Here is a 227,669-nt window from a genome sequence, read left to right as displayed (position 1 = left end):
CGGCCTCTTCGGCAAGCAGCTCGACTTCTGGACCCGCGCCCTCGCCGACCTCCCCGAACACCTGGAGCTGCCCTTCGACCGGCCCCGCCCCGCCACGGCCAGTCACCGGGGCGCGATGCTCCCGTTCACCGTGGACGCCGCCGTGCACCGGCGGTTCCTGGAGATCGCCAGGCAGTGCGACGCGACGCTGTTCATGGTCGCGCAGGCCGCCGTCGCGGTGCTGCTGTCCCGGCTCGGCGGCGCCGAGGACGTACCGCTCGGCACGCCTGTCGCCGGACGTTCCGACGAGGCCCTCGACGGCCTCGTGGGCAACTTCCTCAACACGCTGGTGCTGCGTACGGACGTCAGCGGCAATCCTTCCTTCACCGAACTGGTCGGCCGCGTAAGGGAGACCGACCTCGCCGCCTACGCCCACCAGGACCTGCCCTTCGAGCACCTGGTGGACGTCCTGAACCCGGTCCGCTCGCTCGCCAGGCACCCGCTCTTCCAAGTCGCCTTCGCCCTTCAGAACGCCCCGGACACGGCGTTCACGGCACCCGGGCTCGGCGCCGAAGCCGTCCCGGTGGGGCTGGCCTCCTCGAAGTTCGACCTGTCCGTGGTACTGCGGGAGCGCCCCGACGGAGGCGGCCTCGACGGCCTGCTGGAGTTCGCCACCGACCTGTTCGACCCGGCCACCGCGCAGGCCCTGGCCACCCGGCTGGTGGAGGTGTTCGGCCGGCTCGCCGGCGACGCCCGGGCCCGGGTGGGGGACCTGGACATCCTGCTGGACGGCGAGCGGGACCACCTCGTCTCGGGAGTCAACATCGGGCAGCAGCCGGACACCGGCGCCGCGGACCGCACGGTACCCGCCGTGTTCGAGGAGGTCGCGGCCCGTCTCCCGGACGCTCCGGCCGTCGTGTCGGGCGCGCTGACCCTGACCTACCGGGAGCTGGACGCACGCGCCAACCGGTACGCGCACCACCTGCACGCGCAGGGCGTCGGCCCGGGGGACCGGGTGGCGGTGCTGCTGCCGCGCACCGCCGAGCTGGTGACCGTCCTCCTCGGCATCGCCAAGGCGGGAGCCGTTTCCGTCCCCGTCGACACCGGTTACCCGGCCGAGCGGGTGCGGCACCTGCTGGAGGACTCCGCCCCCGCGCTCGTGGTGACCGAGGCCGGGACGCGGGAAGCGCTCGACGGCTTCCCCCGTCCCCGTCGCCCGTGCACGTGGCACCGGGGTCCGGCCTGTACGTGATGTACACCTCCGGCTCGACCGGGACGCCCAAGGGCGTGCTGGTCACCCATGGCGGCGCGGCGGCCCTCGCGCGCGACACGTGCTGGGGCGGCATCGGCACGGGCCGGGTGCTGTTCCACGCGCCGCACGCCTTCGACGCGTCCGTCTTCGAGCTGTGGGTGCCACTGCTGAACGGCGGCTGTGTCGTGGTCGCGCCCGCCGTGGACATGGACGGCGGGACGCTCGCCGGACTCGTCGCGGAGCACGAGGTGACGGCGGCGCACGTGACGGCCGGGCTGTTCCGGGCGCTGGCGCAGGAGACCCCCGAGTGCTTCGCGGGGCTGCGGCACGTGCTGACCGGCGGTGACGTGGTGCCCGCCGAAGCGGTCGCCCGGGTGGCCGACGCCTGCCCGTACGCCGAGGTGCACCACCTCTACGGGCCGACGGAGACCACCCTGTGCGCCACCACCCACACCGTCGCACCCGGCACACCGGTCCCGTCCGTCCTGCCGATCGGCCGTCCGCGCGACGGCTTCGCGGTCTTCGCCCTGGACCGGTTCCTGCGGCCGGTTCCGGTGGGGGTGCCGGGGGAGCTGTACATCGCCGGGGAAGGTGTCGCGCGGGGGTACCTCGGCCGGGCGGCGCTGACCGCCGAGCGGTTCGTGGCGTGCCCGTACGGAGGCGGGCGGATGTACCGGACCGGTGACCTGGTGCGCTGGGACCGGGACGGGAATCTCGTCTTCCTCGGGCGGGCCGACGACCAGGTGAAGGTACGGGGTTTCCGTATCGAGTTGGCGGAGGTCGAGGCCGTGCTCGGGCAGTGCCCGGGGTGGTCCAGGCCGCCGTCGTCGTACGGGAGGACCGGCCCGGGGACAAGCGGCTGGTCGCGTACGTCGTCGGGGACGCCTCCGGGACGCGGGACTTCGTGGCCGAGCGGCTGCCGGACTACATGGTGCCGTCGGCGACGATCGTGCTGGACGCGCTGCCGCTGACCGCCAACGGCAAGGTCGACCGGGCCGAACTCCCCGCACCCGACTACGCGGCGGCAGCAGCCGCATCGGCCCGCGCGCCCCGCACCCCGCTGGAAACGCTCTTCTGCCGTCTCTTCGCGGAACTCCTGGGCCTCGAAGCGCCGGAAGCCGGTACGGGTGAAGCGCAGGCCCAGCAGGCCTGCCCGGTCGCCGCGGACGCGAGCTTCTTCGAACTCGGCGGGGACAGCATCGTCTCCCTGCTGCTCGTCGCCCGCGCCGCCAAGGCCGGATACCGCATCAGCGCGTCGGACGTCTTCCAGCAGAAGACCCCCGAGGCCCTGGCCCTGGTCGCCGAGCCCGTCACGGAGGACGAGATCCAGCACGAGGACGGCCACGGGACCGTCCCCCTCACGCCGATCATGCGGGAGCTGACCGCGCGCGGCGGCCCGGACACGCTGGCCGCCAGGTTCGCGCAGTGGACCGTCGTACGCGTCCCCGCCGACGCCGGGCTGGACCGGCTGACGCGGGCCGTCGAGAAGGTGGTGGACCATCACGCGATGCTGCGGGCCCGCCTGGTCGTCCCGGGCGACGCCGAGCCGTACCTCGAAGTCGGTGACGCGGCACCGGTGCCGGGCCGGGTCCGGCGCGTGGACGCCGAAGGGCTGTCGGAACAGGCACTGGAGGACCTGATCGACACCGAGGCGCGGGCGGCGTCCGGCCGCCTCGATCCGCGGACCGGCACCACCCTGCGGGCGGTCTGGTTCGACCGGGGGAGCGGACGGCCGGGACGGCTCGCGGTCGTCGTGCACCACCTGGTCTTCGACGCGGTGTCCTGGCGCATCCTGCTGCCGGACCTCGCAGCGGCCTGGACCGATCCGGAAGGGCAACTGGCCCCGGTCGCCGCCTCGTTCCGTACGTACGCCCGGCAGGCGGCGGAGGCAGCGGGTCCGCCGCGGGCCGCCGGGCCGGCGCAGGGCACCGAAGGGCAGATGCGGCAGCGGACGTTCACCGTGCCCGCGCGCACGGCGTCCGCGGTGCTGACCACCGTCCCCGCGGCCTTCCACGCCACGACGGGCGACGTCCTGCTCGCCGCGCTCGCCGCCGCCCTCACCGAGGAACGGCCGGGCCCGGTCGACCTGGACATCGAGGGGCACGGCCGCGACGGCGACCTGGACCTGTCGCGCACGGTGGGCTGGTTCACCACCCTGCGCCCGGTCCGGCTGGACGCGGGTGTCACCGACTTCGACGAGGTACGCGCGGGCGGTCCGGCCGCCGGCCGGCTGCTCAAACGGGTCAAGGAACAGGCCGGACGGTCGTACGGGTGCGGGCTGCCCGTGCCCACGGCCGGATTCAACTACCTGGGCCGGTTCTCCGTCGCGGGCCCGGAAGCGGGCGACTGGCAGCCGGCCGGCCCCCGCTCCATGGGCGCCGACGCGGACCCGGGGCTGCCCGTCCCGCACACGCTGGAGTTCGGCGGCCTGGTCCGCGACGGCGACGGCGGCCCGGAACTGGTGCTGCTGGTGTCGTGGCTGGCGGGCGTCCTCACCGAGGACGGCGCCGTCCGGCTGGCCGACCGCTGGACCGGCCTGCTGACCGGCCTGGCCGCACTCGCCGAAGCACCGGACGCGGGCGGCCTGACCCCTCCGACCTGCCGCTGGTCGACCTGACACTGGGTCAGCTGGAGGCGCTGGAGGACGACTTCAACGAAGCACCCGGTGAAGGAGGTATGCCGTGGACCGCCGCATAGAAGACGTGTGGCCGCTGACACCGCTGCAGGAGGGACTGCTGTTCCACTCCCTGTACGACGGGCAGGCCGAGGACACCTACGTCGTCCAGGACGTCCTGGACATCGAAGGCGACCTCGACGCGGCCGCGCTGCGGGCGTCCTGGCAGGCCCTGGTGGCCCGGCACGCCACCCTGCGCGCCTGCTTCCGCCAGCCGCCGGGCCTCGAACACCCCGTCCAGGTCATCCCGGCCCGCGTACGACTGCCCTGGCGGAACGTCGACCTGACCGGCAGGCCGCCCCAGGACGCCCTCGCCGCCGCGGAACGCCTCGCGGACGAGGAACGCGCCCGGCGCTTCGACCTGGCCGTACCGCCGCTGCTCCGGCTCGTCCTGCTCCGGCTCGGACCGGCCAGACACCGGCTCGTCCTCACCAACCACCACATCCTGATGGACGGCTGGTCGCTGCCGACCCTCCAGCGCGAGCTGTGGACCCTCTACGCGGCGGGCGGCAACCCCTCCGGCCTGCCGCCCGTGACGCCCTACCGCGACTACCTCGGCTGGCTGAACGCCCAGGACAAGGACTCGGCCCGCGCCGCCTGGCGGGCCGACCTCGCCGGGCTCCGCGAGCCGACGCTGCTGGCACCGGCGGCCGGCCGGCCGCCGTCCGCCGCCGGGCACGGGCAGGTGCACACGAAACTGGACCGGCCGGCCACCGAGGCGCTCACCGAACTCGCCCGCCGCCACGGCCTGACCCCCAACACCTTCGTCCAGGGCGCCTGGGCGCTGCTCCTCGGCCGCCTGCTGGGCCGGGACGACGTGGTGTTCGGCGCGACCGTGGCCGCCCGGCCCGCCGAGCTGCGCGGCGTCGAGTCCATGCTCGGGCTCTTCATCAACACCGTTCCCGTACGGGTCCCGCTGACGGCCTCCCGGCCGGTGTCCGCCCTGCTCACCGAGGTGCAGAACCGGCAGGGCGCCCTGATGTCCCACCAGTACCTGGGGCTCAGCGAGATTCAGAAGGCCGGCGGCCCCGGAGCCGAGTTCGACAGCCTGCTGGTCTACGAGAGCTTCCCGCGCGGGGCGCCGGAGGAGGAGAACGGGCCGCCGCTGAAGCTCACCCCCGTACGCGGCCACAACGTCAGCCACTACCCGGTCAGCCTGGCCGCCTTCCCGGGCCCCGAGCTGCTGTTCCTCCTGACACACCGCCCCGAACTGATCGGCGCCCGGAGCGCACGGCTCCTCGCCGACCGGTTCACCGGCATCCTGCGACAGCTGGTCGTCGACCCGGACGTCCGCGCCGGTGACCTCGACATCCTCGTCGACGGCGAACGGGACCGGCTGCTGCACGGCGTGAACACCGGCGCCCCCGGGCCCGCGCCGACGACCGTCACCGGCCTCTTCGAACGGACCGTACGGCAGCACCGGAACGACATCGCGGTGGTCTCGGGCGAGACGACCCTGACGTACGGCGACCTCGACGCCCGGGCCAACCAGGTCGCCCGGCACCTGCACGCGTCCGACGCCCGGCCGGGGGACCGGGTGGTCGTCACGCCGGCCCGCTCGCCCGAACTGGTCGTGGCCCTGCTGGGCATCGCCAAGGCGGGGGCGGTGGCCGTGCCGGTGGACACCGCCCAGCCGGCCAGGCGGGTACGCACGCTGTTCGACGACGCCGCGTCCGCCGTCGTCCTGACGGAGGCCGACGTCGAGGACGCGCTGTGCCACCGCTCCGACGCTCCGCTCACGGCCCGGGTGACACCGGACTCCGGCCTGTACGTGATGTACACCTCCGGGTCCACGGGCACGCCCAAGGGCGTCGTCACCACCCACGGCAACGTCGCCGCCCTCGCCCAGGACCCCTGCTGGGACGGCATCGCCGCAGGCCGCGTCCTCTTCCACGCACCGCACACCTTCGACGCCGCCACCCTCGAACTGTGGGTGCCGCTCCTCAACGGCGGCCGTGTGGTGATCGCGCCCCCGGCCGACCTCACCGCGAAGACGCTGGCCCGCCTGGTCACCGACCACGGGCTGACGGCCGTGCACCTCACGGCCGGACTGTTCCGCGTCCTCGCGCAGGAGACCCCCGAGTGCTTCGCCGGTCTCCAACACGTCCTGACGGGCGGCGACGCGGTACCCGCCGAGGCCGTCGCCGGTGTACGGGACGCCTGCCCCGACGTCACCGTCAGCCATCTGTACGGGCCGACCGAGACCACCCTGTGCGCCACCGCCTTCGTCGTCGGGCCCGGCGCGCCCGCCCCGGCCGTCCTGCCGATCGGCGGGCCGCGCGCCGCGGTACGGGTGTACGTGCTGGACGCGGCGCTGCGGCCGGTGCCGCCCGAGGTCACCGGGGAGCTGTACATCGCCGGGGAAGGTGTCGCGCGGGGGTACCTCGGCCGTGCGGCGCTGACCGCCGAGCGGTTCGTGGCGTGCCCGTACGGAGGCGGGCGGATGTACCGGACCGGTGACCTGGTGCGCTGGGACCATGACGGGAACCTGGTCTTCCTCGGGCGGGCCGACGACCAGGTGAAGGTGCGGGGTTTCCGTATCGAGCCCGCCGAGGTCGAAGCCGTACTCGGGCAGTGCCCGGGGGTGCGGCAGGCGGCGGTGATCGTGCGCGAGGACCGGCCCGGGGACAAGCGGCTGGTCGCGTACGTCGTCGGGGACGCCTCCGGGACGCGGGACTTCGTGGCCGAGCGGCTGCCGGACTACATGGTCCCCTCGGCGACGGTCGTCCTGGACGCACTGCCGCTGACCGCCAACGGCAAGGTCGACCGGGCCGCCCTGCCCGCCCCCGACCACCCGTCCGGCTACAGCGGACGCGGCCCCGGCTCGCCCGTGGAAGAAATCCTCTGTGCCCTGTTCGCCGAAGTCCTGGGCGTGCCGCGGGCCGGCGCCGAGGAAGGGTTCTTCGACCTCGGCGGCGACTCGCTGCTGGCGACCCGCCTGGCCGGCCGCGTCCAGGCCGTCCTCGGCAAGGAACTCGAAGTGCGGATGCTCTTCGAGGCACCCTCCCCGGCCGCCCTGGCAGCCCGGCTGGCCGGCACCGGCGACCGGCACGGACCGGCCCCCGGGCCGCGCCCCGACGTCATACCGCTGACCCCCGGCCAGCGGTCCATGCTCTCCGGCGAAAGCCGGTACAACATCCCGCTGACGGTCCGCCTCGGCGGCCCGCTGCGCACGGACGCCCTCGAAGCGGCCTGGCGGGACGTGGTGACCCGGCACGAAGCCCTGCGCACCCGCTTCCCGGAGACCGGCGGGCAGGAGGTCACCGACCCCGCCCGTACACCGCTGACCGCCGTCCCCGTCACCGAGGACGAGCTGCCCGGGGCGCTGGACGCGGCCCGGGCCCGGCCCTTCGACCTGGCCGCCGGACCGCCGAGCCGGGCGGCCCTCTTCGCCCTCGCGCCCGACGACCACGTGCTCCAGATCGTGGTGCACCACATCGTCGCGGACGGCTGGTCGACCGGGCTGATCGCCCGCGACCTGTCCACCGCGTACACCGCGCGGGCGGCCGGCGGCGAACCCCGGTGGGCCCCGCTGCCCGTCCAGTACGCCGACTTCGCCGTACGCCTCAACGAGCAGGCGGCCCGCCTGGACGAGCCGGACAGCCCGTTCGGACAACGCCTCGCGTACTGGACCGGCGTACTCGCCGGCCTGCCGGAGGCGCCCCTGCTCCGCCGGGACCGGACACCGCCGGCCGAACCCAGCGGCCTGGGCGGCAGCGTCCCCTTCGCGATCGACGAGACCGCGCACCGGGCACTGCTGGAGACGGCCCGGCGCGAACGGGCGACCCTGTTCATGGTGCTGCGGGCGGCCATCGCCGCCCTGTGGGCGCGGCGGGGCGAGGTGAACGTGCCGATGGGCACGGTCTCGGCGGGCCGGGCCGACCACGCGACGAGCGACGTGGTGGGCCTGTTCGCCGACCACCTGGTGCTCCGCGCGGACGCGGGCGGCGACCCGACGTTCGCCGAACTCGTCCGCCGCGTCCGCGCGGCCGACCTCGCCGCCTACGCCCACCAGGACCTGCCGTCCCAGCTCGTCGAGGAACGCCTGGGGCACCGCCCGTTCCAGATGATCACCGGCATGGAGAACCTGCCCGAACCGCCCTGGGACCTGCCGGGGCTGACGGCACGGCCCCTGCACCCCGCGCACCGCAACCGGGGCGCGGCCCGCAGCGAACTGGCCGTCACCCTGCGCGAGCTGCGGGCCCCGGGGAGCGGCCCGGCCGGAGTGGAAGGCGTCGTCCGGTACAGCGCCGACGCGTACGAGCGCCGGACCGCCGAAGCCTTCGCGGTCGAGCTGACCGGCGTACTGCGGCAGGTCGCGGCGGAGCCCGCGGTCAGGATCGGCAGGCTCCGGACGGACCCGCCGGACCCGCCACGGCGGTCGGCCTTCCCCGGCACCGCACCCGCCGCACCGGCGGACGGCGCCCTCCGCCCGAAGGCGAGCGACCGCACATGACCCGACACCCCGCGACAACGGCCCCGGTGACGGGGCGGCGACAACAGGAAGGTGCCCGGATGACCGGCAACCTGGCGATCCACGCCGACGGTCTGCGCAAGAGCTACCCAGGGCCGGGCGGCGTAGAGGCCGAGGCCGTACGCGGTCTCGGGCTGAGCGTGGCGAAGGGGAGTTCTTCGGACTGCTCGGACCCAACGGCGCCGGCAAGTCCACCACCATCGGCATGCTGACGACCATGGTCCGGCCCACGGCGGGCCGCGCGGAGGTCTGCGGCCTGGACGTGGCCGCCGACGCGGTGGCCGTCAAGCGGCGCATCGGCGTGGTGGCGCAGGACAACACGCTCGACATCGAGCTGACCGTGGCCGAGAACCTGGAGTTCCGCGGCCGGTACTTCGGCCTCGGCCGCCGGGACGCCCGCGCCAGGGCGCGGGATCTGCTCGCCCTCTTCGGGCTGTCCGACCGGGCCCGGGCCCGGGTCTTCGAACTCTCCGGCGGCCAGCTCAAACGCGTCATGATCGCACGGGCCCTCGTCCACCGTCCGGACGTGCTCTTCCTCGACGAACCGACGGCCGGACTCGACCCGCGGTCCCGCCTCCACCTCTGGGACGTCCTGCGCGAACTGCAGGCCGAAGGGCAGACGATCCTGCTCACCACGCACCACATGGAGGAAGCCGAGACGCTGTGCGACCGGCTCGCCGTGATCGACCACGGCCGGGTCCTGGCCTGCGACAGCGTCCGGGCCCTGCGGGAGTCGGTCGGTGCGGAGACGGTGGTCACCGTCGTCTACGAGGGCGGCGCCTTCGACCTCGCCGCGGTCCGCGCGATGGCGCGGGCCGACCGGGTGGAAGCCACGGACGGACAGGTACGGGTCTTCGCCGGGGACCCCGACGGGGTGCTCAGCGATCTGGTGGCGCTGGCCGCCAAGGCCGGGCTCACCGTCGTCGACGCGTCCCAGCTCGCCCCCAGCCTGGAAACCGTGTTCTTGACCCTCACCGGACGGGAGTTCCGCGAATGACCACCACCGTGCCCACCGGGACGCAGGCCGCCAAGAGCCGTGCTCGTGCTCTGCACACTTTCGGGGCCATGATGGCGCGGGACGCCAGAGTGCTGCGGCGCACCTTCGTGATGAGCGCCGTCCGCATCGTCATCCAGCCGCTGCTGTTCGTCTTCGTCTTCGCGTACGTGCTGCCGAAGGTCGGGGCCGGTGGTGCCGGGCCCGGGGGAGCGGAATTCTCGACGGTCATGGTGCCGGGGCTGGTGGGCTCCTCCATGGTGTTGCAGGCGATGGCGGCTGTGACGTTCCCGCTGGTGATGGAGTTGTCCGGGCCCGGCGCCATGGAGGACCGGGCGCTCGCCCCGGTGTCCGTCCGGGTGCTCGGCCTCCAGAAGATCCTCTCCGCCGTCGTCGAGGGCCTCGTCGCCGGCCTGCTGGTCTTCCCCGTTGTCCTGCTGGTGCACGCCCAGGGCCACGGGCCCGCCGTGGAGGTCGCGAACTGGCCGGTGCTGGTCTTCGTCCTGCTGGCGGGCGCGGTGCTGGCCGCGTCGATCGGCATGTATCTGGCCACCCGTATCGACCCGCGCCAGATCCAGGTCCTGTTCACGCTGGTGATGTTCCCCGCGATGATGCTCGGCTGCGTGTACTTCCCCTGGACGGCGCTGGAGAGCACGCCCTGGCTCCAGTACGCCGTCCTCCTGAACCCGATGGTCTACATGAACGAGGGCCTGCGCGCCGTCCTCACCCCGCAGATCGACTCCATGCCCGCCTGGGCCTTCCTGACGGCCCTCCTGGTGGGGGCGGTGGTGTTCGGGTGGCTCGCCATGCGCTCGTTCGCCCGCCGCGTCCTGCGGTGACCTTCCGTCCACTGCCGTTCCCGTTCCCGCCGTACGCCCAGAAAGGAAGCACCATGTCCGCATCGTCCGAGAACGCGGAATCCGGGATCCGGATTCCGGCCCCGCCCCGGCCGCCCGTTCCCGAGCCCGTCGCGCCCGTACCGCCCCCGGCGCCGGTCGCGCCGCGGCCGGCCCGCCCGAGGTCGGCGGTGGAGGAACCGCCGCCGTTCGACGCCCCGGCGGTCCCCGTCGCTCCCGCGCCGCCGGTCCCGGAGATCCGGCACCCGTGACCAGCCGGGCATCCGACCCCCGTAACCGGTAAGGGAAACGCGCGCGTCCGGCGGGTCGCCGCCGTCGTGGTCCGCCGTGCCGAATGGGATGCCGCGAACCGGGCACCCGGCGGGGCATGGGACTGCTCACGCGCATGGAGAAGACGGTGGAGCACTGGGAGAGCGCGCTGGTCGACAAGGTGCTCGGCAACGATCCGGTCGAGCTCTGCGACGACCTGCGACGCGAATGCGACCGCCACGCCGTGGTGTGCGGCCGGCGCCGCGTCCTCGTCCCCAACGCCTACAAGGTGGAACTCGCCGCCACCGTCCACGAGCAGCTCGGCGAGCGTGACGGGCAGATCGGCCAGGAACTGACCGATGTCCTGGCCCGGCACGCCGCCGAGCACGACTACGAGTGGGCCGGTCCGCTCACCGTGCACGTGACCGGCGCCGAGAAGGCGCTCGACGGGCGTTACCGCATCACCAGCCAGGCCATGCCCAACATACCGGCGGACGCGTTCAGCGAAACGCCCCCGGAGGCGCCCCGCACGACACGGCCCTCCCCATGAGACGCGCCCCTGCGAGCGCCACGACATGCCGCACTTCCCCGAGTTGCGGCATTTGTGCCGAATGACCTTCTTGCTCACATCTGTTGGTCTGTATCGCGCCACTGATGGACCGGCCTGCGCCGACTGTTTTTGATCTGTGAGGAATGAGTGGTGTGGATCTGGGAACCCGCTCCCTCACATCGTCGTCGACGCAGGAAAGGGCGAGTCATGACAACGGCAGCAGTGCGGACTGTGGAACTCGGAAAGACGGCCGGTACGGACCAGCCGGCGAGCGAGTCACGGGGCGTTGCCGAGGGACTGCCGTGGGTCGAGGACGCGGGGAAGGTCGCTCCCAAGGACGCGCGTGAGCTGTCGAAGCTGTTCTTCGAGCAGCTCTGCCGTCTCGAAGAAGGCACACACGAGTACCAGTACGCGCGCAACACGCTCATCGAGATGAACCTGTCCCTGGTGCGGTTCGCCGCCAGCAGGTTCCGCAACCGCGGCAGCGGCGAGATGGAAGACATCATCCAGGTCGGCACGATCGGCCTGATCAAGGCGATCGACCGGTTCGACCTGTCGCGCGAGGTGGAGTTCACCTCCTTCGCGGTGCCGTACATCGTCGGCGAGATCAAGCGCTTCTTCCGTGACACCAGCTGGGCGGTGCACGTCCCGCGCCGGCTCCAGGAGCTGCGGGTGGAGATAGCCAAGGCCAAGGAGCAGCTGGCCGGGGCCCTCGACCGCGACCCCACGGTCAAGGACCTGGCCACCCACCTGAAGATCACCGAGGAAGAGGTCCTGGACGGCCTCGTCGCCGCCAACGGCTACGCCGCCGGCTCCCTGGACTCGCCCAACGAGCAGTCCGAGGACGGCCCGGCGAGCGGCAAGGCCCGTACGGTGGCCGACACCATGGGCGAGGCCGACCCCGCCATCGAGACCGTCGAGAACCTGCACGCCCTCGCCCCGCTGATCCAGGAACTGGACGACCGGGAACGCCAGATCATCGAGATGCGGTTCGGCCAGGAGATGACGCAGTCGAAGATAGGCGAGGCGCTCGGCATCTCGCAGATGCATGTGTCCCGGCTCCTGGCCCGCACCCTCGGCAAGCTCCGTACGGGCCTGTGCGTCGAAGCCTGACGCGGCCGCCCGGCACCCTGAGGTGACACTCCGTGAGCAACCCTACGGCCAGGGAGGGAAAGACCGTGTTGACGGCCCACCCCGCGATTCTGCGGGATCTTGTCGAGCAGTACGAGACGCTGCGGCTTCTCCACGCGGAGCGGGGTACGGACGCGTCCCGGCAGCGGCTGGAGGACGTCTCGTACACCTTGTGCGTCTCGACGGGAACCCGGAGGACCGAGGACGCCCTCGACGTCGCTCGCCGGCAGCTCGCTGCCGCGCCCCGCGTGACGGACGCCTCGCACCGGATCGAGGACGCGGCACCGGCAGCCGGTCCGGACGTGCGGCTGACCGCTTGAGCGCGGTGACCTGAGCACTCCCGAGCCCCGTTCCCGCCGTGCGCGGGGAGGGGCTCGCGCATGGCCCGCTTCTCCGGCATCACCACCCTGGTCACGGGCGCCTCGAAAGGCCTGGGAGAGGCGTACGCCCGGGAACTCGCCCGGCGCGGCGCCCGTCTCGTCCTCGTGGCCCGCTCGGAGGACGCGCTGCGCCGGGTCGCCGACTCCGTACGCGAGGAGTACGGCACCGACGTGACGACCGAGGCGGCCGACCTCGCCGCACCCGACGGCGTCTCGCGGCTGGGCGCGGCGCTCGACCGGCGGCCCTCTACCCGCATCTGCACCGTCACCCGCTGCCGGTTGCAGGCATTGCGGGTATCGGCCTGGTTACAGATACGTCTTCCACTCCTGATAAGTGTTGCCCGCCCCAGGCGACTTCAAATAGGCCTGGCCCTTGGTGTCCGAATCCAACGCCATCCGGTTCTTCGTGTTGATCAGCATGACCACGCCGTCGGTGACGTATTCCTCGGTCCACCACTGAGCGCTGTCGTCCTTGTTGCAGTTCTTCGCGAAGACCGATTCGCTGCTGGTGGCGGCGAGGCACTTACCGGATTTGGTGTTCTGGAGCTGGACGGCGCCGTTGCTGTCATACCGGAACCAGTGCTGGTAAGGGTTGTTCGAGCCGCAGGTCTTGGTGTAGGTGTACCCGGCCATGTCCGAGTCGAGGCACAGTCCGGTCGCTCGGCTCTTGTACTGCGAGGTCGGCGGCGCGGCCGCGGCGTCCGCGGCGCAGACGACCGTCAGCACGAGGCCCGCACAGGCAGCGGCCGTGATCCCGGAAATGCTGTTTCTGATTCTCATGTACTTTTCCTTGGTTATTGGTTGGCAGCGGGCGTAGGGACGGTTTGGGCCGGGCCGCCGGCCCTCAACGGGATCCCTGAGCCATGATGTATCCCGAGGCCGCGAGCAGCGCATTCAGCGTGACGTAGTGCACGCCGCGGAAGGTGATGCCCTCCCCGGTGGGATTCCGCAGTCGAGCGAGGACCCAGCTGGAAAGGGTGTTCCACTGGTTTTCCATGGTGCTGTCCTGGCTGCTCAGATGCGTTTCCCGGTTCTGCCTCAGGTTGTCGGCGACGTGGGACGCGATGCTCTCGAACCGTGCGGCTTCCGCGGTGGCCTGGATCAGGGTGAGATAGGCGTCGTTCATGGACTGCACTTCATCTTCACTTGCGGGGCGCTGATAGTGCTGAATCCTCTGGATGGCGTCCCGGAGACCATTCCCGCCCATGCGGACCTGAGTCCGTCGGCTGCTTCCCAGAGCGTCGTAGCCGGCGCCGACGCGAAGGTCCCCGACCGGATGATTCACCGTGGTGGCCCGCCGGACGATGTTCCGCATCTCGCCGTCCATGTCGCGGAAGGCCATGAGGCCGCTCACCGGCACGTCCCCGCCCCCGTTGGGGGTCCAGAGCCCCATCACGTACAGGTCGTTCGACCGCAGATACAGCGAGGCCACACTGTTTCCGGGGGTGTCCGGGCCGTTCACCATTCTGATCTCGACGGCGCGGTGGTCGTTGTTCGCCCGCACCTCGGTAGCGCCCAGCCGCTGTGTCAGGAGATTGTGCCCGGCCCTGTCACGAAGAGCGCTGATCATGTTCTGGTAGTCGGTTGCGGCTCCCCTGAAGTTTCCCGCGAAGAGATTGTGGACGTTCCACACGATCTGCTCGCGTGGCTCGTCCGTGTCGGCACGCGCTTGCGGAGCCGCTGCGACGAACCCGGCCAGCGCACACACCATGGCAAGCAGCATGCTGAGCGCCCGCAGACTTCTCCCGGCCGGCCCGGCCGGTGAAGCAGCTCTTCCGTATCTCACAAAGTTCCCCTCACGAAGCGTCGCACCCGTAGGCGGAAGCCGAACGTCCCCACCGTGCTGCTGCTCCGAGGGCACCATTCAGCACGAGGAGTGGGCGGGCGGGGCGACCGGTGGGTCCGGCCCCGCGTTCGTACGGCCTCAAGCCAACCCGAGGCCCACCAGGCGCAACAGGAACTTCCACCCGCAAAAGTAGGATGCCGCGTACTTTTGCAGGCAGGGGTGTGGGGCCGCGCGGCCATGCCATCGTGGGGCTCTTGAGCAAGCGGCCCGCATGCACATCGGCAACGACCTCGCCGCCCCGCACCGGTGGAATGAGGCCGAGGACGGCCGAGGACGACGGCATCGTGGTCGCCCTGGGAGAAGCGATCCCAGTGCACCAGGCCCTGGTTGGCGGCGTCGTAGCCGTACAGCACGCCGGCGGGAGCGGCGGCCGAGGTCGGGGCGGCGCAGGCTTTGGTCGTTCACCTTCGCCGACGCTGAGGTGTGCCGCCGTACTCGGCGGATCGCTTCCTTGACGAAGGTGGGACGGAGCTCATGGACGCGGGCCACGCGGAGCTGGTTGTCGCGGCGCAGGCCGGTGACGACCGGGCGCGGGAGAAGCTGATCGCGCGTACCTGCCATTGCTCTACAACATCGTCGGGCGAGCGCTGAGCGGACATGCCGACGTGGGCGACGTCGTCCATGAGACCCTGCTGCGCGTGGTGCGCGACCTGCCCGACCTGCGTGCCCCGGAAAGTTTCCGGTCCTGGCTGGTGTCGATCGCGCTCCGCCAGATCAATCGTACTTCTACCGTAGCGGGGTGAAGGTGGGGCGCCATGGTGTCTCTGCCGGAAGAACCGCAGGCCGCGTGAGGCCGCGGCTCGGCAGCGAGTGGAGGACCTCCAAGCCGAGGCGGCGGAGTTGGCCCTCCGGTGAGAGAAGGCGAGAGAAGATCCGTCCCGGCTGGAGATCACTCGGGAGGCCGTCGCGCAGGTGTCGGCGGACCTCTGGGAACAGTTCTCCGGTGTCTCGGACACCCTCTGGCCCGGGACCGCCGGGAGGCGCCAGCGGCACGAACCAGCGTCCTAGGGCAGCCTCGTGTTCGAACAAGCAGGGCAACCCTCTCTCCGCTCCGACCCGGACTCCCCGAACACGGTCCCAGCCTCGGCCACCCGGCCGCCCCGGCTGTTCAGCCGATGGGCTCGGCCACGATGAGCTGGAACCGTTCGAAGGACAGCTTCACGGTGTTGTGCTGAGCGGTGGCAGTTCCGAGTGACTTGCCGGTGAACGGGTCGGTCAGGCGGTACCGCCTGCGGTCCAGACCGCGCAGCTCGACCGTCCCGTCCCACCGGTCGGCGTAGAAGGCGTAGTGGAGGGTCCGCCTCTTGGCCACGACATGCGTTTCGGGCTTGTCGAAGCCGATGTCGTACAGCTCACCGCGGTACTCGCCGGTGGACAGCATGTTCTTCTCGTACAGGGACACCCACTTGCGCCAGAGGACCTCCTTCTCCGGGGTGAGGTCGGTCGCCTTGTCCGGGGCTCCGGTTCCGGGGAGGGTGAACTTGGTCGACAGGACGGCTCCGATCCCGTAAGAGGACGCGAAGTCGTTCCCGCCGTCGCTCAGTTCGACATGGTCGCCGGCGTAGCTGCTGCCCGCGCCCATCAGCGCCTTCATCGACTTGCCCTTGCTCCGGACCTGGTAGGAGGACTCCGGGTCCGAGCTGGGGTACTGGTCGACGTAGGGCAGGTTGTGGAAGGCGAAGGCGGTGCCGCAGGGGCAGAGCTCGACGAGGGCGTCGGGGTTCGCCTCGTGCGCGGCTTCGTGGATCGCCTTCCAGAACAGGGCCACGCCCTCGGTGGATTCCTCGGGGCGGGCGTGCCGGTGCTTCGGGTTGTAGCAGGGCGCGACGCTGTTGAGGTGCTGGCCGTCGATCTTGAGCCCCTCGTAACCCCAGTCGCCGATGAACCTCTTCGCCTGCTCGACGAAGTAGTCCACCGTCGGCCGGTAGGCCGGACAGAGGGTGTAGGCGTCCCACCAGGTGACGTCCTGCTTGTTGCCGTCGCGGTCCAGCAGCAGCATGTCGGGCCGGTCCCGGAACAGGTTGCTGTCGGGGTCCGCCGCCAGCGGGGCCCACCACAGGCGCGGCCGCAGGCCGGCGTCCCGTATCTCCTTGGTGAAGGCCCGCATGTCCGCTGCGCCGCGCGGGAACTTCGCCGTGTCGATGTCCCAGTCACCCTCGTTGGTCTGCCAGCCGTCGTCGAGCGCGGCCCAGCGCAGACCGACCTCGCGCGCTTTCGGCAGCGCTCCGGTGACCTGCTCGGTGGCGAAGCCGCGCTCGTAGCCCCAGGCACACCAGATGGGCTCGAAGGCCGAGGCGGGGACCTTGGGGGCGCGCTGGCCGATGTCGCTCATGTAGTCGCGGTACCGCTGGAGCGGCACGAAGTGGTCGCCCGGGAGGGCGGTCAGGAACGTGGTGTCGGTGCTGAGCCGACGGCCCGGCTTCAGGGTGCGGGCGGTGTCGTCCTGGATGGCGATGCTCGCTCCGGCACCCGTCTTGCGGACCGGCATGCGCAGGACCGTCGCCACGGGCTCGACATGTCCGACGGAGAGGCCCGCGCCCCGGCGCCAGACGGTCGCCAGCGGGGTGCCGCCGCCGTAGTCGGAGGAGTCCATCCCCAACGAGTTCTCCTGGACATAGCCGTCCTTCACCGGCATCACCCAGTCGCGGCGGTCCGTGTACGTGGTACCGGAGAAGGTGTGGAAGCCGCCGGGAGCCTCCAGGAGTTCGTGGGCTCCGTTGCGCCACCCCGTCACCTTCAGCGCGGTGGAGGACCTGTTGGTGTAGGTCACCTTCATCACGATCATGCCGGTAAGACGCTCGAAGGAGGTCAGCACGACCGTCTTCCGTACGCCTTCCTCGGACGTGCCCTCGATCGTCACCCGGACGCCCGCGCCGTGGCGGGGGTGCCGTATGTCGCGGGTCCGGTGCCCGCGGTAGGCGAACGCCTCGATGGCCTCACCGCCCACCAGCAGGGCTTCGCCGGCGTCGAAGCGGGTGAGGCCGACGCCCTTGAGCGCCACCCGGCTGCGCAGTTGGTCGTCGAACTCCAGGGTGATGGAGGTGTCGCCGACTCCGACGAGGTCAGGATCCGAGTTCGGTGCGGCGGCCGCGGGTGAGGCGCCCACGGCCACGGCGGGGAAGGCGGCCAGGCCGGCACCCCCAGCGCCACCTTCAGTACGCTTCGCCGGTTCATGTCCGTCATGTCGAACTCTCTTTCGGTCGTGCGTGCCCGACTGGGGCAGCCGCCTTTTGTCCGTCGTTGTGGATCGCCGAAGTCGAGCCGGACGCTCGCGACGAAGCGAGCGTCCGTAAGGCTGGTCGATGCCTGGTCTGCTACCGGTTTTCGCAGTGGGTCGGCTGGGGTCGGGGGATGGCGTGGCGTCCGAACGGGTACCCCAGTGCGAGGTCGTCTCCGGCGGTAGCGGGCGGGCATCCTCGGTGAGCTGCGCCAACGCCGCCTCGATCACCGGCGGGTGCCCGGGGCGCGGTGAAACGGAAGGTCGCTCACGGGCGACTTCTTCATCATCGGGTGGCCTGCTTCGAGAACGTAAGTGGTATTCGAGTGGCATGTCAACGGGTGGGGCTCCTGGACGAGGGTTCGCGCCGTCCACGGATTGGTATGCTTCTGGTATGGCAGATGCGAGAACGTCGATGCCCAGAGGCCTGTTCGGTGACGATGCCCTCCCGTTGTACGAGCGCACTGCCACGCAGTTGCTCGACGACCTGCGCGCCGCTGCCGCCCGCCCCGGTGACCGGCTGCCCTCCGAGCGGGCTCTGGTCGACCGGTACGCCGTGTCGCGCGTGACGCTGCGGGCGGCCCTCGCGCAATTGGAGTCGCGGGGCATCGTGCGGCCGTCGTCGTCGCGCGGGTGGTTCGTCGCCGAGCTCGGTCTGCTCCCCGAGGCGAAGACGACGGCCGTCTCGGCGGCCCCGCAGGTCCAGGGGTTCGCCGACTATGCGCAGGCCAACGGCTTGACGACGGCCGGCAAGGTGCTCTCCGCCACCGTTCGCCCGGCCACGGTGTCCGAGGCCGAGCAACTCCGGATCGCTCCGGGCGCCGACCTCTTCGACCTCCACCGACTGCGCTTCCTCGACGGTCTGCTCGTCGTGCTCGAGCACAACCGGCTCCCGTTGGCGGCCTGCCCCGCCCTGGCCGAGACCGACTTCAGCACGGCCTCGCTCTACGCCACCCTGCGCGCCGCCGACCCGCCGCAGCTGCCCCGCATCGCCGACTACTCGGTCGAGGCCCGCCACCCGACGCCACGGGAGATCGAGCTTTTCGAGATCGGGGAAACCATGCCGATGCTCGTTGCGACCCAGCTGACGTCGAACCAGGAAGCACGCCCGATCGAACTGACCGTCCAGGTCTACCGGGGGGACCGCTACCGGTTCCGGGCCTCCATCACCAACCAGACTTAAGCGACTACCGACCCCGGACTTGGACGATCGCCAACCGGACTTGGCGATTATCGACCGGACTTGGACGATCGCCGCGGCTCTGCCGGTTCGGCTATGCAATACCAGATGCATACCAGAATAAGACTATTGACGACCCCAAATAAGACCAGTACTGTCCGAAATGAGCCGCAGGCCATGACGGCACATTGGCTTGAGACGCACCTTGCGTAAGGGGTTGGCAATGCAGAGCTTATTGAGCGAGGTGGTCCGGCGTCAGAAGGCCGGACAGCCGCAGGGCATCACCTCGGTGTGCTCGGCTCATCCGCTGGTCATCGAGGCAGCCGTGGTGCAGGCACGGGAGACCGGCGGTCACGTACTGGTGGAGGCGACCTCGAACCAGGTCGACCAGTACGGCGGTTACACGGACATGCGGCCCGCGGACTTCCGCGACCTCGTGTACGGCATCGCCGCCGAAAGTGGTCTGCCACTGGACCGCGTGGTTCTCGGCGGCGACCACCTCGGACCGAACCGGTGGCAGTCCCTGACGCCCGACGAGGCGATGGAACGGGCCGACGCCCTGGTCGCCGCCTACGTGGCGGCGGACTTCACCAAGATCCACCTGGACTGCAGCTTCGCCTGCGCCGGTGACCCCGTACCGCTGACCGACGACGTGGTCGCCGAACGCGCCGCGCGGCTGATCCGGGTGGCCGAGGAGACGGCCGGCCCCGAACGGGCCGAGCGGATCCGGTACGTGATCGGTACCGAGGTGCCCACACCCGGCGGCGCGCACGAAACGCTCGACGCGCTCGTCCCGACCACGCCCGAGGCGGCGCGCACCACTCTGGAGCAGCACCGCAAGGCGTTCGCCCAGCACGGCATCGACGAGGTCTGGCCGCGCGTCATGGCACTCGTGGTCCAGCCGGCCGTCGAGTTCGACCATGTGCGGGTCGTCGACTACCGGCGCGAGCTGACCGAGGAGCTGCGCAAGGTCCTCGACGACGAGCCCACCATGGTCTACGAGGCCCACTCGACCGACTACCAGACCGCCGAGGCGCTCACCGCGCTGGTCGAGGACCACTGGGCGGTCCTCAAGGTGGGCCCCGGGCTGACCTTCGCCCTGCGCGAGGCGCTGTTCGCCCTCGCCGCGATCGAGGACGAGCTGGTCCCGGCCGCCGAGCGGTCACGCCTTCCCGAGGTCGTCGAGGAGCGGATGCTCGCCGAGCCCGCCAAGTGGGAGGGCTACTACCCGGGCGGCGCTGCCGAGCAGCGCCTCGCGCGCCGCTACAGCTACAGCGACCGGACGCGTTACTACTGGCCCGACCCTGAGATCGAAAAGGCCCAGGCCCGGCTGATGGACAACCTCTCGGCCGTGGACATCCCCCTGCCGCTGCTCAGCGCCCGCCTCCCACTCCAGTACGCCCGCGTCCGCCACGGCGAGCTCGCCGCCCGGCCGCGCGACCTGGCCGTGGACCACGTCCGCGACGTTCTGCGCGACTACGACCGCGCCTCCCACCCCCACCTGATGGAGCACGTGTGACCACTCCCTCCGGCACCCCGTCCCTGGACGACGGTGCCGCCCACACCATCCGCGAGATCACCCAGCAGCCCGCCCTGTGGCGGGAGGTCGACCGGATCGTCGCGGCCTCCCGGGAGTCGCTGGACGCCTTCGTGCGTCCGCTCGTCGCCCGCGGTGACCTGCGCGTCGTACTCACCGGTGCCGGCACCTCCGCGTTCGCCGGCCAGGTGCTCCAGACCGCCCTGGCCCGGCGACTGGGACGCCGCGTCGACGCGGTCCCCACCACGGACCTCGTCGCCGACCCCCGCGGCTGTCTCGCCGAAGACGTTCCCACGCTGCTGGTCTCCTTCGCGCGCTCGGGTGACAGCCCGGAGTCCGTGGCCGCCACCGCCCTGGCCGACCAGGTCCTCTCCGAGGTGCATCACCTCGTGATCACCTGCAACGAGCAGGGCCGCCTGGCCCGCGAGCACGCGGAGCTGCCGAAGTCCCACGTGCTGCTGATGCCGGCCGCGTCCAACGACCGCGGTTTCGCCATGACGTCGAGCTTCACGTGCATGACGCTCGCGGCCCTGCTCGCTCTCGGCGGCAGCGCCTACGACGGGGTCGCCGAACGCCTGGCCGAGGCGGCCGAGTCGATCTGCGAGAGCGACGCCGTGGACCGCACCGTCGGCGCCCTCGTGGCCCGTGCGCCCGAGCGCATCGTCTTCCTGGGCAGCGGCCCGCTGAAGGGCCTCGCCGAGGAGTCGGCGCTGAAGGTGCTCGAACTCACCGGTGGCAGGCTCATGGCCGTCTCGGAGAGCTCGCTGGGATTCCGGCACGGTCCCAAGGCGGTGCTCGACGACCGTTCGGTCGCCGTGGTGTACATGTCGAACGACCCCTACACCCGCAAGTACGACCAGGACATCGCCGCGGAGCTGCGCGGAAATCTTCCCGCTGGCAGCGTCGTCACGGTCTCCGCGGGCCCCGACACGGAAGCGGACGGCAACGACGCCTGGCCGCTGCCGGGCCTCGACGGCGTCGAGGACGTCGCCCTGGCGCTGTCCGCTGTGGTGTACGCCCAGCTCATCGCCCTGCGCGCCGCCCGGGCCCGGGGCCTGCGGGCCGACAACCCGTTCCCCTCGGGTGAGGTCAACCGCGTCGTGCAGGGCGTGACCCTGCACTCCTTGCACAACTGATCAAAGGCATCAACGGCGCGGATCCAGGGCGCCCGACGGAGGTACAACGATGTTCCTAGGTGTCGACGGTGGCGGTACGAAAACCGCATTCTGCCTGGTCGACCGCGGCGGACAAGTCGTGGCGCGAGCGCAGGCGGCAAGTTCGTACTACTTCTCCCACGGCATCGAGCTCGTCGAGCGTGTGCTGGGGGAAGGCGTCGACGCTGTCTGTTCGGCGGCCGAGCTGACCCCCGCCGACATCGAGTACGCCTTTTTCGGCTTGCCCGGGTACGGGGAGGCGGCCCGCGATCTGCCCGTCCTGAACGCGACTCCGCGGGCCGTGCTCGGACACGACCGTTTCGCCTGTGACAACGACATGGTCTGCGGCTGGGCCGGTTCACTGGGCGCGGTCGACGGCATCAACGTCATCAGCGGCACCGGCTCCCTGGCCTACGGCGAGCGGCTGGGCCGGGGCGTGCGCGTCGGTGGCTGGAGCGAGATGTTCGGCGATGAGGGATCGGCGCACTGGATCGCGGTCCGCGGCCTCAACGCCTTCTCGCGGATGAGCGACGGACGGCTCCCCGAGGGCCCCTGGCCGAGGTGTTCCGGCGCCATCTGGATCTCGCGTCCGACCTCGACGTGATCGACGTCGTCCACAACCGGTGGCAGGGCGACCGCGGCCGGATCGCCGCGCTCAGCCGCTCGGTGGCCGAGGCGGCCGGTCTGGGCGACGAGGCCGCCTCGGCGATCCTCGCCGAGGCCGGCCGGGAACTCGCCCTGCTCGCCGAAGTCGCCCGCGAGCGGCTGGAGTTCGGCCCGGACGAGACCGTACCGGTCTCCTACTCGGGCGGCACCTTCGGCGCGGACGCGGTGCTGGAGGCGTTCGCCACCGGACTGAAGAGCCGCTTCACCCACTACGAACTGCGCCCCCCTCTGTACGAGCCCGTCGTAGGTGCCGCCCTGTACGCGGCGAAAATCTCCGGAACCCCGCTCGACCAGCCCGCGCTCGACGCGCTGCGCATGGCCCCCGGGACCTCTGCCCCAGGAGGGGAAGACCGATGAACGCAGGCACGAAGAGCTGGGTCCCGTACGCGTCGCTGCTGGTCCTGTTCTGGGGTGTGTGGGGCGCCTTCTCCAGCGAACCGAACAGCAGGTACGGCTACCCCAACGAGATGATCTACATCATCTGGGCCTTCACGATGCTCATACCCGCGTACTTCGCGACGCGCGGCAACACGTTCGACCGCCGCCCGATCGCCGCCGTGTACGGACTGATCGCGGGACTGACCGGCGCCGGCGGCCAACTCCTGCTGTTCCACGCGCTCGCCAACGGCCCGGCGTACCTGATCTTCCCCCTGGTGTCGCTCTCCCCGGTGGTCACCGTCCTCATGGCGATGGCGCTGCTGCGGGAGCGGATCAACCGGCTCGCCCTGGTGGGTGTCGTCGCGGCGCTGGCGGCGATCGTGCTGCTCAGCATTCCCAGCGGCAAGGACGACTCGAACGCGCACGGCCCGTGGCTGCTGATGGCCATCCTGATCTGTGTTGCCTGGGGCGTGCAGGCGTTCTGCATGCGCAAGGCCGCGGTGGTCGGGGTCAACGCCGCGACGACGTTCGGCTGGATGACCATCAGCGGACTGCTGCTGGTTCCGGTGGCGTTCGTGATGATGGGGGATTTCCCGTCCGACGCTCCGTGGCAGGCACCGGCACTCACCGCGGTGACGCAGGTCCTGAACGCGGTCGGCGCGTTGTTCCTGGTCATGGCGTTCAGCCGGGGCAAGGCCACGGTCGTCGCCCCCGTCACCAACGCGCTGGCCCCGGTGCTGACCATCGTGCTGTCCCTGGCGGTCTACCGGACGCTCCCGAACGTGTGGGGCGCCCTCGGTATCGTGCTGGCCCTCGCGGGCTCGACCCTGATGGTCTACAGCGACGAGAAGAGCGGCGAGAACTCCGCGGCCCCGGGCACGGCGGACGACGGCGCGGACGTGCTTCCGGCCCCGCAGAAGTCCTGACCGCCCACATACCCGTACCGGCCGAACCACGTAGCGGTACGGGCCGGCACCGGCCCGTACCCACCGAACCGACAGGAAAGCGAGGGGACACCTTCATGCCCCTGGTTCCCACGCGCGAACTCGTCTCGAAGGCCGCCGCCGCAGGCCGGGCCGTCGCGGCGTTCAACGTGATCACGCTGGAGCACGCCGAGGCGATCACCGCCGGCGCGGCCGCCGCGGGCGCCCCGGGGGTGATCCTGCAGATCAGCGAGAACGCCGTACGGTTCCACGGCGGCCGGGCCGAGCCGATCGCGCGGGCCGCGGCCGAGGTCGGCAAGGCCTGTGACGTCGACGTCGCACTGCACCTGGACCACGTGACGGACATGCGGCTGCTGCGCACGGCGGCCGACGCGGGGTTCTCCTCCGCGATGTTCGACGCCGGGGCACAGCCGTACGCCGAGAACCTCGCCGCCACCCGCGCCGCGGCCCGGTGGGCCCACGGCGCGGGCCTGTGGCTGGAGGCCGAACTCGGCTATGTGGGCGGCAAGCCCGACGCTCCAGCGAGCGCCCACGCGGCCGGGGTGCGCACCGACCCGCAGGAGGCGGCGCGCTATGTCGCGGACACCGGCGTGGACGCCCTGGCCGTCGCCGTCGGCAGCAGCCACGCGATGACCGAACGCTCCGCGACCCTGGACCACGCGCTCATCGAACGCCTGCGGGAGGCCGTGCCCGTACCTCTGGTGCTGCACGGCTCCTCGGGCGTCGGCGACGACGACCTGCGACAAGCCGTTCAGGCGGGCATCGTGAAGATCAACATTGGTACCGCTCTCAACGTCGCGTTCACCGGCGCGGTCCGCGAGACGCTGGCGGAGCGCCCCGGCCTGACCGACCCCCGCCCCTACGTCGCCCAGGGCCGGGAGGCGATGGCGGAGACGGTCCGGGTCCTGCTCGGTGTGGTGAGTGGCTGAACGGGCCCGGAGGATTCCCCGCGCCTGATGTCGCCCAGTCGGTGACGGCGAATCGCGTGGTCACGAGGGCGCCGACGCCACCAGCGCGCACTGCGCCCCTTGAGGAGCAGCGTCAGACAGTCGAAGTCGGCCGAGACGACGGCTTCTTCGGCATAGCCGAAGACCGAGCGGTAGAACGTGGTGACGCTCGCGGTCTCCCGCGTCACCAACTCGTTCCACACCACCGCGCCCGGTACGCCGGTCACCGCCATGCCCAGGTGCTCCGCCACCTGCCGGATGCCGATCACCACGCCCGACGGATCGGAGCCGATGGCCGTCCGGCCCGCCTCACCGGCGTCCAGCGGGCCGACGCCCACCGTGCCGCACACAGCCGTACCAGCATCTTCCCTACGTTCCGCCCGTCCATCATCCCGAGAAACCGTGACTCCATCACCTCGCCGATGGCGCCGCCGTTCATCGGCCGGTCCTGCGCCATGGTCGGCACCCGCCGTTCCCCCTCGTGAGCCGTGCGTGCCTGCTTCAGCCGGTCACCGGTTGCGGTGCGCACCGCTCGGCGCCTTCCTTCAGGACGAGGGTGAGCAGGCCGGGGAAGCGGCGGTCCAGTTCCTGCGCGCGCAGTGAGTTGATCCGTCGGGTGCCCTCGTCCCGCTGGCTGATGACGCCCGCCTCGCGCAGCACCCGCAGGTGGCGGCTGAGCGCGGACTTGGCGACGGGCAGGTCGAAGGTGCCGCAGGGCACCGCCGGCTCGGTGGCGAGCCGCAGGACGATGCTCAGCCGGACCGGGTCGGTGAGCGCGCTCATGACGGCGAAGAGGTCGAAGTCCCGCTCGTCGGGGTGGAGCAGGGGGAGGACGTACGGCTGGCCATGGCCTCAGTATCCCCCACCGTCCCGCGCGGGGGCGGCCCCTGGGCTCATGTTCGCTTCTACGTGAACATGGGTTACGGTCGTGATCACTGTTCGACCGAGCACCCCACCGCGTGACCGGTGAAAGGAATCCGCCATGCCCGCGCACCCGCCCTCCGCCACCCCGATCGGCGTCGGCGTCATCGGCCTCAGCGCCTCCGGCGGCTGGGCCGCCCGCGCCCACCTGCCCGCACTCGCCGCCGTGCCGGGGTTCGAGCTGCGGGCCCTCTCCGCCACCACCCCGGAATCCGCGCGCGCGGCGGGAGAGAAGTACGGCGTTCCGCTGGCCTTCGGCAGTGCCCGGGAACTCGTGCGGCGCGACGAGGTCGCCCTCGTGGTCGTCGCCGTGAAGGTCCCGCACCACCGCGAACTGGTGCTGACCGCCCTCGAAGCCGGCAAGGCGGTGCTCAGCGAATGGCCGCTGGGCAACGGCCTCGCGGAGACCGAGGAGTTGGCCGCCGTCGCCGAGCGCAGGGGCGTTCGTACCTTCGTCGGGCTCCAGGCCCGTTCCGCCCCGCCCGTCCGGTACGTACGGGACCTGATCGCCGACGGATACGTGGGCGAGGTCCTGTCGACCAGTGTCATCGCCTCGGGCCGCCGCTGGGGGCCGCGGTTCGAGCCGGACGGCGCCTACCTCCTCGACCGACGCAACGGCGGCTCCCTGCTCACCATCCCCTTCGCGCACACCGTGGACGCGGTGACCATGGCCCTCGGCGAGTTCACCGACCTCGGGGCCACCATGGCGACCCGCCGCCCGAAGGTGCACGACGAGGTGACCGGCGAGCCGGCGCGGATGGACGTGCCGGACCAGATCGCCGTCAGCGGCGTCCTCGAAGGCGGCGCGGTGGCCTCGCTCCACTTCCGCGGCGGGCTGTCCCGCGCCACCAACTTCCACTGGGAGATCAACGGGACCGCCGGCGACCTGCTGGTCACCGGGGATTCGGGGCATCTGCAGTTCGGGCAGGTCGCTGTGTACGGCGCGCGGGGAGACGGTACGGAGCTGGCGGAGTTGCCGGTTCCCGGTGCGTACGATGCGGCGCTTCCCGCGCTCGCCGGCCGCGCCAGGGAAGTCGCGTACACCGTGGCCCATGCCTACGAGGAGATCCGCCGCGATCTCACGGACGGCACCCGCCGCGCCCCGGACTTCGCCCACGCCGTACGCCGCCACCGCCTGCTGGACCGCGTCGAGCGCGCCGCCGGGTTCTGAAGAGGTGGCAGGCCGGGACGCCGGGCCGCCGGGCGGCCGCGGAACCGGACACCGGGGGCCGGGCCGGAGGCCGCTGTGCGTCAGCGGCTCTCCAGCTTCCACCACTGGCCCGGGCGGTCCCGGTCCTCCCACTGCTGGACGTTGGCCCCCGGCTCCTTGCTGTCGTCGGCGACCTCCAGCAGCAGCCCGCTGGCGTAGTTGATCAGCGTGAACGTGCCGGGCTCGGCCACGTCCTGTTCCAGCAGCCACTCCTGCGCGCCGTAATTGTTGGCCTTCCACTGCTGGACGTTGGCGCCGTTCTCGGTGGAGGCGCCGGTGACGTCCAGGCGCTTGCCGCTGCCCACGTTGGTCAGGTGGCGCAGTCCGCTGCCGGGGTGTACTTCGGTGACCCGCCACAGCTGGGCCGGTGAACCGTCCTCCGTGCCCTGCCGCACGTTCGCCCCGCTGCCCTTGCGGCCGTCCTCGACCTCCAGCAGCAGGCCGCTGCCCACATTGCGCAGCGCATACGCCCCCTCGCCGACCGCCGCAAGCCCTTCGGCACCACTCACGTCCGCCCCTTTTTCCGTCGTCGCGGCCCGTCGCCGCCATATCGAGCAAGTGTACGAATGCGGGTGGGGCCGACGGGGTTTCCGCGCCGGGAGGCCGTACGGGAGACGGCCGAAGCATGATCGTCGGGGCCGCTGAGGGGGCCGCTCGAAAATGGTCATGGTGCAGCCGCTGCGTTGACTGGCCCGGAGCCAATATACTCGGCATGGCTTCGGACGCCCGCCCCGTCGTGGGCAGGCTCCGGCCGAGGCTGCCTGGGTCGGGTGGTGCGGGGGATCGCCCGACTCGGGTTCAGCCGCTGCCCGGCCGCTCCTCCCGGCCCGCGTGAGCGGGTGGTGGGGGAAGGGAGGAGCGGCGGACGGAACGGCGCCGGGACAGGGGACTTGGCGCCGTTCTTCATGTCCGCTCTTCATGCCCGTTCTTCATGTCCGCACGGGTACGGGGCCGGTCAGGCCAGGAGGGTTCCCGGCACGCATGCCGCGCCTTCGAGGCGGAGCAGCTGTTCCTTGCGGCGCAGCCCGCCCGCGTATCCGGTGAGGGTGCCGTCGGCGCCGATGACCCGGTGGCAGGGACGGACGATCAGCAGCGGGTTCCGGCCGATGGCGGTGCCGACCGCGCGAACCGCGGCGCGCGGGGCGCCGATCCGGGCGGCGATGTCGCCGTAGGTGCACGTCTCGCCGTACGGGACGTCCTCCAGGGCCTGCCAGACGCGCTGCTGGAAGGGCGTGCCGCCGGACACGTACGTGATGCCGAAGCGGGTGCGGGCGCCTTCGAAGTACGCGGTGAGCTGCGCGGCGATCTCCGTGAAGGCCGCGGGGTCGTGGGTCCATGCCTCGTCGACCGTGGCGCCGCCCTTCTGGTCCGGTACGGACAGCGAGGTCAGCGCGGTGCCGCCCGGCGCGGTGGCGGACGGCTCGCCCACCAGCAGCAGGTCGCCCAGCGGGCTGCCGAGTGTCGTGTGGACCGTCGTGGCCGACATCGTCCGGCCCCTTTCTCTGTTCTCCGTGCTCGTGAGCCGTTCACCGGCTCGTCCGTCACACCCACTGTGCCGCCGCGGACACGTGACGGCTGGCGGTATCCGGACGTCGCGTTCCCGCCGGTGGGACGGGGCGGGGGCGCCGGGAACCGGTCATCCGCCGGGCGGCCCCGCAGCGTACCGCGGACCGGGCGGAGGCGGTCCGTTCCCGTGGCCCGGACAGCGCCTTCCCTGCTCGCGGCCCGCCCTTCGTTCCCGCTGCTCGCGGGCGTCTGACCGGCCCGCTTCCTGGGCAGGATGACCATGGGGGACCCCGGCGGGCCGTGCGGCGGTGAGGCGGGGGAGCCGGGGCGCGGCCGGGCCGGGGACCGGTCGAGGGGCTCCGGCACACCCGTTACGATCGGCGGCATCGTGGCCGTCGCCGGGAGGAAGAGATGGGCTTGTTCCGCCGTGGACCGAAGCGGGACCCGCGGGAAGCCCCGCGCGACGGGGAGTTCGGGTTCTTCTCGGAGCGGGAGGGCGGCGTCTTCCGTTCGCAGGTCCGGCAGGCGTTCGCCGAGCGCGGCCTGGAGGTCACGGTGTACGCGGGGATGGTCGCCGACTCCGGCGGACGGCAGTTCGGCCTGGGCAACCTCGCCGCGGTGTGCCACCGAGACCGGCGCGGCGAACGGGTGTGGCCCGCGATGATCCGCGACCACGTGGGCAAGGTGCTGCGCACCATGGACGGGCCGCAGCCGATGGAGACCCTCGCGGAGGACGAGATCCGGGCGCGGCTGTTCCCGCGGGTCGTCGCCGAGGAGACGCTGCCGCCGGCGGACTCCTTCCGGTACGGGCGGGCGCCGGCCCCCGGACTGCGCGAGGTGCTCGCCCTGGACCTGCCCGAGGCCGTGCAGATGCTCAGCGAGGACTCGCTGTCCGACCTCGGCGAGGTGGCCGAGCTGCGCATCAGGGCACTGAACAATCTGCGGGCGCTGCCGGTGGAGGGCCACGAGACGGTACGGCGCGCGGACGGCTCGTCCTTCGAGGTGGTGCTGGGCGACTCGTTCTTCACCGCCAGCCGGGTGCTGGTCCTGGACGACCTGGTCGAGCGGATCATGGGGACGCCGCTCACCGAGGACGGCGCGCTGGTCGCGATGCCCTTCCGCCACCAGTTGGCCTTCCACCCCATCCACGACGCGCAGGTCGTCCCGGCGCTCCAGGCCATGGCGCAGTTCGCCGCGGCGGGCCACGAGGACGCGGCGGGGGCGATCAGCCCCAATGTCTTCTGGTGGCGGCGCGGTGCGATGACGCGGCTGAGCGAGCCGGACGGGGACGGGCTCCGGGTGGTCGTGGACCTCGACTTCCAGGACATGCTGGAGCGGCTGGTGCAGGACGAGGCGTGAGTACGGCGGGCGGGCGGCTGTGCCGGGTGACGAAAACTTTTCGTAAAGTCCGTCTTGGTGGGGAACCCCCTCCCCGGCCCGGTCGTTCCACCTGGTGAGGCCCCGCGTCATCCCCCGTACGCGGGGCCTCACCAAACCCGTGGTCGGCGGCCCGGACGGTGCTCAGTCGCCGAGCCGCGCCCGCTCCTCCTCGCTGAACAGCCGCGAGCGGATCAGGAAACGCACGCCTTCGGGAGCTTCGAGTGAGAAGCCCCCGCCCCGTCCCGGTACGACGTCCACCGTCAGATGGGTGTGCCGCCAGCGGGCGAACTGGTCCGCCGCCATCCAGAAGTCGACGGGCTCGGCGACACCGGGCACGGACAGCCGCCCCAGCAGTACGTCCGCCGCGCCCGTACGGAATTCGCCCGCCGGGTAGCACATCGGGGAGCTGCCGTCACAGCACCCGCCGGACTGATGGAACATCAGCGGCCCGTGCGCCTCCCGCAGCCGCCGGAGCAGTTCCTCGGCCGCCGGACTCAGGGCGATGCGCCCGGTACGGAGTTCGGCGTGGCCTTCGGTGCGATGTTCGGTGCCGTGCTCCGCCCCGGTGCTCATGGCGTCCTCCGGGACGGTCCCCGCCTCTCGGGCCCGCAGCGGTTCATGTGCCCCCTCCTTCGCCGTTCGTCCGGATCAGGTGCGGTGCGACTCCGGGGCGCGCGCCCCTGAGACGGCCGGCCGGTGCTGCCGTGCCGACGCTGCGAGCAGTGTAGTCAGGGGGTGTTCCGCCGTCCGGTACGAGAGGCCGGGCGACGGACCACCGCGGAGGAGCGCCACTGTGGACCATCGCAGAGGCCACCGCCGTGGGCCACCGCCGTGAACCACCGCGGTGCATCGCCGCTGTCCGGCCGCCCGCACCGCGCCCGTACCGCGTCCCCACCGCGCCCGTTCAGTGGACCGACAGGCCGCCGTCCACGAAGAGCGACTGCCCGGTGACGTACGCCGAGGCGCGGCTCGCCAGGAAGACCGCGGCGCCCGCGAAGTCCTCGGCGAGGCCGTTGCGCCCGGTCATGGTGCGGTCGGCCAGCGCCGCCACCTTCTCCGGGTCGGACGACAGCCGGGCGTTGAGCGGCGTCATGACGAAGCCCGGCACGAGCGTGTTGCACGTGACGCCGTACGGCGACCAGGCCTCGGCCTGGGAACGGGCCAGCGACTCCAGTGCCCCCTTGGACACGCCGTACGCACCGCTCTGGACGAACGCCCGGTGCGCCTGCTGGGACGTGATGTGGATGATCCTGCCGAAGCCCCGCTCGGCCATGCCGGGGCCGAAGCGCTGCCCCAGGAGGTAGGGCGCCTCCAGGTTCACCGCCATCGTGGTGTCCCACACCTCGTCGTCCAGCTCGCCCATCGGCGGCCGCAGGTTGACCCCGGCGCAGTTGACGAGGATGTCCGGCTCGCCGAACACGCCGGCCGCCCGGTCGGCGGCTTCGCGCACGGCCGCTCGCGTACCGAGGTCGGCGCTCACCCACGCCGCCCGGCAGTCGTCGGCCGTCAGTTCGTCGACCGTGGCGCGAAGTTCCGCCTCCTTGCGCGCCACGACCACGACGCTCGCGCCGGAGCGGGCGAGCGCCCCGCTGATGGAACGGCCGATACCGGAGCTGCCGCCGGTCACCACGGCGACTGTTCCGTCCAGCGAGAACAGTTCGGTGAGATAGGTGTGCGAAGTCATTGCCGCACCTTAGACGTGGGGTGAACGCCCGGGGCCTTTGGGACGGCGGTACGGACGCGGCGGGACGGCGACGGCCCGGACGCCCTCAGGAGCCGGGACCGGACCGGCGGTCCAGCGCCCCGCGCCCGCCCCGGAACCGTGTCCTCGGCAGTGCGGAACCGGCCGCCCGGGATGGCGAACCGGCCGTTCTTGGCCCGGTCGGCGATCGCGGACCGGGCATGGCACGTATCAGGATGAAAGATGGACGAACCTGTCGGGTGTAACGACGTCCCGACATATTCATGTCTATGGGGAGGGCTGTTGATGCCGTTAACCGGTCGTGAAGCGGAGCTGGCCCGGCTGGACGGGCTGATCGGGCGGGCCGGCGGCGGCGTACCGGTGATCGTCGCGGTGCGGGGGAGCGGGGCGTCGGCAAGAGTGCGCTGCTGGAGGCGGTGGCGGCCCGCGCGGCGGACGCGGGCTTCCGGGTGGGGGCCGGAGCCGGGGGCCGGCCGTGCGGGACTCCTTGTTCGCCGTGGCCCGCCAGGTCCTCGGCCGCCCGGACGACGGGACGGACACCCTGGAGGGCTATGTCGCCCGCGGCCGGGACGTCATGGCGCGCACGCCCCTCGCGCTGTGCGTCGACGACCTCATGGACGTGGACGCGTCGTCGGCCCGCTGGCTGGTGGCCCTGACCTCGCTCGACCGGCCCGTACCGCTGCTGCTCGTCGCGGCGGCCGGCGACGACCCGGGAACCGGCCGGACGGCCGGCGCGGCCGAACTTCTCGCCCGTGCCGAGCACCTGGAGCTGACCGGCCTGCCCGAGGCCGGGGTCGCCGAGTTCGCCGCGCGGCACTGCGGCCTCACGCTCGACGCAGCGGCGGCCGCCGTGTGCCACGAACTGACCGGCGGCAACCCCGGTCTGCTGCTCGCCCACCTGGCGGGCCGCCCCGGCACGGCCGTCACGGCGCGGGAACTGCGCGGCACGGCCGGACCGGAAGCGCTGCGATGTACCCGGCGGTGGCTCGACGACCTGCCCCGACCAGCCCTGGCCATGGCCAGGGCTGTCGCGGTTCTGGGAGACAGCGCCGAGGTCACCCACGCCGCCTCGCTGGCCGAACTGCCGGTTCCCGACGCGCTGCACGCCATCGACACCCTCGTGGCACGGCAGGTGCTCGCCAACCGCGTGCCGCCGGCGTTCCGGCACCCGCTGCTGGGCACCGCGGTGCTCGCCGGGATGCCCGTCGGCTCCCGGATCGCCGCGCACCTGAAGGTGGCCCGGTTCATGCGGGACGAGCAGTGGGGCGCGGAACGGGTCGCCCAGCAGCTCGCCGCGGCGGGCCCGACCGGGCTGGACTGGGCGGTCGAGCCGCTGCGCACCGCGGCACGCAAACTGCTCCACGAGGGGCGGGCCGACGAGGCGAGCCGCTATCTGCGGTGCGTGCTGCGCGACCGGCTGCCCGCGGACGTCCGCTCCGCCGTCCGGCGCGAACTGGCCGAGGCCGAGACCTTCGTCGACCCGGACCTCGCGCTGAGCGAACTGGACACCCTGCTGCGCGAGTCCGAGGACCCCGAGGTCTGCGCCGAACTGGCCTTGGACGTGGCCGGCATGCTCATCGACCGGGCCAGGCCGGCGGACGCCGCGTCCGTACTGGACGAGACGGCCGGCCGGATCGGCGCCGGCCACCCGGCGGCGGTGCGCAGGCTCACGCTCCGGAAGGCGACCGTCTCCCTGCTCGACGCGGCCGGCCCGTCGGCCGAGGCCCGACGGCTGGCGGACGCGCCGGAGCCGGCCGGCGGCGCACGGAGCAGGGAACTGGCCAACCTGCGGGCCGCGATCGCCGCCGACCGGGGAGCGGACCGGGAAGCGGCCCTCGCCCCCGCGCGGGAAGCGCTGGCCGACGCGGCGGGCGGCGACCTCGGACGCCTCTGGCAGAGCTGCGCGGCCCTGATCCGCGCCGACGAACTCGTCGAGGCACGGGCCCACTGCTGGCGTACCGGCCGGCTCAGCCGTGCCATGTCGGGCCGGCGGGCCGGGCTGGCGGCGGACATCTTCCGGGCCCGGATCTGCCGGGTCGCCGGGGACCTGCCCGGTGCCGTGGCGATCCTGCGGCCCGTTGTGGAGGAGATCGGCCCCGGCAGCACCGCGCTGCCGACCGTCACCGGCTTCGCGGTGGCCGGTCTGGTGGAGGCGCTGGCGCAGCTGGGCGACCAGGACGAGGCCGCCGCGCTGCTGGCCGCGCACGGCCCCGCCGACCACGGTCCGGACGACGACCTGTACGGCCGGTACGAGGGCCCGTACCTGCTCGCCGCCCGGGCGGCCCTGTGGCGGCTGCGCGGCGAGCCGGGGCGCGCGGCCGGGGATCTGCTGGCCGCCGGACGGCAGTTGGTGCGCCGGGGCGCCGTCAGCCCGGCGATCCTGCCCTGGCGTTCCCGCGCGGCGCTCGCCCTGGCCGCCGACGGCGCCGCCGACCGGGCCGAGACCCTGGCGCGCGAGGAGCTGGAGGCCGCCCGCCGCTGGGGGACACCGCGCACGATCGGCGTCGCCCGGCATGCCCTGGCCATGACCCGGCAGGGCGAGCGCAGGCTCACGCTGCTGGCCGAGGCGGTGCGCCACCTCGAAGCGTCGCCCGCCCGCCTGGAACTCGCCGTGGCCAGGGCCGACCTGGGCGCCGCGTTGCGCGCCGCCGGACGGACCGCCGAGGCGGACCGCGAGTGTGCCGCGGCGCTGGCCCTGGCGGGCGAGTGCGGCGCCACACCGCTGGCCCGGCGGCTGCGGGCGGCACCGGAGCCCGTACCGGCCCACGACAAGCCGGTCCGTACTCATCCGCTGCTGACACCGCAGGAACTGAAGATCGCCGGGCTGGCCCGGAGCGGACACACCAACCGGCAGATCTCCCAGATGCTGTTCCTGACCATGCGTACGGTGGAGTTCCACCTGTCCGGTGTGTACCGGAAGCTGGGCATAGCGGGACGTCAGGGACTGGCCGGGGCGATCCCGGCGGAGCCGTCCGCCGAGCCGCCGGAGGACCTGGCACGCCCGTCGGTCCAGCCGGTCGACGGCCGGTCCCGCCACGCCGGGCCGGAACCGTGCTCCTGCTCCCGGGCCCTGCCGCCCGGGACGCCGTGCTCCGACACCCCGGTACGCCCGTCCAGGTGGCACGACGGCCCCCGGCCCGCGGAGCTGCGGCCCAGCGCGTCGAGGTGACGGACGGGCCCGCCGTACGGGGGCGGCGGGCCGGGCGGGGCGGCGGACCCGAACGGTCAGCGGGCCGATAGCGACGGCAGACCCGGGGAGTCAGCGCACCGGAAGCGCCAGCAGATCCGGCGGACCGGAAGCGACGGCAGGCCCGGAGGCCCGGTGGGCCGAAAGCGACTACAGCCTCGGAGGCCCGGCGGACCGAAAGCGACTACAGCCCCGAGAATCAGCGCACCGGAAGCGCCGGCAAGTCGGTGACGATCCGGCCGGCCAGGAATCGCAGCTGGTTCTCCTGGCTCAGGGTCAGCCCGAGCCGGTTGTTCGCCAGGTGCGCGCAGCGCAGCAGGATCAGCGTGGTGGCCGGATGCGGCAGCGCGGCCAGGTCGGGGCCCTGGTTCAGCGGCGAGCGGGCCCACTCGGAGGTGAACGTGCCGGAGTCCTCCCAGCCGCTGAGCCGGTCCCGCAACTTGCGCAGCGACCGCAGCCAGTGCGCCTGCGGGGTCGCTCCGGCGGGGTCCGGGGCGAGCTGCCACACCCGTAGGGCGCGTTCCCGCAGGTGTTCCCGCCGGGCCAGGTAGTGCTCTTCGGCGGCGGCGGGTTCGGTGCCTTCGGCGAAGGGGATCAGCGGCTGCCCGCTGTCCACCCACTGCGCGCGCAGCTCGTCGTACAGGGCCAGTACGGCCAGCATCAGGTCCAGGGCGATCAGCGCCCGCTGCTGGTCGGTCGTACCGGCCGCGATCAGCGCCAGGGCCAGTTCGCTGGACTCCTGGAAGTGTTCCTCGGTCGCGGCCATGGCCGCCCCCTGCCCGTACACCGTGTGCTCGCGCAGGTACGGCAGGAAATCGACCGTGTTGTTGGGCCGCAGTTCCCGGTCGTGATCCGGAAGGTCCTCCAGGGCGGCCAGTTCGCCGGCCAGCCCGGCGTACCGCGTGCGGTCCACCGTGTCGGGGGCCGGGTGCTCCCGCAGGAACGCGCCGATCGCCGTGGCAGCTCGCTGCCGTACTTCCTGGGAAACGGCCGTACCGGTGGGCAGGAAGCGCAGCCGGACGTGCGGGCCGCCCTCCCAGTACCGCAGGAAGAAGTACCGGTGCAGCAGCCCGTCGGCGGACAGCTCCTTGACCAGCGGCCGCAGACAGCCGGTGAGCAGGGCGTCGTGGCCGGTGTCCTGGAAGACGTGGGCGCACACCCAGTCGGACGCGTCGGCGGTGCCGGGGTCCAGGGGGCGGTCAGCTGCGGCCATGGTGACCGACCTCCACGAGGTGTTCGGTGACGCGGGCTCCGGCGTCGCCGTAGTGCGGCGCGGCGGACGGGTCGGGCAGGGCTTCCTGGAGGAACAGCAGGTTGCCCCGCTCGGCGAGCATCCGCTCGAACAGTCCGGTCAGGAGCAGGTTCGCGAAGTCGATGTAGAGCGGTTTGCGCGACTTGAGCTGCCAGACGTTGCCGTCGGTCAGCATGGACGGGTCCAGCGCGCGCACGAAGCAGCGCTCGGGGATGCCGTGTTCACGCAGCCAGGCGGCCAGCCGCAGCAGGTACGGGCGGTCCGCCTCGCCCTTGGCGCGCACCGGTGCCTCGTCGGTGCGGAACACCCACTGGCGGCGGCTGACCGTGACCGTGCCGATCGTGATCCTGGGCTCGTGCAGCAGGCCCTGCTGCGTGGCGGGGGAGATGTCGCCGAACATCCGCCGCCCGGGGATCAGTAGCGTCGGCGTGTCGCCGAACGCCTGGATCAGCAGCCGCATCGCCGGCGGCAGCCAGAACTCCGCGATCAGGCTGGGGTGCACCGGCCGCACCTCGCGGTCGCGGGTGCGCGACCACAGCACGAGGAGGTCCAGCACCGGGTCGTGGCGCACCTCCAGGTCGCGCAGCGGGATGCGCCGCTCCGCCGGGCGCGGGCTCGCCGAACCGGGGTAGTCGATCTCGTCGGTCATGGTCAGGTCGCGCAGGCCCACGTTACTGCCGTAGTGGCGGCAAGTGTCCGCCAGGATGACGTCGCCGGGCGGGCCGGACGGTTCGCCCGCCACGGTGACACCGGCCTGGCCGAGCAGCCGCCGGATCCGGTCGCGGCCCCGCCCGTGCCCCGCGTTGACGGCGTTGACCACGAACCCGGTCGGGGCCTCGGGCCCGCCGGTCAGCTGGCCGTAGAACGCGACCGAGCCGGGCGGCCGCATCCACGCGGGCCAGCTGTCGGCCAGCGCGGCCAGCCGCGCGGGATCGACGTGCACCACCCCGTCGGCGTCCGGCCGCGCGTTCAGGGCCGCGCCGGTGAGCCCGGCCCGTACCCGCAGCAGCTCCTTGATCCGGGGCAGCGGACTGTCGGCGAGCGGCGCGTAGCCGTGCTGCGAGACGGACAGCAGGCCGGGCAACCGCGGGTCCGTACGCATCTCTTCCTGGACGGCACGGTGGAATGCCAGGAACGGCACGCTTGCGCCGGGCCCGAAGCGCGTGGTGAACAGCCGGGCCAGCGCCACCCGTCCGGGCAGCGCCGGGTCGAGCGCCGCGTAGCAGCGGCGGACGGTGTCCAGGTCGCGCAGCACCGGTTCCCACGCCGCCCGGTCCTGGGCCGGCGGCGGCCCGACGAGCAGGGCGTTCTCGATGATGTAGTTCTTGGGCGGCACGATGACCTGCTCCGGACCGACCAGTTCGGCGACCCGGCCCAGCGCCCGGTGGATCTCCTCGGTGTGCCGCTGGCGGGCGTCCGGGTCGGTCAGCTCCGGGTACCCGTCCAGCAGCGCGGCCACCTCCTTGAGCCGCGCCGACACCTCGGCCAGCTCCGGGCCGCCGGTGTCCACCCATGCCCGCAGTTCGGCGAGTGGGTCCATCGCCTGCTCGGAGAAGGGGGCACGGCCTCCAGCACACCGAGTTCGGTGAGCCGCGCGACATAACGCTCTGCCTGCTCCGGGGAGGCGCCGCTCCGCTCGGTCAGGTGGGCGGCCACCTCGTGCCGCGGGCGGGCACCGTCGGAGACGAAGTCCAGGCAGGCCTGGACCGGCGCGGACACCGGCAGCGTACGCAGCGGCTCCTCCTCGCCGGGGCCCAGGAACTCCCAGTGGCCGTCGGCCGGGTGGGCGCTCGGGTTGACCCGCAGCCGGACGGCGGGTGCCAGGGCCGGGTGCTCGCGCAGCCGCCGGACAAGCTGCTGGACGAGCCACAGGTTGATCTCGACGGTGTCGCGCACCGCCGGCCCGCCCGCGTCCGGGCGCGGCCCGTCCCACCGGCCGAGGCCGCTGACGGTGAAGGTGCTGAACGGGCTGGTCTTGGCCGCCACCCGGGCGAGGTACTTGGCCAGCCGGAGCGCCAGCTTGCGGTCCGGCACGGCGCCTTCGGGACGCGCCAGCCACTTGCGCAGCTGCTCGTGGAGGACCGGGCTGCCCTGGATCAGGCCGTGCCGGAAGACCGGCTGCGCGGCCGCCTCGCGCAGGACGGCGTGGCGGTCGGCCGCGTCCCGCGGGAGCAGGTCGTCCAGGGCGGCGGTGTCCGCGCGGTGGGCCGCCAGCAGCTCCGCCCACCGCTCGACGTCCGCCACCACCGCGGCGGGCAGGGCGGCGCGCACCTCCTCGTTCCAGCAGCGCTCACCGGGCGTCCGCTGGTTGTGCACCGCCCGGCGCAGCGCGACCAGCGCGGGCTTGACGCCAGTGTCCTGCCCGATCAACGCGTACAGCGCGTCGGAGAGTTCCGCGCCCAGTGTGTCCAGTTCCCGCGCGCCGTCGAGCAGCGCGCCGGTCCGCCGCCACACCTCGTCCGACCGCAAACCGTCCAGCACCGACACCGGCAGACCACCGATGCGTACGCCGAACGTGTCCGCGACGTGGAAGCCACTCATCGTTGTCCCTGCCTTCGCGTGCGGGTCGGTTCTGGTCGTGCGGAGAAGCGGCCCCGGCCGTACGGGGGTACGGGCCGTACGGGGCAATCGGGGAAGCGGACGGCCGGGGCGTCACGGGAACGGGTGCGGATGCGGATTGACGTCGGCCGGCTCCAGCGGCCCGTCCCGGTACCCGAGCCGGGCCGGCAGGTCGTACAGCCGGGGCAGGCCGTGGGTACGGCTCATCCGGTGCCCGAAGGTCATCGGCAGCAGACCGGGAATGATCACCTTCGCGCAGGCGAAGCCGGCGGCGCGGTGCTCGTCGGTGGTCTGGTCGACCACGATAACGTCCAGACCGCGGGCCGTGAAGCGCTCCACCACCTCGGCGAGGTCGTCGCGGAGGTCCGCGTGGCGCGGCCGGCAGGTGGCGCGGGCGAACGCCTCGGCCACGGGCCGCGCCGTCTCCTCGCCGGGCAGGAAGGCGAACCGGTCGTAGGCGTCCGGGTGGCAGTACAGCAGCGCGTGGTCGCGCATCTCCCGCACCTCGTGCGGGTCGGCGACCATGCCCTCGATACGGCGCAGCTCCTCGTGGTAGGCCGCGCGGTTCCAGCCCAGGTTCGCGGTCAGCTCCAACAGGCCGTTGAGGAGCGCCTTCTCGGGGTCGAAATGGGCGCCCGCGGCACAGATCGCGGCGGGCTCCGAGCCGTCCCCGGGGTGTACGGCCATCACCCAGGACGTGGCGATGCCGTGCTCGGGCGTGGTGGCGAACGCGGCGACGCGGTGCCCGGTGTCCTGCCGGATGCGTTCCACCAGCAGCCGGATCGCGGGATCGGCCACGGTGTCCAGGTCCACGCGCGGCACCGGCAGCCGGGCGTACCAGGTGAGCAGGAAGGCGTCCCGCTCGGCCAGCTCCAGGATGCCGTGCAGCGCGGCCTCCTCCAGGCAGCCGCCGAGGGCGCAGCCGTTGGAGACCTCGTACGCCAGCGGGCGGGCCGTGTCGTTGCCGTGCCGGGTGCGGTAGTAGGCGTAGTCCTCGGGCACCAGCACGGGGCCGCCGCGGCCGAAGGAGTGCCCCCACACCCAGTTGATCTCCAGGTCGGGGGCGAACGCCGGGTAGGGGAACTCCGGGTCCGCATGGCGTTCCGGCGGGTAGAGGCCCAGGTCGGTGGGGCAGACGGCGCGGTCGGCGACCTGCTCGTAGCCCGCGCGGACCGTGGTGCGCCGGCCGCCGGGCCGGGCGCCGCCCAGCCGCTCCAACGCCTCGGCCAGCGCGGTGCGTTCACAACCGGTGTAGTCCAGTCCGCGGCCGAAGCCCGCCTCCTGGATGCCGTCGGGCAGCCGCAGCGGCGCGGAGACCATGGGGTAGGCGTAGTCGGTCCGTACGTCGAGCTGCTGGACGATGCCGGTGTGCCCGTCCACGTAGGTCCGCAGCAGGTCGTCCCAGCCGGTGTCGAGGCTGCGTACGCGGTAGGTGTCCCGGTCGAGTTTGGGCCGCGGCGTGTCCATCAGGACCGGCGGCCCGTCGTCAGGGAGGGTGCCGCAGCGGGGGCAGCAGGGGTCCGGCAGGAACGGGTGGGAGTCGGCGGTGAGACAGGCCAGACCGATGATGGTGATCGCGTTGCGGGTGGCGGCGCGCTCCGGGTCGTCGAGCACGGCGGCGGCTTCCGCCTCCACGAAGGCCGCGACGGTGTCGCGCGCCCAGGCGGACAGCAGCGGGGGCGGCCGTTCGGCGAGCTGGTCGCCGTGCCGGCGCAGCAGTTCGGCGCGCGGGCTGTCCTGCCCCAGGGCCCGCTGCCTGCGGGTACGGGCGCACTGCGCACACCCCGGCCGGCCCGGCAGTTCGAGCGGCCCGATGACGACGTTGCCCAGCTCCACCCGGACGGGCAGCCACGGCAGGTCCGGGCGGCTCGTCGTGCCGGCGTCCCGCCAGCCGTCGTCCACGGTGAGCAGTCCGGCGCACCGGTCGCTGTCCTCGGCGGCCGGCGGGTGCCGGCGGGAGACCGCCGCGCGGACCGCCTGGGCGAGCAGCCCCTCGCCCCGTACCGCGAGTCCGGTCGGCCGCTCCGGCACGATCCCCTCCTGCATCCTTCGCACGTCCCGTCTTCCAAGTCCCGTCATGGGCACCGGGCCGTGCCCGGCGCGTGGTGCGCGCCGGGCACGGCCCCGCAGTGCGGCCTGATCAGCAGCAGCAGCAAGAGCAGCAGCTCGCGGGCGAGCCCTTCGAGGTGCAGTTCGAAGCGCCGATCTCGACCATGGCGTGGCCGACGTTGATCGACTCCAGGGTGGAGCCGGGGGCCGTCGGGAGAATGTCGAGCTGGTCCACGCTCAGGTCGTCGAGGTCCAGCACCAGGTTCGCGTCCATGTCGTGTCCCTCCTTCCTCTGTGGGTGACGACTGCGGGCGGCGGTCGCCCGCTGTCCGAGCTGATTCTGTGATTCGCGGGGGCTCCGGGTCTCTACGGAGGCCCCGTAGGGTCTGCCGGGAGTTCGCGCCCTACGGTGCCTGTGGTCACCAGTCCAGCGGGGGCTCGTACTGGGAGGTGGCCTGCCGTCGCCCCAGCACGATCGCGAAGATCGGTACGTGCGCGTCGCCGCTGCCCAGCAACTCCCGTACGACCCGGTCGTCGTAGCCGTTGGTGATCCGGGCCGAGAGGCCCTCGGCGGCGGCCAGCACGCTCAGGCGCTGGGCCACGATGCCGCCCTCGTGGTGCAGGATGCGGTAGCCGCGGTCCCCGAACCCGCGGGCGCCCTCGTAGCGGTCCACGGTGAGGAAGACGACCGCGTTGGCGCGGGCGGTGTTCACCGAGGGTGTGCGGTCGCACAGCATGGCCACCGTGGGCCGCCCGTCGCGCCCGGGCACGGGGACGAGCGCGGGGGACGGGTCCAGCCGGTACAGCCCGGCTGCCCGGCCGGCGGTGTTGAGGGCCAGTACGTGGCAGTCCAGCAGCGGCCGCAACGGTGTGTCGCCGTGGTCGGAGGGCACCGGGTCCAGCGCGTACCGCAGGAGGTCCGCGAGCTGCTGCTGCGGCAACGCGGCGCGGTCCGGCAGGAACATCCGTCCGCCCGAGTCCCTGCGCCGCAGCGCGTCGCCCAACTCGACGCTTCCCGGCGGCCGGTCGTCGTCGGCGAAGGGCTCCGCGGGCCCGTCGGCGGGCTGGTGGAACGGGTCCGCGGCGACCGGTGCGAAGCGTGCCTTACCGGTCAGCCGGCTGCCGGCGTCCAGCGTGGTCAGCCGGGACCAGAGCCCCGCGTCCTCCCGGCAGGTACGGACGTGCTCCGTCACGAGGGACGGCAGGCGGTCCGGTACGGGGGACGGCAGGCGGTCCGGCGCCGGGCTTGCGGCCACGCCGTCCCGCGCGCCGATCTCCAGCACGGCGAACGCGGTCTCCTCCGTACCGTCCAGCCCCAGCGCCCGGTTCACCGGCTCGTCCAGGAACCGGTGGTGGACCCGGGCGTCCAGGCCGAGCGCACCGGCCACCAGCAGGGCATTGCCGACGACCATGCCGGACTCCTGCGCGCACAGCCGGTAGGCGTAGTCGCGGTACCGGAAGGCGGTCTTGCGGAAGTACGCGGAGAGCAGCAGCAGCGCGGTCGTGTCGCGGCCCTTGCAGGCCACCGCCGCCCGCAGTTCCGCCGGGATGCCGCCGGGCCGCAGCGCGGTCAGCGCGTGGTGCAGCGGGTCGTAGTGGTAACACCCCGCCGGTACGCCCCCGGTGCCGCCGCCCAGCCACACGTACAGCTCCACCGGGTAGAAGCAGCGTGCCGAGGCCACCAGCCGGTGGTACGGCCACGCGGCCTGCGGGCCCAGCTCCATCCGGCCGAGGCCGTAGGTGTGGTGCAGCAGCGCGGACAGCGTGCTCCCGTCCCAGGGCCTGCGCGGCGGGCCTTCGGGATGCCGGTCCCGGAAGCCGGGGAACGACCAGCGCGCGTCGCCGATGCGCCGGGGCGGGGCGGCCAGTACGTGGCGGGGCAGCCCGCGGTAGGTCTTGCTCGGCAGCGGGTCGTCCGGCCCGCCCTCGGAACCGTGCCCCTCGGCGAACAGCTCCCGTACGCCCTCGAAGGTGTCGTACCAGAACCGCAGCCCCAGGGCTCCGGCCTCGTCGGTGGCGGCCCCGGTCATCCGGCGAGCACCACCCGTACGACGTTCGGCAGCACCTCGTGCACGGCCGGGTCGTGATCGAGCGGCACCACGACCGGGGACCGCCCCCGCGAGGCCAGCGCTTCCACCAGGGCGGGCAGGTCCGCGTCCGCCGGTACGGCCGTGCCGCCCGGCCCGCGCGGCGGCGCGCCGAGTCCGGGGACCGGCTGCGGAGCGTACGCGGACTCGCCGGTCAGCTCGGACTGCCGGTCCAGCAGGACCAGTTCGATGCCGTCGGTGACCGCGCCGGTGCCGCAGGTCACTCCGACCGGCCGGGCACCCTGCCACCAGGCCAGGACCGGTACACCGAGCGCTGTACCGATGTCGGCGGCCGTGACCTCGCCGCCCGCCGGACGCAGCATGGCCAGGTGGCGGCGGCCCGCCTCGTCCACCGAGGCGCCCGTCACGTCCAGCCGGACCGGCTCGACCGTGCCCGCCCGTACGTCCTCCAGCGCCAGCCGCGCACACTGCTGCGCGACCGCCGCGGTGACCGCCTCGGTCCAGTCGAGCGCGGCGGCCACGCCGGGTCCTGCCGTGAACACCTCCGCGGCCGGTACCGTCGTGACCCCCTTGCCGGCGAGGTCCCAACCCCGGACCGAGCCGTCGTCGGCACAGCGCCGCGGGTCGGGCGTCGTCACCGCGTACCGGGCCAGGCCGCGCAGCGCCGCCCGCTGCCGGGCCTCGGCGAAGCCGGTGCCCCAGCCGAAGACCCGCTCGCCGGACCCCTCGGGCCGTACCGCCGCGGTCACGTTCAGCGGCAACTGCGTGAAGTCGCCTTCCTCCAGCGCCCGCAGCACCCCCGTGTACCGGTCGAAACAGGCCGCGGCGCGAGCGGAGAACTCCGCAGGGAGCAGCGGCTCGGCCGAACGGAGCCGTTCCACGCGCTGCCCGAACTCCCCGGCGCTCTCCTCCGGCGCGGCCACCGCCGACGGGTGGGGGAGGAAGGGGTGCGTCGAGGTGCGCAGGGTCTCCAGGTCGATCCGGGTCAGCGTCGGCTGCCCGTCGTCCCGGGCGCCCGTCAGCGCGGTGAAGCAGGCCAGACCCAGGTGACCGGCGACCACCGCCGCGGTCGGCCCGGTGAGGAAGGTGCTGGGCCGCGACGGCTCCGGCGCCGCGAGGCGCTGCCAGGCCGACACCCAGGCGGCGCCGGGCGGCCCCAGCCACGCCACATCGTCCAGCACGACGCCCTGGACCAAAAGCTGACCGGCCTGTTCGCACAGCCGGTGCAGCCGTACGGCCCGGTCCGTCACCGGCGCCGAGGACACGTGCAGCACGGCGTCGGCGCCCTCCAGCGCCGCCGCGAGCTCCGCGTCGGAGTCGCCGGACAGCACCGTCCGGATCAGCTCCTGGTCCGGGTCGCGACGCTCGGACCCGCCGGTCAGTTCGGTCAGCCGGTCCTCGTCGGTGGGGAACTCCGGGGTGCACACGGCGCGCAGCCGCCGGACACCCGAGTGCAGCGCCGAAGCGATCAGCGCCGTGAACGCGGGTCCGGCACCCAGCACCACCACCGAGCTGTTGCGGTACGTCTCGAAGCGCCGGGCCGCCGAACCGCGGTGGTACTCCACGAAGGCGATCTCCGGCGCGTACGTCTCCAGCTCGCGGTCGGTCAGACCGTGCGGCTCGTCCGCTTCCGCGTCGGTCAGGCAGCCGCCGTCCTCCAGGCGTTCCAGCAGGGCCGCGACCACGGTCCGCTTGTCGTCAGGGAGGCCGCGCAGCAGGTTGTCCAGGGTGGTGGTGCCGTTCAGGTGCGGCGCCAGCCGGTCCACCCACTGGTAGATGGCGCCGCCCCGCAGTTCGAGGTTGGCGCCCGCGCCGAACAGGTGCACCCCGTCCGCGGTGGGCACGTACAGCACGTCGGGCTTGAGTTTCGGTCGCATCGTCTGTCCTCGGGGTCGGCGGATCGCCCCCGAGTGTCACCACCGCCCGCGCGAGACGTCTCTACGGGCGGACCGTAGACCGACCACAGTGATCGGTCCGCGGTCCGGCGGCGGGCGCCCGCAAAAACTCCGTACACCGTACGCGGAAAGTGTGGGAGAGTACCCCGGCACGACGGGGGCCCGGGTTCGCTGCCCGCCTCCGCCGCGCCCGGCCGCGCGCGCCACCGCCGCCCGGCCGCTGTACCGCCGTACCGGAGGAGAAGAAACCGAGATGCCCGCCGACCCCAACCGCCCCCGGCCGGCCGCCGCGGACCTGCACCACGTCATCGAGGTACGCGGCGCACGGGAGAACAACCTGGCCGACGTCTCCCTGGACCTGCCCAAGCGACGGCTCACCGTCTTCACCGGGGTCTCCGGGTCGGGCAAGTCCTCGCTGGTCTTCGGCACCATCGCCGCCGAGGCGCAGCGGCTGATCAACGAGACGTACACCGCGTTCGTCCAGTCCTTCATGCCGAGCCTGGGGCGCCCGGACGTGGACGCGCTGCGCAACCTGAGCGCCGCGATCATCGTCGACCAGGAGCGGATGGGCGCCAACTCCCGCTCCACGGTCGGCACCGCCACCGACGCCTACACCATGCTGCGGATCGTCTTCAGCCGCCTCGGCACCCCGCACATCGGCACCTCCAGCGCCTTCAGCTTCAACAGCGCCGAAGGCATGTGCCCGCGGTGCGAAGGCATCGGCCAGGTGTCGACCATCGACGTCGACCAGCTCGTGGACCGCGAACTCTCCCTCGCCGAGGGTGCCGTCACCGTGCCCAACTTCGCCGTGGGCTCCTGGTACTGGCAGGTGATGACGGGCTCCGGCTTCTTCCCGCCGGACAAGAAGCTCAAGGACTACACCGAGCGGGAGTGGCACGACTTCCTCCACAAGCCCGCGACCAAGGTGAAGGCCGCCGCCCTCAACACGACGTACGAAGGGCTCGTCACCAAGGTCCAGCGGCTGTTCCTGGCCAAGGACCGCGACGCGCTGCAACCCCACATCAGGGCCTTCGTGGACCGGGCCGTCACCTTCGCCGACTGTCCCGCCTGCGAAGGCACCCGGCTGAGCGCCGCCGCGCTCTCCTCCACCATCGACGGCGTCACCATCGCCCGGTGCTCGGCCATGCAGATCAGCGACCTCGCCGCGTTCCTGCGCACGGTCGAGGGCCCCTCCGTGGCGCCGCTCCTCGCCAACCTGCGGCACCTGCTCGACTCCCTCGTGGAGATCGGCCTCGGCTACCTGAGCCTGGACCGGCCCGCCGGGACCCTCTCCGGCGGCGAGGCGCAGCGCGTGAAGATGGTGCGGCACCTCGGATCCAGCCTCAGCGACGTCACGTACGTCTTCGACGAGCCCACCGTCGGGCTCCACCCGCACGACATCCAGCGGATGAACGACCTGCTGCTGCGCCTGCGCGACAAGGGCAACACCGTCCTCGTCGTCGAGCACAAGCCGGAGGTCATCACGATCGCCGACCACGTCGTGGACCTCGGTCCGGGCGCCGGGACGGACGGCGGGCGGATCTGCTACTCCGGGGACGTGCCGGGGCTGCGCGCCTCCGGGACGCTGACCGGACGCCACCTGGGGCACCGGGCCCGGCTGCGCGAGACGGTGCGCACACCGCGCGGCACCCTGGCGATCGCGGGCGCGGACCGGCACAACCTGCGGGACGTCAGCGTGGAGATACCGCTGGGGGTGCTGACCGTCGTCACCGGCGTCGCGGGCTCCGGCAAGAGTTCGCTGATCCACGGGTACGTCGCCGGGCGCGACGGCGTCGCCGTCGCCGACCAGACGCCGATCCGCGGCTCACGCCGCTCCAACCCGGCCACCTACACCGGGCTGCTGGGCCCGATCCGTACCGCCTTCGCGAAGGCCAACGGCGTCAAGGCGGCACTGTTCAGCGCCAACTCCAAGGGCGCCTGCCCGCACTGCAACGGCATCGGGCTGGTCTACACCGACCTCGCGATGATGGCGGGGGTGGCGTCCGTGTGCGAGGCGTGCGAGGGCAGACGCTTCACGCCGAAGGTGCTCACGTACAAGCTGCGCGGCAAGGACATCAGCGAGGTGCTGGCGATGTCCGTCGCCCAGGCACGGGACTTCTTCCCCTCCGGGCCGGCGCGGGCCCTCCTCGGGCGGCTGGCCGGCGTGGGGCTGGGCTACCTGCGCCTGGGACAGCCGCTCAACACCCTCTCCGGCGGTGAACGGCAGCGCCTCAAGCTGGCCATCCACATGACCGAGAAGGCGACCACGTACGTCCTGGACGAGCCCACCACCGGCCTGCACATGGCCGATGTCGACCAGTTGCTCGCCCTGCTCGACCGGCTGGTGGACGACGGCAACTCGGTGATCGTCATCGAGCACCACCAGGCGGTGATGGCCCACGCGGACTGGATCGTGGACCTCGGCCCGGGGGCCGGACACGACGGCGGACAGGTCGTCTTCACCGGCACGCCCGCCGAACTGGTCGCGAAAGGAGAGACGCTGACGGCACGTCACCTGCGCGAGTACGTTGGCCAGGCCCGGCCTGACGAGCAGGTGCGCCCCGGGGGTTGAGGGCCGGTGCCGTCGAGGGCCCGAAGGCCTGCCTCGGCCGTCGGACCGGGCCTGGTCCGTTGCCCGGACGCCGTGACCCGGCGCTGTGATCCCGGCACGCCCGCCGTACGTGGCGGGCGCGCCGGGCACGCGGCAGGCGACCGGTGCCGCTTCACCAGGCGACGGGCAGGTCCTCCAGGCTGAACTGCCGTGTCTGCGAGGCCCGGAAGCGGATCTCCTCCGGCGGAACCGCGAGCCGCAGCCCGGGAAACCTCTGCAACAGCGCCGTGTAGACGGCGGCCATCTCCCGTTTGACCAGCGGGGCGGCGACACAGTGGTGGATGCCGTACCCGAAGGCCATGTGCGGTGCGGCCTGCCGGGTGATGTCGAAGCGGTCGGCCTCGTCCCCGCCCTGCGCGCGGTTGACGGCGAACAGGGAACAGGCCACCCGCTCACCGGCCTTGATCACCTGGTCCCCGACGGTCACGTCCTCCCGGGCGGTCCGGGGCGCCACGGTGTGGATGACGGTGACGTAGCGCAGCAGCTCCTCCACGGCCCGGTCGATCAGCTCCGGCCGCTCCCGGAGCAGCGCGAGCTGGTCGGGGTGGTCGAGCAGCACCAGCGTGCCCAGCCCCAGCATGCTGGAGACCTGGAGGAACCCGTCGGACACGAAGGTCGCACCGATGCCCGCCAGCTCCTCGTCGCTGATGTCCGCGCCGTGCGCGCGCACCACCGAGCCGAACAGGCCGTCGCCGGGGTCGCGGCGGTGCCGGTTCGCGAGCGTGACCATGTACGCCCAGTACGCCTTCCCGGTGGCCGTCTGCTGCTCCGGCGACCCGGCGTCGTTCTGCGAGATGTCCAGGTAGCGCGCCAGCTCCGCCCGGTCGTCCCGGGGAATGCCCAGCAGCTCGCAGGTGATCAGGCCCGCCATGGGCCAGGCGAAGTGCCGCATGAAGTCGGCGGGCTGCCCGACCCGTTCCATGGTGGTCAGGCACTCCGCCACGATCTCGTGCAGGCGCGGCTCCAGCCCGCGGGTCCGGCGGGCCGTGAACTCGGGCGCCACCATCTTGCGCAGCCGGGTGTGGTCGGGCGGGTCGCACGTCAGCAGGTTCCCCGGCAGGACCGGGGTGCCCGTGCCGTCCTCGCCGTCGGGCAGTGCGGAGCTGAACCGCGTCAGGTCGCCCAGCACCTCCCGTACCTCGGCCTCTCCGGTGGCGAGCCACTTCACCCGGCCGTTGGGCCCGAAGTCGATGTCCGCGTCGATCAGCGGCTCCTCCCGTGTCTGCCGCCGGAGTTCGGGGACCGGGTCGAACCGGTCCCGGCGCAGGTGTACAGGCATTTCCTGGGGCTGGGTCATCCTGACATCCCTTCTCGGTCGTCGGCTGCGGTGGCGGGAGGTGTCCGTACGGGCGTCGTGGCCGGGCAGGCGTGTGCCCCGGGACGTGCCGTGCGGGAGCCGGGCCGCTGCCGCGCGGAACTCCGGCGGCAACGGGGCGGCAGCGGCCGCTCACCGCGAGAACGGCGCCGGCCCCCGAAGAGAGGTGGCCGGGGACCGGCGCCGGGTCCCTTCCTCGTACCCGTCCTTTCCACGCCCGCGTTTCCCGCTTTGCGCCGGGGGAGGACGGATTCCGATACGCCGGACTGCGTACACCTTCCTCTCCGAAAAACCGCGGCGACCATGGCGAGCCCGATATCTCCACGGCCCACTGGTCGGCAGCCGAAGCGGAAACAATGGAGCTTCACGGAAATGGTCGGAAAAGGCTCCCGGGAATTCATGAAGCGATTCCAGGTATTGATGAACCGATTCACCTCACTGTGCTGGCCGCCAAAGTGCCGGTCAACCGCGCCCAGTTGGACGGGAGGACGGACGTCGGGCGTGTCCAACCGGAGGGTTGCCCGTGTTGGACATCGCCGGTAGAAGCTGCCGCCCGCGTCGGCCGCGCCACCGTGTCGACCCGTGAACGTCCTTCCCGTACGGCATGTGCAAGCGGACTGGCCGACGGGCATATCTCCTCCGCAAGGTGCAGGAGAGGTCAAGGCCGGTCGGCAAAGTCCCTTACGTGATCTGCGTCCGCGATTCCGCTCGGTTGCCGGCGTCCGGCCCGGGGGAACCGGGTGGTGGGCGCGGCTGCCCATGACGACCTTCCGCACCGCGAGGCAGGAGGAGGGCGCATGCGCCGGGACCGCGACCGCAGGTGGCTGCTGTTCGCGCTGCTCCTGGGCGTCCCCATAGCCGCCGGTGACCTCGTACTGGGTACGCCGCACAGCCTGGCCGGACTGCTGATGATCTGTACGCTGCTGGCCGCCACCCGGCTCGACGGCCCCTGTACCGGCTCCGTCGCCCTGTACGTGGTGCTGCTGGCCGCCGGTGTCGCGGTGTGGGAGGGCGAGCTAGGCGAACGGGACGTGCTGATACGCCTGACCGTGCTCGCGCTGGGCGGCGCGTACGCCACCTGGAGCGCCGCCCGGCGGGTGGCTCACGAAGGCGAGCTGACCGAGACCTCGTCCGTCGCCCAGCGCGCCATCCTCCAGCCCACCACCTTCCGGCTCGGCGGTGTGACGGTGTGCGCCCGCTACCGCTCCGCCTCGCCGCAGGCCCTGCTCGGCGGAGATCTGTACGCCTTCGCGCACACCGCCGCCGGCCTGCGCCTGCTGATCGGCGACGTCCGGGGCAACGGCTTGCGGGCCGTACGCCTGTCGGCCGCCGTGATCAGCTTCTTCCGGGACAGTGCCTACACCCGCCCCGACCTGCCCGCCGTGCTGGACGCCACCGACCGGCGCCTGGCCGCGCTGCTCGGCGCCGAGGACTTCGTCACCGCCCTGGCCGCCGAGTTCCGCACCACCGGCCGGCCCGCCGTCACCCGGGTCGGCCTGGCCAACTGCGGCCACCACCCGCCCCTGCTCCTGCCCGCCGGCGCCCCGCCCCGCCTGCTCGCTCCGGCCGAACCGACCACCCCCTGGGACTGCACCCCGCGCCGGTCGTCCAGGACGTGGTCCTCGGCCCCGGCGACCGCCTGCTGTTCTACACCGACGGCCTGGCCGAGGCCCGCAGCGCCGAGGGCGAGATGGTCGATCTCGCCGGTCTCCGGTCCGCCTGCTCGCGGGCGGCGCTGGACGACGCCGCCGACGCGGTGCAGGAGGCGCTGCTCCGCCACACGGACGGCGCCCTCGCCGACGACGTGGCGTTCATCCTGGTCGAGTCCTGCCCGCCGGCGCGCTCACCGGACGTCCGGGCCGGGTGACCCGCGTCTCACCTGTGCGGCGCCGCTTGTCTATGCAACTCGTTGCATAGCAGGATCGGGGCATGGCGCTCGAACACGCGATCCTCGTCTCCCTGCTGGAGAAGCCGGGCTCCGGCTATGAGCTGGCCCGGCGGTTCGAGCGGTCCATCGGCTACTTCTGGACCGCCACCCACCAGCAGATCTACCGCGTCCTCAAGCGCATGGAGACCGACGGCTGGGTCGACGTCCGCGAGGTGCCGCAGCAGGGGCGGCCGGACAAGAAGGAGTACTCCGTCGCCGTCCTCGGACGGAGCGCCCTCTCCTCCTGGCTGCACGAGCCGATCGAGCCGGAGAGCGTACGGCACGACCTCGCCGTCAAGATCCGCGGCGCGGCCTTCGACGACCCGGCCGCGCTGATCCGCGAGGTCGAACGGCACCACCAGGTGCACACCGACCGGCTCGCGCACTACCTGGCGGGGGAGCGTCGCGACTTCACCGGCCCCGAGGCGCCCGCCGCCCTCGACGCCGGGCAGCAGCTCCAGCACGCCGTGCTGCGCGGCGGCATCGCGTACGAGCGCATGACGATCACCTGGCTGGAGGACGTGCTCGACACGCTCCATGCCTTGGAGCCCGGGCGGACCTGAACCCGAGCGGCCCTGATCCGGAGCACCGCACCACCACGCCGAGCCGGCCGTCCGCCCGTCGCGGACGGTCCGGGCCCGCGACCTCGCCCTCTCTTCCCACCCACCCTCGAACCGAAAGGCGGACCCCATGGCCGACCCGCTGCTCTTCAACCCGCGCACCTACGACCCGGCGCACTTCGACCCGGAGACCCGCAGGCTGCTGCGTGCCACCGTCGACTGGTTCGAGGACCGCGGCAAGCGCCGGCTGATCGAGGACTACCGCTCCCGCGCCTGGCTGGCCGACTTCCTCGCGTTCGCGGGCAAGGAGGGGCTGTTCGCCACCTTCCTCACCCCGGCCTCCGCCGCCGGGGCTCCCGAGGGGCAGGCCTCCGGACCGTCGGACAAGCGCTGGGACACCGCCCGGATCGCCGCCCTCAACGAGATCTTCGGCTTCTACGGGCTCGACTACTGGTACGCCTGGCAGGTCACCATCCTCGGTCTCGGCCCGGTCTGGCAGAGCGACAACGCCGCCGCCCGTGCCCGCGCCGCCGAACTCCTGGCGGACGGTGAGGTGTTCGCCTTCGGCCTGTCCGAGAAGACGCACGGCGCCGACATCTACAACACCGACATGCTGCTGGAGCCCGACGGCGACGGCGGCTTCCTCGCCAGCGGCGCCAAGTACTACATCGGCAACGGCAACGCCGCCGGACTCGTCTCCGTCTTCGGCCGCCGCACCGACGTCGAGGGCCCCGACGGCTACGTCTTCTTCGCCGCCGACAGCCGCCACCCGGCGTACCACCTGGTGAAGAACGTCGTCGACTCCTCGAAGTACGTCAGCGAGTTCCGCCTGGAGAACTACCCGGTCGGACCGGACGACGTCCTGCACACCGGCCGCGCCGCCTTCGACGCCGCGCTCAACACCGTCAACGTCGGCAAGTTCAACCTCTGCACCGCCTCGATCGGCATCTGCGAGCACGCGATGTACGAGGCCGTCACCCATGCCCGCAACCGCATCCTGTACGGCCGCCCGGTCACCGCCTTCCCGCACGTGCGCCGCGAGCTGACCGACGCCTACGTCCGCCTGGTCGGTATGAAGCTGTTCAGCGACCGCGCCGTCGACTACTTCCGCTCCGCCGGCCCCGACGACCGCCGCTACCTCCTCTTCAACCCCATGACGAAGATGAAGGTGACCACCGAGGGCGAGAAGGTCATCGACCTCATGTGGGACGTCATCGCGGCCAAGGGCTTCGAGAAGGACACCTACTTCGCACAGGCCGCCACCGAGATCCGCGGCCTGCCGAAGCTGGAGGGCACCGTCCACGTCAACCTCGCGCTGATCCTCAAGTTCATGGCCAACCACCTGCTCAACCCGGCCGAGTACGCGCCCGTCCCGACCCGCCTCGACGCGGCCGACGACGCCTTCCTCTTCCGCCAGGGCCCGGCCCGCGGCCTGGGAGCCGTACGGTTCCACGACTGGCGCGCCGCCTACGACGCGTACGCCGAGGTGCATAACGTCGCCCGCTTCCGGGAGCAGGCGGACGCCCTGTGCGCGTTCGTCACCACCGCCGCCCCCGACGAGGAGCAGAGCCGCGACCTCGACCTGCTGCTCGCCGTCGGCCAGCTGTTCGCCCTGGTCGTCCACGGCCAGCTCATCCTGGAGCAGGCCCGCCTGACGGACCTCGACGCGGACGTTCTGGACGAACTGTTCGCCGTCCTCGTACGCGACTTCTCCGCGCACGCCGTCGAACTGCACGGCAAGCACTCGGCCACCGACGCCCAGCGGACCTGGGCCCTGTCCGCGGTCCGCCGCCCGGTCGTCGACGAAGCCCGCTCCGCGCGGGTCTGGGAGCGCGTCGAGGCGCTGTCGGGGGCGTACGAGATGGCGCCGTAGCGGAAGGCCGTGCGGACGCGAGGTGAACCACGGTCACCCGTCGCAGGACATCGGGAGCATTCAGGAACTGGTCCCTCCCATGCGACTTTTGGCCAGATGCCCCTCGCGTCCCGCACATCACGCCCCGGCACGCCATGCTCAGTACAACCGGGCCAGCCGTACGGGCGCCCGTCGAGCAAGGGGGAACCATCGTGACACTGAAGAAGCGCGCGAGACTCGCCGCGGCCATCGCCGCACCGCTCCTCCTGACAGGCGCCACGCTCACCGTCACCGCGCCGGCCGCCAGCGCCGCGCCCACCGGTGCGGACGCGTGTACCCACCCCGGCTGGTCGAACAAGTCCTCCGGCAAGGGCACCGCGAAGGGCGACAGCGTCAAGGTCCGCACCGGCCCCAACGAGGAGTGCGGCGTGGTCGCCACGGTCGGCACCGCGCGCACGCTGTTCTACCACTGCTGGGTGAAGAACTCCGCCGGCAACAAGTGGACGCACGTACGGATCGACGGCCTCAACGTCGACGGCTGGGTCTACAACAAGAACCTCGACGACGGGGGTTCCGACCACCCGGACAACAAGTGCTGACCTGACGCACTACCCGTAACACCTGTACGGCCTGTATCTCCCGTATCTCCCGTATCTCCCGTATCTCCCGTGCCAACCGTATCGTCTGTACCATCCGCGCGACCTAGGAGCGGGCCCACCGTCACCACGGGCCCGCTCCTCGGGCTGAGCGCGCCTTCGGGGCTGCGGCTGCCCCTCGGTATCGCCCCTCGAACCGGTGCGCGGATTATTGGATGATCGGGCCGCGTGATCTGATCGAACTGCGCTGGCGGGCGGACAAAATCGGTCGCTGGACGATCGATAGCAGTCTTTCGTGAAGGTTTCATTGATGAGTGAACCTTCGGCTTCGCCTGCGCGTGTGGTGTCCGTAAGCTGCCAGCAGCCCGCCGCAGACCCGGTCGTGCGGGCCGCGCCGCGTAGTCCCCGAGGAGTTGGCCGCGATGAACACCCGGTGTCCCGAGCTGAGGGAGGGCTGCCGGGTGGTCTGCCCGGTGGGCGAGATCGACCTGGCCACGGCGTCGGCGTTCCGGGACCAGCTCAGAGGGAACGATGCTGCACTCCCGGCCTTCGTCGTCGCCGACCTGCGACAGGTGTCCTTCATCGACAGCAGCGGACTGCAGGAACTGATGAAGGCCCAGACGCGCTGCGAGGCGGTCGGCGGCTGGGTGCGGATCGTCTACGACCATGAGGCCGTCGACCTGCTGCTCCGGCTGACCGGCTACGCCGAACAGTTTCCCCGCTACACCAGCGTCGAGGACGCCCGGGACGGCCGGGCGCCGGAGACGGCGGACGGGTGGGCCGGTGGTGACGGGTGAGCCGGTGACGGAGGTGCCGGTGACGGGTGGGCCGGTGACGCCGGCGCCGCCCGGAACTCAGGCCCCGGGCCCGGCGCTCACCGGGTGCGGAGGCGGCCAGGTGGGGCGGTGGTGCACGGGCAGGCTGGCCAGCGCCTGGGTCACGGTCGGGAAGACGGCCAGCACCTCCTTGCTGCCGGTGTGCTCCAGCATCCACAGCACCCGGCGCCCCACACAGGCGAGCAGGAGGCGGCCGCGGCGACGGCTGAGCAGCCAGTGCAGCCCGAGCAGGCAGTTCAGGCCGCGGGAGTTGCAGTAGACCAGCGCCGAGCAGTCCAGGACCACGTAGCGGTAACCGGCGTCGACATGGCCGCCCATCGTCGTACGGAAGAACTGCTCCCCGGTGTGGTCCAGAGCTCCGCTGACGCGTACCACCGCACACGCGTCACAGTCGGCGACCATGTTGACCAGCAACCCGTCAGCGTGCGGCATGTCGCACCTCCGAGCGCGTTCGCACCAACACCCATGGGGCCGGGCCGACCACGCTATCCGTACGCAGGCACGGGTACCAGGCGGGTCCGGCCCGGAGGCGGCGAGTTGCGCCACCCCCGGGAGAAAGGCCCGCGGACCGGGTGCCGGACGCGGACCGGACACCTTCCGTTCCAGTGGTCGTCGCCATGCCCTTCAGCCGCTGTGCGGCCGGGTGGACCCGTACGCGGCCCGCCGGCGGCGCACGGCGAGGCGGCGGGAACCGCTGCCCGCCGAACGGCCGCTTCCCGCCGCCCCCGCCGGGCGGGCGGTGACGGTGCCAGTGGCGGGCAGCAAGACGAACGGCCATGACATCGGCACGAGTTGGAGCACGCGGTACACGCAGCGCGGCGGCTGGCGCAGGTAGGTCTCCCCGCCGTGCGCGGCCACCCGGGACCGCACCTCGCACAGCCACTGCAATCCGCTGCAGTCGAAGAAGGTGACCTGGCTCAGGTCCAGCACCACCGCGCGGACGGACCGCGAGGACACCTGGGACAGGGCCGGGCCCAGGCGCCGGGCGAGCTCCAGATCCAGGTCGCCGCGGACCGACAGCAGCAGCGTCTCCCCGTCCCGCCGCGCACGCCAGCAGGGTCCGTCGCTCTTCGGGTACGAGCCGGTCGGCCGCCTGCGTGGCCCGCCGTCGTAGCGCCACCAGCGGGCGCCGGTACGGGCGAGGCGGCGGGGAACGGCGCGGCCACGGAAGCAGCGTGCGATACCGGACACAGGCGTCTCCTCCGTCGGTGGACGTGTCCCGGCCCGTAGGGAGGTGGCCGGGCAGTCGTGGCCGAGCGGGTGGGCGGTCCGCTGCCGTGCGGGGCGTTCGCCGACCCGCCCGTCGGCTTCAACCGGTCTGATGCCCCCGATTCCGCCGGGACAAGCACGCGCCGGGGGAGCGTCCCACCGGAGGCACGCGGCACCCGGACACCTGAACGGCCACCCCGTCACTGTACGAGGCTGACCGCCGACCGGGGCCGCGACGCTCGCGACCCCGGCGGGCGGCCGGTGTACACGGCCGGGACGGCCGGCGTGCGCGGCCCCGGCGGGCGGCGGCGTTCGCAGACGGTGGTCACGCCACCGTACGACCCGTACTACGGCGGAACCGTGCGTGGCTGTCACCCGAACGGGGCATGGGTGGTACAGACCAGCCGCCGCGATTCGGCCACCGAGGTGTAACTCCAGGGGGCCGACTGGCCCTTGGGGGGAGTGAGCCGAAGGTTGTGTATCCGCTCTCGCGCCCGCGTCCGGACGACGCGGGCCGAGTACCTCTTGCCCCACGCCCACGAATCCGTCTTCTGGGCCCGTCGGCTGACCGCCGCCTTCCTGGCCCGGGACGGCACCGCCGCACCCTGCCCGGCCGATCCGGCGGACGCCTTCCTGATCGTCACCGAACTGGTCGCCAACGTCACCCGCCACACCCGCAGCAGCTGCCGGCTGCGCCTGTGCGTCCAGGACGGCACCCTGACGGTCGAGGTGAGCGACGACTGCCCCGACCGGCCCCGGCTCCGCCCGGCCGGCGACGGCGACGAGAGCGGCCGCGGCCTGCTGATCGTGCACGCCCTCGCGCACACCCTCGACGTCCTCGACGGCCCGACGGGCGGCAAGACGATCCGGGCCACCCTGGGCGCCGGATGAGCGCCGACCGGGCGTCGGGTGAGCGCCGACCGGGCGCCGGATGAGTTCGTGTCTCGACGTCTCAGGAGGAGGCGAACGCGGCTGCCAGGCGCGGAACGCGGTGGGATCCGCGGCGTTCCACCGCACCGCAAGCATCGCGCGGCTCAGGCGAACAGGCCACCCGCCGACCAACGAAGATCACCATGAGTGCAGAATGACCGATGTGCCGATAACGAACACCCCGCAGAGGGCGACGGTCGACGACGCCCGACTGGTCAGCAGTATCCTGGCCCGCGCTTTCGGAGACGACCCGATGATGCGCTGGTTCTTCCCCGACGACTCGTCCCGCGAGACCGGACTGGCCCGTTACTTCACCACGCTGTTCACCCGGCAGTACGCCCACCACGGCGTGTGCGAACGCACCGGCGCGGCGGCCGCCTTCTGGGTACCGCCGGAGGGCCAGGCGAAGGCCGTCCCCGACGCGGAGACCGTCCAGGAACTCCAGGACATCCTCGGCGACCGCGCCCCGCTGTTCCGCGACACCGTCATGGCGGCGGCCGAGCACGCACCCCAGGAACCGCACTGGTACCTCGCGGTGATCGGCGCCGACCCCGCCGCCCAGGGCCAGGGACACGGAGCCGCGCTGCTGCGCTCGGGCCTGGCCCAGGCCGACGCGGCGGGCCTGCCCGTCTACCTGGAGTCCTCCAAGCCGTCCAACGTCCCCGTGTACGAGCACTTCGGTTTCGTCGTACGGGAAGAAGTGCAACTCCCGGGCGGCGGCCCGGCGCTGTGGGCCATGCGGCGCGACCCCCGCACCCCCGTCGGCGCCTGAGAACCGAGCGGCCGGCTGCCCCGTCACCGCACACGACGGGCGACGGGGCGGCCAGGCCCGCCTGGCCGCCTTCGGAGAAGCTCTCGACGCGCTCTCCTTCTCACACCCCGTCAACCTGCGGTTTCGGTTGCGGCAGTTGGTGATCAGCGGGGTCGTAGGTGTCCACGGGAAACGACGGGACTGTCGCTCCGTAGCATCACATTGCCGTGCGGATTTCCGGCGCAGGTCTCACACTGCGGGCATGGATGAAGTCGTGGTTCCCACGGCCGTCGTGCCTTCAGAGCAGTCGAGTGAGTTACTGGGGTATTCGCCTGATGCTCGGCTGCTGATCGTCAACTGCGATGACTTCGGGATGTATCCGGCTGTCAACGCCGCGGTGATCGAGTCGGTCGAAGTGGGCATCGCCAGTTCGTGCAGTCTGATGGTCCCGTGTCCTGGGGCGTCGCAGGCCATGAAACTGCTCGGCCGACGGCCGCAGGTTCCGTTCGGGATCCACCTCACTCTGGTATGCGAGATGCCCGGCATCCCGTGGGGGCCGCTGATCGCCAAAGAACGAGTTCCCTCACTGCTGGACCTTGCGGGCGAACTGTTCTCCCCGACATCTGCCGGCCGGGCGGCCCTGCTCGGTCAGGCTCGGCTCGATGAGGTCGAACTTGAGTTCCGTGCTCAGATCGATGCCGTCGCCGACGCCGGGCTCACGCCGACCCATCTGGACTTTCACTGCCTGGCGGATGGCGGACGCGACGACGTCCTCGACCTGACCGTGGCACTGGCAGCGGAGTACGGCCTCGCGGTCAGGGTCTGGCTCGAACCCGGACGCCAGGCGATGCGGAGACGCGGACTGCCGGTCACCGACAACGACTTCCTGGACAGCTTCTCCCTCGACGTGGAAGGCAAGGCGGACCGATACGCTCAGCTGCTGCGCGACCTGCCCGCCGGGCTCAGTGAATGGGCGGTGCATCCCGGTCTGGGCGACAAGGAGTCGCAGGCCGTCGACGGTAGCTGGCCCGTGCGCCGTACGGACTACGAGTTCCTGGTATCGCCACAGGCCCGTGCAATTCTCCAGCAGGAGGACATAGCCGTGATCGACTACCGAACGATCCAGCGGGTCTGGTCCGAGAGCCTGAGCCCTCGACGACCGGCCGGGCCCGCCGCCCCGCGGACGACGGACCGCTGAGCTGACCGCGGAGGCCGGCCTGCGACGGCCGGTCGCTCGGCCCGTGCGCGGGCGGTGGCCAGGGGACAGGACTCGGTGCCGGTCTCGATGACCGCGCCGCTGTTCTTCTCCTCGCGCTCGGCCGGCACTGGGAAGAGGAGTTCACGACGCTTCCGCTCCGTCCGGCAACGGCCCGTCAGTCCTCTGTGGAGTGACCGATCTCGGCTGCCTCCCCGCCGCCCGCCAGACGCGCTCCCACCTGCACCCGCGCGCCCGCGGGAGCCCGTACCGCAAGGACTCGCCCCTCCTCCGAGGCCCGTACCGCCCCCGTCACCTCGATGCCGGTGACCGCCCGGCTGCCCGCGGCCAGCAGATACGTGTGCCCGGACTTCGCCCGCCACCCGGCGCTCGCGACCACGTGCTGTCCGAAGCGGCCGCATGCCGCGGTCGACCGTTCGCGGGCCACCACCCGCGTCGCTGCCCCGGGCGCCGTGAACCGTACGCTCACCTCACCCGGGCCGCGCCAGGTGTCGGCCCGGACGCAGGACCACACGGCCCGGCCGGCGCCCTCCGGAAGCGCCTGGACGGCGAAGTCCCACAGGCTGACCGCGCGTACGCCGTCGGGCAGCCCGGCCAGGTGGCAGGCCGTACGTGCCCAGCTCGCCAGTGCGGCCGGGCCGGTGGCCTCGCGGGGCTGCCGCGCCGGGGCGCCACCGCCGGGTGGCGGCGTGTAGGTGAGGTGGGTGGGCACCGGGCCGCCGAGGTCGGTGACCAGGAAGGTGTGCTGCTCGACGATGCGGGCCGAGGAGCGTAGTCGGAGTGCGGGCCAGGAGTCACAGGGGGCGGATGCGGCGGGGACGGGCAGCGGTTCGGTGATGCCTTCGGCCGAGATGCGCAGCGGTTGTGCGGGCAGGTCGGGTCGCAGCAGGTCGCGCGTCGCCGCACCGGCGATCCACGGGGCGGTCAGGTAGCGGGCCGCGCCTCGCGTCCGGCTGACGACGAGTGCGGCGGCCGTCGTCACATCGCTGCTGTCCGTACGGGCGAAGCCGAGGGTGGCGGGGCGGCCGGGGGAGAGGGGTTCGCTGTAGCGGACGGTGCGCAGGCCGTCGTGGAGGAGCACGACCGCGTTGCCGTCCACCTCTCCCGCGTACAGCAGTTGCGTACCGTACGGGGGCGGGCCCGTGAAGGTGCCGGGCGTACGGCTGAGGCGGGTGCCGCGCGGCGGCCGTGACCAGGTGGCGAGCGCGCGGTCGAGCAGGTCCCGGTCCCCGGCCCGGCTGCCGCGGGGAGGCCAGGCGGTGAAGTCGACCCGGGAGGTGTCGGCCCATTCCGTGCGGGGCGTCCGTACCAGGTCCGCGGCGGTGACCGGGCCGACGGCGGGGCGCGCGGCCCGCGGGTCCGGCGCCGAGCCGGTGGCGGTCAGGACCAGGGCGCCGACCGCCACCACCGCGGTCACGGCCCCGGCGAGGCGGTACCGCTGCCTGCGGCGCAGCAGGTCGGTGGGGCGGGTCTGCACCGAGCACGCGTTGAACTCGGCCGACCGCAGGAGCGTCTGGGCGGCGGAGACGGCCGGGGCGTCGAGCTGTCGCGCGACCCGCAGGGCCCGGTCCGGGTGGCCGACGCCGGCGGCTCCGAGCAGGGCCCGGACCTGGGCGTCCGGCAGTTCGTCCGCCCGGGAGAGCACGAAGGCCGCGCGGACGTCGGCGGACAGCCCGGCCAGCGCCTGCCCCAGGGCGATCTCCTCGCGCCCGCCCGCGCGCGGGAACAGCCGCAGCCCCCACACCACCGGCAGCATGGGCCGCAACGCGCGCGGCGGCGGCAGGCTCCTCGGCCACCTGCGCGGCCGGCGCTCGTACCTCAGCGCCGCGCGCAGCACCCGCTCCCGCACCCACGCAGGCCCGAGCCGCTCGGGCCCGAGCCGCGCCGGTCCCGGGCGCTGGGCCGGTACCCGCAGGGTGGTCTTCCGGAGCCGGGAGCCGGGCAGCGCGCGCTGTACCAGGCCGTGCGCGGCCAGTACTCTGCGGTGCCTGCTGAGCGACGGGGGAAGCGTGAGGTAGGCGAGCCGGACCAGCGCGGTGTAGTGCTCGACGAGACCGGCCTCGGCTTCGTCGAGCGTGATCCGTTCACGGCCGTCCGGAGAGCGGCGCTGCGGCGTGACCATGGAGCGGAGCGCCTCCCGAAGGCTGAGGGCAGCAGGGCACCTACCTCCTTCAAACGAGTGAACGCCGATGGGGTCACCGCGCGGACCGGACGGTCACAGGCCCAGTTCGGCGAGACGGCGGCTGACGCGTGCGTCGGTCGATTCCACGGGGGAGCCGGTACGGACCCAGGGGTCCCCGCCGAAGACCTGCCCGAAGGCGCGCTCGGCGGTGCGGGTCGCGAGGGCCTGCGTGGTCAGGGTCGGGTTGGGGCCGCTCAGGGAGTTGGCGAGCGCGGAGTTGTCGGCGAGGTACAGCCGGCCGACGGCCCGGCTGCGGCAGTCGGCGTCCAGCACGGGGTCGTGGGGGTCCAGGCCCGTACGCATGGAGGAGTGCACGTGCAGCGGGACGGGGAACGTGTCGATCCGCAGCACGGTGCGCGCCCCCGCGCCCCGGAGCAGCTCGGTCGCCCGGCGGGCCAGGAACTCGCGGTTGGAGAGCGTGCGGGCGCTGCGGCGGCGGTGGTGCACCTCGGTCTTCGGTACGGGGCCGTGGGCGTCGGCCGGGAAGGCGGAGGGCAGGACGCGGTTGCCGGGTTCGCCGTCGTCGTCGGTGAGGATCAGGACGTTGAGCAGCCGTTCGTGGCCGCCGTCCCGCATCAGGTCGGCGAGCCGCGGCCCGTGCGCCCGCCCGGCGGGCCCGTCCCACGGCCCGCGCGGGCCACGGCCGTTGGTGTACGCGCCGCGGATCCCGCTGTCGGACGTGGTGAGGACGAGGGCCTGGAGCGCGGGCGGGAACCCGGCCTGCTCCAGCGCGCCGCGACCGGGGAAATCGCACCGCGCCGCAGAACCGGGGCCGCGCGGGTGTTGCCGACGTCGTGGTCGAAGACGCCGATGACGGAGTCGAGGTGGTGGTCGGTCAGCCCGCGGCCGGCCCAGCCGTCGGGGTCGGGCAGGCCGCTGTTGTGCCACAGCCGCGGGGTCTCCGTACAGCCGTCGGCCAGGACCACCGCCCTGGCGTCCTCCCGCTGTACGTCGCCGGTCGCACCGGTGCGCCAGGTGACACCGGTCGCCGCGCCCGCCTCGGTGTGGACCCGGGTCACGAACGCGTCGGTGACCAGCTCGGCGGCTCGGCCGCCGGGCGCCCACACGTCGGCGGTCAGCGCCATGGGGACGTAGCTGTTGTCCGTGGACCGCTTGGCGAACTGGTTGCGCGGCGCCCGGACCGGCCGCATGCAGCCCTGCGCGCGGTGCCCGCAGAACGTACAGCCGGTGGGCCGCGGAAAGATCAGCAGCCGGGGGTCTTCCGTGCGTCCGGCGTGGCCGCCGGGCTGCAGGATGGCGTTCTGCTGCGGACGGTAGGAGTCGCCGGTGGTGGTCGGAGCCGTCTGGACGGGGATGCCGAGCGTCTCGCACCTCCGGAAACAGACCTCCTCCTTGCTGGCCATCGGAGCCGTCCGTACCGGCAGGGTCGCCTCGACCCACTCGTAATACGGCACCAATTCGGCGTACGGGAACGGGAATCGGTGCGCGATGTCGTACGCGCCCGCGTCCGGACCCGGGTATCCGGCGAAAGCACCGGGACAAGCGCGCGGCGCGTTGGCGAAATAGTGCTGGGTCGTGCCGCCGACCCCGGAGAGCTGCCAGACGAACGAACTCTGCGGTCTTTCCCTGAACCACCCGCCTTTCGACCGGTCCGCCGGCCCGCACCGACGACGATGACATCACGCACGTCCGGCCGCCTCCTTGCGCCCCTGGTAGTAGCCCCAGAAGTCGGCGCGCCCGTCGGCCCGGCCGTCGTAGCCGGTCAGTTCCCAGCCGACGGGCAGGGCCGTGATGTCGCGCCGGCCGGCGTCCCACACGGCCTGCTCGGTGAAGCAGCCGAAGGAGATGATCGCCGGCAGCCCGCTGCCCAGGTACTTCAGCAGCCCGGACACGGAAGCGCGCAGCGGCTGCGGGAGATGGGTGTTCAGCAGGGCGACGAGGTCGGAGTCGGTGTGCTCCAGCAGCTGGAACACGCGGGTCTTGGCGCGGTAGGACAGCCGGGAGAACGGTGACAGGAAGGGTCCGCCGACCGCCGTCGGATCGACCCGCGTGGCGAGGAGGCCGAGGAGCACGGCCACGGCGAGTGACAGCGGAAGTTTCTCGTCGCCGCGCAGCAGCAGACGCAACGCGGCGTCCAGCCGTCACAGCTCCGAAGGCAGGCGCCGCGGCAGCTCGATGCCCGTGTCCGCCGTTGCCGTCGCCAGAGCCATGGCCAGCGGTCGGGCCACCTCCTGCGGGAACGGTACGAACCGGACGAGCGTGGCCGCGACCAGCTCGTCGGCCCCGGCGGCGACCCCGCCCGGCCGTCCGCGCGGGGCGCCCTGCGCACGGGAGTAGGCGTCGTCACCCGGCAGCGAGAAGGCGGCGAGTCCGCGAAAGGCGTCCTGGGCCAGCCGCGCGAGCACCGGCCGCAGCAGGGCGAGCAACTCGTCGACCACCGGCACCGGCGCGCTCCCGGCCGGAGCCGCGCCCTTGGCCAGTCCGGTACCGGCCGCGGCACCGAGCAGCCCCGTACGGGCCAGGAAGACACGCCGGGGCAACGGCACCGGCGACGGCGGGGGCTCGGTGATGGGCGGCTCCGTCCGGTCCAGCGGCCCGCGTCCGGGCCGTCGGCCCTGCACAACGCGGCGGAGGCCCCTCCACGTCAGGGAACGGTGGCCACCTCGCTGTCGGGATGGCAGGTGAAGACCTGGTCGAGGCCGACGTAGCGCAGGACGCGCAGCGTGTTGGCGGGTACGGCGGCCAGGGCGACGTCCGCCTCGGCCGCGATCGCGTGGTGGCGGGCGGCCAGCAGGGCGGTGATGCCGCTGGAGTCGCAGAACTCCATCGCCCGCAGGTCGAGCACCAGGCGCTGGCCCGGCTCCAGCGTGAGGCCGGAGACGACGGAGCGCAGCTCGTCGGCGTGGTCGTAGTCGAGGTCCCCGGCGATCTCCAGTACAGGACCGGTCACGGCGTCTCGGGGAGTTATCTTCAGTGCGCTCATCTCTGGGGTGGGGTCGAAGGGGTGGGGGCGGGGGCGGAGCCGGTGGAGGCGCACGGGTGGGCGCCGGCCGGAACGCCGAGGGCGAGCAGGGCGGTGTCGTCGTCCAGACCGTCACCGAAACCGTCCAGCAGCCCGGTCAGCGCCTGGATCACGGCGTGCGGCGGCGACCCGCTGTGGCCGGTGGCGAACGTGCGCAGGGCGTCGTCCCCGTACAGAGCACGGTCGGGGCCCGTACGGGCCTCGGTGATGCCGTCGGTGTACAGCAGCAGGCTGTCACCCGGCACGAGGGTGGTGGTGGCGGTGGTGAACCGGGGGTCGGGCAGGATGCCGACGAGCAGCCCGCCCGGGGTGGGCAGGAAGTCGCAGGTGCCGTCCGCGCGCAGGACCAGCGCCGGAGGATGGCCGCCCGAGGCGAGCCGTACGGCCACTTCCCCGGTCTCCGGGTCGGGCTCCAGGATGCCGTATATGGCGGTGCAGTAGCGCGGGTCGCCGCCGCTGTAGCGCTCGTGCAGGACCGTGTTCAAGGTGGCCAGGGTGGCCACCGGGTCCGGGTCGTGCAGGGCGGCGGCGCGCAGGGTGTAGCGGGTCAGCGACGTCAGGGCGGCGGCCTTGGGGCCCTTGCCGCTCACGTCCCCGAGGAAGAACGCCCAGCGCTTGCCGTCCAGGGCGAACAGGTCGTAGAAGTCGCCGCCGAGCCGGTCGGGGGAGGCGGTGTGGTAGTACGTGGCCACTTCGAGGCCCGGTATGTCGGGCAGCACCGTGGGCAGCAGGCTCTGCTGGAGGGCGGCCAGCGCCTCCTGCAGCCGCGCGCGGTCCGCCTCCGCCCGCTTGCGGGCCTTCTCCGCCTCCTGCTGCCGCCGCAGCAGTTCCTCCTCGTACGCGCGGCGGTCCCGCGCGTCGAAGAGGGTGGTACGGATCAGCAGCGGCTCGCCCTCGCCGCCGTACTTGACGGTCGAGGAGACCAGGACCGGTATCCGCGGGCCGTCGGCGCGCCTGACCTCCAGCGCGATGCCGTTGATCTCGCCCTGCATCCGCAGCAGCGGGGCGAAGTGCGTCTCGTGGTAGAGCTTGCCGCCCACGGTGAGCAGGTCGGTGAACCGCATCCGCCCTACCACCGCCTCGCGGGCCAGCCCGAGCCAGTCCAGGAGCGTCGCGTTGATCTTCGCGATGGTGCCGTCCATCAGCGTCGAGACATAGCCGCACGGGGCGGAGTCGTAGAGCTCCTCGGCGCTGTCCTCCAGCAGCGCCGCGAACGCGGCGTCCGTGGCGCTGGCGCCACCCGCCCCGTACGGGTCGGGTTCCTCCTGCCCGGCGCGGCTCATGCCCGCAGCCCTGCCAGGAAGCCGGTGATCGCTTCGTTGGTGGCCTCGGGCGCGGACAGGTGCGGGCAGTGGCCGACGGCGTCCAGGGTGACCAGCGTCGAGCCGGGGACCTGGGCGTGCACGTACGCGCCGACCTCGCGCGGGGCGATCACGTCCTGCACGCACTCCAGCACCAGCGTGGGCACCTCGACCGTCTTCAGGTCGTCGCGGGAGTCGGACAGGAAGGTGGTACGGGCGAAGACGCGGGCCATGTCGGGGTCGGTCGCGCAGAAGCTGTTGGTCAGCTCGTCGCCCAGCTCGGGGCGGTCCGGGTTGCCCATGATCACCGGAGCCATGGTGGCCGACCAGCCCAGGTAGTTGGAGTCCAGCGAGGCCAGCAGCTCGTCGATGTCCGCGGCGGTGAAGCCGCCGCGGTAGCCCTCGTCGTCGATGTAGCGCGGGGACGGCGCGACCATCACCAGGGAGCCGATGCGCTCCGGGGCCCGCCGGGCGGCGAGCACGCCGGTCATGGCACTGACCGAGTGCCCGACGAAGGTGGCGTCGCGCAGGTCGAGGGCCTCGGCCACCTCCACCACGTCCCGGGCGTAGCCGTCGAGGGAGGCGTAACGATTCTTCTGGAACGCCGACAGGTCGGAGCGGCCGCAGCCGACGTAGTCGAACAGCACCACCCGGTAGGCATCGGTCAGGGCAGGCACGGTCAGACGCCACATGTTCTGGTCACAGCCGAAGCCGTGCGCCAGCACCACCACCGGCCCCTCCGGGTTACCGGTGACGGTGACGTTGTTCCTGCGCAGGATGTCCATACGGCCCATCCTCGCATCCCTCCGCGACCGGTCCGGAACGCGCCCGGGGGCGGGGCGGCGGCGGGTCGGCGGACACGTGCGGGACACGTGCGGGAGCCGTGTCGGCGGTGTGTCGGTGACGTGTAGGAGGCCGCTGCGATCTTGGTCCACGGGATGGCCCGGCGCCGCAGCGGACGGCCGGGCACCCGCCGCCACGGCGGCCCGCCGCACGCGATCGAGGAGTCATGATGTCTGGCGAAGCCCAGCCCGCAGCCCAGCCCGAAGCCCGGCCCGCAGCCCAGCCCGAAGCCCAGCCCGAAGCCCGGCCCGCAGCCCGGAACTCTGCCCGGTTCTCCGCCCCGCCCCGGCCCCCGCGCCGGTCGCCGGCCCCGCCGTGGGACGTGCACCGGCTGCCGTCCGCCGAGGGTAGAACGTTCCTGGTCACCGGCGGCAACGCGGGCATCGGCTACTTCGTCGCGGAACAGCTCGCCGGAACCGGAGCCACCGTCGTCCTCGGCAGCCGGAACAGCACGAAGGCGGCGGCCGCCGCGGACTCCGTCCGCTCCCGCGTCCCCGGCGCCCGCGTACGCCACATCCCGCTGGACCTGGCCGACCTGTCGTCCCTCGAAGCCGTGCCCGACGCGCTCGCCCTCGGGCACCTCGACGCGGTGGTCCACAACGCCGGGGTGGCGCTCGACGATCCGCCCCGGCGGGTGACCGAGGACGGCCACGAGCTGATGTTCGGGACCAACCACCTCGGTCACGTCGCCCTGACCCGGTGGCTCGCCCCCTGCTCGCGGCCGCGCCGGCCGCACGCGTCGTGACCGTCGGCAGCTTCGCGGCGAAGTCCGAGCGGCTGGACCTGGCCGACCTGCAGTCCGCCGGCGACGACTACCGTCCGAAGCGGACCTACGGCCGGTCGAAGCTGGCGCAGATGTACTTCGGTCTCACCCTCGACCGCCGTCTGCGCGCGACCGGCAGCCCGGTACGCAGCCTGGTGGCCCATCCCGGCGGCGCACTGGATTCCCTCACGCCCTCGCGTCCGCCGGTGCACGTACGGACCTCCGGCGAGCGGCTGCGCGGCCTGCCCGCCGGGCTGCTCGTACAGGGCAAGGACGCCGGCGCCCGGCCTGTCGTACGGGCCGTGCTCGATCCGGAGGCGACGGGCGGCCAGCTGTGGGGCCCGCGGGTCTTCGGACTGCGCGGGGAGCCCCGTAGCGAGCCGGTGTGGGACCACCTGAAGGACACCACCGTCGCGGAACGGCTCTGGGACGTCAGCTGCGAGCTGACCGGCGTGGAGCCGGGACTGGGCTTCGAGTGAGCGGCATGGCCGTCACGGCTTGCGCACAGGGAGGGGCATCCGGTGCCGGGCGGCCCGCTCGGCACACAGGACCTCGTTGACGCGCGCGCTGTCCAGGACGCGCTCCCAGCGGGCGACGACGAGGGTGGCGACGCTGTTGCCGGCGAGGTTCGTCAGGGCACGGCACTCGGACATGAACTTGTCGACACCGAAGATCAGCATGATGCCGGCGGCCGGCACGGTCCCCACGGTCGAGAGGGTGGCGGCCAGGGCGATGAACCCCGCGCCCGTGACACCGCCGGAGCCTTTCGAGGTCAGCAGCATGACGGCGAGCAGGCCGAGCTGCTGACCGAGGCCGAGCGGCGTGTCGGTGGCCTGGGCGATGTAGACGGCGGCCAGCGAGAGATAGATCGAGCTGCCGTCGAGGTTGAACGAGTAGCCGGTGGGGACGGTCAGGCCCACGATGTCACGGCGGATGCCGAGCGCTTCGAGCTTGGCCATCAGCCGGGGGAGGGCGCTCTCGGAGGACGAGGTGCCCAGGACCAGCAGGAACTCCTCGCGCAGGTAGGACAGCAGCCGGAAGACGCTGATCCTCAGCAGCGCGGTGACACCGCCCAGGACCACGACGACGAAGAACAGCGACGTGCCGTAGAAGAGGGCGATGAGGCGGCCGAGGCCGGTGAGGGTGGAGATGCCGTACGTACCGATGGTGTACGCCATCGCGCCGAACGCGCCGACGGGAGCGGCCAGCATGACGTAGTGCAGGATCTTGAACACCACGGCGCTGAGCCGCGCCACACCGTCCACGATCGGCTGCCCGGCCACTCCCACGGTCTTCAGGGCGACACCGAAGAGCACCGAGAAGAAGATGACCTGGAGGATGTTGCCCTCGGCGAAGGCCCCGGTCACGCTGCTGGGCACCAGGTCGGTCAGGAAGTGCCACCAGCTCCGGTCCGACCCGCGTTCCGCGTACCGGGCGGCGTCGCCCGCCAGCCGCAGACCGCCGGGGTCGGCATGCACACCGGCGCCGGGCCGGAAGACGTTGACGGCGAGCAGCCCCAGCAGGAGGGCGAGCAGGGTGCCCGCCTGGAAGTAGGCGAGCGACTTCAGGCCGACGCGGCCCACCCGGCCGAGGCTGTCGACGCCGCCGATCCCGGCCACGACGGTGAGGAAGACGATCGGCGCGATGAGCATCTTGACCGCGGACACGAAGGTGGTGCCGACCGGGCCCAGGGCCGCCCCCGCGGCCGGCCACAGCCAGCCGGTCGCGATGCCGGTGACGATGGCGGTCAGTACCCAGAAGTAAAGCTGTCGGTACCAGGGGTTGGGAGGCGGGGGAGGGGGCGGGGACGGCGAGGCCGGAGCCGGACGGGGGTCCGGGGGCGGATCAGGGATGGAGGTCGGTGGCCCGGCCGGCACGGCGGACTCGGGTGGTGCCATGGCGTATCACCTCGTCGGGGAACGGACACAGCCGGGCGCGGGACCGGTCGGGGAAGGGACGGGACGGCGGCGGGGCGGCCCACCAAGGGGCGGCCGGGTCACAGCAGTTCGAGAAGCGCTTCGGTGAACTCCGAGGTCGTGGCGGTGCCGCCCAGGTCGGGCGTGCGGACGTCCGTCTTGGCCAGGACCGCCCCGATGGCGTCGGTGACGTCCCGGGCCGCGCCGGGGTGTCCGAGGTGGTCGAGCATCAGGGCGGCGGACCAGATCGCCCCCAGCGGATTGGCGACACCGCGCCCCGCGATGTCGGGCGCCGAACCGTGCACCGGCTCGAACATCGAGGGGAACTCGCGTTCCGGGTTGAGGTTGGCGGCCGGCGCGATGCCGATGGACCCGGCCACGGCTGCCGCCAGGTCACTGAGGATGTCGCCGAAGAGGTTGGAGCCCACCACCACGTCGAAGCGGGCCGGTTCCAGTACGAACTTGGCGGCCAGCGCGTCGATGTGCTCCTGGTCCCAGGCCACCCCGGGGTGCGCGGCGCCGCGCTCGGCCACGAGTTCGTCCCAGAAGGGCAGGGTGTGCACGATGCCGTTCGACTTGGTGGCGGAGGTCAGCCTGCCCTGGCGGCTCGCCGCCAGCTCGAAGGCGTAGTCCAGCACCCGCGTCACCCCGGCCCGGGTGAACACCGACTCCTGCACGGCGGCCTCCTCGGGGAGTCCGCGGTTCAGCCGCCCGCCGATCTCGCTGTACTCGCCCTCGACGTTCTCCCGTACGACGACGAAGTCCACCTCGCCGGCCACCGCGCCCCGCACCGGGCTGTCGATCCCCTCGAAGACGCGCACCGGCCGCAGGTTGACGTACTGGCGGAAACCGCGGCGGATGGGGATCAGCAGGCCCCACAGCGAGACGTGGTCCGGTACGTCCGGGCGGCCGACCGCGCCGAGCAGGACGGCGTCCTTGTCGCGCAACTGGTCCAGGCCGTCCGCGGGCATCATCGCGCCCTCCCGCAGATAGCGTTCGCAGGACCAGTCGTCGTACGAGGTGTAGGAGAACACGAGGCCGTGGCGGCGGCCGACGGCGTCGAGCACCTGCTGCGCCGGGGGCAGTACCTCGGTACCGATGCCGTCGCCGGGGATCAGGGCAATGCGGTGGTTCGTCATGGCTCCGATTGCAGCAACGCGGCCTGCCGGCGGTCCAAGACGCAGTTCCGATCTGGCTGATCAGCGGGGCTTATCAGCGGAGATGCCGGGGAGAACGCGTCAGCGTCCGGCCCGGGGCAACGCCGTCGTCACGAAGGCCCGTGCGGCCGGCGACAGTCCTGTACGGCGGCTGACCAGCCCGATGTTCAGCGTGCTCCGCGGCTCGATGTCCAGCACCCGGGCCCCGGCCTGTTCGGCCATGGCCCGCCAGGCCTCCGTCACCACCGCCGACCCCACCCCCGCCAGGACCAGGGGGAGCAGGGCGACCCGGTGCTCGGTCTCGGCGGCGACGACGTACGCGACACCGCGTTCGCGCAGGTCGTCCACGTAGGCGCGCATTCCGGTGCCCCGCTGCCCGACGATCAGCCGCTGTCCCGCCAGTTCCTCGCAGGAAACCTCGCGCCGCCCGGCGAACGGCCCGTCGGGGGAGACCACGAGCACGAAGCGCTGCTCCCCGGCGGGCAGTGACACCACCTCCTTGTCCGGCAACGGGCCCGTGGTGGCCAGCAGTCCGAGTTCGACCGTGCCGGTACGGACCATCTCGACCACGTCGCGGGAGGTGAACGCGGCCTTGATGACGACGGACACGCCCGGGTGGCGGCCGCTGAAGGCGCGGATCATCGTGGTCAGCGGCTCCACCGCCTGGGACGGCATGGCGGCCACGTCCACCCGGCCGGTCCGCAGTTCGTGCACCGCCGCGACACTGGCCCGCGCGGTGGCCAGGCTGCGTACCGCCGCACGGGCCGGTTCGATCAGGGCCCGGCCCGCCTCGGTGAGCACCGCCCGCCGGCCGACGCGGTGGAAGAGCTCGCTGCCCAGGTCGCGTTCCAGCGCCCGGACCGACTGCGACAGCGACGGCTGGGAGACGTACAGGGCCGTGGCGGCCCGGTGGAAGCCGCCCTGGTCGACGATGGCGAGGAAGTACTCCAGCTGCCGGATGTCCATCCGCCGATTCTCGCCCGTACGCCCACCGGGCCCGGACGACGCCTCCCGCTCCCTTTCCTGCCGCCCCGCTCAGTTGCCCTCCGCGGGCCGGGATAAGGCGCTGCTGCGGCCCGGAGCCAGTTCGGTGACCGTCCACGGCCGCCCGGAGGGGGCAGGGACGCCACCGCGGCCTCGACGTCGCGGTGGGCGGGCAGCAGCCAGGCGGTGCCGGTACGGGCGGTCAACTGGCGCGCGGCGGGACCGGCGCCGACGAGCACCACGCCGCCCCCGGTCGAACGCAGCAGCATCGACAGGCGGGCCAGCGCGCCCAGCGCCTCCACGTCCAGATCGCCGGCCGCGGTCACGTCCACCAGGACCGTCGGGGTCGTCGCCCCGAACCGGACAGCCCTGACCAGGCGTGCGGCGGCCGTCGGGGGATGGCCGGTGAGCGCGAGCAAGTGGTAGCGGGAACCCGCGGCAGGCGTGGTCATGGCCGGCCACCTTTCGTCGGAGCGGTTCGGGAAGCGCGCTGCGCGAAGGTCCGGGTTCTCCGGAAACACGCTGTTACGCCCCCGCCGACGTACGCGAAAATCAGTTCCCATCGCGCGGTCGCGCGTTTGTACGCGGCATCGGCGATCCGGGCTCCGGCCCTCCCGGCCCCGCTCCACCCGGGCCCCGCCCCTCCGGCAGACGAGGATGACGAGGATGAAGGGCCTCTACCCTCCCCTCGGGCGATGGGACCCCGCTCCGCTGACCGACGTCGCCGCCAGGTTCTCCCGGGCGGGTTCCCCGTGGTGGGTGGCCGGAGGCTTCGCGATCGGACTCGCGGTGGGCCGGCGCGTCCGGAGTCACGACGACATCGACGTCCTGCTCCTGCGGCGCGACCAGCTCGTGGACCAGCAGGTGCTGGCCGGCTGGCAATGGTGGGCGGCCGATCCGCCGGGCAGTCTGCGCCCGTGGGCCCCGGGCGAGACCCTGCCCTCGGCGTCCACGACATCTGGTGCCGGCCGGGCCCCGCGTCCGCCGGCCGGTCGGCGACCTCGGCGGCATCTCCGCCGACGGGGTGCGGACGTGCAGCTCTTCTACAAGGCGCGTACACCACGGCCCAAGGACGAGCAGGACTTCGACGCGGCGCTGCCCGTCCTCACGGAACGGCAGCGAGGGTGGCTCGCCGACGCGATCACCGATACGTACGGGCCCCCTCCCTGGCTCGGACGTCTGCGGCCTTGACCCGAGCCGTGCGCGATGCCCGGGTGCGGACGCGGGGCTGGGTGCGAGGGGGGCGGCCGGGTGCCGGGAGGGTCTGGGTGGCGGGGGTCTGCCCAGGTCGGACCGGAATGTCAGACCTATGCATTACTGTGCGTTGCGTAGATAACAGGAATGACCCGGGTGGCGTAGTGGGAGCACTGCCCCGGGTGGAGCAACAGGGGTGGGACGTGCAGAAGCACATCGCGCGGCGCGTGGGAGTGACGCTGGCGGCCGTGGCCGTGACGGCGAGCCTGACGAGCTGCCAGGACGGCGGGGACAAGACCAAGGCGGCCCAGGGCGCCGAGCAGAAGGCCGAGCAGGGGTCGGGGACGAGCGCGCCGGTGCAGGCGCTCACGGCGGCGTACAAGAAGACGGCGGCGGCGAAGACCGCGAAGGTCTCGATGACCATGACGGTGCCCGCGTCGTTGAAGAGCGCCGGCGAGACGCGGGTGACCGGCGTTATGGGCTGGCACCCGCTGGCCATGGACGTGACGGTGACCCAGAGCGAGCCCGGCGCGTCGGCCGCCGACGCCGGGAAGAACCACGTGATCTGGGCCGACGACGCCATCTACACGGACCTGCGCACCGGTATGGGCGCGCAGATCGACGGTTACGGCGACAAGAAGTGGGCCAAGATCGACCTGAAGGCAGCCGCGGCGGAGGCGGGCGGCAAGGCCGCCCAGCAGATGGCCGCCGGCCTCCAGGACATGCAGCAGGACCCGTCCCAGCAGCTCGCCATGCTGCTCAACTCCCGGGACATCAAGGACCTCGGTCCCGCCGAGGTGGACGGCCGGAAGGTGGAACACTACCGGGGCTCGCTGACGGTCCAGGAGGCCATCAAGGGCCGGAAGACCACGGAACTCCTGACGCCCGCCGAGCGCGAGAAGCTGGTCGCGAACATGGAGAAGACCGGCATCAAGGGGTACGACTACGACGTCTGGGTCGACGGTGACCAGTACCCGGTGAAGATGGACTCGCAGATCAAGACGCTGCAGGGCACGATGCGCGTCACCTCGACCTACTCCGACTACGGCACCGCGGCGACGGTGAAGGCTCCGCCCGCCGGCGAGACGGCCGACCTGCTGAAGATGCTCAAGGAGCTGGCGGCGCAGGCGAAGGGGGCTAACGGCACCGCCTGACGTGCGCCCGCGCCGGGCCGGGGACGCGGGGGCCGTTCAAGGGGCGCCACGTCCCGGCCCCCGTGGGCCCGGCGGGCGGATGCCGCGGGCTTCCGGTCAGCAGAAGCATCCGCTTCCGGTCAGCCGGGGAACCCGGTGACCCGTTCGGTCGTATCTCGGTCTCATCGGCGTGCACCGGGCGGTTCCGGGGGTACCGGTTCAGCCCCGGTGTCGTCGTAGGAGGCAGCATGGCAGTCAACCCGCTCCCGGAAGAAAGCGGGCCGGGCGGTTCGGCGGCGGAAGCGGAGGAGGTGCCCCTGCGGGGCTATGCCGTGCTGACCGGGACCTATGTGACGGCCACGGCCCTGTTCGCGCTGGGTTTCCGGAGGTCCGGACGGAAGCTGCCCGCCCGTGTGCCCCCGTTCGACGTGCTGCTGCTGGGGGCGGCGACGTACAAGGCGTCGCGGCTGCTGGCCAAGGACAAGATCACCAGCCTGGTGCGGGCGCCGTTCACCCGGCGTACGGGAACGGCCAGCGCCAGCGAGGTCATGGAAGAGCCCCGCGGCCACGGCCTGCGCCTGGCCACCGGCGAACTGCTCGCCTGCCCCTTCTGCCTCGCCGCCTGGGTCGGCACCTCGCTGGTCTGCGGTTACGCCGTCGCCCCGCGGGCCACCCGGCTGGCCGCCTGCGGACTGGGCGCCATCACGCTCTCGGACTGGCTGCAGTACGCATGGAGCATCACGCAGGAGCGGGCCGAGGGCTGACGTACTGTCCGGGAGTCAGAGTGTCGGCGGCTCCAGGGCATACGTGGTACCGCAAGCGCCGCAGGCGAAACGGCCGTTGAGGCCGTCGTTCGCGCTCTGGCACTCCGGGCAGGTGGCGGAGGTGAAGTACACCGACAGCGGTTCGCCGGCACCCACACTTTCCTCCGTCGGGACACCATGGTTCTCTGTCATCCGGATGCTCCGCAGTTGCATGAGGATCTGCCGTCGGGCCCTTGGATGACCTGGGCGCCGTACTGGCTGTGACACATGATGCCCTCCCCCGGCCCCCGAAGTCCATGACTCCCCCAAGCACAGAGTGCGCCTACAAAAACATCACAAAACCCCCTAGGAACGGTTACGTCGGGGCCTTGGACGCGCGGAACCGGCGCACGGAGCGCGTACCGGAGCACGGGGCATCATCCGGGGGCGCAGAAATCATCCACGGCGCACCCCGCCACTGATCAGCCGCCCCAGCAGCCGCCGCGCGGCCGGGCCCCGGACGCAGCCCCGCTCCACCGGCGTGGCCTCACGCCACCCGCGGCGCTCTCACCTCTCGGCAACGGTCGCCGTCGCCGGGCCGTCTCCTGGAGCGTTCGTGTGCTTCGGGAGCAGCAGCATCAGCGCCGCCGCCACGACGTAGCACGCGATCTGCCACGGCAGGACGGAGGAGAACGCGTCTCCGTATGCCGTGAGCGGGGGAGAGCCCGCGGCGGAGGCCGTGTCCAGCGCGGTGAAGAACCCCACGCCCAAGGCGGCCACGCCGATCGCGTTGCCGATCTGGCCGACGGTGGTGAGCACCCCGCCGGCGGCCCCGGCATCCCGTGCGGGCACTCCCGCGAGGACGACGTTGACCAGTGAGGGCGAGGTGAGACCCAGCCCGAGCCCACCGATGAACAGCGGCACCGCCAGCTGCCCGTACGAAGGGGCGGCCCCGCCGCCTACGACGAGCAGCAGGAGGAGCTGCGAGACGGCGAGGACGAGCGAACCGGTGACGAGCAGCAGTCGGCCGGCGCGGGCGGCCAGTTGAACACCCACTCCGGACGTGAGGGTCGAGCCGATCGCGTACGGGAGGATCACCATCCCGGCTTCCAGGGCCGAGCGTCCGGTGCCGTACTGGAGGTAGAGCGACAGCAGCAGGAAGAACGAGCCGATGGCGCCGAAGAACAGCGCGGAGGCGGCCAGCCCACTGCTGAAGGCCCGTACCCGCAGCAGTCCCGGATCGAGGACCGGCTGGTCACCGCGCGCGACCAGGCGGCGTTCCCTCCTGAGGAACAGTGCCGTGACCGGTACCGACAGGGCCAGGAGAGCGAAGCCCCACCAGGGCCAGCCCGCGTCGTGCCCCTGGACCAGAGGCAGGAGGACGCACACCGCGGCCGCCGCGGCGAGCGCCGCGCCGGGCAGGTCCAGCCGGGACCGCCCGGCCACGTCCGACCCGGGCAGGAACCGTATGCCGAGTACGAGGCCGACGGCCGCGACCGGGATGTTCACCCAGAAGACCGTCCGCCAGCCCAGACCGAACACGTCCGCGTCGACGAGCAGGCCGCCGAGCAGCGGACCCGCCACCGAGGCGAGCCCGAGCACCGCACCGTACGCGCCGAACGCCCGCGCCCGGGCGGCCGGCCCGAAGGACGACCGGATGATGCCGAACACCTGGGGGACCATCAGCCCGCCCGCCAGCCCCTGGCCGACCCGGGTGGCGACGAGGACCGCCGGATCCGGCGCGAGCGCGCAGGCCGCCGAGGCCACCGCGAACGCCGCCAGCCCGGTCAGGAAGACACGCCGCCGTCCGAACTGGTCGCCGACGCGCCCACCGGTGATCAGCCCGGCGCCGAGCGCGAGGGTGTACCCGGCGACCGTCCACTGGAGCGCGGCCTCACCGGCCCCGAGCCCGTCGGCGATCGCCGGGGCGGCGACCGTGACGATCGTCGCGTCGAGAAGCTCCATGAACGAGGCGACGAGCACCACGACGAGGGCGATCGCCGCGGAGGAGCCGGAGACGGCGGGGACCTGCGACCCGGGCTCGGAGCCTGTCCCTGGTGCTGCCTCAGGCGCTGTGTCCAGCCCTGTACCCGGCCCTGTACCTGCCTCTGTCTCCGGCTCCGGCGCCGTCTGATCTGCCGGTACGGCGGCCGCCGTACCGCCGCCCGTGGGGGAAGAAGTGGTCATGCACGCCAGCGTCACAGGGGTACCGGCCACCTGACGGCCGCCATTCCTGGCACGTTGGGGACATGGCAGAGACATCGGCGCGCCTTCTCCTCCTGCTCTCCCTCTTCCAGTCCCGGCGCGACTGGCCGGCTTCGGTACTGGCGGAACGCCTGGAGGTGAGCCCGCGCACCGTGCGCCGGGACATCGGCCGGCTGCGGGAACTGGGCTACCCCGTGCGCGTCACCAAAGGGCCGGGAGGCGCGTACCGGCTGGACGCCGGGGCGAAGGTCCCGCCCCTGCTGTTCGACGACGAGCAGGCCATCGCGGTCGCCGTCGCCCTGCAGACCGCTCCCTCCACGGTGGCCGGCCTCGGAGAAGCGGCCGACCGCGCGCTCGCCACCGTCCGCCAGGTCATGCCGAAGCGGCTGCGGCAGCGGGTCGACGCGGTACGGGTGACGTCGATCGACAACGCCTGGGACCTCGCGGCGCCCCCGGTCGACTCCCGGGTGCTGCTCGCCGCGGGCACCGCCGTCCGCCACTGCGAGGTGCTGACCTTCGACTACGCGAGCAGCCGCGGTTCCGGCCGTGCGGCGGGGGCAGGGCGGCCGTTCCGGGTGGAGCCGCATCACCTCGTGATGTGGTCGGGCCGCTGGTACCTCGTCGCATGGGACGTGGAGCGTGCCCACTGGCGGACCTATCGGGTCGACCGGATCGCTCCGCACGCCCCCACCGGGGTCCGCTTCGCACCGCGGGACCTGCTGCCCGGCGCGGACGTGACGGCGTTCGTCATCGGGCAGCTCGACCGCGGCGACACCCCCGACCAGTGGTCCTGCCACGGCGAGGTGATCCTCGACGCCCCTGCCGCGGTCGTCGCCCGCTGGGCGCCCGGCGGTGCCGTGGTCGAGGAGGTCGCCCCGGACCGCTGCCGGCTCGGTCTCGGTGCCTGGTCGTGGCCGGGGCTGGCCGCCCTGATCGGCACCTTCGGCTGCGACATCGAGGTGATCGGCCCGCCGGAACTGACGGCGGCGTGCGAGGAACTGGCCCAGCGGTACGCGAAGGCGGCGGGCCGTCCGGCCGGGCGGCCCGCCGGCGGGGAGGCTCCGGTGGGGCCGGTAGGGCCGGTGGGTCCGTCGGGGGCAGTGGGGCCGGAGCACCCGAAGCCCCCGACGTCGTCGGTCAGCTTCCGTGCGCCGTGATGGCGTACCCCTCGGGGCCGGCGAAGGTGAAGGCCAGGCCGAACGGAGTCTCGCGCGGCGGGCTGAGGACGGTCACCCCGGCGGCGGTGAGCTGGTCGTGCAGTTCCTGCGTGTCCGTGGTGCGGAACCACAGGGCCACCCCGAGACCGGGCCGGTCGGCCCCGTCGAGATCCACTCCCGGCAGCGGCTCGCGGACGGCGAACGCGACGGGCTCGGTGGCGAACACCACCGCACCGGGAGGCGACGCGGGGGCCCGGCGCAGACCGAGGTGCTTCTCGCAGAAGGCGGCCGCCGCTTCGACATCGCGTACCTGCAGAGCGACGAAGTCGGGGCCGAGGAGGGTGGCGGACATAGGGCTTCCCCATTCCATGGTGTCCGGCATGCCGAAAGGCAGAGGCTGCCGGAGCTCTCGATGTCAGGACTCTGACATCGAGAAAGGTACGTACGGCGGAGAGTTGTGTCAAACTCCTGACATGGAAGACAGGAAACCCGTGGAAGGGCGCGAGCCCGTGCGACCGCCGCATCCCGCTCAGGACATCACCGAGCACGTGGGGTACCGCCTCAAACGCTCCGCCGCCGCCCTGCGCGGAGCCATGGACAAGGCGCTGCGCGAGCACGGCCTGACGGTGCCGCAGTACTCCTGTCTCGAACTGCTCGACCACCAGCCCGGCCTGTCCAACGCCGGACTCGCCCGTGGCACGTTCGTCACACGGCAGTCCATGAACGTCGTACTGCGTGGCCTCCAGGACGCGGAGCTGGTATCCCGGCCGCGCACCACGGATCACGGCCGCGCCCTTCCCGCCCATCTGACCGATGCGGGACGTGACCGTCTCGACGCGGCCCGCGGCGCCGTCTACGCCGTCGAACGGCAGATGGTCGCCGCCATCCCGCCGCAGCGCCTGGCCGCGCTCCTCGCCGACCTCGACCGTATGACGGAGGCGCTGGGTGACTGAGCGCCCGTGTCTTCGGCCCCCGCGCAGCGCAAGCCCCCGCCGCCGCGGTGTCGCGGAATGCCGGCAGGGGCTCGGTTCGCCGTGTCGGGCCGTGGTGTCAGCCCGCGGTGTTGGTCTGCCAGATCGGGCGGCCGTCGGCGTTGTAGATGACGACGTTGCCGTCGTCCTGCACGGAGAACAGGGCCCCGTGGTTGCCGCTGGTGTCGGAGTGCCAGATCTGCCGGCCGCCGGAGTCGTAGACGACGAGGTCGCCGTCCATCTCGAAGGCGGCGGTGTCGCCGTTCGGGTACACGTTGTCCGCCTGCCAGGCCGCCTTGCCTTGGCGGTAGACGACGAAGTTGCCGTCTTCCTGCAAGCGCAGAAGGGTGTTGCCGTCACCGGATGTCCAGGCCTGGTTCCGGCGGATCGAAGTCCTGGCCCGGAAGTCCGCGTTGGCCATGTCTTCCCCCTCGCTCCGGCTCGGGGCCGCTCCCCGGGCCGTCAGACAAGGTAGCCCTGCGGAGCCTGGGGAGCGCAGGGCCGATGACGCCGACTGGTTCGCCCGGTACGCGGGGCCGGGGAAGCGGCCATCCCCGGTTCCCGTCACATCCCGTCGTCACCTCGTACGGGAGGGGCGCCGGTGGAAGGCACGGGGCCGCTGCGTCGGCAGCGCCGCTGGAGGGGCCGACTTTCTGGCGGAATCCTGTACGCGGCGGAGCGCCGGAGGGCCCGTAGGCCGCACAGAACAGCCGTACCCCGGCCAATCGGCTCCCGTCTCCGGCCGCGTGAACTGGCGCGCCTGACACCTTGTGGACGGGCCGGCGCCGCTCGGCGGTCAGGGGCCCGGGTGTTCGCGGGGGAGGTGTGTGGTCGACAGCACCTGGCGTTGTGGATTCATCCAGGTGAAGGTGGGGGCAGATGGTGGGGCGGGGCTCGTGATGTGATTCCTCGTCGTATGTGTCCGTAATGCTGGTTGTTCCTGGAGTTGTCGTGTCGCTGACGCACCGTCCGTTGTTCCCGTTGGTCCCGCAGGCCGATCCGGCGGAGGAGGCGAGACAGCTCCATACGGAAGGCGGACTGGTGCCGGTCAGACTTCCGGGTGACGTGGCGGCCTGGGCAGCGGTGGATCACACCACCGCCCAGCTGGTCCTCGGTCACCCGGACCTGACCAAGGACGCCGCGTACTGGCCGGACCTGGCCGCCGGCCGCGTCCCCGACCACTGGGAACTGATCGCCGTCATCCGCGGCGCCGGCATGCTGCACGCCGGCGGGGACGACCACCGGCGGCTGCGGAAACTGGTGAGCAGCGCGTTCACCCGGGCGCCGATCGCGGCGCTCGAAGGCCGTATCGCGGAGATCACCGGGCAGCTGCTCGACGACCTCGCGGCGGCGGACCCGAGCGAGCCGGTCGACCTGCGCGAACGCTTCGCCTACCGGCTTCCGGTACGGGTCATCTGCGAGGTGCTGGGCGTGCCGGACACCGCGGTGTCCGGGCTGCGCGGCGCCTTCGAGCGCCTGGTCACCCCGCAGGAGGACGGCGCGGAGGACATCCGCGTCGCCCAGGCGGAGATCCACCGGTCCCTGACCGCGCTGATCGCCACCAAGCGGGCGGCGCCGGGCGACGACCTGACCAGCGCCCTGATCCAGGCACGCGACGACGGCGACCGGCTCAGCGAGGAGGAACTGGTCGAGACGCTCTTCCTGATCCTCATCGCCGGACACGAGACCACGCTCAACCTCATCAGCAGCGCGGTGCACGCGCTGCTGGAGCATCCGGACATGCTGGCGAGCGTCCGCGAGGCGGCCCGTAAGGGGAGTGGAGGCGGCACGTGCCCCCATGCTCACGGTGGCTCCCGTACCGAAGCGGGTGCCGACGACGCAAGCGCGGACGACGACCTCTGGACCGCGCTGGTCGACGAGACGCTCCGGTTCTCCTCCCCGGTGCGGCACGCCCTGATGAGATACGCCGTCGAGGACGTCGACATAGCCGGTGTCCGGGTGGCGAAGGGCGAACCCGTCCTCGCCAGCCTGTACGCCGCGGGCCGGGACCCGGGCCGCCACACGGACCCCGACGTCTTCGACCCGGCACGCCCCACGCGCCGTGACCACCTGGCGTTCGGTCACGGCGCGCACTACTGCCTGGGAGCGCGACTGGCGCGCCTGGAGGCGAGGATCGCGCTGAAGGCGCTCTTCACCCGCTACCCGGACCTGGAGGCCGCCGCCGCCCCGGAGCGGCTCGCATCGATCTCCGTTCAGGGCGTCCGTGCCCTGCCGGTCCGTCTGAACGCCGGGCCGCCGCGCGGCTGACGGTACGTCCGGGGGTGGGGCCGGGGCCGTGACTCCGCCCGGATGCGGAGCCGGGCCCGTCCGGCACCGGCCCCGCCCGGGCCCGTCCGGCACCGGCCCCGCCCGGGCCCGGCCGGAACCGGCCCCGCCCGGCCCCGCCCGGACCCGCCCGGACCCGGCCCCGGACGCGGTCACAGCCCCTGGCCCGCTGCCCTCTGCCTGTCGCCGGCCGTCTACCGCGGAAGAATCCGCTTCCGCCACGACGCGCGGTCCGGTGCCGTGGCAGCCATGGCAGCCGTGCCCTGGGACTCGACCCGGGGCTGCGGCTGGGCCCCCGCGGGTGCTCCCTGCTTGGGCCGCTGTGGGGTGAAGCGCACGGGCAGGGTGTTCAGGCGACTGGAGACCATCGAGGTGGTGACCGACAACTCGGTCTCCGGCACCGCGAGTTGAATGTCGGGCAGCCGGGCGAGCAGCGTGTCGATGGCCGTGTCGGCGATGGCCCGCCCGATGTCCATGCCGGGGCACTCGTGCGGGCCCTTGCCGAAGGCCAGGTGCGAACGGTTGCCGTGCACGGGCGTGGACAGGTCCGGGCGTACGGCAGGGTCGCGGTTGCCGGCGGACAGACCCAGCAGCACCATGTCGCCGCCGTTGATCCGCTGCCCGCCGAGCACCGTGTCGCCGGTGGCCCAGCGGTTCGGGATCAGCGAGAGCGGCGGCTGGTCCCACATCACCTGGTCCAGCGCGTCCGGCAGCGTCATCTGACCGCCCGCCAGGTGGCCGCGGAAGCGGCGGTCGGTGAGCACCATCCGCAGCGTGTTCGCCACCAGGTTGGCGGTGTTCTCGTTCGCGGCGACCAGGGCGTGGCGCAGGTGCTGGAGCACCTCGTCGTCGGACAGGCCCGCCTCGTGGCGCAGCAGCCAGCTGGCGAGGTCGTCGCCGGGCGCGGCCTTCTTGCGCCGGATCAGCTCCTCCATGGTCTCGACGACGATCTGGTTGCTCTTCACGGCGGTCTCGGTGGGCCGCACCAGGTCGCGTACGGCCTCACCCAGCGGCAGCGCGTCCTGCTCGGCGATGCCGAACTGCCGGCTCAGCACCAGGATGGGCAGCTTCTCCGCGAAGTCGGTCACCAGGTCGGCCTGGCCGGCCGCGGCGAACGCGTGGAGCAGGCGGTCGGTGTAGCGCACCACGTAGCGGCGGTTCCCGTGCCGGTTGATGCGCGCCAGGCTGTCGGTGACCGCGCTGCGCAGCCGCGCGTGCTCGTCACCGTCGGCGAAGGCGATCACCGGCTGGTACGCGGTGATGGGCAGCAGCGGCGAGTCGGGCGCCAGGCGGACGTTCCAACGGCGGGAGTCGGCGGAGAACAGCAACGGGTTGCGCAGGACATCCAGGTTCTCCTGGTGCCCCAGGACGAGCCACGCCCCGATCTCGCCGGGCAGCAGCACGGGCGCCACCGGCCCGTGTTCCTGGCGGAGCCTCTCGTAGAGATCGTGCGGCGCGCGTTCCGCCTCGGGCCCGTACAGCCGCCGCAGTCCGCCGGTTCCCCCGGCGTGAGCAGGGCACTGCGCGGGCGGGGACGGCAGGGACGGGGTGCTGGGGGAGCCGGGAAAGGGGCTGGTCACAGGTCCTCCGAGAAGCAACGGCGGGGCAACGCGCAGCATATCGCCGGAGCATGAGGCGCCCGCACGCAGCCCGCGCGCCCTGCGGCCGGGGCGGCACCGGGCCAAACGGAACGGGCCGGGAAGGGCAGGGAAGGAGGAGGTGAACGGACCCTCCGGGGCGGAAATCGGCCCGGGACGCCCCCTTTACGGCACCTGCCGGACAATTGATCATGATGGATGGCCGGACGAACCGGAACGGAGTGGCAACGATGTCGGTGCGGCACGGCGGAGGCGCGGCGGGCACGACGCCGACGCCCCGCACCGCCCCTGACGGCGCCTCTTCCGCTCCGGTCCGCCGGCACGCGCCGTACCTCCCGGTGCGGCGCTCCGCCCGAGCAAAGGACGAGTCGTGGCAGTAGCGGAGCAGTCGGTCGGTTCGGAGTCGGTCCCGCGCGCGCCCGGGGCGGTGCCGTTGCTCGGGCACGCGTTGCGCCTGTGGCGCGACCCCTTCGGGTTCCTGACGTCCCTGCGGGCGCACGGCGAGCTGGTACGCCTCGACCTCGGCACGATGCCCATATACGTGGCGACGTCCGCCGAGGTCGTCCACGAGGTGACGGTGCGCCAGGCCCGCTCCTTCGAGAAGGGACGTTTCTTCGACCGGCTGCGGCCCCTCGCGGGCAACGGCCTGGCCAACGCCAACGGCGATGTGCACCGCGCGCACCGGCGGCTCATCCAGCCGATGTTCGCCAAGGACCGCATCGTGGCGTACTCCGACGCGATGCGGCGCAACGCCCGCGCCGTCTCCGACCGGTGGACGGCCGGTCAGGAGATCGACGTGGCCCACGAGATGGCCGCCTTCAGCATCGAGACGCTGGCCTCCACCATGTTCTCCTCGGACATCGGCCGGCCCGCGGTGGAGGCCATCCGCCGCAACCTGCCGATCGCCCTGAAGAACCTGCTGGTCCGCGCGGCCTCCCCAAAGATCCTGGACCGCCTGCCGATCCGTCCCAACCGCGAGTTCGACGCGGCGGTCGCGGAACTGCGCCAGGTCATCGACGAGGTGATCAGAACCGCGCGTACCGAACAGCACACCGGCCACGACGACCTGCTGTCGCTGCTGCTCGCGGAGGGCGACCGGCTGTCCGACACCGAGGTACGGGACGAGCTGAGCACCATCCTCTTCGCCGGCGCCGAGACCACGGCGGGCACCCTCGCCTGGGCGTTCCACGAACTGGCCGGGCACCCCGAGGTGGAACGGCAGGTGGTGGCGGAGATCGCGGAGGTCGTCGGCGACCGCCCGGTGACCATCGAGGACGTACCCCGCCTGCGGACCGTCCGCCGGGTCCTGGACGAGGTGATCCGTCTGCACGGCGTCACCTTCCTCATGCGCCGGGCCACCGAGCCGGTGGTCCTGAACGGCGTGCGGCTGCCCGCCGGCACCGAGGTCGCCTTCAGCCTGTACGCCCTGCACCGCGACCCGAACGTCTACGCCCACGCCGGCCGCTTCGACCCCGACCGGTGGCTGCCCGAGCGGCAGGAGGAAGCCGGCCTCGGCCGCGAGGCGTTCATCCCCTTCGGCGCCGGCAACCGCAAGTGCCTCGGCGACCAGTTCATCTACACCGAGGCGACCATCGCCCTGGCCACCTGGCTCCCCCGGTGGAAGCTCGTCCCCGTACCCGGGCACACGCCGAAGGAGATCGCCTCGGCGGTGGCGGCGGCCGACCGTATCCCCATGACCGTCACCGAGCGCCGCGCCTGACGGGGCCGCGGCGGGACGTGGGCGACCGGGACGCGCGTTGCCGGGGCGCGGGTGGCCGGAAAGCCACCACGCATGATCACGCAGCGAGGAACTCCGATAGGTTCGCGGCGCGGTCCCCGGGCCGGCCCGGCCCTGGCAGCCCCGGCCGGGGTGGCCCGGCAGGCAGCCCCCGCCCCCTCCCGCCCGGCAAAGGAAAGTCCCGGATGAGCACCTCGGAAAGCGTCGGCGTCCCGGACGCGCTGGTCGCGTCGTACGGCAAGAGCGACGCCGGACGAGCCTGGCTCGCCGCCCTGCCCGCCCAGGCCAGGGAATTCCTGGAGCGCTGGGAACTGGGGCGGGACGGCGAGGCCCGGTCCGGGATGGCCTCGCTCGTGCTGCCGGTCGTCCGTGCGGACGGGACGCGCGCCGTACTGCGGCTCCAGATGCCCACGGAGGAGACCGCCGCCGCGCTGGTCGGACTGCGCACCTGGAACGGCGACGGCGCCGTACGGCTGATGGCGCACGACCGGACGAGCGGCGTCATGCTGCTGGAGCGACTGGACGGAGCCCGTACGCTCGCATCCGTCGCGGACGACGACACCGCGATGACCGTCCTGGCCGGACTGCTGCGACGCCTCGTCGCCGTCCCCGCCCCGGCGGGCCTGCGCGGACTCGGCGACATCGCCGCCGGCATGCTGGAGCGGACACCCGCGGCGGTGACGGCGCTGTCCGACCCCGCCGACCGGCAGCACCTGCGGAGCTGGGCCTCGGTGGTGGCCGACCTGGCCGGCGAGCCGGGGGACCGGTTGCTGCACTGGGACCTGCACTACGGCAACGTGCTGGCCGGGGAGCGCGAACCGTGGCTCGCCGTCGACCCGGAACCGCTGGCCGGTGACCCCGGGTTCGACCTGTGGCCCGCCCTGGACAGCCGGTGGGAGGAGATCGCCGCGACGGGCGAGGCCCACCGCGTGGTACGCCGCCGGTTCGACCTGCTCACCGAGGCGCTCGGGCTGGACCGTGGGCGGGCGGCCGGCTGGACGCTGGGCCGGCTGCTGGAGAACTCCCTGTGGGACATCGAGGACGGGGCGACGGCTCTCGCTCCGTCGCAGGTCATCGTCGCGGAGGCGCTGGCGAGCCGGTAGCGGGACGCTCATGCGGTGGCCCTGCCGCGGGGACCGTGCGGCGGGGTGGCCGTACTGCGGGGGCCTTGCGGCGGGTGGCCGTACCGCGGGAGCCGTGTGACGGGGTGGCCGCGCGTGGCCGTACCGCGGGCCCGTGTGGCGGTGTGTCCGCTCCGTGACTCACACCACAGGGAAAACGCCGGAATGCCGGGTGTAAGGGCAGACGGCCGGGACACACGAGCGGCAGTGCTTCGGAACCGTAGGCACCCTTCCCTCTTCTCGGCCGAGGGGCCCGTCTGTCGTCTTCCGGACCGGCCCCTCGCCTGCCTGAGATCACCCCACGTGAAGCGGTAAAGGAGAGCCGGCGATGGCCACCCCCGCGACCGCGCGCCCCCATGAGCGCGGTGCCAAGGACGTCGACACCAGCGACGAGTTCCGTCTGCTGGCAACGCTGGAGGACGGGCCGGTCAAGGAGCAGATACGCCGGCGCATCATCACCGCCTGGCTGCCGATGGCCCACCGCCTCGCGTACCGGCTGCGGGAGCGCGGCGAACACCTCGACGACCTGAAGCAGGTCGCCGCCCTCGGTCTGGTCAAGGCCGTCGACCGCTTCGACCCGGACCGCGCCGACGCGTTCGAGCAGTTCGCCGTACCCACCATCACGGGCGAACTCAAGCGGCACTTCCGCGACCACACCTGGCACGTGCACGTGCCGCGCCGTATCCAGGAACTGCGCAACAAGGTCCGGCTCGCGGTCAAGGAACTCGGCACCACCCTGGACGGGCGCACGCCCAGCACCGAGCAGATCGCCGCGTACACCCGGCTGCCCGAGAAGGACGTCACGCTCGGGCTGCGGGCACTGGAGAGCTATCGGTCGCTGTCCCTGGACGCCGCCCTCGACCACGGCGGCGAAGGCGGTGACGCGCACACCCTGATGCACGTCCTCGGCGCCCTCGAAGACGCCTTCGCGCTCGTCGAGGACCGCGAGACGGTCAAGCCGGTGCTGACCCGGTTGCCCGAGCGGGATCGCCGCATCCTGTACCTGCGGTTCTTCGAGGACATGACGCAGAGCGCCATCGCGGCCGAACTGGGCGTGTCACAGATGCATGTCTCCCGCCTGCTCAACCGGGCGCTGGCCCGGATACGCGCGGAGGCGACGCGGGCCCCGGCGGAGCAGTACCGCAAGGCTGCCTGAACCACCGTACGGCTGCGTACACGGTCACACCCCTCCCGCTGCTTCCGCCCTGTTTCCGCTCGGTTTCCGCTCGGTTTCCGCCAGGCCGGGACGGGCGGGGCAGGAGGTGTGGCCGCGCCGACGGGGTACCGAGTGAAAGCGTACGGTCCACCGACAGAAGCGGACCGGAAGAGGAACGGAGCGTGCATGGCCGGTCAGACGCGGAAGCAAGAGCCCGTACAGCGCGGGCCCGCCCGGCAGGGGACCTCGCAAGGTCACCGCGAGCAGCCCGCCGGGCAGGGACACATCGCCCGGGCGCGGCAGTGGTGGAGCCGGGCCTGGGGCTCGGCGGGGCACGAACGCCACACGCTGCTGCTGATCGGCAAGAGCACACTGGCGGCGACCGTCGCCTGGGTGTTCTCCTACAACCTGCTCGACGCGGAGTCCCCGGCGTTCGCGCCGTTCTCCGCCGTCCTGATCATGCAGGTGACGGTGTACCAGTCCCTGCTCCAGTCGCTGCGGTACGTGGGGGCGGTGGCGACCGGGGTCGCCGTGCAGGCCGCCCTCGGGTACCTGGCCGGCCCGGACCTGCTCACCTTCGCGCTCGTGGCGGTGGTGGCGCTCACCATCGGCCGGTGGCCCGCCCTCGGGTCGCAGGGCTCCCAGGTGGCGACGGCGGCCTTCTTCGCCTTCTCCACCTATGTCTCGGCACCGGCCGGGATCGGCAAGATCACTCACCTGGGGCAGATCATCCTGCTGGTCCTCATCGGGTGCGGCGTCGGCGTCATCGTCAACGTCACCCTGGTCCCCCCACTGCGCTACCGCAGCGCCGAACACGGCATCCACACCCTCGCCCGCGCCCTGTGCGACCTGGTCAGCGACATGTACCCGGCGATGCGGGAGGGCGAGATGGAGAAGGAGCGCATCAGCCACTGGCGCGGCCGCGCCGAACAGACCGGCGGACTGATCAACCAGGCCGAGAACGGGCTGCGGACGGCGCGCGAGAGCCTCTACTACAACCCGCGCAACCGCCTGGGCCGCCACCGGGACCGTAAGGGATTCGAAGGGTACGGCACGGTGCTCAAGGCGCTGGAGCGGACCATGTACCAGATGGCCTCGCTCACCCGCAGTCTCGACCAATGGCGCGAGGACGGCGACGAGCAGGACCGGCGCTTCCTGCGCGGCTACGCCGACTTCCTGGAGGCCATCTCCCAGATCACCCAGGTCCTGGGGCAATTGACCGAGGAGTCGCTGCCCGACCAGGCCGGCGAACTGTGCGGGCTGGCGGACCAGGCCCGGGAGTGCTGCCGCCGGGTGACCGAGCAGGCCGAGCAGGACGGGCTGCCGCTGACCGACCCGGCCTACCCCTACGGCGTGCTCGTGGTGGAGGCCACCCGGCTGATGGACGAGTTCCAGTACACCTGCGACGTACTCCAGCGGCAGGTCGACGCGTGAGGACCGTCAGGACAGGGGCCCGATTCCCCCAGGTGCGGACCTGTCCGGGTGATTCTCGGAGCAGGCCGGCACCAGCACCGTGCGCCGCCCCCGTCGTTAGTCCTTGTCGTTAGTCCTTTCAACCGACAAGGAGAACGGCATGCCTGCTGGGATCATCGACACTCCCATCCATACGGACGAGGGGCAGCCGCTGTGCATCCACAACGACTGGTTCGAGAGCGGCTGGTCCATCGTCATGCCGCTCCACCAGGCCATGTGGACGGTCATGCTGCTCAGCACCGCGACGGCCCGGGGTCTGAGGGGTGACCTTGACGCCGTCGCCGTGGAGGTCTTCGGCGACGACCCCCGACGCGCCCCGCGCGGGCTCGGCGGCCGGGGACTGGAGTCGCCGCTGGCCTGGCTGGACGCGGAGGCCGTGGCAGCAGCGGTCAGCGCGCAGGAAGCCGCGCGGATGACGGCCGACGCGCAGACGGACCGTGAGTGGTGCGAAGCGGCGCTGCACGCGGTCGGCCTCCCGGCGCCGTCCACCGTGCGGGACCTGGCGGCGGTCATGGAGCGTCTGGGGATCGCCCGGTGCGAGGACGGGCGGTGGACGATGCCCGAGGGCCTTCCCCGGCCGGAGGACGTGCTGCCCCTCCCGGAAGAGCTCGTCGGACGTATCCAGCGCCTCCGGCGGGTGCAGGCGGTCGCGCCGGCCGAACGCGCCCTGCTGGACTACGCCACCCACAGGCTCGGCCGCCCGGCGCAGTTCAAGACGTCCCTGCAACGGCTGGAGCAGGCCACCGGCTTCAGCACGGGCAAGCTGCGGGACACCCTCGACCACCTCGTCACCGACACGGGTGAGATCCAGCTGTACCGCGGCCGGCCGCCCGTCACTGTCGCGGCGAAGGACCTGACCGGGCACAGCTGCTTCGTGATCGCCGTGGACTGGGCCCGCTTCGACGGCGACCGCTACCAGGTGGTGCGCCCCGTCTGACGTCCGATGCTTACAGCCGATTTACCGCACTTCCGTGCAGGATGGGCACGGATTTCACCGCCGCGTACCGCCGTACCGCCGTTTACCGCTGTACTGCGCATCACCTGAGGAAGGATCAGCAGTGGGCCCGTTTCCCGTCCCCGTACCGGTTGCCTTGTCCGTTCCGCGGGGCGGCCGGGGCTGACCGCCGTGACCGTCCCCGCCGGGCCGCACCCGCCGGTGGCCCTGCCTCCGAAGCCTTCCGCCGGGCCGGAGCCCGCGCACCGTCCGGTGCGCTGGTTCCGGCCGACCATCCGGATACGGCTCACGCTGCTGTACGGCGGCATGTTCCTGATGGCCGGCGTCGTGCTGCTCGCGATCATCTACATGTTCGCGGCGAACACCCTCAAGGAAGGCACACCGGAGTTCCAGGTCTTCGGCTCGGACATCAGCCTGGGCAACATGGACTGCCGGGACCTCCAGTCGGTCGCCACGGTCGACGACATCAACGCGGCCATCAGCAACTGCCTTCACGACCGGCGCGCCTCGGTGCTCCAGGCCTTCCTCAACCGTTCCCTGCTGGCGTTGCTGGGTCTGACCGTCGTCGCGTTCGCCTTCGGGTACGCGATGGCGGGGCGGGTGCTGTCGCCGCTGGGGCGGATCACCCGGACCGCGCAGCGGGTGGCGGGCTCGGACCTGCACCGCCGCATCGAGCTGGGCGGTCCGGACGACGAGCTCAAGGAGCTGGCCGACACCTTCGACGAGATGCTGGACCGGCTGGACCGGGCCTTCGAGTCGCAGCGCCGTTTCGTGGCCAACGCCTCGCACGAGCTGCGCACGCCGCTGGCGATCAACCGGACGCTGCTGGAGGTCCAGCTCGCCGACCCCGACGCCTCGCCGGAGCTGGCGCAGCTGGGCAAGACGCTGCTGGCGACCAACGAGCGCAGTGAGCAGCTGGTCGAGGGCCTGCTGCTGCTGGCGCGCAGCGAGAACAAGATCGTGGACAAGAAGCCGGTGGACCTGGCCGAGGTGGCCTCGCAGGCCCTCGACCAGACCCGCGCCGAGGCACAGGCCAAGGGCGTGGAGATCCGCGGCGTGCGCCAGCAGGCGTTCGTCCAGGGCAACGGCGTCCTGCTGGAGCGCATCGCGCTCAACCTCGTACAGAACGCGGTGCGCTACAACGTCCCCCAAGAGGGGCAGCGCGAAGCGCTTCCGGTGGAGGGTGGCGGCGGGCGACGGGCGGGCTGGGTGGAAGTGACGACCGAGCCGCAGCAGGGCTGCGCGGTGCTGGTCGTCTCCAACACCGGCCCCGCCGTCCCGGCCTACGAGGTGGAGAACCTCTTCGAGCCGTTCCGCCGCCTGCGCACGGAACGCACCGGCAGCGACAAGGGCGTCGGCCTCGGCCTCACCATCGTGCGCTCGGCGGTACGGGCCCACGACGGCACCACCACGGCGACACCCCGCGAGGGCGGCGGACTGACCGTCCGCGTCGTCCTGCCGCTGTGAAACCCGTACCCGGCCGGAAGACCGGCCGGGTACCGGGCTGTCGGGCCGGTGGCTTACTTGGCCACGATGGCGAAGGTGTCCCCGGCGACGTCACTCACCGTGCAGTCCATACCGTTGTAGCGGTCGACGAAGGTGCCGGTCAGGTAGGCGAACGCGTCGTACGCCTGATCACCCAGGGGCAGCCCTTCCCGGACCCTGAACCGCAGCTGCACGTGAACGGATTCACGCGGCTTGAGCGTCTTGGGCGCAGGGACGGCGCCCGAGGCCACATCGCCTTCGCGCAGCGTCTTCCATGCCTTCTGCGCCGGGTCCCAGTACTGCAGGTCGGCGTACGGGCTCAGGTAGCGCTCGCCCGGGTTGTAGACGTGATTGCTCACCCGGGCGCTGAGGCTGAAGGACTTCATCTCCTTCGTCGAGGTGTTGGTGAGAGTGGCGTTGAAGGTGTTCCACTTGGTCCCGAGAGTGATCGTCTCGGGCACGCCGAAGGACCGGCCCACGAACGCCTGGTTGTGATGTCCCCCGATCTCGTGGCAGTCCGGCATCTCCGCGGCGGGAGCCGCTTGCGCGACGGGCGCCGCGGCCAGCGCCACCGGGAGCAGGACGGCCGTCGCCACCGAGGCCGAAAGGGCACGGCGTATCTTCATGGGAACCTCTTCCTCGTACTTCTTCTTCGTCCGTTCGCGGATCGTGAGCGGTTCGGTCCCGCCGCTCACGCGCTGATGTCCGTGCCACCCTGAGCGGCCGTGCCCCGGCGCCGCCGCGAGCCGAAGACGACTCCCGCGCCGACGGCCATCGCGGCTCCGCCGGCGAGCGCGACGGTCGGCAGTGCGGTGGGGGAGCCGGTCCGGGCGAGCCGACCGCCCTGCGGCCCGACGCCGCCGTCGGAGCCGTCGGCAGGGGCGTTCTGGCCGGTCCGGGCCGCGTCGCCGCCCGGCTTGCCGGACTGGCCCGGCTTCGTGGCCGGGGGCTGCGCGGGCTTGCTGCCGGCGGGCAGCATCGTGAAGTCGACCCAGGTCTCCTTGGCCGAGCCGCAGGAACCGTCGCGGTTGCGGTAGTCGCCCGCGGCGAGCATGAATCCGGAGCCGGGCTTGGCGTTCTTCACCACACGGGTACGCAGCTCCAGCGTGACGCTCTGGTGCGCGCCGATCGCGAAGGAGCCGAACAGGGTCCGCGTCTCCGCGTCGTGGAAAGTCTTCCAGGTGCCCGTCTTGAGGTCGTGGTACTCGGTGTCCAGCTCCCAGAACGGCCGGTCGACGTCCTGCGAGGAGGACACGTGCAGGAACGGCTGCACCTGCTCCATGGCCTTGCCGGTGGTGTTGCTGAGTGTCATGGTGAACCGCGTCCAGGCGCCGCCCGCGACCAGCTGGGCAGGTACCTGGTTGACCGCCACCCGCAGCTGGTCGGACGCGAACGCGCAGGTCTGGTCCTGGCCTTCGGCGCTCTCGCCGCCCTTGGCGCCTTCGGAGCCCTTCGTGCCTGCGTCGCCCTTGGGGGACTTCCCTCGCCGGCGGCAGGACCGGTGCCGGTGGCCTTGCCGTCCTGGCCTGTCCCGTCCGCCTTGTCCGTCTTGTCGGCGGTCTTGTCGTTCTTGTCCCTGTTCTCGCTCTTGCCGGCATCGTTGGTCGAGTCGGTCTTGTCCGGGCTCTCGGCTTCCGTGGAGTCGGTGGAGGCGGGGCTACGGACACCAACCCCCGGCGCCGGCTCCGTCGCGAACGCGGCGGCGGGCGCGGCCATGACGGCGACGGGTGCTAGTACGGCGGCCGCCGCGGCGGCCGTCAGGGCACGGCGTATCTTCATCCAGCACACCTCTCGAATCCCAGGTGCCACTAGCGTGGCACGAGCATCTGTCCACCTATCCTGACGGACTGTGCGGGGGATCGGTTGTGCACTCAACATGCCTAAGTGGAAGGGCAGGTGGATGTTGCGTAGGTGAAATCTGGGGGCGGCAGTTACGTACGTAACGCGGCTGATACACCGTCACATGCGGAAACGCCGATCACCCACCCGCGGGCCCCGCCCTGCACCGGCGGCCGTGGCAAGTGATCGGCGAGCCTCACCGAAGCCGGACAGGCTCCGGCTTCGCCGTCATTCCGCCGCTGTTCCTCTCTGTTCCTCCACCCGCAGAGCGCCGGAGGGGCACAGCATCCCGGCTTCGAGGGCGGCGTCCCGGCTGTCGTCGCCGGGCTCGGGAGCGAGCACGGTGACGATGCCGTCCTCGTCCTGGTCGAAGACGTCGGGCGCGGTCAGTACGCACATGCCGGCGCCGACGCAGACGGCTCGGTCGGCGGTCACCTTCATCGATTCCACCCCTTCTCCACCTCCTCCGCCGCGGTCACCAGGTGACGGGGAGTTCGTTGACGCCCTGGATGGTGGTGCCGGGGCGCAGTTCCAGGCGCTCGACCGGTGTGGCGAGCCGCAGGGTCGGGACGCGCTCGAACAGCGCGGTCAGGATGATCTCCAGTTCGAGCCGGGCCAGGTTCTGGCCGAGGCACTGGTGGACGCCGTAGCCGAAGGAGAGATGGTGCCGGGCCGAGCGGTGGATGTCGAAGGTGTCGGGATCGCGGAAGACCCCCGCGTCACGGTTGGCGATGGAGTTGGTGACGATCACGCCCTCACCGGCCCGGATCAGCTGCCCGCCGATCTCGATGTCGGCGGTGGCGACCCGGCCGCCCGCGACGTCGGCGATGGCGAGGTAGCGCAGCAGTTCTTCGACGGCGCCGGGAACGAGCGCCGGATCGGCCCGCAGGGCGGCCAGTTGGTCGGGGTGGTCGAGCAGGGTGATGACGCTGAGGGAGGTCATCGACGCGGTGGTCTCGTGGCCGGCGATGAGCAGGAGCATGGCGTTGGAGATCAGCTCTCCGCGGTCGATCGTGCCCTCCGCGAGCTGCCGGTGGACCAGCGCGCTGAGCAGGCCGGGCCCGGGCTCGGCCGCCAGGCCGGTGATCAGTTCGTCCAGGTACCGCTCCAGGTCGTCGCGCGCACCGGACGCCTCCGCCGCGACCGTGGACTGGACCAGGCGCCTGCTGGCGTCCTGGAAGAAGTCGTGATCGGCGTACGGGACACCCAGCAACCGGCAGATCACCATGGAGGGCACCGGCAGTGCGAACTGGCTGACCAGGTCGGCGGGCGGGCCCGCCGCGAGCATCTCGTCGAGGAAGCCGTGGACGACGCGTTCGATGTCCGGGCGCATCCCCTTGATGCGCTTGACGGTGAACTCGCTGATCGTCATTCGGCGCTGCTTGCCGTGCTCGGGCGGGTCCATGCCGATGAAGGCAGGCCGGGCGTCGCGAAACGCCTTCAGGCGCGGGGAGACGAGCGGAAAGGACGGGTGGGCGCGGTCGGAGGACAGCCGGGGGTCGGCGAGCAGCTTGCGGGCGGTCTCGTGCTTGGTGACCACCCAGGCCCGCCGGCCGTCGTAGAGGGTCACCGGCCGCAGCGCGTCCTGCTCGTCGCGCAGCCGGGCGTAGGAGGCGGGTAATTGGTACGGACAGGTGCGGTTGCTGGGGAAGGCGGGGGCGTCGGTCGTACGGAGCGTTGCGGACGTCTCGGTCATCGGTCCCCTTGAAGGTTCTGACAGCCTTTTAAAGAACGGTCAGTTCTCTAACTTGGAGGCTAGAGTGCTCCCTTGGAGAACGCAACGTTCTTTCGGCATGCTTTGCCCACTCAAGGAGTCACGCTGTCTTCGAACGCCGACGACCGGACCGCCCCGCCGGCCGCCGACCACCGCAAAGGGCCGCGGCGCCGCGGCGAGGAACTGGAACACGCCATCCTGATGGCGGCGTTCGACGAACTGGCCGAGGTGGGCTACGCCGCGCTGACCATGGAACGCGTCGCCGCCCGCGCCCGTACGAGCAAGGCCGTCCTGTACCGCCGGTGGACCGGGCGCGCCGAACTGGCCCTGGACGCCTGGCAGGCGCGCGGTCTGTCCGGCCTCGAACTGCCCGACACCGGTACGCTGCGCGGCGACATGATCGCCCTGCTGCGGCAGGTGGCCGTCAAGATGGACAGTCCGATCGGCGGCATCATGCGCGGCCTGCTGGTGGACCTGACCCGGGACCCCGAGTTCGCCCGGCTGATCCGGGAACGCATCCACAACGTCGGCCCGGTGGCGGTCCGCACCATCCTGCGGCGAGCCGTCGAGCGCGGCGAGGTCGAGGAGTGGGTACCGGTCTCACGGCGGGCCAGTGTCGCCACCGACCTGCTCCGCAACGAGTTCCTGCTCTTCGGGGCTCCCGTGGAGGACGAGACCGTCATCGAGATCGTCGACGACGTCTACCTGCCGCTGGTCCTGGCCCCGGCCCCGAGACTGACGCCGCGCCCCGGCCGCCCGCGCGAGGAGCGGTAGGGCGTTTCTGATGGGTCTCCGTGGAGCACACTGAGCGGCGTTCGGTGCGTGCTCTCGGTGTGCGGTGTGGAGGGTCATGTGGCGGAGCCACCTGTCCCTTTGCGCCGTGCGGCGGGTGGGGGCCCTGCTCGAAGAGCTTGGGGAGTGCCGGGCGTCGCGATGCCGCGGAGATCCGTCAGAAGCGCCCTAACCGCCGGCCCACCGTGTCCGGGGCTGCCGTACGTGCGCGTCGCCGCCGGAAATGCCGTGCCGCGCCGTCGACGGAGGCGCAGACTCGCTCCATGGCGGACATGCGCGCGTTCCTGGACGCGGTCAGCGGCTGGGCCGGCGGCGGCCCGGGTGGGCCCGCGAGCGATCTGGCCGTGCGTCTGGGAGTACGGACGGCGGTGCTGCTGGAAGGGCCGAGCGACCACGCGGCCGTCGAGGCGCTGGCCGTACGGCGTGGCCGGGACCTCGCCGCCGAAGGGGTGTGCGTCGTGCCGATGGGCGGGGCGACGAGCGTCGGCCGCTACGCCGGCCTCCTCGGGCCGCCCGGCCTCGGCCTGCGCCTGGCCGGGCTGTGCGACGAGGGCGAGCAGCGGTTCTACGAGCGCGGCCTGAAACGGGCCCGGGCGCCTCGCCCGGGATTCTTCGTGTGCGTGGCGGACCTGGAGGACGAACTGATCCGGACGCTCGGCACGGCGAGGACCGAGGAGATCGTACGGGCCGAGGGCGACTTGCGGGCCTGGCAGACCTTCCGGCGCCAGCCCGCGCAGGACGGCCGGCCCCGGCACCAGCAGTTGCGGCGCTTCCTCGGCACGAAGAAGGGCCGCAAGATCCGCTACGGCCACCTCCTCGTGGAGGCCCTGGACCCGCAGCAGGTACCGGGTCCGCTCGACGGCCTCCTCATGAGTCTGTGAATGACGGGGTGGGGCGGCCGACGCCTGTCCGTGGACGTGTACGGCTCGGCCGTTCCGCCGAGAGAACGGGTTCGGGAGCCGTGCCCAGCCCCAGACCCGGCCGGCGGACCCCCCGGTGCCGCGTCACGCCCCCTCGTTGTGCCGCACCCCCGTGTCGCGCCACACCCCGGAGCCGTGTCGCACCCCGTGCCGGTCCGCCGGCCGTGTCGTGCTCCAAGCTCTCGTGGTTCCGCATTGATGCGCAGGTCCCTCACCTGCGGTGAATCAAGAAACCGCCGCGCGCCCTCGCGTACCGCGGTTGGCTGACAGGCGTCTTCTGCGGGTGGCGACCCGTGCTGGGGTGGGCGCGACGTGATCGCGAGGGAAGGGGCAGGCACGGATGGGACGCCGGAAGCTCTCCCTGGACCCGACCTCGGCCCTGTGCAGCGCTTCGCCCACGAGTTGCGCACGCTGCGCAGGGCGGGCGGGATCACGTACCGGGCGATGGCGCAGCGGGTCGACTGCTCGACTCCCACGCTGTCGCGGGCCGCTTCCGGCGAGCAGCTCGCCTCGCTGTCCACGGTGCCGGCGTACGTACGGGCCTGCGGCGAGGAGGAGACGGAGTGGGCGGAGCGCTGGCGCCGGGCCGCGCGCGAGGTGGCGGCCGTACCCGTGCCGCCGGAGCAGGAGGAGGGGATCGAGCCGCCCTACCGAGGGCTGGCCCGCTTCGAGGCGGCGGACGAGGATGGTTCTTCGGCCGGGAGGCACTGGTGGCCACACTGGTGGACTGCGCGCTCGCGCACCGGCTGACGGTGGTGGTGGGCCCGTCCGGCAGCGGCAAGTCCTCACTGCTGCGAGCGGGCCTGGTGCCCCGTCTGCAACACGCCGACCCGGCCCACCGGCCCGCCGCACTGCGCCTGCTCCCTCCGGGAGCCCAGCCGCTGCGCACCCACCGGGCTCGCTGCACCCCGGCCGGCCAGGAAGGCGGAGCGGGGGACACCTGGCTGATCGTGGACCAGTTCGAGGAACTCTTCACGCTCTGCCACGACCCGGGCCAGCGGGCCGGCTTTCTCCACCTGCTGCTGGCGGCACGGACGGCGGACAGTGGGCTCAGCGTGGTGCTCGGCGTACGGGCGGACTTCTACGGCCGCCTGCTGGAACTGCCGGAACTGGCCGCCGCCATGGCCGAGTCCACCGTGGCGGTCGCTCCGATGAGCCCGGACGAGCTGTGCCAGGCGATCGTCAAACCCGCCACGGCCGCCGACCTGTTCGTCGAGCGTCCGCTGACTGCCCGTCTGATCCACGAGGTGGACCAGGAGCCGGGAGGCCTGCCGCTGCTCTCGCGCAGGCCCTGCTGGAGACCTGGCGGCGTCGTCATGGCCGTAACCTGCCCCTGGAGGCGTACGAGGCCACCGGCGGTGTCCACGGCGCTGTCGCCCAGAGCGCCGAGGACCTGTACTCCGGCCTGACGCCCGATCCGTACGACTGTGGGGCCTCGCCTCGGCCCGGCCCCGCCTGACCCTGCCCGGCTGCGGCTGGCCGGTGGCGTCGATGGCCGTCAGCCCTGACGGGCGCACGCTCGCCGTCGGTCAGACGGACGACGAGGCACACCTGTGGCGTCTGGACCTGCCCGTCCCCGAGGAAGCCATCGCCAGAATCTGCCACACCGTCAACCGGGACCTCACCCGCCAGGAACGCACCACCTGCCTGACGGACCCGCCGCGCCATAAAGGGTGTGCTTCATAGAGGCTGCACGCCGTGAAGGGTGTACGTCATGCAATGCCTTCGGCGGCAGTGGCGGCAAATTCAGATGTCGGCACGCGACGCAAGGTGTTGCATATAGGCACTATGTCTACACCGAACTCATCGCATTCCCCGGCGGCCGGCCAAGCCGATATGCAGCTCCGGATGGAACGCAATCTGGCCGAGCACGCCTGCCACCTCCACCGACGTCTGGACGGCGCGGCGGTCGTCGAGACGGATGATCTCCTGATCGCCGACAGCGGACTGGCCGACGACACCTTCAACATCGTCGCGGCGGCACGGTTCACTGCTGACGCGGCACCGCGACGCGTCCGCCGGACCGTTCAGGACCTCACCGCCACCGGCCGGCCTTTCTCCTGGTGGGTGGGGCCCGCCTCGGCGCCGGCCGACCTGCCCGCGCACCTGGCGGCCGCGGGGCTGAGTGCCTCGGAGACCGAGGCGGGCATGTGGCTGGACCTCCGCGAGGCCCCACCGCGGCCGTACACCGACGGCCTCGACATCCGCCCGGTGACCACCCGGGAACACCTTGCCGACTACGCCAGGGTGCTCGCCACGCTGTGGGACCCGCCGGCTGCCACCGTCCGGCAGTTCTACGCCGAAACCGCGCAATGGGCTCTCGCCGCCGACAGCCCGGCCCGGTATCTGATCGGCTGCCTGGAGGGCCGTCCGGTCTGTTCGGCGGAGGCCTTCCTGCACGCCGGCGTGGCAGGCGTCTACAACATCGCGACCCTCGCGACGCACCGCCGGCGCGGCTACGGAGGCGCCATCACGCTCGCCGCGCTCCACACCGCCCGCGACGAGGGGTACCGGACCGCCGTCCTGCAAGCGTCGGCGGACGGTGAGCCCGTCTACCGGCGGCTGGGATTCGACACCTGCGGAACCTTCACCGAATACGCCCTCAATTCCTGAGCGCCGCACGGTGGAATGCGTGTGGTCCGCCGGAGTGCGCGCGGGGGCGCGGAAAGTGGTGGTGCGCCAGGGTGAATGCTTACGCTTCCCACGACTGCCCACTGGGAGCAGGTTACCCGTGTGGGTGATCGTGCAGTTGCGTGCGACAGGCCTAGGGTCGCCCCTGTCACGGATGACGACGAGGGGGAATGTTCATGCTCAGGAAAATGCTGCGCGGTGTGTCCGTGGTGGTGCTGACCTCCGCGGCCTGCGTACTGCCGTCGGCCGCGACGGCAGCTCCGCAGGTTTCCGTTTCCGCCGCCCGGGCCGCGGCCGCCGCTCCGACGGCGGTTCACGCTCCGGCGGCGGTCTACGGTCCGTATGCGAGCTACGAAGTCTGCTGGGTCGCCGGAAACCAGGGCCAGCAGGCCGGTCAGTGGCAGTCGTTCTTCTGCGCGCAGAACGGCACGACCTCGTGGTGGCTGTTCACCACCCCGTAGCCCGCTCGACCCGGGCTTCTCGCCGGGCGGCTTCCGTGCCGCCCGGCTTCTCGCTGTTCGGGTGGCCGTTCGTGCCGGTCACCGGCGTGGAAATCGCTAGTCGCCCACGAACCACAGGTGGCTTCCCGGCGTTTCCGCACACTTCTTCAAGAACGTCATTAGGTCTTGCAGCGCGGCTTTCTGCGACGCGTCCGAGCACCGTTCGAAAAGCTCGGCGGCTTCCGGCAGCGCGGTTTCCGCTTCCTGTTCGTTGAACAGGGTGTCACCGTAAGGGTCCACCCAAGCCAATTTGCCGGGGCCGGACCGATCGAACGGACCCAGCGCCTCCGCCAGAGCCTCACCGTGTCCGTAGGAGCCTTGCAGCAGGGTGGCTTCGGACGCCCCGCCGCGCGCAGGCCGTTCGGAGTGAAGTTCCAGCTCGATTCCCACAGGTGCTCCACAGCAGTGTCGGCGATGCCGCTTTCGCCCGTCCATGTACGGCATGCTCCACGCTATCGCGTCCGGCGACGCAGCGACGGCCGCCGTCATAGCTGACCGGTGCCTCCCCCATCTCGCTACGAATGCCCCCTTGCCCTGGCGTCCGGCCTGGCCCGTCGACGATCACTGGGGCACCACCTACCGTGCGGCCGGCGCGTTGGCCGGCCTCCTGAGCATCTCGGTCAGTGAAGCCCTGGCACGTCTGCGTGCCGGCGCCTTCACCACCGGTCGCCCCCTGCCGGCCCTCGCCCGCGAAGTGTTGAAGTTCCGCAGCGAGCGGCCGCATGAAGAGGCGTGACGGCTGCCACCGCCCGGACAGGGCGGTGCGCCGCGGCCCTCCCCATGGCCGCGGCGCACCTGGGCGCCCGGGCCGCCGGCCGGCGGCCCCGGGGGTGATGGTCAGCGGCGGCCCCAGCGTTCGATGTCGATCACGTGGTGGCGGTCGTCGCGCAGGGTGGCGGTGTCGCGGTGGTTGTGCCAGACGTAGTCGCGGCGGTTCTGGTGGACGTCACGCCAGGTGTCGCGGCCCTTGCCGGTGTGGACCCGTACTTCCCGGTGGCCGCCGAGGCGCAGGTGGCGGAAGCGGTAGGTCTGGTGGGTGCGCTTGCTGGTCAGCGTCCAGCCGTCGAGGTCGACCGCGCGGCGCCCGGTGTTCTTGACGGTGACCCACTCGGCGTTCAGGGACCGGTTGGAGCCGTCGTCGCGGCCGGGGCTGTCGGCCTGCACGGCGCCGATCACGACGGGGGAGCGGTGCTTGGCCGGCAGCGTGTGTACGTCGGTGGCGGCGGCGGGCAGCACGGCGGTGGCGACCAGGGCGGCCGAGCCGAGAGCGACGGCGGCCGTACGAGCGGAACGGAACATGACGAACCTCCTGCGGGCAGCCCCGTATGCGGCGGGGCCGGTGTGACTTGATGCCCGGACTGCTGCCGGGCGGACATCACTGTGCGCCCGTTCGACGGCCTGTGGTTGAAGAGGCGACCGTCCTTTACACAACACGGACATTCGCACACCCACGCCGTGCCCGTGGTGTACGCCTCCGCGCGTGACCGGCCCTCGCGCGCCCCCGGTGCACCACCGCGTACACGCAACTGACCTGCGGATTCGGCGGTCCCGGTGCTGTCGGGGGTGACATTCCGTACGGGTGTGCAGGGTCGCCCTCGGCGAGGGCGAACGCATGTCCATGCGGAGGTGGGTTCGTACGGGAGTCGCGGCCGGCAGGAGAACCGTTTCGGTGAAGCGGCACGTGAAAAGTCGTGCGTTTCCTTCGGGCGGGTCACTCGTTTGGTCCGATACGACGCGCTCAGCACCGCTGCCTGCCTCCATCGTGGTTGACCAACGGAGCGGGAGTGACCGGGTGTTCGCCGTTCGCGCGGCGCTACCCGGTCCCGGGTGCTGGGCGGTGTCCCTTTCGGGATGCGGGTGCCCGGTCAACGGCGGGTGCCCGGTTCGTCACCTTCGGAAAGATGAAGGACCACACGTGCAACACATCGTGAAACGAAGCGTGCTGGTCGCCGCGACGGCGACCGGCATGCTGACCGGCGTGGGGGCGAGTGCGGCCCACGCCGACGCCGGTGCGCGAGGAGCGTCGCTCGGGTCTCCGGGCGTGCTCGCGGGCAACCTGCTCCAGGTCCCCGCGCACGTGCCGGTGAACGTCTGCGGCAACACCGTCGACGTCATCGGCCTGCTCAACCCCGCGTTCGGCAACACCTGCGTCAACACCGGCAGCCACAATCCGCCCGGCCACCAGCCTCCGGGTCACAAGCCGCCAGGCCACAAACCACCGGGCAGCCACCAGCCTCCCGGCCACCAGCCCCCTGGGCACAAACCGCCCGGCAGCCACCAGCCTCCCGGCCACCAGCCCCCTGGGCACAAGCCGCCTGGCCACCAGCCCCCGGGTCACAAGCCGCCCGCGCACGAGACCCCCGGTACCCCGGGGCCGGGCGGTCACCGGCCGCCCACCGACCCCCAGCTGCCCGGCCAGCGGCCTCCGGCCGAGGTCGCCGGCGCGGTGGACTCCCGGCCCGTCCCCGCGGCGCACCACCACCAGTCGCCGTCCGCGACGGCACCGGCCGGTGGCAAGGGGCAGCAGGTCGAGCACGGCGCGCAGAGCGCCCAGCTGCCGACACTCGCGCAGACGGGAAGCAGTCATGTCGGCGCCACGGCCGTCACGGGCGCGGCGCTCCTGCTCGGCGGTGCGGTGCTCTTCCGCCGCAGCCGCACCTCGCGCGCCTGACGTCCTGGTGCGTCTGACGTCCTGACACACCTCCTCCACCAGCCGCTACGGCGGTTCCCGGCCCCGGCCGGGAACCGCCAGGGCGAGAACGCAGACACCCCGCCCGCGGCATCGCCATCGACTGCCTGTCCGTCCGCCCCGAAGACCTCCACGCAGGGGCAACGACCGTGCGCCGCGGCGGGCAACGCGCCCCGCCGTACCCTTCACACGACCGGCACCGGGTGTTCTCAGCTGTGCCCGGCCGGTGGGTCGGGGAAGAGGGTGCCCCGCCCGGCGGCCAACTCCGTCCGCTGCCAGGTGCGGCCGTCCTGGGCCAGCGCGCGGACGGCGGCGGCGCTGCCGGCGAAGACGGGCAGCAGGGGGCCGGTCGCGGTGCGCTGGATGAGCTTGCGTACGGCGGGATGCGGACCGGCCAGCAGCAGCGCACCGCCGACCGTGTGCAGTCGCATCGCCTTGCGGACCAGGACGGCCAGGGCGTCGATGGTCAGCCGGTGGACCGCCGACACGTCGACGATCACGGTGGGCACCGTGGCACGGCGGCGGATCATGGCGGCCAGGCACTCCACGGCGTCCCAGGAGCCGTCAGGCAGGAGGAGCAGGTGGTACTGGGCAGGTCGGGTCAACAGGACGGAGGCCTTCCGTACACAGAACTGGACGCCTCGACCCCCAGGAGCGCGCGGCCCCTGACGGCTCAACGCGCTTACCGTGCCTTTGGCATACCCACCCCCACCGGCGTCACCCTGACCCGCCAGGACGACTTTTCCTACGTCCCCGGGCGAAGCCTGCCGAGCACCCCGTCCCGGCAGGGGTCAGCTCAGCTGAGCGGCCGGATGTCGATGCCTATCCAGTCGTCCTGGCTGTAGTTGTACACGTTGTCGACGAGAAACAGGCTGACCAGGCTCTTCCCGCGTTCCCAGGAAATCTGCCGCTCGGGAGGGTCCGACTGTACGGGCGGCGGCGCGGAGAGCGGTGTGCCCAGGCGTGCCTGGAGCAGGTGCGCGGCACGGTCGTAGCAGGCGAGAAATTCCTCCTGCGTGGCCCGCGCCGTGTACACGCCTTCGGTGGGAAGCGGATCGCCCCACAATTCCCGCGGATCGACAGGCTCCCCCGTCATGGATTCGGTGAGATCGATCGCCGCGTAGGCCAACGGAAAGGCGAGGAAGGAGTCCTCGTGGCATTCCGGTTCGTCGCACGCGACGCTCCGGTCGTCGGTTTTGGAGCAGCCCGGGTATTCGCCCAGCAGCACATGCCAGGACAACGGGTCCGGGTCACCGATCGGCCAGTGGTCCAGCCACCCGACGGCGGGGCCGTCGCCGGTGGCCGGGCGGGCCCAGCCGCGGTGCCGGAAGGCCGCGTCGAAGGCATCGCAGCACCACGGGACGTCAGCGAGTTCCAGCAGGTCGTCGAGGTAGGCGGGGGTGAGCGGGAAGGACAGCATCGACATGAGGACGAACCTACTGGAGCCCGTGCAGGCACGGTCGCCATGGCCGGCGTCGTGCCGGAGCCCTCCCGCGCTCTGCCCCTGACGGGCGGACGCCCCGCTGCGTCCACAGGAGTACGCCGGCAGCCTTCCGCCGAGGGATGCCCGCCGGACCGTACCGGCCGAAGCTCATGGCTATGAAGAACTCACCGCAGGACCTTCCCCGTACTGGCACCCGCACGCATGTCCCGGGCCGCGCCTCTCCGCCGTCGTCCCTGCGCTCGATCCCGCCCGCCACGGTCGGAACGATCGGCGGTCAGGTACTGGCGGCCGCGGGAATCATGGTGCAATGGCTCGCCGAACCCGCCCTGTTCCCAGGATTCCCGCCCGGGCTCATCTACATCGGCGCGGCCGCGGTGATCGTCTGGTGGGACCGGCGGACGCCCTGGTCACCGCTGGCGGCGGTGCTGCTCTCCTTGTGGATCACGGTCGGCGGGCTGGTCGGCGGACAACTGGCCGCCAACCTCGGCAGCGCGAACTCCGCGCTGGCCGCCGGCAACGCCGTGATGCTGCTGGGCCTCGTGTCGTCGTCCGTGGCCGCCGTGTTCGCCATTCGGCACAACCGCCGTCAGGGGACCGGACCTCTCGTCAAGCCGCTCAGCGCGCGCAATCCGCGCCGTACCGCCGTGTGGTGCGCCGTCGCGGGCATGCTGGCGGACGCGATCGGCGACGCGGCACCCGAAGGGCTGCGCTGGGACGGCCCCGGGCCGGCCATGTTCGCCGCGCTCGCCCTGCTCGTCGCGCTGGTGCCCGGCCGGTTCATGCCCATGCTGAGCGTGGCGCTGAGTGCGGCCTTCATCGTCGGGCTGACCTCCAATCCCGAATCTCTAGCGGCGCTGACCGACCCGGGCGGGGACCCGGTCGGCTTCGGCGGCGTCGCGCTGCAACTGGCAGGGCTGATCACCACGGTGGTCGCGGGCAGCCTCGCGGCCTTCCCCCGTACACGCCGTTCTGCCTGGGGTCGGACTCCGTAGCGATGCGGGACAGTGAATGCCGGGCAGACAGCGACAGGGAATGCCGGGCAGGCAGCGGCAGGGGCTGTCGGGCAGGCAGCGACGGTGACGGAGGACGGTATGGGCGCGCAGTACACCGCGGGGCTGATGCGAGCCGCTGACGGCCCGTGGGAACGCCGCGAGGCGTTGGTCCACGGTGACCGGCGATGGACGTACGGGCAGCTGGCGCGGACCGTCCGTGGCATCGCGGCTGTCCTGCGTTCCTCACCCGGCGCACGGAACGGCGTCGCCGTCCTCGCGGACAACCGCCCGGAGGTCGTCGCCGTCCAGCTCGCCACCCACCTGCTCGGATATCAGCTCGCCCTGCTGGCACCGAGCGCGACCCACGCCGAGCGGGAGGAACTGCTGCGGCACAGCCACCCGGGAGCGCTGGTCTTCGCCCCCGGCCATGCCGAGTCCGCCAGGGCTCTGGCCGCGACGGCCGGCATCGGGGAACTGCTGTCCCTGGGCCCGGCTCCGGCCTGCCGCGACCTGGCGGCGGAGGCTGCCGCGCAGCCGGCCGGGCCGGGCCTGCCCGCGGCGCCCGCCGAACGGGTACGGACCTTGCTGTGCACGGGCGGCACGACGGGCCTGCCCAAAGCCGTCGTGCACACGCACGGCCTGTACGACGCCCTGGCCGCGCTCGTGGGCGACCACGGGCTGGCCGCACCCGGAGAACGGCGGCTGGTGTGCACGCCCATGAGTCACATCAGCGGGCACTTCGCGCTGCCCACCGTCCTGTCGGGTGGCACCTTGATCCTCCACGACCGGTTCGACCCCGGCGCGGTGGTGGAGACCATCGCCGCGGAGCGCGTCAACGCGCTGGTGCTGACCTCGCCCTTGTTGTACCAACTGCTGGACCACCCGGCTCTCACCGTGACCGATCACTCCTCCTTGCGCTGTCTCGGCTACGGTGCCGCGCCCACCCCGCTGCGCCGCCAACAGCAGGCCCTCGACCGTCTCGGCCCGGTGTTGCAGCACATCTACGGTCTGACCGAAGCCGGCGTGGTGACCCTGCTCCAGCCCGGCGACCACCACGCCGACTGCCCACGGAGCCTGGCCGGGGCCGGCCGGCCGGTTCCCGGCATGAGCGTCGAGGTGCGCGACGAGGACGGACGGCGGCTGCCGGCGGACCGGGCGGGGGAGGTGTGGGTCCGTGGCCCGAGTGTGATGGCGGGCTACCTCGGCCACCCGGTCACCACGGAAGAGGTGATCCGGGACGGCTGGCTGCGTACCGGGGACATCGGCGGTCTGGACGCGTCCGGCACCCTCTTCCTGAAGGCCAGGAAGAGCGAAGTGATCATGCAGGCGTCCGGGTTGCGCAGCTACCCCCGGGTCGTGGAGGAAGCGTTGCTGAGCCACCCGGCCGTCCGCGCGGCGGCGGTCTTCGGCGTCCCGGACGGGGGCGAGGGCGAGCGGGTGCACGCGACCGTGGTCCCGCATCCGGGCGACACCGTCGATCCCGTAGCCCTGCGCGCCCACGTACTGGCCGAGCTGGGGCAGGCCCACATGGTGCCGGAGTCCGTCGACGTCGTCGCACGCCTGCCTGTGACCCGGAACGGCAAGGTCGACAGGCAGGCGCTCAGAGACGGGGCCGCGGGTGGTCGCTGACGTCGTGCCCTGTACTCGAAGTGTGTTGCTTGGTGCCTCGTGCCTGCGGTTTCCGGCCTACGGCAGGCCCTTGTCGATGGCCTTCATCAAGGTGCCCGTCGGGGTGTCACCGGACATCTCCCAGATCATGGCGCCCAGAAGCCCCTTGGACTTGACCCAGTCCGTCTTCTTCCCGATCGACCAGGTGTCGTCGAAGGACCACCACTGACCGTTCGCACCGGTGTACCCGTACGTCGAGATGGACTGTTCGTCGTGATGGACGGTCATGTCGGGGACGTTGCTCAGCATGTTCTGGTAGCCCCGGATGCCTGCCTCCTCGGGGAACTGCCCGGGAGCCGCGCCGTCCGCCGACTGCCATTCACCGTGCGCCCCGCCGTCCGTCACGGTCTTCCAGCCACGGCCGTAGAACGGGAAGCCGATGGTCAGCTTGCGCGGGCTGACTCCCGCGTCCGTGTATGCCTTGACGGCGTTCTCGACGCTGAAGTGGAAGTCGTACGGGTCCTGGGTGTCGTGGTGAAGATTGGCCTGGTGGCCGGTGCGCTTGGGCTCCCAGGAGTTGTCGCTGCCCGAGCCGTGGAAGTCGTAGCCCTGGACGTTGGCGTAGTCCAGCGAGGAGAAGATCGTGGACAGGTCCCAGCCCTGCTGGATCTTGACGGGGTCGGCGGGGGTGAAGGCGGTCAGCAGCTTGTGCGGGCCGCCCAGCGCGTCGAGCTGCCGGCGGAACTCCTTGATCAGCAGCGCGAGGTTGGCCTTGTCGTCCGGGCTGTAGTGGTTGCCGGGGTGGCCTTCGGCGCCCGGCCACTCCCAGTCCAGGTCGATCCCGTCGAAGATGCCCGCACCGGTCCCGGGGCCGCCCGCGCCGTTGTAGACGGGCAGGTTGCCCTTGATCCAGATGTCGATGCAGGAGGCGGCGAACTTCTTGCGGGAGGCGTCGGTGGCCGCCGCGTCGGAGAAGAACTTCGAGTACGTCCAGCCGCCGAGGGACATCACCACCTTCAGGTGCGGGTGCTTGGCCTTCAGCTTCTTGAGCTGGTTGAGGTTGCCGCGCAGCTTGCCCCAGCCGTCGTCGGCCACCCCGTCCACCGACTGCGCGGCGGGGAAGGCGCGTCCGTAGTCGGCGTCCGCGTCACCCGCGCCGGTGCCCTCGTCCGGGTCCTGCGGATTGCCGGAGACGCCCTTGGCCACGCCGGCCAGGCAGGTGAGGTTCTTGGGGTCGATGTTGGCGAAGGCGTAGTTGACGACATCCAGGCCGGCGGCGGCGCCCGAGGTGTCCAGGTTCTTGACGAAGTACTGGCGGCCGTAGATGCCCCACTGCGCGAAGTAGCCCACCTTCAGGTACTTGCCGGGCCCGGCCACGTCGTCCGTGGTGACGGTCAGGGCGTCGGAGGCGGGGAAGTGTTCTCGGCGGCGTCGCGTGCCGTGACGGAGAAGCGGTACGTGGTGGCCGGGGTCAGGCCGTCGACCGTGGCGGCGGTGGTGCTGCCGGGAACGGTGGCGACCAGGTCGGCGCCCCGGTAGACGTCGTACGCGACCACACCGACGTTGTCGGTGGCCCGGTCCCAGGCCAGGGAGACGCTGGAGGCGGTGATCGCGGTGCTGCGCAGAGCGCGGGGCGCGGACGGCGGAACCGGGTCGCTCGCCGGGTCCACGGTGTCCGCGGTCACCGGGGCGCTCGGCGGCCCGGTGTTGCCGCGCCTGTCCTTGGCCCGGACGGTGAAGGTGTACCGGGTGGCCGGGGTCAGGCCGGTGACGGTCGCGGTGGTGCCGGCGGCGGTGGCGACCGGGCGGCCCTCGCTGAGCACCTCGTAGGAGGTGACCGGGTGGTCGCCGGGGGAGGCGGCCGGCCAGTTCAGGGCGACGCTGCGCGCGGTGGTGCCGGTGACCTGGGGCGTGCCGGGCGCGGACGGCGGCACGTCCGGGCTGCCGTCGCACTTGTCCCCGTTGACGGTGCAGGCCGTGGGGGTGCCCACGGGACCGTTGGCGATGAACCAGTAGCTGAACGGTTCGGTGCTGCCGCCGGCCGGTACGGTCGCGTTGTAGTGGGCGTTCTTGACCGTCACATGGCGCCCGTTCACGGTGGCGTCGCCGTAGTAGTGCCCGCTGACGGTGACACCGGCCGGCAGGTCGAACTCCAGGGTCCAGCCGGTGACGGCGGCGGGGCCGCTGTTGCGGACGGCATAGGTGCCCTTCCACCAGGAGCCGTTGTCCTGGGTGGAGAAGGCCGCGGTGAGGGTCCCCGCGGCCTGGGCGGGAGCCGCCGGGCCGGTCAGCACGGCGGCCACGGACAGGATCAGCGTGGTGAGCAGGGCCGCGGCTCTGCTGCGGAATCTGCGCCGGTCTTTCATGGGCACCCCTGTGAGTGTGGGTGGTACAGGAGGTGAGAACCGAAAGTGCGCAAACCCGGCCGCGCGCCAGGTGGCCGGAACCGGTGCCGCCGGGTGCCGTATGGCAGTCCGCACCATAAAAGGTCTGGACCAAACCGTCAACGGGAGGGGTGAGGGCGGCCGTTGGGGGAGCGATGGTCCGCGGGGGACCTGCGGGGGACCTGTGGGGGCCGCTGAGAGGTGACCGTCCGGGGGTCCGGCAGGGGGAGCCTCGGGTGGCCGGTCCCGGGCGGTCGGCTCTCGGTCGCACCGGCCGCGCGCCGGTGGCTGGTTTTCGCCGTCGGTGTGGTCCGGGGGACGGACCCGAGGGGATGGAACCTCTCCAGTACTACGAATGAGGGGGTGACGCTACGGAATTCGGAGCCGGTGGCTGGGAAGTGCCGTCGGCTCCGTTTCCTGCTGGTGCGGATCGGCGGTTCGTACGGGGGCGACGGTTCGGCGGGGTGGCGGTCGGCGCCTTGATGTGGGGAGGGAGGTGGGTGTGCGCCCGGCAGCCGGGCGCCGGCTGCCGAGGGCGGCCGGCCGCGCCGACGGGGTCGGCCGGTCGTGCGGTGGAGTGCAAGCTGATGAGTCGTCAGCGGACGGGCTTCGGTGCTCGGTGCCAGTAGGCAGGTCGGCGTCGAGTGGGCGGCTGCGTACTGCGTGCAGGGGGTGCAACGTGCCGTGCGGGGGCTGGTGGTCACCGGGGCCCGTTTCGCTGGTGTTTGGCGCTGTGAACAGGGAGTTCGGCGTGCTCACGGTGGGGCCGAGGGCTGCTCGGCGTGACCCGGGGGCGGAGGGTGTGCGGCCCGCGGGGAACCGTACGGGTGCCCGGTCTCCGACCGCGCCGTGGAGCGTGCCGACGGGTGTCCGCGAGCACCCGTGCACGTCCGCCGCGCAACCGGTCGCGGGCCGTTCCGGCGGCACGTGTCGCGGTTGCGGCCTCGTCGGAGTCGGGCGTGGTCAGGTCCCGTACGAGCCGGTCGTACGTCATCGGGACGCCGGAGCGTTCGGGCGGTGCGCGTTGCCCGGTGGCGGCCGATTCTTCTGGAGCGGGCATGTCGGCGGGAAGCGGGGCGGTCCACCGTGTGCCCCTCGGGACGCCTCGCCGTGCCGCTGGGCCCGCCATCGCCGTGGGCAGATGGTTGAGGCATATTCGGCCAGCGGGTTGGCTCGAAATGCGCCAAACTGTGGCGTCCGGTTCAGCGACGCCGTACCGTGACAGTCGTCCGCTCCAGCGGAGGGAGCTATTCCCTGGCGGAGATCGAGAAGGGCGACGCATGAGCGACAGCGAGGTGGCGCGTTCCGAGGGCCGCCACCGGTTATCGCGGGAGCCCGCCTGGGCGGCCACTCCGCTTCCGGACGGGTCGCCGATGAGCGTCCCGCCGACGTACGCCCCTTCGCCCATGGACGCTCCCGGCGTCCCGTTCCGGTTCGCCGCACGCCGGGCCACCTGTCACCCGCACGGCTCCCGGATGTCCGACGGACGCCGCGCCGCCCGTGGTCCGCACGGCCCCAGGATGTTCGGCCCGGCCCGCGGACCACGCCGAGAAAAAACGTTTTCCCGCTCCCTGCTCCTCCCGCGCCGTGGACCGTCCGGCGCCGCCGCCCCCGCGGCCGGCGCGCAGGCACCGGCCGCGGAACTGCGCCGCACGGTCTACTGGGGCGGCTCTCCGGACGCGCTGCGAGGACCACCGCGCTGACGTCTCCCGGCCTCTCGCCGCACACCCCCGCCGGACCGCGACCGGGCCCGGCGGGTCCGCATCGTGGTACCAGCCGTCGGAGCACGGGGCAGCGCGCGCAAGAACGCGCTGCCCCTTACAGAAGAGGTGGCAGTTCTCCCACATGCTGTACGGGTACTCCAAATTGCGCCGGCGGTGCCGGTCGAAGCTGACCGACATCACGCTGCCGACCCCATTCTCCGTCGAGGAATTCTGCCGGAACCTCTCCGAGCAGCGGCAGCGTCCGCTGCATCTGCACGCCCTGCCCACCCACCTCGCGAGAATGGCCGCGTGCGGACTGTGGCTGGCCACCGACACGGACGACCACATCTTCTTCGAGGCCCGTACCGCGCCGCTGCACCAGGAACACATCGTGCTGCACGAGATCGGGCACCTGCTCTTCGACCACCAGATGCCGGCGGACGGCAACCACGGCGGCATCAGTACGGTGCTGGCCGACCTCAGCCCCCGCCTCATCCAGCGGATGCTCGCCCGCACCAACTACTCGACGCGCCAGGAGCAGGAGGCGGAGATGCTGGCGAGCCTGATCAGGACGCACGCCACCGGGCCGGGCCGGGGGCCGCAGCGGTGCGCCACCACGGACCGGGCCGACCGCGCCCTGGGCATCACCCATGACTGACCGGGGGCCGCACGGCCTGTTCGAACAGCTGGAGTGGCTGGGCCTCGCGCTGATGTGGGTCGTCACCCTGCTGCGGGCGCCCGTCGCGGTCCGGACGCCGCAGCAGCGGCCCCTGTGGCTCGCGGTGGGCCTGGCCTCGGTGGCGATGACCCTCCAACTGCCCCAGGTCTCGTCCCTGGCGATGGCGGCGCTGGACCCGCACACCGTGATCCTGGCCAAGGAGACCGTCGGACTGCTGGCCGCCACCGCCGTGTTCGCGTTCATCTCGGCGATCGTCGGCCTGCGGCGGACCCAGCTGGCCATCCTGGCCGCCGCGGTCCTGACACTGGCCGCGCTCGTCACCCTGTGCGCCGTCTCGCCGCCGCACTCCCGGCACATGGTCCCCAGCGGGCCCGGCCAGGCACAGAGCCCGGACACGTACTACTGGGTCGTACTCCTCGGCTACCACCTGCTGGCGAACACCGCCTGTGTGGCGGCGTGCTGGGTGTGCGGGCGGCAGGTGAAGAACGCGTCCACCCGGGCCGGGCTGCTGCTGTTCGGAACCGGGATCGCCCTGTCCGCGATGCTCATGGCGCTGTCACTGGTCCACGTACTGAGCCGCGATGCCACGATTCCGCACCTCTTTCCCGCCATTTCCGGGGCGGAGGCGGCCTTCATGGCGGCGGGCGCGGCTCTGCCGCTGCTGCGCGGGCCATCGCGCACCGCGCGGGACATGTCGGTCATGTACCGGCTGCATCCGCTGTGGCGGGCGCTGGTCCGCGTCACCCCGGAAGTCACGCTCGCCGACCCGCGTTCGCGCGCCGTGGACCTGCTGAGCGCGGCCCGGCACTCGGATTTGCGGCTGTACCGGCGTGCCATCGAGATACGGGACGGCCTGCTCGCGCTGGAGGACTTCTCCCCGGCGGGCACCCTCGCCCGGGCCCGTGAGCACGTGCGCGCCACCCGGATCGCGGACGCCTCGGTGGAGGCGGCGGTGACGGCGTGCTGGGCCGGCACGGCGCTGGCGAACAAGCGCTCGGGCGCCGCCGCGCCGGGGCGGCCGTCCGGGCTGCCGCAGAGCGGCGGCGGCGACATGGCCGAGGAGCTGGATTTCCTCCTGCAACTGGCGCGCTTCTTCCGTTCCCCCTGGCCGCCTCGTTCCTGAGCGCCGAGCAGCAGCGGCACCGGGCGGTCCCTACCGGTCAGGCGTCATGAGGACGCCCCGTACAGACGGACGGTGACATGGAAACCGATGACGGCGACAGATCGTGTCCTTTCGAGCGGTGCGGGGACGGAGTTCCGTCCCCGCACCGCCATGAAAGCCCGGCGCCACGTGAAAGCCGCGCGCCCCGCGAAAGCCCTTCGCGCCGCGAAACCCCCTCGGGCCGCGAAAGCTTAGTGCCGCGCGAAAGCATCTCGCGCCGCGCAGCCCTCGGCCTGACGGCGGCCGGAGTCCTCGGCGTCACGGTCACGGCGTGCGGGAGCGGCGCGGCGAAGGCCCCGGAACGGGCGGCGGCCACGAGCGGGACGCCCGCCACGGGCAGGGCGCCGGCCACGGCGGGCGCCCGCACCGGGCAGCCCGAGACGGCACGGCTGCTGGGCATGCGGGCGCATCCCGAGGGCGGCTGGTACAAGGAGACCTGGCGCAGCGGGAAGACCTTACGGGTCGAGGAGTACGCCGGGGACCGGCCCACCGCCTCCGCGATCTACTTCCTGCTGTCGGCGGGGGAGGAGTCGCGCTGGCACACCGTGCGCTCGTCGGAGCTGTGGTTCTGGCACCGGGGCGGCCCGTTGCGGCTCCAGTTGGGGGGCACGGGCGAGCGGCCGGCCGCCCGCCCCACGGACGTACTCATGGGGCCCGACCTGGCGGGCGGGCAGCGGCCCCAGGTGCTGATACCGGCGGGCTCCTGGCAGCGTGCCCGCCCGGCCGGCGAGGAGGAAGTGCTGGTGAGCTGTGTGGTCTCACCGGGCTTCCAGTTCGAGGACTTCCATCTGTTGCCGGGGGCGGCGGCGCGCTGACGGCACAACCGCGCCCCGGCACTAGCCTCTTGACCGATGCCCGTGGCCCGCGCCCCGGTAAGGGACCGCGGGCCACCGGCTGCTAGAAGAACTCGTCCAGCAGCTGGTAGTAGGCCGTCTTCCCGGCGTCGACGCGCTCGGCGCCATACCGCTCGACGAACCGCTCCACGCAGTGCGGCCCGAACCACGGGTCTTCCTCGCGGGACAGTTCGCGCATCGCGAGGGCCAGGTCGGCGTGCCGGTCGGCGCGGCCGAGACGGCCCACGTCGATCACTCCGGTCAGCCGGCGGGTCTCCGGGTCGAGCAGGACGTTGTTGGGGCACAGGTCGCCGTGGCAGACGACCAGGTCCTCCCGGGGCGGGCGGGTGTTTTCGAGTTCGGCGCGAAGTCGACCTTCCGACCAGCCCGCCCGCTCCTCCTCCAGGTCGTCCATGGCGACCAGGCCCGTTTCGAGATGGCGCAGAGCCTGCGGGATCATCACGTCCAGGCTCGCGTCGAACGGGCAGTCGGCGACGGGCAGTCCGTGCAGCAGCCGGGCGACGTCGGCCATCACCTCCGCCACCTCGGCGCGCTGCGCGGGCGGCCACTCCTCTGCGGCGGAGACGCCCGGTACGGCCTCGGTGACCAGCCAGGACACGGCGTCCCCGGAGCCGAGGTCGACGACGCGGGACACCGGGACGCCCTGCCCGGCGAGCCATTCCAGGCGGTCGGCCTCGGCCTTGAGGTCGAGACCGGTGTCCGGCTGGGCCGGAACGAGCTTGGCGTAGAGCTCGCTGGGGCCGGTGAGGTGGTGGACGAAGGCGCCGGAGTCGCCGTCGGTGACCGGCGTCCAGGTGTGGTGGGGGTAAAGTTTTAGTACTTCTTCGTTCATGGCCGACATCTTTGCCGACGTCCGGGCCCGGTCGTACGGGTCGCACGGGCCGGGGGCGGGAATGAGCCGTTCCCGGGGGTCACGGCGAGGCGGCGGGCGGTTCTTCCGTTCCGTCGCCGCCGGTTTGCGGGGGCGCCAGGTTCTGCACCTTGCGGGCCTCGTCGACGATGGTCAGCAGGGCGTCCAGCGAGGCCGGTGACAGACCCTCGGCGCGCAGCGCCAGGTTGCGCACCCGGGTGTCGCGCAGTGCCACGGCCAGCCGGAGCTGGGAGTTGACCCGTTCGGCCACGTCATCGCTGAGGAAGTACTCGGGGGTACGCCGAAGTACTCGGCGAGCACGTCGAGTTGTTCCAGGGTGACGTTGCGCTTCTTGCCGGTGGCCAGCTCCCAGAGGTACGTGCCGGAGATGGCGCCGCCCGTGGTCTCGCGGATCTCCTTGGCGAGCCGGGCGTAGCCGGGGCGTTTGCGTTCGTCGGGGTGCAGAGCGGCGATCAGCTCGTTGAGGCGCTGCCCGAACGCGCGCAGCAGCGGGCGGCCCTCCTGGTCGGTTGCCGATGTGCGGTCACTCATGCGCCTTTTCCTGCCTGCGGTGATTCGGCCGGACGGGCGTCGTTGCCCGCCAGGGCGGACGACTCTATCGCGTTCGCGTGCGTACTTGTTCGCTCTTGTTGGCGCCTGGCCGATTAGTTGGCGTACGCTCACTGCCTATTCTATCCGCTAGAGCTGATGACGCTGGCGGAGCCGCTCGCGGTTCCGCGGGTCCGGAGGTCCGGCACGATGAGATCAACGGCATTGACCCCGCACGTCTTCCGCCGCCGGCTGACCTGGTCGGCCGGCGCCCTGGCCGTCGCCGTGGCGGCCACCACCGTCGTCTCCGCCACGGCGGGCGCCGACGCCGGCCACCGCCCCCGGACGGCGAAGAACGTCATCCTGCTGATCGGCGACGGCATGGGTGATGCGGAGATCACCCTGGCCCGCGACTACACGGTCGGCGCGGGCGGACGGCTGCACATGGACGGCTTTCCGCAGACCGGTACGTACACCACCTACTCGGTCGACAGCCACGGACGGCCGGACTACGTCACCGACTCCGCCGCGAGCGCCACCGCCTGGTCCACCGGCCACAAGACCGTCAACTACCGCATATCCAAGACACCCGGCACCGACCGCCCGATGCCCACCATCCTCGAACTGGCCCGCCGCGAGGGCCTGGCCACCGGGTCGGTCACCACCGCGGAACTCACCGACGCCACCCCCGCCGCGATGGCCGCGCACGTCGGCGACCGCGACTGCCAGGGGCCGGCCGACATGGCAGGGTGCCCCCGCGACACCATCGGCCGGGGCGGCCTCGGGTCGATCGCCGAACAGTCCGTACGGCTGCGGCCCGACGTCCTGCTCGGCGGTGGCCGGCAGCGCTTCGACCAGAAGATCACCGAAGGCCCGTACCAGGGCCTCACGGTGGCCCAGCAGGCCGAGAAGCTGGGGTACCGCATCGTGAGCGACGCCCGCGGCCTGCGCGCGGCCGGCCCCGGGCAGCCGGTGCTCGGCCTGTTCGCGCCCGGGGCCGTGCCTGTGGAGTGGACGGGCCGGCCCGCGGCCCCCGGCGGCACCGAGGCGCAGCGCTGCGTCACCGCCAACCCCCGCCGCCCGGCCGGTACTCCCACGCTGGAGGCACAGACCCGCAAGGCCGTCGAGCTGCTGGAGGCCAAGGCGCGGACCGGTGGGAAGGGCAAGGGCTTCTTCCTCCAGGTCGAGGGCGCCTCGATCGACAAGCAGAACCACGAGGCGGACCCCTGTGGCCAGATCGGCGAGACCGCCGCGTTCGACCGCGCCGTCAAGGTGGCCCGCGACTACGCCGAACGCCACCCCGACACCCTCGTGATCACCACCGCCGACCACGGGCACAGCAGCCAGATCGTGCCGGTCGACGCGGAGCCGACGGGTCTGTCGGCCACGCTCGTCACCGACGAGGGCGGCCGGATCAAGGTCAGCTACGCCACGACCACCACGCCCGAGGACGGGCAGGAGCACACCGGCACCCAGGTCCGGATCGCGGCCCAGGGCCCGTTCGCCGAACGGGTCAGGGGCGTCACCGACCAGACCGAGCTGTTCACGACGATCACCCGCGCGCTCGGCCTGCGCTGAGCGCCACGCAACATTGGCACGTCGCCGCGGCGTGGGCCGTTGCCCCGGCATCCCGGGACAGCGGCCCGCGCCGCGCTCACCTCGCCCGCTACCGGGCCGCTCCCGAGACAACGGCAGAGGCAACGGTGGGGCCGGACGGAACGGTGGCCGTCGGTCCGCCGAGGAATACCGGATGCGTCTCGTCGACCTTCGACCGGATGTCGGCGCGCAGCCGGCCGCCGGCCGCCGCCACGGCCCGCTCCAGGGCCGCCTCCGCGTCGGCGTCGTACCCGTACGGCACCACTTCCAGATCCTCCACCAGCGGCCCGAGCAGATCCGCGGCCTCCAGCGCGACGGCGTGGCGGTGCGCCAGGTACTGCTTGCGGCGGCGGTACGCCTTGGGAGCGCGCAGCGCCGCCCGGGCGAGTTCCGCCGCGTCGGCCGCGGTGGCCACCAGGTGCGGGGCGTGCCGCAGTACCAGCGCGGTCAGTGCGCCGTCCGGCCCGGCCCGGCGCAGGGCGGCCCGCAGTGGTTCCCGCAGGTCGGCGCGGGGCAGTGCGGCCGTGGCCAGGATGTTCGCCCACTGCGCCGCGGGCCGGTCGGCGAGGGCGTCGAGAGCTTCCCGTGGGTGGTGCGCGGCCAGGAACAAGGCCGTCTGCTGCGTCCGGTGGAACAGCGTCGTCCAGGCGGCCGGGGCGGTCTCGTCGCGCAACTCCTCGCTCAGCGCGTCGAGTTGCGCGACCGCCTCCCCGGGGCCATCGTCGGCCAGACGCAGCACCGTCTCCCTCGTCCAGGTGTCGGTGCACAGCATGCCGATCGAGAGCGCCAGGGGCAGCGTCTCCAGGGTTTCGTACTGCGCCGAGTCGTCGTAGTGCGTGCGGTACTCCACCAGGGAGGCGAAGACGGCCGCCCAGCGTGCGGAGGCGAAGGCGTCCGGCAGGTGGGCGACCTCCTTGACAGGCACATACGAGAAGTCGTACGAGCCGTCGAACAGGGTCCGCAGCAGTCCCAGGACGAGTCGCATCCGGGGCAGGTCGAAGTGCTCCTGTCCGGTCGGGCGGGCCTCGATGCGCAGCGTCCACGTCCCGGCCGCCAGCAGGCGTTCGGAGCGCAGTTCCACGCCGGGGAACCAGTCGCCGAACCGGGCGAGCAGTACCTCGAAGGCGGCGAGCCGGCCGGTCTCCTCCTCGGTGACGTCCGGCTGCTCGCTCCACTCGGCCTCGATCCTGCCGGGGGTGAACAGCAGGCTCGCCTTGTGCAGCGACAGGGGGACGTCCAGCTCGAAGGAGTCCCTGGTCAGCCGGAGCAGCTTGTTGCCGCCCCGGCAGAACCGGTCCGCTATCGCGTGGAGCCCGGCGACGCCGCTGGGAGCCCGCTCGGCCGGATAACGGTCCGTCGTCGCCAGCAGCCACTGGTGGAGGGCGTTGTGCAGCCGGTGTGCGTTGGCCGGGGCCGGGGGCGGCGCGGTGGTGTCGGCGGCGTCCTCCAGCAGCCGCTGCCACGAGGCGCCCTCCTCGATGGTGTGGTCCTCGGCGGGCGGCCCGGCCTGCCACTGTTCGATCCAGGCCCGGAACACCCCGACGGCGCGTGCCTCGCGGGCCGTGGGGCCGAAGGCCTCGGCCAGCTCCAGCCAGCCGAGCATGACGCCCAGGTAGCCCTGGTGGAGCACCGGGCCGGGGCGGTCCACCAGCTTCAGGAGCAGGTCCTTGAGCGCCGCGTCGTAGGTCTCGATCAGATCACAGCGGACCAGGTTCAGCAGGACCCGGCCGTCCCCCTCCAGCAGGGGACCACGGGCGTACGCGCGGTAGGCGGTGGCCAGTTCACGGGCGCGGCGGGGCGCGGCGGCGGGGTCGGCGGCGGACAGGGCCACCCGGCAGCGCTCCAACGCCAGGTGGCGCGCGGCGAAGTCCGGGTCGGCGGCTGCGGTGGCCACCAGGCGGGAGGTCTCGCCGGGCGGCAGGGACGAACGCCGGGCCAGCCGGCACAGTTCCCCGGCTGCCGCCGGGTCCTCCAGCGGCAGGGCGTCCAGCAGGCGGACGAGGATGGCGTCGCGCTCGTGGTCCGCGTGGATGTCCAGGGCGTCCATGGCGTCGGCCAGGGACTCGACCGCCAGCAGCGGGCCGAGGGCCGCGTCCGCCCCGCCGTCGGCGTCCGCCAGGGCGAGGACCGGTGGCAGGAGGCGCCGCAGGACGGTGTCGGACAGTGCGGCGCGGTCGTCGAGCCGGGCCAGGGCGGCTGCCAGCCGTACGTCCGGCCCGCCGGTGGCCGCCGCCAGGCGCTGCGGGCCCACCAGCCGGGCACAGCGCGGCAGTACGGCCGCGACGTGGCCGGACGCGCGGGCGGCCACCAGGCCGCGTACGTATCCGGCGGCCCGGTACGGCACGGCGTCCGGCAGGCGCGCCGGATCGGCGCCCAGGGCGAGCGCGGCCGCGGCCGCCTGGGCGACGAAGGCGGGGAGGTCACCGCCGCGCCGTCCCGGTGGTGGCATTCGGGGTCGGGCAGGAAGCTGCGCGAGACCAGGCGTTCACGCGCCGCGGGGAGAGGTGGGCCGCCGTCCGCAGTTCCGCGTACCCCGGCATCGCCTCGGGTCCGGGCTGCCGCCCGTCCGCCAAAGCCTCGGCCGCCCGTCCGCAGGACCGCTCGTCGAACAGCAGCCGGCAGCCGGACGGGACGGCGGCGACCCGGCGCGGCACGGTACGGGCCCGGGGCGGGTGGCCGGTGCCGAAGTAGCAGCGTTCCGCCCACGGGTCGGCCAGGACGTAGGACGCCGACTCCGGCACGTCCTCCGCCCGGCACCGCAGCACGGCCACGCCGTACTGGCGGAACATCACGGCGGCGTGCTCGGCCGGGCTGCCGCGCTCGACCAGGACGTGCCCGGTGGCGGCCCGCTGCTCCGCGTCCAGTCGCAGGTACTGCGTCCAGGCGTCGTCCAGCCGGGCGGCGGCCAGGAACGCGGTGGCGGCCACCCGCCGCGGGGGAACCAGCAGGTCCACCGGGCGCCCGGCGTGCGCGTCCTCCCAGACCGCCCGGTCCTCGTCGGTCAGCACCTGCACCGTCGGCGCCGGGTCGAACGCGACGGCGGGCCGGACCTGGACGAGGTGGGCGGCCCGCACCTGCACGGACCGCAGCACCTCACCGCGCCACAGCGGTGTCCGGCCGTCGCCGGAGAGCCACACGACGCTGTTGTCGGTGCCGTCCAGCCGCTGCGCGGACGCGAAGCCGAAGCCGAGGGAGAGCTGCCCGACGACACCGGTGCCCTCCTCGTACTCGGTGAGGCTGGTGACGGACACGGTGCCCGCGTCGGTCTCCAGGACCCACTCGCAGTCCAGGCGGGCCATGCCGAAGTGGTCGTGCAGGGCGGCCAGCAGGCGGGCGGTCCGGTCCGTCTCCGGGCGGCCGAGCCGCGGGGTCTCCTGCGGTGCGGGCGGCGGGCCGGAGGTGTCGCCCCCGTCGACGAGTGGCTGTACGAACGCCGCGATCGGCGCGGGGCGGAAGTCCGGGTCGGCCAGGCGCTGCTGGGCCACGGCGTGTTCGCCGTACCCGCTGAACACCACGGCCGCGACGACGGCGGGCAGCTCCTCGGGGCCGGCGCACACCAGGCTGTCGTAGCCGCCCGCGTTGATGTTGTCCTCCTGGTCCTCGGCGCCTGAACTGCGCACGATCCAGGGGGCGGGGCCGCAGGTGCGGGCGATCTCGTCGGCCAGGCCGGGCCACTGCCGGCGCAGGAATCGCGCGTATCCGGCGACGAGTTCCCCGGCGGTGTCCTGCGGGGGCGTTCCGGCGGTTTCTCCGGCAGCGTCCCGCGGAGGTGTTTCGCCGGTTTCCCCGGCGGCGCCCGGCGGGGGCGCTCCGCCGGTTTCCCCGCTCGTGTCCCGGGCGCTGTTCAGGAATTTCCGGGCAGGCCCGTCCGCCAGCGGGAAAACGGGCAGGGCGACGGAAGTGAACCGGGGGTGGGTGGAAAGTTCCAGCAGCCGGGCGCATTTCGCGCCGTACGCGCTTTCCGGGTCTGCCGGCGTGGGGTTCGACGGTCTGTCCATGGGAATGGTGCTTGCCCTTTCGTGTCCGGGGGTGCGAGCGGCGCGTGCGGTCAGTCGTCCAGGAACCGGTCGACCCACTCCCGGGTCTGCCGCGCGTCGCGCTCGGCCTCGCGCAGCCCGTCCATGACGCTCCAGGCGGCCAGGTAGCGGGCCTCCTCGCCGACCGGACCGGCCGCGGCGAGCGGGGCGAGGCGGTCGCAGACGCGGGTGAACCGCGCCCGCGCGTCGTCCAGGACGTCCGGGCCGAAGGCCGCGGAGACGGCCTGGTTGTCGCCCCGGTAGAAGAGCAGTCCCTCCTCCTCGGTCGCCTTGTAGAAAGCCTTCTTGACCTCGCGGGTGGCGGGCACGAACTGGAAGAAGGTGCCGTCGCCCGCCACTTCCAGGGGCAGCGACGCCGCGGCGAGCGCGGTGCGCGCGTGCTCCACGAAGAGGCCGCCGGTCTCCCGTACGGTGTGCTGCGGCTCGCCGGTGGCCACCCGGGCCAGGGTCCGCTCGGCGGCGGCCAGCACGGTGGGCTCGAAGAAGGAGGTGTACGACACCTCGCGCAGCGGCTTGAGCAGGGTCCGCGACCCGCCGACCGCGGCCGTCGGGAAACCGTTGGCCACGCCCTTGGCCGTCACCCACACGTCCGCGTCCAGCAGCTCCGCGGTGGACAGGCCGGGACCGTAGCGCAGCCCCACCTTCACCTCGTCCACGATCAGCGGGACCGCCGCCTCGGCGAGCAGTGTGCGGGCCCGCTCGTACCAGCGCGGCGACAGGTGCATGTGGTCGGGCGAGATGACGACGGCGGCCACCCGGTCGCGGTCGTCCCGCAGCAGTCCGGCCAGGACGTCGAGGTCGAAGAAGAAGTCGACGATGCCGTCCGCGTTGGGCTCGAACGGTGCCTTCGACGGGTACCACATCGGGTCGTAGCCGTGGTAGCCGGAGCTGAGGACGAGGGGGCGCCGACCGCTTCTCGCACCGCGAGCACCGCCGCGCGCACGGCCGAGGTGCCGGTACGGAAGAGGCCGACGACCTCGCCGCCGCACAGCTCCAGCAGCCGGGAGGTGACCGTGTCCAGCAGCAGGCTCCAGCCGGTGGCGGTGCCCAGCGCCCCGGTGGCCGCACGGCCGACGGCCTCGGCGACCTCCGGGTCGCCGTGGCCCAGCAGGACCGACCCCCGGGTGTTGTCGAAGTCGATCCAGCGTTTTCCCGCATCGTCGGTCACATAGGCGCCCGCAGCCGAGACGAATACCCGGGGATTACCCTCCGAATTCCGCGGGCAGGTGGGAATTTCGGCCAGCGTTGCAAAATTTTGAGTCATCGTCAGCCTTTTTCTCGGAGAACCGTTGAACGTGGATCGACGACGCGTCCACAGTCATTTCCTGTCGGTCGTGCAAAAAGATCGGACAAGGGTCGGGCAGGAAACCGGACGGCGGGAGGAAAAACGTGGAAACGGTGAATGCGCGGACGGCAGAGGTGATTTCCGGTGGAACCCCCGGGGCGCACACGGGACAGCCGGACGGACGAACCGGCGGTGCCGCGACCCCGGCCCGGCAGCCGTCCCCGGCCGCGGGAGCACCGGCCGGACCGCCCCCGCTGCGCCGCGCCGCCGTGGCCTCCGCGGTCCGGCTCGGCAGCGCCGAGGCCCGCTACGCGTGCGCCTGCTCCGTCGAACAGCTCCTCGCCGACACCGCCGCGTGCCCCACCGCGCCCGCGTCCGCCCGCGCCTTGCTGGACGAGGTCAGACAGGCCTGCCAGGACCTCGCGCGGGCCGTGGCCGCCGGCCCCGGCGGGCAGCCACCGGCGCCCGGCCCCGGCTTCCTGGAACGCGCCATGGCCCGGACCGCCGCGTACACCGCCGGCCTGTGGCAGGCCGGCGCGGCACGCGGTGACGCGGCGGCCGAGGCGCTGCTGCGGCACGCCACCGACTGGAAGACGCCGGAGTGCTACGCGTACGACCTCGCCGACGTGGCACTGGTCCACGGCCAGGCCGCCGCGTGGCTGGCGGCCACCGAGGCGCGGGCCCCGGTGTTCGTGGTGGGCATCCGCACGGGCGGCTCCTACCTCGCGCCACTGTGGGCGGCGGCCGTGGCGGCCGCCGGGCGCACGGCCGCCCCCTGGACCTCGCTGCGCCCGCTGCGCACCGGGGGCCGGATCTCGCTCGTCCCGGCCGAGACCGGCCGGCTGCCCGACGCCCTGCCGCCGGGCACGGTCGTCGTCGCCGTCGACGACCAGCCGGACACCGGCGGCACCGCGCGGGCGGTCCGCGACGCGCTGGCCCGGCGCTACCCCGGGGCGCGCGACATCGTGTGCGCCTCGCCGGGCCGGACGTACGCCGTGGACGCGGCCGGGATACGGCCGCTGACCAGGACCTCCGCCGTACGGGAGGACGCCGGGCGGCTGTGGCAACTGCTCGCCCCCGCCGACGCGGACCGCCTGACGGACCGTGCCAGGGCCGGGGGAGCGGTGCCCGCCGACGCCACCACGTACCGGGTGACGCCGTTCCGCGGCCCGTTCCTCGCGGCGTACGGGCCGCGCGCCACGGACACCGACGCGTCCCGGGCCGGTACGGGGGCGACCGGCCAGGCCGACGCCACGAACACGCCCCCGGCGACCGGAGTGCTCCGCATCAGCCCCCGCAACACCCCCTTCTCGCTCGTCGCGGACGAACCCGCCACCGGAGCCCCCGGCGAACCGGAACCCCGCCCCCGCGCCTATCACTTCCGCTTCGTCGGCACCGGTCCGCACGGCGCCCAGGGGGCCGAGGCCATCGAGTCGCTGGGCGCGTTCCTGCCGCCCGTCCGCCACCACCTCGACGGCTACCTGGTGACCGGGCACGAGGACGGCCTGCGCCCGCTGAGCACCGAACTGCCCCGGATGACCGGGAAGCACCGCCGCCAGACCCTCGAAGCCGTGGCCCGCTACTGGCACGCGCTCGACCACCTCGGCGGCCTCGGCCCGGTGGACCCCGCCGTCACCTACGCGCCGCGCGAACGGCTCGCCACGGCCCTGGAGCGGCTGCGCGACCGGCTGGCCCGCCCGCTCCCGGTGGACGGTGCCTGGCTCGACCGCCACCTGCCGCGCCGCGCCGCGTTCGGCGGCACCCGCGCCCGGGTCTTCCGCACCTCGCTGCCGTACTCGCACCAGAGCTGGCACTGGCAGGTCGGCGCGCCCCCGGCCCCGGACGCGCCGCCCGTCGTCCGCCGGTTCGGGCTCGACTGGATCTGGGGCGGGACCGGCCCCCTGGAGGCGGAGATCTCCTCCTTCGTCGTCGAACACCGCCTGGCCCCGGCGGACCTGGCCGTACTGCGGACGGCCGTCGGCGACGACCGCGCCTTCGACGCCGCCCTGGAACTGGCGGGCGACGCGCTGTGGTGGAACGTCAAGAGCTGGCTGCGCCGCTGCCCCGAACCCGCCCCGGACACCGCCCGCAGGATCGCGGACGACCTCGGCGAACTGGCCCGGTACGTGACCGGGCTGCGCTGACCGGGCCGCCGCGCGAGGCGGCCGGCAGCGGCTCATCCGGCCCGGCCGGCCGCGGACGGCGACGGCGCCCACACCCGCTCCACGTGGGAGCCGTCCCCGGGCCCGGCCGCCTCGCGGGCGTACCCGGTCACCTCCTGGACGCACTCGTCATCGGTCTGGCTGCCGTAGACGTACATGCCGCGCACCTTGTCCTGGAGGACGGAGCCGATGCCGGTGACGGCGTACAGGGACAGCCCTTCCTCGCCCAGCGCCTTCTCCGTGGCGGCGCGCGGATGGTGCGCGGCGTAGGGCAGGTCCTCGTAGTACAGCCGCCGCACGCCGTCACCGGCCGACCGCCGTACGGCCTCGTGCACCAGCCGGTGGTCCACGTGCCCGCCCACGGCCGCCGGGGCGAGCACCAGGGTCGGGCGCAGTTCGGCCACCGCCTCCGCCACGGCCTCGGCGATCCGGTCGCGCAGCGGGTCGTCGGCCGGGTCCGCCGTCAGCTCCGTGGCGTCGTCGTAGCCGCGCAGGCTCGCGTCGTCGAAGCCCAGCGGTACGTAGCGCGCCAGGCCGCGCGCCCGGCAGTATCGCCGCTCCTCCTCCGCCCGGCGGGCGCTGATCACCCCGGGGCCGGCGGCCCGCAGCCGCTTGGGCAGTGCCCACGCGGACCGCGTGAAGACGGTCAGCAGCAGTCCCGGCGCGGAGCCCGCGCACGCGGCCAGCACACCGCCGCAGGAGTAGGCCACGTCGTCGGGGTGGGGCGAGACCCACAGCGTGGTGTGGTGCCGGAGTTCCTCGATCAGACCGGTCACGGCCTCACACCCCCAACGCCGGTGCGCGGCGCGGTGCGGCGATGAGCGTCGCGTACCGGTGGGCGACCTCGCGCCAGCCGGTCCACGGACGCCGCGCCGGACGGACCGACTCGCCGCGCGCGACGACCGCGTCCATCAGCTGCGCCACCGTCTCCGCCCGTAGCGACGCGAAGTCGGCCAGGGCCCCGCAGTCGCCGAGCGTGGCGACCGGCAGGCCGAGCTGTAGAGCTTCCGCCGCCGCGAAGTTGAACGTCTCGTGGAAGACGGAGGGCAGCACGAACAACCGCGCTCCCGCGTACACCCGCTTCCACTCGGTGCGGATGTCGTAGGAGTCCAGCACCTCGACCGCGCCGGACGCGGCGTACGGCGCGACCAGTTCGCGCGCGGCCCGCCCCTCCTTCGACCAGGTCGCGAACACCACGCGGACCGGCAGCCCGGCACCGGTGAGCCGTTCCAGGCACACCCGGGCCTGGTCCACGGAGGTCTTGCCGAGCTGGAGGAGGACCGGACCGAACGGGTCGCGCAGATCCGCCGGCGGCAGGTGGTCGACGGCCCACGGAATGTACGTACGGGAGCCGAAGCAGCGGGTCCACGGCAGGTCGCGCAGGAACACCTCCCGCGCCGGGCCGTCGGGGAACACTCCCGCCGCCGTGCAGGCCCCGCCGGACGGGGCGGCCGCCTCGGGCGTGTGCACCGGGCAGGGCGCCGGGGTGGACAGGTCGGGCGACAGGCGGCTCACGTCGTGCCAGATCCGTACCACGCGGCGCCGCAGCTCCCGCACGTCCGGCCGGTCCTCGTCCGCGGCCGTGCCTGCGCGGTCCGCACAGGACGCTCCGTCTGCTTCGCCCGTCCCATCCGCTCCACCCGCTCCGCCCGCGAACAGCGGGCTCTCCACCAGCGGAAACACCGCGTCCACCCGTTCCCGCACCACCCGTCCGGCCAGCGCGCCGAGGTCGGCGCCCTCCGTGGAGCGGTAGAACTCCGCCTCCACGCCGTGCTCCCGCAGCCCCTCGGCCAGGTGCCACAGGGCGGTCTCCACCCCGCCCCAGGTGTCGCAGGTGAAACCCTCGTCGTAGATCTCCAGCAGCGCGCGGAGCGGACCCGGCGGGTCCAGCGGCGCGTCCAGGGCGGCGGCCGGCGGCTCAGACATGGACCGCCTCCAGTGGCAGCAGACCGAGCCGGGCGCACAGGTCGTCCACGACGAGCCGCCGGTTGCCGCCGGCCAGCAGGTCCAGCGAACAGTCGAAGTACGACTCCAGCCGGTTGACGATGTTGGCGTAGTCGCGGTCGCCCACGTCGAGGTGGCCGCGGGCGACGATCGCGTCCGGGTCCTCACCGGTCTCGTCGCTGAGGCACTTCACCACCAGCAGCCGGACGCGGTCCCCGGCCGCGCCGGCCAGCGGCGCGCCCGTCACGCCGTGCGGGCCAGGTGGCTCTTCGAGTTGGCCACCACCAGGGAGCTGCATGGCTCCTCCGTTCCGTCCAGGGTTCGGTCCACGATGAAGACGCCGGTGTTGCTGACCTTGAAGCGGGCCGAGCGCAGCATCCCGTCGCCGAGGTCCAGCAGTTCCATCAGCAGCGCCTGGATCGTCTCGGCGTGCGAGACGAGCACGAAGCCGGCCGCCGGCGGGCCGGACAGGCACTCGCGCAGGAACTCCCGGGCGCGGGCGCGCTGCGCCGCCCAGCTCTCCACCCCGGCGAACTCCCGCTCCGGGTGCCGCAGCCGCTCCTCCAGCAGGGCGTCCCACTCCCGCACCGCCAGCGGGCGCGGGAACCTGCGCGGCGCCCGCACCTCGGCCAGCCGGGCGTCGCTGACGGCCGTCAGCCCCAGCGCCGCGGCCAGTGCCTCCGCGGTGCGCACGGCCCGCCGCAGCGGGCTGGTGCGGAGCCGGTAGCCGCCCGGGCCGGCCGGGCCCGGCCAGGACGCGAGGTCCCCGGCCAGGTGCCCGGCCAGCGCCCGCGCCTGTTCCCGCCCGAGCGGCGTGAGGTCGGCGTCGGTGTCGTACCCGTCCATCAGGTCGTCGTCCGCCAGGACGTTGACCTCGGCCTGGGCGTGCCGTACGAGCAGGAACCGCCGGGTGACGGGCGTACCGGTGCCGCCCGTCATACGAGGGGCAGCGGGATGCGGCCCTCGGGCACCAGCATGCGCGGCCGGGAGCTGTTGAACTCCTGGTTGGCGATGCAGGTGCCGCACGGCCAGTTGTCGAACTCCCGGATGGGGCCGAAGTCGTGGTAGAGGTGCTTCGGTACCGAGTAGCAGTCGCACTTGACCATCTGGATCTTGTCGTCGGCCACCGAGTAGTTGTAGCCGTTGGTGATCTGGTCGCAGACCGCGTCGCGCTTGCCCGTCTCGAAGATGTGGTTCCAGCGCCGGAAGTACTCCGGCGGGGCGAGGAAGTCCGCCGGGTGCAGGTCCTCGTACCGCAGGTTGACCTTCAGCGGCTGCCCCTTGAAGGCGAGCAGCGGCATGAAGTGCAACAGGCCCTTGTAGCCGCGGGCGGACAGTGTGTCGATGAAGGCGTTCACCTCGTCGATGGTCTGGTCGTGGTAGACCGCCTGGAGTTCGGCGTCCAGCTCCACCGCGGTGTCGATGATGCGGTCCACCTGCGCCTGGCTCAGGCCGCGCTTCTCGTTCATCCGGGCGGTGTGGCCGTCGACGGAGAAGACCCACATCAGGTTCTCCCGGCCCTCCAGGCACCGCGGCAGACGGGTGCCGTTGCTCAGCACCTCGATCTGCCAGCCCTCGGCGGCGCGCTGCTGGAGGTGGTCCAGGATCTTCGGGTAGAGGCAGATCTCACCGTTGGACTCCACCCGGAACAGCACGTTGTCCTGCTCGTACTTGGCGAAGATCCGGTCCAGCGAGGCGTTGGTGGCCGGCTGGTCGACCTTGATGGCCTTGACTTCGCAGTAGGTGCAGCGCAGGTTGCAGGCGCCGTCGATGACGATGTTGCGGTAGAGGCGGACGCGTCGGGTACGCGGCGGCCATTGCACGGTGGTCATGATCGGGGTGTCCTCTCGTACGGTTCACACATGGGCGGCGTGCGGGGCCGCCAGCTCGGACGCGACGGCCTTGCTGGTGCGCAGGGCGTGGGCCTGGATGGTCAGGGTGGGGTTGAGGCCGCCGGGGTACGGCATGAAGCTGCCGTCGACGACGTAGACGTTGCCCGCCGAGTGCACCCGGCCCCAGCCGTCCACCACCGAACGGGCCGGGTCGTCACCGGCCCGGCAGGTGCCGTGCAGATGGGAGCTGCCCTGCGCGAATCCGGTGGCCTTGTGGCGGATGCCGTCCGCACCGGCGGCACGCAGCAGCCGCTCGCAGCGTCCGGTCATGTAGCGCAGCCGGTCCTGGTCGCGCGGGTCGGTGCGGTAGTCGAGGACGATGGCGGGCAGGCCGTCCTCGTCGGTGTAACGGGACAGGCCGACGCGGTTGTCCAGGTGGGGATGGTCGGACAGGATCGTCTCGATCCGCAGTTCCAGCGCGTCCCGGACGAGCTTGGGCGCCCGGTCCCGCTTGGACTCGTAGATCAGGCCGCCCACCCCCGTGGGGCAGTCCTCGTCCAGGTAGTGGTCCAGGAACGCCACGGTGGAGAACGGGCCCTTGTGGACGTCCGGGTCCGCGAGGACCTCCGGCGCGGCCGGCACGACTCCGCTGACGTACTCGCTCAGCTTGACGCACAGGCCCCGCCCCACCATGCCGGAGTGGTTGCCGACACCGGTGGGGGAGTACGTCGTACGCGAGCGCAGCAGCAGGGCCGCCGTCTGGATCGCATTGCACGCCAGGACGAACGCGCGGGCGCGCACCCCCTCGACTGCCCGCTCACCCGGTCCAGGCAGCGCAGCGCGGAGACTTCCCCGGTGCGGTCCTGCTCCAGGCGTACGGCGCGGACGCCGGTGCGCAGCGTGAAGTTGGGGTGGGCGGCCAGCGGCGCGAGGAAGACCGCGACGACGTCGCCCTTGGCGCCGGTGGGGCACGCGTGGCTGACGCACAGCGACACCCGGTCGCACCCGGCGCGGCCCTGGTACGGGTCACGGTTGATCGCCAGCGGCGTCGGGAAGGGCCGGTAGCCCAGCGACTCGCCGGCCGCGTACAGCACCCGCGCGGCGGCGGACGGCTCGTGGGCGGGGCCGCGGCTGTGCCGCGCGCCGTTTGCGCCCTCGGCCGGCGGGCCGCCGCACACCCCCAGACGCCGCTCCAGCACCTCGTAGTAGGGCGCCAGCTCCGCGAGGGTGTACGGCCAGCGCACCTCGGTGGTGCCGGTGTCGATGAGGGTGCCCGGGTCGAAGTCGAAGGGCTGGTAGCGGAACGAGGCGCCGCCGTAGAAGACCGTGCCGCCGCCGAGGTTGGAGGTGGTCCACGGCCAGCCCTCGTCGGTCCAGTCGCCCTCGTCGTCGCGGGCGACGGCCTGCCGGCACAGCGTCTCGGCCTCGTCGAGGTCCACGTGCTCGGCGAGCCGGAAGCCCTCCTCGACCATCAGGACGTCGAGCCCCTGGCGGACCAGCCGGTCCGCGGCGACGGCCCCGCTCGCCCCGCTGCCGATGACACAGACGTCCCACACGCGGTCCTCGGTCTCGTCGCCGAAACCGTCGCGGTGCGCGGGCCCCAGGAGTTCCGGGTGCCGGGCGCCGGGATTCGCCAGCGGCGAGGGTCCCCGTAGGTGCTCCATGGCGTCCTTGCCTTTCGGTCAGTGGTGCGCGGGGTGGTGGGTGCGCCCGTCGGTCGCGGACAGCCAGCCGCGGTACAGGCCGGCGAAGGGACCGTCGCCCGCCGCCAGTACGGCGGGTGGCCCGTCCTCCACGACCGCGCCGTTCTCCAGGACCAGCACCCGGTCGGCGATGGCGGCCGTGGTCAGGCTGTGGGCGATGATCAGGGCGGTGCGGCCGGCGAGCACCCGGTGCAGGGCCGCGTGCACGGCCCGCTCGGTGGGGGCATCCATGCTGGAGGTGGCCTCGTCGAGGATCAGGACGCGGGGCGCGGCCAGCATCACCCGGGCGAGTGCGACGAGCTGGCGCTGGCCGGCCGACAGACCGGCGCCGCGCTTGTGGACGTCGCTGTCGTACCCCTCGGGCAGCGCGCTGACGAAGTCGTGCGCGCCGACGGCCTCGGCCGCCGCGACGATCTCCTCGCGGCCGGCGTCCGGCCGGCCCAGGGCGATGTTGTCCGCCACGGAACCGGAGAAGAGGAACGGCTCCTGGGTGACCATGCAGACGGCGGAGCGCAGTTCGGCGTCGGCCACCTCGCGCAGGTCGGCCCCGTCCAGGGTGATCCGGCCGCCCGTCGGGTCGTACAGCCGCGCCAGCAGCTTGGCCAGCGTCGACTTGCCCGCCCCCGTCGTACCGACCAGGGCCACGGTCTCCGCCGGCGCGAGGTCCAGGTCCAGTCCGGCCAGTACGGGCGGGGAGGCGGCGTTGTAGCGGAAGCGCACGCCCTCGAAGCGGACGCGGCCGGGGGCGGACACCGCGGGCAGCGGCCGAGGACTGGCGGGCTCGGGCAATGCGTCGGGCGCGTGGAAGAGGACGCCGATCCGCTCCAGTCCGGCCGACGCGGCGGAGAACGCGTTGGCGAACGAGGCGAGTTCGTCGATCGGGTCGTACAGCCGGTGCACGTAGAGCAGGAACGCGGTCAGCGCGCCCGCTTCGAGGTGGCCGCTCGCGATACGGAACGCGCCGAGGGCCAGCAGCAGGGCCAGCGAGAGGTTGCCGATCAGCTTGACGCCGCCGCTGAAGCAGGCGCTGACCCGCCCCGAGGCGGCCCGCGCCGAGGCGTAGGCGGCGTCCGTCTCCCGCAGCCGCGCGGTGTTCTCGCCCTCCTTGCGGAACGCCTGCACCGCGCGGATGCCGTTGTACGTCTCGCCGGTGTGCTGCACGATCCGCTCGGTCGCGCCCCGGGTGCGCCGGTAGGCGCGGCGCGAACGGTCCCGGAACCAGCGGGTGAGCAGGTACAGCGGGATGAACAGGGCGAGCACGACGGCGGCCATCGGCAGGTCGAGCCAGAGCATCACGGCCACCGTGCCGACCATCGAGAACAGCGCGGAGAACAGGCCGTCCAGGCCCATCTCCAGCACCTCCTCGACCGACTCCACGTCGCTGGAGAGCCGGGCGACGACACTGCCCGAGGGCGCCGCCTCGTGGTAGGACAGCGGCAGCCGCACGGCGTGCGCGAAGGTGCGGCAGCGCAGCCGGAACAGCAGGGTCTGCGCGATGTTCCCGGAGTAGCGCAGGAAGCCGTACCGCAGGGTGGCGGTGGCCGTCCCGGCCGCCAGCGCGAGGGCCGCGTAGGCGGTCAGCGGACCCCAGCGGCCGTCCGCCGCCGCGGGCACGCCCCGGTCGATGGCGGCGGCGATCAGCAGCGGGGTGACGAGCGCGCAGACGTTCTCCAGCAGCGCCAGGGCGACGGCGCGGGTCAGCCGGCGGCGCTCGGGCGCGAGCAGGGTGCGCAGCAGCCGGTTGCGGCGCTCCCGCAGCCGCCGGTCGTCCGGCCGGCCGTCGGCCTCGTCCGCCGCCCGGTCCACGTCCGGTCCGGGGGCGGCCGTGCGGTTCTTCTGCCGGTCCTCGGGCATCAGGCGCGTACCTTCCGTGCGGGGTCCCGGTGCGGCGGGCCCTGCGGCCCGTCCGGCACCAGGTCGTTGACCGGGGAACGCAGCAGGTGGCGGTAGCGCCGGTCGGTGGCCATGAGTTCGTCGTGGGTGCCGGTGGCGGCCACCCGCCCGTCGGCGATCAACGCGACCCGGTCCGCCGCGCGCAGGGTGGCCGGACGGTGGGCGACGAGGACGGTGGTGACGTGCGCCATCACGGTCCGCAGTGCCGCCTCCACCTCCCGCTCGGTGTGCACGTCGAGCGCGGACAGCGCGTTGTCCAGGACCAGGACGGCGGGGCGGGGCAGGATCGCGCGGGCGAGCGCCAGCCGCTGCCGCTGCCCGCCGGACAGGCCCACCCCCTCCTCGCCGACCCGGGTGGCGAGCTGTTCGGGCAGGGCCGCGACGAAGTCGGCGGCGTGCGCCAGCCGCAGCGCCTCCCAGACCCGGTCGTCGTCGTCGCGCTCCTCGGGCGGCAGACCGAGGGCGACGTTGTCCCGTACGGTCCCCGAGAACAGCACGGGATCGTCGAACGCGCAGGTCACCACCGACCGCAGCGCGTCCAGTGACAGGTCGCGCAGATCGGTGCCGTCCAGCGTGATCCGGCCGTGGGTGGGGTCGTCCAGCCGGGACAGCAGCGAGACGAGGGTGGACTTGCCCGAGCCGGTCGCACCGACGAGGGCGAGGGTGCTGCCGGGACGCACCGTGAGGTCGATGCCGCGCAGTACGGAGTCGCCGGCGCCCGGCAGCCGGTAGTGCACGTCCTCGACGCGCAGCTCGCCGCGCACCGGACTCGCCAGCGGCCGGGGGTCGGCCGGTTCGCGCACGGCGAGCGGGACGTCCCGCAGCTGCCAGTACCGGTCGGCGGCGGACGCCGCGGTACTGGCGTCCGCGATCAGCCAGCCCAGCGTGTCGGCGGGCCAGCGCATGTAGGTGGCGACGGTGATCGCCGCCATCAGGGTGCCCAGGGTCAGACTGCCGGTGGCGGTGCCGTAGCCGCCGAACCCCATCAGGGCGACGATGCCCACCTCGGGCAGGGCGGTGATCAGCCACCACAGGGCGGCGGTCAGGGAGATCTTGCGCAGTTCGGTACGGCGCAGCGCGCGGGCCTGCGCGGTGTAGCGGCGTACGGTCTCCGGGCCGCGGCCGAACGCCTTCAGCACGCGGATGCCCAGCACCGACTCCTCCACGGTGGTGGTGAGGTCACCGCTCTGGTCCTGCGCGGAGCGGGCCGCCACGTGGAAGCGCTTCTCGAAGAGGATGGTGGCGAGCACCATCGGCAGGTACGTCACCAGCACGATCAGCGCGAGGAAGGGCGACAGGTACGCCAGCACGGCCAGACCCGCCACCAACGCCGCCGTGTTGACCAGCAGATACACCGCGGAGAACGCGAAGAACCGGCCCAGCTCGGCGATGTCGGAAACCGTTCGGGACAGCAACTGCCCCGAACTCCAGCGGGTGTGGAACGAGGAGGGCAGCCGCTGCACATGGCGGAACAGGTCCGCGCGCAGCGTCGTCTCCAGCCGCGTCGACGGCCGGACGACCAGCAGCCGGCGGGCCCCCAGCAGTACGGCCTCCAGGCACCCCAGCACCGTGAAGCCGACGAGGGTCCACGGCAGCGCCGCCATGTCCTTGTGGGCGACAGGACCGTCCACCAGCCGCTGGAGGACCAGCGGCATGGACAGCCCGGCGAGCATCGAGCCGAGGGCGGCGGCACAGGCACCGGCCATCAGCCAGCGGTGCGGCCGCAGGTAGCGCGCACAGCGCCACAGCGATCCGGTGCGGACGGGCGGGGCGCTCATCGCGCGCTTCCCGCGGCACGCAGCGCATGGGCGTAGTGCTCCAGGGCCCGGTCGGTGGCCGACCCGCTGCCGTACGCCGTGCCCAGCCGCTCCCGGGCACCGGTCACCCGCTCCCGGGGCCCGTCGGGCTCCTCCACGACGCCGCGTACGGCGTCGGCGAGGGCGGCCATGTCCCCGCGCGGCACCAGCAGACCCGGCGTGACCGTGCCCACGGTCTCCCGCAGCCCGCCCACCGAGTAACCGGCGACCGGCGTGCCGCACATCATCGCCTCGATCGCGCTGCCGCCCAACTCCTCGTGGGCGGACGGCATGACCAGCACGTCCAGTGCGGTCATCACCGCCGGGATGTCGGCGTGCGGCAGGAAGCCGGTGAAGCGGAACCGGTCGGTCAGCCCCGCGTCGGCGACGGCCTTGCCCATCCGCTCGCGCTGCGGCCCGTCCCCGACCACCAGGAATACCGCGGACGGTGTCCCCGGCAGCGACTGCCAGCGGCGCGCCAGGGCGACGAAGTCCCGCCACCCCTTCTCGTGCGCCACCCGCCCCACGTAACCGACCAGGGCGGTCCCGTCCGCGACCTCCAGCGAACGCCGCAGCCCGGCCACCTCCCCGGCGGGCCGCGGCGACAGGTCGCCGACCGAGTCGGGCACGATGTCGATGGACGCCGGGTCCAGCGACAGGGCCCGCGCGACGACACCCGCGGTACGGGAGGTCAGCGCGGACACCCGGGCCGCCCGCCGCACCGCGTGGCTCTCGACGGCACGCACCAGCCGGTGCTGGAGCTGGTCGACCCGGGACATCGGCTCGTAGACCGACAGCCGTGAGCAGTGCAGCGTCAGGCAGTACGGCACGCCCATGACCCGGGCCGCCAGCGGACCGGCCAGCAGCGCCCACAACTGCCCGTCGGCGTGCACATGGATCAGGTCGGGACGCCACCGCCGGCGCAACCGCACACAGGCGGCCAACGCCCCCGCCAGCCAGGCCTGGTTGAGGCCGACAAGCCCGGTCAGCTGCGACCGGATCGGGGGCAGCGGCGCGCGGGTCACCCGCACCACCAGCCCCGGCCGGTCCAGGCGCCGCTTCGGCAGGCCGGGGAAGCCGACGGTCAGCACCTGCTGTTCGACGCCGCGCGCCGCCAGCTCACGCGACAGCCGCAGGATCTGCACCTGCATCCCGCCGACGGCGTCGTACTCGGCGGGCCAGCTCTCGACCTGGTCGTGGTGGAAGAACGGGGTCAGCCGCAGCACACGCACTAGAACTCCACACGGGACGGAACGGACGGCGGGAACAGGGACGGGGGCGGTGGCCCGCCGCGGGTCAAGCCGGGGCGGGCGAGAGGCGGTCCGCGCCGGCCGCCTGCTCCGCGGCCGTCTGCCCCGCGGGTGCCGCCAACGCGTCCACGGCGCGGCCCAGCAGCTCCAGCGGCACGGGCACCAGCGGCAGCGGGCCGCTGCGCAGCACCTGGCCGGGAGCGGACAGCAGCACCATCGGGGTGGAGGCGGGCGGGCAGGGCAGATAGCCGCGCTTGTTGTCGTAGGTCAGCCAGTTCTTGACGTCGGCCGGGTCCACCAGTGCCGGTACGGACCCCTCCAGACCGGCTTTGGCGACCAGTTCGCGGTGCAGACCGACCAGATCACCGGAGGCGTGCCCGAGCAGCCGGGACACCTCGGCGGCCACGATCATGCCGATGGCCACCCCCGCGCCGTGCGCGACCTCGCCCCGGGCGGCGTGCTCGATGGCGTGCCCGGTGGTGTGCCCGTACTCCAGCACCAGACCGTCCCGGCGCTCGTGCTTGTCCGCGCCGGTGACCTGCGCCTTGGCGGCCACGCTCTCCTCGATGATCCACCGCATCGCGGCGTCCTCGTACCGCGCGTCCGGCCGCAGCTCCGCCGACAGCCGCTCGATCATCGACGGCCGGATGGCCAGCGCGTTCTTGACCACCTCGCCCATGCCCGAGCGCAGTTCCCGCGCCGGGAGCGTGCGCAGCATCGCCGTGTCGGCGAGCACCTCGGCCGGCTGGTAGAAGGTGCCGACGAGGTTCTTGCCGAAACTCGCGTTGACCGCCTGCTTCAGCGACAGCACCGAGTCCAGCATCGCCACCACGGTGGTGGGCACGTGCACCAGGGTGATGCCGCGGAACAGCAGCGAGGCCAGCAGCCCGGCGATGTTGCCGGTGATGCCGCCGCCCAGCGCCACCACGACGCTGCGCCGGTCGGCACCCTCGGCCAGGGCCTGCTCGGCGAGGTCGCCGACGGTGCCGATGCGCTTGTGCACCTCACCCGCCGGGTGGGTCAGGAGGACGGCGGGACCGGCGTCCTTCTCCAGCCGGGCGGCCAGGTCGCGTCCGTAGAGCGCGGCCACCGTGGTGTCGCACACCACGAGGTAGCGGCTGGCCGCGCGGGCGCCGAGCCGGGCGACGGTCTCCTCGGCGCACTCGGTACCGAGCCGGTAGGGAAAGCTGGTGTCTTCCATGGTGATGGCCGTGACGTGCATGGTCTCCCCGATTTCGGTGGGCGGGTCGCGGGACGGTTGCTCCGGCGGGCCGGCTGCGGCCCGCCGCCTTCAGCCGGTCAGCAGGGCGCCGTGCCGCACGACCTTGCCGAAGGCCGTCGCGATGTCATGCATGTCGCTCTCGTCCCCGAGCAGGGCGGCGTGGTGGACGGTGACGGTGCGCCGGGCCGCCTCCTCGCACACGGGCAGCTCGAAACGCTTGGGATCGGTGCGGCTCTCGTGCTGGACGCCCAGCGCGAAGCGGGCACGGCTCCTGGGGTCGTACAGGCGGTTGCGGGTGATCGGCGCGTAGCACGGGGCGACGGGGAAGCCGAGTTCGGCGGTGAGCGCCTCGGCGACGGTGGCCGCGTCCACGTGGGTCAGCTCGCCCTCGGGCAGCCGGGCGGCATAGGTGTAGTACGTACGGGTACTGGTGCCCTCGGAGGTCGTCTGCGGCCGGTAGCCCGCGTCGGCCAGCAGCTTGTCCAGGAGTGCGGCGTTGCGCCGCCGCCGCTCGTTCTGCTCGTCGAGGACGCCCAGTTGCTCGACGAGCAGCGCTGCCTGGAACTCCGACACGCACCGGTTCGAACCCATCAGTTCGCCGGTCTCCACCAGCTCCATCCGCCCGTCGCCGACGGGCTGACCGGCCAGGCAGCGCCCGTCGGCGCGCAGGTGCTCCACGCGGCGCGCGAACTCCGCGTCCCGGGTGATCACGGCGCCGCCCTCACCGCTGGTGAGCACCTTGCTGTGCTGCATGCTGAAGGTTCCGGCGGTGGCCAGCGCGCCGACCTTGAGGCCGCGGTACTCCGCGCCGTGCGCCTGCGCGCAGTCCTCCAGCAGCGGCAGCCCGTGCCGGTCGGCCAGGGCGCGCAGCGCGTCCATCGCGGCGACCGCCGAGTACAGGTGGACGACGACGATCGCCTTGGTGCGTTCGGTCAGCGCGCTCTCCACGGCGGCCGGGTCCAGGCACAGCGTCTCGGGGTCCACGTCGCAGAAGACCGGGACCGCGTTGATGCCGAGCACGGTCGAACCGGACGCCACCCAGGACAGCCCGGGGACGATCACCTCGTCGCCGGCGCCGATGCCGCACGCCTCCATGGCGAGCATCAGGCTGGCGGTGCCGCTGGCCGCGGGTACGCAGTGCTCGACCCCGTTGTACGCGGCGAAGGCCTGCGCGAAGCGCCGCTCCTGGGACGCGGTGCCCCGGTAGGGGCCGCTGATCGACCAGCGGCCGGAAGCGAGCACCCCCTCCAGCGCCCGCACCGCGCCGGGAGCCGGCTGCGGCCACAGGGGCCAGGGGCGGGTGCGTACCGGACTGCCGCCTTGCACGGCCAGGGACCGGGTCATCTGATCGTCCTTCCTGAGCACGGGGCTTGGGGGTGGGGAGATCGGCCGGGCGGTCAGGCGCGGAGGTTGAAGTACGAGCGGGTGTTGCCGTCGGTGCGGCGCAGCGCCACGTCCAGCGCCCGGGCGTGGTCGGCCAGCCCGAACTCGTGGCTGAGCAGCGCGTCCACGTCGACCGCCCCGGCGGCCAGCAGTTCGATGGCCTCGCCGAACCGGTCTCCCGGACCCATCGACGCCTGGAGGGAGAGGACCTTCACCACGATGTGATGGGGCGCCATCGTCGCGGCTTCCTCGATGCGGTAGCCGATCAGACCGATGCGTCCGCCAGAGCGGACAGCCTCCACCGCCTCCTGTACCGCGAGCGGGTAGCCGGACGCCTCCAGGACCACATCGGGAGTCAGCTCGGGATGCTTCTCGACGAACCCGACCAGCTCGCCGGGGTCGCCGCCGACGGTGTGCGGCACCCCCAGCGCGTGGGCCGCCTGGCGGCGTTCGGTCACCGGCTCGGCGAGGACGGTGACGTCGGCGCCGCGCAGCCGTACGGCCTGGGCGAGCAGCAGGCCGATGCCGCCGGCGCCGGTGATCGCGACCTTCTCGCCGGCCGTGACCGCGAGCCGGTCGACCGCGTTGAGCGCCACGGCCAGGGGTTCCACCTGGGTGGCTTCGCGCAGCGAGAGGCCCTCGGGCAGCCGGTGCAGGTTGCCCGTCGGCACGGTCATGTACTCGGCGCAGGCGCCGTCCCGGGTGAACCCGAGTTCTTGCAGGTCGGCGCAGAGGGTGGGCTTGCCGACGGTGCAGTGCCGGCAGCTTCCGCAGGCCACGGTGAGGTCGCCGACCACGTTCTGGCCGACCAGGTCACCGGCGCCGCCGGCCTCGACCACGGTTCCGCTCCACTCGTGCCCCGGCACCACGGGGTAGGTGAAGCCGTGCCAGACCCCCTTGTAGAAGGAGAGATCGCTGCCGCAGATCGAGTTGTAGGCGAGCCGTACGAGCGCCTCGCCGGGCGCGGGCTCCGGCACGTCGCGCTCGGTGAGCACGGCCTGCAGGGGAGCTTTGAACATCAAGGCTTTCATCGTGCAGACCTCCGTGTCACGGGACCGGGCGGATGCCGGGCGTCACGAGTAGCGTCCGCTCCAGCGAATGAAGCGCCCGGGGAGCGTACGCCATGTTGTGGGGCGCTTGTCAACTAAAGCGGGCGATGGGGTGGGTGACGCCTGGTTCGGGCGGGGGTCGGGCCACCCGGTCGCGTCCGGAGCCGTGGCGCGGGTACGGACCCCGAGCCGCCGCCCCGCCCGACACACGTCTGGACTGGCCGGATCCGTACGGCCCGGACGCGGCCCGCGGACGGCCCGGGAGGAAAAGCAGGGACCGTTCGGCCCTGGCCACGGGCCCGGCCGCTGCTCCGGTCTGTCGGCCCGATACGTGACGGACTCCACGCGCGAACCTGCAACACCCGCCCGTAGCTGGGTATGTTGGACGCCGTACCGGCGCGGTCACGTCCCGTGAGACGGCCGGTCGTGGTGCCTCAGCGGGGTGCCCGAGCGACGGGAGAGCAACGAATGAGCCAGGAAGCGCGACCACGGTCCGGCACCGTCGACGTCAGCGTTCCGAGTGTGGCGCGGATGTACGACTACTACCTGGGCGGCAAGGACAACTACGCCGTGGACCGCGAGGCGTGCGAGGAGCTGGACAAGGTCGTGCCGAGCACGCAGGTGCTGGCGGTCAACAACCGCCGGTTCCTGCGGCGGGTGGTCCGCTGGCTGGCACAGGAGCAGGGCGTACGGCAGTTCATCGACCACGGGTCCGGCCTGCCGACCCAGGACAACGTCCACCAGGTCGCCCAGCGGGTGGCCCAGGACTCGCGGGTGGTCTACGTCGACAACGACCCCATCGTGCTGGCCCACGGCCGTGCGCTGCTGGAGGAGAACCGCAACACCGCGGTCATCCAGGCCGACATGCGCGACACCGAAGGCATTCTCGGTCACCCCGAGGTGGAACGGCTGATCGACTTCGACCAGCCGGTGGCCGCGCTGTTCGTGTCCGTGCTGCACTGCATCCCGGACGAGGACGACCCCGCCGCCCTGATCAGGCGCGTCGCCGAACGCCTGGTACCGGGCAGCTTCCTGGTCGTGTGCCAGCTGGTCAGCGAGGACGCGGCCACCCGTGACTTCGTCACCGAGTTCATGCGGGTCAGCACCCACGGCCAGTGGGGCCGGGTGCGCACGGCCGCCGAACTGGCCTCGTTCCTGGACGGTCTGGAGATCCTCGAACCGGGCCTGGTGGAGGTGTCGACCTGGAAGCCGGACGCGGACATCGGGCCCAAGCAGCGCACCATGGAGTGGATCGAGTACGGCGGGGTCGCCCGCAAGCGGTAGGGGCGACGGCACCCCCGTCCGGTCTCTCCGCCCGGGGCGCCACTGCCGTCGCCCGGCGCCCCGGCCGGGTCAGCCCTCCTCCGCGCCCCCGATCAGCTCCTCCAGGACGGCCTGGGTCCCGCGAGGGGACTCGGCCTGGGCGCTGAGCCGGTCCATCACGGCGAGGTAGTGGTCGACGTCGTCGCGCTTGTCCAGGTAGAGCGCACTGGTCAGTTGCTCCAGATAGACGATGTCGGGCAGGTCCGGCTCCAGGAAGCGCAGGATCGTGATCGGCCCGCCCGCCGCCGCGTGCCCGCCGAGATGGAACGGGGCGACCTGCACGGTGACATTGGGCAGCTGCGACATGGTCAGCAGATGCCGTAGTTGGCCCGACATGATCTCCGGGCTGCCGAGCGGACGCCGCAGGGACGCCTCGTCCAGCACCGCCCACACCCGGGGCGCGCCGGGCGCCGTGAGCAGCGCCTGCCGTTGCAGGCGCAGTTCCACCCGGCGTTCGACCTCCTTCCTGGACGCCTGCGGGTTGCCGAGCCGGCACACCGCATGGGCGTACTCCGGCGTCTGCAACAGGCCGGGCACGAACTGCACCTCGTAGGTACGGATGACGGAGGCGGCCTCCTCCAGTCCGATGAGTGTCTCGAACCAGGTGGGCAGTACGTCGTTGTAGCGGTGCCACCACCCGGGTGTGCTCGTCCCGCGGGCCAGCGCCAGGAACTCGGCTCGCTCCTGTCCGTCCGTGACGCGGTAGAGCGTCAGCAGATCGGCCACGTCGCGTTCCTTGCAGCCGACGCGGCCCAGCTCCAGCCGGCTGATCTTGGCGTGTGAGCCGCGGATGGCGTCGCCGGCCGCCTCACGGGTGATACCCGCCGCCTCCCGCAGCCGGCGCAACTGCGTTCCCAGAATGATCCGCAGGACTGTCGGGCCGCCCCGGGGATGTTCGATATGACGGCGCGGGGGCGGGATGCGCCCCGGCTGCGCGGCGACCATGGTGACTCCCCTGTTGGTCGGATGAACGCTCAGTGTCCCATCACCTCAACTGTTCGTACAGCGGAGGTGATTATCCAGCCGACATATGCGTCAGCCGGTCCCGGCCAGGTCGTCGAAATCCCCGTCCTTGGCCCCCTGGACGAAGGCCGCGATCTCGTCGCGGGTATAGACCAGTGCGGGCCCTCCCGTGTGCCGGGAGTTGCGCACCGCCACCCCGCCGTCGGCGAGAACGGCCAGCTCGACGCAGTTCCCGTTGGGGTTGCTGCGGGAGCTCTTGCGCCACACCGCACCCTCGATGGCACTGGCGCATATGCCGTTGGGCAATGACTCCATACAACTCTCTCCTTACTGGAGGACCAGGCTCCGTCCGGTACGGCCCCGTACGTACGGTGGCGTGAAACGGGCCCCACACGGCCGTACTTACCGATGCAATTGCAGATGTACTTGCAGCGGAAGGCGGCCGACGAGGATATTAGCCCTCCTGAACTGCGCGGCCCAGCCCCCGAAATGCCCCATGGCGGAGATCGTGATGACTACACATCCGGCACCCACCGTGCACGACGTGCGCCACGAGGAAGCGGGGGAGGAACAGCCGACGACCGGGCTCGACGCCTTCGCCGTGTGCGCGCTCAGCGGCGCCTACAGCGCCATCGCGGAAGCCCGACGTTTCACCGCCACCACCCTCGAAGGGTGGGGCGTCTCCCCGTCGGTCGTCGCGGACGCGGTCCTGGTGGTCTCGGAACTCGCCGGAAACGCCCTGCGCCACGCCTCCCCCAGAGGCCCGGGCACCGAAGAGCCACGGCCGGACCTGGTGTGCGCGGCCTGGCTGGCACTGGCGCACCAGGACGCCGGTGTCCTGTGCGCCGTCTCCGACTCCAGCCGCAGCGTCCCGGCCCTCGCGGTTCCGGACCTCCTCGCGGAGGAGGGACGGGGCCTGTGGACCGTCGACCGGCTCAGCGAGTCCTGGGGCTGGACCCGTCCGGACGACACGGGCAAGACGGTCTGGGCCCAGCTCGCGGTCCCACGACCCGCGGGGTGAGCGGCGGGAACGGCCTGGCTCGTTGACGCGAACCTGTCTCCCGCGTTCACTTGGCCGGGAACTGGCGTCCACGGTCGAAGGCGGTCGAGTATGGCGGTGGCAGTGCGGAGACCCGGCGACCCGGAGGCGGCGGACGGTGACGCCCGCGCACGGACTGTGGGCCACCCGAGGTGACGGCGCCGTCGGACACGGCGTCCGACGCCGGGGGCAGCCCGGCTTCGCCGGTCAATTCGCACAACGAGTGGGACCCGCTGGAGGAGATCGTCGTGGGCCGCCTCGACGGCGCGACGATCCCGTCCAACCACCCGGTCGTGACCTGCAACATCCCGCCCTGGGCGGCCCGCCTGCAAGGGCTCGCCGCCGGCTACAAGTACCCCCGCGTACTGATCGAGCGGGCCCAGCGGGAACTCGACGGGTTCATCGCCCTCCTGGAGTCGCTCGACATCACCGTCCGGCGCCCGGACGTGGTCGACCACCGGCAGCGTTTCGGTACCCCCGACTGGTCGTCCCGCGGCTTCTGCAACACCTGTCCGCGCGACAGCCTGCTCGTGATCGGCGACGAGATCATCGAGACGCCGATGGCCTGGCCGTGCCGGTACTTCGAGGCCCACTCCTACCGCACGGTCGTCAAGGACTACTTCCGGCGGGGCGCGCGCTGGACGGCGGCACCGCGGCCACAGCTCACGGACGAGCTGTTCGACGCGGAGTTCCGCGTCCCCGGGGCGGGCGAGCCCATGCGCTACATCCTCACCGAGTTCGAGCCGGTGTTCGATGCGGCGGACTTCGTCCGGGCGGGCCGCGACCTGTTCGTCACCCGGAGCAATGTCACCAACCGGATGGGCATCGACTGGCTGCGCCGCCACCTCGGCCCCGGCTACCGCATCCACGAGATCGAGAGCCGCTGCCGCGCCCCGATGCACATCGACACCACGTTCGTCCTGCTCGCGCCGGGAAAGGTGCTGGTCAACCCCGAGTACATCGACGTCGGCCGGCTGCCCGACGTGCTGTCCTCGTGGGACGTCCTGGTCGCCCCCGAACCCACCCCGGTCGACGGCCGGCTGCTCAAACTCACCTCGCTGTGCGGCAAGTGGCTCAGCATGAACGTCCTCATGATCGACGAGAAGCGGGTGATCGCGGAACGGCACCACACCGGGATGCTGCGCGCGCTGGAGAAGTGGGGCTTCGAGCCCATCCCGTGCGACCTGCTGCACTACGCGCCGTTCGGCGGCTCGTTCCACTGCGCGACCCTCGACGTCCGGCGGCGCGGCACGCTCCAGTCGTACGTCTGACCGTGGCCGGTCGTCCGAAGGAGGCAGTCCCGGTGGTGCTGCCGGGGCCGCCTCCTGCGGGTGCCGGGGCGGGCTCTACCCCGCCTGGTGGTGGGCGCGGGCTTCCGCGGCGTCCTTCAGCTCGCGCAGCCACTTTTCGAGGCCTTCGCGAAGAATCCGGGTCGCGGCGGGGACGTTCGCCTCGACCTGGTCGCCGGTGTGTGTCTCCTCGGTGCTCACCCGGACGCCGCCGCGGACCTCGGTGAAGTTCCATACGTGAATGCCGTCGATGCGCAGTCCTTCGGCGGTTGCCGGGCCGGTCCAACGCAGGCAGGAGTCGCGCTTGATCTGCTCGACGGTGGACGTGATCTCCAGGCTGGTGGCGGGGGTCGCGGGGTTGGGAGGAATCGGGGTCGTCCACCGGAACGCCGACCCCTTGCGGAGCGGCCCGTGGTCGAGGCGTTCGGCGGTCTCGACGGAGGACTGCCAGGCGGGCCAGCGCTCCACGTCGGTCTGCAGCTTCCATATGGCGTGCAGTGGCGCGTGGATGACGGTCTCGGTCCGGTGGCGGACGGCCGCGTCGGGATCGACGCCTTTCCCCCGGCAGGTGAGGGACTTGGCGGGCTGCGAGGTGGTCGCCCCGGCGGGCACGGCGGCGGTCCCGAGAAGGCCGAGGGCGAGCGGGACGGTGAGCAGGGCCGCCCGGGCGCTGGTGCTGCGGATGCCGGTCATGGTGTTCCCCTTGTCGGTCGTGGAGGCGTGGGGGCGTGTGCGGGAGGTGCGTGTCACTGTGCGGCCAGGCGCGCCGCCCGGTCCCGGACCTGCCGGAGAGCGCCGACCAGCGCGATCATCACCGGGATGCCCGACAGCAGGGCGAACTGGCCGACGACCGTGACGGGGGCCGCCCAGGAAGAGAGGGCCGCCGACAGCGGAATGCGTCGGTCCGTGTGGGGGCGGGGTGGCGCGAATGTGGTGGTCATGCGGATCCCTCGGTCCGGTGGAGCGCGGCGCGGGAACGCGCGGACGCGCCGTACGCTCCCCGTGTGCTAGAGGGTCATGCTGCGGTTATAAGCTATAACCGCGAGGGGGTGAGGGGTCAATGGTTGGGTGAGAGCTTCTAACTTCGCGCGGCCTCGCGGGTCTGCCGGGCGGCCTGGCGTGCCTGTTCGGCGCGGTCGCGGTGGCCGTCCGCCTCCGAGGGGGCGTCGACGGCCATCCGTTCGTGATGGCGGGCCAGCTGGTCCTGGGCTTCGGCCAGCGCGGCCGCCGCCGTGCGGAACCGTGCTTGCAGTCGCTCCACCAGGCTCTCCAGAGCCGCTTGTTGCGACCCTGCGTTGCTGAAGGTCCGCCGGAGGGAGGCGGCGATCTCCTGCTCGATGCCGTGCCGCTCGTGCGCGGCACGGGCTTCCGTGCGGCTCAAAGCGGCTTCGGTGCGGTCCAGGCGGGCCTGGCTGGACGCGAGCAGGGCTCGCGCGCGGCCGATGGCCTCGGAGGACCGTTTCCGGAGGCTGGGTACCGTGTCCCCCGCCGAGCGGCTGATCTGGTCCGTGTGGCTCTTCCGCGCGTCGAGGAAACGCTCACGGGAGTCGGCGGCGGATTCCTGTGCGTCGGCGAGCCGTTCGCGCTCGTCGGCCGCGTCCTCGCGTGCGTCGGCGGGGTGATCCCGTGCGTCGGCCGCGCGTTCCCGCTGGTCGGCGAGGCGATCCCGTGCGTCGGTGGCGATCTCCCGCTCGTCGACGCGATGTTCCTGGCCTTCGCGCCGGCTCCCGGGGAGGGGGCCGGCGGGGTGGGCGACGACTCGGTATCCGTATCCACGGAGGCAGTATGCGCCGCCTCGGGGGCCGCTGCGAAACCCGTCGTCGCGCGCGGCGAAGTGCGTCATCGCGCCTGGTGGCCCCCGCTGTTCACCTGATCCTCCGTACGCACTGGCGAAGAGATCCCGCCGTCCGTCCGCGGTGGCCGGGCGCCGCGCGTGCGTCTCTTTCAAGTCGACCTGCCGAGGCGGCGCGAGCGTGAGGCGACGCCTGATCGACTCCGTACGGTGTTCGCGCGTTACGGCCGGTAAGCCCAGCTGTCACGCGTGACGGGGCGCCACGCAGGCGCGGTGGCCGCGGTTTTCGGCGGGAGAAGCTCTCCGGGGCGCCTCCGTCATGCCCTACAACAACCGGCTCAAAACCGCCTAAAGGGTATGTTTGCCCGCCATGCGGCAGGGGAGTGATCTCCCCGTTCCCAAGATTGTTATCGCGGCGAGCTTGCCGCACCACCCCCTCTTCAGCCGCAGTGCCGAGACAGGAGTCCGCCCATGCTGCCCGCCATGTCGCGCCCCGACCGTGAACGCTTCCTCGCCGAACCGCGGGTGGGGGTCCTGGGTGTGACGGACTCCAGAGACGGCGACCGGGGGCCTCTGATCGTGCCGGTCTGGTACGGCTACGAGCCCGGGGGCGAGGTCGTCGTCCAGACCGGCCGCCAGAGCATCAAGGCCCAGCTCCTGCGCGCCGCCGGGCGGTTCAGCCTCTGCGCGCAGGACGAGGGGCGGCCGTACCGGTACGTGAGCGTCGAAGGTCCCGTCACGGCGATCGACGACCCGCTGGACCCGGCCCTGCGCGATGCCCTGGCCCACCGCTACCTGGACGCCGAGGAGGCCCGCGGCTACCTGGCGGCGACCTCCGCCCAGCTCGCGGACGACATCGCCTTCCGGATGCGCCCGCAGTACTGGCGCAGCGCCGACTTCGCGGCCTTCGCGGCCGACTTCGCCGAAGGGGTGCCGGCGAGGAGGCCGCCCCGCACTGAGCGGACCCGCCCACGCACCGCCGTACCGCACGCAAGTCGTTGGAGCGAGAGAGACATCCCAATGGTGAAGTCAAGCCGCTGCCGTGACAGGTGGTGTGGCTTGGTAGCACACTCCGTCACGGAGTATGGCCCACAAAACGTTCAGTCTCCGGCGCGCGAGGGCCAGCACCGCTTGCTTGTGCGCCTTGCCCTCGCTCCTCTTGCGGTCGTAGAACGCACGCGATGCTGGACAGCACCGCAAACTCACCTGGGCAGCCAGATACATGCTCCGCAGGAGCCCGCGGTGATAGCGCCGAGGCCGGCGCAGGTTGCCACTGACGCGGCCGGAGTCGCGGGGTTGAGGGGCCAGGCCGGCGAAGCCGGCCAGGCGGTCCGCGGTCCCGAAAGAGGCCATGTCGCCGCCGGTGGCGGCAATGAACTCGGCACCGAGACGAGGGCCCATGCCGGGCAGGCTGGTGATCACCTCGGCGTGTGGATGCTCGCGAAACCGCGCCTCGATGAGAGCGTCAAGCTCGGCGATCTCCTCATCGAGAGCCATCACCCCCTTCGCCAGCCGGAGGACCATGGCGGCAGCCAGCCTCTCACCAGGCAGCGCCGTGTGCTGGGCTTCGGCCGCCTCCACGGCCGTCTTGGCGAGTGTGGCGGCGCCGCGGACCTTGCGGTTCTTCAGCCACGTTTCGATCCGCTTGGCGCCTGTGCGGCGGATGGCGGCGGGGGCCTGGTATCCGGTCAGCAGCATGACCGGGCCGTGGTTGGTGAGGTCCAGCGACCTCTCCAGGGCGGGGAAGATCTCCAGCAGTTGGGCTCGCAGGCGGTTGATCTGCCGGGTTCGGTCGAAGACCACATCCAGTCGCCTGGACGTGAGGATGCGCAGGTCGACGGCGATGTCGTCGCCGGGTCGCAGCAGCCCGACATCGCGGCGGACGCGGGCCTGGTCGGCGATGACGAAGGCGTCCTTCGCGTCCGTCTTTCCCTCGCCCCGGTAGGTGCCCGACGCTCGATGAACGGCGAACCCGGTGAGGTAGGCGACGGGCTGGTCGTGGTTGAGCAGCAGGCCAATCAGCAGTGCGGCACCGCCTCGGTTGAGGTCGATGGCCCACAGCACGTCGCTGGATATCTCCAGGACGTCTCCGATCAGCGTCAGCAGCTCGGTTTCGTCGTTGGATACGCGGCGGGACAGCAGCCGTTTGCCTTCCGCGTCGATCACCACCGCGTGGTGGTGCGTCTTGCCGATGTCCACCCCGGCCCAGATCTGGGGCACGGGTCACCTCCGCCGCTTCGTGGTCGTCATCGATTCCCGCAGACGACCTCGCCGGCGTGGTCTTACAGCAGCGATCAACGTCGCAAATCCCAATTGGCGGTCGAGTCGTCGCGGGGCTCCGGGCGGCCATGTCTCTCAAGCCGTCGAGCGGCACCAACATGACAGCCATACCCGGAGCCCCTGGGCCCTCCGATCTTACGAATGACCAGATCAGACCCACGACTGAAAGGTAAGACCACATGACCGACACGTTCGTTTCTGCACGCCCGTCGTCCCGGCGGCCCCAGGCCCCGGGGGCTCGCACCCCGGCGCCCGGCTACCCACGGGACAGCCGCATCCCGGAGCTGTTCGAGGCGCAGGCCGCGGCGCTGCCGCACGCCCTGGCGGCCCGGCACGGCGAGCGCACGCTGACCTACGGCCAACTCGACGCCCGCGCCGATGCGTTGGCGACCCGGCTGGCCGCCGGCGGGGTCCGTCCGGGTGACCTGGTCGGCGTGTGCGGCAGCCGCTCGCTGGAGGCACTGGTGGCGCTGCTGGGCATCCTCAAGGCCGGCTGCGCGTACGTGCCGCTCGACGAGGACCTTCCGCCGGCGCGGCTGCGGGCCATGGCCGAGGACGCGGGCATCAGCGCGGCGGTCACCTTGCCGGGCAGTACGCGGCGGGTGCGCGGTCTCCGCGTGTCGGTCGAGGCCGGCTCCCTCGACCGGCCCGCCCCCGACCGCGCGACCGGCTCCGCCCCCGGCCCCCTCACCGACCGGGCCACCGGCTCCGCCCCGGGCTCCGCCACCGACCGGGCCACCGGCTCCGCCACCGACTGCGCCTACGTCGCCTTCACCTCCGGCACGACCGGCCGGCCCAAGCCCGTCGCGCTGTCCCACCGCGGCGTGGTCCGCCTCGTACTGTCCGACCCCGGCCTCACGCCGCCCGCCCCGGGTGACGGAGTGCTGCACGCCTACAGCCTGTCCTCCGACGCCTCGACCATAGAGATCTGGGGCGCGCTGCTGACCGGCGCCTGCCTGGTCCTCGCCGACCGCGAGGAACTGCTCTCGCCCACCGCCCTGGAGCGGCTGTTCCACGCGGGCGGCGTCACCGTGGCGTACCTGACGACGAGCGTCTTCCACCTCGTCGCCCGGACCCGCCCCGAGGCGCTGGCCGGCCTGCGATTCGTCTCCGCCGGGGGAGAGGCGATGGACCCGCGCCTGGCGAACGCCGTCCTCGCGGCCTGCCCCCGTACCACGGTCGTCAACTTCTACGGCCCGACCGAGAACGCCGTGGTCTCCACCGCCCACGTGCTCGCCCCTCTCCCCGACGACGCCGCGCACGTCCCCCTGGGCCGCCCCTTCGGCGCTTCCGCCTGCCACGTGCTGCGGGCCGACGGCTCGCCCGCGGAGCCGGGCGAGGAAGGGGAGCTGTACGTCGGCGGCGACGGGCTGGCGCTGGGCTACCTCGGCGACCCGCAGCTGACCGCCGAGCGGTTCGTGACGCTGCCCGCGGTCGAGCCGGGCGGGCCGCTGTACCGGACCGGCGACCGGGTCGTACGGCACGCCGACGGGCTGCTGGAATACCGCGGACGGCTCGACCGCCAGGTCAAACTGCGCGGCGCACGCATCGAGCTGGACGAGGTCGAGACCCGATTACGAGCACACCCCGAGGTCGGCGAAGCGGCCGTCGAGGTCGACGCGCACGCACTGACCGCCTACATCACGGCCACCGTCCCCGGCCGCCCGCTGCCGCTGTCCGACCTGCGCGCTTACTGCGCCAAGTGGCTGCCCCCGCAAGCCGTTCCGGCCCTGGTGCCCCTGGACCGCTTCCCGGTCACCAGCGGCGGCAAGATCGACCGCACCCGGCTGAAGCCCACCGTGCCACCGCCCGCCCCCGGTGACGCCGCGCGGCACCCGGAAGAGCCGGAGGCGTCCGACGGACTGCCCGGCCTCCTCGCGGAAGTCTGGCACCAGGTGCTGCGCGTACGGCCCACGCCCCAGGACGACTTCTTCCTCCTCGGCGGAGACTCCCTGCTCGCCTCGGAGACCGTCACCCGCACCCTCGCCGTACTCGGCCTCGACGCAGCCCTGGGCTCCACCCTCATCAGGGCGCTGCTGGCCGCGCCCGCACTCGCGAGCTTCACCGCCGCCGTACGCGAAGTACGCGGCGGCGCCGGCGGACCGGCAGGAGGCCAGGAGCCGGCCGTCGACTTCGCCGCGGAGACCGGACTCGGCTTCGCCCTCCCGCCCGCCGAGGGCCCGGCACCGCGCCCGCACGATCCGAAGGACGTCCTGCTCACGGGCGCTTCCGGATTCGTCGGCGGATTCCTGCTGCACCGCCTGCTGCACGCGACGGCCGCCCGCGTCCACTGCCCCGTACGGGCGACGAGCCGCGCACACGCCCGGCAGCGGGTCCGCACCGCCCTCACCCGCTACGGGCTGCACCTCGACGAGGCCGACTGGCAGCGCGTGGAGTGCTTCCCCGGAGACCTGACCCAGCCGCGGCTGGGGCTCGACGCCGACCACGCCGACGCACTGGCCCAGCGCCTGGACCTGATCGTGCACAACGGCGCCCGGGTCAACTTCCTCTACCCGTACCAGCAACTGCGCCCGGCGAACGTCGACGGAACCCGTGAGGTCGTCCGGATCGCCGCGCGCCGCCGGGTGCCGGTGCACTTCGTGTCCACCGTCGCGGTCGTCGCGGGCTTCGGCACCGCCGGGGTGCGCGAGGTGGACGAAGACCTGCCGCTGGCCCACGCCGACGGACTGACCATGGGCTACGCGGAGAGCAAGTGGGTCGCCGAAGGAGTGCTGCGGCGGGCGGCCGAGCAGGGCCTGCCGGTGGCCGTGTACCGGCCGTACGAGGTCACGGGCGACCGGACGCACGGCGCGTGCAACACCGAGACGGCCATCTGCTCGCTGTTCAAGATGATCGTCGACACGGGAGTCGCCCCCGCCATCGAACTGCCGATGGACTTCGTCCCCGTCGACCATCTCGCCGAGTCCCTGGTGCACATCGCCACGCACCGGCCGGCCGACGGCCGGGTCTACCACCTGACCAACCCGCGCCCGGCGATGCTGTCCGACGTCCTCGACCGGATGCGCGCGGCGGGCTTCACCCTGCGCACCCTGCCGTACGACGCCTGGGTCGCCGAGCTCGTCCGGCACGTCGCCGAGAACCCGACGAGCGCCACGGCGCCGTTCGTGTCCCTGTGCGTGGACCGCAGCCGCGCCGCCGACATGTCCGTCAAGGAGATGTACCTCAAGGGCACCTTCCCGGCCCTGGGGCGGCGCAACGCCGAAGAGGCGCTGGCCGACAGCGGGCTGTACTGCCCGCCCGTCGACTCCGCTCTGCTGGACCGCTACCTGGAGTACTTCTTCACCTCCGGGTACCTCGCGCGACCGGTGGCCGGCCCGTCCGCGTCCGCGCCCGCCTCCGGAACCGAGCCCATATCGGGAACCACACCCGAGCCCACCTCGGACCGTGTCACACCGAGCGCTGTCGCGACGAAGGCGGAGCACACCCGATGGAGCACCCCGTGACCCCTCCCGAAACCCTCATCCCCGTTCCGGAAACCGCTCCCGGCACCGCCGGACCGCCGTGCGCCTACGCCCGTCTGCGTTCCGAAGCACCCGTCGTCAAGGCCCAGCTCCCCAACGGCGAGACGGGCTGGCTCATCAGCCGCTACGAGGACGCACGCGCCGCGTTCGCCGACCCGCGGCTCGTCCGGCCGCTGCTGTCGGCGTGGCCGCCCCGCGAGGAGGCCGACGCGCCGCCGCCGTGCCTGCCGACCTTCCTGGAGATGACCGGCGCGCACCACGAGCGCGTACGGCGTGCCGTCCTGCCGATGTTCGGCCGGCGGCAGCTGGCCTTCATGGAACCCCGGATCCGCGCGATCGCCGGGGAACTCCTCGACACGATGGTGGCCGGGGCGGACGGCGGCACCGCGGACCTCGTCGCCTCCTACGCCGAGCCACTGCCCCTGCGGGTGCTGTGCGAGACCGTCGGCCTGCCGTACGAGGACCGGGAGATCTACCTGCCGCACACCCTCGCCCTCCTGGGCGCCGCCGGGCTGACGATGGAGGAGGTCCTCGCCGCCCTGTACGCCCTTCAGGACTACGCCGGCGACCTCATCGCCCGCAAGGAGCAGGACGGCGACGGTGTGGACTACATCCGGATCCTGCTGGACCGGGCCCGCCGGCCGGACAGCGAGATCACCCGGGACGACGTGGTGAGCTTTGTCGTCACCATGCTCATGGCCGGCTACAAGACCAACATCCAGCACACCGGCAACGCCCTGCTCGCGCTGCTCACCCACCCCGAGCAGTTGCGTACCCTGCGTGCGGCGCCCGAGCGGACCGCCACCGCGGTGGAGGAACTGCTGCGCTACGTCCCGCTGATGAACGCCATCAACATCCTGGTGGCGACCGAGGACTTCACCCTGCACGGGCAGCACATCCGTGCCGGCGACGCGGTCGTGCCCGTACCGGCGTCCGCCAACCGCGACCCGGCGGCGTTCGCCGAGCCCGACCGCCTCGACCTGGCCCGGACCCCCAACGCGCACATCGCCTTCGGGCACGGCCCGCACGCGTGCACCGGCGGGAACCTGACGCGTATGCAGCTGACCATCGCGATCCAGGTGCTGCTGGAACGGCTTCCGGACATCGGACTCGCCGTTCCGGAGGAGGACATCGACTGGGACGAAACGACGCCGCTGCGCGCACCGGCCCGGCTCCCCGTGCGCTGGTGAGACCGGCCCCGCCCGGGCCTTTACAGGAGGCCCGGGCGGGCCCTGCACACGACATCGCCACAGCAACGAGAAAGAGGCTCCGCCCACGTGACCACACCACCGCAAGCGCCCGCGACCGGCCAGGGCGTCCACGACGAGCCCCTCCCGCACTACCCTTTCAGCACCCGCGGCGACCGGCTCGCCCCCGAACTCGACGAGCTGCGCGGCCGCTGTCCCGTGGCGCGGGTGAACACCAACTCCGGTGAACAGGCCTGGCTGGTGACCGGGTACGAGCTGGCGCGGCACGTGCTGCGGGACCGCTCGTTCGCCCGCTCCGTCCTGGCCGAGGCGGACAGCCCCGCCCAGGACGCCCCGATCCTGGCACCCGAGCTGCTCGACGCCATGAACCACCTCCAGCAGGCCGGGCTGCGCGACGAGGTGCTCAGGTCGCTCGGCCGCGACCAGCCCGACCTGCCCGCCGACTGGGTCGCGGCTGTCACCGCCGAGGGCCTGGACACCATGGTCCGGGACGGCAGCCCCGGCGATCTCCAGCGTCACTTCGCGGAGTGGGTCGCCGCCCAGTGCATGTGCCGGCTGCTCGGACTGCCGTTCACGGACCGCGACTGGCTCGCCGCACGGGCCGACCTGGACCTGACCATGGTCACTCCGACCCGCGAGGAACTCGCCCGCAACTGGGAGGAGATCCGTGCGTACATGGACGCGCACATGACCGGCCGCCGCCCCGGCGAGCCGCGCGGCCTCATCGACCGCCTCGCCGACCTCAACGCGGCGGACGAAGGGCTGACACGGCGTCAGCTGTCCAACATCGTGTCCGTTCTGTTCGTCAGCGGGTACGAGGACTTCGCGAGCTTCCTGGGCGTCGGGGCGTTCAACCTGCTCCAGCGGCCCGAGGTCATGAGCGCGGTGCGGGCCCGGCCGGAGACGATGCCGCAGTGCGTGGAAGAACTGCTGCGGTGCAGCGTCGTCCTGGGCAACGCGATCCCCCGCTTCGTCACCGAGGACGCGGAGATCGGCCCGGCCCGGGTGAAGGAGGGCGACATGATCCTGCTCTCCCTGGACGCGGCCAACTACGACTCCGCCGCCTTCCCGGACCCCACGTCCTTCACCCCCGCCCGCACCCCCAACCCGCATCTGCGCTTCGGGTACGGCCGCCACCACTGCCCCGGGGCCCACCTGGTCCGCCGCCAGTCGGAGGTCGCCTTCCGCGTCCTGCTCGACCGCCTGCCCGGCATCCGGCTGGCCGTACCGCCGGCCGAGGTTCCCTGGCACCCGAACCGCATGGCCATCATGGCTGCCGAGGTTCCTGTGACCTGGTGAGCCGGCGCCGGGCGGCCTGGTGACGGGCCGGCCTGGTGACGACATGGCCTGGCGGCCCGTACGCGTGCGCGGTCAGGGCGTCCGGGTGTGATGGTCCAGCAAGCGGGTGAGCAACCGCACGAACTGTTCGCGCTCGGCCGGGCTCAGCGGCGCGAGCAGTTCGTCGTGGAGGCCGTCCAGGACCGTGTCGAGGCGGCGCAGATGCCGGCGGCCCGAGGCGGAGATCGTGACGGTGTTGCGCCGCCGGTCGTCGGGGTCCGGGGCCCGCTCGACGAGGCCGCGCTCGGCCAGCTCGTTGAGTACGCCGACCATGTCACTCCGGTAGATGCCGGTGCGTCCGCTCAGGGCCGCCTGGCTGCCCGGCCCGTGCTCCTGCAACGAGGCGAGCACGGCGTAGTGCCATTTACGGGCGTCGGCCCGGGCGAGCCCTTCGGTCAGCAGCCGGTCCGACCGCGCCGACAGCTTCGACAGCAGCCAACCCGACAGGCGGCGCAGCCGGTCGGGCGTCCTGAGTGCGCCGTCGTCGGGTGTGTCCGCGGCTTCGGCTCTGGTCATGGCGCCCATGCTACCCGTTGCGTTAGTCAGACTAACGATGTACGTTCGCTCGCGCCGGGAACGTCAGTGCGTCGAATGTTGTCCGAGTGAACTCGGCGGAAGGAAGATCGTGCCCACCAAGAACCTGCAGATTCCCACCCCGGACGGCCAGGCCGACGCGTTCGCCGCCTTCCCCGACGAGGGGGAGCGGCACCCGGGGGTGCTGCTGTACCCGGACGCCTTCGGCGTACGGCCCGAACTGGAGCGCAAGGCCCGCGAACTGGCCGGACACGGGTACTACGTGCTCGTCCCCAACCTCTACTACCGGCGTGGCCCGGCCCCGGTGATCGACCTCCCCGAGCACATCGGGGAAGAGGTGCGCCCCGCGGTCTTCGCCCAGGTGATGCCGCTGATCGAGGAACACACCACCGAGCGTGTCCTGCGTGACGCCGGCGCCTACCTCGACTTCCTGACCGCCCAGCCCGAGGCCGGTGCCGGGCCGGTCGCCGTGCTGGGCTACTGCCTGGGCGCCGTCCTGGCGATGCGTACCGCGACGGCCCACCCCGGCCGGGTGGCCGCCGTCGCCGGATTCCACCCCGCCGCCCTGGTCACCGACGCGCCCGACAGTCCGCACCGCCTGGTGTCCGAGCTGACCGCCGAGGTCCACATGGGCCTTGCCGAAGGCGACATGACGCCCGAGGCCCTCGGCGAGTTCACCCGGGCCCTGGACGCCGCGGGAGTCGTCCACACCACCGAGACCTACCCCGACACCATCCACGGCTTCACCATGTCCGACACCGCGGCCTTCAGCCCCGCCGGACTGCAACGCCACTGGGACCGACTGCTTCCCCTGCTGGAGCGCACCCTGACCAAGGGCTGAGACTCCGAACCCGAACCCGAACCCGGCCCCGGCGTCGTACGCTCGCTACGCGCCCGGGGTCGTGCGACGGTGGGTTCCGCGCGCACGCGTGAACATCATGACGCCACGGACCGCCGTACAGAGCCGCACTACGAAGCCGCTGTACGCGGTCGGCGCGGGAGGCGTGATGACCAGGGTCGAGGAGCAACTGACCATCGGCTGTACGGCGGAGGCCTTCCTCGGCTTCGTCATGGACGTCGAACGGTACGCCCAGGTCGACGACAAGCTCCGTACGGTCTTCTGGGTGCGCAGGGACGGCGACCTGACCGAGTTCGCGTTCCGGCCCGCGCTGCCCGGGGTGCCCTTTCCGCAGCCGAAGGCCGTGGCCCGGATGCGGCTGACCCCGGGGCGGCGGATCGACATCCGGCTGGCCCCCTGCCCCTGAACAAGGTCAACCACCGCGTGGCCCGCTTCGCCGCGCGCTTCACCTGCGATCCGGTGGACGGGGAGTCCGCGTCACCCGCATGATCGAATTCCGGTTCCGCCCCGGCCCGGGCCTGCTGCTCGGCCCGCTTCTCCGGCGCACGCTGCCCGGTTCGGTCGCGCGCGAACTCCGGCTGGCCAAGAGGATTCTCGAACGCGGCGACAGCGGCACCTGACCGGTGCGCCTCCTGGTTACGGGGTGGAGCCGGGGGCGGGGGAGAGGCGTGCGCGCAGGGTGGCGGCGAAATCCTCGGCCCGCGCCAGCTGGACGCGGAGCTTCTCCACCTGCTCGGCCGCGTCCCGCTCGTACCCGCGGATCCGCTCCAGCAGGGCCTCCCGCTCGGCAGCCGGCAGTTTCCCGTCGGCGTCGAGGCGGTCGGTGGCGTCCAGCAGGTCGCGCATCTGGTCGAGCGTGAAGCCGAGCGGTTTCATCCGGCGGACGACCATCAGGCGGGCGACGTCGGTCTCGGTGTAGAGGCGGAAGCCGCCCTGGGAGCGGGCCGACGGGGTGACCAGGCCGGTCTCCTCGTAGTGCCGGATGGTGCGCAGGGACAGCCCGGTCCGTGCGGCGACCTCGCCGATCTGCATGTGCTCGCTGCTCACGCGGGCGCCCGTCCTCTCTGTGCGGCCGAGGCCACGTCGCCGGGCCCACGGACGGCCCATGCCGATCTCTACCCTAACGTCAGGGTAGAGTAGAGGATCGTCGGTGCCGGCTCCGCTGCCGCGGCTCGGAAGCGGCCGCTCCCGTGACCGTCAGCCGTGTCGGGGACGACGACGCCCCCGGCGAAGACCGTAACCTTCAGGAGAGAGCGTGCGCATGCCCACCCCGCCCAGCGCCGCCGCCTGCCCGCCGTGACTCCTCGCCGTGCCCCTTCGCTCCGCTGTGTGAGCCGGCGCCGCTGAGACGGACCACGCTCGTGGCCGTCGCCAGCCATCAGCCACCGGCTACCGGTCATCGCGGCCGCCGGCCACTGCCCACCGACCGTCGGCGGGCGACCGCCAGACCTCCGGCCCCGGTCCGCCGCAGGGCCGCCCGCGGGGGGCCGACCGGCCTCCGCGTCCTTCCGCACACCCGGCCTGCCCCGCGGGGCGTGCCCGAGTACGACAGGTTCCTCCCCCTTGCCTTCTGCTGCCTCCCCACCGTCCCCGGCCGCGCGCCTGCGCACTCTGAAGCCCGACTGGCTGTCCGACCCGAAGGTCTGGCGTACCGAGATCCTGGGCGGCCTGGTCGTGGCCCTGGCCCTGATCCCCGAGGCGATCTCCTTCTCGATCATCGCGGGGGTCGACCCGGCGATCGGCCTGTTCGCCTCCTTCACGATGGCCGTGACCATCTCGATCGTCGGCGGCCGCCGGGCGATGATCTCGGCGGCGACCGGCGCCGTCGCCCTCGTGATCGCCCCCATGAACCGCGAACACGGCCTGGGGTACCTGATCGCCACCGTCATCCTGGCCGGCGTCTTCCAGATCGTCCTCGGCGCTCTCGGCGTGGCCAGGCTCATGCGGTTCGTGCCCCGCTCGGTGATGACCGGCTTCGTGAACGCCCTCGCCATCCTGGTCTTCATGGCCCAGGTGCCAGAGATGCACGACGTGCCCTGGGCCGTCTACCCGCTGCTCGCCGGCGGGCTCGTGCTCATGGTGTTCTTCCCCAAGGTCACCAAGGCGGTCCCGGCCCCGCTGGTGTCCATCGCCGTCCTCACCGCCGTCACCGTGGCCGCCGGGATCGCGGTGCCGACCGTCGGCGGCAAGGGTGAACTGCCGTCCGCGCTGCCGGTGCCGGGCCTGCCGGACGTGCCCTTCACGACGGACACCCTGACCACCATCGCCCCCTACGCGCTGGCCATGGCGCTGGTCGGCCTGATGGAGTCGCTGATGACCGCGAAGCTGGTCGACGACATCACCGACACCCACTCCTCCAAGACCCGTGAGTCGATCGGCCAGGGCATCGCCAACATCGTCACCGGCTTCTTCGGCGGCATGGGCGGCTGCGCCATGATCGGCCAGACGATGATCAACGTGAAGGTCTCCGGCGCCCGCACCCGCCTGTCCACCTTCCTGGCCGGGTCCTTTCTGATGGTGCTGTGCATCGCCTTCGGCCCGATCGTCTCCGACATCCCCATGGCCGCCCTCGTCGCCGTCATGGTGATGGTGTCGTTCGCGACGTTCGACTGGCACTCCATCGCGCCCAAGACCCTCAGGCGGATGCCGCCCGGTGAGATCGCCGTCATGGTGATCACCGTCGTGGTCGTGGTCGCCAGTCACAACCTCGCCGTCGGCGTGGTCGTCGGCTCCCTGACCGCCATGGTCATCTTCGCCCGGCGCGTCGCCCACCTCGCCGAGGTCACCCCGGTCGCCGGGCCCGACGACGGTACGGTGGTCTACCGCGTCACCGGCGAGCTGTTCTTCGCCTCCTCCAACGACCTCGTCGGCCAGTTCCACTACGCCACCGACCCCGACCGCGTCGTCATCGACCTGTCCGCCGCCCACATCTGGGACGCTTCCTCGGTGGCCGCCCTCGACGCCATCGAAACCAAGTACCGGCAGCGCGGCAAGACCGTCGAAATCACCGGCCTGAACGACCCGAGCGCCCACCTGCACGGCAGACTCTCGGGCGAACTCGCCGGCTGAACAGCCCCGTCCGGGCCGGGGAACGCCCGCACCGTGCCGCACGACGTTCTCGATGTCCTTCGTGCGGTGCGGCCCCGGCCCCAGGCCGCGGCCCGACCCCGGCCCGGACCGAGGCCTCAGCCCCTGGCAGCCACCGCGTAAGCCCGCTCCACCTCGGCGGTTACCCCCTCGCCCGGCGGTCGCACCGCGCACCGGCCGCCGAGTTCCACCAGGCCGTCACCGGCCGGCGCGGTGCGGATGACCGAGCCCCGGCCGTGCAGGACCCGCAGCGGGCGCCCGTGCTCAAGGGTGAGCAGCATCGACGCGCTGCCGCACGCCTCGTCCTCGCCCTTGCCGATCCGAGGGGCCCACAGCCGCGCGCGGACCTCCCCGGCGGCCTCGTCCGTCCAGGCCCAGACCTGCGTGAAGTCCTCCCCGTCAGGCAGTCCGCTCAGCGCCTCGATCTCCGCGGCGGACCCCATCCGCAGGTGACGCCAGGGCTTGGACCAGGTGGCAGGGGCGGTCAGCCAGCAGACCCTCTCCGCGTCCCGCCGGCAGGCCACCGGACCGGCCTCCGGAACGATCTCCTCCACCGTGAACCCCCGGTGATGGAGGGCTTCGAGCGTGCCGAGCACGGGGTGGCCGCCGAACCGGATCGGCAGTCCGTAGGAGCCGTGAATGGCGATCTCCGTACGCCGCGCGGGCGCGGAGCGCACGAAGGCGACCGCGGGAATGCCGAGCCGGTCGGCGAGTTCCTGCCGCCCGTCCTGGGGCAGTCCGCCGCCGGCCGGTTCGATCACCACGAGTACGGGGTTGCCGAACGCGCCGTCGTCATCGACAAAGGCATGTACCAGTAAGCAGTCCACCATGGCTGTCTCCTCAGGTGCCGATGGGATCTTGTGCCGCGGCCGAGCATGCCGCATCCCGCGTACGTACGTGCCACCGCGCCCCTCCTCCTGCCGTCTGATGCCCCTGCCACCTGACGCCCCTACCGCCCCCGGCTCTTCGGTACCGCGTCCGTTCAGCTCCTCTGTCCAACAGGCGAAGTGGGGGGCTTGTGGGGCGGCCGTGTGCGTGATCTTGTGTCGTGCTGTGGGGCGGGTGTCGGAACCCGTCACGGAGGAGGGGCTGTGCGGATGGCGTGCACCGGACCGGGCCGGTACTCGAAGGGGTGTGCCGCGGCGGCGGGGGTGGCTCGGACATGAGCCTGTCCGTGAGCCGGCTGGCGGCGGCCCGCAGCCTGTTGTTCGTGCCGGGCGACCGGCCGGAGCGGTTCGACAAGGCCGTTGCCAGTGGTGCCGATGTGGTCATCGTCGATCTGGAGGACGCGGTCGCGCCGGCGGACAAGGAGCGGGCCCGCGCGCATGTCGCCGCCTGGCTCGCCGCGGGCAACAGCGCCATGGTCCGGATCAACGCGCCCGGTACGCCCTGGTGCGACGACGACGGTGCGATGGCCGCCTGCGGCGTACCGGTGATGGTGCCCAAGGCCGAGGATCCCGAGGTACTGGCGGACTTCGCCCGTCGTACGGGCGGGAAGTGCCCGGTGGTGCCGCTCGTGGAGACGGCGGCGGGGATCGAGCGGGCCGTGGAGGTGTGCGCGGCGCCCGGTGTGGTGCGGGTCGCCCTGGGCAACGTCGACCTGGCCGGGCAGCTCGGGGTCGCCCACGACGACCACGAGGCGCTCGCGTACTCCCGTTCCCGGCTGGTCTCGGCGTCGGCGGCTACGGGCCTGTGCGCCCCGGTCGACGGGGTCACGACCAGCGTGAAGGACGTCGATGTCATCGCCGCGGACGTCGCCCACGCGCGCCGCTTCGGGTTCGCCGGGAAGCTGTGCGTCCACCCCGCGCAGATCGCCGTCGTGGCGGAGGGGTTCGCGCCGACCGCGCAGGAGCGGGAGTGGGCCCGGTCCGTGGTCGCCGCGGGGGACTCGGTGACCGTGGTGGACGGGCACATGGTCGACAAACCCGTGCTGGAGCGCGCCCGCCGGATCCTGGCCGCCGGCGGCTGAATCGTGCCTGTGGGGGTGCGGGCCGTACTGGGTCGTGCCGGGTCTCGTCCGGGTGCGGGCTTCGTGCTCCGGGAGGGGTGGCGGTGTCGGGCGGCGGGGAGAACCTAGCCGGGCCGGGGACGGTCGGCCCATCGACAGATGGCACAAAACCATCCATGATCTTTCAGACACGTGTATGACGTAAGCGGGGTGGGGGTCTGCGAGAGTGCCGTTCGCGGCAAGAAGGCGTGCCGCCCGGGGGTGAGGGCCCGTCAGATGCGGTGCCGACCCGTGCGGGCCGGAGCGCGGCGGCCCGGGCGCCCGGCTCGCCGCACGCCGCTGCCGACGGCCCGGCGCAAGGCGTCCACCTGCGAAAAGGGGGACTACCGGGACGGTGCGGCAGCTTTCTTGAAAGGGTTTCCGGCCGGTCGGCCCTGAGGGATGCCGACTGTCCGCGGTGGAGGAGGAACGTGCGTGAGCGATTCACTTCAGGAGGCTGTGGTGGCTGAAGAGTCAGACGAGAACAGGACCCGCAAGAATGGCTTGTATGCGGGGGTGAGCAGCGAACTCGCCGAGAACATGCTGCAGGGCTGGGCCGACCGCGAGCCGCGCGATCCCGAGCCCGTCGCGCAGGCCGGGCACACCGCGCGCCGCCGGGCGGCGCTCTCCGCCCTCTTCCCGGGTGAGCTGCTCGTCATCCCCTCCGGAACCCCGAAGGTCCGCGCCAACGACACCGACTACCCGTTCCGGCCGTCCTCCGACTACGTCTACCTGACGGGTGACCAGTCGCCCAACGGCGTACTGGTCCTGGAGCCCGCCCAGGACGGCACCCACCAGGCGGCCGCCTACCTGCTGCCCGGCTCCGACCGCGCCTCAGGCGAGTTCTGGCTGGACTACCACGGCGAGCTGTGGGACGGCCCGCGCAACGGCCTCACCGAGAACGCGAAGCTGCTCGGCCTGGACTGCCGTGACGTGCGGACGCTGGGCGAGCGGCTCGCCGCGGCCACCGGCCCGATCCGCCTGCTGCGCGGCTACGACGCGCAGGTCGACACCGCCCTGCACGACAAGGTCACCGCCGAGCGCGACACCGAGTTCCGCGTCGCGCTCTCCGAAATGCGCCTGGTCAAGGACGATTTCGAGATAGCCGACCTGCGCCACGCCTGCCAGGCCACCATCCGAGGCTTCGAGGACGTCGTACGGGTGCTGGGCACCGACACGCCGACCCTGGAGCGGGCCATCGAGGGCACGTTCTTCATGCGGGCGCGCATCGAGGGCAACGACGTCGGCTACTCGTCGGTCTGCGCCGCCGGAGCGCACTCCACGACCCTGCACTGGGTCCGTAACGACGGCGAGGCCCGACCCGGCGACCTGCTGCTGCTCGACGCCGGGGTGGAGAGCCGCAACCTCTACACCGCCGACGTCACCCGCACCCTGCCGGTCGACGGCCGCTTCACCCCGGTCCAGCGCAAGGTCTACGACGCGGTGTACGCGGCGCAGTCGGCCGGTATCGCCGCGGTCCGCCCCGGTGCCAAGTACCGCGACTTCCACCACGCCGCCCAGCGGGTGCTGACCGAGCACCTGGCCGCCTGGGGCCTGTTCGGCGACCGGTCGGTGGACGAGGCGTACGAGCTCGGGCTGTACCGCCGCTGGACGCTGACCGGCACCGGCCACATGATCGGCCTGGACGTGCACGACTGCGCCAAGGCCCGTACCGAGCTGTACGTGGACGGCACCCTGGCGGCGGGCATGGTGCTCACCGTCGAGCCGGGCCTGTACTTCCAGTCGGACGACCTGACCGTCCCCGAGGAGCTGCGCGGCATCGGCATCCGCATCGAGGACGACATCCTGGTCACCGAGGAGGGCAACGAGAACCTCTCGGCCGCCCTGCCCCGGGCCGCCGACGAGGTGGAGGCCTGGATGGCCCGCCTGCGGGGCTGACCCGCGCCCGTCGCGGCCGGCGGCCTCGCGCCGCCGGCCGCACCATCGGCCGGCCGACAGCGCCGTCGGCCGGCCGCGGCGTACAACAGTCGCGTTCTCGGGGAGAACGGACCACCACACGAAGGGGGAACGTGCGATGGAACGATCGGACGGCTCGCGCGGCATGCAAAGCCACGACCGCCAGGTACCGGCCGCGGTGGCCGAGGCCTTCCGGCACGGATGGGCCGACACGACCCGGCAGCTGCCGCCCGTCTCGGGAGCCGCCTGCGCGGCCAAGCGGCGCGCGGCGCTCTCCGAACGGTTCCCGGGCGAACGTGTCGTCGTCCCGGCCGGCGGTTTCAAGGTCCGCAGCAACGACTTCGACTACCTCTTCCGCCCGCACTCCGCCTTCGTCCACCTCACCGCCGAACAGGGCACCCAGGCGGTACCCGACAGTGTGCTGGTCCTTGAACCCACCGGTGGTGGGCACGAGGCCACCCTGTTCACCCGGCCGCGCTCGCCGCGCGACGCCGGCCCGGACGGCGCGCACTTCTACAGCGACCGCCGGCACGGCGAGTTCTGGGTCGGCCGGCGCCGTACGCTCGCCGAGACCGCCGACGCCCTCGGCCTCCAGACGGCCGCCCGCGACCGCCTCGAAAGCGCCCTGACCCCCGGCGTACCGACCCGGGTGGTCCGCGGCCAGGACGCCCTGGTCGACGCGCTGGTGGCACCGTCGGCGCCGGCCGACGCCGAACTCCTCGCCTTCCTCTCGGAGCTGCGGCTGGTGAAGGACGAGTGGGAGGTCGACCAGCTGCGCGCGGCCGTGGACCACACCGTCGCCGCGTTCGGCGACGTCGTCGGCGAACTGCCCTACGCCACCCGTCTGGCCCGCGGCGAACGCTGGATCGAGGGCACCTTCAACCGGCGCGCCCGGCTGGCAGGGAACGGCCTGGGCTTCGAGACCATCGCCGCAGCCGGCGCCCACGCGTGTGTGCTGCACTGGATGCGGAACGACGGCCCGGTGCGCGACGGGGACCTCCTCCTGCTGGACGCGGGCATCGAGGCCGACTCCTTCTACACCTCCGACATCACCCGTACCCTGCCGGTCAACGGACGCTTCAGCGACGTCCAGCGCCGCGTCTACGACCTGGTCCACGCCGCCCAGGCGGCGGGCATCGCCGCGCTGCGGCCCGGCGCACGCTACGGCGACTTCCACGACGCCGCGACGCGCGTCATCGCCGAAGGCCTCGACTCCTGGGGTCTGCGGCCCGGGGGCCCGGGGATGGAGCACAGCTCCGACCTGTACCGCAGGTACACCGTCTGCGGTACCGGCCACATGCTCGGCCTGGACTGCCACGACTGCGCCGCCGCCCGCGACGAGCAGTACACCGGCGGCGTCCTGCGGCCCGGTCATGTGCTCACCGTCGAGCCCGGCCTGTACTTCCAGCCCGACGACCTGACGGTCCCGCAGGAGCTGCGCGGCATCGGTGTGCGGATCGAGGACGACTTCGTGATCACCGCCGACGGCGTGGAGTGTCTGTCGGCCGGCCTGCCGCGCGGCGCCGACGAGGTCGAGGCATGGATGGAAACGTTGCTGTGAGAGCGCGCAGCCTGCTGGTCGACCAGGTCCACGGACAGCTCCGACAGGCCGGCGCGGTAGCGGTGGTCGGTCCCACCGGGTTCGGCAAGACCGCGGTGCTGGACGCGGTGTGCACGCAGTGGCGGTCCGGCGGGGACCCGGTGGTCAGGCTCAGCTCGACACCCGCCGACGCCCATCTGCCCTACGTGCCCCTGGTGGACCTGTTCACCGTGTGCCCGGCGGACGTCAGCGGCGAGCTCTCCGACATCCAGCGGGCGACGGTCGACTGGGTGCTGCGCCGTGTCACCGGCCCCGAACCCGACCCCGCCCTGCTGCGCGTCACGGTCCTCTCCTGCTTGCAGGCGTGGGGGCGCCGGGCCCGGCTGCTGCTGGCCGCCGACGACATGCACTGGTGGGGACCGGACAGCCTGGACGTGTTCGGCTTCGCCGCCCGCCGCAGCCGCGGCAGTGTCTCGCTGCTGGCGGCGCTGCGGCCCGACGGGCCCCTGGCCCACGACGTTCTGGGCGGCGACGCCGTGGAGATCGCGGTCCCCACGCTCAACGCGCAGGAATCGGCGGCCGTGGCGCGCACCTTCGCCATCCCCCAGCGCACCGCCGCGCGCATCCATACGGCCACCGGCGGCAACCCCCGACTGGTCTGGGACATCGCCGCCGCCCTGGCCCGCAGCGGGCCGCCGGCGGTCCTGGACGCCCAGCCGCTGGCCCCGCATGCGCGCAAGGCCCTGCGTACCTGGCTGGCCGGACTGGCCGCACCGGTGCACTGGGTGCTGCTGCTGGCCGCGCTCACGGCCGACCCGTCGCTCGACGTCGTACGCCGCGCGGCGGGACCGTCCGCCGACGCGGCCCTGGCCGACGCCGAGGCCGCCGGACTCGTCAAGGTGGCCGCCACGGTCGCCTTCGCGGCCCCGGTCATCCAGGAGGGCATCCTCGCCCAGGCCAGCGGCGAGGCGGTACGCCAGGCCCATCTGACCCTGGCCACGGCGGCTCACGGAGCAGACGACCGCCTGTGGCACGAGGCCTGCGCCCTCGCCCCGGCCGAACTGCCCGCCCACCTCATCCCGGCGCTGGCCGACGCCGCCACCGCCGCGCGCGAGCGGGGCGAGCACACCCGGGCCGCCGAGTTCGCCCTGCTGGCCGGCGGCCGGACCGGCGGCCCCCGTCACGACCTGCTGGTCACGGCGGCCCGGGACGCCGAAGCGGCCGGGCGTTTCGACCTGGCCTGCACGGCCCTGGACCAGCTGGACCGCAGCCGGGCCGTGCCCGCCGCCCGCGCCCAGGCGCGGCTTGCCGTCGTCGACGCCGCCGGGCGGGGTGCCGCCCTGGTCGCGGACGTGGCGGCGCAGGCCCTGGCCGAGGCCACCGCCGCCGACGAGCCGGCCCTGATCTCGGCGGCGCATCTGCGACTCGCCCACGGCTTGCGGATCAGCCGGGGATGCCACACCGACGCCCTGGCGCACGCCCGGGCGGCCGAGGAATGGGCCGAGCGCGCAGGCGACGCCACGACCCACGCGGCGGCCCTGGCCCTGACCGCGGAGATCGAGCAATGCCAGGGCACCCCGGGCCGCACCGCGCTGCTCCGGCGCGCCCTGGGGACGGACACGGCCGACAGCGCCGCCCGGATGCCCGGCCACCCGGGCCGTACCGCCGTCCATTTCGCTCTGCTGGAGGACGGCCTGGAGCAGGCCGAGCGGCTGCTGGACGAGTTGAGCCCGGCACCCTGCCCGGCCGACCGGCTCTGGCTGCTCGCCGAAACCGTCCACCTCCACGCCCGCCGTGGCGAGGGGGCGGCCGCCCGCGAAAAGGCCCACCTCCTGCTGGACCTCACCCGCGATCTGGGGGCCTCGCCCGGCCCGCCGTGGTACGCGGCGGCCGCCGCCGAACTGGCCGGCGGCACCCTCGAACAGGCCCTGCTGTACGCGGATCTGGGCCTGACGGCCTCGCAGGAGGACGCGGACTCCGTCTTCGCCGCGCACTGCCTGCATGTGTCCGGCACGACGCGGCTGCTGCTGCGCGACACCGGTGCGGCCCTGGCAGACCTGCTCAGGGTCCACGACCTGGTGCAGGATCTGGGCATCGCGGACCCCGCGCAGATCCGCTACGACGCCGACCTCGCCGAGGCGCTGGTCGCCGCCGGGGACCTGCCGGCCGCCCGGCACACGCTCGCCGGCGCGCGGCGCCGGGCCCAGGGCCTGGGGCGGCGCGGCGTGCTGGCCTCGCTCGACCGGGCCCAGGCACTGTGCCACGCGGCAGCCGGCGAGTTCGGCCCGGCCGAGGAACTGCTCAACCGGGCCGCGCGGACCTTCGAACGGCTCGGGTACCCGTTGGAGCGTGGCCGGGTGTTGCTGGCCCGTTCCAGTCTCGAACAGCGCCGCAGACGCCCGGCCCGCGCCAACGAGGCGCAGGCGGCGGCCGAGACGGTGTTCCGCAAGGCGGGCGCGCCGCTGTGGGAACCGGCCCGGCCGCAGGGCGACCAGGCGCAGCCCTGGCTGGCCGGTCTGACCGACGCCGAGCAGCTGGTCGCCGAACTGGTCACCCAAGGGCGCGGCAACCGTGACATCGCGGCCGCCCTGTATGTCAGCGTCAAGACCGTGGAGGCGGCCCTGACCCGCATCTACCGCAAGCTCGAAGTGCGCTCGCGCGTCCAGCTGATGGCGCTCGTCCAGAAGGACGGGCACCTGGCGCGCCGGTGACGGCGGCCGCCCACCGTCCCGCCGGCCGGCCGACCACCCCAGCGGCCGTGCCGGGCCGGCCGGTCAGTCCGCCTGCCAGCCGACGGTACCCAGGATGCTCGACCCGGGCGCCTGCCCGGCCGTGTCACCGGGCGCCGGAACGTCGTAACGGACCACACAGCCGGTCATCCGCCCGCCCATGAACAGCGGACCGAACACCCCGCGCGTCGATATGCCGCGGTACGCGTCCAGGTCGCAGTCGAAGACCTCGGCGTCGAATTCGGCGCTGTGCACGGCTTCCTGCGCGATCCAGGTCCCGGCCCGGCCCGCTGTGGCGATGACGTCCTCCCACGCCGACGCCTCGGTCCGGGAGCCGATGTGCACGTCGAAATTCTGGTCGCCGTCGGAACGTTTCACGACGAAGTCCGCGCGCCGCTCCCTCAGCAGTTCCGTCAGTTTCCTTTCTCGCCCCGGAATTCCACGTCCTCCTCCCACATCCCGCGTGACCAGGGAGGTAACGGTCCACGAAACGCCGGTCGTCCTCGGTCATCCAGTCCTGTCCGGCGGACAGCAGGGCGAAGAGCTGCTTGTTGGCCGCCTGGTAGGAACTCTGCGGTGTCAGCACGGCCGCCCCGCATTTCCGGATGCGCAGCAGCGGGTCGAGGTCTCGCCCCGCATCGATCCACTCCTGCGGCACCGTCCGCTCCAGCACCACCGGAAAAGCGTTACCGCCGGAGGCGAGTGTTTCGAGGAACTCGTCCGTATCGAAGTACTGTGCCTCGATACCCGCCTTCCGCAGGACCTCGACCTCGATCTCGTAATACCTGCGGCTGCCCCCGGAGTCGGACAGGAAGACGTCCGGGAGGTAGCCGACGAGCGCCACGCGGGGGTCCAGGCCGAGGTCGTCGAGGACGGTGCGCAGTACGTCGTTGCGGTCCCTGAGGGGGTCGGCGAGCGTGAGGGTGTCCAGGACCGGGCCCGGCAGCAGCTGCCGCCACAGCTCGTTGAGCAGATGGGCGTAGACCTGGCCGCCGGTGGACGAGCAGAAGTTGAACTCGATGAACTTCCACCCGGACGCGGTCCAGATGACGTCCGGCCGGCCCATCAGCGTCGCGTAGGCGTTCTCGAACTCCTCGTCCCCGTAGAACTGCGTCAGCCGCTCGTCGAGGCCCAGGGCGCGGTGCCGGCTCAGGCAGTCACCGCCCAGGCTCCGCACCGCCCGCCGCAGCAGCCCGGCCAGACGGACGCTCGCCTGTTCCAGTTCGGCGCCCTGGGCCGCGGGCCGTACGACGGGTCCGGCGGGGGCGATCCGGTCGAACCAGAAGGTCCGGAAGCCCCTGAACTGATGGTCGAAGGCGTTGAGCAACCGGCGGGAATCCGTCGCGTACGGCCCGCGTGCGGCCGTCACCCGCGCCGCCGTCGAGGTCTGTTCCATGGTCTTTGACTCCTAGAGGCTGGTGCGGACGGCAGCGCCGCCCGGTCGCTGCGGCGCCGTGCCCGGGCCCGGGCCGGCCGTACTTCAGCCCGTCGGCCCGGGCCCGGGCGCCGTCTCATGCCAGTACGGGCCGCGTCTCCCGCCGGCCGAACGCGGTCTCCAGGGCCAGTCCGGCCCGGAACAGTCCCGCCTCGCCGAACTTGCGCCCCACCAACTGCACCCCGATGGGCAGCCTGTTGCCGGCGAACCCCAGGGGCAGCGACATGGCCGGGTGCCCGGTGACGGCGAACGGGATGGTCTGCATGTCGTTGGCCAGCCGCGGCGGCGGCCAGTCCGCACCGAAGGCGTCCACGCGGGCCGCGGTGGTCTGGCCGCACGCCGTGACCAGTACGTCGTGGTCGGCGAAGACCCGCCGGTCCAGCGCCGCGGCGAGCTCCGTACGCACCTGGTACGCACGCGCCAGGTCGTCCGGGCCGACCCCCGCGCCGGGCATCAGTTTCTGATAGGTGTAGCGGCCGAACGACCGCGGCGCGCGGCGCAGGTTCTCCTCGTGCCCGGCGAAGCCCTCCGCGATCATGATGATCCGGCCGCAGGCGTCGAAGAGTTCGTACGGCGGCAGCGCGCACTCCTCGACGACCGCGCCGCGCTCCTCCAGATGGACCAGGGCCCGGTCGATGGCCTCGGTGATCTCCGGCAGGGTGCCCGGGTCCGCGGCGTACCAGGACCGCGAGTAGCCCACCCGCAGCCCCCGCACGTCCCCGCTCAGCGAGCTGAGGAAGTCGGGCGCCGGAGCCTGACGGGTGCGCGCGTCCCGGGGGTCGGGCCCCGCGACGACCTGGAGCGCGGCGGCGGCGTCGGCCACCGTCCAGGCCAGCGGCCCGAAGTGGTCCATGGTGGGCGCCAGCGGGGTGGCCCCGTGGCCGGAGACGCTGCCGTAGGTCGGCTTCAGTCCGACGGCCCCGCAGTGGAAGGCCGGGCCGCGCAGCGAACCGGCGGTGTCGGAGCCGAAGGCGACGCGCAGGAACCCGGCCGCCACGGCGGCCCCCGCGCCCGAGGAGGACCCGCTGGGAATGTGCTCGCGGTGCCAGGGGTTCCCGGCCGGCGGGAACGGCAGGTCCGTGCTCGGCCCGCCGAAGGCGAACTCGTACGTGGCCAGCTTGCCCAGCAGCACGCCGCCACCGGCCCGCAGCCGGGCCTCGACGGCGCTGTCCTCCGTGGCGACGGCGTCCAGCGTCAGCCGCGAGTGGTTGGTGGTGGGCAGCCCTTCGGCGTCCAGGATGTCCTTGAGCGCGTAGGGGATGCCGTGCAGCGGACCCCGGTCGACGCCCTCGCGCAGTTCCTGGTCGGCCCGCGCGGCCCGCCGCAGCGCGTCCTCGCGGGTGACCAGCACGAACGCGTGCAGGTCGGCGTCGTGGGCGTCGATCAGACCCAGCGCGTGCTCCACCAGCTCCACCGACGTCAGCGCTCCGGTGCGCAGCAGCGCTCCGGCCTGGGCGACGGACAGCTCGGTCAGGGCGCCGGGACCGGCGAGATCGAGGTCAGTCATCGCTGATCTTCGCCTCCCGCAGCAGCCGGCTCATGGTGCGCAGCGAGCGGTGTCCGGCCAGGACGCCGGGCGCCAGGTCCGGCGGCATCTCGATGCCCCGGGCCGCGAGTGCGGCGGCGAACTCCCGGTCCGCGTCAGCGTGTTGTGGGTCCCGGGTGTCCGGGGGCCCGGTTGTCTCCTCCGTGCCGGCGTGTGCCACGTACGGTCGTTCCTTCCCCTGCGGTCAGTGGTGCTCCTGTGCCACCAGATGGGCACAGGTGATGAGGTCCAGCGAGGCGTGCCCGGTGGAGCTGAAGACGGTCGGGCGGTGTTCGAGCCCGGTGTGCCGGCCGCTCTCCAGAGCCTCCAGGTCGAGCGCCGTCCGGTGGATGTCGCCCGCCTCGGCCACGGCGATCTCGATGTTCTCGACGATGAGCGTGGCGGCGGTCAGCAGCGAGCGGGACAGTTCCCGCGACTCGGTGGTGTGCGCCCCCATGCAGTTGATGTGCACGTGCTCCGGAAGCTCCGGCGCGATGGGCAGCGGCTCCACGGATGTGGTCGCCGTGGAGATCACGTCCGCCGCTGCGGTGGCCTCCCGGGCCGACGCGCTGACCTCGGTACGTACGTTCCCGTTCGCGCGCCGGATGCGTTGGCACAGCGCCTCGGCGTGCTCCCGCGAGCGGGAGTACACCCGTACCTCGGTGATGTCCCGCACCGCCGCGACCCCCAGGTACTGCTGCCAGGCCTGGACGCCCGAACCGACGATCGCCAGGACACCGGCGTCACGGGCCGCGCAGCGGTCGGTGACCACCGCCGTGACGGCCGCGCACTTGAGGTTGGTGACGGCCGCGCCGTCCAGCACCCCCACCAGGTCCCCGGTCCTGGCCGAGAACACCGTGACCACGGAGGTCACGGTCGGCCCGGGACCGTCGGTGATGGTGCCGGTCTTGTTGACGCACAGCGCGAGATCGCTGCTGACGGCGGGCATGGACAGGAACCTGGTGCCGCGGCCCTCGTCGACCACCTCCCGCAGCGGCACGCTCATCCGGCCCACCGCGCCGCCGCGCAGGCTCTTCCGCATCAGCGCGGCCACCGCCGCCACGTCGGCCACCCCGTGCTCCCTGCTGACGACCGTCATCCGAGGTCCGCCAGTACGTCGAGCAGGTCCGCCGCGAAGCGTTCGGTCAGCTCCGTGGGCATGTCGCCGCGCAGCATCATCCGTACGCCCGCCTGGCCCCGCGCCACGATCGGGAAGAACATCGCGGAGCAGTAGTAGCCGCGCCGGTACAGCTCGGTCGACAGCCGCACCGCCCGGTCGTTGTCGCCGACCGTGACGAACTTGATGTGCGACCCGGTCCCGCGCAGGCCGTGTCCGTCCAGCCGCTCGTCGAACAGCGCGATGTTGCGGGCGAGCTGCTGCTGACGCCGGCCCAGCTCCGGGCCGCGGTGGACCTCCAGGGCACCCAGCGCGGTGCCGATGGCGGCCGTCCGCAGCCCTTGCGACCAGGCCAGCGGCCCGGACCGGTAGAGGAAGTCGAACACGCCGCGGTCACCGACCATGGCGATGCCGCCGGTGGCGCCGAACGCCTTGGCGGTCGAGGCGACGACGATCGTCCGGGCGTCGAGCGTGTCGAAGACGGTGCGCGCGTAGCCCTCGCCGCGTGCGCCGACGGCCGACAGCGCGTGCGAGTCGTCGAGGTAGACGAACATCCCGTAACGGTCCTGGAGGGCCTTGATCCCCTCCAGGTCCGCCTGCCCGCCGGTGGAGTAGACGCCTTCACCGACATAGGCCACCCGCGGGTGACGCTTGCAGATGTCCTCCAGGTACGCCATGTCGTTGTGCGGACAGGTCAGCACCAGCGTCTCGTCGGCCAGGACGGGCTTGAGGAAGTTCATGGAGAAGTGCGCGAACCGGTCGAAGACCACGACCAGCGGCTCGCCGTCGGTCAGATGCCCGGAGGCCAGCAGCGGCAGGATCGCCGCGCTGAGCACTCCACAGGACACCGACGGCAGCACATGGGCGCCGAAGTGGTCCGAGAGCTCCTGCTCCAGCCGCTCCATGATGCCCAGCCGGATGCGGAACTCGCCCATGGACAGCCCGGTGATCTGCTCCTGCTCCAGCGCGGCCCGCCCGGCCTCCACCACCGTGGGGTGGCTGTTGAGGCCCAGGTACGAGCAGGAGGAGAGGTTGGTGAACTCGTGCCCCGTCCGCACGTCGCGCAGCCGGTTCTGACCCTCGACGGCCTCGACCACCAGGCCGAGCATCCCGTGCTTGACGGACAGGCCCCAGGCCGCCTCGCTGGCCGGCACCATCTTGCGGTTGTTGCGGTAGCGGTGGGGCCCCGTGATGTCCTCGCTCATCGCGCACCCGCCGCCTGGTCGTGCAGCCAGCCGCCGAGCCGGCTCACGGCCTCGCGGGCCTTGGCCAGGCGCGAGTGGTGCAGGTGCCACACGTGCACCATGCCGGGCCAGACCTCCAGCACCCCGGTACCCCCGGCGCTCCGCACGCCGTCGATGAACCGCTGGGCGTCGCTGAGCAGGATCTCGCGGCTGCCGACCTGCATGAACACCGGCGGCAGGCCCGCGAGGTCACCGAAGAGCGGGGAGATGTAGGGGTCCGTCGGCGGGGTGCCCGCCCGGTAGGAGGCGGACACCAGCTCCACGACCGGCTTGGTGAGCATGGGGTCCTCGTGCTCCAGGGTGCGGTAGGTCTCCCCGCTGCCCGTCAGGTCGGTCCACGGCGAGATGCAGGCCGCGGCGGCCGGCAAGGCCGTGCCCGCGTCCCGCAGCTTCAGCAGCGTCGCGAGCACCAGGCCGCCGCCCGCCGAGTCACCGACGAGGACCACCTCACGGGCGGACCGACCCTCGGCGAGCAGGCTGTGGTACGCGGCCACCGCGTCGTCGAGCGCCGCGGGGTAGGGGTGTTCGGGGGCCCGCCGGTAGTCGACGAAGAACATCCGGCAGCGGGCCGCCCGGGCGATCTCCCCGACCATGTGGCCGTGGCTGCGCAGCGAACCGTAGACGTAGCCGCCACCGTGCAGGTAGAGGCCGGTCAGCGAGCCGTCGGTCTCCGGCGGGGTCAGCAGATGGCCGCCCGGCCGCTGTTCGACCTTGATGTCGTCGGCGACCGGCACGCCCCACGCGTCGTAGAACTGCCGGGCCTCGCCGATGTCCTCCGGCCACTCGTCCGCGGCGAGGGCCGTGAGCAGCCGGTCCAGCTCCGCACGGTCGCCGTCGGACATCAGCGGCACGTCGTGCTGCGCGGAGGTCGTCACTGGCCCGCCCCGACCGGGTCGATGCCGCGGTGGTAGCGCTCGCGCGCGGCCTCGTCCGGCACCTGGAGGCTGGGCTGGGGGATCGCCAGCTCGTAGTGCCGGTACCACTTGGCCAGCTCGACGTCCTCGGCGAACTGGTACTCCAGGTGCCGGATCGGGCGGCGCGCGGGCCGCGCCGGGTCGGCCGGGCGGGGCTCGGAGCCGGCGTGCGCGAGCCCGCCGTCCACCTCGTTGAGCAGGACGACCATGACCAGGTCGGCCGACAGGTCGGCGTCGACCGCGGCGGCGTAGCCGGACAGCACCGGCTCGGCGTGCTCCTCCTTGACCGCGACGTTGAAACTGTGCGGCATCAGTTCGAGCAGGTCGGCCGGGGCGACGCCCTGCTCCTGGCAGTAGGCGCGGGTGTCGCAGACCATCGGGGTGCCGCCGGCGATGTTGGTGTTGGGACCGTAGATGTTGCCGATGAACGGCGTGGCGGCGTCGAAGTGCACGCACTTGGTCGTCAGGAACTCGCGCTCGGTGGTGTGGTCCCCGTTCGGGGTGAAGTGCGTGTTCTTGTTGTAGCCGTCGACGTCCATGCCGGCGATACGGTCGTAGTCCATAGCCACCGGGCTGTACCGGTCGACGTCCACCCGCTCGCCGAAGCCGCGGAACAGCGATTCCAGATAGTCGCGGGCGATCGCGGCATCCTGCTCCTTGCCCACGTCCAGGCCGTGGCGCGTCAGCGTCCTGGCGACACCGTGGCAGACGGCGACCCCGTCGCCTTCGGTCACCAGACGTACCAGTTCGGACACCAGTCGGTCGTCGGCGGCCTGCAACCGGCCGTCGACCAGCTCACTGTCGTAGGCGGAGACATCGATCATCACGTGCTGCGGAAGGGTCTTCACGAGAAAAACTCCCGGTTATTCGGCGGAGGTGGCGTGGACGACGGCGGCCGCGGCCGCTGCCGCGACCTCGGGCGCGTGGAGCTGGAGCATGCGCTGGGCCCGCAGCACGAACGGCGGGGCGAGCACCCGGCCTTCCTCGACCGCGAAGCCGTACGGCGTGGAGTGGTAGTCCTCGACCACGCTGCGGTAGTCGGCGATCTCCTCCGGGCCGACGGTGAACGTCTCGGCGATGACCTCCACCTGGCGCGGGTGGATGGCCGCCTTACCGGTGAACCCGGCGTCCCGGGCCGCCCGGCACTGCGCCGCGACCACGTCGAGGTCGTGCAGCTCGAAGGAGTTGGTGTCGATGGCGGGCACCCGGTACTTGGCCGCCGCGGCACACAGCCGGGCCCGCGCGTGATCGAGGTAGAACGCGTTCTCGGCGTACAGCTCGGCCGTCAGATCGGCCTGGCCGAAGCAGAGACCGTCGCTGACCGCGGCGATGTCCGCGGCGTTCTCGACCGAGTCGACGGTCTCGATGAAGCTGCAAATCTGCGGCGGCCTGGAGGTGTGCGACAGCAGTGACCGGTAGACCGCCACGTCGCCGGGGCCGGAGATCTTGGGAATGAAGATCACGTCGAGGGGGACACCGCCGATCGTGGCGTCCATCTCGATCAGCGCCTGGAGGTCCTTCAGACCATCGGGCGTGGCGATCGTGTTCACCCGTAGGCCCAGGGCGGGCAGGCCGGCCCCGGTGAGGTCCGCCTGTGCCAGCAGGGCGCGGGCCTCGGCCTTCCTGGCCGGGTGGGTGGAGTCCTCCAGGTCCAGGACCAGCATGTCGGCCTTGACCCGGCCCGGCCGGGCGACCGACGCCAGCAGCAGCGCCGGGGTGTAGAGCAGGCTCGCGTAGGCCTTCATCGCGCCTCTTCCCTCCCGAACAGCAGGTTCATCTTCTGCAGCGAGAAGTCCTCGTAGCGGATCGGTGCGTACTTCGCGGGGCGGTCGGCGGCGAACTTGGGGAAGCACTCGATGACGGTGTCGTCGTTCGCCAGCTTGAAGAAGACGATGGACTGGCGCTGCCGGTCGGCGAGCCGTACCCGGTGCGGCGTCGAGACGTACTCGTCGTTCGACCAGCGGGCCATCAGGTCACCGATGTTGACGATGAAGCTGTCACGCTCCTGCACGTCGATGTCCAGCCAGCGCCCGGAACGGTCCTGCAACTGCAGGCCGGGGCCGTCCTGGGTGAGCAGCGTGATCAGTGTGCCGTCGGTGTGCTGCCCCATGCCCTGGTCGTTGAGGAACTGCGGGTCGACGCCGGGGTACAGGTGTGAGCGCAGCGAGTCGTTGGAGGTGTCCGTACGGGTGGCGAAGAAGTCCCGGGGCAGGTCCAGGGCCAGCGCCAGCAGTTCGGCGATCTGGCCCGCCACCGTCTCGCAGGCGGCGAAGTACCGTTTCAGCGCCGCGCGCAGCCGCGCCCCCAGCTCGTCCGCCGGGAAGGGCAGCTCCTCGTCGTCGTGCAGGATCAGCCGCCCGACGCTGAACTTCTCGACGTAGTCCGAGGGCATCCCCGGCTTGCCGGTGTAGGCGAAGGCGTTCTCGGACAGCAGGGCGCTGTACCCGTACGGGCTGTAGTCGCTCTCGCCGCGCGCGTTGGAGGTGCGCATCGCGAACGTGTCCTTGGTCTCCGGCGTGAGCGCGAAGAACCGCAGTGAGGCGGCGTAGGCGTCGTCGAACACCTCGGAGTCGATGCCGTGGCCGCGCACGACGAAGAACCCGGTGTTCCGGCACGCCTCGGAGATCTCCTCGGCGACCTCGCGCTCCAGGCCGGGGCGGCCCGGCTCCAGGTCGATGACCGGAATCATTGCTCTGCTCCCTGCTTGGGGACGAGGATCGTCCGCTCGAATGCGATGACCGGCACGTCGTCCTGATTGCGGCCGGTGGTGTGGACGGTGACGATGCCCTGCTCGGGCCGCGTCTCCGACTCCCGCCGGGAGACGATGCGGGTCTGCGCGTAGAGCGTGTCGCCCACGAACACCGGGGCGGTCAGGCGCACCTTGTCCCAGCCGAGGTTGGCGACGCACTTGGCGCTGATGGTGGAGACGGTCATCCCGTTGACGATCCCGAAGGTGACCAGGCTGGAGACGACGATCTTGCCGAACGGGGTCTGCTCGGCGTAGACCGCGTCGATGTGCAGCGGGTGCTGGTTCAGGCAGAGCAGCGAGCTCCACACGTTGTCGGTCATGGTGATGGTGCGGCCCGGACGGTGCTCGACGACCTCGCCGGGGACGTAGTCCTCGTAGACCATGCCGCTGTCCTCCCGGTAGATACCGGGACTGACCGCGAGAAAAGAGTTGTTCTTCACCGTGCTCCTTCGTGCAGGCCCGCCCTGCGCAGGGCGGAACGGGCCGATCGGTGTGCCGCGTCGGCGGTGGTGGCCGCCTGGCCGAGTCCCCAGAGCGTCCGGCCGCCCGCCTCCAGTGCCACCAGGCAGGTCGCCGGTGCGCCGGTCGCCGCGGGCGTGCCCGTGAAGTGCACCCGGGTGAACGCCACGCCGTGCTCGGCGCCGAGCTGCCCGAGGACCTCGTTCTCGTCGGCGTCGGCGGGCAGCGCCGGCGAGTCGTCGAGCCCGTAGGTCTCCCGCAGCAGCTGCCAGATCTCCGGCGGCTCCAGCTCCCGCCCCAGGGCGTCGGCGGCCCCCTGGACCACGGCCGCGAAGTCCCGCCGCAGCTCGACCGGCAGGTCGACGCCCCAGCCGGCCTTGAGCACGTAGTTGATCCCGCCCTTGCCGGACTGGCCGTTGACCCGGATGATCGCCTGGTAGTCGCGGCCGACGTCCTTCGGGTCGATGGGCAGGTACGGAACCTGCCAGGGCATCTCGCCGACGTCCTTGCCCTCGCGTTCGGCCCGGTCGGCCAGCGCCGCCAGGCCCTTGGCGATGGCGTCCTGGTGGGTGCCGGAGAAGGCGGTGTACACCAGGTCACCGGCGTACGGGTGGCGGGGGTGCACCGGCAGCCGGTTGCAGTCCTCGACGATCTCGCGGACGGTGTCGATGTCGGACAGGTCCAGCTGGGGATCGACGCCGCTGCTGAACATGTTGAGCGCCAGCGTCACCAGGCAGACATTGCCGGTGCGTTCGCCGTTGCCGAACAATGTGCCCTCGACCCGGTCGGCCCCGGCGAGCAGGGCCAGTTCCGCCGACGCGACGGCGGTGCCCCGGTCGTTGTGCGGGTGCACGGACAGGACGATGGCCTCGCGCCGGTCCAGGTTGCGGTGCATCCACTCCACCTGGTCCGCGAAGACATGGGGCGAGTGGGTCTCCACGGTCGTCGGCAGGTTGAGCACCAGCGGCCGCTCGGCCGTGGCGCCGACGACCTCCACGACCCGGTTGGCGATCTCCAGCGCGAGTTCCGGCTCGGTGAGGTTGAAGGTCTCCGGCGAGTACTCGAACCGGATGTCGCTCCCGGGCTCGCGCTCCGCCAGCCGCACCAGGTGCTGAGCACCCTCGACGGCCATGCCCACCACCTCACGCGCCGACATGTGGAACACGACCTCGCGCCACAGGCACGCCGTCGCGTGACACAAATGCACCACGGCGCGTTCGGCTCCGCGAATTGCCTCGAAGGTCCGCTCGATGAGATCCGCGCGGGCCGGCGTGAAAACCGACACCGTCACATCGTCCGGAATTCCTTCCTTGACGACCAGTTTCCTGACGAAATCGAAGTCGTGCGCACTGGCCGCCGGATAACCGATTTCTATGTCCTGGAAACCGGTGGCCACCAGCAGATCGAACATCCGCTGCTTGCGGCGCGTGTCCATGGGGTCGGCCAGTGCCTGGTTGCCGTCGCGCAGATCAACCGAGGCCCAGATCGGGCTGCGATCGAGCGTACCGTCCGGCCACCGCCGTGACCAGCCTGAAGTGGGAGCCGCAGCGTCCCGCGCATAACGGTGGAACGGCATGGACGACGGACGTTGCAATGTTTCCCAAGACTCTCGGGAAAAAGTCAATGGTAATCCCCCTTGCACTTCCAGGCTGCGCTCTATCGCGTTTCTCAGCGCTCCGAAGACTACGGAGCGTCAGGACCCGCAGGGAAGTAGACCGTCCTCTATACCTGACCCTGGAATCGGATAATTCGGACACCCGGGCCGCCCGGTCAACTTACCTGTTGACGCTGCGCGTTCCGGCACTAGAATTCCGCTGTATTGCTCGGAAACAATTCTCCGCCTCATGCGAAATGGCAGGCCATGGCCGAATCCACCAGTCTCGACCACCGCACGTCGGACGGGGGCAGGGCGACCCTGCGGCCCGGCCGCGTCCTGACGCTGGCCTGCCTGGCACACGGCATGATCGTCATCGACACCAGCATCGTGCACGTCGCGATCCCGGCGATCCGCGACAGTCTCCGCGCGAGCCTGCCGACGATGCAGTTCGTCGTCACGTCCTACGTGGTCGTCATCGCCGGCCTGATGCTGGCCGGCGCCGCGGCGGTCAAACGGTACGGCGCGGTGCCGATGTTCCGGCTCGGCGTCGTCCTGTTCGGGACGACGTCCGCGCTGTGCGGCCTGGCCCCCGACGGCGCCTTACTCGTCGCCATGCGGGCGGCACAAGGACTGGGCGCGGTACTGGTCATGCCCGCCACCCTGGTGATGCTCACCGACACCTACCGCGACCCCGGCCAACGCGCCAGAGCGGTCTCCATCTGGTCGATGGTCGCGGGCAGCCCGGTCGCCTTCGGTCCCACCCTCGGCGGCGCCCTGGTGGAGACGGTGGGCTGGCGCAGCATCTTCCTGATCAACGTGCCCGTCGCCCTGACCGTCCTGTGGCTCTCGGCACGGCACATGCCCCGGCACGAACAGCCCGCGCACAAGCAGCCGCAGGACATCCCGGGCCAGCTGCTCTCCGTCGTCTTCCTGGGCGGTCTGGCACTGGCGCTCGCCGAGGGCCAGGACCTGGGCTGGACCCGGCCGCTGCCCGTGGCGGCCGCGGTGACGGCCCTGATCGCCTTCGCCGTCTTCGTCGCCCGGCAGCGCGGTTACGCCCACCCCATGATCCCGGCCGACCTGTTCCGGGCCCCCGGCTTCCGCAGCTACGTGGCTGTCGGCCTGCTGCTCTTCGTCGGCTACAACGGGCTGATGTTCACCCTGAGCGTCTTCCTCCAGCAGGTACGCGGCTACGACCCGGTCACCGTGGGGCTGTGCTTCCTGGCCTCCGCCCTGCCCATCACCTTCATGCCCCTGCTCGCCGGACGCTTCGGCACCAAGCTCGGCCCCCGGACGGTCCTGGGCGCCGGAATCGCCCTGTCCCTGCTCGGCGGGGTGGTGCTGGCCGTCATCGGCAGCCAGGCACCCCTCGGTACGTGCACCGGGCTGGTCTTCATCGGCCTGGGCTTCGGTCTGATGACCGTGCCGCAGATCACCCTGACCATGGCGGCGGCACCGGCACACCACTCGGCCATCGCCTCCGGACTGATGTCGGCGGGCCGCTCCACCGGCTCCCTGATCGGCGTCGCCCTGCTGGCCGGCCTCCCGGCCGCGACCGGCATCACCGCCCCGGCGATCGCCCTGGTCGCCGTCTACGTACTGATGGCACTGGCCGCAGTCATCGGTGGCCGGTCGTCGCGTCCTGCCGAGACCGGTTGACGGGGCGGCGGCCGGGGCTGTCCGCTGAGGCGGGACGAGCAACAGCCGGGAGGCCGCCGCATGTTGCCTGTCGGAAGCCGCCTGGGGGCGGCGGTCGGGCACTGCCCGCCGACGCGCGGCCGGACAGGCACATTCGCGGCCGGACAGGCACACCCGCCACCGGACAGGCCCCCCGCCGCCAGGCAGCGCTTCACCGCTCCCTGCTCCTCCGCTTCCCGTTCCCCTGCTTCCCGTTCCTCCGCTTTCCAGCTTCTCCGCACTCTTCCCACCTCGGAGTACTCATGCCGGAGCCTCAGGCAGACCACGACGTCGCGTCCAGGATCGCGGCACTGTACGCGAACGACCCCCAGTTCGCCCGGGCCGCCCCCGACCCCGATGTCGCCGACGCCATCAGCCGACAGGACAGCCTCACCGGCGCCATCGCGGCCGCCATGCACGGCTACGCGGACCGCCCGGCACTCGCCCGCCGGGCCGGACACCTCGTCCGCGACCCCGCCACCGGCCGCCGCACCCGCGAACTCCTGCCAGCCTTCGAGACGGTGTCCTACGCCGAACTGTGGCAGCGGGCCGGCCGCCTCGCGGCGGCCTGGACCGACGACAACGCCGGCGACGAGGGCGCGGACGGCTCGGCCACCGACGGCGCCAACCCCGCCGGCCACACCGGCGGCCTGCGCCCCGGCGACTTCGTCGCCACCCTGGGCTTCACCAGCCTGGACTACACCACCATCGACCTGGCCTGCATGCACCTGGGAGCGGTGTCGGTGCCGCTGCCCACCGGCTCGTCCGCCGTACGGCTGGCACCGGTCCTCGCCGAGACGCTGCCCCGCGTCCTCGCCGCCGACATCGGCTCGGTCGAGGCCGCCGTCGGCGCCGTCCTGGCCTGCGACTCCATCGAACGGCTGGTGGTCTTCGACTGCGACATGCGCGTGGACGACCACCGGAAAGCCTTCGAGGCGGCCGGCGCCGCACTCGGCGGGCGAGCCGAAGTGGCCCTGCTGCAAAATGACTTGGACCGGGGCGGTCAGCTGCCGCCCGTACGGCCGTACGAGGACAACGACCCCGACCGGCTGGTCAGTCTGATCTACACCTCCGGCAGCACCGGCACGCCCAAGGGCGCGATCTACACCGCCGCCATGCTCACCAGGATGTGGCACAACGCGCGCGGCGGCCTCAACGCCGGTGGCGCCGCCGGCACTCCGGTGTTCGTGGTGCACTACATGCCGATGAGCCACGTCAACGGCCGTGCCTGGCTGATCAACGGCCTCTCCTGCGGCGGCACCGGCTACTTCACCGCCCGCGGCGACATGTCGACCCTGTTCGACGACATCCGCCTGGCCCGGCCCACGGCGCTGAGCCTCGTACCGAGAATCTGCGACATGGTCCACCAGCGCCACCTGCTCGAAGCGGACCGCATCGGCCGCACCGGCGTGCCACGCCCCGAGGCGGAGGCAGCCGCGTCCGTCCAGGTCCGCGACGGCATGCTCGGCGGCCGGATCGTCACCGCCCTGTGCGGCAGCGCCCCGCTGTCCGAGGCGATGCACACCTTCACCGCCGCGCTCCTCGGCACACCGATCATCGACTGCTACGGATCGACGGAGACGACCCGGGCCATCGTCGTCGACCAGCGGCTGCGCCGCCCGCCGGTGACCGACTACCGGCTGGCCGACGTACCCGAACTGGGATACTTCACCACCGACAAGCCACACCCTCGCGGCGAGTTGCGGGTCAAGTCGATCGGGCTCTTCCCCGGGTACTACAAACAGCCCGAGGTCACCGCCCGCGCCTTCGACGAGGACGGCTACTACCGCACCGGCGACGTCTTCGCCGAGACCGCCCCCGGCCGTCTGGTCTACGTCGACCGCATCAACAACGTCGTCAAACTCTCCCAGGGCGAGTTCGTCACCGTAGCCGCGCTGGAGGCGCTGTACGCGACCAGCCCGGACATCGCGCAGATCTACGTGTACGGCAGCAGCGAGCAGGCGTTCCTGCTCGCTGTGGTGGTCCCCGACGCCGAACGCCTGCACCGGGCCGACGAGGACACCGTACGCGGCCGCGTCCTGGACTCGATGCGCGAACTCGCGCACGGCGCGGGCCTGCACGCCTGGGAGATTCCGCACGACGTCATCGTCGAACGGGAGCCGTTCACCGTCGCCAACGGCCTCCTCTCGGGGGCAGGCAAACACCTGCGCCCCGCCCTCAAGGAGCACTACGGGCCCCAACTGGAACAGCTGTACGCGGACATCGCGACCGGACGTGCGGGCCAGGTCGCGGCACTCAGAGCAGCCGGCGCACAGGTAACACCCCTCCAGGCGGTGCTCACCGCGGCCCAGATCACCCTCGGCTGCCCCTCCTCGCTGATCAGGGCCGAGACCGCTTTCACCGACCTGGGGGTGACTCCCTGTCGGCCCACACCTTCTCGACCGTCCTCGAACAGATAGCCGACGTGGAGGTGCCCATCCAGCTCATCCTCCAGCCCTCTTCAACGCTGGCTCGCATCGCCGACCACCTCGATCCGGCGCACCGCGCACAGGAGTCCCGCCCCACCTTCGCCTCGGTGCACGGGCGCGAAGCCCGTGAAGTCACGGCCCACGACCTGGCACTCGACCACTTCATGGACCGACGACTCCTGACCCGGCCACCGACCCAGGCGCCACAGACAACACCCGACAGCACCACCCCCACCACCCCTCCCGTCCCCACCACTTCCACCACCCCCGCCCACAACGTCCTGCTCACCGGAGCGACCGGCTACCTGGGACGCTTCCTGGCCGTCGAATGGCTGCGGCGCGTCGCCGCGACGGGCGGGCGGCTGACCTGCCTCGTCCGGGCCGCGGACGACGCCGCCGCACACCGGCGCGTACTGGAGTGCCTGCGCGCCGCGGCGGCCGACCAGCCCGACTGGTTCGACGACGTCGCCGCACAGCACCTGACGGTCCTGGCCGCCGACGTGTCGGCGCCGCGACTGGGCCTGGCGGAGCCTGCCTGGCAGACACTGGCCCACCAGACCGACCAGATCGTGCACGCTGCCGCGCTGGTCAACCACATCCTGCCGTACCACCGGCTGTTCACCCCCAACGTCACCGCCACGGCACAGCTCGTCGAGCTGGCGCTCACCCACCGCGTCAAACGGTTCGCCTACGTCTCGACGGTGGCCGCCGCGATGCTGCCCGACGGCTCGTTCCTCGACGAAACCGCCGACGTCCGTACGGCGTGCCCCGTCCGGCGACTGGACGACTCCGACGCGAACGGATACGCCACGAGCAAGTGGGCCGGCGAGGTCCTGCTGCGCCAGGCGCACGAGGCGACGGGCTTGCCGGTCACCGTCCTGCGGCCGGACATGATCCTGGCCCACAGCCGCCTGCCCGGCCAGCTGAACCTGACGGACCGCTTCACCCGGCTGCTCCTGAGTGTCATCACCACCGGCATGGCGCCGCTCTCCTTCTACCGGCTCACCCCGGACGGCCGCCGCAGGCGCGCGCACTACAGCGGCCTGCCGGTCGACTTCACCGCCGCGGCGATCACCTCCCTCAGCGCCGACAACACGCACGACCACCTCACCTACAACACGGTCAACACCCATGACGACGGGATCTCCCTGGACGAGTTCGTGGACTGGCTGATCGACGCGGGACACCCGATCACCCGCTTCGACGACCACCGCCAGTGGCATCAGCGCACCGAGGCGGCCCTGCGGGGCCTGCCCGACCACCAACGGCGCCTGTCCCTCCTCCCGTTGATGCAGGCATACACCCGGCCGGGAGAGCCGCGGCCGGGCTCGGCGGTACCGGCCGCACGGTTCACCGCGGCGGTCAGCAGGCTGGGCGTGGGCCGGGGAGCCGTACCGTCGCTCTCACCCGAGTTCGTCACCAAGTGCGTCGCCGACCTGAAACTGCACGACCTCCTCTGAACCTGCCGCACACAGCCCCGTCCGCAGCCAACTGTGGACGGGGCTGAACAGGCACCGCCGGAAGCGTCTCAGCCGCGCGCGGGCGCGATCTCTTCCATCACATGCCGCCCGGTGGCGAAGAACCCGGACTTACGCGGGTAATGCACCACGACCTCGGTGAAGCCCAACTCCGCGCAACGGCCCGCGACATCTTCGAAAGCCTGCGCCGACTCCATCGTCGGCAACAGCGAGAACCCGGTCAGCAGCGTCCGCCCCAGCGTCTTGGGATCACGCCCCTCGCGCTCGCACGCCGCGTCGAGCTGCTCCATCCGACGGGCGAGCACGGACCACGTCCAGGACGCGGTCCGCTCCTGCCGCGGCACGTCCCCCTGATCGGTGACGACCCACGACGCGCCGTGGCGCGCGACGGTCCGCATCCCCAGCGGACCGTTCGCCGCCAACATGAAAGGCACCCGGGGCCGCTGTACGCACCCCGGCTCCAGCCGAGCGTCGACCGCCTCGTAATAGCGGCCGCGAAAGGTGGTGTGCTTTCGCCCGTCGGGCGCCCCCGTCAGCAGCCGGTCCAGCAACTCCACCGACTCGCGGTAGCGGCCCCCGCGCTCCTGCACCGACCAGCCCTTGCCCCGCTCACCCTGGCCGAGCACATAAGCATCGGCATCGGGCGAGCCCGCACCGAAGCCCAGGACGAAGCGGCCCTCAGTGATGGCGTCCAGCGTGATGACATCGTGCGCGAGCGGCACCGGATGCCGGTAGTTCGGCGACGTCACCAACGTACCGAGTCTGATCCGCGAGGTGACTCCGGCAGCGGCCGCCAACGTGGGCATCGCGCCGTACCAGGCACTGTCCGGCAACCCCGCCCAGGTGATGTGGTCGTAGCTGTAGGCGGCGTGGAATCCCAGCTCCTCGGCGTGCCTCCAGGTCGCGGCCGCCTCCCGGAACGGACGGTCGGGCAGGATACAGACGCTGATGCGCACAACTGACTCCAGTTTCATCGGTGCCGCTCCGCCCCGGCATCCACCGGCGTACGAAGCCCTCCAGCCCGAGCCGCACCGGCCGGCCACAGCGACGCCACCCACCAGGCAGCCCCCGCCCGCCCACCACTGCCCCAGGCCCGCACCCGACAGTACTGATCACCCACCCCGGCGCGCAGTCAGGAGACCTCTAGAACCCACCCTCGAATACGGCCAATGCGACACCGACGGGTCCATCAGGAGCCACCCCGGCCGTACCAGGCGGTGACGGCCCGCTTGTATCCGTCCGGCATCGCCAGCCCCGGCACCTCACCCGCGGCGAACAGGCCCAGCCGCTGGTGCTCATGGCTGACGACGGGTGGCCGCTCGGGCGTCAGCACGGTGCAGCCGTACGTCACGATCAGCACGCGGCACCCGGGGAGCGGCTGATAGACCCATACACCGCCGTCCAGGAGCGGCCCGGCCTCGACGTCCCAGCCGGTCTCTTCCCGGATCTCGCGCTCCAGCGCAGCCTCCGGGCTCAGGTCAGGCAACACCCCTCCGCCGACGCCGGTCTCCAGCCGGCCTCCCGGCAACTCCCACTCGTCACGCTCGTTGCGCAGCAGCAACACACGCCCACGCGCGTCGAGCGCGACACCTTTCACGGAAACGGGCCACAGCGGCGACGGGTACGTCATGACGGTCCTCGTCCAGCGGTGCGCGGGTCGGCCCTGCGGAACGTAGCACGCTCCCAGCGGCACCGGGCCCGGCAGGAGGCCGGTGCGCGAACACCCCGCGCCCGGGGAAGTGCGGCGGCCCGCACGGTGGACGCTACGCGTCACCGTGCGGGCCGCTGGCCGTGGAGCCGGGGTAAGGCCGGTCAGGAGGCGGTGGGCCACATGAGGGGGCCGCTGGTCAGCGGGGCCTTGCCATTGCCGGTGTAGAGGCGCAGGTCGCCGTCGACGCGGTGGGCGACGATGTCGGCCTTGCCGTCACCGTTGAAGTCGCCGCCGAGGATGGAGCGCATGTAGCCCCACGTCTTGTCGTGCCAGAGGTCGGCGGCACGGGTGACGGTGCCCTGGGCGTTGCCGGTGTAGAGGCGGAGCGTGCCGTCGTAGGCGATCGCGGCGATGTCGTCCCGGCCGTCGCCGTTGAAGTCGCCCGTGGCCAGGCGCTTCATGCCGTCCCAGCTGTTGTCGGGCCACAGGTCACGCTTGGCGTTGACGAGGGTGCCGTCGGGGTTGGTGGTGTAGGCGTGCAGCGAGCCGTCGCCCCACACGGCGGCCAGGCCGTCGCGGCCGGAGGAGTCGGAGCGGTAGCGCACGATGTGCTTCATCGTGCCCCAGGAGGTGTCGTGCCACAGGGGGCGGCGCGGGTTGAGGGTGCCGTCGCCGGAGCCGGTGTGCAGGAAGAGCTGCCCGTCGCCGCGGAGGGCGATCAGGTCGGCCTTGCCGTCGCCGTTGAAGTCACCGCCGATGATCTGCCGGTAGCTGTTCCAGGTGCCGTCGTGGGCCCACAGTTCGCGGCCGTACCGCAGCGTGCCGTCCGGCTTGGTGGAGAAGGAGTGCAGGTTTCCGTCGTTGAGGACGGCGGCGATGTCGGTGCGGCCGTCACCGTCGAAGTCGGCGGCAGCGATGACGTTGCTGACGTCCTTGACCTTCGTGGTCAGCCGTACCGTCTGGATCCAGTCGGCGATGTCGTCCGTACGGGACGCGACGGCACCGTCGCGGGTCTCGGCCTCATGGCCGAAGCAGCCCTTGAACCACGAACGGTTGTTGACCCCGACGAGCTCGAACCGGCCGCCGCTTTCGCGCCATACGGGGGCGCCGGCGTCACCCTCGCACACGGCCGCCGCGTCGTCCTTGCCGACGATGCCGACGGTGGTGCCCTCCACGTCGCGCGTGGTGAAGTGCCCGTAGTGCAGGCGGTCGGGCACCCATTCGTCCTTGGTGCGGCCGAAGCCGCTGACGGAGACGTCCTCGTTCGGCGACAGCTTCCCGGTCGGGACGCCGGCCGGCGCGACACCGGGGACGGGCTTGGCCAGCTTGGCCATGACCAGGTCACGGTCACCACGCGGGACGAGCTGCTCGACCGTCGTGACCGCGCCGCCGTCCGTCCGGGAGAGATCGGCGCGCCCCACGGTCGCCGTGGTCTTGAACTTCGGTGCCCCGGCGGTGAGCTGTGCGTACTGTGCGGGGTCGTCGGCGAAGCAGCTGGCGGCGGTGACCAGCCACAGCTCGTCGACGAGCGTGGCCGTGCAGCTGCGCTTGCCTTCGCCGATGTCCAGCTTCACGGTGGACGGGTAGGAACCGTCCTTGGCCACGGGGCCCATGACCGCGTCGGCAGGCCCCGCGGTCAGCAGGCCTGCGGCCATGGCGGCGGCGGAAAGCCCGGCGGCGAGACCGGCGCGGGAGGGGCGTCTGGAGGACATGACGGCCTTTCTGTTCTGTTCTGCCCTGAGCAGGGCGTGTTGCTTCCTGAGGTTGGTTCCTGGCGCGGCAGGGAGCCGCGCCAGGCGGTGGGGGAGCGGCTGGGCGGTGTGTCTCGGCGTGCTGCCGAAGGACGGCGGTTCGTGGTGACAGCATCCAGGCCTGGCTCACGAGGCAGCCGGAATCCGGAATGCCGAAGGCCGTCACGACGTACTGCGGCGCACGAGAAGGCGTGTTATTCCGGTCGGGGAACGGCCGTTGTCATCACGGGCCACAAGGCGCTGCGGCGCATGAGAGAAACAGCCGCGGTGGACCGGAAGACGCTGCTCGTGGGTGCGGGCCACCACACGATCACTACTCCATTTCCCATGGCAGCAACCTTGCACAGGGAGGAGGGGCGGGAGCGGACAATATGGGGCATGCGGTATGCGGGTCCTGCTGGTCCGGGGGAGTGCGGTCGGGAGGCGGCGGCGGAGTGTTTTTGCAGGTCAGGTGCGTTGTTGTGGTCGTTCGGCGTCGGGCGTGCGCGTTTGGTGGAACTGCTGCGGGCGTCCCGGTGCCGCTTGATCGTTGATCGACTTCGGCAAGTTCGCGTACCGATGGGGGAGTGCGCGGGGGAGCGCGGTTTGCGCTGCGGTTTCGAGGTCTCGGGGATTTGCGGTTTCGGGGTCTGCGGTTTCGGGGCTTCGTCAATCCGTGATTCCGCAGTTCTGTTGCCCTTGTCCCGCGGTTCTGGGCCCACGGCGCCGTGAACGCATTCCGGAACCCGCGGTGCCGCGTGCCCTTTACCGGGCACGCGGCACCGCGAGTCCATTCCGGAGGCCGGCCGGTCGGCTCAGCTGATGGCCTGGATCCGCTTCCAGCCCGTCGGGCCGATGACCGTGGCCGGCCCGTCCACCGGGTTACCGGTGTCGTCGCTGCCACCCTTGTAGTACAGCAGCGTGCCGCTCCCGTCCGCCGTCGTGGCCCACAGGTCCGTCACCCCGTCGCCGTTCGCGTCCGCCGCCCCGGTGATCAACGGCCGATTGCGGGTGCTCCAGCCGCGCGTGCCGTAGAGGGTGCGGTCACCGAAGGTGTGGTCGGAAAGGCCGTGGTAGAGCCACAGCTTGTCGTCGCGGGTGTCCCGGACGAACAGGTCGGGCCGCCCGTCGCCGGTGGCGTCGCCGGCCGCGGACAGCGTCATCGCCGCCCAGCCGTCGCCGCCCAGCTGCACCCTCGGCTTGAGCTGCGGCCGGTTCTCCGGGTCACCCGCGTACAGCCAGAGCTTGTCCTCGTAACTCGCCACGAGGTCGGGGTGGCCGTCACCGGTGACATCGCCGGCGGCGACGATCTGGGCGTCGGTCGGCCAGTTCCGGCCGATCCGGATACGGTCACCGAGCGAGCCCTCGCCCGTGTTGGGGTAGAGCCACAGGTCGCTGCCGATGCGCGCGAGCAGGTCCTCGCGGCCGTCGCCGGTGAAGTCGCCGCGGTGGGTGACGGAGGCGCCGGACCAGCCGCCCGTGCCGATGACGCGGTGGCCGCCGGTGACCCCGCCGTCGCCCAGCCCGCGGTAGAGCCGCAGCTTGCCCGCGTCGTCCACCGCCACCAGGTCCGGCTTGCCGTCGCCGCTCAAGTCACCGGGGACGGGGGTCCCGAGCAGCTGGGCGAAGATCGGCGCGTGGTCGGAGTACGCGGTGGGCGGCCCGCTGGTGGGTTCGTTCTCCGACTGGTCCATCCGGGACGTGTCGATGGCGCAGGCCGCGAACCGGCTGTTGCCGGGAGTCCGGTCGGTGAAGAAGTGGTCCAGCTTGTGGAGTGAGTGCCGCCGCGCCGCGCGGTCCCAACCGTGGTACGTGTAACCGTCGATGCACCGGTCGAAGGAAGACGTCAGCGGATCCATCTGGTGCGCGTCCGCGTTGCGGTTGAAGTCCCCGCCGAGAATGAAGCCGGTGTTCGCGGACGTGCCGAGATACGCCTTCACATTTTTGACCTGCTGGGCGACGCGCTCGGATTCGCCGACCGCGATGTGCGTGGTGCACACCCTGGTCGTCCAGCCCTGGACGGACGCGCACAGGATGGGGAGCGTCTGCTTGTCCAGGCCCGACGGATCCGCGGGCAGCATGTTGGCCGAGGAACTCTCGGTGATGGTTCCCTTGACTGCCAGGGCGACGCCCAGCTCACCCGAGAGGGCGCCACGGCAGTCCGTACGTCCGTCGGGCCGGGCCCCGGAGGCGCGCCGGATGTCCCAGCCGTCGCCCAACCGGGCGCGCAGCGACTCCAGAAGGCTGCCGGGGGCGACGCCGCACACCTCTTGCAGCATCACCACGTTGGCCTGCCGCTCGTCGACCAGCTTCTTGACCTCTGCGGCCTTCTGCGCGGGCTCGTTGCGGTGCGGGCAGTACCCCGCCTCGCCGCGCTCACCGCCCGCTTCGCCGCAGATGTTCCAGGACACCACCCGTATTTCGGGCTGAGCGGGGCCGGTGGAGGCTGTAGGGCCGGCCGCGGGGGCTGCCGCATGGGCTGTCGTGTGGACCGAGATGGCAGCGGCGGCAGGAGCGGCCACGGCCACGTGGGCGAAGGCCACGGGCAGAGCGGCAGCGCTCATGCCCGCGACCAGGCCCCGGGCCCACCCCGGTATGTGTGAGAGAAGTTGGTTCATGGCCCCTTCGCGGTCCCCTTCGCGCGATCATCATTCAAGGCCGGGCGCGGCACCGGGCCGCACTCGCGGGCAAGGCCGACTTTCCCGACACATGTGCACTGTGTGCCGATTCGGGATCCTATCGTCATGTACTCCTCACCCCTCTCGACTGCGGGTGCCGATGCGAAGGGTTGCGGATGCGGATGTGGAGGGGTCCTGGTCGCCGTACGGTCTCGGGTGTCGGTTCTCCGTGCCTGACGCGCCGGATCAGCCCTGGCCGCAAGCGTGGGGGCCGCGCTCGTACGCCGACACTCCGTGGAGCGTGGGCTCGTCCCCGTCGTCCGTCCCGAAGACGAAGACCGCGCCCGAAGCGGGGACGCGGAACGCACACTGATCCTCAAAGGTCAGTGGCTCATGGCGTTCCCAGGCGCATCCAGCCTCGTCCAGCGCCCGTAGGACTTCGCTGTAGGCGGGCCGGCCGGGAAACGTCTCCGCCTGGCCCGGCTCCCGCGACGGCCATTCCATCGTGGGCCAGTCCGTCTGGACGGTGATCGAATCGATTGCCTGGCAGTGGGCCTGGCAGGTCCCGAGCTCCAGACTGCCGTACGCATACAGGTACGGCAGCCCGTCGGCTCCGGTCGATGACCCCTCCGCCCACGGAGGCCCCAACACCTCGGCGATGTCCTTGAGTTGTGCTCCCAGGCGCGCGGCGCCGATGTAGCCGGTCCGAGCGAAAGCGACAATTATGTCCAGAAGGTTCATACGGTGCAGTATTTCACGGCCGAATACCGTGTCATCTTCGGCACTTCGGCTCGGATCATTGCTCGGAGACCTTGTGGACGGTGGTGTCGTCGGAGGTCAGGCGCCGTCCGTCCGCCGAAAGCACTTCCAACGTACGGAGATGCTTTCCCTGTCGTCGGTCGACCAGTTGTGAGTGGGCTTCCCCGGGCGCGAAGAAATGCTGTTCGCCCCACTGCCGCAGGGCCACGATGACGGGGAAGAGTGCCTCGCCCTTCGGGGTCAGGACGTACTCGCGATAGGCGCTGCCGTCCTCGGCGGGGGCGGATTCGAGGATTCCGCCGGCGACCAGGGTGCGCAGCCGCGCGCTGAGGATGTTCTTCGCCACGCCGAGGCTGCGCTGGAACTCCCCGAAGCGCCGGCTCCCGTCGAAGGCGTCCCGCACGATCAGCAGGGACCACCAGTCGCCGATCGCGTCCACCGACCGGGCGACGGGGCAGTCGCTGTCGTCGAAGCGTGTCCTGGTCACCATGGCGCCCCTCGCTCTCTCAACGGTTGCAACATGCTACCAAGACGGCTACGGTCGCCGTCATCATTGGTAGCAAGTTGAAACCAGATGGTCGGAGGGGTGCCGATGTCCGGCAACGGTGAGGCTGTAGCGCGACGACGAATCGAGGCTGAGGCCGAGGCCGAGTTCGCGAGGGAGACCAAGGCCGAGGCCGCGGCCGCGGCCCGGGGCGACGAAAGTTCCGCGTCCGTCCTGTCCCGTGGCGTCCTCGTCCTCTTCGCCGTCGCCTGCGGGGCCGCGGTGGCCAATGTCTACCTGTCGCAGCCGCTCCTGGTGACGATGGGGCACGACCTCGGTATGAGCCCGGCGCTGGTGGGCAGCGTGGTGACCCTCACGCACGTCGGATACGGGCTCGGCCTCTTCTTCCTCGTGCCGCTGGGCGACGTGGCCGACCGCAGACGGCTCGTCGTGGCCCAGTTACTGCTCCTGGTGCTGGCGCTGGCCGTCGTAGCCGCTGCCCGTACGGCGGCGATCCTGCTCGTGGGCATGGCCGCCACCGGGCTTCTCGCGGTCGTCACGCAGACGTTGGTCGCCTTCGCCGCGGCACTGGCCCCTCCCGCCGCACGCGGACGGACCGTCGGCCTGGTCACCAGCGGCGTGGTCATCGGCATCCTGCTCGCCCGTACCGTCTCCGGTCTCGTGGCCGACCTCGCGGGCTGGCGTTCCGTCTACCTCGCCTCCGCGTCGCTCACCGCCGTCCTCGCCCTGGTCCTGTACCGAGTGCTGCCGCGCCACACCGACACTTCGCCGCCTGCCCTGCGCTACGGACAACTCCTGCGCTCCACGGTCATTCTGTTCGTACGGGAGCCATTGCTGCGGCTCCGGGCCCTGTTCGGCCTGTTGGTCTTCGCCGCCTTCAGCACGTTGTGGAGCAGTGTCGCCATGCCGCTCAGTGAGTCCCCGTACTTTCTGTCCCACAGCGCGATCGGGGCGCTGGGGCTGATCGGTGTCGCCGGCGCCCTGGCCGCGACCGTGGCGGGCCGCCTGAACGACCGCGGGCTCTCCCGGCGGACCACCGGCATCGCCCTGGCGCTGCTCGATGCCTCGTGGCTGCCCCTGGCCTTCACCCGCAGCTCGCTCTGGGCCCTGGCCGTCGGGGTGATCCTTCTCGACCTCGCCGTGCAGGCGGTCCATGTCACCAACCAGACTCTGATCCATGCACTGCACCCGGAGGCCGGCAGCCGGCTGATCGGCGGGTACATGGTGTTCTACTCGATCGGCAGCGCCACCGGTGCCATCGCCGCGACTTCCCTCTACACGGCGGCCGGCTGGGGTGCCGTATGCGCGTTGGGCGCCGCGTTCAGCTGCCTCGGGCTCGTACTGTGGGCATGCACCCGGCACAGCACGCGGGGCCCGGCCGACAACGCGTCCGTACCCTCCCTGACGCGGCCTGAAAGCGCTCGCCGAACGGTGGGGGTGACGGTCACTCCGCAGGCAGAGGGACGGGCGGTTCCCGCAGGCCGGTACGCGGCATCGGGAGCCGAGGGTGAGTTCAGACCGCCTGTGGTGGGAAGAGCGCCGCCATGCCGTCGATCGACTCGGGGCCGTAGCCGACGGAGCCGACCGGCACGCGGGACTTGGTGGCCTCGATGACCTTGGCGGTCCACACGGGGCCGAAGGCGCCGCACAGTTCGATGAGCTGGACACCCTCGTCCACCAGGGCCGCCGCCACCTCGGGCGCCCGGGACGGGTCCGCCATACCGACCATGACGGCGCGGAACCCGTCCCGCTCGATCACGGACCGGTCCCGGTCGGGGTCGAGCCCGCGTCCGGTGAAAAGGAAGCCGAAAGCGTCGAGTGCCATGTTTGCCGAGGAGCATGCAGTGCGCCTGCGCCAAGTTGCTTCGCTGTTGGGTGAGAACTGTCAGAGGGATGGCGTACCGGCGGAAATGGCTGACAGCCCAGTGCAGTTCGGGGCAGTTCAGTCCCGAGGGCGGCGCGGAAACACGGGCTGTCGTCGACACCGTGGCCCTTGGCCACCAGCGCTGGCGGAACAGGTGTGGAACGCGGCCGCCCCGGTCATCTGGCCGGGGTAGCCGTCTGCTTGGGGGGCTTGCGTGGAGCCGTCAGTGCGGGAGGCGGTCCGTGCGCGGACGCGCGTGCTCGAAAGCGGCCCGGATTTCGGCAACCAGCAGGTCCGGCTGTTCCAGGCCGGGGAAGTGGCCGCCGCGATCCATCTCGTGCCATGAGCGCAGGTCGTGGTAACGGCGCTCGGCCCAGCGCCGGGCGGTCGGCCACGGCTCGGCCGGGAACAGCGAGCAGGCGGTGGGTGCCGTCACCGGTTGCGCGATCTCCTCTTCGGCGCTGCGCGGCACCCACCGCATGGCTTCCCAGTACCAGCGGGCACTGGAGGCGCCGGTCCCGGTCAGCCAGTACAGGGCGAAGTTCTCCACCTGCTGCGTCACGGTCACCCCGCCACCGGCCTCGGGCCGGGTGTCGGAGTAGGCGGCGAACTTCTCACCGAGCCACGCCGCCAGGCCGGCGGGGGAGTCGAGCAGGGAGTAGCCGAGCGTCTGCGGCCGCGTCGACATGATCAGCCCGAAGCCGTAGCCGTCCGCGAGATGGGTGTCGCGCCGCTCCAGCATGCGTTGTTCCGCCGGGGTCGGTGTGTCCCGGTCCTCCGGCAGGGGAGAGGCGAGCGGCATCGTCAGATGCAGGCCGACTACGCGCTCGGGCACTTGGCGCGCCAGCTCGGTACTGACGTACGCGCCCCAGTCACCGCCGTGCGCGCCGAACCGCTCGTACCCGAGCGCGGTCATCAACTCGGCCCACGCCCGCGCCGTACGGGCGGGCTGCCAACCGGACTCGTGCGGCCGCTCACTGAACCCGAACCCGGGCAGCGACGGTACGACCACGTGAAAAGCGTCGGCCGCCGAACCGCCATGAGCGACAGGGTCGGTGAGCGGCCCGAGGACGTCCTCGAATTCCAGCACGGAGCCCGGCCAGCCGTGGGTCAAGACCAGGGGAAGCGCCGACGGCTCCGGCGAACGCACGTGCCAGAACGCGATGTTCAGTCCGTCGATACGGGCGCGATAGTGCGGAATCGCGTTCCAGCGGTCTTCCGTGGCCCGCCAGTCATGCCGGCGCCAGGCATCCAGCAACATCCTCAACCGGCTGAGCCCGATGCCCTGTGACGCGTCCGGCACCGTTTCGGGCTCGGGGAGCCGGACTTCGTCGAGACGAGCCCGCAGGAGCGTCAGCTCACGGTCGGGAATGTGGAGGGGAAGGGCTCGATCCGCCCGACAAGCTCGGTCCGGCCCGTGACCTGCTCGGTCCGCTCGCTCTGCTCGGCCTGGTCGATTCGTGCGTCCTGCTCGGTTCGTTCGCGCTGCCTTGTCGCGGGCGTTGCCGTCGTGTTTTCGGACATGGACGAAACCCTAGGTACGGTCACCGCTCGGCCCCATGCTCAGGATTGCCGCGAAGCGGTCAGGAATTGCGGTACGCCGAGGGGCGGACGCCGGTATGGCGCAGGAACGCTGTCGACAGGGCGCCGGGGTCGGCGAATCCGCAGAGCGGCGCGATCCGGGCGATCGTGAAGCCGGTCTCCCGCAGCAGGCGTTTCGCCTCTTCGACGCGGAGGTGGGTGAGGTACCGGTGAGGTGTCTGTCCCGTTGCCAGGCGGAACACGCGGACGAGGTGGAAGACGCTCAGATGCACCTCGTCCGCGACATCGGCCAGCGTGAGCGGTTCGGCCAGCCGGTCCCGCATGAGCGCGATCGCCGCGCGGACGCGGGCGTCCTCCCGCGCGGGCGCTCGTCGGCCCGGTGCCCGGGAGTGACGGGTGAGCAGGTGCACGGCGAGGAAGGCGGCCGAGGCCTCGGCGTACAGGTCGCCGGTCTCCTCCGCCGACCCGACGGCGCGGACCGCCTCCAGGAGGAGCGGGTCACCGGCGGCCACGGAGGACGCCATGCTCTCGTAGTCCACCTCGCGGCCTCCCAGCTGCGCCGCGGTACGTTCGACCGTGCCGCGCGGGATGTGCACCTGCACGCTGCGCAACGGTCCGTCCCCGCGATAGCGGCGACGGACGGGCCGGTCGGGAACGGCCAGTTCGAGCCGGCCGGGCACCCAGGTGTGGTGGTGCCACCGGCCGTCGGCCCGTGTCTCCATCACGGCCCGGCCGGCCACGGGCAGGATCAGGTGCAGGTCCGCCGCGGCCGGCAACTCCATGCTCTCGACCACCGGGACGTGGTGGAACCGCTGGACGAGCAGCGACTGCCAGCCGGCGTCCTCCCAGCTGCAATGCGTCCGCCGGACATAGGAATCCATGGCGAAACCGGCGTAGGGCTGGAGATCGAAATGAGCCGAATCGAACACCATAGGGTCGAGATTAATGGCTCGGGTGGCCTGAACGGCTTGCGGCCCGGTCCAGCCCGGCCCGTGTGAACCGCCCAGCCAGCCCCGGCCCGGCCCATCCCGGGCCGGGCGAACCGCCCGGCCCGACCCGGCCAACCCCGCCCGAGCCGGGCGCGACCGCCCGCATGCCGAACCCGGGGGCGCGACCCCGCCGGTCCGACCGGCGGGGCCTCCGGGACTTCCGGGGCTTCCGGGCATTCCGGGATTCCCGAAAGTCCCGGAGCCTCCGGGCATTCCAAGGCTCCCGGCCGTCCCGGACCTCAGAGCATCAGCAGCAGCCGCGTGTGCGGCACCAGCTTTCGATTCACGCTGGTGCTCTGCACGAAAATGGTGAAGTCGTCGTTGCGGTCCGGATTGACGCGGACTTCCGCGTCCGGCAGACCCAGCAGGGAGCGAGCCTCCGGTCCCGTGTACACCCGGTCCGTCTTCTTCTCCAGCACCGCTATCTGCTTCCGCGCCTGGATCTTCTCCGACTTGCTCAGCTGATAGAAGGCGCATCCGGTACGGAAGGTGTGTCCGCACTCGACGACCCACTCACGTATCCCCGCTGCCCGAGCCACCGGAATCAGCTGGTATTCCGACGGATCCACCGGGGTGAGGCCGGCTGCCTGGATCGTGTCCTTGTTGACCGTCTCCGCGCCGGTGGAGAACACCGCCCGGGAGCCCCGGATGCCTTGGGCCCGGCCCACCATGAAATTCTCGGTGGCCTGCTGGATGACCTGTCCCGCCTCCTCCAGGCCCTGGGTGCTGGTGGCGTCCCAGATGGCGATGTTGTCCTTCGGGAAGCCGCACTGCATCGCCTCGCGCTTGCCCATCTGGTCCGGCACGAGGACGGCGAGCGTCCAGTTGTCCTGCTGCGTCCGGATCAGTTCGGCCACGGCCTGGACCAGATCACGCGTGTCCTTGCCGGAGGCGTCCGGGCAGCGGTGGCTCGCATTCTCCTGCCCGTCGGTCAGCACGAACGTCAGGAAGCTGTGGTCACCGTACAGTTGCGCCGTCTGCGCCAGTTCGCGCTGCGACTTCAGTGTGGCCGCCAGCAGCGCCGTCATTCCGCCGACCCGGTACAGCTGCTTCAGGGACGGCATTCGCAGCACGTCCTTGTCGTAAATGACGCATTCCACCGTGTCCGCGAAGGCGTACACCGTCACGCGGGTCTCCTGGCCCAGTTCCTGCGAGCGGCGGGCCAGATAGGCGATCTGCTGGTCGGCGACGTCGACGACCTTGCGGCTCAGGTGTGACATGGACGAACTGGCATCCAGCACAAGAGCGACGTGATTGATGTAGTTCTGGTTTCCGGACATGAATGCTCCCCCTCTTCCGACTCGATGCCTCCACCTTCTCACCCACCACTGACAATCGATCTTGGAAGCCGGGCCCGGCCCCGCGCACCCCTGGTACGCGAAGGGATCAGCGGCCGGTCGAGCCGTCGATCAGTTCACGGAGGATGTCCGCGTGGCCCGCGTGACGGCCGGTTTCCTCGATCATGTGGGTCAGCGCCCAGCGAACGCTGGGGCCTGGGGCTCCCGCCCGTGGCCGGGGGACCGGTGCGTCGAGGTCGGTGCACATGTCGAGAACGACGTTCGCGCGCTCGACCGTCTCGCGGTAGCGGGCCACGACGTCGGCCACGCTGTCCCCCGGCGCGGCCCGGAACGTCGCCTGCCAGTCGGTGACGCCGTCCCTGAGGAACATCCAGCGCTCGACCGCCGTCAGATGGTTGAGCAGGCCGAGCAGGTTCGTGCCCGACGGCACGACGGCTGTCCGTACCTGCGGCTCGGGGGCGCCGTCGACCTTCGCGGCGATCGACGTACGGAGATAGTCGAGGAATCCGCGCAGGACCTCGTTCTCGCTGCTTCCGGTCCGCGGTGGTGGGGTGTCGCCGCGTCGGGTGTGGCGCGTGGTGCTGGACAACAGGGAGTGCCTGTCTTCGTCGAGTCATCGAGTCGTCGTCAAGGGCAGCGCGCGCTGCCGCGTCAGGCGGTACGGCGGATGACGAGGACGTGGTCGGTGACTTCGGCGGTGCGCCCGTCCGGGCCGGTCGCGATCCGACGGGGCGCGTCGGCCCGTTCGACCGTCCATGTCTCCGGGGCCAGGCCGATTCCGGCGGCGACTTCCCGCGGACTCGGGTATCGCGTGTCGGGGTCCTGCTGCCACGACCACGGCGCGGCCGAGCCGTGGTCGACGACCAGCAGCCGCCCGCCGGGGCGCAGGGCGTGCGCGGCCGAGCGCAGGGCGGTTGCCCGGTCCAGGACGCACGGGGTCTGGAGGTAATGGGCGCAGATCAGGTCGAATGAGCCCGGCGGAAAGGACTCGTGCAGGTCGTACGGCAGGGCGGTGACGCGTTCGTCCAGGCCGTGTGAGCGGGCGAGGCCGGCGAGCCGCTCGACCGCCACGGCCGAGATGTCGACGGCGGTGACCAGCCATCCCTGGCCGGCGAGCCACAGCGCGTCGCCGCCGGCACCGCATCCGAGGTCGAGCGCGTCGCCGGGCGGCAGGCCCGTCACGGTCTCGGTGAGGCGAACGTTGGGCCGCGGCTTGCCGCCTGCCGTACGGGCCGCATGAACGCCGTCCCAGAACGCGACCGCATCGGTGGTGCTCATCAAGACTCCTTGTGTCGGTGGGCGCCCAGTCTTGCCAGCCACCGCACGGCCTGGCACGAAAACTTGCGGTAACGGCAAGTTGGGCGCCATGGACCCCAAGACGGACGACGACGTGCTCGACGCGGTGGGCCCGCGGCTCCGCGCGCTGCGCCGGCACCGCGGCCTCACCCTCGCCGATCTCGCGGCGACGACCGGCGTTTCGGAGAGCACCCTCTCCCGGCTGGAGAGCGGGCAGCGTCGGCCGACCCTGGAACTGCTGCTGCCGTCGGCCCGTATCCACGACGTCCCGCTGGACGATCTCGTCGGTGCCCCGCGCACCGGCGCTCCCGGATCCACCTGAAACCGATCAGACGGCGGGCTGCGTGCGCATGTGCGCACCGATCCCGACCGGCCGTCTGTGCGCACCGATCCCGACCGTTCGTCTGTAGGCACCGACCCCGATCGGTCGTCTCCCGTCCAGCCCCGGTGATGAATCCGGCGGGGGCCGGAGAACGCACACGGCTCTCCGAAATGATCGTCCGCGCGGGTCGGGTCACAGCAGGCGCTGCGACCGGAGGTCCGCCACGTACTTGGTGAGCAGGGCCTGGGACAGGTGGGGGATGTCGTTCTCCTTGTCGAGGGCGGCGGCTCGCACGGCCGCGCGGAACCGGTCCGCCGGCAGGGCGGATCCAGGCAAGGGCTCCTGCGGCTTGGCGAAGGCGTGCAGCAGGGGGAGCAGCGAATGCTGCCGTTGGCGGTCGGGCAGACCACGCAGGGCGGTTTCGAAGCGGTCGAGCCACTCGTCGTAATCGGGGATGCGGGTCAGCGGCTGCCCGGCTGCCACCAGCCAGTCGACGAATGTGTCGAGCGAGATGCCGTCCTCGTGCGGGTTCACGACGTTGAAGGTCCGGAACCCCTCCCGAGTGCCGTCGCCCAGTGAGGCGATGGCCCGCGCTGTGAAGTCCACGGGGAGCCCGTCGTAGTGCCCGCTGCCGCCATCGGCGCTGCCAGCGGCGTCGTCAACGCTGCCATCAGCATTGCCATCATCGCTGCCGTCACCCTTGCCGACACCCTTGCCGTCACCGACGCCCCGGTCGTAGAAACTGCCGGGGGCGATGCCGGTCGCCAGCAGGCTCAGCAGGAGGCGGGTGAACACGTCCGGGACGTTCAGCTGGCCCCGGTAGCGCCGGTGCGCGAGGATCATGTTCGAGCGGAACACGGCGACCGGCAGGCCGTACGCGTCGTGCGCCTCGCGCAGCAGCACCTCGCCCGCCCATTTGCCGGCCGCGTACCCGGTCGCGTACCCGCCGTCGAGGTCGCGCGCCCCGCAGGCCGTACGGATGTCCGCCGTCTCGTCGGCCGCCGCCTCGTACCCGAAGACGACGGCGACCGTCGACAGGTAGCTGAACTGCTTGACACGGGAGGTGAGCGCGAGCCTGATCAGTTCGGCCGTGCCCAGTACGTTGGGGCCGAACTGCTGGTCGTACGGCAGGACATGGTTGACGAGTGCGGCGGGATGGACGATCAGGTCCACGGTGTCGGCCAGCCGCTGCCAGGTCTCCTCGCCGAGCCCGAGTCCGGCCTCGCCGATGTCGCCGGCAACCACCTCCAGATGCTTGGCGGCCAAGTCGTGGTAGTGCCGGAGGAGTTCCGGGTCGCCGCTGTCGAAGGCGGCGTCGAGTCGTGCCCGGGCTGCCTCGTCGGTGCTGCCACGGACCACACACACCAGGGTGCCGCCGCGCTCAGCTACCCGCTCCAGCCATTCGAGGCACAGGAAGCGGCCCAGGTAGCCGTTGGCTCCGGTCAGCAGGACGGTCCGTGCCTCGGGCAGCGGGCCGGCAGGGCTGCCGGCCCGCACAAGGGTTTCCGTGTCGAGGAACGCGTCCAACGTCAGGTCACCCGCCACGAGCCGCGTCGCGTTCGGTCCGTGGACGCTGTCGGCAGTCGGACGCCGGTGTCCCGCAAGGGCCTTCTCGATGTGAACAGCCACCTTCTGGAGGGTGTTGACCGGGTTGATGAGGACGCCGACCGGGACGTCGACGTGGAAAATCTCTTTGAGCAGTTGGGAGAAGGACAGCGCGGAGAGGCTGTCACCGCCGAGTTCGAGGAAGTGCGTGCCGGGGGTGACGTCCCCCTGCTGGTGCCCGAGGAGCGCTCGGGCGGCCCGGAGCACGGTGTCCGGTACGGGCTGGGACGGGCCGGCCTGACGCAGTTCCTGTAGTTCGTCGGCCCCGCGCTCGCTCAGTTCGGAGTACAGCGCTTCGAGGCGCTCGCCGTAGCGCTTCGTCAACGCGGGGCGCAGCAGCTTGCGCACTCCGGAGAGCAACCCGTTCCGCTGACTGAACGGCTCGGTCTCAATGAGGAAGTCCCGTGGGACCTCGTACGAGTTGAGACCCGCCTCGGTGGCGAGGTGGTGCAGGGACTCACGCAGGATCGACCTGAGGCGCCGGGTGTCCTGGCCGGCGTGGTCGAGCGCGTCCTGGGTGGGCACGATGACCGCGAGCAGGTAGGAACGGGCACTGTTGCCGTACACGAAGACCTGCCGGACGAACGGGCTGGCAGTGAAGAGGGTTTCCAGGCGGGAGGTGGCCACGAACTCGCCCTGTGAGAGCTTGAGGACGTTGGAACGGCGGTCGACGTACACCAGCTCGTCGGGCCCGGTACGGGCCATGATGTCGCCCGTGCGGTAGAAGCCGTCCTCGTCGAAGACCTGGGCGGTGGCATCCGGCCGCTGAAGGTAGCCGGAAAAGAGCCGGTCGGACTTGATCAGCAATTCGCCCCTGGGGTGTGGCGCATCGGTCCGGAAGTATCCCAGCTCGGGCACGTCCACCAGTTTGTGGTCGGTCACCGGCGGGCGCAGCACCCGGCCGTCGAGCGAGACGATGCCGGCTTCCGTCGATCCGTAACCGTCGAGCAGCTTGACGTGCAAGCAGTTTTCGACGAACGCCGCCCTCTCCGCGCTCAGTGGGGCCGAGGCGCTGACGGCCCACAGGAGCCGTCCGCCCAGGGTCTTCTCCCGCAGTTCTTCCCGCAGTTCTTCCCGTACGCGGTTCTCCTGTACGTGTTCTTCCTGTACGGGTTTCGCCTGCTCGCGCTCTGCCTGCTCGCGCTCCGTCTGCTCGCCCGTATCCCCTGCCGTCCCCGCGTCGTTCCGGCGGGTCAACTCATGCTGGTAGCGCTGGAACAGCATGTCGCTGATGCGGGGCACCATGATGAACTCGGTGGGGCGGACCAGGGCGAGATCCTCGAAGAGCGTCGACAGGTCGCTCGACGCCACGAAGTAGGCGATACCTCCCTTGGCGAGCGTGCCGAACAGCACGCCTCGCCCCATCATGTGGCTGAGCGGCATGTAGTTGAGCACGATGGACGGCCGTAGCCCCTGGCCAGGTACGAAGTCGACCCAGAACTGCCGGACCAGACGCTCGGTGTACATGGCGCCCTTGGGGGTGCCCGTACTTCCCGAGGTGTAGATCAGCAAGCTGAGCGCGTCGGCCGTTGCCCCCTCGGGGCTCCGAGGGGCCGGTGGCAGGGCTCGTCCTCGCGCGATCACCGACGCCAGTGTGTCCAGGCTGACGCCTCGGCCCTGCGCCGCGAGCCGGTCGCGCGCCGAGTCCAGCTTCTCCTGATGGGCGGTGACCTCGGGACGGTGGCCCAGAACGACGATCCGGACCAGTGACGGGGCATCCGCCGCGAGCTGGAGCGCGACATCGAGGTGTGCCATGTCGACGGACAGCAGGCGCGGTCCGGTCTGCGCGACGATGGGGGCCAGGTGCTCCGCCGAGGCGCCGGCCTGGAGAGGAACACTCACCGCACCGGAGCGGACGCACGCCAGATCCACCACGGTGTACTCGGCGCTCGGGGCACCGAGCACCGCGGCGAAGTCGCCCCGGCTCACGGCGTGGTCGGGGTGCCGCTGCCATTCGGAGGCCACCGCGCCGACACGTTCCCACAGTTCGCCGTAGCTGATCGTGTCGAAGCGCTTCAGGAGGCGCAGTGTGGTGCGGCCCGTATCCGGGTCGATGACGGGCTCGGTGGCCCGCTCGCCCAGGGCGGGGCGGTCCGCGTATCCCTCCATCACCGTGGTCACGAGTTCGGCGAGCGACAGGCCCGGCCGCTGGATCGCCTCGGTGACGGAGTTGAGGGGGCGGCGTCGCGGAACTGGGGATCCGTCGCGTACAGGTGAGCGGCGCGCTGCGCGGTACGCGCGGTGAACTCGTCAGTCGGGGGCTGCGAGGCGGACATGAGTGCTCTCCTCTGTGGCCTGGAAGGGCCGTTCAAGTGGGGAATATTCATGAGCGGGCGGAGCAACGCACTCGGCGGTTGCGCCCCGCGCCGTACCCGGCACCTGCCATGGCTGCGCTGAGGACGACCAGGACCACGAGCGGAAGCGTCCAACTGTCTGTGGCGTCGTGCAGGATGCCGAGGAGGAGGGGCCGGCCGCCGCCACGAGATAGCCGATGGACTGCGCCATGCCGGCCAGCGCGGCAGCCTCGCCGGAGCTGCCGGCGCGTTCACTCTGGAAGGTCAGCGCGAGAACCAGGCACGCGCCGCCGCCCAGCCCGAGCAGCGTGCACGCCAGGACGGACAGCGAGGGCGCGGACACCAGTACGGCAAAGCCACCGGCCACGGCGACCGAGGCCCCCGCAGCGGTCCATCGTTGGTCGTGACGGCCCCGGGTGAGCAAGGGCAGGAGACTGCTGGCTGTCAACGCGATCAGCTGGTAGTAGAACAGCATCCATCCGGCGGTGGTGCCGGTCGTGCCACGGTGGATCAGAACGCTGGGCAGCCACGCGACGACGGTGTAGAACCCCAGGGACTGCAACCCCATGAAGAGGCTGACCTGCCATGCCAGTCGCGACCGCCAGGGGACCGGGCTGCGGGTCGCGCCGATGGCGGTGTGGGGCCGGTCGCCCCGTATCCGGGGCAGCCAGGCAAGGAAGGCCGCGACGGTGAAGGCGAAACCCCAGGCGAGAGCGGTGTGCCAGGAACCAGGCAGGGTGTGGGAGAGCGGCGCGGAGATCCCCGAGGAGACCGCGGCCGTGACGCCCATGACCGTGACGTAGAGAGCGCTGATGCCCTGGATGCGGTGTGCGGGCACGCTCCGCCTGATCAGCGCGGGCAGCAGCACATTGCCGAACGCGATGGCGGCGGAAAGGAGCACGGTCCCGGCGAACAGGCAGATCAGCGAGGGCATCGACCGGACCACGGTGCCGACGGCCAGCGTGCCGAGGGCGGCCACCAGCAGGCGTGCGGTGCCGAACCGGTGCGAGACCCGGGCCACCAGGGGTGATGTCGCGGCGAACGTCAGCAGGGGAGGGTGCTCAGCAGCCCGCCCCAGCTCGATGACAGGCCGCTGCCGTGCTCGATCGCCGGCAGCAGCGTACCGACACCGGTGAGACCGGTACGCAGGTTCGCCGCCACGAGGCAGATCGCGAAGACGAGCCCGACGGACACGGCGGGACGGGGGTTGTCGGCGGCCGGCGGCCCTGTGGCGGAGCGCCGACGGGAGATCGCAGCTAACCGTGGACTCACTCGCCCTCCGCCCCGTGGGGCGCCTCGGCCTCGTGGTCGCGGGTGAGTTGGACGATCGCGGCCGCCGCGGCGCGGGCGCCGCTCTCGTCCCGGTCCTCGATCGCGTCGACGAGGCGCCGGTGCAGGGCCGCGTGCTCCTCGGCACCGGCGGCGTCCCAGGGCAGGCCTCCCAGGGAGGAGGTGAGAGCCGTACCGAGATGGTCGTACATCTCGACCAGGAGGTCGTTACCGCTCGCCCGGACGACGGCCCGGTGGAACAGCGCGTCGACGCTCTCGGCCGCGGACCTGTCCGCGCCGGCGCAGGCCGCGTCGGCATCGGCCAACAGCTCTCTCAACTGGTGCAGTTGATCCTCGCTGCGGCGCAGGGCGGCGGCCCCCGAGGCGTACTCTTCGAGGACGGTACGCAGTTCGAGCACGTTGTTCCGCCGCGCGGCACTCGCCCGCCGCACCATGACCGACTGGAGTTCGCTCGACGCGCGGACGTAGGTGCCGTCCCCGACCCTGGCTTCCAGCAGGCCCAGATGCACGAGCGCGCCGAGCGCCTCCCGCAACGTACTGCGCCCGACCCCGAGCTCCTCGATGAGAGCCTGCTCCGGCGGGATGCGCGTCCCCACCGGCCACCCACCTGCCTCGATGTGCGAGCGGAGGCTGTCCACGAGCTGTGCGGACAGGCTGGCCGTCCGCCGGGGTGTGCTGATGCGTTTCATGGCAGCAGCATACAGACAAACATCAGACATTTGAACATCACACGTCGTTGCCGGAGCCGCCCAGGCCGACGCCCCCCGCCCCGCAGGTTTCATGATCGGTGACCAGTGCAAGGAGCCCAGCTCCGACGAGTGCATGAAGGACGGGCACTCCTGGCCGATCAAGGAGTTCACGTGCGTCGGCCCGCACGCGGACGGTTCGTGGACGCTCACCATCACCAAGCTCTGAGCCCACCGGCCCGCGCCGGGTGCCTGTCGGCCCGGGCCTGTTGACTGGGCCGGCTCGCGGTGCGTGGCTGCTGGGGCGGCCGCAGAGTGGGGTGATGAGCGCTCGCAGCTCAAGGGCACCGACGAAGAGGACACCTCGGCCATGCAGGAGGAGAGCAACCTCGTGACGCCAACCATCGCCTTCATCGGCAGCGGCGAGATCGGGAGCGTCCTGGCCCGCCTGTCCGTGGCCGCCGGTCTCAACACGGTCATGAGCAACTCCCGCGGCCCCGAAACCCTGTCCGGTCTCATCGCCGGGCTCGGTGACCGCGCCCGCGCCGCCACCCCGGCCGACGCCGCCCGCGCCGGCGGCCTCGTCGTGGTCGCCGTACCGCTCCACCGTCACGACCGTCTCCCCGCCGACGCGCTCGCCGGGAAGACCGTGATCGACACGATGAACTACTACCCGCACCGGGACGGCCGCATCGTCACGCTGGACCAGGGGCGGCTGACCTCCAGCGAGCTGCTCCAGAGCCACTTGCCCGACTCCACCGTCGTCAAGGCACTCCACAACCTCGACTACGTCCGGCTGTTCACCACCGCCCGGCCCGCCGGGTCCCCCGAGCGCAGCGCCCTGCCCGTCTCCGGCGACGACCCCGCCGCCAAGGCCGAGGTCATCGATTACATGGATGTCATCGGCTATGACGCGGTCGACGCCGGGCCGCTCGCCGACAGCTGGCGCCACGAACCAGGCACGCCCGGCTACGTGAAGCCGTATGTCGCCGACTACCCCGACGGCCTGCGCGGGGAAGGAGTACGGCGCTGGTTCCGCGAGGCGCCGAGCACGCCCGTTCCCGTCAGCGTGCTCAAGAAACTGCTCGACAGCGCCGTACGCGGCCCGGCCGGAGGCACCCCCATTCCCGGCTACGTCAAGGGCCTGCGCCCCGATCGGGCCTGATCACCTGCGCTGTGCCCGCATGCCTGTAGGTCCGCGGTGCCGCGCGTGCCCGCATGCCCGCATGTATGTCTGCCGGCTCGGATCAACACGGTCGGCCGTCACCACCTCGCCGAGCCGCCGCCCACCAGCCTCCCGATACACCCGAACGGGTGGCGGCACCGCATGGCCCAAACCCCCACTCATGGCGCGCGGATTCCGCATACTCCCAGCTCAGGCGGCCGCCAAGACACGTTGCGCCGACTCGCCGTAGGTTCGCGGGCGCCCTAGCGTGGCCGTCATGGATGTCGAGCTGTGGGCCACTGTGCAGCCGATGCCAGGGGTCCGCGAAGCCTGCGAGCTGGAGGCGGCCGGCTGGGACGGTGTCACGTTCGGGGACTCCCAGTGCCTCATGGGCGATGCCTACATCGCCTTGAGTGCCGCAGCACTGACCACCGACAACATCCGTCTGGGGATCGGCGTCACGAATCCCTGGACCCGGCACCCCGCTGTCACCGCCGCTGCCGTCATGTCCGCCCACATCGAGTCCCGCCAGCGCGTCACCTTGGGCATCGGTCGGGGAGACAGCTCCCTGACTCAGCTCGGACTCGATCCCGTACCCGTCTCCCAGCTCATTGCCTACACCACCAGCGTGCAGACGTATCTCCGTGGCGAGGCCGTACCTCCTCCGAACCCGAACCCGCAGAGCCCCTTGAGCGACGCGTCACAGCCGTTCAACCACCGACTTGCCGCGCTCCCCGGAGGCAGCCGCCTGAACTGGCTCGACCGTACGACCGGCGTGGCGAAACCGGAGGTGTTCGTCGCGGCTTCCGGACCCCGCGTCATACGGGCCGCCGCTGCCACGGCCGATGTGACAGCCCTGACTGTCGGCGCCGATCCGGAGCGGCTGCGACAGGCCGCCGCGGTGGCCCGGGAGACGAAGCCGGACGTGCGGCTGGCCGCATTCATCCATGTCGTCGTGGACGACGACACAGACCGGGCCCGTGCCATGTCGGCAGACAGCGTCGTTCGCTTCGCCCGTTTTTCGCCCTGTCAGGGCAGCGACCCGACGCCGGATTTCCTCGACACCTTCGCCGTCCTCGGCCCGGCGTCCCACTGCCTGGAACGGCTGCTGGAACTGGCGGAAATCGGCATCGAACGTTTCCACGTCGTCGCCGGATGCGCGGGCGACTACCGCAAACGCTCCTACGGGGCCTTCGCCCGTGACGTCATTCCGGCTCTTCGCGCGCACGCCGCCCGCGCTTGACCCTCACGTTGCGTGAGGCTGGAGTGTGGGGTGCATGAGCGACTACTACAACGCGTTCGAGATGAGTCCCGTACCCGCTCCCGGCCCGGACGCGGTTCCGCCGGAGCTGTTCCGCGGCATCTACGGAATGCCCGCCTTCGTGACGATCCCCACGTGCGACGTGGCGGCGTCGGTGGACTTCTGGACCCGTGGGCTCGGGTTCTTCGAGCTGTTCAGCATCCCCGGCACGCTGGTGCATCTGCGCCGATGGGCGTTCCAGGACGTACTCCTCGTCTCGGCGGAGAGCATTCCGGAGCAGCCACCGGCGACGAGCTTCAGTTTCGCGTGCGTGCTCAGCCAGGTCGATTCCCTCGTCGAGGCCTGTCGTACGGTGTGCCCCGACTCGGTCGAAGGGCCACGGGACACTCCCTGGAACACCCGCGATGTGACGGTGATCACCCCCGAGAACGCGCGGATCGTTTTTACTGCGGCGAAACCCTTCGACCCGGCCAGCCAGGAGGCACGGAACCTTGCAGCCATCGGAATCACCCCACCGGACGCCGGCCGCGGCGACCATGAGGAGCATGCCTGATGCCACTGACGCCGACGGCCTGACCGTCGGCCAGGTCTCGACGCGGCTGGGTGTCACCGTCCGCGCGCTGCACCACTGGGACGAGATCGGTCTGGCGCGACCGTCACTGCGTACGGCTGCCGGGTACCGGCTCTACACCGCCGGTGATGTGGAACGCCTGCACCGCATCGTCGTCTACCGTGAAATCGGTCTCGGACTGGACAGGATTCGGATCGTCCTGGACGACTCGACCGCGGACGTGGCCGGCGCACTGCGCGCGCAGCGCACCCAGGTCGCTGAACGGATCGACCGCCTTGAGCGGCTCAGCGCCGGACTGGACCGGATGATCGAGGCCCACGAGCGCGGCCTGCTGCTGACCGTCGAGCAGCAGGCCGCGATCTTCGGCCCCCGGTGGGACCCGGACTGGCCGGCCCAGGCCCGCCGGCGTTACGGAGAGACGACGCAATGGCAGCAGTACGCCGAACGGTCAGCCTCTCGCGGCCCGGAGGAATGGCAGGCCGTCAGCGACGCCACGGCCGACCTCGACCGTGCCCTCGGGGACGCGATGGACGCCGGAGTCGCCCCCGGCAGCCCGGAAGCGAATCAACTCGTCGAGCGGCACCGCGAAGTCTTCGCTTCGTACTTCCCCCTCACCAGACAGATGCAGGTATGCCTGGGCCGCACATTCGAGGCCGACCCCGGCTTCGCCGCCCACTACGACAGCATCCGCACCGGCCTTGCCGCATGGTTCCGCCGCATCATCGACGCAAGCGCCCGTACTCATGGCATCGACCCCGACACCGCGACCTGGCAGTAGACAGTAGTGAGCAGGGAGGGAGGGTGAGCGAGGTGTGAGAGGGGCCGGGAGCCCGCACCCGTCAAGCGGGTCTTATGGAGGTGGTTGGTAGGGTTTGCCGCTTGGGTGGCCTGTGGATGTATGGCCCGTGAACGCTCGGGAGGCCGGATGTCGGTGAAATTCGCGTATCGGCACCTGGGTGCGCCGGACGTGTACCGGCGTGGCCTTCAACCGGAGACGGCGCCTGACGCCGTTCTGTTCCTGGACATCGAGGCGGACCTGGTCATCCGGGACGGCGAGCGTGTGGTGCTTGCGGAGGAACGGTTCCCCGTGGCCGAGCTGGCGCTGGCTCTGGTGGACTGGCTGCGCCGGTCGGACAGCGAGCGAGGTGACTTCGCCTTCGACTCGATGTCCGGCACGGACCCGGGGGTGGTGCGCATGGTGGAGTCGGCGGAGGGATGGCGGGTCGGCTCCGTCTTCGAGCCGGACACCTGGACCTCGCCGGTCACTTGGGACGTTCTCGCGGCGGAGGTCGGAGAATTTGTGGCGGCCGTCCGCAGGGGTGCGGCGGAGATCGGTGCCAGGCCCGGTCTGATCCCCGCTTAGGCGCCCGCTCTGGTCGCGGAGTGCCAGAACGGCCGTACGGCCGGCGCTCCTCCCACGACCAGGACCAGGCAGACGGCGGCCGCGCCCGACCACGCGAGCGTGATGCCGGTCGCGGAAGCCATCGCTCCGGCTCTCAGATCGCTCAGGCGCGGTCCGCCGGCGACGACGACGGTGAAGCCTCCTTGGAGGCGACCCCGCATCTCGTCCGGTGCGTAGGTCCGCAGGATGGTCTGCCGGTAGACGGCGCTGACCAGGTCGGCGGCGCCCGCGCAGATCAGCAGGCCCACCGCGAGCCACAGGCTGCTCGTCGCCCCGGCCGCCGCGATGGCCAGCGCCCAGGCGGCCACGGCGATGCTCAAGGCGCGCCTCTGACGGCTCACCATGCCGATCCAACCACTGAAGGCGGCGGCCACGAGTGAGCCCACGGCGACGGCTGAGTAGAGAAGTTCTCCGGAGGACTGGACCGGAACGACCATGCCGCCGGAGAGACGATCGGCCGTCACCGCCACCCGTTCCACCAGCTGATGTACGTCAGCACCGGCGTCCTGGCCGTGCGGACCGAGGCAGATCCCTGGGTCGCCTCCAGCGCACGGGCGATGTGGACTCCGGCGGACACCTGGCACGAACACCGGATGTACGGCCTCAGCCAGGTGCACACAACCGCTCACCCTCCCCACACCCCAGGACCCCATACTCGTCCGCGAGTGCTCGCTGGTCGCGGAAGACCTGGCGTGGCCCCGCACCGTGACATGGCTGGCGCGGCGTTCCGGCGTGAGTGAACGCCCCTTGTCGCGGTTGTTCCGGAGCGAGTTCGGGATGACGTACCCGCAATGGAGAACGATCACCCGCGTCTTCCACGCCATGATCCTGCTGGCCGAAGGGCAGTCGGTCACCGCGTCCGGCCGGAGCTGCGGATGGGCGACCACCAGCGCTTTCATGACTCATTCACCCGTACGGTCGGCCAGACGCCCGGGGGATACCGGGCAGCAGCCCGCGGAACCGCCGACGCGCCTCCTCCGGCGGTGTCCTGCACTCCATCGGTGGTCTCTCCTCCCTAGACAGGCGCAGCGCTTGTCCGTGTCACTGCATCACCTCACTGCTCCTCCGGCCGGCCGCGACCACGGCGCGCAGCGGAAGGGCGACGAGCAGGGCGACAGCGACAAGAAGTCCGCTTGCCCACAACGGCCCGAGGCTCCCGGCCGCGCTACTGAGGGTGCTCGCGGCGATGAGGGGCCCTGCGGCGGCGCCCACGTTGAGTGCGGCGGTCGCGTAGGAGCCTGCCATGGTGGGGGCTGCTGCCGCCTCGTAGAGCACCCGCGTGATCAGCGTGCTGCCCAGCGCGAACGACAGGGCGCCCTGGACGAAGACGAGCACGAGCAGAGCGATCGGCCTCTCGGCCAGTACGGCCAGGGCCGGCCAGCCGATGAGCAGCAGCGGGCTGCCGACCGCGATGACCAGGCCGGGGCGCCGGTCGGACAGCCGCCCGGCAACGGTGACGCCGGCGAAGGAGCCGACCCCGAAGAGCACCAGCGCAACAGTGACCCACCACTCGCTCAACCTTGCGACACCGGTCACGACGGGTGCGAGGAAGGTGAAGCTCGCGAAGGTGGCCGCGTTCACCAGCGCGCCGAGCAGCATCACCAGCAGGAGGCGCGGGCGCCTCAGTTGGGCGAGTTCCGCTCGCAACGCGGGCCTGTCAGCCGCGTCCGTCCGCCCACGGCGTCCGGGGATTCCGGCGAGGACACCGAGAGCGGCGGGCAGGCAGAGCGCGGCGACAGCCCAGAACGTGGCCCGCCAGCCGAGCAGCGTGCCGAGGACCGATCCTCCTGGGACACCGGCGATCGTGGCCACCGTAGTGCCCGACAGCAGCACGGCGAGCGCGCGTCCCTTCTTGTCGGGAGCGACCAGCGTGGCGGCAGTCGTCAGAGCCACGGCGAGAAACCCCGCGTTCGCGAGCGCGGCGACCACCCGGGTCACGAACAGGAACGGAAAACTTGAGGTGGCCGCCCCCGCGGCATGGGCGGCCAGGAACACCAGGACGAACCCCAACAGGCTGGACCGCCCGGGCCGGTTGCGGGCGAGCCCGGCCACGAGCGGGGCCCCGGCGGCCATTCCGGTCGCGAAGGCCGAGGTGAGCGTGCCTGCGGTCGCGACGGAGACGTCGAGGTCCGCGGCGATGTCCGGCAGCAGGCCGGCGAGCATGAACTCCGAGGTGCCCATGGCGAAGACCGCCAGGGCCAGCAGATACAGCGAGAAGGGCATCGAGTGGCTCCGAGGTGAGGAGAAGCGGGAAAGAACGTCCCGTCACCGCGGCCAGCACCCAGGGCACGCGCGTCCGGCCGCAGAAAGCGGCGGGACGGCAGCATCACGAACTCAGTGGTTCAGGGGGCTGACGGCGTGACCGGCAGCCCCCACCTCGTCCGACTCGGGGCTCGACATGCCCCGCACGCTACCCGACCCGCGCCCGTCCCAGCACCTCGTTTCCCAGGCACCGGCCGGACCCACCCGTGTCACGCCCCCCCGCATTCGTACGCGGCTCAGGCCCGGCGGGAGGGGCGCGAGCGCTCCCTGGGGCGTGCCAGTACGTCGTACGGGTACGGCAGCGGGCGTTCGCTCGCCGCGGTCAGGCGGGCGTCCTGTTCCGGGGTCAGCTCCCAGCCGCAGGCGCCCAGGTTGTCTGTCAGCTGCTCCAGGGTGCGCGCTCCGATGATCGGAGCCGTCACGCCCGGACGTCGCAGCAGCCAGCGCAGCGCCACCTGGGCCGGGGTGCGCCCCGCCTCGTCGGCGACCGCGAGCACCGCGTCCACGACCCGCCACGTCTGCTCGGTGTCCCGGTCCCGCCAGCTCTCCCGGCCCTGCTGCGCCTGGGCAGCCGCCTCCCGCGAGCCCGCCGGGGCGGCCGTCATGCCGCGCTGGTACTTGCCCGAGAGCCAGCCGCCCTGCAGCGGGCTGAACGGAATCACCCCGACGCCCTCCGCCTCGCTCAACGGCAGCAACTCCCACTCCAGTTCCCGCGTCAGGAGGTTGTAGAGCGGCTGCAGGCAGACGAACGGCTCCCAGCGGTGGAACCGTGCCACGTCCAGCGCCTTCTGCAACTGCGACGGCGTCACGCTGCTCGCGCCCAGGTAGCGCACCTTGCCGTCCCGTACGAGCCCGTCCAGCGTCGACAGGGTCTCCTCGACCGGCGTCTCCACGTCCCACATGTGTGTCTGGTACAGGTCGATGTAGTCCGTACCGAGACGGCGCAGGCTGCCCTCGACGGCCGACAGGATGTGCTTGCGGCTCAGGCCCGACGCGTTCCCGCCGCCCTCGCCCATCGACCCGAACACCTTCGTGGCGATGACGAGATCGTCGCGGTTGCCGCGGGCCTTGAGCCAGCGGCCCAGGACCTCCTCGGACGCGCCCTGCCCGTAGATGTCGGCCGTGTCGATGAAGGTGCCGCCCGCCTCCGTGAACGTGTCCAGCATGCGGTGCGACGTCACCTCGTCCGCACTGCTGCCGAACGTCATCGTGCCCAGGCACAGTTCACTGACGCGCAACCCCGTCCCGCCCAGAAAACGCTGCTCCAGTCGCTCCAACTGCTGCGGCTGCTCCATGGTTCCCGCCCTGCCCTTCCGTCGGTCGGCCGTTGGGGCCACCCAAGACGCCCGGGCCGAGCGGGAGCAACGTATTTTCGCTGAGCGGATGTGCAGCGTCCATGGCACGGTGAGCCGTCGTGGCCCTTCGCCTCCGGCTACGCTCCTGATTCCCCGGGCAGAACGCGGTCCCCGGGTGATGTGCGGTGCCGGTAGGAGTGCGCGGCGATGAACAGGCCGATGCCCCACACCAGGAACTGCGGGATGCCGTAGACGACGACCCAGGGGCTGAAAACGCCGTCTTCGTCGAAGTCTTCGACCGTCTGGGCAGCGGCCCAGACGGTGTACAGGAGTAGGGAGGCCGAGACGGCGAAGGCCGTGCCGGCCAGCGTCCGGCGCGGAACTCTGCGCCCGGCCAGGAACATTGTCCATTTCGGGAACGTCAGGCCCCACGGCCGGACCAAGCTCAAGGCAAGGATGCCCGCCAGCAGGGCCAGACCGCTGAGTACGAGGAGGTAGGGGCCACCGCCGGCCGCGTACCAATCCCGGAATTTCCGCTCGTCCGCCCAGAGGGGAATGCCGAGTGCCCAGATCGCGTGGATCGGAATGAACCCGACGGTCGCGGAGAGCGCGGAAGCGTAAGCGGCCCGGACGGCCCACCGGGGCGGGGGCGGAATTTCGGCGAGTGTGTCCGCTGGGCTGGGGGTCATGGATGCGGCCATGGCTTGTATTCTCCTGATGCAGCGCAATGCAACGAAACGTGATGGAACGGAGCGTGATGGAATCCGACGGAGTCCGAGGGAGTGCCACGGAATCCGACGGAAGAGGTGATCAAGAGGAACGATTCCATGGACCGGTGTTCCGGGGCGTCGGGCCCAGGACTGACGAGCCCTCGTCTTCCAAGGTGGCGGAGGCGCCGAGTCGCTCCCCCGAACGGGGGAGCCGGACTCGTCCTCCTCCAGGGGCGATCTACGTAGAACGCTACGTAAGCGGCACCTGGCCGGGCCTGTGCGGTGGGGAGGGGCGGGACAACCCCCGCCCCGGGGAAGGGATTTCCGTACCCGGTGTCGGGGGCCTGCCCCAGTGCCCCGGGAAATCGCGTGCTGTGAAATGGCGTGCACCTATGGACTCCCAGCACTGATGAGGAAACATGCGTATCGTGCGGCCTTTGCTCGCCACCCTGCTCACCACCGCGATCGGCATGACAGCGTTACCGGCCCATGCGGCGTCGGTAGGCGGTACCTCCGAAAGCGGCAGCGGCGGGCGTGAACGGATGCTCCGGCATGTGCAGGACCTCACCCGGAGCGGCGCTGTCGGCGCCCAGGTCCAGGTGACGGACCAGAACGGCACCTGGACGGCCCGGGCGGGCACAGCCCGGGCGGGCAGTGGTGCCCCGGTGCCTCGGGAAGGGCGGTTTCGCGCCGGGAGTGCCACCAAGATGTTCACAGCCGTCGTTCTGCTGCAATTGGCGGGAGAAGGCAGGGTGTCTCTGGACGCTCCGCTGGCGCGCTACGTGCCTGCGGAACTGGTCCCCGCTGCGGAGCACATCACGGTGCGGATGCTCCTTCAGCACACGAGCGGGCTCCACGACGTCGCGCGCGACCTGCCGCAGGGCGGGGAATTCGTCCGCACGCGACTCCGCCACTACGACGCCGCCGCGCTGGTACGGGAGGCTGCCGCTCGGCCCGCCGAATTCCCGCCCGGCACGGAATACGGGTATTCCAACACCAACTACCTCGTCGCCGGTCTCATCATCGAGCGGGTGACGGGCCGTCCGTACGCCGAGGAGGTGGGAAGACGGATCATCAAGCCTCTGCGGCTTCGGGACACCTCCGTACCGGAGGACACCTCGTCGCTCCCGGGGCCGCACGCACACGGGTATCTCTGGCTCCGCGGGACGGACGCTCCGCAGGGCCGCGCACGGCAGGTGGATGTCACGGAGCTGAACCCGTCGATGGCAGGCGCCGCCGGAGAGATCGTTTCGAGCACGAGGGACCTGGACACCTTCCTCACCTCGCTCACCAGCGGAAAGCTGCTGCGCCCGGCGGAATGGAAGGAGATGAACCGTACGGTGTCCGCGGGCGGCCCCGACAGCCGGTACGGGCTCGGCCTCAAGCAGGAGAGGTTGAGTTGCGGGCGCCTGGCCGTCGGCCACACCGGCGGCATACCGGGCTTCGCGACGCTCGCCTTCACGACACCTGACCGGTCACGCCGCGTCGTACTGTCCGCGAACCTCGCCGACTGGCCCGCCGACCCGGGTATCGGCGAGCCCATCGACAAGGTGCTGGAGGACGCGCTCTGCGGCTGAGAGCGCGAGGGATGCCGAAGCCGAAGCGGCACCGAGGGCGCGTTCCGTCGTCTGTGGGCTCTTTCGGTAGGAAAGCGATCCCACTCGGCCGACGCGCGAACATTTCCGTGCGTCCTTTCACATCGTTCGGACGTCCTCGTGCGGGCTCCGTCGGTCTGGCGACGGTCTGGCCACGGTCTGGAGAGAATGACGAGGTCATCAGGGGATTCGCTGTGACGTCAGGCAGCCTCGGACCGCTGTGCGCGTCCCTTGACCGCCTCCCTGGGGCGGAGGATTCTGAGGGGCGCGGGCCGCCGCAGCGGGAATCGTCGGCCCGGGCACGGGTCGGGGGACGCTATGGCGGTGCTCAACGTTGCGGCGACATGGGTGGGTACGGGCGCGCTGGGGCCGGGGTGGCGTTCGGTGGTGTGGGTGCAGGGGTGTCCGTTCCGCTGCCCGGGCTGTATGTCGCCGGACTGGATACCGGACGTGCCCGCCCGCGCGGTCCGGCCGGCCGAGCTGGCTGCCGAACTTCTCGCGGACCCCGCCGTCGACGGGCTGACCTTCTCCGGCGGTGAGCCGATGCAGCAAGCCGCGGGTCTCGCCGAACTGGCTTGTGCGGCCCGGGAGCTGAGAGAGGTCAGCCTCGTCTGTTTCACCGGTCATCGTTTGGAGGGCCTGCGGGCCCGGCCGCCCGGGCCCGGTGTGCTGGATCTGCTGGGGGTGGTCGACGTCCTCATCGACGGCCGGTACGTCGCCGCGCTGGACGACGGCCGGGGACTGCGCGGCAGCAGCAATCAGCATGTGCATCACCTGACCAGCCGTCTCGCGGGGAGCGGATACGACTTCGCGGGCCGCGACCGCGACGCGGAGATCGCCGTCGACGGGTCCGCGGCCCTGCTGATCGGCGTGCCGCCGCCCCTCCTGCTCGCCGCGTTCGACTCGGCGGTCGACCAGGTCCGGACGTCACACATCGGGGGAGACCATGAGCGGTAGGAAGCGCATCCAGGTGGACGAGTCCGAGTGGTACCGCATCCAGCGTGAGGCATCACGCCAGAAGGACGTTCTCCGCAACGTGCCGAAAATGATTAAGGAGTTGCATCGGCAGACGCACGACGATCTGGAGCGCGTCTTCGGCGTCATGGAGGACCGCCAGCGCTCGGTGGAACAGGTGGTCGAAGGGCTGAGCGAGCAGACCCGCCGGCTGGAGAAGGAGACCCAGCAGCGGCTGCGGGCGCAGGCGCGGCGGATGGCGGAGGACCTGCGGGCCACCGCGGACGAGCTGCGTGGCGACATGCGCCGGCAGCTCGCCGATCAGCAGCGCAGGTTGCGCAGCGAGATCGCGGCCGAACGGGAGCAGCGGCGTGCGGACATCCGGCGCATCAGTACGGAACTGAGCGAACTGGTCCAGGACCGGGAGCACGCCGCGGTCGTCGCCCGTGCGGCCCTTTCCGACGCGCGCACCATGCACGGCCTGATCCTCGGCACGCTGCCGCACGAGCGGCATGCGCCCGGGCGGATGGAGAGCCTGGAGGGGACACTCGACCGGGCCGGGGACAACATCGCCCAGGGCCGGTTCGACGCCGCTCTGGCCACCGCACAGGCCGCGTATCAGGAACTCAGCGAGCTACGGCTGGACCTGGAGCACCGTGAGCGGGAGCGGGAGGTGCTGCGCGTCCAGGCCCGCGGCGAGCTGCTCCTGGTCCACCTGCTGATCGAGGACAGTGCCCGGCAGAACGTACGCGACGAACACGGTGCGGTGCTCGACGGCCACGATCTCGACGTCGACTACTGGACGCACGGCGAATTCACCGCCCTGCGCCGGGAGACCGAGGCGCTGCAGCACCGCATCGAGGACGACGAGAGGCCGCCGACCGCCGACGAGCTGCGGGAACTCCTCGAACACCGGGCCCCCGCACTCCAGGAACGCCTCACTCGGCTCGTCGAACGGGCGGGCGGACGCCAGCTCGCCTCCCAGCAGCGGATCAACCTCGCCGAGGCGGTCGTGCGGACCCTGGAGGGCATGACGGCGTACGAACTCGACGCGACCACGTATCTGGGCGGTGACCAGCGGGACGCGTTCTTCGCCCGGCTCGTGCACGGCAACCGCAACGCGATCGTCGTGGAGGTCGCCCCCGCCGGCCCTGATTCGGGCGCGTCGGTCCTGAGGGTGCTCTCCTACGACCACGACACGGCCTCCCGTACCGAACTGGAGGAACGCGGAGCCGGACTGACGCAGGCCCTGCGGGGTCAGGGCTTCCCGGCCGCGGCGCCCCAGGAGGAAGCCGGGACACCTGGCCCCGAGTACATCGATTTCGTCGCGCTGAGCGAGCCACGGGCCCTGTCGCACAGCGAGCCGCGGGCCCTCCCACCGGCCGCCGAGGAAGCCGGACGGGGATGAACCGCCGACTCGTCGAGCGGCTGGACGGATTCCGGCTGCCCGCCGGTGACGCCCTGCTGGTCGTGCACGGCCAGGGCGTCGACGACCTCTTCGTCTGCCACGACCACGGCGTGCGCGGCATCGAGGAACTGATGTGGGACGTCCTGCACGACGCCGGATTCACGCGCATCGTGTACTCGTCCCTGTCGCGCCCCGTGTACTTCCGCGACCAGCGCTCCCGGGACCTCACCCGACGCCGCCGCCCCGCCGCCCACCAGGGCGGGAGCAACCTGATGCGGGCGGAGTTCTCCGGCCCGCTGGGCCGCCGCATCCTGGGCGGCCCCGTGCCGGCCGACACCGCCGCGGCAGACACCGGCCCGGGCGCCGCCGCCGTACCGACCCTCACCGACCAGCACCGGGTCATGCTCCTCGACCACCTCATGAGACAGGCCGAGCACCGTACGGCGGTCGTCTTCACGCACGCCGAGGAGTCGCTGCGCTACGAACAGGCGGGCCGCACGCTCGCCGGCGCACTGGCGGAATGGGTGGAGCACGCCGAGGACCGCAACCTGTGCGTTCTGCTGTTCCGCCGCGACACGCTCGACGACGTGCAGGAATTCGTCCGCGAGCTGCGCCGCGTCCCGCGTCTGGAGACCTACCTGGCCGACCAGCGCGGACGGCCCGGCGGCGGCGCCACTGCCGCCATCGGCCTGCCGTCCGCTGCGGAGCTGGAGCGCCTGGTCCATGACGTGCGCCTGCGTGACGGCCTGCGGATCGAGAAGTGGGGCGAACTGCCGCTCGCCGTAGGGACGATGGCCTCCGCCCCCGAGCGGGTCAGGAACTGGCGGGCCCGGCTGCGCCTGCTGGCCAGGGACAAGCGGCCACTCGACATCGCCGAACTGCGCCGGCGCCAGTGGGCGGGCGGCAGCCCCCAGGACGACCGCAGCGTCACCGACCGCATCCAGGCCATGGTGGGCCTCGGCTCCGTCAAGGAGCATCTGCAGCGGCTGCGCTGGCGCGCGACCGCGGACGCCGAACTGCGGGCCCGGGGCCTCGGCGGCGACGTCGAGGCGGGCTCTCCCCACCTGGTTTTCACGGGCAACCCCGGGACCGGGAAGACCACGGTCGCCCGGCTGGTGGGCGAGATCTACCGGGACCTCGGTCTGCTGCGCCGTGGACATCTGGTGGAGGCGGAGGTCCCCGACCTGGTGGCCGGTGTCGTCGGCGGCACGTCGATCCGTACCAACCGGACCGTGGACCGGGCCCTCGACGGAGTGCTGCTGATCGACGAGATCTACCGGCTCACCGAGCCGGGGCGTGGTGGTTTCGGCTCCGAGGCCGTCGACACGCTGCTCACGCGCATGGAGAACGATCGCGGCAGATTCGTGCTGATCGCGGCCGGCTACCCGGACAAGGTGGAAGAATTCCTCTCCGTCAACTTCGGTCTGCGCAGCCGTATCCCCGTCGCCAACGTCATCCATTTTCCCGACTACGCACCGGCGGAACTGCACGCCATCCTGTTGGGGCGGCTGCGCGCCCTCGGGCTGAGCTGGACACCGGCCCTCGAAGAGCTGCTGGCCGAGGTGACGCGAGGCCTGTACGCCACGCGTGACCAGCAGTTCGGCAACGCGCGCGCCATGCGCGACCTCGCCGACGAACTCAAGGACGCCTGGGCGCAGCGCGTGCGCGCGGTGGTGAGCGAACCGCTGGAGACCGAAGACCTTCCGGAACGCTACCGGGCGCACCTCAGGGGCCCGGTGCCGCCGGTCGACGAACTCCTCGCCGAACTGGACACCCTGGTGGGGATCGAACCGGTCAAGGAGATGATCCGCGACCTCGTGTACCGGCTGCGGCTGCGCCGGTCGCACGGCGGCGAGCCGTTCCCACCGCCCCACCTGCTGTTCGTGGGCCCGCCAGGCACCGGCAAGACCACCGTGGCCCGCCTGCTCGGCAAGCTGTTCCGCTCCCTCGGCCTGCTGCCGCGCGGGCACGTGATCGAAGTGACCCGGCCCGAACTCGTCGCGGGCTACCTCGGCCAGACCGCGCTGAAGACCAAGGAAGTGGTGCAGTCGGCGGTGGACGGCGTGCTGTTCATCGACGAGGCCTACAGCCTGGCGCGCGGCAGCGAACCCGGGCCGGACTACGGCAAGGAGGCCGTCGACACACTGACCCGCGAGATGGAGGATCTGCGCGGCCGGCTGGTCGTCGTGGCCGCAGGCTACCCCGCTCCGATGGAGACGTTCCTGGCAGCCAACCCGGGCCTGCGCTTCCGTTTCACCGAACGCGTGCTCTTCCCGGACTACTCGGGCGCCGAACTCGTGGAGATCCTGCGCCGGACGGCCCACGACCACGAGCCGCCCTACGTGCTGCCGGACGACGCCGTGCCGAGGGTACGCAGATGGCTGGACAGCCAGCGCCGCGCCCACTCCGAGCACTTCGCCAACGCCAGGACCGTACGGGTGCTTCTGGAACGGATGGAGGCCCGCATGGCGCGCCGCATCGACGCGGACCCACCGGTCGGCCGGCCACTGGAGTTCGTGCCGGAGGACGTGCCCGATGGTGACTGGTGAAGGGGGCACCCCGCCCACGGCCGAGAAGACCCGCTGCCCGGTGTGTCTGGCGACTGCCGCGGATGGGCCGGAGTGCACCAACTGCCGCTGGACGCTCGAAGGCCCCGCAGCGCTCGGCTCCCTCACGCCGGAGATCCGGCATGCCTTCGACGGACAGCTCGCCACCGCGCGCCGCCGTCTGGACCTGAAGGCCGCGGCGCGGGCGGCGGGCTATCCCGGTCGCGGTGAGCCCGAGCGTCTGGCCCGGCTGGAAGCGCTGCTGCGTGGAGGCCCGCCACGGTCCGCCGAGCGCGACCAGGTGCTGGCCGAGCTGGCCGACGAGCTCACGGCGACGGACGTCCCCGCGGCGCTGCCCGACGGCGTCGTCATCGAGATCAGCCCACGAGGACTGCGGGCCGTCACGGTCCAGCACGGCGCCGAGCAGGCGGAGGCCACCGAATGGCCCTGGACCGAGCTGCTGCCCGGGTTGCCCGACGGCACGGACGAGACGCTGTTCTGCCTGGCGGGCGGAGTCGGCGTCCGTACCACCAGCGCATGCGAGGCACGGGAGCCCGCGGGCCTCCCGACAACGGTGGACGTGCTGGCCAGCCGACTGCGCGGCTGGGCGGTGCCGGAGCGCCTGCTGGCCGGGCTCGCCCGGCGGTTCCCGCAGGCCCGGACGCTGTACCTGCCACCGGAACGCCCGGAACCCGGCCCGCTCCGGCATACGGGCGGATTCACCACCGCCGTCTGCCGCGGTGCGCCCGACTCGGACGACGTACTCCTCGCGGGCGGTGGCCAGGACGGCACCGTCACCGTCTGGCGGCTGTGGCACCGCGCGCCGCTCGCCTCTCAAAGGCTGCACGACCGAAGAGTCACCTGCGTCGACCTCACCGAGGACGGCCTGTCCGTCGTGACGGGCGGGCAGGACGGCGCGGTCCGGCTCTGGTCGTTCGCCGCGTCCGGCAGGGTCCGGGTGCTCGCCTGGCACGACGGGTGGGTCAACGCGCTGCGGCAGCGTGACGGCGTGGTGTTCAGCCTCGGCGACGACGCCTGCGTGCACCGGACCGTGCTCGGCGCGGTCGGAGCCGCCGGCGCCGTGCTCGCCAGGGTCGGCTGGGCCTCCGCCACCGCGCTGGAGGTCACCGGGGACGGACGCATTGTGATCGTCGCGGGCTCCGACGGGGCGAGCCTGTGGGACGCCAGGACCGGCGCACGCACCGGTCGCCTCACAGCGGGACACGAGGTCGCCTGCCTGGCACTGGACCGCGAGGGCCGGCTGGTGGCACTCGGCTGCGCCGACGGCGTGGCACGGATCTTCGACCTGGGGGCCGCGCGAGCCGCGAGGGCCGAGATGGGCGGGCACACCGGCCCGGTGCGCCAGGTCACCTTCGGCCCCGGGGGAGTACTGGCCACGGCGGACGACGCCGGCACCGTACGAATCCGTGACCAGGGCGGGACGGCCCGGACGGTGGGGGCCCACCCGGACCGCGTACGGGGACTGGCCTTCACCCCGGACGGCCGGCTGCTCAGCGCGGGCGCCGACGGCCTGGTCCGCACCTGGCCCCTCGCGGGCATACACCGATCCGACAGCGACAAGGGGGGACCATGAGCGAGGGACATCTCAGTGCCGCGTTCCAGTCGGCACGTACCAAGCTGGAGCTGACTCTGGACGACCAGCCCGCCACCGAACAGGCGACGCACGCGATCCGCGCCGCGCTGACCCGACTGGCGCGCGAAGCGGAAACACATCCCGATCTGGACGCGAGCGAACGGCGCCAGACCGCCGCCGCGGTGGAACTGGTCCGCGCGGCCGTCGTCGGCACCTTGGCCGCCGTACGGGCGCCGGCCCTGCCGCAGCCCCGGCCCTCACCGCCGCGCAGGTCGCCGTTCCACCTGATCCTGAACGGATTCGGCAGCGACGAGGAGGACCGGCGCAGGGAGCGGGAGCACGAGGAGGAACTGCTGCGCGTGCGGCGGCCGGTGGCCCACACGGTGTCGCTGCTCGAACAGTTGCATGCCGCGCTGGAGTCGGCCGACCGCCTGCTCGCCGAAGCGGAGCCGCCCCCGGCGGAAAGGGTGCCGATCGCCTGGCACGAGGACGGCGAACTCGTCAACCTGCTCCGTGACCTGATGGCGGCGCACAGCGAGAACGACGGCGAGCTGGCGTTGCGGCGGATCGCCAGGCTGCGTCAGGAACTGGCGCTGCGGCACGACATCGACGTGGTCGACTTCGACGGCACCAACGAATGGCTGTTCACCCTGGGCAGGCAGCCGGGCGGCCCGGCGGACGGTGACTGGCGCACGGTGCAGCCCGCACTGGTGCTGAAGGACGGCCGGATCCTGCGCCGGGGCGAGGCAACCGTGCCCGTCGCGGCACCTCCGGCGTCCCCGGCGCAGGCCGTACCCGACGTACCGCAGACCGTACCCGACGTACCGCAGACCGCGCAGACCACCCATACCGCGCAGGCACCGTCGGCTCCGCACCGGGAGACCGGCGACGAGAAGTCGTCCGCCACCGACCATGACATGCAGGACAACGGGGGCAAGGAGCACCACGATGGCTAAGGCGTCCGGCAGCACAGTGATCGTCGGATTCGATCTCGGACACGGGGAGTCCGCACTCGCCAAGACCTACACCGACAAGACCGCACCACCGGTCGTCCTGGACATCGGCTCGACCGGCGCGGGCCGCCAGCATGTGACCGCGGTCGCCGAGCACCCCGGCCGCGGGGTGCTGGTGGGCCGCGAGGCCACCGAAGCGCGCGGCGTGACCTCGCTCTACCTGGCGTTCAAATCGCCCGAGATCGAACGCGACGAGGTCCGCACCCCCATCCGTCTCTTCGTGGACAAGGTGGGCCGTGACGCCCGGGACCGCGACCACGACCTGAGCGGGCCGCGCCCGGTCCGCTGGGTGTTCGGCGCACCCTCGGGCTGGGACGACGAACTCCTCGACACCTACGCGGAGTTGCTCGGCCAGGCCGGGCTGACGAACGTGGAGGTGGTGCGGGAGTCGCGGGCCGCGATGCTGTACGCCCGGGATTCGGGTGAAGTCCGACTGGAGCGCGACCGGTTGGGCGGATGTGTGCTCATCGCCGACTTCGGCTCGCTGACCACCGACTTCACCGGCGTCCTCGGCTATCAGACCGGTCCGCCCATCGACGCCGGAGTGCAGCTGGGTGCCGGGCTGATCGACCGCACCATCCTGGAACGCCAGCTCAGCCGGCACCCGATGGCCGACGCGCTCCGCGAGACACTCCAGGATTCGCGCTTCGAACGGCTGCGGTTGGAACTGCTGTGCCGCGAGGCGAAGGAGACCTTCTTCCGTACCGATCCGAGCCGGTTCGCGGACGATCCCGAGGCCACGGTCGGCGGTACCCGGAAAGTGGTCACCCGGGCCGGGAACGCCTACTTCGAGGTCGAGCTGACGGCCGCCGAGATGGACACCGTCCTGGACACACCACAGCCCTCCCTCGGCAACCGTCCGTGGCGCCAGGCGTTCCGGGACGCGCTCCGAGGGGCGGCGGGCCGGCTCGGGCGCGAACCGGAACTGGTGGTGCTCACGGGCGGAGCGTCCCGGATGCACTTCGTACAGGAGGAGGCGCGGGCGGTGTTCGGCGCGGACCGGGTGCTGCTCGGCCTGGAGCCCGAGCTGGCCATCGCCCGCGGCCTGGCCCTGGCAGGCCGGATGGGGCTGCACGCCGCCGGTTTCCGGGCCGATGTCCGTAAACTGGTCAAGGGCGACCAGGTCGGATCGCTGGTGCAGGACAGGCTCCCGGCGCTGGGCGAACGGCTGGGGGCGGCGGTCGCCGAAGGCATCACCGAGCGTCACGTCATTCCCGCGTTCCGCCGCTGGCGCAACGGCGACATCGCCACACTCGACGACATGGCGGAGGGGATATCCCGGGCGCTGCAAGCCGAGCTGGCCGAGTCGGGCAATACGCGGCTGACCGAGGCCAACACCGAGTGGCAGAACGAACTGCGGCCGGAGATCGAGGAACTGACCCGCCCCATCTGTCACCGGTGGCACATTCCGCCGTCCGCGATGGAGCTTCCCACGGTGCAGGTCAGGGGTGGGCAGCTGACGGTGCCGTTCGACTCGGAGGCGGCGACCGACGTGCTCGACAACATCGCTCGGGTGGTGAACGTGGTGGTGGCCGGTGTCGTCGCCATGACCCTGTTCGGCGCCGGTACCGCGATCATCGCGACGACCGGGCCGTTCGCCGTCATCATCGCCGCCGTCGTGCTGTTCATCGGGATGAACGAGGGGCGGGAGGCCGCCATCGCCAAGGCCCGGGAGGTGAACATCCCGTTGATGATGCGCAAGGTCGGCGGAGAGAACCGGATGGTGTCGAAGCTGCGGCAGGGCGCCGCGTCGCAGGAGGCGCAGCTCGCGGCCGCGTTCAGCGCCCAGTTCATCGAGGACGGCGGCCAGAAGCTGGTCAGCGAGATCGGTAAGGGCATCGCGGCGGACCTCGAAGCCCTCGCGCGCGACGCGGAGCTGTTCATCTCCTGATCGGGCGTACGGATCAGAGGACCGCGGGTCACCGTACGGGGCGGGTGGCCGGTCCCTCGTCGCTCCAGGCGACGAGGGACCGGCCTGCGGAAAACTCCTGGTCGCGGGCGTCCAGGGCGCGAGCGAGGGCCGCGTCCAGTTCCCCGAGCCTGCTTTCGACGGTGCCGAGGGCGCCCGTGATCTGCTCCAGCGCGTCGGCACCGCTTCCCGGCTCGGCGCACTCGGCCAGCGACTCCACGATGCGGTGGTTGACCTGGGCCCAGGTGGTGAGCTGAGCCAGCCGTTCGCGCTCGGCGCGCACCTGGTCCGTCCGCTGCGCGGCCTCGGTGGCGGTCTGCTCCGCACCGGCCAGCTCGCCCTCGGCCTCGGTGAGATCGCGCTGCGCCTCGGCGGCCCGCTCCAACGCCTCGCGCACCGGCGCGGCCAGCCGCGCCAGCCGCTCCTCGGACAGTCGCACCAGCTCGCCGCTGCCCAGCCGGACGGCCTCCTCGGCGCCGTCGGCGTGCTCGCGCAGCAGCGTCAGGCGCGCGTCGAGCACATCGCGCTGCCCCTGTACGTCCTCCAGGGCCTCCACCAGCCGTCCCAGGCGTCGGACTTCGGCTACCTGGGCCCGGAGATCCGCCAACTCCGCCAAACGGGCGTCGAGGTCGCCCCGGGTCCCGGCCACCTCGTCGCGCTGACGGCGTAACTCTGCTACTTCCGCGCCCAGCGCGGCGAGTTCCTGTTGCCGGTCCCGAAGGTAGGCCGCCACATCCGGGCCGGGACGTGCCGACCGCAGCAACGAGGGCACCGCCCCGGCAAGACCGGACGCCGAGCCGAGGGCATCGTCCAGCAGGAAGACCGCCTCGGTCGTCACGTCCTTCGTCGCCTCACCGGCCAGCCGGGCGACGGCCTGCGCCGCCCACTCCAGCGACCAGCGCAGAGCGTGCAACGCGTCCTGGTCCGTGCCGCGGGCCGCCGCCTCGGTGACGCGCGCCCTCGTCTCGTCGTTCATTCCGTTTCCCCCGTCCTCGCTCCGGCCGGGCCGCTCAGCGGCAGTAGTACCGTCTCCCCGCCGTCCTCCGGACGCAGGGCCAGCACACCGGGCCCGCGCCCCGCCGAGTGCAGGCCCAGGCGGTACCGTCCCGGGCGCAGAGCGGGACAGGGCACGTGGGCCTCCGAGTCGTCCAGCCGGATCCGGACCTCGGGGCGGTGCCCGTCGGGCACGTCCACCGTCGCATCGCGAGCATCGTCCCGTACGGACTCCCGTAGAGACTCGCCTTCGTACTCCCGTGCAGATTCGCCTTCGGACTCCCGTACGGACAGGGCGACGGGCCCGCCAGGAAGGGTCAGCGGGAGGTCGGCTTCGGTGAGCAGCCCCTGACGGACGCGGTGGACACGCAGACTCAGCCGGTGCCGGGCGGCCTCGGGAACCTGGGCGGCGCCGCGCGCGATCCGCAACGCTCCCAGGGCGGCCGCGTGTTCCTCCAGGACACGGACCGGCGCGCCCGTCGCGGCCTCCTGGACGGCGGCTCCGGCGAGCGGATGCCGACGGAGGCCGCCGTCCAGGAGGATCTGTGACACGCCCTCCGGGGCTGCCCGCCCGTCCAGGACCGGTGAGAGCGCCGACCGCAGAGCCTGTTCGACGGGTGCGAAGGCGTCCAGCACGGCTCCGGCGGTCACCTCCTCCGGCAGACACAGCGGTGCCGCCCGGTACCGGGTCTGTACCCGCGCCCGCGCCAGCAGCAGCGCGGCTCGCCTCGTCTCCTGCGGATTCTGCGGTTCTTGTGGCGACCTGACAGGCGGGCCGGCCGCAGTCGCCCGCCACTCGACACCACTCAGCGACATGGACGGCCCGCGCACACCGCACACGGCGGCTACGACCTCGTCCGCCTCCAGTCGGCACACCAGATGTTCGCCGGAGGGTGGCTTCACTGAGGCCGCGGCCGCCACCGCTCTCGGTACGAACTGGCGCAGCGGCATCCCCAGGGCCCCGACGAGTTCGCCGTACAGCGCCTCCCGGCGGGCCGCACCGGCCGCGTCGAACCACTGCTCCGGCACGGCGAGCACCAGACCGTCCACCGGCTCCGTGAGACCCCGCAGATACGCCCCGGGCCCGGAGACGAAGGACTGCGGCGGCCGCATGCCGTCCGCCGCGCCGGTCACGGCGACACCCGCCGCGACATCGATTCCCACGAACACGGCCACCACCCGCCCGCGCCCACCACACTCGTGCGCTCTTCGCACGCCCCAGGGTAGCCCTCCAGGTGAACGCCCGTCCGGCTACTGGAATATTGACGCCCGCGCGGAATCGACCACACGGAGCGGGACTAGACTTCAAGCGCACTTCGGTCGGGCCGGACTGGTCAGTGGGGGCGGCACATGAGTGATCTGGTGCGGTTCAGGACGGCGGGTGGTGAGGACCTGCTCGTCGAGGTCGACACCGCCTCACCCGGCCTGGAGAACGTGGCGCGCGGCGAGAACGGCATCCTGGAAGCGGCCCGGAGCCTCGACGAGATGCTCACCGGTGCCCGGCCCACGATCGACGCGGTACTGGACTGGCTCCGCCGGCTGGCGCCCGACGAGTACGAAGTCGGCTTCGGCATCAAACTGAACGCCGAGGCCGGGGTGGTCGTCGCCAAGACCTCCGCCGAGGGGCACTTCACCGTACGGCTGGCCTGGCGCCGGGACGAGCCCGCCACTCCGGCCGGCTAGGCAGCCCGCAGTGTCCTCCCGCTGGGAACAGGCCGCATGGCTGGTGAGCATCGCCCGCGCCGAAGGCCGGCCGCCCGTTGGCGCCGGCGTACTCGTCACCGACCGGCACGTACTCACCTGCGCCCATGTCGCGGCCGCGATCGCGGACCGGGCCGAGCCGCCCGACACCCCCGTGTCCGTACGGTTCCAGTGGGCCGGGGCCCATGAGCCGGTACCGGCGGCGGTCGTGGCAGGGGGCTGGCACCCGCAGGACGCCAAGGGCCGCCGGGGCGACCTGGCCGTGCTCGAACTCCAGGGCCCGGCGCCGCCGTCGGCGGCACCCGCGCCGCTGGTCTCCACTCGGGGAGGCACCTTCGACCACGCCTTCCACGTGTACGGCTACCCCCAGGGCCACGAGTCCAGTGGCGTCCCGGCGAACGGCGTCGTCCGCGGCGCCGCGGGATACGAATGGATCGAGCTGGAGTCGCAGTCCGCCCTCGGGCACGCCCTCGCTCCCGGCTTCTCCGGCTCCCCGGTGTGGGACCGTGCCCTGGGCGGCGTGATCGGCATCGTCACCACCCGGGACCGGCCGTCACCGGGCCAGGACACCCGGACGTCCTACGCCATCCCGGTCGACACCCTGGCCACGTACTGGCCGCCACTGCGCGACCTCGTCCGCGACCCTGTGACCGAGGCACAACGCGCCGAACTCGAAGAACTGCTCGCCCTCCCACTGGACTCCGCGGGCGAACTGCCCAGGCTGCACGACGTCCGCATCTACGACATGGGCGTCACCCCGTCGAAGAACCTCCAGGACCACCCGGACCCGCCCTACGTGCCCCGGCTCCAGGAGGACCACGCACTCGACGAGGCGCTGCGCACCCGGCCGTTCGTCCTGCTGGCGGGGGACGCCAAGGCCGGGAAGTCCCGCACCCTCGTGGAGAGCCTGCGCCGCGTACTGCCCCGCGGCACACGCCTCATCGTGCCCGGGCCCGTCCCCTCGGCCCCGGGCAGGATCGCCGCTCTGCCCCTGCCCACCGGGGGCGACGGCGCGGTGCTCTGGCTCGACGACATCGACGAACATCTCCGGCCGGGCGGCATGGACACCAAGGTGCTCACCGCGTACGCGTCCATGCGGCCCCCGGTCCGCGTGGTCGCCACCATCACCTCCGAGTGGCTGGGCCGCATCCTCACCCCCAAGGGCGAGGTGAACCGCGCGGCCCGGCAGGTGCTGGAGCGGGCGCCGCAACCGGTCCTGCTGCCGCGGCTGCTCCGCCAGGAGGACCTGGCGGACGCCCGCCGCCTGTACCCGGACGAGGACTTCACCGACCGCGGGATCGGCGAGCTGATGGTCGCCGCGCCCCTGGTGGAAGCGCGCTTCAACGGCGGTCGCGCCGGCTGTCCCGAGGGCTGGGCGGTCGTCCTGGCCGCGGCGGACTGGCACCGTATGGGCTGCGAAGGGGAACTCACCAGTGCGGCGCTGGCGGGTCTCTTCACGCACTACCTGGAGGCCGGGCCGAGCCACCGTGCCGCCACCGACGCCGCACTGCGTGCCGGGATCGCCTGGGCGACCGAACCTGTCGCGGGCAGCATCGCGCTGCTGACCGAGTACAGCCGGACCGGCACACCGGGGCCGGGCGGCGGGGGCGAAACATTGGGTCCGGGTGGCGGGGCCGGCACATCGGGTCCGGAGGGCGGGGCCGAGGACCGCGACGGCCGCTGTTACGAGGCGTTCGCCTACCTCCCCGGGTACCTCGACGGCCGCGACGACCCGGACACCGCGCGCGTCCCTCGCTTCGCCTGGGACTGGGCGGTGCGCGGTACGCCCGCCGACCAGCTGCTCGGTGTCGCCTTCGCCGCGTTCACCCGGGAAGAGGGGAAGGCGGCCACGAGCGCACTGGAGCGCGCCCTCGCCGAGGCCACGAACCGCGATGTCGTCGCCTGGGCGGCCCTGATGCTCGGCGAACTGGCCATGCAGCGCAACGACCTGGCCGGCGCCAAGCGGCTGCTGGAACGAGCGACCGACTCCGATGCGCCGGACGTCGTGTCCTTCGCGCAGGTCGACCTGGCCGCCGTACTGCAGTTGTCGGGCGACCTGGACGCCGCGCGCGCGATGCTGGAGACGGTGATCGCCACCGGTGACCCGCTCGCGGTGCCGCTGGCCCAGGCCAGTCTCGGCGGGCTGCTGCTCGGGCAGGGCGAGACCAGCCGGGCCCGGGAACTCCTCGAAGCGGCCCTGCGGTCCGGGGACTCGCAGGTCGTGCCGCTGGTGCAGATCGGCTTCGGCGGCCTGATCGTGCAGCGCGGCGAGATGACCGGAGCGACCACCACGGTCAAACGGGAGCCGTCCGGTGCCGCCTCCCCGGACCCGCCGTCCCGCTTCGGCACCGCGGGCCCGCTGAACCTGCCACGGGCCGTACGGCAGTCCGCCATCTCCTCGGCGGTGCCGCTGGCCCAGGTCAACCTCAGCGCGGCCCTGGTGGGCGAGGGCGAACTGGAACAGGCCGACGAACTGCTCCACTCGGCCTTGCGGTCCGGAAACCCGATGGTGGTGCCGCTGGCCCAGGCCAACCTGGGGGGCCTGTACATTCAGCGGGGCGAGCTGGAAGAGGCCCGTGAGGTCCTGGACGCCGCAGCGTCCTCGCGGCACGTCTTCGCCTCCGAACACGCGCAGGTGACCCTTGCCTGGCTGTTCTGTCTGAAGGAGCAGTTCGACGAGGCGTCCGAGATCCTGCGGCGCGCCGTCGGCTTCACCAATCCGGAACAGGTGCTGCGGGCACGTTGCCTGCTCAGTACGGTGCACGCGGCGCGCGGGAACTACGCGGCCGCCGCCGAGGAGCTGCAGCCGGTGGTCGACTCCGCCCCCTCCGACTGGCCACCGCTCGCCCGTACGGACCAAGGCCTGTACTGGAGCCAGGCAGGGCAGTACGACCGGGCCCGGGCGGCGCTGAGCGAGATAGCGGGGGCCGGACACCCGGAACAGTCGCCGCGAGCCGCCGACCTCCTGGGAGACCTGGAAGCGGCACAGGAGCGATGGCAGCAGGCGGAGGCCGCGTACCGTCAGGCGATCGACAGCGAACATCCGCTCTGGTCCCCGCTGGCCCGCTTCGACCTGGCCGTGATGTGCAACGGGCTCGGTGACGAGCGGGGCCGGGACCTGCTCGCCGAGGTCGCGGCGGCCCAGGAGCCCGACCTGGCACCGCGCGCCGCGGACCTGCTCGGGGACGTACTGGCCGCACGCGGTGACTGGGCGGACGCCGAGGCCGCGTATCAGCACGCCATCGATGCCGCGCACCCGCACTGGTCGGCCGTCGCCAGGCTGGACCTGGCGATGATGCTGGCGGACCGGGGCGAACTGGCCCGCTCCGAGGCCCTGTTCAGGGAGGAATCCACGTCCGGATCGGCGCTGGCGGAGGTCGCCGAGGCATTCCTGGGCATCCTGCTGGTGCAGCAGCGGGAACGTGCGCCGGAGGGGCGGCCGCTGCTGGAGCGGCTCGTGACCTCCGACTCCGACACGGCCGCCGACCTCTGCCGGGTGCAGCTGGGCAAGCTGGCGATGGAGGAAGACCGTCCGGAGGAGGCGGCCGCGCTCTTCGAAGCGCTGCTGAACTCCACGAGCGAGGTCGCCGTCTCGGTGATCCCGGTCGCCCGCGCCCACCTGGGCGCGATCCTGCTCCAGCAAGGACACCTGGAAGAGGCACTGGAACGGCTCGACGAGACGGACTTCGAGCACCCGGGCGCCGCGGCGGTGGCACTGCTGAGCTACGGAGAGTTCCTGATCGAGGTGGGCGACACCACGGCCGCCCAGGAGTACCTGAACACGGCGCTCGGTCTGGAGGTGCCGGACACCGTTCCGAAAGCCCTCGCACTGCTCGGCGTGGCCCTGCTGGCGGAAGGCGACCTCGACGGGGCCAGGACGGCCCTGACAGAGGCGCTGGCCGGCGGAAATCCCGCGATCGAGCCGCTCGCCCGCCGCTACCTCGGCAGCACCCTGGCCAGGCTGGGACACCGCACGGAGGCCCGCGACACCCTCCTTCCGCTGGCCCGCTCGGACGACCCCGTCCACCGGCCCCAGGGGCTGGTCGTCCTCGGGCAACTGGCCATGCTCGACGGACACACCGACCAGGCACACGACTGGCTCGCCCAGGCGGCGGCGTCGGGCGACCCCGAGGCCCGGAGCCGCGCACGCCAGGCACTGGACGAGGCCGATGCCACGCCCGCCCCGTCCCTCGGCACCGGTCCGCCAGGCATCACGGGCCCGGAGCCCGCCGGCGCACCTCCGGCCTCCGCCCCGGCGGAACCGGAACGGGCCGAGGGACGCTCCGTCCGGCCGCCCGTCTCGCCCCCTCACCTGACAGCCAGCCGGTACCGTCGACCCACGCAGTCACCCTGCCGACCGAACTGCTCCTGGTCTTCGGCCGGGTCGCCGAGGGGAGGGGCTGCCGGACGAGGCCCGCTACTGGTTCGAGCGTGCGCTCGCCACCGGCGAACGCGTCCGGGAGGCACAGGCGTTGCTGGCTGCGCTCACGAACCAGGAACGCCCTGGTTCGTGACCGCCTGCCACTCGGGCCCGCCCCGTCGGCTCAGTCCTTCAGGCTGTAGAAGCGGATCGGCGAGTTCGGCTGGAAACCGATCCGCGGATACACCGGGGCCCCGGCGGCGGTCGCGTGCAGAACGGCGCGGGTCAGGCCGGTGGCCCGGGCACCCTCGTACAGTGCCTTGCGGGTGACCGCCTCGCCGTACCCCCTGCGCTGCCACTGCGGGTGGGTGGCGACGAGTACGACGAACAGGCGGCCCTCCGCTTCGACCGTGGCGGCGCACGCCACCGGTACGTCACCCCGCATGGCCAGATAGGCGTACACGTCGTTCTTCCAGAGCGCGGACCCGGCGAGGCCGTCGCGTCCCTCCTCCAAGGGGAAGCCGTACGCGCGCGAGTTGAGGTCCGCGTAAGCCCGCACCTGTTCCTCGGTGCTGACGCGCGTGAACGTCAGCTCGGGGTGGGCCGGTTCCGGGATGGGCAGCAGGTCTCCGGCCATGCCCGTACCGGGGAAGGCGTACTGCAGGCCCGCCTGCTCCGCCGCCGTCTCCACCGCGGAGCGGGCCGCACCGTCGAGAAGGCCTTCGAAGAGCCACAAGAAGCCCGGGTGCTTCTTCGCGCGCAT

The 227,669-nt window shown here is 72.1% G+C and carries 195 protein-coding genes and 15 pseudogenes (2 of these 210 cut by a window edge); 101 read left to right on the top strand and 109 right to left on the bottom strand.

All coding sequences use genetic code 11. The annotated features are described in order from the left end of the window. The 12 genes and pseudogenes from ACEXOX_RS02455 to ACEXOX_RS02400 all read left to right on the top strand — a co-directional run. Positions 1-1,231, top strand: partial view of an amino acid adenylation domain-containing protein gene (locus ACEXOX_RS02455; protein ID WP_406518793.1) — the 3' portion only. It extends 3,644 nt beyond the left edge of the window; the window shows 1,231 of its 4,875 coding nt (coding positions 3,645-4,875); the start codon falls outside the window, past its left edge; it ends in the stop codon at positions 1,229-1,231. Further along, positions 1,231-1,782: pseudogene (locus ACEXOX_RS02450) on the top strand (AMP-binding protein); the annotation flags it as partial. The gene ACEXOX_RS02455 and the pseudogene ACEXOX_RS02450, both read left to right, overlap by 1 nt. A gap of 257 nt (positions 1,783-2,039) precedes the next feature. Beyond that, positions 2,040-3,848 (top strand): condensation domain-containing protein, encoded by a 1,809-nt coding sequence (locus tag ACEXOX_RS02445; protein WP_406518791.1) that lies wholly within the window; start codon positions 2,040-2,042, stop codon positions 3,846-3,848. A gap of 64 nt (positions 3,849-3,912) precedes the next feature. Beyond that, the gene (locus ACEXOX_RS02440; protein WP_406518789.1) at positions 3,913-8,361 is read left to right on the top strand and encodes an amino acid adenylation domain-containing protein; all 4,449 of its coding nucleotides are present in this window, start codon (positions 3,913-3,915) and stop codon (positions 8,359-8,361) included. 59 nt (positions 8,362-8,420) lie between these two features. Continuing rightward, positions 8,421-8,591 (top strand): hypothetical protein, encoded by a 171-nt coding sequence (locus ACEXOX_RS02435; RefSeq protein WP_406518788.1) that lies wholly within the window; start codon positions 8,421-8,423, stop codon positions 8,589-8,591. Beyond that, the gene (locus tag ACEXOX_RS02430) at positions 8,585-9,376 is read left to right on the top strand and encodes an ATP-binding cassette domain-containing protein (protein ID WP_406518786.1); all 792 of its coding nucleotides are present in this window, start codon (positions 8,585-8,587) and stop codon (positions 9,374-9,376) included. The genes ACEXOX_RS02435 and ACEXOX_RS02430 overlap by 7 nt, the downstream gene beginning before the upstream one ends. Further along, entirely contained in the window at positions 9,373-10,212 is an 840-nt protein-coding gene (locus tag ACEXOX_RS02425; protein ID WP_406518784.1) for an ABC transporter permease, read from the top strand. The genes ACEXOX_RS02430 and ACEXOX_RS02425 overlap by 4 nt, the downstream gene beginning before the upstream one ends. A 53-nt stretch (positions 10,213-10,265) precedes the next feature. Then, a complete protein-coding gene (locus ACEXOX_RS02420; protein WP_406518782.1) occupies positions 10,266-10,481 on the top strand; it encodes a hypothetical protein in 216 nt (71 codons plus the stop codon). Positions 10,482-10,597: 116 nt separating this feature from the next. Beyond that, positions 10,598-11,029 carry a DUF3662 domain-containing protein gene (locus ACEXOX_RS02415; protein WP_406518781.1) on the top strand — a complete coding sequence of 144 codons (432 nt, stop codon included), beginning with the start codon at positions 10,598-10,600 and terminating at the stop codon, positions 11,027-11,029. Positions 11,030-11,236: 207 nt separating this feature from the next. Continuing rightward, positions 11,237-12,142, top strand: coding sequence for an RNA polymerase sigma factor SigF (locus tag ACEXOX_RS02410; RefSeq protein WP_406518780.1), 906 nt, complete (start codon positions 11,237-11,239; stop codon positions 12,140-12,142). A 65-nt stretch (positions 12,143-12,207) separates the two neighbouring features. Beyond that, positions 12,208-12,480, top strand: a complete 273-nt coding sequence (locus ACEXOX_RS02405; RefSeq protein ID WP_406526199.1) for a DUF5133 domain-containing protein — start codon at positions 12,208-12,210, stop codon at positions 12,478-12,480. A 60-nt stretch (positions 12,481-12,540) separates the two neighbouring features. Then, a pseudogene (locus ACEXOX_RS02400) lies at positions 12,541-12,786 on the top strand (SDR family NAD(P)-dependent oxidoreductase); the annotation flags it as partial. Positions 12,787-12,846: 60 nt separating this feature from the next. Here ACEXOX_RS02400 and ACEXOX_RS02395 read toward each other — a convergent pair. Then, positions 12,847-13,320 (bottom strand): RICIN domain-containing protein, encoded by a 474-nt coding sequence (locus tag ACEXOX_RS02395; protein WP_406518779.1) that lies wholly within the window; start codon positions 13,318-13,320, stop codon positions 12,847-12,849. A 64-nt stretch (positions 13,321-13,384) separates the two neighbouring features. Next, positions 13,385-14,263, bottom strand: coding sequence for a ribosome-inactivating family protein (locus ACEXOX_RS02390; protein WP_406518778.1), 879 nt, complete (start codon positions 14,261-14,263; stop codon positions 13,385-13,387). A gap of 597 nt (positions 14,264-14,860) precedes the next feature. Here ACEXOX_RS02390 and ACEXOX_RS02385 point away from each other — a divergent pair. Next, positions 14,861-15,102 (top strand): annotated as a pseudogene (locus ACEXOX_RS02385) (RNA polymerase sigma factor); the annotation flags it as partial. A gap of 392 nt (positions 15,103-15,494) precedes the next feature. On the opposite strand, the gene ACEXOX_RS02380 reads toward ACEXOX_RS02385, so the two are convergent. Next, positions 15,495-17,492, bottom strand: coding sequence for a glycoside hydrolase family 36 protein (locus ACEXOX_RS02380; RefSeq protein ID WP_406518777.1), 1,998 nt, complete (start codon positions 17,490-17,492; stop codon positions 15,495-15,497). A 505-nt stretch (positions 17,493-17,997) separates the two neighbouring features. Between ACEXOX_RS02380 and ACEXOX_RS02375 the strand changes: the two genes are divergently transcribed. The 7 genes from ACEXOX_RS02375 (at position 17,998) to ACEXOX_RS02345 (ending at position 24,391) form a co-directional block, all read left to right on the top strand. Continuing rightward, the gene (locus ACEXOX_RS02375; protein WP_406518776.1) at positions 17,998-18,786 is read left to right on the top strand and encodes a GntR family transcriptional regulator; all 789 of its coding nucleotides are present in this window, start codon (positions 17,998-18,000) and stop codon (positions 18,784-18,786) included. 220 nt (positions 18,787-19,006) lie between these two features. After that, entirely contained in the window at positions 19,007-20,302 is a 1,296-nt protein-coding gene (locus ACEXOX_RS02370) for a D-tagatose-bisphosphate aldolase, class II, non-catalytic subunit (protein ID WP_406518775.1), read from the top strand. Beyond that, the gene (locus ACEXOX_RS02365) at positions 20,299-21,456 is read left to right on the top strand and encodes an SIS domain-containing protein (protein WP_406518774.1); all 1,158 of its coding nucleotides are present in this window, start codon (positions 20,299-20,301) and stop codon (positions 21,454-21,456) included. The genes ACEXOX_RS02370 and ACEXOX_RS02365 overlap by 4 nt, the downstream gene beginning before the upstream one ends. A gap of 49 nt (positions 21,457-21,505) precedes the next feature. Next, positions 21,506-22,078 carry a BadF/BadG/BcrA/BcrD ATPase family protein gene (locus ACEXOX_RS02360; RefSeq protein WP_406518773.1) on the top strand — a complete coding sequence of 191 codons (573 nt, stop codon included), beginning with the start codon at positions 21,506-21,508 and terminating at the stop codon, positions 22,076-22,078. Further along, entirely contained in the window at positions 22,075-22,497 is a 423-nt protein-coding gene (locus ACEXOX_RS02355; RefSeq protein WP_406518772.1) for a BadF/BadG/BcrA/BcrD ATPase family protein, read from the top strand. Before ACEXOX_RS02360 ends, ACEXOX_RS02355 begins: the two co-directional genes overlap by 4 nt. Beyond that, a complete protein-coding gene (locus ACEXOX_RS02350; RefSeq protein ID WP_406518771.1) occupies positions 22,494-23,444 on the top strand; it encodes a DMT family transporter in 951 nt (316 codons plus the stop codon). The genes ACEXOX_RS02355 and ACEXOX_RS02350 overlap by 4 nt, the downstream gene beginning before the upstream one ends. Before the next feature lie 95 nt (positions 23,445-23,539). After that, entirely contained in the window at positions 23,540-24,391 is an 852-nt protein-coding gene (locus ACEXOX_RS02345; protein WP_406518770.1) for a ketose-bisphosphate aldolase, read from the top strand. Positions 24,392-24,483: 92 nt separating this feature from the next. Here ACEXOX_RS02345 and ACEXOX_RS02340 read toward each other — a convergent pair. After that, a pseudogene (locus ACEXOX_RS02340) lies at positions 24,484-24,753 on the bottom strand (VOC family protein); the annotation flags it as partial. Between the two features lie 157 nt (positions 24,754-24,910). Next, positions 24,911-25,192 (bottom strand): ArsR/SmtB family transcription factor, encoded by a 282-nt coding sequence (locus ACEXOX_RS02335; protein ID WP_406518769.1) that lies wholly within the window; start codon positions 25,190-25,192, stop codon positions 24,911-24,913. Between the two features lie 199 nt (positions 25,193-25,391). Here ACEXOX_RS02335 and ACEXOX_RS02330 point away from each other — a divergent pair, with 199 nt between their 5' ends. Further along, on the top strand, positions 25,392-26,501 hold the full coding sequence (locus ACEXOX_RS02330) for a Gfo/Idh/MocA family protein (RefSeq protein WP_406518768.1): 1,110 nt from the start codon (positions 25,392-25,394) through the stop codon (positions 26,499-26,501). Between the two features lie 80 nt (positions 26,502-26,581). Here ACEXOX_RS02330 and ACEXOX_RS02325 read toward each other — a convergent pair whose 3' ends face one another. Together ACEXOX_RS02325 and ACEXOX_RS02320 are read right to left on the bottom strand one after the other, a co-directional pair. Further along, the gene (locus ACEXOX_RS02325; RefSeq protein ID WP_406518767.1) at positions 26,582-27,049 is read right to left on the bottom strand and encodes an RICIN domain-containing protein; all 468 of its coding nucleotides are present in this window, start codon (positions 27,047-27,049) and stop codon (positions 26,582-26,584) included. 446 nt (positions 27,050-27,495) lie between these two features. Continuing rightward, positions 27,496-28,026, bottom strand: coding sequence for a methylated-DNA--[protein]-cysteine S-methyltransferase (locus ACEXOX_RS02320; RefSeq protein ID WP_406518766.1), 531 nt, complete (start codon positions 28,024-28,026; stop codon positions 27,496-27,498). A gap of 431 nt (positions 28,027-28,457) precedes the next feature. Here ACEXOX_RS02320 and ACEXOX_RS02315 point away from each other — a divergent pair, with 431 nt between their 5' ends. Continuing rightward, on the top strand, positions 28,458-29,405 hold the full coding sequence (locus tag ACEXOX_RS02315; RefSeq protein ID WP_406518765.1) for a hypothetical protein: 948 nt from the start codon (positions 28,458-28,460) through the stop codon (positions 29,403-29,405). Between the two features lie 162 nt (positions 29,406-29,567). Here the strand turns inward: ACEXOX_RS02315 and ACEXOX_RS02310 are convergent, their stop codons facing one another. Next, the gene (locus ACEXOX_RS02310) at positions 29,568-29,999 is read right to left on the bottom strand and encodes a DUF779 domain-containing protein (protein WP_406518764.1); all 432 of its coding nucleotides are present in this window, start codon (positions 29,997-29,999) and stop codon (positions 29,568-29,570) included. Between the two features lie 331 nt (positions 30,000-30,330). Then, positions 30,331-31,110, bottom strand: a complete 780-nt coding sequence (locus tag ACEXOX_RS02305) for an SDR family NAD(P)-dependent oxidoreductase (protein ID WP_406518763.1) — start codon at positions 31,108-31,110, stop codon at positions 30,331-30,333. Positions 31,111-31,603: 493 nt separating this feature from the next. On the opposite strand from ACEXOX_RS02305, the gene ACEXOX_RS02300 reads away from it, so the two are divergent. Beyond that, positions 31,604-34,297 (top strand): LuxR C-terminal-related transcriptional regulator, encoded by a 2,694-nt coding sequence (locus tag ACEXOX_RS02300; RefSeq protein WP_406518762.1) that lies wholly within the window; start codon positions 31,604-31,606, stop codon positions 34,295-34,297. A 217-nt stretch (positions 34,298-34,514) separates the two neighbouring features. On the opposite strand, the gene ACEXOX_RS02295 is transcribed toward ACEXOX_RS02300, so the two are convergent. The 7 genes from ACEXOX_RS02295 to ACEXOX_RS02265 all read right to left on the bottom strand — a co-directional run bounded on the left by ACEXOX_RS02295 (position 34,515) and on the right by ACEXOX_RS02265 (position 44,100). After that, a complete protein-coding gene (locus ACEXOX_RS02295; protein ID WP_406518761.1) occupies positions 34,515-35,528 on the bottom strand; it encodes a lantibiotic dehydratase C-terminal domain-containing protein in 1,014 nt (337 codons plus the stop codon). Next, complete coding sequence (locus ACEXOX_RS02290; RefSeq protein WP_406518760.1) at positions 35,515-37,107, bottom strand: lantibiotic dehydratase; 1,593 nt, start codon at positions 37,105-37,107, stop codon at positions 35,515-35,517. Before ACEXOX_RS02290 ends, ACEXOX_RS02295 begins: the two co-directional genes overlap by 14 nt. After that, positions 36,993-38,108: a lantibiotic dehydratase gene (locus ACEXOX_RS02285; protein ID WP_406518759.1), complete on the bottom strand. Its 1,116-nt coding sequence runs from the start codon at positions 38,106-38,108 to the stop codon at positions 36,993-36,995. The genes ACEXOX_RS02290 and ACEXOX_RS02285 overlap by 115 nt, the downstream gene beginning before the upstream one ends. A gap of 111 nt (positions 38,109-38,219) precedes the next feature. Then, positions 38,220-40,157: a TOMM precursor leader peptide-binding protein gene (locus ACEXOX_RS02280; protein WP_406518758.1), complete on the bottom strand. Its 1,938-nt coding sequence runs from the start codon at positions 40,155-40,157 to the stop codon at positions 38,220-38,222. A 109-nt stretch (positions 40,158-40,266) separates the two neighbouring features. Then, positions 40,267-40,449 (bottom strand): hypothetical protein, encoded by a 183-nt coding sequence (locus ACEXOX_RS02275; RefSeq protein ID WP_125043509.1) that lies wholly within the window; start codon positions 40,447-40,449, stop codon positions 40,267-40,269. A gap of 145 nt (positions 40,450-40,594) precedes the next feature. After that, positions 40,595-42,205, bottom strand: a complete 1,611-nt coding sequence (locus ACEXOX_RS02270) for a SagB family peptide dehydrogenase (protein WP_406518757.1) — start codon at positions 42,203-42,205, stop codon at positions 40,595-40,597. Beyond that, positions 42,202-44,100, bottom strand: coding sequence for a hypothetical protein (locus ACEXOX_RS02265; RefSeq protein WP_406518756.1), 1,899 nt, complete (start codon positions 44,098-44,100; stop codon positions 42,202-42,204). Before ACEXOX_RS02265 ends, ACEXOX_RS02270 begins: the two co-directional genes overlap by 4 nt. Before the next feature lie 271 nt (positions 44,101-44,371). Between ACEXOX_RS02265 and ACEXOX_RS02260 the strand changes: the two genes are divergently transcribed. Further along, positions 44,372-46,690 (top strand): ATP-binding cassette domain-containing protein, encoded by a 2,319-nt coding sequence (locus ACEXOX_RS02260; RefSeq protein ID WP_406518755.1) that lies wholly within the window; start codon positions 44,372-44,374, stop codon positions 46,688-46,690. A 151-nt stretch (positions 46,691-46,841) separates the two neighbouring features. On the opposite strand, the gene ACEXOX_RS02255 is transcribed toward ACEXOX_RS02260, so the two are convergent. Next, positions 46,842-48,026 (bottom strand): cytochrome P450, encoded by a 1,185-nt coding sequence (locus ACEXOX_RS02255; protein WP_406518754.1) that lies wholly within the window; start codon positions 48,024-48,026, stop codon positions 46,842-46,844. An 815-nt stretch (positions 48,027-48,841) separates the two neighbouring features. Here ACEXOX_RS02255 and ACEXOX_RS02250 point away from each other — a divergent pair. From ACEXOX_RS02250 to ACEXOX_RS02225, 6 genes and pseudogenes are all read left to right on the top strand, one after another. Then, positions 48,842-49,573, top strand: a pseudogene (locus ACEXOX_RS02250) (PP2C family protein-serine/threonine phosphatase); the annotation flags it as partial. 86 nt (positions 49,574-49,659) lie between these two features. After that, positions 49,660-49,911, top strand: a complete 252-nt coding sequence (locus tag ACEXOX_RS02245; protein ID WP_406526198.1) for a SpoIIE family protein phosphatase — start codon at positions 49,660-49,662, stop codon at positions 49,909-49,911. Between the two features lie 62 nt (positions 49,912-49,973). Further along, a complete protein-coding gene (locus ACEXOX_RS02240) occupies positions 49,974-50,534 on the top strand; it encodes a PadR family transcriptional regulator (RefSeq protein ID WP_406518753.1) in 561 nt (186 codons plus the stop codon). A gap of 127 nt (positions 50,535-50,661) precedes the next feature. Beyond that, positions 50,662-52,404, top strand: coding sequence for an acyl-CoA dehydrogenase family protein (locus ACEXOX_RS02235; RefSeq protein WP_406518752.1), 1,743 nt, complete (start codon positions 50,662-50,664; stop codon positions 52,402-52,404). A gap of 191 nt (positions 52,405-52,595) precedes the next feature. Then, the gene (locus ACEXOX_RS02230) at positions 52,596-52,982 is read left to right on the top strand and encodes an SH3 domain-containing protein (protein WP_406518751.1); all 387 of its coding nucleotides are present in this window, start codon (positions 52,596-52,598) and stop codon (positions 52,980-52,982) included. Positions 52,983-53,401: 419 nt separating this feature from the next. Then, positions 53,402-53,776 carry an STAS domain-containing protein gene (locus ACEXOX_RS02225; protein WP_406518750.1) on the top strand — a complete coding sequence of 125 codons (375 nt, stop codon included), beginning with the start codon at positions 53,402-53,404 and terminating at the stop codon, positions 53,774-53,776. A gap of 57 nt (positions 53,777-53,833) precedes the next feature. On the opposite strand, the gene ACEXOX_RS02220 is transcribed toward ACEXOX_RS02225, so the two are convergent. Together ACEXOX_RS02220 and ACEXOX_RS02215 are read right to left on the bottom strand one after the other, a co-directional pair. Continuing rightward, entirely contained in the window at positions 53,834-54,247 is a 414-nt protein-coding gene (locus ACEXOX_RS02220; protein WP_406518749.1) for an STAS domain-containing protein, read from the bottom strand. Positions 54,248-54,439: 192 nt separating this feature from the next. After that, on the bottom strand, positions 54,440-55,006 hold the full coding sequence (locus ACEXOX_RS02215) for an STAS domain-containing protein (protein WP_406518748.1): 567 nt from the start codon (positions 55,004-55,006) through the stop codon (positions 54,440-54,442). A gap of 543 nt (positions 55,007-55,549) precedes the next feature. Here ACEXOX_RS02215 and ACEXOX_RS02210 point away from each other — a divergent pair. From ACEXOX_RS02210 to ACEXOX_RS02200, 3 genes are all read left to right on the top strand, one after another. Then, positions 55,550-55,915: an ATP-binding protein gene (locus tag ACEXOX_RS02210; RefSeq protein ID WP_238782945.1), complete on the top strand. Its 366-nt coding sequence runs from the start codon at positions 55,550-55,552 to the stop codon at positions 55,913-55,915. 193 nt (positions 55,916-56,108) lie between these two features. Continuing rightward, the gene (locus ACEXOX_RS02205; protein WP_406518747.1) at positions 56,109-56,726 is read left to right on the top strand and encodes a GNAT family N-acetyltransferase; all 618 of its coding nucleotides are present in this window, start codon (positions 56,109-56,111) and stop codon (positions 56,724-56,726) included. Positions 56,727-56,967: 241 nt separating this feature from the next. Then, positions 56,968-57,903, top strand: coding sequence for a polysaccharide deacetylase family protein (locus ACEXOX_RS02200; protein WP_406518745.1), 936 nt, complete (start codon positions 56,968-56,970; stop codon positions 57,901-57,903). Between the two features lie 175 nt (positions 57,904-58,078). Here the strand turns inward: ACEXOX_RS02200 and ACEXOX_RS02195 are convergent, their stop codons facing one another. From ACEXOX_RS02195 to ACEXOX_RS02160, 8 genes are all read right to left on the bottom strand, one after another. After that, the gene (locus ACEXOX_RS02195) at positions 58,079-60,043 is read right to left on the bottom strand and encodes a hypothetical protein (protein ID WP_406518744.1); all 1,965 of its coding nucleotides are present in this window, start codon (positions 60,041-60,043) and stop codon (positions 58,079-58,081) included. A 93-nt stretch (positions 60,044-60,136) separates the two neighbouring features. Then, positions 60,137-60,679 carry a GMC oxidoreductase gene (locus tag ACEXOX_RS02190; protein ID WP_406518743.1) on the bottom strand — a complete coding sequence of 181 codons (543 nt, stop codon included), beginning with the start codon at positions 60,677-60,679 and terminating at the stop codon, positions 60,137-60,139. Continuing rightward, positions 60,679-61,518 carry a GMC family oxidoreductase N-terminal domain-containing protein gene (locus ACEXOX_RS02185; protein ID WP_406518741.1) on the bottom strand — a complete coding sequence of 280 codons (840 nt, stop codon included), beginning with the start codon at positions 61,516-61,518 and terminating at the stop codon, positions 60,679-60,681. The genes ACEXOX_RS02190 and ACEXOX_RS02185 overlap by 1 nt, the downstream gene beginning before the upstream one ends. Before the next feature lie 225 nt (positions 61,519-61,743). Then, the gene (locus tag ACEXOX_RS02180) at positions 61,744-62,190 is read right to left on the bottom strand and encodes a hypothetical protein (protein WP_406518740.1); all 447 of its coding nucleotides are present in this window, start codon (positions 62,188-62,190) and stop codon (positions 61,744-61,746) included. 15 nt (positions 62,191-62,205) lie between these two features. Continuing rightward, on the bottom strand, positions 62,206-62,604 hold the full coding sequence (locus tag ACEXOX_RS02175) for a hypothetical protein (protein ID WP_406518739.1): 399 nt from the start codon (positions 62,602-62,604) through the stop codon (positions 62,206-62,208). Positions 62,605-62,708: 104 nt separating this feature from the next. Beyond that, entirely contained in the window at positions 62,709-63,047 is a 339-nt protein-coding gene (locus ACEXOX_RS02170; RefSeq protein WP_406518738.1) for an STAS domain-containing protein, read from the bottom strand. Next, positions 63,044-64,369, bottom strand: coding sequence for a PP2C family protein-serine/threonine phosphatase (locus ACEXOX_RS02165; protein WP_406518737.1), 1,326 nt, complete (start codon positions 64,367-64,369; stop codon positions 63,044-63,046). Before ACEXOX_RS02165 ends, ACEXOX_RS02170 begins: the two co-directional genes overlap by 4 nt. Continuing rightward, the gene (locus tag ACEXOX_RS02160; RefSeq protein ID WP_406518736.1) at positions 64,366-65,172 is read right to left on the bottom strand and encodes an alpha/beta fold hydrolase; all 807 of its coding nucleotides are present in this window, start codon (positions 65,170-65,172) and stop codon (positions 64,366-64,368) included. Before ACEXOX_RS02160 ends, ACEXOX_RS02165 begins: the two co-directional genes overlap by 4 nt. 380 nt (positions 65,173-65,552) lie before the next feature. Between ACEXOX_RS02160 and ACEXOX_RS02155 the strand changes: the two are divergent. Next, positions 65,553-66,472 (top strand): annotated as a pseudogene (locus tag ACEXOX_RS02155) (SDR family NAD(P)-dependent oxidoreductase). A gap of 12 nt (positions 66,473-66,484) precedes the next feature. Here ACEXOX_RS02155 and dctA read toward each other — a convergent pair. The 4 genes and pseudogenes from dctA to ACEXOX_RS02135 form a co-directional block, all read right to left on the bottom strand. Continuing rightward, the gene (gene dctA, locus ACEXOX_RS02150) at positions 66,485-67,891 is read right to left on the bottom strand and encodes a C4-dicarboxylate transporter DctA (protein WP_406518735.1); all 1,407 of its coding nucleotides are present in this window, start codon (positions 67,889-67,891) and stop codon (positions 66,485-66,487) included. 98 nt (positions 67,892-67,989) lie between these two features. Then, the gene (locus ACEXOX_RS02145; protein WP_406518734.1) at positions 67,990-69,048 is read right to left on the bottom strand and encodes a tartrate dehydrogenase; all 1,059 of its coding nucleotides are present in this window, start codon (positions 69,046-69,048) and stop codon (positions 67,990-67,992) included. A gap of 99 nt (positions 69,049-69,147) precedes the next feature. After that, entirely contained in the window at positions 69,148-70,032 is an 885-nt protein-coding gene (locus tag ACEXOX_RS02140) for a LysR family transcriptional regulator (RefSeq protein ID WP_406518733.1), read from the bottom strand. A 179-nt stretch (positions 70,033-70,211) separates the two neighbouring features. After that, positions 70,212-70,502 (bottom strand): annotated as a pseudogene (locus ACEXOX_RS02135) (STAS domain-containing protein); the annotation flags it as partial. A gap of 214 nt (positions 70,503-70,716) precedes the next feature. On the opposite strand from ACEXOX_RS02135, the gene ACEXOX_RS02130 reads away from it, so the two are divergent. The 3 genes from ACEXOX_RS02130 to ACEXOX_RS02120 all read left to right on the top strand — a co-directional run bounded on the left by ACEXOX_RS02130 (position 70,717) and on the right by ACEXOX_RS02120 (position 73,141). Then, positions 70,717-71,241: a nucleotidyltransferase domain-containing protein gene (locus tag ACEXOX_RS02130; protein WP_406518732.1), complete on the top strand. Its 525-nt coding sequence runs from the start codon at positions 70,717-70,719 to the stop codon at positions 71,239-71,241. 206 nt (positions 71,242-71,447) lie between these two features. Continuing rightward, entirely contained in the window at positions 71,448-72,398 is a 951-nt protein-coding gene (locus ACEXOX_RS02125) for a hypothetical protein (protein ID WP_406518730.1), read from the top strand. Positions 72,399-72,625: 227 nt separating this feature from the next. Beyond that, complete coding sequence (locus ACEXOX_RS02120; RefSeq protein WP_406518729.1) at positions 72,626-73,141, top strand: DUF1360 domain-containing protein; 516 nt, start codon at positions 72,626-72,628, stop codon at positions 73,139-73,141. Between the two features lie 15 nt (positions 73,142-73,156). Here the strand turns inward: ACEXOX_RS02120 and ACEXOX_RS02115 are convergent, their stop codons facing one another. Together ACEXOX_RS02115 and ACEXOX_RS02110 are read right to left on the bottom strand one after the other, a co-directional pair. Next, a complete protein-coding gene (locus tag ACEXOX_RS02115; RefSeq protein WP_406518728.1) occupies positions 73,157-73,333 on the bottom strand; it encodes a hypothetical protein in 177 nt (58 codons plus the stop codon). Positions 73,334-73,687: 354 nt separating this feature from the next. Further along, positions 73,688-75,307, bottom strand: coding sequence for an MFS transporter (locus ACEXOX_RS02110; protein ID WP_406518726.1), 1,620 nt, complete (start codon positions 75,305-75,307; stop codon positions 73,688-73,690). Between the two features lie 62 nt (positions 75,308-75,369). On the opposite strand from ACEXOX_RS02110, the gene ACEXOX_RS02105 reads away from it, so the two are divergent. Next, complete coding sequence (locus ACEXOX_RS02105; RefSeq protein ID WP_406518725.1) at positions 75,370-76,482, top strand: helix-turn-helix transcriptional regulator; 1,113 nt, start codon at positions 75,370-75,372, stop codon at positions 76,480-76,482. Here ACEXOX_RS02105 and ACEXOX_RS02100 read toward each other — a convergent pair. Beyond that, positions 76,463-76,834 (bottom strand): VOC family protein, encoded by a 372-nt coding sequence (locus tag ACEXOX_RS02100; protein WP_406518724.1) that lies wholly within the window; start codon positions 76,832-76,834, stop codon positions 76,463-76,465. The genes ACEXOX_RS02105 and ACEXOX_RS02100 overlap by 20 nt on opposite strands. A gap of 139 nt (positions 76,835-76,973) precedes the next feature. On the opposite strand from ACEXOX_RS02100, the gene ACEXOX_RS02095 reads away from it, so the two are divergent. After that, positions 76,974-77,435 carry a MarR family winged helix-turn-helix transcriptional regulator gene (locus ACEXOX_RS02095; RefSeq protein ID WP_406526197.1) on the top strand — a complete coding sequence of 154 codons (462 nt, stop codon included), beginning with the start codon at positions 76,974-76,976 and terminating at the stop codon, positions 77,433-77,435. A 97-nt stretch (positions 77,436-77,532) separates the two neighbouring features. Here the strand turns inward: ACEXOX_RS02095 and ACEXOX_RS02090 are convergent, their stop codons facing one another. Further along, positions 77,533-77,874 carry a hypothetical protein gene (locus ACEXOX_RS02090; RefSeq protein ID WP_406518723.1) on the bottom strand — a complete coding sequence of 114 codons (342 nt, stop codon included), beginning with the start codon at positions 77,872-77,874 and terminating at the stop codon, positions 77,533-77,535. A 620-nt stretch (positions 77,875-78,494) separates the two neighbouring features. Here ACEXOX_RS02090 and ACEXOX_RS02085 point away from each other — a divergent pair. Next, positions 78,495-79,721, top strand: a complete 1,227-nt coding sequence (locus ACEXOX_RS02085) for a cytochrome P450 (protein WP_406518722.1) — start codon at positions 78,495-78,497, stop codon at positions 79,719-79,721. A 212-nt stretch (positions 79,722-79,933) separates the two neighbouring features. Here ACEXOX_RS02085 and ACEXOX_RS02080 read toward each other — a convergent pair whose 3' ends face one another. Next, on the bottom strand, positions 79,934-81,319 hold the full coding sequence (locus ACEXOX_RS02080) for a cytochrome P450 (RefSeq protein WP_406518720.1): 1,386 nt from the start codon (positions 81,317-81,319) through the stop codon (positions 79,934-79,936). Positions 81,320-81,707: 388 nt separating this feature from the next. Here ACEXOX_RS02080 and ACEXOX_RS02075 point away from each other — a divergent pair, with 388 nt between their 5' ends. The 6 genes from ACEXOX_RS02075 (at position 81,708) to ACEXOX_RS02050 (ending at position 89,247) form a co-directional block, all read left to right on the top strand. Continuing rightward, a complete protein-coding gene (locus ACEXOX_RS02075; RefSeq protein WP_406518718.1) occupies positions 81,708-83,057 on the top strand; it encodes a cytochrome P450 in 1,350 nt (449 codons plus the stop codon). A 203-nt stretch (positions 83,058-83,260) separates the two neighbouring features. Then, positions 83,261-84,178 carry an aminoglycoside phosphotransferase family protein gene (locus tag ACEXOX_RS02070; protein ID WP_406518717.1) on the top strand — a complete coding sequence of 306 codons (918 nt, stop codon included), beginning with the start codon at positions 83,261-83,263 and terminating at the stop codon, positions 84,176-84,178. A 346-nt stretch (positions 84,179-84,524) separates the two neighbouring features. Beyond that, positions 84,525-85,352, top strand: a complete 828-nt coding sequence (locus ACEXOX_RS02065; RefSeq protein WP_406518716.1) for a SigB/SigF/SigG family RNA polymerase sigma factor — start codon at positions 84,525-84,527, stop codon at positions 85,350-85,352. A 186-nt stretch (positions 85,353-85,538) separates the two neighbouring features. Then, positions 85,539-86,786, top strand: a complete 1,248-nt coding sequence (locus tag ACEXOX_RS02060) for an FUSC family protein (RefSeq protein WP_406518715.1) — start codon at positions 85,539-85,541, stop codon at positions 86,784-86,786. A 139-nt stretch (positions 86,787-86,925) separates the two neighbouring features. Then, positions 86,926-87,762: a DUF6042 family protein gene (locus ACEXOX_RS02055; protein WP_406518714.1), complete on the top strand. Its 837-nt coding sequence runs from the start codon at positions 86,926-86,928 to the stop codon at positions 87,760-87,762. Between the two features lie 189 nt (positions 87,763-87,951). Next, complete coding sequence (locus tag ACEXOX_RS02050; RefSeq protein ID WP_406518713.1) at positions 87,952-89,247, top strand: sensor histidine kinase; 1,296 nt, start codon at positions 87,952-87,954, stop codon at positions 89,245-89,247. A 53-nt stretch (positions 89,248-89,300) separates the two neighbouring features. Here the strand turns inward: ACEXOX_RS02050 and ACEXOX_RS02045 are convergent, their stop codons facing one another. The 4 genes from ACEXOX_RS02045 to ACEXOX_RS02030 all read right to left on the bottom strand — a co-directional run bounded on the left by ACEXOX_RS02045 (position 89,301) and on the right by ACEXOX_RS02030 (position 92,800). After that, a complete protein-coding gene (locus tag ACEXOX_RS02045) occupies positions 89,301-89,960 on the bottom strand; it encodes a hypothetical protein (RefSeq protein WP_406518711.1) in 660 nt (219 codons plus the stop codon). After that, a complete protein-coding gene (locus ACEXOX_RS02040; protein WP_406518710.1) occupies positions 89,957-90,637 on the bottom strand; it encodes a hypothetical protein in 681 nt (226 codons plus the stop codon). The genes ACEXOX_RS02045 and ACEXOX_RS02040 overlap by 4 nt, the downstream gene beginning before the upstream one ends. A 695-nt stretch (positions 90,638-91,332) precedes the next feature. Further along, positions 91,333-91,545 (bottom strand): ferredoxin, encoded by a 213-nt coding sequence (locus tag ACEXOX_RS02035; RefSeq protein ID WP_406526196.1) that lies wholly within the window; start codon positions 91,543-91,545, stop codon positions 91,333-91,335. A gap of 34 nt (positions 91,546-91,579) precedes the next feature. Beyond that, positions 91,580-92,800 carry a cytochrome P450 gene (locus ACEXOX_RS02030; protein ID WP_406518708.1) on the bottom strand — a complete coding sequence of 407 codons (1,221 nt, stop codon included), beginning with the start codon at positions 92,798-92,800 and terminating at the stop codon, positions 91,580-91,582. Between the two features lie 102 nt (positions 92,801-92,902). Here ACEXOX_RS02030 and ACEXOX_RS02025 point away from each other — a divergent pair, with 102 nt between their 5' ends. The 8 genes and pseudogenes from ACEXOX_RS02025 (at position 92,903) to ACEXOX_RS01990 (ending at position 97,622) form a co-directional block, all read left to right on the top strand. Next, on the top strand, positions 92,903-93,592 hold the full coding sequence (locus tag ACEXOX_RS02025; protein WP_406518707.1) for a TetR/AcrR family transcriptional regulator: 690 nt from the start codon (positions 92,903-92,905) through the stop codon (positions 93,590-93,592). Positions 93,593-93,873: 281 nt separating this feature from the next. Beyond that, positions 93,874-94,491 carry a TOPRIM nucleotidyl transferase/hydrolase domain-containing protein gene (locus ACEXOX_RS02020; RefSeq protein WP_406518706.1) on the top strand — a complete coding sequence of 206 codons (618 nt, stop codon included), beginning with the start codon at positions 93,874-93,876 and terminating at the stop codon, positions 94,489-94,491. A 420-nt stretch (positions 94,492-94,911) separates the two neighbouring features. Then, positions 94,912-95,280, top strand: coding sequence for a helix-turn-helix domain-containing protein (locus ACEXOX_RS02015; RefSeq protein ID WP_406518705.1), 369 nt, complete (start codon positions 94,912-94,914; stop codon positions 95,278-95,280). Continuing rightward, positions 95,241-95,753: pseudogene (locus ACEXOX_RS02010) on the top strand (DNA-binding protein); the annotation flags it as partial. The gene ACEXOX_RS02015 and the pseudogene ACEXOX_RS02010, both read left to right, overlap by 40 nt. Beyond that, positions 95,699-95,989, top strand: a complete 291-nt coding sequence (locus ACEXOX_RS02005; RefSeq protein WP_406526195.1) for a hypothetical protein — start codon at positions 95,699-95,701, stop codon at positions 95,987-95,989. The pseudogene ACEXOX_RS02010 and the gene ACEXOX_RS02005, both read left to right, overlap by 55 nt. 32 nt (positions 95,990-96,021) lie before the next feature. After that, the gene (locus ACEXOX_RS02000) at positions 96,022-96,216 is read left to right on the top strand and encodes a hypothetical protein (protein ID WP_406518704.1); all 195 of its coding nucleotides are present in this window, start codon (positions 96,022-96,024) and stop codon (positions 96,214-96,216) included. Positions 96,217-96,378: 162 nt separating this feature from the next. Next, complete coding sequence (locus tag ACEXOX_RS01995) at positions 96,379-97,143, top strand: GNAT family N-acetyltransferase (protein WP_406518703.1); 765 nt, start codon at positions 96,379-96,381, stop codon at positions 97,141-97,143. Positions 97,144-97,337: 194 nt separating this feature from the next. After that, entirely contained in the window at positions 97,338-97,622 is a 285-nt protein-coding gene (locus ACEXOX_RS01990) for a hypothetical protein (RefSeq protein ID WP_406518702.1), read from the top strand. Positions 97,623-97,718: 96 nt separating this feature from the next. Here ACEXOX_RS01990 and ACEXOX_RS01985 read toward each other — a convergent pair whose 3' ends face one another. Next, positions 97,719-98,051, bottom strand: coding sequence for a hypothetical protein (locus ACEXOX_RS01985; RefSeq protein ID WP_406518701.1), 333 nt, complete (start codon positions 98,049-98,051; stop codon positions 97,719-97,721). 139 nt (positions 98,052-98,190) lie between these two features. On the opposite strand from ACEXOX_RS01985, the gene ACEXOX_RS01980 reads away from it, so the two are divergent. Next, a complete protein-coding gene (locus tag ACEXOX_RS01980; protein WP_406518700.1) occupies positions 98,191-98,397 on the top strand; it encodes a hypothetical protein in 207 nt (68 codons plus the stop codon). 101 nt (positions 98,398-98,498) lie between these two features. Here ACEXOX_RS01980 and ACEXOX_RS01975 read toward each other — a convergent pair whose 3' ends face one another. Then, the gene (locus ACEXOX_RS01975) at positions 98,499-98,960 is read right to left on the bottom strand and encodes a lamin tail domain-containing protein (protein WP_406518699.1); all 462 of its coding nucleotides are present in this window, start codon (positions 98,958-98,960) and stop codon (positions 98,499-98,501) included. Between the two features lie 616 nt (positions 98,961-99,576). On the opposite strand from ACEXOX_RS01975, the gene ACEXOX_RS01970 reads away from it, so the two are divergent. Continuing rightward, complete coding sequence (locus ACEXOX_RS01970) at positions 99,577-100,332, top strand: chaplin family protein (protein ID WP_406518698.1); 756 nt, start codon at positions 99,577-99,579, stop codon at positions 100,330-100,332. 227 nt (positions 100,333-100,559) lie between these two features. On the opposite strand, the gene ACEXOX_RS01965 is transcribed toward ACEXOX_RS01970, so the two are convergent. Beyond that, positions 100,560-100,955 (bottom strand): STAS domain-containing protein, encoded by a 396-nt coding sequence (locus ACEXOX_RS01965; protein WP_406518697.1) that lies wholly within the window; start codon positions 100,953-100,955, stop codon positions 100,560-100,562. Between the two features lie 191 nt (positions 100,956-101,146). Next, positions 101,147-101,776 carry a hypothetical protein gene (locus ACEXOX_RS01960; RefSeq protein ID WP_406518696.1) on the bottom strand — a complete coding sequence of 210 codons (630 nt, stop codon included), beginning with the start codon at positions 101,774-101,776 and terminating at the stop codon, positions 101,147-101,149. A 173-nt stretch (positions 101,777-101,949) separates the two neighbouring features. On the opposite strand from ACEXOX_RS01960, the gene ACEXOX_RS01955 reads away from it, so the two are divergent. Further along, positions 101,950-102,786, top strand: a complete 837-nt coding sequence (locus ACEXOX_RS01955; RefSeq protein WP_406518695.1) for a hypothetical protein — start codon at positions 101,950-101,952, stop codon at positions 102,784-102,786. Positions 102,787-102,885: 99 nt separating this feature from the next. Beyond that, positions 102,886-104,415, top strand: coding sequence for an AMP-binding protein (locus ACEXOX_RS01950; RefSeq protein WP_406518693.1), 1,530 nt, complete (start codon positions 102,886-102,888; stop codon positions 104,413-104,415). Between the two features lie 57 nt (positions 104,416-104,472). Here the strand turns inward: ACEXOX_RS01950 and ACEXOX_RS01945 are convergent. Then, positions 104,473-106,760 (bottom strand): annotated as a pseudogene (locus ACEXOX_RS01945) (glycosyl hydrolase family 18 protein). A gap of 1,298 nt (positions 106,761-108,058) precedes the next feature. On the opposite strand from ACEXOX_RS01945, the gene ACEXOX_RS01940 reads away from it, so the two are divergent. The 4 genes from ACEXOX_RS01940 (at position 108,059) to ACEXOX_RS01925 (ending at position 111,137) form a co-directional block, all read left to right on the top strand. Further along, positions 108,059-108,481, top strand: coding sequence for a hypothetical protein (locus ACEXOX_RS01940; protein WP_406518692.1), 423 nt, complete (start codon positions 108,059-108,061; stop codon positions 108,479-108,481). A gap of 142 nt (positions 108,482-108,623) precedes the next feature. Further along, the gene (locus ACEXOX_RS01935) at positions 108,624-109,139 is read left to right on the top strand and encodes a hypothetical protein (RefSeq protein WP_406518691.1); all 516 of its coding nucleotides are present in this window, start codon (positions 108,624-108,626) and stop codon (positions 109,137-109,139) included. Next, the gene (locus tag ACEXOX_RS01930; RefSeq protein ID WP_406518690.1) at positions 109,132-110,283 is read left to right on the top strand and encodes an MAB_1171c family putative transporter; all 1,152 of its coding nucleotides are present in this window, start codon (positions 109,132-109,134) and stop codon (positions 110,281-110,283) included. The genes ACEXOX_RS01935 and ACEXOX_RS01930 overlap by 8 nt, the downstream gene beginning before the upstream one ends. Before the next feature lie 233 nt (positions 110,284-110,516). Continuing rightward, positions 110,517-111,137: a cupin domain-containing protein gene (locus tag ACEXOX_RS01925; RefSeq protein ID WP_406518689.1), complete on the top strand. Its 621-nt coding sequence runs from the start codon at positions 110,517-110,519 to the stop codon at positions 111,135-111,137. A gap of 82 nt (positions 111,138-111,219) precedes the next feature. On the opposite strand, the gene ACEXOX_RS01920 is transcribed toward ACEXOX_RS01925, so the two are convergent. Further along, complete coding sequence (locus tag ACEXOX_RS01920) at positions 111,220-112,008, bottom strand: APH(3') family aminoglycoside O-phosphotransferase (protein ID WP_406518688.1); 789 nt, start codon at positions 112,006-112,008, stop codon at positions 111,220-111,222. Positions 112,009-112,179: 171 nt separating this feature from the next. After that, on the bottom strand, positions 112,180-112,578 hold the full coding sequence (locus ACEXOX_RS01915) for a hypothetical protein (RefSeq protein WP_406518687.1): 399 nt from the start codon (positions 112,576-112,578) through the stop codon (positions 112,180-112,182). Between the two features lie 207 nt (positions 112,579-112,785). Here ACEXOX_RS01915 and ACEXOX_RS01910 point away from each other — a divergent pair, with 207 nt between their 5' ends. Then, positions 112,786-114,153, top strand: a complete 1,368-nt coding sequence (locus ACEXOX_RS01910) for an alkaline phosphatase (RefSeq protein WP_406526194.1) — start codon at positions 112,786-112,788, stop codon at positions 114,151-114,153. A gap of 88 nt (positions 114,154-114,241) precedes the next feature. Here ACEXOX_RS01910 and ACEXOX_RS01905 read toward each other — a convergent pair whose 3' ends face one another. The 4 genes and pseudogenes from ACEXOX_RS01905 to ACEXOX_RS01890 form a co-directional block, all read right to left on the bottom strand. Then, on the bottom strand, positions 114,242-116,620 hold the full coding sequence (locus tag ACEXOX_RS01905; RefSeq protein ID WP_406518686.1) for a hypothetical protein: 2,379 nt from the start codon (positions 116,618-116,620) through the stop codon (positions 114,242-114,244). After that, positions 116,592-118,169, bottom strand: coding sequence for a hypothetical protein (locus ACEXOX_RS01900; protein WP_406518685.1), 1,578 nt, complete (start codon positions 118,167-118,169; stop codon positions 116,592-116,594). The genes ACEXOX_RS01905 and ACEXOX_RS01900 overlap by 29 nt, the downstream gene beginning before the upstream one ends. Positions 118,170-118,219: 50 nt before the next feature. Continuing rightward, positions 118,220-119,071 (bottom strand): aminotransferase class III-fold pyridoxal phosphate-dependent enzyme, encoded by an 852-nt coding sequence (locus ACEXOX_RS01895; RefSeq protein ID WP_406518684.1) that lies wholly within the window; start codon positions 119,069-119,071, stop codon positions 118,220-118,222. 62 nt (positions 119,072-119,133) lie between these two features. Next, positions 119,134-119,472: pseudogene (locus tag ACEXOX_RS01890) on the bottom strand (aminotransferase class III-fold pyridoxal phosphate-dependent enzyme); the annotation flags it as partial. Between the two features lie 125 nt (positions 119,473-119,597). Here ACEXOX_RS01890 and ACEXOX_RS01885 point away from each other — a divergent pair. Beyond that, a complete protein-coding gene (locus tag ACEXOX_RS01885; protein ID WP_406518683.1) occupies positions 119,598-121,637 on the top strand; it encodes a hypothetical protein in 2,040 nt (679 codons plus the stop codon). Positions 121,638-121,669: 32 nt separating this feature from the next. Here the strand turns inward: ACEXOX_RS01885 and ACEXOX_RS01880 are convergent, their stop codons facing one another. The 13 genes from ACEXOX_RS01880 to ACEXOX_RS01820 all read right to left on the bottom strand — a co-directional run bounded on the left by ACEXOX_RS01880 (position 121,670) and on the right by ACEXOX_RS01820 (position 135,697). After that, the gene (locus ACEXOX_RS01880) at positions 121,670-122,431 is read right to left on the bottom strand and encodes a PIG-L deacetylase family protein (protein ID WP_406518682.1); all 762 of its coding nucleotides are present in this window, start codon (positions 122,429-122,431) and stop codon (positions 121,670-121,672) included. Positions 122,432-122,435: 4 nt separating this feature from the next. Next, positions 122,436-123,581, bottom strand: coding sequence for a hypothetical protein (locus ACEXOX_RS01875; protein WP_406518681.1), 1,146 nt, complete (start codon positions 123,579-123,581; stop codon positions 122,436-122,438). After that, on the bottom strand, positions 123,574-123,846 hold the full coding sequence (locus ACEXOX_RS01870; RefSeq protein WP_406518680.1) for a DUF6137 domain-containing protein: 273 nt from the start codon (positions 123,844-123,846) through the stop codon (positions 123,574-123,576). Before ACEXOX_RS01870 ends, ACEXOX_RS01875 begins: the two co-directional genes overlap by 8 nt. After that, positions 123,843-124,538 carry a histidine phosphatase family protein gene (locus ACEXOX_RS01865; protein WP_406518679.1) on the bottom strand — a complete coding sequence of 232 codons (696 nt, stop codon included), beginning with the start codon at positions 124,536-124,538 and terminating at the stop codon, positions 123,843-123,845. The genes ACEXOX_RS01870 and ACEXOX_RS01865 overlap by 4 nt, the downstream gene beginning before the upstream one ends. Then, positions 124,535-125,431, bottom strand: a complete 897-nt coding sequence (locus ACEXOX_RS01860; RefSeq protein ID WP_406518678.1) for a hypothetical protein — start codon at positions 125,429-125,431, stop codon at positions 124,535-124,537. The genes ACEXOX_RS01865 and ACEXOX_RS01860 overlap by 4 nt, the downstream gene beginning before the upstream one ends. A 24-nt stretch (positions 125,432-125,455) precedes the next feature. Next, positions 125,456-126,124, bottom strand: a complete 669-nt coding sequence (locus ACEXOX_RS01855) for a GMC oxidoreductase (RefSeq protein WP_406518676.1) — start codon at positions 126,122-126,124, stop codon at positions 125,456-125,458. Further along, entirely contained in the window at positions 126,094-127,095 is a 1,002-nt protein-coding gene (locus ACEXOX_RS01850) for an NAD(P)-binding protein (protein ID WP_406518674.1), read from the bottom strand. Before ACEXOX_RS01850 ends, ACEXOX_RS01855 begins: the two co-directional genes overlap by 31 nt. An 18-nt stretch (positions 127,096-127,113) precedes the next feature. Beyond that, entirely contained in the window at positions 127,114-128,988 is a 1,875-nt protein-coding gene (locus tag ACEXOX_RS01845) for an ABC transporter ATP-binding protein (protein ID WP_406518673.1), read from the bottom strand. Then, positions 128,988-130,805, bottom strand: a complete 1,818-nt coding sequence (locus tag ACEXOX_RS01840) for an ABC transporter ATP-binding protein (protein ID WP_406518672.1) — start codon at positions 130,803-130,805, stop codon at positions 128,988-128,990. Before ACEXOX_RS01840 ends, ACEXOX_RS01845 begins: the two co-directional genes overlap by 1 nt. After that, entirely contained in the window at positions 130,802-132,049 is a 1,248-nt protein-coding gene (locus ACEXOX_RS01835; protein ID WP_406518671.1) for a glycosyltransferase family 4 protein, read from the bottom strand. The genes ACEXOX_RS01840 and ACEXOX_RS01835 overlap by 4 nt, the downstream gene beginning before the upstream one ends. 70 nt (positions 132,050-132,119) lie before the next feature. Continuing rightward, positions 132,120-133,295, bottom strand: coding sequence for a 2-deoxy-scyllo-inosose synthase (locus ACEXOX_RS01830; RefSeq protein WP_406518670.1), 1,176 nt, complete (start codon positions 133,293-133,295; stop codon positions 132,120-132,122). A gap of 69 nt (positions 133,296-133,364) precedes the next feature. After that, complete coding sequence (locus tag ACEXOX_RS01825; protein WP_406518669.1) at positions 133,365-134,639, bottom strand: DegT/DnrJ/EryC1/StrS family aminotransferase; 1,275 nt, start codon at positions 134,637-134,639, stop codon at positions 133,365-133,367. A gap of 53 nt (positions 134,640-134,692) precedes the next feature. Beyond that, positions 134,693-135,697, bottom strand: a complete 1,005-nt coding sequence (locus ACEXOX_RS01820) for a zinc-binding dehydrogenase (RefSeq protein ID WP_406518668.1) — start codon at positions 135,695-135,697, stop codon at positions 134,693-134,695. A 498-nt stretch (positions 135,698-136,195) separates the two neighbouring features. On the opposite strand from ACEXOX_RS01820, the gene ACEXOX_RS01815 reads away from it, so the two are divergent. Beyond that, entirely contained in the window at positions 136,196-137,011 is an 816-nt protein-coding gene (locus ACEXOX_RS01815) for an SAM-dependent methyltransferase (protein ID WP_406518667.1), read from the top strand. A gap of 69 nt (positions 137,012-137,080) precedes the next feature. Here the strand turns inward: ACEXOX_RS01815 and ACEXOX_RS01810 are convergent, their stop codons facing one another. Then, positions 137,081-137,995, bottom strand: a complete 915-nt coding sequence (locus ACEXOX_RS01810) for a helix-turn-helix domain-containing protein (RefSeq protein WP_406518666.1) — start codon at positions 137,993-137,995, stop codon at positions 137,081-137,083. Between the two features lie 90 nt (positions 137,996-138,085). Further along, the gene (locus ACEXOX_RS01805; protein WP_030999084.1) at positions 138,086-138,328 is read right to left on the bottom strand and encodes a DUF397 domain-containing protein; all 243 of its coding nucleotides are present in this window, start codon (positions 138,326-138,328) and stop codon (positions 138,086-138,088) included. 196 nt (positions 138,329-138,524) lie between these two features. On the opposite strand from ACEXOX_RS01805, the gene ACEXOX_RS01800 reads away from it, so the two are divergent. Beyond that, a complete protein-coding gene (locus ACEXOX_RS01800) occupies positions 138,525-139,034 on the top strand; it encodes an ATP-binding protein (protein WP_406518665.1) in 510 nt (169 codons plus the stop codon). Between the two features lie 170 nt (positions 139,035-139,204). Next, the gene (locus ACEXOX_RS01795; RefSeq protein ID WP_406518663.1) at positions 139,205-140,323 is read left to right on the top strand and encodes an amidinotransferase; all 1,119 of its coding nucleotides are present in this window, start codon (positions 139,205-139,207) and stop codon (positions 140,321-140,323) included. Between the two features lie 75 nt (positions 140,324-140,398). Here ACEXOX_RS01795 and ACEXOX_RS01790 read toward each other — a convergent pair whose 3' ends face one another. The 3 genes from ACEXOX_RS01790 to ACEXOX_RS01780 all read right to left on the bottom strand — a co-directional run bounded on the left by ACEXOX_RS01790 (position 140,399) and on the right by ACEXOX_RS01780 (position 142,184). Continuing rightward, a complete protein-coding gene (locus ACEXOX_RS01790; RefSeq protein ID WP_406518662.1) occupies positions 140,399-141,034 on the bottom strand; it encodes an SRPBCC family protein in 636 nt (211 codons plus the stop codon). A gap of 53 nt (positions 141,035-141,087) precedes the next feature. Then, complete coding sequence (locus ACEXOX_RS01785; protein WP_406518660.1) at positions 141,088-141,282, bottom strand: hypothetical protein; 195 nt, start codon at positions 141,280-141,282, stop codon at positions 141,088-141,090. 137 nt (positions 141,283-141,419) lie between these two features. Continuing rightward, positions 141,420-142,184, bottom strand: a complete 765-nt coding sequence (locus ACEXOX_RS01780; protein ID WP_406518659.1) for a hypothetical protein — start codon at positions 142,182-142,184, stop codon at positions 141,420-141,422. A gap of 420 nt (positions 142,185-142,604) precedes the next feature. Here ACEXOX_RS01780 and ACEXOX_RS01775 point away from each other — a divergent pair. After that, positions 142,605-142,949: pseudogene (locus ACEXOX_RS01775) on the top strand (pyridoxamine 5'-phosphate oxidase family protein); the annotation flags it as partial. A gap of 2 nt (positions 142,950-142,951) precedes the next feature. On the opposite strand, the gene ACEXOX_RS01770 reads toward ACEXOX_RS01775, so the two are convergent. Next, positions 142,952-143,089: a hypothetical protein gene (locus ACEXOX_RS01770; protein WP_406518658.1), complete on the bottom strand. Its 138-nt coding sequence runs from the start codon at positions 143,087-143,089 to the stop codon at positions 142,952-142,954. Between the two features lie 73 nt (positions 143,090-143,162). Next, complete coding sequence (locus ACEXOX_RS01765) at positions 143,163-144,353, bottom strand: IS110 family transposase (RefSeq protein WP_406518466.1); 1,191 nt, start codon at positions 144,351-144,353, stop codon at positions 143,163-143,165. Between the two features lie 239 nt (positions 144,354-144,592). Between ACEXOX_RS01765 and ACEXOX_RS01760 the strand changes: the two genes are divergently transcribed. From ACEXOX_RS01760 to ACEXOX_RS01750, 3 genes are all read left to right on the top strand, one after another. Next, complete coding sequence (locus ACEXOX_RS01760) at positions 144,593-147,877, top strand: amino acid adenylation domain-containing protein (protein ID WP_406518657.1); 3,285 nt, start codon at positions 144,593-144,595, stop codon at positions 147,875-147,877. Next, positions 147,874-149,085 (top strand): cytochrome P450, encoded by a 1,212-nt coding sequence (locus ACEXOX_RS01755; protein ID WP_406518656.1) that lies wholly within the window; start codon positions 147,874-147,876, stop codon positions 149,083-149,085. Before ACEXOX_RS01760 ends, ACEXOX_RS01755 begins: the two co-directional genes overlap by 4 nt. 87 nt (positions 149,086-149,172) lie before the next feature. Beyond that, positions 149,173-150,402 carry a cytochrome P450 gene (locus ACEXOX_RS01750; protein WP_406518655.1) on the top strand — a complete coding sequence of 410 codons (1,230 nt, stop codon included), beginning with the start codon at positions 149,173-149,175 and terminating at the stop codon, positions 150,400-150,402. A gap of 72 nt (positions 150,403-150,474) precedes the next feature. On the opposite strand, the gene ACEXOX_RS01745 is transcribed toward ACEXOX_RS01750, so the two are convergent. Next, positions 150,475-150,957 (bottom strand): MarR family winged helix-turn-helix transcriptional regulator, encoded by a 483-nt coding sequence (locus ACEXOX_RS01745; RefSeq protein WP_406518653.1) that lies wholly within the window; start codon positions 150,955-150,957, stop codon positions 150,475-150,477. A 109-nt stretch (positions 150,958-151,066) separates the two neighbouring features. Between ACEXOX_RS01745 and ACEXOX_RS01740 the strand changes: the two genes are divergently transcribed. The 3 genes from ACEXOX_RS01740 (at position 151,067) to ACEXOX_RS01730 (ending at position 152,454) form a co-directional block, all read left to right on the top strand. Beyond that, positions 151,067-151,816, top strand: a complete 750-nt coding sequence (locus tag ACEXOX_RS01740) for a dienelactone hydrolase family protein (protein WP_406518652.1) — start codon at positions 151,067-151,069, stop codon at positions 151,814-151,816. Positions 151,817-151,913: 97 nt separating this feature from the next. Then, positions 151,914-152,240, top strand: coding sequence for a hypothetical protein (locus ACEXOX_RS01735; RefSeq protein WP_406518651.1), 327 nt, complete (start codon positions 151,914-151,916; stop codon positions 152,238-152,240). 79 nt (positions 152,241-152,319) lie between these two features. Continuing rightward, positions 152,320-152,454, top strand: a complete 135-nt coding sequence (locus tag ACEXOX_RS01730; protein ID WP_406518650.1) for a hypothetical protein — start codon at positions 152,320-152,322, stop codon at positions 152,452-152,454. 16 nt (positions 152,455-152,470) lie between these two features. Here ACEXOX_RS01730 and ACEXOX_RS01725 read toward each other — a convergent pair whose 3' ends face one another. After that, a complete protein-coding gene (locus ACEXOX_RS01725; RefSeq protein ID WP_406518649.1) occupies positions 152,471-152,881 on the bottom strand; it encodes a MerR family transcriptional regulator in 411 nt (136 codons plus the stop codon). Between the two features lie 516 nt (positions 152,882-153,397). On the opposite strand from ACEXOX_RS01725, the gene ACEXOX_RS01720 reads away from it, so the two are divergent. Continuing rightward, positions 153,398-154,903 (top strand): SulP family inorganic anion transporter, encoded by a 1,506-nt coding sequence (locus ACEXOX_RS01720; RefSeq protein WP_406518647.1) that lies wholly within the window; start codon positions 153,398-153,400, stop codon positions 154,901-154,903. 116 nt (positions 154,904-155,019) lie between these two features. Here the strand turns inward: ACEXOX_RS01720 and ACEXOX_RS01715 are convergent, their stop codons facing one another. After that, on the bottom strand, positions 155,020-155,751 hold the full coding sequence (locus ACEXOX_RS01715; protein WP_406518646.1) for a PhzF family phenazine biosynthesis protein: 732 nt from the start codon (positions 155,749-155,751) through the stop codon (positions 155,020-155,022). 332 nt (positions 155,752-156,083) lie between these two features. Between ACEXOX_RS01715 and ACEXOX_RS01710 the strand changes: the two genes are divergently transcribed. From ACEXOX_RS01710 to ACEXOX_RS01695, 4 genes are all read left to right on the top strand, one after another. Continuing rightward, positions 156,084-156,890, top strand: a complete 807-nt coding sequence (locus ACEXOX_RS01710) for an HpcH/HpaI aldolase/citrate lyase family protein (RefSeq protein WP_406518645.1) — start codon at positions 156,084-156,086, stop codon at positions 156,888-156,890. Between the two features lie 420 nt (positions 156,891-157,310). Beyond that, positions 157,311-158,807, top strand: a complete 1,497-nt coding sequence (locus ACEXOX_RS01705; RefSeq protein ID WP_406518644.1) for an aminopeptidase P family protein — start codon at positions 157,311-157,313, stop codon at positions 158,805-158,807. A 136-nt stretch (positions 158,808-158,943) separates the two neighbouring features. Then, complete coding sequence (locus ACEXOX_RS01700; RefSeq protein WP_406518643.1) at positions 158,944-160,386, top strand: aminopeptidase P family protein; 1,443 nt, start codon at positions 158,944-158,946, stop codon at positions 160,384-160,386. Further along, complete coding sequence (locus ACEXOX_RS01695; RefSeq protein WP_406518642.1) at positions 160,383-163,076, top strand: LuxR C-terminal-related transcriptional regulator; 2,694 nt, start codon at positions 160,383-160,385, stop codon at positions 163,074-163,076. Before ACEXOX_RS01700 ends, ACEXOX_RS01695 begins: the two co-directional genes overlap by 4 nt. Before the next feature lie 124 nt (positions 163,077-163,200). Here ACEXOX_RS01695 and ACEXOX_RS01690 read toward each other — a convergent pair whose 3' ends face one another. The 11 genes from ACEXOX_RS01690 to ACEXOX_RS01640 form a co-directional block, all read right to left on the bottom strand. Continuing rightward, the gene (locus ACEXOX_RS01690; RefSeq protein ID WP_406518641.1) at positions 163,201-164,490 is read right to left on the bottom strand and encodes a hypothetical protein; all 1,290 of its coding nucleotides are present in this window, start codon (positions 164,488-164,490) and stop codon (positions 163,201-163,203) included. A 115-nt stretch (positions 164,491-164,605) separates the two neighbouring features. Next, on the bottom strand, positions 164,606-166,036 hold the full coding sequence (locus ACEXOX_RS01685) for an amidase (RefSeq protein WP_406518640.1): 1,431 nt from the start codon (positions 166,034-166,036) through the stop codon (positions 164,606-164,608). Continuing rightward, on the bottom strand, positions 166,029-166,235 hold the full coding sequence (locus ACEXOX_RS01680; RefSeq protein ID WP_406518639.1) for a hypothetical protein: 207 nt from the start codon (positions 166,233-166,235) through the stop codon (positions 166,029-166,031). Before ACEXOX_RS01680 ends, ACEXOX_RS01685 begins: the two co-directional genes overlap by 8 nt. A 24-nt stretch (positions 166,236-166,259) precedes the next feature. Beyond that, entirely contained in the window at positions 166,260-167,153 is an 894-nt protein-coding gene (locus ACEXOX_RS01675; RefSeq protein ID WP_406518638.1) for an ornithine cyclodeaminase family protein, read from the bottom strand. Further along, positions 167,150-168,376 (bottom strand): aminotransferase class I/II-fold pyridoxal phosphate-dependent enzyme, encoded by a 1,227-nt coding sequence (locus ACEXOX_RS01670; protein ID WP_406518637.1) that lies wholly within the window; start codon positions 168,374-168,376, stop codon positions 167,150-167,152. Before ACEXOX_RS01670 ends, ACEXOX_RS01675 begins: the two co-directional genes overlap by 4 nt. Further along, the gene (locus tag ACEXOX_RS01665) at positions 168,373-169,290 is read right to left on the bottom strand and encodes an alpha/beta hydrolase (RefSeq protein ID WP_406518636.1); all 918 of its coding nucleotides are present in this window, start codon (positions 169,288-169,290) and stop codon (positions 168,373-168,375) included. The genes ACEXOX_RS01670 and ACEXOX_RS01665 overlap by 4 nt, the downstream gene beginning before the upstream one ends. Continuing rightward, on the bottom strand, positions 169,287-170,177 hold the full coding sequence (locus ACEXOX_RS01660; RefSeq protein ID WP_406518635.1) for a hypothetical protein: 891 nt from the start codon (positions 170,175-170,177) through the stop codon (positions 169,287-169,289). Before ACEXOX_RS01660 ends, ACEXOX_RS01665 begins: the two co-directional genes overlap by 4 nt. Before the next feature lie 15 nt (positions 170,178-170,192). Further along, positions 170,193-171,074: an HpcH/HpaI aldolase/citrate lyase family protein gene (locus ACEXOX_RS01655; protein WP_406518634.1), complete on the bottom strand. Its 882-nt coding sequence runs from the start codon at positions 171,072-171,074 to the stop codon at positions 170,193-170,195. Beyond that, entirely contained in the window at positions 171,071-172,018 is a 948-nt protein-coding gene (locus ACEXOX_RS01650) for an isopenicillin N synthase family dioxygenase (protein ID WP_406518633.1), read from the bottom strand. The genes ACEXOX_RS01655 and ACEXOX_RS01650 overlap by 4 nt, the downstream gene beginning before the upstream one ends. Beyond that, complete coding sequence (locus tag ACEXOX_RS01645) at positions 172,015-172,461, bottom strand: MaoC family dehydratase (RefSeq protein WP_406526193.1); 447 nt, start codon at positions 172,459-172,461, stop codon at positions 172,015-172,017. Before ACEXOX_RS01645 ends, ACEXOX_RS01650 begins: the two co-directional genes overlap by 4 nt. A 53-nt stretch (positions 172,462-172,514) precedes the next feature. Next, a complete protein-coding gene (locus tag ACEXOX_RS01640; protein WP_406518632.1) occupies positions 172,515-174,113 on the bottom strand; it encodes a 2-isopropylmalate synthase in 1,599 nt (532 codons plus the stop codon). Positions 174,114-174,398: 285 nt separating this feature from the next. On the opposite strand from ACEXOX_RS01640, the gene ACEXOX_RS01635 reads away from it, so the two are divergent. The 3 genes from ACEXOX_RS01635 to ACEXOX_RS01625 all read left to right on the top strand — a co-directional run bounded on the left by ACEXOX_RS01635 (position 174,399) and on the right by ACEXOX_RS01625 (position 179,700). After that, positions 174,399-175,793 (top strand): MFS transporter, encoded by a 1,395-nt coding sequence (locus ACEXOX_RS01635; RefSeq protein WP_406518631.1) that lies wholly within the window; start codon positions 174,399-174,401, stop codon positions 175,791-175,793. 281 nt (positions 175,794-176,074) lie between these two features. Beyond that, positions 176,075-178,231 (top strand): AMP-binding protein, encoded by a 2,157-nt coding sequence (locus ACEXOX_RS01630; RefSeq protein ID WP_406518629.1) that lies wholly within the window; start codon positions 176,075-176,077, stop codon positions 178,229-178,231. A 5-nt stretch (positions 178,232-178,236) separates the two neighbouring features. Beyond that, positions 178,237-179,700, top strand: a complete 1,464-nt coding sequence (locus ACEXOX_RS01625) for a thioester reductase domain-containing protein (protein WP_406518628.1) — start codon at positions 178,237-178,239, stop codon at positions 179,698-179,700. A 68-nt stretch (positions 179,701-179,768) separates the two neighbouring features. Here ACEXOX_RS01625 and ACEXOX_RS01620 read toward each other — a convergent pair whose 3' ends face one another. The 6 genes from ACEXOX_RS01620 to ACEXOX_RS01595 form a co-directional block, all read right to left on the bottom strand. Next, a complete protein-coding gene (locus tag ACEXOX_RS01620; protein WP_406518626.1) occupies positions 179,769-180,692 on the bottom strand; it encodes an LLM class flavin-dependent oxidoreductase in 924 nt (307 codons plus the stop codon). 215 nt (positions 180,693-180,907) lie between these two features. Further along, complete coding sequence (locus tag ACEXOX_RS01615; protein WP_406518625.1) at positions 180,908-181,348, bottom strand: NUDIX domain-containing protein; 441 nt, start codon at positions 181,346-181,348, stop codon at positions 180,908-180,910. A 182-nt stretch (positions 181,349-181,530) separates the two neighbouring features. Then, positions 181,531-183,081 carry an FG-GAP-like repeat-containing protein gene (locus tag ACEXOX_RS01610; protein ID WP_406518624.1) on the bottom strand — a complete coding sequence of 517 codons (1,551 nt, stop codon included), beginning with the start codon at positions 183,079-183,081 and terminating at the stop codon, positions 181,531-181,533. 833 nt (positions 183,082-183,914) lie between these two features. Continuing rightward, the gene (locus ACEXOX_RS01605) at positions 183,915-185,663 is read right to left on the bottom strand and encodes an FG-GAP-like repeat-containing protein (protein ID WP_406518623.1); all 1,749 of its coding nucleotides are present in this window, start codon (positions 185,661-185,663) and stop codon (positions 183,915-183,917) included. 300 nt (positions 185,664-185,963) lie between these two features. Beyond that, the gene (locus tag ACEXOX_RS01600) at positions 185,964-186,458 is read right to left on the bottom strand and encodes a hypothetical protein (protein WP_406518622.1); all 495 of its coding nucleotides are present in this window, start codon (positions 186,456-186,458) and stop codon (positions 185,964-185,966) included. A 55-nt stretch (positions 186,459-186,513) separates the two neighbouring features. Further along, positions 186,514-186,966 (bottom strand): winged helix-turn-helix transcriptional regulator, encoded by a 453-nt coding sequence (locus ACEXOX_RS01595; RefSeq protein WP_406518621.1) that lies wholly within the window; start codon positions 186,964-186,966, stop codon positions 186,514-186,516. Between the two features lie 228 nt (positions 186,967-187,194). On the opposite strand from ACEXOX_RS01595, the pseudogene ACEXOX_RS01590 reads away from it, so the two are divergent. Beyond that, positions 187,195-188,346, top strand: a pseudogene (locus tag ACEXOX_RS01590) (MFS transporter); the annotation flags it as partial. A gap of 148 nt (positions 188,347-188,494) precedes the next feature. Here ACEXOX_RS01590 and ACEXOX_RS01585 read toward each other — a convergent pair. The 7 genes from ACEXOX_RS01585 to ACEXOX_RS01555 form a co-directional block, all read right to left on the bottom strand. Then, the gene (locus ACEXOX_RS01585; protein ID WP_406518620.1) at positions 188,495-188,806 is read right to left on the bottom strand and encodes a DUF6506 family protein; all 312 of its coding nucleotides are present in this window, start codon (positions 188,804-188,806) and stop codon (positions 188,495-188,497) included. A 262-nt stretch (positions 188,807-189,068) separates the two neighbouring features. After that, positions 189,069-190,193: an epoxide hydrolase family protein gene (locus ACEXOX_RS01580; protein ID WP_406526192.1), complete on the bottom strand. Its 1,125-nt coding sequence runs from the start codon at positions 190,191-190,193 to the stop codon at positions 189,069-189,071. A 5-nt stretch (positions 190,194-190,198) separates the two neighbouring features. Then, a complete protein-coding gene (locus tag ACEXOX_RS01575; protein ID WP_406518619.1) occupies positions 190,199-190,369 on the bottom strand; it encodes a hypothetical protein in 171 nt (56 codons plus the stop codon). A gap of 59 nt (positions 190,370-190,428) precedes the next feature. Continuing rightward, entirely contained in the window at positions 190,429-191,319 is an 891-nt protein-coding gene (locus ACEXOX_RS01570) for a helix-turn-helix domain-containing protein (protein ID WP_406518618.1), read from the bottom strand. A gap of 296 nt (positions 191,320-191,615) precedes the next feature. Continuing rightward, positions 191,616-192,656 carry a vWA domain-containing protein gene (locus ACEXOX_RS01565; RefSeq protein WP_406518617.1) on the bottom strand — a complete coding sequence of 347 codons (1,041 nt, stop codon included), beginning with the start codon at positions 192,654-192,656 and terminating at the stop codon, positions 191,616-191,618. Between the two features lie 106 nt (positions 192,657-192,762). Then, complete coding sequence (locus tag ACEXOX_RS01560; protein WP_406518615.1) at positions 192,763-193,263, bottom strand: DinB family protein; 501 nt, start codon at positions 193,261-193,263, stop codon at positions 192,763-192,765. Between the two features lie 62 nt (positions 193,264-193,325). After that, the gene (locus tag ACEXOX_RS01555; protein ID WP_406518614.1) at positions 193,326-193,952 is read right to left on the bottom strand and encodes a class I SAM-dependent methyltransferase; all 627 of its coding nucleotides are present in this window, start codon (positions 193,950-193,952) and stop codon (positions 193,326-193,328) included. A gap of 88 nt (positions 193,953-194,040) precedes the next feature. Between ACEXOX_RS01555 and ACEXOX_RS01550 the strand changes: the two are divergent. After that, positions 194,041-194,306, top strand: a pseudogene (locus tag ACEXOX_RS01550) (helix-turn-helix domain-containing protein); the annotation flags it as partial. A 178-nt stretch (positions 194,307-194,484) separates the two neighbouring features. On the opposite strand, the gene car reads toward ACEXOX_RS01550, so the two are convergent. The 4 genes from car to ACEXOX_RS01530 all read right to left on the bottom strand — a co-directional run bounded on the left by car (position 194,485) and on the right by ACEXOX_RS01530 (position 200,170). Continuing rightward, entirely contained in the window at positions 194,485-198,036 is a 3,552-nt protein-coding gene (gene car / locus ACEXOX_RS01545; protein ID WP_406526191.1) for a carboxylic acid reductase, read from the bottom strand. 111 nt (positions 198,037-198,147) lie between these two features. After that, positions 198,148-199,212 carry an MFS transporter gene (locus ACEXOX_RS01540; protein WP_406518613.1) on the bottom strand — a complete coding sequence of 355 codons (1,065 nt, stop codon included), beginning with the start codon at positions 199,210-199,212 and terminating at the stop codon, positions 198,148-198,150. A gap of 23 nt (positions 199,213-199,235) precedes the next feature. Beyond that, on the bottom strand, positions 199,236-199,385 hold the full coding sequence (locus tag ACEXOX_RS01535; protein WP_406518612.1) for a hypothetical protein: 150 nt from the start codon (positions 199,383-199,385) through the stop codon (positions 199,236-199,238). A gap of 74 nt (positions 199,386-199,459) precedes the next feature. Next, positions 199,460-200,170 carry a FadR/GntR family transcriptional regulator gene (locus ACEXOX_RS01530; RefSeq protein ID WP_406518611.1) on the bottom strand — a complete coding sequence of 237 codons (711 nt, stop codon included), beginning with the start codon at positions 200,168-200,170 and terminating at the stop codon, positions 199,460-199,462. Between the two features lie 91 nt (positions 200,171-200,261). Here ACEXOX_RS01530 and ACEXOX_RS01525 point away from each other — a divergent pair, with 91 nt between their 5' ends. The 6 genes from ACEXOX_RS01525 to ACEXOX_RS01500 all read left to right on the top strand — a co-directional run bounded on the left by ACEXOX_RS01525 (position 200,262) and on the right by ACEXOX_RS01500 (position 204,527). After that, a complete protein-coding gene (locus ACEXOX_RS01525; RefSeq protein WP_406518610.1) occupies positions 200,262-200,396 on the top strand; it encodes a hypothetical protein in 135 nt (44 codons plus the stop codon). A 63-nt stretch (positions 200,397-200,459) separates the two neighbouring features. After that, positions 200,460-201,332, top strand: coding sequence for an NADPH-dependent F420 reductase (locus tag ACEXOX_RS01520; protein WP_406518609.1), 873 nt, complete (start codon positions 200,460-200,462; stop codon positions 201,330-201,332). 277 nt (positions 201,333-201,609) lie between these two features. Continuing rightward, positions 201,610-202,575: an LLM class flavin-dependent oxidoreductase gene (locus ACEXOX_RS01515; protein ID WP_406518608.1), complete on the top strand. Its 966-nt coding sequence runs from the start codon at positions 201,610-201,612 to the stop codon at positions 202,573-202,575. Positions 202,576-202,609: 34 nt separating this feature from the next. Further along, positions 202,610-203,146, top strand: a complete 537-nt coding sequence (locus ACEXOX_RS01510; RefSeq protein ID WP_406518607.1) for a VOC family protein — start codon at positions 202,610-202,612, stop codon at positions 203,144-203,146. Beyond that, complete coding sequence (locus ACEXOX_RS01505) at positions 203,139-203,942, top strand: MerR family transcriptional regulator (RefSeq protein ID WP_406518606.1); 804 nt, start codon at positions 203,139-203,141, stop codon at positions 203,940-203,942. The genes ACEXOX_RS01510 and ACEXOX_RS01505 overlap by 8 nt, the downstream gene beginning before the upstream one ends. 147 nt (positions 203,943-204,089) lie before the next feature. Beyond that, entirely contained in the window at positions 204,090-204,527 is a 438-nt protein-coding gene (locus ACEXOX_RS01500; RefSeq protein WP_406518605.1) for a hypothetical protein, read from the top strand. Here the strand turns inward: ACEXOX_RS01500 and ACEXOX_RS01495 are convergent. Further along, the gene (locus ACEXOX_RS01495) at positions 204,524-205,030 is read right to left on the bottom strand and encodes a hypothetical protein (RefSeq protein WP_406518604.1); all 507 of its coding nucleotides are present in this window, start codon (positions 205,028-205,030) and stop codon (positions 204,524-204,526) included. The genes ACEXOX_RS01500 and ACEXOX_RS01495 overlap by 4 nt on opposite strands. A gap of 21 nt (positions 205,031-205,051) precedes the next feature. On the opposite strand from ACEXOX_RS01495, the gene ACEXOX_RS01490 reads away from it, so the two are divergent. Together ACEXOX_RS01490 and ACEXOX_RS01485 are read left to right on the top strand one after the other, a co-directional pair. Next, positions 205,052-205,306, top strand: a complete 255-nt coding sequence (locus ACEXOX_RS01490) for a hypothetical protein (protein ID WP_406518603.1) — start codon at positions 205,052-205,054, stop codon at positions 205,304-205,306. Next, a pseudogene (locus ACEXOX_RS01485) lies at positions 205,272-205,409 on the top strand (helix-turn-helix domain-containing protein); the annotation flags it as partial. The gene ACEXOX_RS01490 and the pseudogene ACEXOX_RS01485, both read left to right, overlap by 35 nt. A 198-nt stretch (positions 205,410-205,607) precedes the next feature. Here ACEXOX_RS01485 and ACEXOX_RS01480 read toward each other — a convergent pair. From ACEXOX_RS01480 to ACEXOX_RS01470, 3 genes are all read right to left on the bottom strand, one after another. Next, entirely contained in the window at positions 205,608-206,789 is a 1,182-nt protein-coding gene (locus ACEXOX_RS01480) for a Cmx/CmrA family chloramphenicol efflux MFS transporter (RefSeq protein ID WP_406518601.1), read from the bottom strand. 275 nt (positions 206,790-207,064) lie between these two features. Continuing rightward, complete coding sequence (locus tag ACEXOX_RS01475; protein ID WP_406526190.1) at positions 207,065-208,096, bottom strand: aldo/keto reductase; 1,032 nt, start codon at positions 208,094-208,096, stop codon at positions 207,065-207,067. 164 nt (positions 208,097-208,260) lie between these two features. After that, positions 208,261-208,824 (bottom strand): hypothetical protein, encoded by a 564-nt coding sequence (locus ACEXOX_RS01470; protein ID WP_406518600.1) that lies wholly within the window; start codon positions 208,822-208,824, stop codon positions 208,261-208,263. 428 nt (positions 208,825-209,252) lie between these two features. Here ACEXOX_RS01470 and ACEXOX_RS01465 point away from each other — a divergent pair, with 428 nt between their 5' ends. The 7 genes from ACEXOX_RS01465 (at position 209,253) to ACEXOX_RS01435 (ending at position 219,834) form a co-directional block, all read left to right on the top strand. Beyond that, positions 209,253-210,410, top strand: a complete 1,158-nt coding sequence (locus ACEXOX_RS01465; protein WP_406518598.1) for a serine hydrolase domain-containing protein — start codon at positions 209,253-209,255, stop codon at positions 210,408-210,410. A 342-nt stretch (positions 210,411-210,752) separates the two neighbouring features. Beyond that, positions 210,753-211,385 (top strand): 4Fe-4S single cluster domain-containing protein, encoded by a 633-nt coding sequence (locus tag ACEXOX_RS01460; RefSeq protein WP_406518597.1) that lies wholly within the window; start codon positions 210,753-210,755, stop codon positions 211,383-211,385. Continuing rightward, complete coding sequence (locus ACEXOX_RS01455; protein WP_406518596.1) at positions 211,375-212,790, top strand: hypothetical protein; 1,416 nt, start codon at positions 211,375-211,377, stop codon at positions 212,788-212,790. Before ACEXOX_RS01460 ends, ACEXOX_RS01455 begins: the two co-directional genes overlap by 11 nt. Further along, entirely contained in the window at positions 212,787-215,339 is a 2,553-nt protein-coding gene (locus tag ACEXOX_RS01450) for an AAA family ATPase (protein ID WP_406518595.1), read from the top strand. The genes ACEXOX_RS01455 and ACEXOX_RS01450 overlap by 4 nt, the downstream gene beginning before the upstream one ends. Then, positions 215,326-216,930: a WD40 repeat domain-containing protein gene (locus ACEXOX_RS01445; RefSeq protein WP_406518594.1), complete on the top strand. Its 1,605-nt coding sequence runs from the start codon at positions 215,326-215,328 to the stop codon at positions 216,928-216,930. The genes ACEXOX_RS01450 and ACEXOX_RS01445 overlap by 14 nt, the downstream gene beginning before the upstream one ends. Next, a complete protein-coding gene (locus ACEXOX_RS01440) occupies positions 216,927-217,886 on the top strand; it encodes a hypothetical protein (RefSeq protein WP_406518593.1) in 960 nt (319 codons plus the stop codon). The genes ACEXOX_RS01445 and ACEXOX_RS01440 overlap by 4 nt, the downstream gene beginning before the upstream one ends. Further along, positions 217,879-219,834 carry an Hsp70 family protein gene (locus ACEXOX_RS01435; protein ID WP_406518592.1) on the top strand — a complete coding sequence of 652 codons (1,956 nt, stop codon included), beginning with the start codon at positions 217,879-217,881 and terminating at the stop codon, positions 219,832-219,834. The genes ACEXOX_RS01440 and ACEXOX_RS01435 overlap by 8 nt, the downstream gene beginning before the upstream one ends. A gap of 28 nt (positions 219,835-219,862) precedes the next feature. Here ACEXOX_RS01435 and ACEXOX_RS01430 read toward each other — a convergent pair whose 3' ends face one another. Both ACEXOX_RS01430 and ACEXOX_RS01425 read right to left on the bottom strand, forming a co-directional pair. Beyond that, a complete protein-coding gene (locus ACEXOX_RS01430; protein ID WP_406518591.1) occupies positions 219,863-220,828 on the bottom strand; it encodes a hypothetical protein in 966 nt (321 codons plus the stop codon). Then, entirely contained in the window at positions 220,825-222,015 is a 1,191-nt protein-coding gene (locus tag ACEXOX_RS01425; RefSeq protein ID WP_406518590.1) for a hypothetical protein, read from the bottom strand. The genes ACEXOX_RS01430 and ACEXOX_RS01425 overlap by 4 nt, the downstream gene beginning before the upstream one ends. Before the next feature lie 180 nt (positions 222,016-222,195). Here ACEXOX_RS01425 and ACEXOX_RS01420 point away from each other — a divergent pair, with 180 nt between their 5' ends. Then, the gene (locus tag ACEXOX_RS01420) at positions 222,196-222,528 is read left to right on the top strand and encodes a CU044_2847 family protein (protein ID WP_406518588.1); all 333 of its coding nucleotides are present in this window, start codon (positions 222,196-222,198) and stop codon (positions 222,526-222,528) included. 10 nt (positions 222,529-222,538) lie between these two features. Next, positions 222,539-226,441: pseudogene (locus ACEXOX_RS01415) on the top strand (tetratricopeptide repeat protein); the annotation flags it as partial. Positions 226,442-227,090: 649 nt separating this feature from the next. Here ACEXOX_RS01415 and ACEXOX_RS01410 read toward each other — a convergent pair. After that, a protein-coding gene (locus tag ACEXOX_RS01410; RefSeq protein WP_406518587.1) for a GNAT family N-acetyltransferase crosses the window boundary here: on the bottom strand, positions 227,091-227,669 show its 3' portion. The gene runs 225 nt beyond the window's last position; 579 of the gene's 804 nt are visible here — the last part of the coding sequence; its start codon lies off the right edge, out of view; it ends in the stop codon at positions 227,091-227,093.

The sequence above is a fragment of the Streptomyces sp. Ac-502 genome, from assembly GCF_045222935.1.
Lineage (GTDB): Bacteria > Actinomycetota > Actinomycetes > Streptomycetales > Streptomycetaceae > Streptomyces > Streptomyces monomycini.
This window is presented reverse-complemented; position numbering and strand designations above follow the sequence as displayed.

What these genes read in the sequence shown, in the direction of transcription:
- ACEXOX_RS02265 (WP_406518756.1), bottom strand. Translation starts at nt 44,100, where the DNA reads ATGCGACCGAAACTCAAGCCCGACGTGCTGTACGTGCCCACCGCGGAC.
- ACEXOX_RS01455 (WP_406518596.1), top strand. Translation starts at nt 211,375, where the DNA reads ATGAGCGGTAGGAAGCGCATCCAGGTGGACGAGTCCGAGTGGTACCGC.
- ACEXOX_RS01905 (WP_406518686.1), bottom strand. Translation starts at nt 116,620, where the DNA reads ATGCCACCACCGGGACGGCGCGGCGGTGACCTCCCCGCCTTCGTCGCC.
- ACEXOX_RS01920 (WP_406518688.1), bottom strand. Translation starts at nt 112,008, where the DNA reads ATGAACGAAGAAGTACTAAAACTTTACCCCCACCACACCTGGACGCCG.
- ACEXOX_RS01515 (WP_406518608.1), top strand. Translation starts at nt 201,610, where the DNA reads ATGGATGTCGAGCTGTGGGCCACTGTGCAGCCGATGCCAGGGGTCCGC.
- ACEXOX_RS01600 (WP_406518622.1), bottom strand. Translation starts at nt 186,458, where the DNA reads ATGAACCTTCTGGACATAATTGTCGCTTTCGCTCGGACCGGCTACATC.
- ACEXOX_RS02160 (WP_406518736.1), bottom strand. Translation starts at nt 65,172, where the DNA reads ATGGACATCCTGCGCAGGAACAACGTCACCGTCACCGGTAACCCGGAG.
- ACEXOX_RS01690 (WP_406518641.1), bottom strand. Translation starts at nt 164,490, where the DNA reads ATGGAACAGACCTCGACGGCGGCGCGGGTGACGGCCGCACGCGGGCCG.
- ACEXOX_RS02360 (WP_406518773.1), top strand. Translation starts at nt 21,506, where the DNA reads ATGTTCCTAGGTGTCGACGGTGGCGGTACGAAAACCGCATTCTGCCTG.
- ACEXOX_RS02065 (WP_406518716.1), top strand. Translation starts at nt 84,525, where the DNA reads ATGGCCACCCCCGCGACCGCGCGCCCCCATGAGCGCGGTGCCAAGGAC.
- ACEXOX_RS01470 (WP_406518600.1), bottom strand. Translation starts at nt 208,824, where the DNA reads ATGGCCGCATCCATGACCCCCAGCCCAGCGGACACACTCGCCGAAATT.
- ACEXOX_RS02145 (WP_406518734.1), bottom strand. Translation starts at nt 69,048, where the DNA reads ATGACGAACCACCGCATTGCCCTGATCCCCGGCGACGGCATCGGTACC.
- ACEXOX_RS01555 (WP_406518614.1), bottom strand. Translation starts at nt 193,952, where the DNA reads ATGAGCACCACCGATGCGGTCGCGTTCTGGGACGGCGTTCATGCGGCC.
- ACEXOX_RS01480 (WP_406518601.1), bottom strand. Translation starts at nt 206,789, where the DNA reads ATGCCCTTCTCGCTGTATCTGCTGGCCCTGGCGGTCTTCGCCATGGGC.
- ACEXOX_RS01500 (WP_406518605.1), top strand. Translation starts at nt 204,090, where the DNA reads ATGTCGGTGAAATTCGCGTATCGGCACCTGGGTGCGCCGGACGTGTAC.
- ACEXOX_RS01900 (WP_406518685.1), bottom strand. Translation starts at nt 118,169, where the DNA reads ATGGACAGACCGTCGAACCCCACGCCGGCAGACCCGGAAAGCGCGTAC.
- ACEXOX_RS02165 (WP_406518737.1), bottom strand. Translation starts at nt 64,369, where the DNA reads ATGAGCCGCGCCGGGCAGGAGGAACCCGACCCGTACGGGGCGGGTGGC.
- ACEXOX_RS01610 (WP_406518624.1), bottom strand. Translation starts at nt 183,081, where the DNA reads ATGTCCTCCAGACGCCCCTCCCGCGCCGGTCTCGCCGCCGGGCTTTCC.
- ACEXOX_RS02195 (WP_406518744.1), bottom strand. Translation starts at nt 60,043, where the DNA reads ATGGTCACGCCGCAGCGCCGCTCTCCGGACGGCCGTGAACGGATCACG.
- ACEXOX_RS01465 (WP_406518598.1), top strand. Translation starts at nt 209,253, where the DNA reads ATGCGTATCGTGCGGCCTTTGCTCGCCACCCTGCTCACCACCGCGATC.
- ACEXOX_RS02255 (WP_406518754.1), bottom strand. Translation starts at nt 48,026, where the DNA reads ATGACCCAGCCCCAGGAAATGCCTGTACACCTGCGCCGGGACCGGTTC.
- dctA (WP_406518735.1), bottom strand. Translation starts at nt 67,891, where the DNA reads ATGGCACCACCCGAGTCCGCCGTGCCGGCCGGGCCACCGACCTCCATC.
- ACEXOX_RS01430 (WP_406518591.1), bottom strand. Translation starts at nt 220,828, where the DNA reads ATGAACGACGAGACGAGGGCGCGCGTCACCGAGGCGGCGGCCCGCGGC.
- ACEXOX_RS01875 (WP_406518681.1), bottom strand. Translation starts at nt 123,581, where the DNA reads ATGTCTGAGCCGCCGGCCGCCGCCCTGGACGCGCCGCTGGACCCGCCG.
- ACEXOX_RS02420 (WP_406518782.1), top strand. Translation starts at nt 10,266, where the DNA reads ATGTCCGCATCGTCCGAGAACGCGGAATCCGGGATCCGGATTCCGGCC.
- ACEXOX_RS02430 (WP_406518786.1), top strand. Translation starts at nt 8,585, where the DNA reads ATGCTGACGACCATGGTCCGGCCCACGGCGGGCCGCGCGGAGGTCTGC.
- ACEXOX_RS02315 (WP_406518765.1), top strand. Translation starts at nt 28,458, where the DNA reads ATGGGCTTGTTCCGCCGTGGACCGAAGCGGGACCCGCGGGAAGCCCCG.
- ACEXOX_RS01565 (WP_406518617.1), bottom strand. Translation starts at nt 192,656, where the DNA reads ATGTCCGGAAACCAGAACTACATCAATCACGTCGCTCTTGTGCTGGAT.
- ACEXOX_RS02375 (WP_406518776.1), top strand. Translation starts at nt 17,998, where the DNA reads ATGGCAGATGCGAGAACGTCGATGCCCAGAGGCCTGTTCGGTGACGAT.
- ACEXOX_RS01760 (WP_406518657.1), top strand. Translation starts at nt 144,593, where the DNA reads ATGACCGACACGTTCGTTTCTGCACGCCCGTCGTCCCGGCGGCCCCAG.
- ACEXOX_RS01730 (WP_406518650.1), top strand. Translation starts at nt 152,320, where the DNA reads ATGATCGAATTCCGGTTCCGCCCCGGCCCGGGCCTGCTGCTCGGCCCG.
- ACEXOX_RS02350 (WP_406518771.1), top strand. Translation starts at nt 22,494, where the DNA reads ATGAACGCAGGCACGAAGAGCTGGGTCCCGTACGCGTCGCTGCTGGTC.
- ACEXOX_RS01745 (WP_406518653.1), bottom strand. Translation starts at nt 150,957, where the DNA reads ATGACCAGAGCCGAAGCCGCGGACACACCCGACGACGGCGCACTCAGG.
- ACEXOX_RS01645 (WP_406526193.1), bottom strand. Translation starts at nt 172,461, where the DNA reads ATGGTCTACGAGGACTACGTCCCCGGCGAGGTCGTCGAGCACCGTCCG.
- ACEXOX_RS01825 (WP_406518669.1), bottom strand. Translation starts at nt 134,639, where the DNA reads ATGACCCGGTCCCTGGCCGTGCAAGGCGGCAGTCCGGTACGCACCCGC.
- ACEXOX_RS01630 (WP_406518629.1), top strand. Translation starts at nt 176,075, where the DNA reads ATGCCGGAGCCTCAGGCAGACCACGACGTCGCGTCCAGGATCGCGGCA.
- ACEXOX_RS01435 (WP_406518592.1), top strand. Translation starts at nt 217,879, where the DNA reads ATGGCTAAGGCGTCCGGCAGCACAGTGATCGTCGGATTCGATCTCGGA.
- ACEXOX_RS01845 (WP_406518673.1), bottom strand. Translation starts at nt 128,988, where the DNA reads ATGCCCGAGGACCGGCAGAAGAACCGCACGGCCGCCCCCGGACCGGAC.
- ACEXOX_RS02120 (WP_406518729.1), top strand. Translation starts at nt 72,626, where the DNA reads ATGGCAGTCAACCCGCTCCCGGAAGAAAGCGGGCCGGGCGGTTCGGCG.
- ACEXOX_RS02140 (WP_406518733.1), bottom strand. Translation starts at nt 70,032, where the DNA reads ATGGACATCCGGCAGCTGGAGTACTTCCTCGCCATCGTCGACCAGGGC.
- ACEXOX_RS02000 (WP_406518704.1), top strand. Translation starts at nt 96,022, where the DNA reads ATGGCCGTCAGCCCTGACGGGCGCACGCTCGCCGTCGGTCAGACGGAC.
- ACEXOX_RS01780 (WP_406518659.1), bottom strand. Translation starts at nt 142,184, where the DNA reads ATGACGCACTTCGCCGCGCGCGACGACGGGTTTCGCAGCGGCCCCCGA.
- ACEXOX_RS01735 (WP_406518651.1), top strand. Translation starts at nt 151,914, where the DNA reads ATGACGCCACGGACCGCCGTACAGAGCCGCACTACGAAGCCGCTGTAC.
- ACEXOX_RS01790 (WP_406518662.1), bottom strand. Translation starts at nt 141,034, where the DNA reads ATGACCGGCATCCGCAGCACCAGCGCCCGGGCGGCCCTGCTCACCGTC.
- ACEXOX_RS01670 (WP_406518637.1), bottom strand. Translation starts at nt 168,376, where the DNA reads ATGAGCGAGGACATCACGGGGCCCCACCGCTACCGCAACAACCGCAAG.
- ACEXOX_RS01510 (WP_406518607.1), top strand. Translation starts at nt 202,610, where the DNA reads ATGAGCGACTACTACAACGCGTTCGAGATGAGTCCCGTACCCGCTCCC.
- ACEXOX_RS01640 (WP_406518632.1), bottom strand. Translation starts at nt 174,113, where the DNA reads ATGCCGTTCCACCGTTATGCGCGGGACGCTGCGGCTCCCACTTCAGGC.
- ACEXOX_RS02220 (WP_406518749.1), bottom strand. Translation starts at nt 54,247, where the DNA reads ATGCCGCACGCTGACGGGTTGCTGGTCAACATGGTCGCCGACTGTGAC.
- ACEXOX_RS02395 (WP_406518779.1), bottom strand. Translation starts at nt 13,320, where the DNA reads ATGAGAATCAGAAACAGCATTTCCGGGATCACGGCCGCTGCCTGTGCG.
- ACEXOX_RS01800 (WP_406518665.1), top strand. Translation starts at nt 138,525, where the DNA reads ATGACTACACATCCGGCACCCACCGTGCACGACGTGCGCCACGAGGAA.
- ACEXOX_RS02320 (WP_406518766.1), bottom strand. Translation starts at nt 28,026, where the DNA reads ATGTCGGCCACGACGGTCCACACGACACTCGGCAGCCCGCTGGGCGAC.
- ACEXOX_RS01975 (WP_406518699.1), bottom strand. Translation starts at nt 98,960, where the DNA reads ATGTTCCGTTCCGCTCGTACGGCCGCCGTCGCTCTCGGCTCGGCCGCC.
- ACEXOX_RS02130 (WP_406518732.1), top strand. Translation starts at nt 70,717, where the DNA reads ATGAAGGGCCTCTACCCTCCCCTCGGGCGATGGGACCCCGCTCCGCTG.
- ACEXOX_RS01850 (WP_406518674.1), bottom strand. Translation starts at nt 127,095, where the DNA reads ATGGAGCACCTACGGGGACCCTCGCCGCTGGCGAATCCCGGCGCCCGG.
- ACEXOX_RS01705 (WP_406518644.1), top strand. Translation starts at nt 157,311, where the DNA reads ATGCCGACTGTCCGCGGTGGAGGAGGAACGTGCGTGAGCGATTCACTT.
- ACEXOX_RS01910 (WP_406526194.1), top strand. Translation starts at nt 112,786, where the DNA reads ATGAGATCAACGGCATTGACCCCGCACGTCTTCCGCCGCCGGCTGACC.
- ACEXOX_RS02425 (WP_406518784.1), top strand. Translation starts at nt 9,373, where the DNA reads ATGACCACCACCGTGCCCACCGGGACGCAGGCCGCCAAGAGCCGTGCT.
- ACEXOX_RS02200 (WP_406518745.1), top strand. Translation starts at nt 56,968, where the DNA reads ATGGATGAAGTCGTGGTTCCCACGGCCGTCGTGCCTTCAGAGCAGTCG.
- ACEXOX_RS01865 (WP_406518679.1), bottom strand. Translation starts at nt 124,538, where the DNA reads ATGACGGGCGGCACCGGTACGCCCGTCACCCGGCGGTTCCTGCTCGTA.
- ACEXOX_RS01635 (WP_406518631.1), top strand. Translation starts at nt 174,399, where the DNA reads ATGGCCGAATCCACCAGTCTCGACCACCGCACGTCGGACGGGGGCAGG.
- ACEXOX_RS02310 (WP_406518764.1), bottom strand. Translation starts at nt 29,999, where the DNA reads ATGAGCACCGGGGCGGAGCACGGCACCGAACATCGCACCGAAGGCCAC.
- ACEXOX_RS02060 (WP_406518715.1), top strand. Translation starts at nt 85,539, where the DNA reads ATGGCCGGTCAGACGCGGAAGCAAGAGCCCGTACAGCGCGGGCCCGCC.
- ACEXOX_RS01700 (WP_406518643.1), top strand. Translation starts at nt 158,944, where the DNA reads ATGGAACGATCGGACGGCTCGCGCGGCATGCAAAGCCACGACCGCCAG.
- ACEXOX_RS02030 (WP_406518708.1), bottom strand. Translation starts at nt 92,800, where the DNA reads ATGACCGAGACGTCCGCAACGCTCCGTACGACCGACGCCCCCGCCTTC.
- ACEXOX_RS02225 (WP_406518750.1), top strand. Translation starts at nt 53,402, where the DNA reads ATGAACACCCGGTGTCCCGAGCTGAGGGAGGGCTGCCGGGTGGTCTGC.
- ACEXOX_RS01650 (WP_406518633.1), bottom strand. Translation starts at nt 172,018, where the DNA reads ATGATTCCGGTCATCGACCTGGAGCCGGGCCGCCCCGGCCTGGAGCGC.
- ACEXOX_RS02170 (WP_406518738.1), bottom strand. Translation starts at nt 63,047, where the DNA reads ATGAGCGCACTGAAGATAACTCCCCGAGACGCCGTGACCGGTCCTGTA.
- ACEXOX_RS02070 (WP_406518717.1), top strand. Translation starts at nt 83,261, where the DNA reads ATGAGCACCTCGGAAAGCGTCGGCGTCCCGGACGCGCTGGTCGCGTCG.
- ACEXOX_RS01615 (WP_406518625.1), bottom strand. Translation starts at nt 181,348, where the DNA reads ATGACGTACCCGTCGCCGCTGTGGCCCGTTTCCGTGAAAGGTGTCGCG.
- ACEXOX_RS01450 (WP_406518595.1), top strand. Translation starts at nt 212,787, where the DNA reads ATGAACCGCCGACTCGTCGAGCGGCTGGACGGATTCCGGCTGCCCGCC.
- ACEXOX_RS02295 (WP_406518761.1), bottom strand. Translation starts at nt 35,528, where the DNA reads ATGGCCGCAGCTGACCGCCCCCTGGACCCCGGCACCGCCGACGCGTCC.
- ACEXOX_RS02330 (WP_406518768.1), top strand. Translation starts at nt 25,392, where the DNA reads ATGCCCGCGCACCCGCCCTCCGCCACCCCGATCGGCGTCGGCGTCATC.
- ACEXOX_RS01505 (WP_406518606.1), top strand. Translation starts at nt 203,139, where the DNA reads ATGCCTGATGCCACTGACGCCGACGGCCTGACCGTCGGCCAGGTCTCG.
- ACEXOX_RS01810 (WP_406518666.1), bottom strand. Translation starts at nt 137,995, where the DNA reads ATGGTCGCCGCGCAGCCGGGGCGCATCCCGCCCCCGCGCCGTCATATC.
- ACEXOX_RS01655 (WP_406518634.1), bottom strand. Translation starts at nt 171,074, where the DNA reads ATGAAGGCCTACGCGAGCCTGCTCTACACCCCGGCGCTGCTGCTGGCG.
- ACEXOX_RS01585 (WP_406518620.1), bottom strand. Translation starts at nt 188,806, where the DNA reads ATGGCACTCGACGCTTTCGGCTTCCTTTTCACCGGACGCGGGCTCGAC.
- ACEXOX_RS01895 (WP_406518684.1), bottom strand. Translation starts at nt 119,071, where the DNA reads ATGTGGTACCCGTCGAAGGCACCGTTCGAGCCCAACGCGGACGGCATC.
- ACEXOX_RS01685 (WP_406518640.1), bottom strand. Translation starts at nt 166,036, where the DNA reads ATGACTGACCTCGATCTCGCCGGTCCCGGCGCCCTGACCGAGCTGTCC.
- ACEXOX_RS02090 (WP_406518723.1), bottom strand. Translation starts at nt 77,874, where the DNA reads ATGGCCAACGCGGACTTCCGGGCCAGGACTTCGATCCGCCGGAACCAG.
- ACEXOX_RS01855 (WP_406518676.1), bottom strand. Translation starts at nt 126,124, where the DNA reads ATGGTGGGGCGGGGCCTGTGCGTCAAGCTGAGCGAGTACGTCAGCGGA.
- ACEXOX_RS01710 (WP_406518645.1), top strand. Translation starts at nt 156,084, where the DNA reads ATGAGCCTGTCCGTGAGCCGGCTGGCGGCGGCCCGCAGCCTGTTGTTC.
- ACEXOX_RS01525 (WP_406518610.1), top strand. Translation starts at nt 200,262, where the DNA reads ATGATCGGTGACCAGTGCAAGGAGCCCAGCTCCGACGAGTGCATGAAG.
- ACEXOX_RS02115 (WP_406518728.1), bottom strand. Translation starts at nt 73,333, where the DNA reads ATGACAGAGAACCATGGTGTCCCGACGGAGGAAAGTGTGGGTGCCGGC.
- ACEXOX_RS02270 (WP_406518757.1), bottom strand. Translation starts at nt 42,205, where the DNA reads ATGACCGGGGCCGCCACCGACGAGGCCGGAGCCCTGGGGCTGCGGTTC.
- ACEXOX_RS02435 (WP_406518788.1), top strand. Translation starts at nt 8,421, where the DNA reads ATGACCGGCAACCTGGCGATCCACGCCGACGGTCTGCGCAAGAGCTAC.
- ACEXOX_RS01575 (WP_406518619.1), bottom strand. Translation starts at nt 190,369, where the DNA reads ATGTCCGAAAACACGACGGCAACGCCCGCGACAAGGCAGCGCGAACGA.
- ACEXOX_RS01785 (WP_406518660.1), bottom strand. Translation starts at nt 141,282, where the DNA reads ATGACCACCACATTCGCGCCACCCCGCCCCCACACGGACCGACGCATT.
- ACEXOX_RS01675 (WP_406518638.1), bottom strand. Translation starts at nt 167,153, where the DNA reads ATGACGGTCGTCAGCAGGGAGCACGGGGTGGCCGACGTGGCGGCGGTG.
- ACEXOX_RS02110 (WP_406518726.1), bottom strand. Translation starts at nt 75,307, where the DNA reads ATGACCACTTCTTCCCCCACGGGCGGCGGTACGGCGGCCGCCGTACCG.
- ACEXOX_RS01805 (WP_030999084.1), bottom strand. Translation starts at nt 138,328, where the DNA reads ATGGAGTCATTGCCCAACGGCATATGCGCCAGTGCCATCGAGGGTGCG.
- ACEXOX_RS01830 (WP_406518670.1), bottom strand. Translation starts at nt 133,295, where the DNA reads ATGCACGTCACGGCCATCACCATGGAAGACACCAGCTTTCCCTACCGG.
- ACEXOX_RS02285 (WP_406518759.1), bottom strand. Translation starts at nt 38,108, where the DNA reads ATGAGTGGCTTCCACGTCGCGGACACGTTCGGCGTACGCATCGGTGGT.
- ACEXOX_RS01930 (WP_406518690.1), top strand. Translation starts at nt 109,132, where the DNA reads ATGACTGACCGGGGGCCGCACGGCCTGTTCGAACAGCTGGAGTGGCTG.
- ACEXOX_RS02290 (WP_406518760.1), bottom strand. Translation starts at nt 37,107, where the DNA reads ATGGACCCACTCGCCGAACTGCGGGCATGGGTGGACACCGGCGGCCCG.
- ACEXOX_RS02035 (WP_406526196.1), bottom strand. Translation starts at nt 91,545, where the DNA reads ATGAAGGTGACCGCCGACCGAGCCGTCTGCGTCGGCGCCGGCATGTGC.
- ACEXOX_RS02020 (WP_406518706.1), top strand. Translation starts at nt 93,874, where the DNA reads ATGGCGGACATGCGCGCGTTCCTGGACGCGGTCAGCGGCTGGGCCGGC.
- ACEXOX_RS01440 (WP_406518593.1), top strand. Translation starts at nt 216,927, where the DNA reads ATGAGCGAGGGACATCTCAGTGCCGCGTTCCAGTCGGCACGTACCAAG.
- ACEXOX_RS02345 (WP_406518770.1), top strand. Translation starts at nt 23,540, where the DNA reads ATGCCCCTGGTTCCCACGCGCGAACTCGTCTCGAAGGCCGCCGCCGCA.
- ACEXOX_RS01605 (WP_406518623.1), bottom strand. Translation starts at nt 185,663, where the DNA reads ATGAGCGCTGCCGCTCTGCCCGTGGCCTTCGCCCACGTGGCCGTGGCC.
- ACEXOX_RS01950 (WP_406518693.1), top strand. Translation starts at nt 102,886, where the DNA reads ATGGGCGCGCAGTACACCGCGGGGCTGATGCGAGCCGCTGACGGCCCG.
- ACEXOX_RS02055 (WP_406518714.1), top strand. Translation starts at nt 86,926, where the DNA reads ATGCCTGCTGGGATCATCGACACTCCCATCCATACGGACGAGGGGCAG.
- ACEXOX_RS02205 (WP_406518747.1), top strand. Translation starts at nt 56,109, where the DNA reads ATGACCGATGTGCCGATAACGAACACCCCGCAGAGGGCGACGGTCGAC.
- ACEXOX_RS01960 (WP_406518696.1), bottom strand. Translation starts at nt 101,776, where the DNA reads ATGTCGATGCTGTCCTTCCCGCTCACCCCCGCCTACCTCGACGACCTG.
- ACEXOX_RS01940 (WP_406518692.1), top strand. Translation starts at nt 108,059, where the DNA reads ATGAGCGACAGCGAGGTGGCGCGTTCCGAGGGCCGCCACCGGTTATCG.
- ACEXOX_RS02390 (WP_406518778.1), bottom strand. Translation starts at nt 14,263, where the DNA reads ATGCTGCTTGCCATGGTGTGTGCGCTGGCCGGGTTCGTCGCAGCGGCT.
- ACEXOX_RS01815 (WP_406518667.1), top strand. Translation starts at nt 136,196, where the DNA reads ATGAGCCAGGAAGCGCGACCACGGTCCGGCACCGTCGACGTCAGCGTT.
- ACEXOX_RS02370 (WP_406518775.1), top strand. Translation starts at nt 19,007, where the DNA reads ATGCAGAGCTTATTGAGCGAGGTGGTCCGGCGTCAGAAGGCCGGACAG.
- ACEXOX_RS01995 (WP_406518703.1), top strand. Translation starts at nt 96,379, where the DNA reads ATGGAACGCAATCTGGCCGAGCACGCCTGCCACCTCCACCGACGTCTG.
- ACEXOX_RS02235 (WP_406518752.1), top strand. Translation starts at nt 50,662, where the DNA reads ATGGCCGACCCGCTGCTCTTCAACCCGCGCACCTACGACCCGGCGCAC.
- ACEXOX_RS01490 (WP_406518603.1), top strand. Translation starts at nt 205,052, where the DNA reads ATGTACGTCAGCACCGGCGTCCTGGCCGTGCGGACCGAGGCAGATCCC.
- ACEXOX_RS02240 (WP_406518753.1), top strand. Translation starts at nt 49,974, where the DNA reads ATGGCGCTCGAACACGCGATCCTCGTCTCCCTGCTGGAGAAGCCGGGC.
- ACEXOX_RS01445 (WP_406518594.1), top strand. Translation starts at nt 215,326, where the DNA reads ATGGTGACTGGTGAAGGGGGCACCCCGCCCACGGCCGAGAAGACCCGC.
- ACEXOX_RS01595 (WP_406518621.1), bottom strand. Translation starts at nt 186,966, where the DNA reads ATGGTGACCAGGACACGCTTCGACGACAGCGACTGCCCCGTCGCCCGG.
- ACEXOX_RS02260 (WP_406518755.1), top strand. Translation starts at nt 44,372, where the DNA reads ATGCCCGCCGACCCCAACCGCCCCCGGCCGGCCGCCGCGGACCTGCAC.
- ACEXOX_RS01570 (WP_406518618.1), bottom strand. Translation starts at nt 191,319, where the DNA reads ATGGTGTTCGATTCGGCTCATTTCGATCTCCAGCCCTACGCCGGTTTC.
- ACEXOX_RS01915 (WP_406518687.1), bottom strand. Translation starts at nt 112,578, where the DNA reads ATGAGTGACCGCACATCGGCAACCGACCAGGAGGGCCGCCCGCTGCTG.
- ACEXOX_RS01955 (WP_406518695.1), top strand. Translation starts at nt 101,950, where the DNA reads ATGAAGAACTCACCGCAGGACCTTCCCCGTACTGGCACCCGCACGCAT.
- ACEXOX_RS02415 (WP_406518781.1), top strand. Translation starts at nt 10,598, where the DNA reads ATGGGACTGCTCACGCGCATGGAGAAGACGGTGGAGCACTGGGAGAGC.
- ACEXOX_RS02100 (WP_406518724.1), bottom strand. Translation starts at nt 76,834, where the DNA reads ATGTCCGCCACCCTCCTCGGCCCCGACTTCGTCGCTCTGCAGGTACGC.
- ACEXOX_RS01715 (WP_406518646.1), bottom strand. Translation starts at nt 155,751, where the DNA reads ATGGTGGACTGCTTACTGGTACATGCCTTTGTCGATGACGACGGCGCG.
- ACEXOX_RS01860 (WP_406518678.1), bottom strand. Translation starts at nt 125,431, where the DNA reads ATGACCACCGTGCAATGGCCGCCGCGTACCCGACGCGTCCGCCTCTAC.
- ACEXOX_RS01990 (WP_406518702.1), top strand. Translation starts at nt 97,338, where the DNA reads ATGCTCAGGAAAATGCTGCGCGGTGTGTCCGTGGTGGTGCTGACCTCC.
- ACEXOX_RS01620 (WP_406518626.1), bottom strand. Translation starts at nt 180,692, where the DNA reads ATGAAACTGGAGTCAGTTGTGCGCATCAGCGTCTGTATCCTGCCCGAC.
- ACEXOX_RS02275 (WP_125043509.1), bottom strand. Translation starts at nt 40,449, where the DNA reads ATGGACGCGAACCTGGTGCTGGACCTCGACGACCTGAGCGTGGACCAG.
- ACEXOX_RS01840 (WP_406518672.1), bottom strand. Translation starts at nt 130,805, where the DNA reads ATGAGCGCCCCGCCCGTCCGCACCGGATCGCTGTGGCGCTGTGCGCGC.
- ACEXOX_RS01935 (WP_406518691.1), top strand. Translation starts at nt 108,624, where the DNA reads ATGCTGTACGGGTACTCCAAATTGCGCCGGCGGTGCCGGTCGAAGCTG.
- ACEXOX_RS02190 (WP_406518743.1), bottom strand. Translation starts at nt 60,679, where the DNA reads ATGCGGGACGGCGGCCACGAACGGCTGCTCAACGTCCTGATCCTCACC.
- ACEXOX_RS01820 (WP_406518668.1), bottom strand. Translation starts at nt 135,697, where the DNA reads ATGTTCAAAGCTCCCCTGCAGGCCGTGCTCACCGAGCGCGACGTGCCG.
- ACEXOX_RS02305 (WP_406518763.1), bottom strand. Translation starts at nt 31,110, where the DNA reads ATGACTTCGCACACCTATCTCACCGAACTGTTCTCGCTGGACGGAACA.
- ACEXOX_RS02105 (WP_406518725.1), top strand. Translation starts at nt 75,370, where the DNA reads ATGGCAGAGACATCGGCGCGCCTTCTCCTCCTGCTCTCCCTCTTCCAG.
- ACEXOX_RS02335 (WP_406518769.1), bottom strand. Translation starts at nt 25,192, where the DNA reads ATGAGCGCGCTCACCGACCCGGTCCGGCTGAGCATCGTCCTGCGGCTC.
- ACEXOX_RS01530 (WP_406518611.1), bottom strand. Translation starts at nt 200,170, where the DNA reads ATGAAACGCATCAGCACACCCCGGCGGACGGCCAGCCTGTCCGCACAG.
- ACEXOX_RS02410 (WP_406518780.1), top strand. Translation starts at nt 11,237, where the DNA reads ATGACAACGGCAGCAGTGCGGACTGTGGAACTCGGAAAGACGGCCGGT.
- ACEXOX_RS01420 (WP_406518588.1), top strand. Translation starts at nt 222,196, where the DNA reads ATGAGTGATCTGGTGCGGTTCAGGACGGCGGGTGGTGAGGACCTGCTC.